Origin of the sequence: Caecibacteroides pullorum, assembly GCF_019239235.1 — a bacterium.
Lineage (GTDB): Bacteria > Bacteroidota > Bacteroidia > Bacteroidales > Bacteroidaceae > Bacteroides > Bacteroides pullorum.
In genome coordinates, this window is the sequence record NZ_JAAZTS010000003.1 from 1 (window position 1) to 230,686 (window position 230,686).

A 230,686-nucleotide genomic window follows, 5' to 3' on the forward strand; every position below is an offset into this window, starting at 1 on the left:
TATGCGTGCTAAGTGGTCAATGTTATTTGGACCAGAAGGGTCAATCATATTGTGGCCAAAAGGGTCAATTCTTTTTGGCCAAAGGGGTCAAATTTGTTTGGCTTTTCCAGCAGCATTGGAAACATTTACCAGAGTTTCGCAGGAAAGGATGTCTATCCATCGGTGGAAGAGAAAGCTGCCAATCTGCTTTATTTCATCACCAAGAACCACAGTTTTAACGATGGCAACAAGCGTATAACGTCAGCTTTGTTTCTATACTTCCTCAACCTCAACGGCATCCTGTATGACGGAAAAGGTCAGAAACGCATAGCCGACCATACGCTGGTTGCACTTACAATTATGGTTGCTGAGTCACGCATGGAGGAGAAAGAGATTATGGTCAGTATCGTCATGCACTGTATCGGATAATTTTTTCCTTTTTCTATAAATCCCATATAAGAAAATATGAATGTTCGTAATTTACCCAACCCGACCACATTGAAAATGAAGATATACTTCGTTTGCCGATGAAGTATATCTTCGTTGGCTGTTGTAGTATATATTAAACTGGCGATGAAGTATATCTTCGTTCTCAGAGGGTATATATTGGCCGAATCGAAATTCAAGGAAATACAACAAAGAAGAAGGTGCTAAAAATTGATCTGCACTTTCTTCTTTGCTATCTTCAAACAGCTTTATTCAATAGCAACATAACTTTTATTTGTTCACATTCATTATTCTCTACGACAGTACCGAACAGGATATTTTCATATCCCAACCGGTTATGCACCGCTTGACGGAATGTCTCCAGTTCTGTATTATCCGGCGGATAACAGGAAGAATAGCGGATAAATACAATCGCATGGTCATATCGGCTTAAATCAAGCTGTTGGTATTTTGTCATGGACTCAAGGATATAGTCCAACCGTCCGTTTGTTCCAAGAACAACGGAACAATAATCATACCGGATGCCATACGCAATATCGAACAAAAATTCCACATCGCTACGCTTAAAGCTGCTGCCCGGAATGGTAAGCATCTGTATGAGCGTTTCCCGTTTTGCCATGACCTCAAGATATTCTTCGCGCTTGTCTTGACGGTATTTCCGTTTTTTCTTGCTGCGGTTCATCGGCTTGTTACAAAACTTGAATGGGAAATGTGCAATGGTCAGCCGTGCACCGTCTTCATCCCTTGCACGGAACTTGCGAGGGGTCTGATGCTTCCACATGCTTTCTTCCAACTTGTCCAATGCCACTTCGTAACGATTCAGCGGCTTCCGCCTGCCGAACATCTTGGAGAATGTGTCTTCACGATCTACGGGTGAGAAACCATAGAAAGTGATTTCCCACAGGCAGCGCATGGCAAGTTCTTCCATATTGAGCTGCATGCCGTTGGGAAAAACAAATTCTTTAGCCAATTCTTTCTCCCATACATTATCGTCCAAGAAGTTTACCTGTGTGATTTTTGTTCCGTCTTCTCTTGTTGTCGTTATTATGGTAACTTCCCCTCTATAATCCTTGTCCGGTTCCATGTTCCTAAGAATATCGTATGCTTCACGGAAGGCATAGATGTTATCCAAATTCTTCTTTTCCCATTTCTCCAGATACGGGAGAAGGCTGTCGAAGTCAACCTTCATGATAAGTTCTTTCAGTGTCATTTTTGATGTCGTTTATTGTTAGTTGATAAGATTGATTCAGCGTAATGTTTTGTTCCGGTCGGAGAGGAATGGCAAGATTATAGTCTAGTAAGAATTTGTTGCCGGAGTTTAGTTCATCCCATGTGTCATACTCCACCGCATAAATGTCGTTCTCCCAACCAAAGAAATCACCGTCATATTCCTGTGCGAAGCGCACGGCATACATGGTTCCGCTGATAATGGGGCATTGCGCCACAATGACCGATTGGGTCAAAGCCACTTGCATACGGCATCGGGCAACCAGCCTCGTAGGGTTTGCCTTCATGCCGAACGGATGTTCGGACACGATAGTTCCACCTTTTGCCACGATTTCCTCCTGTAAGGTTTTGTTTACTTTTGGATGTGTGATGTCCAATCCGGAAGCGACAATGGCGATAGTCTGCCCCTCCGCATCAAGACAACCCCGATGCGCCGCCGTGTCGCATCCCAATGCAAGACCGCTGATTACCACATGGTCTTGCCCGCCTATCTGCTTGCCAAACCGATAAGCTGCGTCCAAACCTTCAGCATCGGCTGCACGGGCACCGATAATGGTCACTGTATCGTTCCGGTTGAGCAATTCCAAATTGCCTGATACATGAATGAGAGGTGGGGTGTCATTGCATAGATTCCTGAAATGGTAAGGATAATCGACTGCATAATACGGAATAGTGATAACTCCTGCTTTAGCCTGCCTGTCCAATATCCGTTTCGCTTTGTCAAGCTCACGAGTGGCTTTTGCTGCCGTCCTTTTTAGCTGTTCGTTAACTTCGGGATTAACTCTTTCTATTATTTGCCGGGAAGAATATCCCAGCAGTTGCAAGCAAAGCAATTCTTCCACTGAAAGACATGAGGCTTTCCATTCGGTTTCTTCTTCTTTCCTTTTCTCAATTCTTCCTTTCAGAATGTCTGGCAAATCAAAATCTTCCATAATAAGTTTTTGCTTGCAAAAGAAATCATTAAATGTGCTGAATTGAAGCATAGGCAAATTATTTTTCTGTTCTGCCACGATTTGGCATTTAGCGCGAATACCTTTGCAAAAAACAGAAGGTATGAACAAGACACCGGCATGGAAAGAAAAAGCGTGGAAAGCCAAATGCCACGAGGGATATGCGGAAGTATCGTATGAAGACGTATGGTCTTTGGACACACGTTTGGCAAGGATTATCGCCAACCATCTTCGGGCTTTCTTGAAGGCAGAAAAAGGGCCATACGGCGGTACACCGGGCAACATCATTGAAAAGCATGGAGAAGACAAAGGCTATGCGGAATGGCTGAACATCATCCGCAAGATGATTTATGCTTTCGAGGAGTACCAGCGTACAGACCAATGGAGCGAGGAAGATGCGGAGAAGCGGAAACGCATCCGTGAAGGCATGAAACTCTTCATCGACCATTACGGAGATTTGTGGATATAATAATTTTAATTTTTTGCAATATGACATTCAAAGATTTATTGGAACAATTCAGTTTTGACGAGATAGCCCCGGCGTTCAAAACTTTGTGGCAACGGAATGCGCCGGAACAGGCCGCACGACTTGACATGGAGGGCTGGCGAAAAATCTATCATTCGATACAGGAGATAAAACCGGTGCATTCCCCTTACTATATCCGTTTGGGGTATCGTTGGGAGGGTTGCATACCAATGGTGGACATGAACTGTTCTGTCTATGCAAAAGAAGACAATGCACTATGCTATCCCCTCTCGAATCACTCACATTGGGCAGAAAGTGTCGGTATGGAAATCGTAATAGGGGAAGACGTAAAAATCGCTCCGAAAGAGTTGGTTGCCGGATTGCTTTGGGAAATCACATACTATGGCGGTACGGAGGCGATGTCGAATGAAAATCAGGAACGTTTTTTTAATCGGAGTAGGAATGCCAATAAATAAACGAAGGGTATTTACCGCCATACTAATCGGATTGGCTATGGCCGTTGTGCTTTATTACATCGTCCACTCGTGTGGCGGCATGTCAGAAGAACGGTGGATAAGAATCTTTTAATTATCATTAAAATGGAAACAACCAACGAAATCTTTTTCAGCGAGCATGGATTGACCTCTACTTCGGCATCCCATCTGGCGGATATCGCACAAGAAGTCATAGCCGGTTGTGAGGCAAAACTGAAAAATTTGACCTTTGTCACTACAAAAGTCGATATTGTAGGCTCTGCTTCCGAATCGGGCAAGACCGTCAACATCGGCTATGATGAAAAAATGTTGGAGCAAGTGCGCCCGCTTTTGGAGGAAATTTCTTCTATGAACGCTTTCTGCGCTTGGATGAGGGAAGCGGTCAAAGCCAAAGACAAGGAACTGAAACGGGTTGCCAATCAGACTTTTGAGGAATGGTGTACAGACAAAGGGATTGAACTCCCTTCCAAACCGAAGTATCCGGAAGAGACCAAGGAAGCGGATATAATTTCGCTGCTGAACATCAAAGAACGTAACCGTTATTTCCAACTGGAAGCCGTGGCCGCTACCATTGGCAAATATATTCATCCGGGCGGCGCGTTCTCTGCTGCCCGTGAAGAATTGCAAAATAAAATGGTGAAACCTTATAGCACGGACGGCAATGGGAAAGACACGCTGATTTATGCGCATACTCCATCCGTAAACCCGCAAAAGGTGGAAGACGTGTTCTTTGAACTTCAGAAATGGCATCGCCAAAATGAACGTGAGCTGAACAGGATGAAGTTTGCCATCAAGAAACAAGCGGAAAAGAAGACCTTGGAGGACATCCAGCAATTCAAGCAGGCATTGGAACAGGAGAAACAGCGTCACATGCAGCTTTTTACCCAATACAAAGAGTGGCAATTGGAAGAACGGGAACGTATTTCCCGCTTGAAGATTGTGGTGCCGGAAGCCTTGCAAGATACTTATGAGAGATTGAATAAATTGGAAGAATAAAACAAGGTGTTGTGAACCTGCTTCTCAATGGAAGCTAATCATGGCTTTGATGGAACGGGAGCTGTCAGTCCTATTGTGTGTGAAAAGTACGAAGGTACAAGGTATGTCAAATAAAAAAAACGGCGGATGTAGCTAATGCCTGTATGATGCACATCCGGTCTGAGCCTTTGCCGTAGTCTTTGTCTGTGTCTTGATGTTCCGGAATGGACATCGTTCGGACAGCTCCGTTCCTAACTTGAAATATCTGGTCTGTATATGGAATCATTAAGAAATGCGATACAACATCCCAAAGAACCATTCACTCTTGTTGAGAAAATTAAGATATGCCTGTTGTCTGTCTTTTTGTGTATAGGTCTGATGGCTCATATTTGTATGAGAATGTTAGGAATAAGAAAAACATCAGCTTGTCATCCAATGTCTCTTGTCAGATTGTTTGGGAATAAACGGAGGAATTAGTGTCATCCGTTATTCAGGTTGCCCGACTTCGGAGGTGCAACCAGCGGCAAGGCTTTCGGGGAGTAACCCGAAAGGTTTCGAGTAACTCGAAACATACCTTGCTGCTGCCACTTTTCGGCAGTAACCGAAAAGCCTTCGGGTAACCCGAAGGACACCTTGCTGTGCTTTTGAGAGCACAAGAAATCCGTCAATAAACGGATTTGAACAAGTGTTGTTATTTCGGCTTTCAAAGCATCGTTTCCCGATGCCCAAGCTGCCCAAAAGAAGAAAGGGAATAGGGCGGTGTGTAAGCCTGCACCTTATTGAGATTACAGGGAACAAAGCCGGATTTTCATCCTTCTGAAAAACAGACAATAGTGTCAATTCGATGTCGATATGTGCCAATCACAGCCCAAACTGACATTAGACTAATAAGGAAATGCTATTTTGAGCAAATACATCCTCGCTTGTTTACAAACTCGGCGAACCAATGGTTTGCTAAAACAATGAAGAACATAACCCGACAACCAAGAAAGTAATTCAATGCAGATAGGAAGCAACATAGTTTCAATGATATGCTGGTTTGCTGTCGTGCTGTTGTGCTGGTTTACAACAGCGAAACTTCAAATAAAGGTATCAGCAATGGAGTGCGGATTTAGAGGAGTAGAGTTCAGAGGAAGTAAATCGGTGGTACAATGAGTTCGCCTTTCAATGTGGCGATATCAAAGGAATAATTGAAATGAAAACATCCTGAAATTCTTTCTAATCCAAGAAAATGTGTATATTTGCAGATATAATAATCTTGAATACGTGAAATATTAATTAGGCAATAAAGGTGAATAGGTGAATTATGAAAAGAAAGATATATGATAAACTGTTGGAATGGAAGAAAAACCATAAGGGTGATACTGCCCTTTTGATAGAAGGAGCCAGGCGTATAGGGAAAAGTTATATCGTGGAAGAATTTGCACGCAAAGAATACGAGTCTTACATTCTGGTGGACTTCAGCAAGGTAAATCCTCAGGTAATGGAGTTTTTCAACCTTTATCTGGATGACCTCGATATGCTTTTCATGAATCTGGAACTTTACTTCAGGCGGAAACTTACTCCCCGCCAGACGAAAGGCGAGGAAGCCCGTTCCTTGGTCATATTCGACGAAGTACAGTTCTGCCCCCGTGCCCGTGCAGCCATCAAGCACTTGGTTGCAGACAGGCGTTATGACTATATTGAGACTGGCTCGCTTATTTCCATTAAAAAGAATGTCAAGGACATCATGTTGCCATCCGAAGAACATGCCATTGAAATGTTTCCGATGGACTTTGAGGAATTCCTGTGGGCAATGGGTGATGAAATGCTGATGTCTTACATCCGGATGCGGTTTGACAAACGTCTTCCGATGGAGGCTTTCCACCGCCGGGCAATGGACTATTTCCGGCAATATCTGATTGTCGGAGGAATGCCACAGGCAGTACAGAAATATGTGGAAACGCGGGATTTTGAAAAGGTGGATGAGGTGAAGCGCGATATATTGGCTCTTTACCGCAATGACATTCACAAATATGCGGACAATCAGGAAACGAAAGTTGCCGCTATCTTTGAGGAGATTCCGGGGCAATTGCAGAAACACGAAAAGAAGTTTGTCTTATCCGCATTGCAGAGTGAAGCCCGTATGCGTGATTATTCACAGGCTTTCTTTTGGCTGAGTGACGCTAAAATAATTAACTGTTGTTATAATTCGACCGAACCGAGTATCGGCTTGAAACTAAATGAAGAACGTACAACGCTGAAATGTTATATGGGTGATACCGGGCTGCTCATCAGCCACGCCTTTGACGAACGTGGAATCGTAAGTGCGGACCTTTACCGTAAACTGATGTTTGACAAGCTGGAAGTAAACGAAGGTATGTTGGTGGAGAACATTGTGGCGCAAATGCTTCGGGCGACAGGACACAAACTCTACTTTTTCAGCAACAGTTCCCGGACATCAGCCGAAGACCGTATGGAAATTGATTTCCTGATAGCCAAACCTATAACGACCAGCAGGCATAACATTTCACCTATTGAGGTAAAATCCGGACAGCGCTACACACTGAACTCGTTGAGGAAGTGTATCGCCAAATACGGCTCCCAGTTATCCACGCCCTACGTGCTTCACGATAAGGATATGAAAATAGAAGATGGGATTGTGTATATGCCTTTATATATGACACCATTGCTTTGAATGATATGGGAAAGCAGATTACATACCAAGAACTGTTGGCTGCATACAACAAGCTTCTTATGGAGAATGAGTTTCTTCATAAGGAGGTAGATAGGCTACAGGCATTACTAAATAGCAAGGATATTCATATGACACAGCCCATCATGAAGCAACATTTGTCTTTGGAAGAAAAAGTAAGTGTATTCCGTAATCTGTTCAAGGGACGCGAGGATGTGTTTGCACGGAGATGGTACAGTAGGACAAGCGGAAAATCAGGTTACCAGCCAGTGTGCCGGAATGAATGGGACAGGCAATTGTGTGACAAGAAAAAGTATAAGTGCGCAGAATGTCCCAACAGGTTGTTCAAACCGTTAGTGTATGAGGATATATACCGGCATCTTGAAGGGAAAGACCCAGACGGACAGGATGTAATCGGAGCCTATGCCATTCTTGCCGACAACAACTGCAATTTTCTGTGTGCGGATTTCGATGACAAGTCTTGCGAACATGGATACGAGAAAGATGTGTTGGCGTATGTCGGGGTCTGTAAAGATTGGGATATTCCTTGTTCCATCGAGCGCTCCCGCTCCGGAAACGGTGCACATGTATGGATATTCTTTGAACAGTCATTGCCTGCTTCCAAAGCGCGAAGACTTGGAAATACAATATTGACAGAAGCGATGGAAAGATACGGGCGGATGACTTTCAAATCATACGACCGTTTCTTTCCCAATCAAGACAGATTGCCAGAGGGTGGTTTCGGGAATCTGGTGGCGTTGCCATTACAAGGGAAAGCACGCAAAGAAGGAAACAGCGTATTTGTAAACGAGAATTTTACAGTTTACGAGGACCAGTGGGACTATCTACTTCAGATAAAACGGATTTCCGAAACAATGATTGATGCAATATTGGCTAAACATAGAACAGATTCTGATTTGGGTGAATTGTCCACTACCAGTGAATCCAAACCGTGGGAGACTCCGGTACCTCAGAAAATCACTCCTAACGATTTTCCTGCTAATCCTATTCTCATACGTTCCAATATGCTATACATCCCTTTGTCTGGGTTTTCCGCAAGAGCAATCAACCATCTGAAACGGATTGCCTCATTCAAGAATCCGGAGTTTTATGCCAGACGAGGCATGCGCTTGTCTACTTACAACATTCCCTGTATCATTTCCTGTGCCGATATGGAAGAGGATTACATCACCCTGCCCCGTGGATGTGAAGATGCGGTTGTTGCTCTTTTGGAAAGCAACCAAATCACCTACCGGATAGAGGATAAGACCAATCATGGAGAGAACGTAACCGTAAGGTTTAAAGGCGAATTCCGTGAAGAGCAGAAAGCAGCCATAGCCAGTTTGACAGCACATGACAACGGGGTGTTGAATGCCACTACCGCATTTGGAAAAACGGTTACGGCTATTGGCCTACTTGCTGAACGGAAAGTAAATACGCTGATACTTGTACACACTAAAGCTTTATTGGACCAATGGAAATCCCGTTTGGAAGAATTTTTGGAAATAGACTTTACGGAAGAAGATACTCCAAAGAAACGTGGCCGTAAAAAAGCCTTTTCACCGTTCGGTACATTGGATTCTAAGGGAAATTCACTGCATGGGAAAATAGACATTGCCTTGATGCAATCCTGTTTGGAAGACAACGGGGTGAAATCTTTTGTTCGGAATTACGGAATGCTGATTGTGGACGAATGCCATCATGTATCAGCTGTGAATTTTGAACGGATATTGAAGTATGCCAATGCCAGTTATGTCTATGGACTGACAGCTACCGCAATCCGCAAGGACGGGCACCAGCCTATTATTTTCATGCAATGCGGCCCTATCCGCTATTCGGCAGATGCAAAGGTCCAAATGACCTCCCAAACATTCACACGCCTGCTTGTTCCCCGCTTTACTTCTTATAGAGAGTTGACGGATGAAAAGTCCACTTATGCCCGGATGGTTCAGAAAATGGCTGATGATGAAAATAGGAACGGACTTATAATAGAGGATGTATGCGTGGCTCTGAAAGAAGGGCGTTCACCAGTTGTACTGACCAACCTCACCGCCCATGTCGAAACATTAGCAGGCGCGTTAATACCACACTGTAAACATGTCATTACTCTTGTCGGTTCCGAATCGGCAAAGGAGAAACGTCAGAAAATGGAATACTTGCAAAACATGCCACTATCGGAACCGCTTGTTATAGTAGCAACCGGGAAATATGTGGGTGAGGGTTTCGACTATCCTCGGTTGGACACCTTGTTCTTGGCATTGCCTGTCTCATGGAAAGGTATCATCGCGCAATATTCCGGACGGCTGCATCGGGAATATCCGGGTAAGAAAGAAGTTCAGATTTACGATTACATCGACATTCGCGTGCCGATGTGTGATGTGATGTACAAGCGTAGATTGAGAGGATATGCATCTGTCGGTTATCAGATTAAGTCAAACGCGCCAATAGACTTGTTCAACGAAAGTCAAAGCGTTATTTTTAATGGACATACATACCAAAGTGAATTTTTCAAGGATTTACACCAGGCAAAGCGTTCGGTTGTCATTTCCGCTACAAAACTTTGGTTTGCCAAGCACTCTTCCGTACTTGAGATGCTAAAAGAACTATCGGCGCGGGGTGTGGAAGTTGTCGCTTTTATCAAAAGTAATTTGGAAAAAGAGGAAAAGCTAAAAGGCATAGGAGCAAGTATTAGGATTAATGACACATTGGCTATTGACGTTGCAATCATTGACAAATCCCTGATATGGTATGGCAATATTAACTATCTTGGTTACAACACAGATGAAAACAATGCCATACGTATTTATGATTCAGCTTTGGCAGAGAATGTTTTGGAAGTGCTTTATACGTAACGCTAAATTTTCTCTATTTTTCAGAGGAATAACTTTGGTAATAAGGGATAAAAACACTACTTTTGCAAATGAGAGAAGCGTTCTTTTGATTAGTGCAGAACATTGTAGAATATAGAAGCCCGCTGGTTTCCATATCGTTACCTGTTAAGCTGATAATCTTTGTAAGTTTCTTGTTTTCAATGAGTAAGAAGAATTGATGTGTCTTGACGCGTGAAAGCTGATTTTCTTGGTGATGCCGCATTCCTTTATCATCTTTCCCATACGCTTGCATATTGACCAATAGTTGAGATTGGGAAATACAAGATTGTTTTCCTGAAAAGCCTTGTAACGCTCGATTATCTGCAAGGGAATATCCAGCAGCTTTACCTGAAACGGTACACCCGTCTTGTGTCGTTTGGAAACAATCCATTTCTCACCGTTCACTTCCACAATCTGGTCATTGTTTAATTCCTTTATATCCACGAATGACAGGGCGGTAAAACTGGCGAAAACAAAAATATCACGGAGATAGGAGTTCTTAGGGTCTTTGAACTGAAATTCCATCAATGTTTTTAACTCATTCTCCGTCAGATATTCACGCTCTTTCGTGTTCGGGCTTATATGGAACTGGGCAAACGGGTTTCTCGGTATCAGCCCGTTGAAGTGCGCACGCATCACCACGCCTTTCAGCCACATGCACTTCTCCCATATCGTGCCGTTGCGTAATCCCGCTTCCGTGGCGAGATAGACCGCAAACTCCTTGATGAAGTCGGGCGTAAGCTCCAGCATCGACATGTCGCTGCGCTTGTAGAATGACTTGATGAATGCCGCCACATAGTTCCTTGCCACTACCCTTGACTGATAGGTCGCCAGTTTCCTGTCCTTGCCGACACGCTTCTTGAACACCTCGTTCTCACGGTCGAAGGCTTTGAGCAGCGTTTCATACTCGCCGCCTATGCCTTGATAGGCGTTGCGCACCATTTCTGCCGTCACAAACGCCTCACGGTCGGATATGCGTTGGTAGTGCTTGATGATTTGCGCCTTGATGTTGTCGAGCGCAAGGTTCGTTTCCCTCGCCTCCACGCTCTTGCCTTTGGCACGGTTGCCCTTTGCATCCCAAAGTTCTTTTGAGATGCTCCGTTTGCAACTGAACTGCGCCACCGTTCCGTTGATTGTAACCCGTCCCATGATGGGGACAATTCCATTCTTCTCCTTGCTGCCGTTCGCATAGAACAGCACGCGAAATGTGCTCCTTGTCATACTCGTTCTTTTTTGGTTGCAAAACTATAAATCAACGAGTTAAACCTTGACAAGCAAACCTACGCAGAGCGGCGCAAACGGAACGGTGACTGTTAAATCTGCATTTCTGACGGGTAACGATTAGGAAACCGTTCTCTTTCTCCAATCCGCTTTGAAACGCTATTCAGCCCTCTATCCAACTTCCGCGATTTTCTCATAACTACTTAATTCACAGATTACATTGCGTTAATCTGCCGAATTTTGGAGGTTTTTCCATAGATTTTCCGTAAGTTTGTCGAAACCAAGATTGGATTGAACGATGAAGACAACCGATATACTTGAAAATCTGAAGATAGAACAATTGAACCCGATGCAGGAAGCTGTGGGCAGGGCATATGGGGAATGCAGGAGTCTGATTGTCCTTTCGCCTACGGGTTCGGGAAAGACGCTGGCATTCCTCCTGCCGCTGGTACAACGCTTGTCGGCTTCGACGGAAGAGGTACAGGCTGTGGTGCTGGTGCCATCGCGCGAACTGGCGTTGCAGATCGAGGGTGTGTTCAAGGCCATGAACACGGGCTTCAAGGTGATGAGCTGCTATGGTGGGCGTCCGGCTATGGACGAACACCGCACGATGAAGAGTCTGAAGCCGGCGGTCATCATAGGAACGCCCGGCCGTATGAACGACCACCTGCATAAGGAAAATTTCGGAGTAGCACAAATCAAGACGCTCGTGATCGATGAGTTCGACAAATGTCTGGAGTTCGGTTTTCAGGAAGAGATGGCCGAAGTGGTGGGCCAGCTGCCCCGGTTGGAGAAGCGAGTGTTGCTCTCGGCTACCGATGCCGAAGAAATTCCTCAGTTCACGGGAGTGGAAGAAGGGGATAGGGGAGTGGTGAAACTCGATTTTCTGGAAGGTGAAGCCGTTTCTTCCCGTCTGAACCTGCAACAGGTGCTTTCTCCTCAAAAAGACAAGCTTGAGACCCTTTATCGGTTGCTTTGCACCGTAGCCCATAAGCCGACACTCGTGTTTGTTAATTATCGTGAGAGTGTGGATCGTGTGGCTTCCTTCCTGAAGTCGAAGAAGTTTCCTTGCGAAGCCTTTCATGGCGGCATGGAGCAACCCGACCGCGAACGGGCGCTCTACAAATTCCGTAACGGCAGTTCGCCTGTGCTGGTATCGACCGACCTGGCTGCCCGCGGACTCGACATTCCCGACATCGAGAATGTGGTCCACTACCACCTGCCCGTTAATGAAGAAGCTTTCACGCATCGCAACGGACGTACGGCCCGATGGGATGCCACCGGCTCGTCGTTCCTGCTTCTTCATGCCGAAGAGCGTCTGCCTGAATATATCCATCAAGATGTTCCCGTTTTCGATTTACCTGAAGAAACACCCAAACCCGTCAAGGCTCGTTGGACAACTTTATATATAGGTAAAGGAAAAAAGGACAAGCTGAATAAGGTGGACATCGTAGGTTTTCTATATAAGAAAGGTGGGCTGTCGCGCGAGGATGTCGGTCAGGTCGACGTGAAGGATCACTATGCCTTTGTGGCCATCCGTCGCAGTAAGGCCAAACAGGTGCTTTCTTTGGTTCAAGGCGAAAAAATCAAGGGAATAAAGACGCTTATTGAAGAAGCGAAGTGATTTTGGAAGCTGTTTTAACTTACATTTTGTAAAGTGAATATTGGAATATTTCTTGAAAAATAAGTGTTAATTTTACATTTTGATACTTCTTTACCCTGATTATTGCTATCTCTACATAACAAAATAGCGTATTTATTGTGTGTAAAGCAATAAAATGGAAAGCATTTTGCCCTGAAAAGCGAGAAATTGGATAGAAAAATTTGGATTATAGAAATAAATCCGTAATTTCGCCTTGTCGAAAGACATAAATAACGCATCGTATAACCAAAACTTTGTTACAATGAAAAAGCATAATTTCAGTGCAGGACCCTCCATCCTTCCGCGTGAGGTCATCGAAGAAACAGCTAAAGGTGTATTGGATTTTAATGGCTCCGGACTTTCCGTTATGGAAATCAGCCATCGTTCCAAAGATTTTCAGGCCGTGATGGACGAAGCCGTTGCTTTGTTCAAGGAATTGCTGAATATCCCTGACGGTTATTCCGTCCTGTTCCTCGGTGGTGGTGCCAGTACCCAGTTCTGCATGGTTCCCTATAATTTCCTTGAAAAGAAAGCTGCTTATCTGAATACGGGCGTATGGGCCAAGAAAGCTCTGAAGGAAGCCAAAGGTTTTGGCGAGGCTGTGGAAGTGGCCAGCTCGGCAGAAGCTACATATACCTATATTCCGAAGGATTATACCATCCCGACAGATGCCGACTATTTCCACATCACGACGAACAATACCATCTATGGTACGGAAATCCTGAAAGACATTGACTCTCCCGTGCCTTTGATTGCCGACATGTCGTCCGATATCTTCTCTCGTCCGATCGACGTATCCAAATATACTTGTATCTATGGCGGTGCACAGAAGAACCTGGCTCCTGCCGGTGTGACCTTCGTTATCGTGAAGAACGAGGCTGTAGGCAAGGTTTCCCGCTACATCCCGACCATGCTGAACTATCAGACACACATTGATGGGGGTTCCATGTTCAATACGCCTCCCGTACTGCCCATCTATTCGGCTATGCTGACTCTCCGTTGGATCAAGGCTCAGGGTGGTGTGAAGGAAATGGAGCGTCGTGCCATTGAGAAAGCCAACATGCTGTATGCCGAAATCGACCGTAACAAGCTGTTTGTGGGTACGGCTGCCAAGGAAGACCGTTCGCGCATGAATATCTGTTTCGTGATGGCTCCCGAATACAAGGAACTGGAGGCCGACTTCCTGAAGTTCGCTACCGAAAGAGGTATGGTAGGCATCAAGGGTCACCGCTCGGTAGGTGGTTTCCGTGCGTCTTGCTACAACGCCATGCCGAAGGAAAGCGTACAGGCCTTGATCGACTGCATGCAGGAATTTGAGAAACTCCATTAATTCAAATAAACCAATTGTTTTTCACCACAGATTGCACAGATTACCACAGATACTCTTATGTAATGATGACTGTGATGATGGTGTGTTCTGTGGTGAATTCTTTTTTCAACCATTTAAAACACTATAGTTATGAAAGTATTGGTAGCAACCGATAAGCCGTTCGCCAAAGTGGCTGTTGACGGCATCCGTAAAGAAATAGAAGCAGCCGGTTACGAACTGGCCTTGTTGGAGAAATATGGTGAGAAGGCCAAATTGCTGGAGGCAGTGGTCGATGCAGATGCCATTATTATCCGTAGCGACATTATCGATGCTGAAGTGCTCGATGCCGCCAAGCAACTGAAGATTGTGGTACGTGCCGGTGCTGGTTACGACAACGTGGATTTGGAAGCCGCTACGGCTCACAACGTATGCGTGATGAACACGCCGGGCCAGAACTCCAACGCTGTGGCTGAGCTGGCATTCGGTCTGATGGTGATGGCTGTACGCAATATGTACAATGGTACTTCCGGTTCTGAGCTGAAGGGTAAGAAGCTAGGTATTCATGCCTATGGCAACGTAGGTCGTAACGTGGCACGCATCGCCAAGGGCTTCGGTATGGATATCTATGCTTACGATGCTTTCTGTCCGAAAGAAGTGATCGAGGCCGACGGTGTGAAGGCGGTTGCCAGCGCTGAAGAGCTTTATTCGACTTGCGACGTCGTTTCTCTGCACATTCCTGCTACGGCTGAGACGAAGAACTCCATCAACCATGCCCTCGTAGGCCGTATGCCGAAGGGTGGTTTGCTGGTGAACACAGCCCGTAAGGAAGTCATCAACGAAGCCGAGCTCATCCAACTGATGGAAGAGCGTGCTGACCTGAAGTACATGACCGACATCATGCCTGCTGCTCATGAAACGTTTATGGCCAAATTCGCAGGTCGTTATTTCTCTACACCGAAGAAGATGGGTGCCCAGACCGCCGAGGCCAACATCAATGCCGGTATCGCTGCCGCCAAGCAGATTGTCGGCTTCCTGAAAGACGGTTGCGAGAAATTCCGTGTGAACAAGAAATAATAGTAATTCAGATTTCAGAAACTGTAACATGGCAACAATCAAACCATTCAAAGGCATCCGTCCACCACAGAATCTGGTGGAGAAAGTTGCATCACGCCCCTATGACGTGTTGAACTCCGACGAAGCCCGTGCCGAGGCAGAAGGTAATGAGATGTCTCTCTATCATATCATCAAGCCCGAGATAGACTTTCCTGTAGGTACCGACGAGCACGATCCGCGTGTCTATCAGAAAGCTGCCGAAAACTTCCAGATGTTTCAGGACAAAGGATGGCTGGTGCAGGACGAGAAGGAAAACTATTACATCTATGCCCAGACGATGAATGGCAAGACGCAGTTCGGTCTGGTGGTAGGTGCATACGTGCCCGACTACATGAACGGTGTCATCAAGAAGCACGAGCTGACCCGTCGCGACAAGGAGGAAGACCGCATGAAGCACGTCCGCGTGAACAATGCCAACATCGAACCCGTGTTCTTCGCCTATCCCGACAACAAGACGCTCGATGCTATCATTGCCCGCTATACGGCACAGAAACCTGTTTATGACTTTATCGCTCCGGGTGATGGTTTCGGACATACGTTCTGGATCATCGACCAGCAGGAGGATATCGACGCCATTACACGCGAATTTGCCAAGATGCCTGCCCTCTACATTGCCGACGGACATCATCGTAGCGCTGCCGCTGCCTTGGTGGGCGCCGAGAAGGCCAAGCAAAATCCCAACCATCGGGGCGACGAAGAGTATAACTACTTCATGGCCGTCTGCTTCCCCGCCAACCAGCTGACCATCATCGACTACAACCGCGTGGTGAAAGACCTGAACGGACTGACGCCGGCGCAGTTCCTCGAAGCGGTGGGCAAGAACTTCATCGTTGAAGAAAAAGGTACGGACATCTACAAGCCCACGTGCCTGCACAACTTCTCCCTCTACCTGGACGGCAAGTGGTACAGCCTGACGGCCAAGCCGGGCACCTATGACGACAACGACCCCATCGGCGTGCTCGATGTCACCATCTCCTCCAACCTCATTCTGGACGAGATACTCGGCATCAAGGACCTCCGTTCGGACAAGCGCATCGACTTCGTGGGCGGTATCCGCGGGCTGGGCGAGCTGAAGAAGCGTGTGGACAGTGGTGAAATGAAAGTGGCTCTGGCTCTCTATCCGGTCAGCATGAAACAGCTGATGGACATTGCCGATACGGGTAACATCATGCCACCCAAGACGACGTGGTTCGAACCCAAGTTACGTTCGGGGCTCATCATTCACAAGTTGGAATAAAAGGTGCGGGGAGATGTTCCCGTCAAGATAGATACGCCCTTTTCTGTGAAAAGAAAACGGTGCTTTTCGGATACGAAAGCATTGTTTTCCTTAGTGGAAAAGGGCGTATTGTTTATTGTTGGTCCAATGTCTTTCGGGCGGCTTCGGCTCCACTTTGGATGATACGGCGGGCGTGGTGAAACTCCATCATGTCGTAGTCGTGGGCAGACATCCGGATAAGGATGTCGGGTTTGAAGCGTTCGATGTCGTAGCGGGTAATCTGTTGCATCATCAGGCGCGACGATTCGGCCAGGAGTTTGTAAGGGTTCATGCGGCGGCGTTTGCCGTTGTCGATGGGAGCATTGACATCGACGGCCACAAGCAGATCGCCTGATGTACGAATGGCGTGGCGCAGAGGCAGGGGATTGAGCAAGCCTCCGTCCACTAGTATGCGTCCTTCCGTGCGGACGGGACGGAACACCATGGGAATGGAGATAGAAGCACGAATGGCGTTGAATAGACTGCCAGAGGTGAATTTCACCTCCTGCTCGCTCACGATGTCCGTGGCCAGGGCGGCATAGGGAAGGGGGAGATTTTCGATGGGCACGTCGGGGACAATCTGTTTCAGTTCGCGGATAAAGCGGTCGCCCTTCACCAGGCCGTCGCGGCTCAGAGTGAGGTCGGCCAGCTGGAACATTTTGCGTTTGTCCCAGCTGCACAGCCATTCTTTGCATTCGGTCATCCGTCCTGTGGCATACATGGCACCCACCATGGCTCCCATGGAGCTGCCGGTGATGGAGGCGATTTCGTAGCCGTATTCCAACAGGGTTTCTATCACACCGATGTGTGCAATGCCACGGGCGCCGCCCATGGAGAGTACGAGGGATATTTTCTGTTTCTCCATAAATTTAAAATAAACAATGTATAATAGAGAGGAACGTTCAGAAACGTTCGTCATTGCGCCGTTCCTCATTGGCTTTTTCGGGTTCGGTTTTTTTCAGTCGTGCGCCGCAATACTTGCAGTAGAGGGCTTCGAAGTCGTGACCGTCACGGTGGCAACGGGGACAGCGTCGCTTCTCCAGCTTCTTATGTTCGCTCACCATCGTAGCCGAGACAATGCCCGTAGGGACGGCTATGATGGTGTAGCCGATGAGCATAATGACGGCCGAGAGGAAGCGGCCCACGGGGGTAACGGGCGTGATGTCGCCATAGCCGACGGTCGTCATGGTGACGATGGCCCAGTAGATGCTGTTGGGGATGTTGTTGAATTGAGAGTTGGGGGCATCGCCTTCGATGGCATACATCACCGTGCCCATGGATGTGACGAGGATGAGCACGAAAAAGAAGAAGATGAAAATCTTCGGTGCACTGATCCATAGCGACCGCAAAAGCAGGTTGCCTTCGTTGATGAAGGTAAAGAGCTTGAAGATGCGGAAGATGCGGATGAGGCGGAAGGCACGGATGACGAGCAGATAGTGCGTGCCGTGCAGGAAGAAGCTCAGATAGACGGGCAGCGTGGCCAGCAGGTCGACGATGCCGAAGAAGCTGAAGATGTACTTCCGCGGCTGCTTCAGGCAGTACACACGTGCCAGGTATTCGATGGTGAAGAACAGCGTGAGCACGTACTCCACGACCCTCAGCACCAGGTATGCCGAATGGGGGAAGATGTGCATACTTTCCAGGATGACGAGCAGCACGCTGAGCACGATGCTGCCAATGAGTATGATGTCGAACAGTTTGCCTTTGGGCGTATCCGATTCGAATACGATGGAGTAGATTTTCTGTTTCAGTTCTTCGTTGTGCAGGAAGTGATACCAACGTTGGTGTAGGATGGAGAAGTATTTCATCATGCTTTTTTGCTTGGTTATTGTATGGCAAAGTTAGCAATAAATATGAAATAAGCCCGCACGGTTCATCACGAATGGTGCGGGCTTCAGGTTGACTTCATAATAAATTGGTTTATGAAGAGAGAGTAGATTTAGTTAACACGGTATTAGAGATGCTTTTATTGGTCAGCTCCTCCACCCAAAGCGTGGTAGAGGTTGATGACTCCCTGTATTTCGCTGTAGCGGTCGGATGCCAATGTCAGTTGGGCCGAGAGAAGTGATTGGCGGGCGGTGAGCACTTGTAGATAGTTCACCGTACCATATTGCATCAGCAGGCGGGTATCCGAAACGGTGGTTTCCAGCTGCTTCACTTGCTCCATGTCCAACAGAATCTGTTCGCGGGCTGTCTGCCATTGGATGAGGGCATTGTTCACCTCCTGTCCGGCATCGAGCAACGACTGTTTGAAGGCCAGTACCGCTTCCTCTTGTTGAGCTTTGGCTATTTTCAGATTGGCAATGTTTTGTCCACGATTGAAGAGTGGCTGTACGAGAGATCCCACTGCCTGCAGGAGCCAGGCACCTGGATTGGTGATGGCTGCTCCGCCACTATTGGTCCATCCTGCACTTCCACTTAGCGTGATACTGGGGTAGAAGGTCGAGCGGGCGGAGTTGGTCGCATAGAAGGCTTGCATCAGCGAGGCTTCAGCCTGGCGTACATCCGGACGGCGTGACAGCAGTTCGATAGGCAGGCCTACGGACATACGGTCGGGGAATTGCTGGTCGTTCAGCGTGCCTCGCTCGAGGCGGTGAGGAACTTCGCCGATAAAGACGCATAAGGCGTTTTCCTGCTCGGCTACCTGTCGCTGGAGTGAGAGGAGCGACGACTCGGCACTGAGCCGTGAAGCTTCGGCCTAGCTCAATGTAGCACGATCGGCTTCGCCTGCATTCATCAGGGCGTGGAGAGACTTGACATATTCACGCCAGCTTTCGGCTGTTTGCGTGGTGACTCTTACCTGTTCGTCGAGCATCAGCAGGGCATAGTAGCTGTCGGCTACGGTGGCTATGACTTGTGTCTGCATAGCCTGCCGGTAGGCCTCGCTTTCGAGCAGGGCGGCACGGGCGCCGCGTTTGGCGTTGGTTAGCTTTCCGAAGAGGTCGATTTCCCACGAGGCAGAACCTCCCAGCGAGTAGGTCTTCTGCGTCTTGCTTCCGTCGAAGCTGGAGAGATTTCCTTGCGGTTCGAGCTGCAGGGATGGCAGGTAGGCTAGCTTGGACGACATCAGGGTGGCCTGTGCTTCCTTGACACGCAAGGCAGCTGTCTGCAGGTCGGTGTTGGCCTCTAGGCCACGGTGTATAAGCGACTGGAGACACGGGTCGGTGAACAGTTCCTCCCATCCCAACGAGGCGATGGACGAGGCTGTGTCGGGAGCGGCGTCGGCACGGTAGAGGCTGTCGGCCTGTACTGTACCCAAGTCGGGCCGTTCGTATTTGTTATATATGCCGCAACCGGTTGTCAGTACGGACAGGGCGGCTATCAATATCTTTTTCATTCTCTTTTTCTGTTATGGTTTGTATAATTGTCAGTCCTCTTCGTGTTTGCGGGCAGGCATCAGCCTTTCCTGCAAGGTCTGGAAGACAATGAACAGTGTGGGCACCACGAAAAGCAGCGCCAATGTTCCGACGATCATTCCGCCTACGGTTCCTACACCTAGGGAGATGTTACCGTTGGCTCCGGCACCCGAGGCAACAACCAGTGGAAACAGACCGATGATCATCGTAAGGGCTGTCATCAGGATGGGGCGCAGACGGACGCCGGCTGCCGATACGGCTGCCTGTGCGATGGTCATGCCCTGACGGCGGCGGGCTGAGGCATACTCGGTCAGCAGGATGGCTGTTTTGGCCAGCAGACCGATCAGCATGATGAGACCTGTCTGCATGTAGATGTTGTTTTCCAGTCCCCACATCTTGGCGAAGAGGAAACTTCCCATCAGTCCAAACGGTACACTCAACATGACGGCCAGCGGCACGAAGATACTCTCATATAGGGCGCAGAGGATGAGGAAGACGAAGATGATGCAGATGGCGAAAATGATGACCGTGTTGCTTCCGCTTCCGGCCTCTTCACGTGTGATACCACCGAACTCGTAGCCGTAGCCGACGGGCAATGTCTCCTTGGCTACTTCGGCAATGGCGGCAATGGCTTCACCCGTACTGTAACCGTCGGCCGGAAGGCCGTTCACCTGGATGGAACTATAGAGGTTGAAACGGCTGAGCGTCTCAGTTCCGTATACTTTGGTCAAGGTGACAAACTGTCCGATGGGGGCCATCTCACCCGACGAGGTACGTATGAACATATTGTTCAAGGCGTTCTTGTCCAGACGATAAGTCTTGTCGGCCTGTACCATGACGCGGTAGAGTTTGGAGAAACGATTGAAATTGGACGAATAGTTTCCGCCGATGAAGCCTGACAGAACGCTGAGCACATCGGTAGTCGTAACGCCTGCGCGTTGGCATCGGGCGGCATCCACTTCGACGGTATATTGCGGGAATTTTGTGTCAAATGAAGTATAGGCCATCTGGATTTCGGGACGCTGGTTCAGAGCAGCGATGAAATCCGTGGTATATTTCTGTAATGTGTTGATGTCGCCACCTGCACGGTCTTGTACATAGAGTTCGAAGCCGTTTCCCATACCGTAGCCCATGATGGTCGGTTGGGCAAAAACGAAGAGCTTAGCCGATTTGATATTGGCTGTGCGACGGTAAATCTCGCTGATGACAGCGTTGATGTTGTCTTGGCTTTTTGTCCGTTCGTCCCAGGGTTTCAGTTTGATGATGAGCATACCACCTGACGGTGCCTGTCCGCCCATCATACTATAGCCGCTGACATTGGAGTAACGGGATATCTGGGGAATGTCTTTGATACATTTCTCGACTTCGGACATGGCTTTGATGGTCTGCGAGAGACTGCTGCCCGGAGGAGTGGTGACGTTCATAAAGATACAGCCCATGTCTTCCTCGGGGACCAGACCAGTCTTGGTCGTTTTCATCAAGACCACCAGCAAGGCGATACTGGCTACCAGTGCAGTTCCTACTATCCATTTGCGACGGAAGAACCACTTTACTCCACCTTTGTATCGAAGAATCAGACGGTTGAACGAAGCTTCGAAAGCCTGGTGAAAACGGGAAGAAAAACTTAGTTTCTGGCCGGTAGAGGTATCGATGTGCGGTGTCATGATCAGGGCACACAAGGCAGGACTCAGGGTAAGGGCGTTGATGGCCGAAATGCCCACGGCAACAGCCATAGTCAAACCAAACTGCATGTAGAAGGTTCCGCTGGTGCCTCCCATGAACGAAGAAGGAATGAACACGGCCATAAATACCAGTGATGTGGTAACAATGGCAGCTGCAATGCCGTCCATGGCGCCCGTCGTGGCTTTATAAGGTGAACGGACACCTTCGTCGAACTTGGCCTGTACCGCCTCGACCACTACAATGGCATCGTCAACTACCGTACCGATGACCAACACAAGCGCGAAGAGTGTCAACAGGTTGAGGCTGAAGCCGGCTATATAAAGGAAAGCAAACGTACCTACCAGCGACACGATGATGGACACAGCAGGAATGATGGTGGAACGTACACTTTGCAGGAAGACATACACAACGAGGATAACGAGGATGATGGCTTCAATCAAGGTCTTCACCACTTCGTTGATGGAGGCGTCGAGGAAGTCCTTCGTACTCATCAGGTCGGTCAATACCAATCCTTTTGGCAACTCTTTGGCTATTTCTGCAGTCAGTTTGTCGATTTCTTCAATGATTTCGTTGGCATTGGAACCGGCTGTTTGCGAAATCATACAAGTGGCACCCGGATGACCGTTGATCTCACTGTTGTAGGCATAACTTTGGGCACCAAGTTCAACTTTAGCAATATCCTTCAGACGGAGTACTTCACCGTTTGAGAGAGATTTGATAACGATGTTGCCGAATTCTTCAGATGTCTCGTATCGTCCGCGGTATTTGAGGGTGTACTGATAGGTGTTTTCCGAATCCTCACCCAGCGTACCGATAGCAGCTTCTACATTTTGGTCACCTAGAGCACTGATAACGTCGTCGGGTACCAGCGAATACTGAGCCATGACTTGGGGATTGAGCCAGATACGCATCGCGTAGTCGCCACCCATCACGTTCACATTACCTACACCAGTGATACGTGAAAGACGAGGTTCGACGTTAATCTTGAAATAGTTGTTGATGAATGTCTGGTCATAGCTGTTGTCGGGACTGTAGAGGGCCAGAATTTTCAGCATACTGTTTTGCCTTTTTTCTACGGTTACACCGATTTTGGTCACTTCAGCCGGCAAAAGACCCTCGGCTTCGGACACACGGTTCTTGGTGTTGATGGTAGCCATGTCGGGGTCTGTACCCTGCTTGAAGTAAACAGTGATGCTTCCCGAACCGTTGTTGGTGGCGGTAGAGGTCATGTAGGTCATGTTTTCTACACCGTTGATGGCTTCTTCCAATGGGACAATGACACTCTTTTGTACGGTTTCGGCATTGGCACCTGTATAGCTGGTCGATACCGATACGGTAGGTGGTGCGATGTCGGGATATTGTTCCATAGGCAGATTGAACAGGCTGATGAGGCCCAGCATCAATATCAACACCGATATGACGCATGCCAGGATGGGGCGGTCAATGAATGTTCTAAGTTTCATAACGTAGTCCTCCTTTCAGATTTAATTGGCAGGTGCGTTATCGGCTGTTGGGGTACCTACTACGGTTCCTTCCTGAACCAGACCGGCCCCTTCGGCAATGATGGTTTCACCTTCTTCCAATCCGCTTTCTATAATGTATTCTTTTCCATCATTTATGGGGAATACACTTACTTGGGAAGATGTAGCCTTTCCGTCTACTACTTTATATACGAATATTTTGTCCTGGATTTCGTAGGTAGCTTCCTGAGGAACGATGAGTACGTTTTCCTTTATATAAGGAAGGACGACAGTTCCGCTTCCTCCGTTGCGCAGGATGTGTTCGGGATTTGGGAAAGTTGCCCTTAGGCTTACAGCTCCCGTACTGGTGTCAATTGTTCCGCTGATGGCGTCGATGCGTCCCTTATGGGCATATGTCAGTCCATCGCTGAGTTTCAGTTCTACTTCGGGCATTTGCTTCATGGCTTCATCCAGTGTTTTGTACTGACGTATCAGTGAAAGTACCTGGCTTTCGGTCATGGAGAAATAAACATACATCTCTGTATCGTCGGACACGGTAGTGAGGGGTGTAGTGATCGATGCGTCTACCAAGGCTCCTACACGATAGGGGAGCATACCCGACACACCGTCTACAGGACTTCTCACTTCGGTATACGATAGGTCATTACGTGCGTTCACTTCTTCAGCTTTGGCTTGTGCCAGTGTAGCTTCGGCTTGTAGCAAACTGTTGCGTGCAGTTTGTAGATCGAAGGCTGATACTACGTTCTCTTTGAAAAGTTGTTCTTTACTGTCTGCTGTCAGTCGGGCCGTGGCTACCGAGGCTTCGGCGCTTTTGACGTTGGCAATGGCTGTTTCGAGGGCTGCTTTATAAGGCACTTGATCTATGATGACCAGTGTCTGTCCTTTTTTTACTTGAGCTCCCTCGGCAATACATACCTGGGTGATGGTTCCGCTAACTTGCGGGCGTATTTCTACACTTTGTCGTCCGTTGATGACGGCTGTATAACTTTGACTCAGTGTACGTGATCCGCGTGACACTTCCATTGTTTTGTAGTTTCCTCCGTTCATATTTAGAGGAGCATTCTTACATGCGGTGGCAAGCAGGAGGCAGAGGCTCCATGTGCTTGCGCGTAAAAACATTCTTTTCATTCTTAACTTAATTCATTTAAATGATTATGGCCGCAAAGTTATCGGCAATGTAGGGGCTTCTTTTGGTTTGGTTTCACTTCAGATTGGTTTGAAATCACGTATTACCACTTTTTTGCTTTATATTTTTTAATAAGTGAAAAAAGGCTTCGGACTTTCAAGTCTTTCTTCTATATTTACCCTCGAAAAAGAGCAAGAGATGCTCTTGAACAAGGTTCGCTGGAAGAGAGAGAAAGCAGATGGTTTCATAATAAATTGATGAATGGAATATGGTAAATCTGAAAGAGTATGTTCTCGACTGGTTAGGACCGGATAGGGTGCAGGCCGGTATTGTGGAAATGGCGGCATGCGGTAGTGAAGTGATAATGGTGAAGTTGGTAGGGGCTTGTCTGACATTGGGTCGAAAGCTTCCTGATAGAGAACATCACGTTAGTATGCTGATGACCAGAGGTGAGCTTCGTCTGACATTGAACGGTGATCGCGTGGGGTTGTTTGCTCCGGCTTATATTGACTTTATTGCTTCTAACCAATGGAAAAATGTGACAGTAGAAGGAAATCTGGAAGGTTATCTGTTGGTGGTTGAACGGAATTTTTTTCTTGAAACGACTTCTAAATTGCGTTCTAGAATCTCAGAGAAGATGATGGCTTATGCTAAACGACCTTTTGTCTCACTGAACAGTGAAGAGGTAGTGGGACTTCAGGGACTCTCTTCTTCTTTATTTGCTTTGATGTCGGCAGAAAAGAATGGCATCTTTCATCGTGAATTAGTACAGAGCATGTTGCGTGCCTGTCAGTGTGAGCTATGGAATATTGTTTTTCGTCAGGGTGAGTCTGTAGAGAAAGCGGAAGAACCTTATCGTTTGGGAGAAATGGTTGCACATTTTCTTTATCTGGCTCACACCTATTGTTGCGAACGTCACGAAGTGAACTGGTATTGCGAACAGTTGGGTGTGTCGCCCAATGCCTTGACTGCAACATTAAAAAGATTTTATGGGAAAACGGCCCGTAGCATTATAGACGACTTGCTTATAACTGAGGCAAAGGTCACTTTGAGGAACCCTGAATTGAGCGTGCAGGATATATCTGACAAATTTTGCTTCAGTGACCAATCGGCTTTTGGCAAGTTCTTCAAACGTTATTGTGGAATGTCTCCTGCTCTCTTCCGTCGTGAGCAGGAGAAGGGAAAACAGGTTGATTGTTAGTGATTGTTAAGTATATTGCGATTGGAATTTTGTGGCAGAGAAATTGTAAACGAAGTTTTATGATAGGGGTGGGAGATTACAGATAATTCTCCACCATGCATACGTATAATTTGCCGGGATAAACTGAGGCCTATGCCTGTTCCATTCGTTTTTGTGGTAAAAAAAGGTATAAATATATCTTCAATTAGGTTAGATGGAATGCCAGAACCGTTATCTGTTATCTTTATGAATAGTATCGTTTCTTTGCGGTATATTTCTATATGTATTTTTTTATTAGGTTGTTGTGTAAATGCTTGTATTGCATTTTTCAACAAATTGATTAAAACTTGCGATAACATTTTCTCATCTGCATAAATTTTTATTTCTGGTTGAAAAAGGTCAACCGAAAAATCGATATGCTGTTGTACTAAATCTTCTTTGTATAGTGTCTGAATGCTTTCAATTAAATCTGTTAATGAAAAATACTTCATTTCAGGATGCTTTAATCCTGAAAATTGTCTATATGATTCTGTGAAATAAATTAGATTTTGTCCCTGGCTTTTGATGGTTTCGAGTCCACGTATTGTTTTTTCAATGGTGTGATCCGTAATGTGTTTTGTGTGTTCTGAAGTATTTTTTATTTGAAAATAAGAAAGAAGGGTTTCAGATAGTGAAACAATGGGTGTGATAGAATTCATTATTTCATGTGTCAAGACTCGCATTAGCTTTTCCCAAGACTCATATTCTTTTTGATGTAATTTACGCTCGAACTCAATCTTTTTATGTTCTGACATTAAAGTACATACTCTATTAAAAGATGCATATAAATATCGTTGTTCTTTGGATCCAATATTTTCTGGGAAGTAAAGCATGGATTCATCATCTTCTATAGAATTAAAAAAAAGTTTCATTTTCCGATTATAAGAATTCAGGTAATAAACAAGTCTTCCAATAAGGCCAAAAGCTATTAGAATCGTAATTGTTCCTAGTATTATAGCTTTTCTTGAAATAATACCTGCAAGCCCGAGTCCAAGTGTAAAGACTATGAGTAATACAAATAAAAGGATGTGTATGTATAAACGAGTGCTAAACATTTAATTAAAAATTGAAACGTGTTAATTTGTTGTATAATGTTTGTCTACTGATACCTAATTGTTCGGCTGCTGCTGTTAAATTTCCTGAATTTTGAGATATAGCTGCTAATATAGCTTTTCTTTCTACTTCTTTTAAATTAGGAACTCTATCAAAAGAAAATGTATTATCTAAATGTATAGAGATATCAGATGGTTTTATTATATCTTTTTCTGCTAAGATCACAGCTTTTTCAATGGTATATTGTAATTCCCTAATATTTCCAGGCCAATTATGACTTTCCAGCTTTTGTATGGTTTTGGGATGTAAGGATAATCCTGTCCGTTTATACAAATTAGCGTATTTTTTTAAGAAAAATTCTGCAAATGTCGCTATGTCTTCTTTACGGTGTCGTAAAGGAGGAATTTCTATTTGTATAGTGTTTATACGATAAAATAAATCCTCACGGAAATGAGCTTGCTTTACCATTTCAAGTAAATTCCGATTAGTGGCGGCAATTAATCGTATGTCAATTGGAATCTTTTTATTACTTCCAAGTCGGGTTATTTCTCTATTTTGTAAAGCAACTAATAACTTTGCTTGCAATCCTAAAGATAAGTTTCCAATTTCATCAAGAAAAAGTGTACTTCCATTTGCCGCTTCAAATTTACCAATTCTACTCTCGTATGCATCTGTAAAAGCTCCTTTTTCATGTCCAAACAATTCACTTTCAAATAATGTTTCACTGATAGATCCCATATCGATATTAAACATTTCATACTGGCTGCGAAGAGATAAACGATGAATCTCGCGAGCTAATACTTCTTTGCCTGTACCATTTTCACCAAAAATTAAGATGTTTGCATCTGTTTTGGCTACTTTAGTTACAAGTTTTATTATTTTCATCATCGCTGGAGAATGGCCAATAATCATTCCTGGTTCACTAGCTCCTTTAATAGAATTAGCAGGTAATTTATGTTTTGCTTCTTGTAATGTAGTTCTTATTTTTTTTATCAAGTTGTCATTATTCCAAGGTTTTAATACAAAATCTGCTGCTCCACTTTTTAATGATTTTACAGCAAGATCAATATCTCCATAAGCCGTTAGCATAATAACTGGTAGTTCAGGTCTAATTTCATGTATGCGCTGGAGCCAAAACAAGCCTTCATTACCTGTATTAAAACCAACAGAAAAATTCATATCTAAAATGACTAAATCAATTATGAATTCATCTAAAATAGAAAATATCTTATTGGGATCAGATACAGTCTCTATTTTCTCAAATTCTCTTTCCAAGAGAAGCTCTAGAGAAGTTAATACGCTTTTGTTGTCATCGACAATTAGAATAGTACCAGTTTGCATATGTTCTTTTTTTTAAAGGTAAAAATACCTGTTTTACAGATGTCGAACAAAAAAACGCCTAAATATTTGACACTTCAGAAATTTTATTTATGCCCCATTCTTAATTTTTATAATTATAATGATGTTTTGGTGGAAGGATAACTAAAATAACACAAGTGGAATTATTCTTTGTGTACAAGAATTGTTTCTTGAGAAAAGACCAAATCAAAAATCCTATAATAAATATAAGTTTTTAACTGAAATTCAATCAAAATGTAAGTTTTCTGGGATTTGTGGAGTTTAAGATAAGAGCGATATGTACATACATCATTTTAGTGTCAAAAAGATAGACGTTTATACGTCAACAAATTGGACGTTTAGTTTTGTTTTAATTTTATAAATACCTAATTATCAATGTGTTAAATTAATGGCACGCAATTTGTATCATATAATGCAAATAGAATAATACAAAGTAACCGATATGAGTTTTGAAACATCTATTAGGCAATGTTTATTGATTTTTTTATCGATTTGTTATTTCGCTTTGCCTGAAATTAGTAATGCGCAATCCGAATGGACCGAATCTGAATGTATACGATATGCAATTGAGCATAATTTGCAGATACAAAATAAGAAATTGGATACTAAAATTGCCAATACAGATATTATAGCTGCTTATGGTAATTTTTTACCTTCAATTAGTACTATCAGTGTATTGGGAAAGCAGTTTGGACATTCCATAGATCCATTGACAAACCAATATACTTCTGAGTCTTTTTTAGAAAATACGATCGGACTAAATATTTCTCTCCCTGTATTTGAAGGCTTTTCGCGTGTTGATAAATTGTTGTTTTATAAAATGAACAAAAAAATTAATGTGTTGTCAAGTAAAGTGGAAGAAAATAATTTGGCTTTTGAAGTTTTAGAAGCATTTTATCGTTATTCTTTCGATAAAGAAATGCACAAACTTGCAGTTGAACAACGGAAACTAAGTGAATATTATTGCAGGCAGATGATGGAATATGTTGATTTAGGAATACGTTCCCTTTCCGACTTACAAGAAGTAAAAGCACGGTTACAATCCGATGTTTATCAAGAAACGGTGAAATCTAATAATTGCAATCTTTCTCTATTAACTCTGAAAGAACTTATGAACATTAAAGAAACTGATACATTGTCTATTGTCATCACAGATAGTAGGATGGATATAACTGACAGTCTTTTAAGCTTAAATGAACTATATTCCATTTCTGAATTAACTCTTCCAGAATATCATATTATGAATATGAAAGAAAAAGCTTCTCGTAAACTATGGTCTATGGCAAAAAGAGTTTTTTACCCTTCAATTTGTCTGGAATTTAATTTGAATACTGGATATTATAATACGGCAAAGAATAAATCTGGTGATATTATCCCCTATCGAGAACAATTAAATAATAATATGAATAGGTATATTGGAATATGCGTATCTTTACCAATATTCAACGGGTTATCTCGTTTGGAGAATATAAGAAAAGAAGAACTTCGTTTGCAGCAAGTACAGAATGAAAATGAACAACAACGTTTATCATTATATAAACAAATACATAATACATATCTTTCTTTTCAATCTGCACTTAAGGAATGTCAATTAGCTAAAGAACAACTTCGTGCGGATTCTATTACATGGAAAGAAAGTGAAGAAAAATGGAGGGAGGGTATGATATCTATGTTCGAATTGTTGGAAAAACGTAATCAATACATGCGGAGTAAAGCAGAAATAATACGTACCAAACTGCAATATAATCTTAAAAAAAGAGTGATACGATTCTATCAGGAGGGAACATTTTTATAATAAAAATTAATTGTATAATAAAAATGAAGCAGATTGATTATAACGGCATGGATACAAAAAATGAGAAAAAATCTAGATTTTCAAAGAAAATGATTTGTATTATAATTGCTTCAATTACTGTTCTTTTTTGGGGGGTATGGATGACATTTCGCGTCAATTCATCCTCTATGAATGTAAATAAAGATGGTATAACAATTTCTACTGTACAAAAGGGAGAATTTAATGATTATATTAGAGTCGTAGGACAGGTTATTCCGGATCATATCATATATTTGGATGCGATTGAAGGGGGACGAGTTGAGGAACGTTTGATAGAGGAAGGAGCGCAAGTAAAAGCTGGAGATATAATTCTTCGTCTTAGTAATCCGCTGTTAAATATTGGTATTTTACAAAGTGAGGCAAACTTGGCTTATCAGGAAAATGAACTTCGTAATACTCGCTTGAATATGGAACAAGAGCATCTTAGTTTGAAGCAAGAACGTATTACACTGAATAAAGAATTAATACAGAAGCAACGTCGTTTTCAACAATACTCACATCTGTTTCAAAAGAATTTAATATCCAGGGAAGATTATTTACAGTCACAGGAAGATTATAATTCAATTTCAGAACAAGTCAAAATTTTAGATGAAAGGATCAAACAAGATGTACAGTTACGTGATAATCAATTACAAAGTCTAAATGAAAATATACGAAACATTAAAAAAAGTCTTTTACTTGTACGTGAACGTTTAGAGAACTTAAAGATAAAAGCGCCTGTTGATGGACAATTAGGAAATATAGAAGCTCAAATAGGACAATCTATATCTCAAGGTGAACGTATAGGACAAATTATTACTCCTGAGTTGAAGATAGAAGCAAAGATTGATGAGCATTATGTGGAACGTATTCATCCTGGCCTTTTGGCTAATTTTGAGCGTGAAGGAAAAAAGTATAGTTTGAAAATAACAAAAGTATATCCGGAAGTACAAAATGGACAATTTCGCACTGATTTGCATTTTATTTCTGATAGACCTGTGAATATCCGTTCTGGACAAACATATCACTTAGATTTACAACTGGGTGATCCTATAGAAGCAGTTCTTATCCCACGTGGAAGTTTTTACCAGTCAAGTGGAGGGGAATATGTATATGTAGTAGATGAGAAAGAAAAAGTGGCTCATCTGCGCCAAGTTCGATTAGGACGACAGAATCCTTTGTATTATGAAGTTCTGGATGGGTTGAATCCTGGAGAGAAAGTTATTATTTCCGGATATGATTTATTTGGTAAAAATGAACACTTAAAATTACGATAATGGAATATTTTTCTCAAATTATTAAAAGTCAGAGGGTAAAGAAGTCTCTTACAGCCCTTAATTTATTGGGCCTTTCTGTGTGTATAGGTTCGGCTCTGTTGATTCTTTTTTATGTACGGTTTGAATTAAGTTTTGACACATTTCATGATGGCGATCGAATTTATCGTGTAGAAAGTCGTCTTTATGAAGGGAACGTTTTGACGGACAATTGGGCTACAACGACATTTGGCCACGCTCCTGTCATGTTTCGTGAGATTCCTGGCATCGAACAATATGTAAGGGTGACAGCACAAGACCGTGAACAAGAAGTTACATACAAGGATCGTCAGTTTATAGAGGAAAAATATTGTTATACGGAACCTGCCTTTTTTGATTTATTTAATTTCCCCATAATTAAAGGGGAGAAGGAAGGACAATTAGTTCGTCCAAATACAGTTGTAATTACGGAAAGTACTGCACATCGCTATTTTGCAGATAGTGATCCTATTGGTAAAATCTTGACCTTTAAAACACCTTCATCTGAACAGCATTTTGAGGTTACAGGAATAATTGCAGATATGCCATATAACTCTCATTTACGTTACGATTTTTTATTGTCGTATTCTTCTATTCCAGAAGCAAGACGTGACATTTGGTATATTCATGGTGTGTATACTTACATACGTCTTAAACCCGGTAAAAGTCCAAGCGATATAGAAGAAAATTTTCATTCTATATCAGAAAAATATAAGACATCTGCATTAAAGTATAAAGATTGGAGAGTTGAACTTATTCCTTTAAAAGATATACATTTGACTCCTCGTAAATCATATGAAAAGGAAGAAAAAGGTAGCAAAACAGCTGTCCAGATTCTTTTTATTATGGCTGTAGCTTTATTGTTAATCGGATGGGTAAATGCTTTGAACTTAACTATTGCGCGTTATTTAGAAAGAGGAAAGGAATTTGGGCTTAGAAAAGTATTCGGAGCTTCTCGTCGACAAATTGTAATGCAAGGATTACTTGAATCAGGGTTATTCAACTTATTGGCATTGGTCTTAGCTTTGGGATGGATAGAAGTATTGTTGCCTATTGTTTCCCGTTGGGTTGGACAAAATTTTGCATTTGACGTTTTTAACTCATTAGAATGTTGGAGTATGGTATTAATGATATTTGTCTGTGGAACCCTTTTTATTGGTTTATATCCGTCATTTCTACTTACTCATATTAAGCCTTCAGACATCATGCGAGGTAAATTTTTACATAGTCGAAAGGGAAATAAAATTAGGAAAATATTAATTGTCATTCAATTTGTAGCTTCTTTTATTTTAGTTTCAGGAACAATTGTAGTAATTAGACAAATACATTTTATGCAACAAGAAACTTCTTCTGCTATGTTTGATCGAGTTTTGGTTTTGAAATATCCTGCTTTAACAGAAAATATGTCTGTACAAATGATGAACTTTAAGAAAAGACTGGAACAGGAGTCCTTTATAAGTCATGTGGCAGTTTCTGGTGCAGTTCCAGGTGCGGAAGTAGCAAATTATTTCACTAATCGTCCTTATGGAAGCGACATATCAGAAATAAAACTGATACAAATGTTTGCTGTAGATTATGATTATTTGACTCTGTATTCTCTTAAAATCATTTGTGGCCGTATTTTTTCTGAGAATTATGGAAATGAACTAAACAAGGTCGTCTTGAATGAGGAGGCTGCCAGATTACTTGGATACTCTTCTCCTGAAGATGCATTAGGCAAACAATTGGCCATGGAAGTCTTGGAAGAACCTCTTGAGATTATCGGTGTTGTGAAAAATTACCACCAACAATCACTTGCTGAACCATATAAGCCAATAATGTTTTTTATAAAAGAACGTGTTCCTTTTATTGCGACACCGTATATTTCTATTCAATTCAATACAGAAATTAATGCAAAACAAGTTGCAAAGATAGAGCAGATATATAAAACATATTTTCCTTCAGCCGTATTTTCATATTTTAGGTTGAGTGATTACAATGATGATTTGTATAAATCAGATCGTAATTTTAGTTGGATTTTTACATGTGCATCATTGCTTGCAATATTTGTAGCTTGTTTGGGGTTATGGATTATGACTCTTTTTTCTACAATGGCTCGTGTAAAAGAAATTGGAATAAGAAAGGTGTTAGGGGCTGATAAGATAAGTCTTTTTGGGGTTTTAACACGGGAGTTGATATTACTTACGATATTGGCTACAGTATTGGGAACTCCTCTTTCTATTATTTTGATGGATGAATGGCTTGGAACTTATGCCTTTCATATTGTTTTGCCTTGGTGGGGATATGTAATAGCATTTGTGTTAATGATATTTGTCGCTTTATTGACAGTAGCTCATCAAGTTTGGCGTGTAATTCGTTTAAAACCAATGCGTATCTTGAGAAATGAGTAATTTAAATTTTTAAAATATGATTAGAACAGAAAATCTTTCCATGGTCTTTACGACAGAAGATGTACAGACCAGAGCATTAAACAATGTAAATTTGGAGATTGAACAAGGGGAATTTGTTGCCATTATGGGACCGTCAGGATGTGGAAAGTCAACGTTGCTAAATATTTTAGGAACGCTAGACATACCTACGTCTGGGAAATATTTTATTAACGAGAAAGAGATGACCAAAATGAATGAAAATCAGTTGAGTTCTTTTCGTAAGAAAAATATTGGCTTTGTGTTCCAAAGTTTTAATCTGATAGATGAATTAACGGTATTTGAAAATGTTGAGTTACCATTAGTTTATCTGGGTATTCAAAAGAAAGAACGAATATCAAAAGTAATGAATGTATTAGAACAAATGAATATAGCCCATCGTGCCAAACACTTTCCACAGCAATTGTCAGGAGGGCAACAACAACGAGTGGCCATTGCTCGTGCTATAGTCACAGATTGTCCTTTGATATTAGCAGATGAGCCAACTGGTAATTTGGATTCAACAAATGGTGTCGAAGTCATGACGTTACTCCAACAACTTAATAAACAGGGAACAACAATTATAATGGTTACACATTCGGAAAGAGATGCTGGTTATGCCAATCGAGTGATTTATTTGTTGGATGGTAGAATAATAAGTAAGTAAAATGTAATAATATATCAGTCAATTCTTAAAATATTCTATTATAGGAATTTTATTTCAGGAGGTCTTCTATGGTCCGGCTGATGTTCGTTTGGGCCACGTCTTTCTGCATGGCTGTGCTGATGGGCATATCCGGAGGGGTGGTGTCATATACTTGGCTGAAACCGGCCGAACGAAGTATTTCTTTGTCGGCTACTTGGCCGGCTATCAGAACGACAGGAATACCTGTTTGGCGGGATTCGTTCAGTACACCTGCCGGAACTTTCCCCATTGTAGTCTGCCGGTCGGCGCGGCCTTCACCTGTAATGATCAGGTCTGCTCCCTTTATCTTGTCCCTAAATCCGTTGGCTTCCAGCAGCAAGCTGATGCCCGGACGGAGTGCGGCGTTCAGAAAGGCAGCCAGTGCGCCGCCCAGTCCTCCTGCGGCTCCAGCACCGGGTAGGGTGGCAATGTCGTGTCCTGTCGTTTGTCGGTAGAGTTCGGCCAGATGGCGCAGGCCTTTGTCAAGCTGTTGCACCTCGTCGGGGCTGGCACCTTTTTGTGGAGAGAAGATATAGGCTGCACCTTCGGGGCCGTAGAACGGATTGCGGACATCGCAGGCAGCGGTACATCGGACGGTCTTTAAGGCTGGGTGGGCAAACGAGGTATCTATTCTGTCTGTTTCTTCCATGTCGCAACCCCTTCCTTCCAGTTCCTGACCCTGACGGTCTAGAAAACGGATACCTAAAGCGCTGAGCATGCCCATCCCTCCGTCGTTGGTAGCACTGCCACCCAGTCCGATGACCATGTGGTTGCATCCCCTGTTGAGGGCATCGCGCATCAGTTCGCCTGTCCCACGGGTAGTGGTTAGCAGAGGATTGCGTTGGTTTTCAGGCACAAGGGGGAGTCCGCTGGCCGAAGCCATTTCGATGTAGGCCGTTTGTCCGTCGGAACTTATCAGATAACGTGCTTTCACTTTCTCGTCCAAAGGTCCCTGTACACGGAGGCGCACTTCCTGTGCACGTAAGGCAGAAAGGGCTTCCAGCATACCTTCGCCACCATCGGCTATCGGGATACAGACGATTTCAGCTTGAGGATACACCCGCCGGATGCCTTCGAGAGCAGCGGCTTCGGCCTCGGCAGAGGTGAGGCTTCCTTTAAAGGAGTCGATGGCAAGGACTATCTTTCTCATGACTTCAGTGGATTGGTGTGTTGCAAAATTAGGATTTTTGTCGGGAATAGGCGAGGAGTAAGTGGAAAAATGCATTATCTTTGTCGGTATGAACGAAGACGTATACAGAACCATAGCCGCTCCTGCCGAGGGTATTTATACGGAGAAGCGGAGCAAATTCATAGCCATTGCCTTGCCTGTACGTACGGTAGACGAAGTGAAGGCTTTGCTGGAGGAGTATCAGAAAAAATATTACGATGCCCGTCATGTGTGTTATGCCTACATGCTCGGCCCCCAGCGCAAAGACTTTCGGGCAAATGATAATGGCGAGCCGTCGGGTACGGCCGGAAAGCCTATCCTGGGACAGATAAACTCCAACGAACTGACGGACATCCTCATTATCGTGGTGCGCTACTTCGGAGGCATCAAGTTGGGGACGAGCGGGCTGATTGTGGCCTATAAGGCCGCCGCTGCCGAAGCACTTGCCGCCGCCGAGGTCGTGGAGAAGACGGTGGACGAATGTATCCGCTTCTGGTTCGAATATCCTTTTATGAATGACGTGATGAGGGTGGTCAAGGAAGAAGGCCCTGAGATTGTAGAGCAGGGTTACGACATGGATTGCCGCATGACACTCCGCATACGTAGCTCCCTGATGCCACGCTTGCGGGCACGGCTGGAGAAAGTGGAGACATTGAGAATAGAGGAGTAGGGATTTATATCGATAACTTTACACATTATATATAAGTATGTTCAAAGCAACAAAAAGAGAGTTGGGCGAGATTTATGCCTTTTTCCGTCTGCTGGCGGATGGAAGCTTGTATATGGGTACACCTCAGGTACAGAAGGACATGAACCGTTGCTGGCCTGTGGCGCTGGTTCAGCGTGAGGAACACGATGGTACGCGTCGGTATTATATAGAAAAGGACGAAATCCGCATGGTGTCGGGCGAGGTAGACCGTAGTGGGCAGTTTGTGCCGAAGGAGGAGGCAGAATCGGTCACTTTTCCGAGAGCCGACTTTGGCGAGGCGGCCGACTATGTACTCGATATCCTGAAGCATTCGTCAGGCGAAGAAGTCGAAGTACCCGACGGCTTGGAAGGTTTCCTCGACGCCATACGCATTTATGACCTGGAAGCCAAGACCGATGACCGTACCGACTTCAAGGTGGCTTTCTGGCAGAAAGACGCTCCCTTGACGGGCTTTTGTGTGCGTTGTCGCCTGAGTCCCATGAATCCGTTGCTCGACGGCGGGCGTACGGCCAACCTGAAGCTGGAGCAGACAGGCGTGAAGTTTGCCGTTCCTACGGTCAACAAGGTGAATGCCTTGCCCGAATCGCCTAATGAAGTGGCCGAGCGTATGCTGATGATTGAGCGGCTGGGTGGTGTGCTGAAGTATAGCGACGTGGCCGACCGCGTGTTCCGTTGCAACCTGCTGATGATTGACCTGCACTTCCCCCGCATGCTGGCCGAGATGGTTCGCCTGATGCACCTCGAAGGCATTACGCGTGTTTCCGAACTGACGGAACGTATCAAGGAACTCAACCCGTTGAAGATAAAGGATGAACTCATACAGAAACATGGTTTCTATGAATACAAGATGAAGCAGTTCCTGCTGACCCTGGCTTTGGGAATGCGTCCTGCCAAGATTTTCAGAGGAACCGATTCGGCTGTCGAAGGCATGTTGTTGGTTGATGGGCAAGGCGAGCTACTCTGCTATCATCAGTCGTGCCGACAGGACTTTGCCGAATTTCTGTATCAGAATACACGCTTCGAGAAAGGAGCGCTGGAGAAGGACAAATACGGCTTTCTGGAGCGTGAGAACGGCTCCTGGTATTTCAAGTTGAATGTCAAGATAGGACTGGTAAAACGTTGAACCTGATAAATAGAGGAATGATGAACGAAGTATTGCAAAACATCAAGGCACGCCGTAGTGTGCGTGCTTATACTGACCGACAAGTGTCGGCACAAGATCTGGATTTGATTCTTGAAGCTGCTGCTTATGCTCCCAATGGCATGCACTATGAAACCTGGCACTTCACGGCTATTCAGGATGCAGCCATATTAACCGAATTGAACAAGGTTATCAAAGGAGCCTTTGCCAAGAGTGACGAACCCCGCTTGCGCGAACGCGGACAGAGTGAAACCTATTGTTGCTACTATCACGCCCCTACGTTGGTGATAGTTTCCAACGAACCTACGCAGTGGTGGGCGTCGATGGATTGTGCCTGTGCGTTGGAAAATATTTTCCTGGCAGCCCGTTCGCTGGGCATTGGTTCCTGTTGGATCAATCAGCTGGGTCAGACTTGCGATGATCCGGAAGTCCGTGCGTTGCTCACCCGTTTGGGAGTCCCTCAAAATCATAAAGTCTATGGTTGTGCAGCTTTAGGGTATGAGTCGGCCAATACATCTCAGAAAGAGAAGTGGATCAAGGAGGGGACGATCACAATCGTCAGATGAATACTCGAGTGATATCATTTATAGAAAAAGGTGGGCAACTCAAGATTTATATTCACTTGGTTTGTCCACCTTTTTTGAGTCATTTACAGAACATAGATTAACTATTTCCTTTCAGCAAAATATTTCCATAACGGAGCTGCCATGAGAGCCTGACGTATTTGGTCTTTTCGTAACAAGTCGAACACCTCATCTGCAGTGAGCAGATGGATGCTAATATCCTCTGTTTCTTCCAAATGTTGGGTAGAGATAGGTTCTACATCTGTTGCGATAAAGCAATGACAAAGGTTTGTCATGGTGCTGGTATTAGCTGATATTGTCATATGGTGTGTCCACTGTCCACCACCGTAACCAGTTTCTTCATAGAGTTCGCGACGTGCGGCATCAATCGGCTCTTCGCCAGGCTCGCATACACCGGCACATATTTCATAGCCGGTGTAGCGTAGTCCATGACGATATTGTCGTTCCATGAGGAAGTGTCCGTCACGGGTTAGGGCGATGACATTTACCCAATCAGGGTATTCCAGTACGTAATATTCCGGATTTTCCACACCGTTAGGCAAGCGCACATGATCACGTCGTGCTGTTAGCCAAGGGCGACGGATCAGGTATTCACTGTGCAGGACTTCCCATTTCTTTTCGTCATCCATGATTCTGTTTTTTCCTTTTTATTCAAATTTTCCGTAGCGTGTAGGCAATAATTTGCGGTCACCTAATGTGTTGTCTACGCGGGCTACATTTATCCAGAACTTGTTTTCGCGGACAGCTTCTGTGGGGTAAGCGGCTTTCTGCCGTGTGTAACTGTGCTCCCATTGATCGGACACAACCTCATATTCAGGGTGAGGTGCATTGAGCAGGACATTATCAGTCTTGTCGGCGCGTCCTTCTTTTACTTCCTGAATTTCTTCCCAAATGTGGAGCATCACGTCCACAAAATTGTCCAATTCTGCCAGGCTTTCGCTTTCGGTAGGTTCTATCATCAGGGTACCGTGTACAGGGAAGGAAAGGGTTGGAGCATGATAACCATAATCCATCAGACGTTTGGCTATATCGTTCTCACTGATACCAGTCTCTTCGTGTACCTTGCGGCACTCCAAAATCATTTCATGTCCTACAAAACCTTGTGCACCGCGATAAACAATGCCGTAAGTGTTTTGCAGGCAGGCGGCCAGATAGTTGGCATTGAGGATGGCTGTACGGGTAGCTCGTGTCAGACCTTCTGTACCCATCATGCGGATATACCCATACGTGATGGGGAGGATACCTGCACTGCCGAAAGGAGCTGCAGATACTTCATTGGTAGCGTTCCCAAATAGTACATGTCCGGGCAAGAAGGGAACGAGGTGGGCTGCTACACAGATGGGACCTACACCGGGACCTCCTCCTCCATGAGGCGAAGCAAAGGTTTTATGTAGGTTTAGGTGGCAGACATCGGCACCGATAAATCCAGGATTGGTTAAACCTACCTGTGCATTCATGTTAGCGCCGTCCATGTAGACTTGTGCGCCGCAAGCATGGATAATCTTGCATATTTCTACAATTTCGGTTTCGAAAATACCGTGGGTAGAGGGGTAGGTAATCATCAGGGCTGCCAGCGAATCCTTATTTTCTTCGGCTTTGATACGCAAGTCGGTCATATCAACATTGCCATGGTCATCACAAGCACAGGTGACGGTAGTAAAACCGGCTTGTACGGCACTGGCCGGGTTGGTTCCGTGTGCTGATGCAGGGATAAGTATCTTGTTTCGGTGTCCCTGGCCGATGCTTTCCAGATAGGCGCGAATAACGCGTAGACCCGTGTACTCGCCTGCTGCTCCAGAGTTGGGCTGAAGGCTGACACCTGCAAATCCTGTAATGATTTTCAGTTCCTCGCAGAGATTATGAATCAGTTCATGATACCCTTGAGCTTGATCTTCTGGTACAAGAGGATGGAGGTTCATAAATTCAGGACGACTCAATGGAAGCATTTCTGCAGCCGCGTTGAGCTTCATGGTACAGGATCCTAGAGAAATCATGGAGTGAGCCAATGAGATGTCCTTGCGGTCGAGACGTTTGATGTAACGCATCATTTCAGTTTCTGTGTGATAACGACAGAATACTTCGTGTGTTAAATATGGGCTCTGGCGTCGGAATGTTTGAGGTAGGGTGCAAGCTTCGGTCACATCGGTTGTTTGTGGTGCTTCGACTCCAGCGGCAATGGCAAAGATAGCGAGCAGAGTGTTGATGGCAGCGATATCCGTTGTTTCGTCAATGCTCATGCCAACGTCGCCATTGTCAAAATATCGTAGGTTTACTTCTTTACTCAAAGCGATAGTACGTATCTGTTGGGCAGAAGTGCTTTCTGGTAGAGAAAAACGCAAGGTGTCGAAATAGACTGAATTCTTTTGCGTATAACCCAGTTTACTGAGTGATTTCTCCAAGAAAACGGCAATGCTGTGGATGCGGGTAGCGATAGCACGAATGCCTTCCTGCCCATGATAGACCGCATAAAATCCTGCCATGGTAGCTAGCAAGGCTTGTGCTGTACAAATATTTGAGGTGGCCTTTTCACGTTTGATGTGTTGTTCACGTGTTTGGAGTGCCATGCGGTAACATAATTTTCCATATTTGTCTTTAGACCATCCGATGATGCGTCCCGGCATGTTGCGTTTGTATTCGTCTCGGGTAGCGAAATAGGCTGCTGACGGACCACCATAGAACATGGGTGTACCTAGTCGTTGGGTTGAGCCGAATACGATATCTGCTCCCCATTCACCCGGGGGAGTGAGCAGGGCAAGGCTCAAAATGTCGGCAGCAACCGCTACTTTACATCCTGCTGTATGGGCTTGCTCTACGAATGTCCGGTAATCTTCTACATTTCCGTTGGCATTGGGATACTGGAGGACACAGGCGAATATGTCGGATGTCAACTCTGCCTCATTATATTTTCCTGTACGCAGAACCATGCCTTGAGGGATGGCACGGGTAGTCATGACTGCCAGGGTTTGAGGGAAAATAGATTCATCCACAAATACAACGTTGGCTCCGTCTTTCTGTTGCTGGCGCGAACGGAGGGCGTACATCATAGTGACGGCTTCAGCTGCAGCTGTGGCTTCATCTAGCAGTGAACAGTTGGCTAAGGGCATTCCTGTCAGGTCTGATATAGCGGTTTGGAAATTCATCAGGGCTTCAAGGCGGCCTTGCGATACTTCGGTCTGATAAGGTGTATAGGAAGTGTACCAAACCGGATTTTCAAAAACATTGCGTTGGATAACAGCCGGAGTGATGGTACCATACCACCCCATACCGATATAGGTTGTGTAGAGTTTGTTCTTGGAAGCGAGTTGGGCAATATGTTGTGCAAACTCGTATTCGGTCATGGGCTTGGGCAGATAGAGTGGTTCCTTCAGACGGATATTCGAGGGAATGGTCTTGTCGATCAGTTCATCTAAGCTGCTCACGCCTATTTTGCGAAGCATGGTCTCTTCATCTTTTGGGCCGATGCCATTATGGCGTCGGGATAAAAAGTCGTTTGTCATGGCGATATTATTTAAGATAGTAAATGTTTTATTGGTTATGAATTGTTTTTTTCTTTTATCTGAAAAACGGATTTTCTGCTTTCTCGATTCCAATGGTAGTCGGAGCCCCATGGCCGGGATAGACAATCGTTTCGTTGGGAAGGACAAACAGGCGGCTGCAAATATGCTCGATCAGTGTATCGAAATTACCTCCAGCCAAGTCGGCCCGTCCGATGCTTCCTTGGAAAAGTACATCTCCAGAGAACATGCAGTGTTCTGCTGCACAATAATATACCAGGCTTCCAGGTGAATGCCCCGGTACGTGGATACATTCTAGTTGTGTATGACCGAAAGTGATAATATCACCGTCATACAGGTATTTTCCCAACGGTGGAAGCTCTTCCTGGAACTGGAAGCCGAACATACGACTCTGTTTGGGAGCGTTCTCTATCCAATATTCATCAGCCTGGTTGGCTTCTGCTTTCAATCCGAATTCTTTCAGCATGAATGGATTTCCAAAAATATGGTCTAGATGGAGATGCGTGTTGAGCAGGTGTTTCACTTGCAGATTGTTTCCCTGGATGAAGTCTTTCAGGGCTTGTTTCTCTTCTTCGTAGAAACAGCCGGGATCGATGACTACCGCTTCGTTGGTTTCATCCCACAGCAAGTAGCAGTTCACAGGAAACATATTAAATTCAAATCTTTTTATTTTCATAATTTGTACAGGTCTTATTCTTGTTGCTTGTTTCGGGCAAATTGTTTTTTATCCTGCCACGTATACTACTTTTTTTGTTTCAAAAAAATCTTCGTCAAAATAGTCGCTCAAATTCCACATTGTGGTCTTGTTTCGGAAGGGCATCGTTTCGTGTTCCAGTTCTCCCCCTTTCAGGCAGATGAGTCCATTAGGTAAAGCATTCTGTTGGTGGGTAGAGAATTTTTTCCGTATGATTTTCATCAGGTCGGTCAGTGGCATTACTGCGCGACTCACCACAAAGTCATACATGTCTTTTATCTCTTCGGCACGCGCATGGCTGAAAGTGACATTTTTTAGCCCGATACTGTTTGCTACTTCAGAAGCCACACGTACTTTCTTGCCGATGCTGTCTACCAGATGGAATTTGACTTCCGGGAAAAAGATAGCCAAGGGGATGCCGGGAAATCCTCCGCCAGTTCCCAAATCCATGATTTTGGTTTCAGGACTGAAATGGATTACCTTGGCAATGCCCAGCGAATGGAGTACATGATGTTCGTACAGGTTGCCAATATCCTTGCGTGAAATGACGTTGATTTTGGCATTCCAGTCTGTATAGAGTTCTCCCAGAGCTGCAAACTGTTCCTTTTGTTTTTCGTCCAGTTCGGGGAAATATTTTAATAACAGTTCCATAAAATTCAGTTGATTTGGCTGATAATGGTATTCTCGTTCAACAGATGTCTTACGGCATCGTAAGGCAGTTTGATTTGGATGGCTCCCATTACATACGGTGCAATATCGTAAATGTTATAATGGAAAGTGATACCATCGGAATCTAGGAAAAAGTTTTCAGTAGGAGTCAGTTCTCCTGTGCTGGTGTATCCCATGTTTTCAAGTTCTTCGTGGGTTGTAACCTGATTGTCTGCCATCAGTTGGTTCCAAAGCAGATCGGTCAGGGCATCCTTATAGTTGGGGACAAACAAGTCATCCAAGCGAATAGGGGTCAGGGTGTCCAGTCTTAGATTGAGGTAGGAGGTCATATAGACGCCATGTGCTCCACCTGTGTATTCGTTGTAGTCGATTCGGTAAACAAGTAAGTTTCCGTTGTAGAGTTGTACGTGTCCTTCCAAACCTTTATAATAAGAATACCATGCACCGATATTGGCCGAATCTTCTACGGATTCTTGTTTGTACATCGGTTCCAGATCTTTGCGGTAATTCTCAATATAAGTTTCCGCATATTTATCTGGTACGTTTTCTGGTGCTATTGTCATGTATTTGTCGCCAAAGCACATGGACAAGAAGTATTTGTTTACACTGTCCTTCATCTGTTCGTCAGACGATTTTGTGATATAGGTGAAATTGATGTTGATGTTACAGGCGGGTTTGGCTGTGTCTCCGAAGAGGTGTGCCGTCTGATTTACTTGAAGACTGTCGAAGGTAAAGTCGCCTGTATGCTGGTTCACTGTGTCATTGCATGAGAAGAAAAAGCTGCTTGCTGCAAGCAAAATGACAAGTAGAATGACAGAATGTTTTTTCATTTCGGTTTTCATTTATAAAACAATAATCGGTTGTTGAAACAGTACCTACAAATATAGAATTAATTACTCAATCCGTGTATAGCAGGAGGATTTTTTTTCTCATTGTTTTAGCACGTCTGTCGGCAATGGTTTAGCTGTTTCGATATTCCTGCGGACTCATTCCGACATGGCGCTTAAAGTATTTGCCAAAGAATGAAGCGTTGGGGAAGTTTAACGAATAAGCTATTTCCTGTACGGTCATGTCGGTCGACTTTAGTTTGGATTTTACATCTATCAGAACAACATGGGCGATAATGTCAAGAATGTTCTTCCCTGTAGCTTGTTTTACGGTGGTACTCAGGTGTTGTAGTGAAATACCCATTTTGTCGGCATAGAACTGGGCTCGGCGTTCGTGGGTATAGTTTTCGATGACAAGTTGCACCAATTTACGGCAGATTTCTTCTTTTCGGCTTTGCGTCCGGACGTCTTGCATGGGGACATCGCTGTATAGCTTGTCCACGCCATAGAGCATACCTTCCAGAATGTGTCGGATCATTTCTGTGTCCAGTGTATGAGAGCCGGTGGTAATGCGGCCCAGCAATGCAAAGTAATCTTGAAAGTAGGATGCTACGGCTGGGTCGATGTGGAGTACAGGTGAGCGTAGGATGGAAGAGAGGGAGTGGAAGGTCGATTGGACGACATTCACCTTTGTAATGCACTGCTCTGAGAACCCTACAAATCCGATACGGACTTTCTCCTGTTGGGAATAGAACTGGATGATGGTGCCGGGCAGGAGCACGACAAAATCGCCCTGCTTGATTTCTGTTTCCATCAGATTGATGGATACGGTGATGGTACCTTCGATGCACACGGCGAAAATACATGCTTTCAGACGGCATGATTGCTTGTAGATGTTCAGAATATCTTCGGTCACATCGGTCCATGCGATGATGTCTACCGGTAGGTCAACGTGAGGAAAATCCATAACGCTATCATATTTTTTTATGCGGCAAAGATAAGGTTTTTCTCGAAATCTTTTACCTTTGCAGACATGAAAACATTGGTAGAAAATTGGGGAATTATCTCCTATGAGCAGGCTTGGAAAAAGCAGGCTGAATACTTTGAAACGTTGGTACAGGCCAAGCAGTGTGGTCATAAGTATCTGAATCGTATTGTCTTCTGCGAGCATCCGCACGTCTATACATTGGGACGTAGCGGTAAAGAACGGAATATGCTCTTGAGCGAAGGGCAACTTCAGCGGATAGGTGCTACCTATTATCATATTGACCGTGGAGGCGACATTACTTATCACGGTCCTGGTCAGCAGGTGTGTTATCCCATTTTAAATCTGGAAGATTTTGGTCTTGGCCTGAAGGAATATGTTCATCTGCTCGAAGAGGCTGTCATTGGTGTGTGCGCTTCCTATGGTATTGTGGCCGGAAGGGTGGACAAGGCTACAGGTGTCTGGTTGGAAGGAGACACGTCGCGTGCGCGTAAAATTTGTGCCATCGGGGTACGTAGCAGCCATTACGTTACGATGCATGGCTTAGCCTTTAATGTGAATACCGATTTGCGCTATTTCAGTTACATCAACCCTTGTGGTTTTGTGGACAAAGGTGTCACTTCCCTGCAAAAGGAACTGGGGCATGATGTGCCGATGGAAGAGGCTCGTCTGCGCTTGGAGTCCGAATTGCAGAAACTTCTTTCATAGGGACGTATCGCTACGTTCATGACCTTGCATGGGCTTTTTGCGTATTTTCTTGGGGGATAATTCCCTACGAAATAAAAAATCTTATTAACTTTGCAGGTCACTTTTGGAAACAATAAAAAACATTACGATATGAATATCTCTTATAATTGGCTGAAAGAGTATGTCGATTTCGACTTGACGCCGGACGAAGTGGCCGCTGCGCTCACCTCCATCGGACTGGAAACAGGCGGTGTGGAAGAGGTGCAGACTATCAAGGGCGGACTGGAAGGTCTGGTGATTGGCGAAGTGCTGACATGCGTTCCTCATCCTAATTCAGACCACATGCACGTCACTACCGTCAATCTCGGTTCGGGCGAGCCTGTACAGATTGTGTGCGGCGCACCTAATGTAGCTGCCGGACAGAAAGTGGTAGTTGCTACACTGGGCACCAAGCTCTATGACGGAGAACAGTGTTTTACCATCAAGAAATCAAAGCTTCGCGGAGTGGAATCCAATGGAATGATTTGCGCGGAAGACGAGATAGGTATCGGCACCGACCATGCCGGTATCATCGTGCTGCCCGCTGATGTAGTTCCCGGTACGCTGGCCAAGGATTATTATCAGGTGAAGAGCGATTATGTGCTCGAAGTGGACATTACTCCCAACCGTGCTGATGCCTGCTCGCACTACGGTGTAGCTCGCGACCTCTATGCCTGGTTGATTCAGAATGGACGTACAGCTACCTTGAAGCGTCCGTCGGTAGAGGCTTTTGCCGTCGAAAACCACGATCTGGACATCAACGTGACGGTCGAAAACGCTGAGGCCTGTCCTCATTATGCCGGCGTTACAGTCAAAGGTGTTACGGTCAAGGAAAGTCCCGCCTGGTTGCAGGACAAGCTCCGCACCATTGGCCTGCGTCCTATTAATAATGTAGTCGATATTACCAACTATATCGTCCATGCTTTTGGCCAGCCGTTGCACTGCTTCGATGCCGACACCATCAAAGGGGGAGAGGTTATCGTGAAGACTATGCCCGAAGGCACACCTTTCGTGACATTGGACGGCGTGGAGCGTAAGTTGAGCGAACGCGACCTGATGATTTGCAACCGAGAAGAAGCCATGTGTATCGCTGGTGTATTTGGCGGACTGAACTCTGGTTCTACTGAAGCTACCAAGGATGTATTCCTTGAGAGTGCCTATTTCCATCCCACTTGGGTGCGCAAGACGGCCCGTCGTCATGGCTTGAGCACCGATGCTTCATTCCGTTTTGAGCGTGGCATTGACCCCAACAGTGTCATCTACTGCCTGAAACTGGCTGCCCTGATGGTGAAGGAACTGGCCGGAGGTACCATTTCATCCGAGATTAAGGATGTATGTGCAGGTCCTGTGGCCGACTTCCGCGTAGAGCTTCCTTACGAAAAGGTACATTCACTCATCGGCAAGACCATTCCTGTAGAGACCATCAAGAGCATCGTGAAGAGCTTGGAGATGAAGATTGTAAGTGAAACCTCTGAAGGACTGACGCTCGACGTGCCTCCCTATCGGGTAGACGTGCAGCGCGATTGCGATGTCATCGAAGATATCCTCCGTATCTATGGATATAATAATGTAGAGATACCTACGACCTTGAAGTCCAGCCTGACCACAAAGGGTGAGTGTGACAAGTCGAACAAGATACAGAACCTCATTTCCGAACAGCTGGTAGGTGCCGGCTTCAACGAGATCCTGAACAATTCGTTGACGCGTGCCGCCTATTATGACGGGTTGGAATCTTATCCGTCTGCCAATCTGGTAATGCTGATGAATCCGTTGAGTGCTGATTTGAACGCCATGCGTCAGACTCTCCTCTTCGGTGGTTTGGAAAGCATCGTGCGCAATGCCAACCGTAAGAATGCCGACCTGAAGTTCTTCGAATTCGGTAACTGCTACCACTTCAATGCCGAAAAGAAGAACGACGAGAAACCTCTTGCCGCCTATTCAGAAGAGTATCATCTGGGCTTGTGGCTTACCGGTAAGAAGGTGTCCAACTCGTGGGCACATGCCGATGAAGACAGTTCGGTATACGAACTCAAGGCCTATGTAGAGAATATCTTGGCCCGTGTAGGTCTACACATGCACGACTTGGTTATCGGTAACCTGACCGACGATATCTATGCAGCTGCTTTGTCTGTAAACACACGTGGAGGAAAACGTCTGGCAACGTTCGGCGTTGTGACGCGTAAGATTCTGAAAGCTTTCGATATCGAAAATGAAGTCTTCTACGCCGACCTCAACTGGAACGAGCTGATGAAGGCTATCAAGAATATCAAGGTCAGCTATACGGAAATTTCCAAGTTCCCGGCTGTGAAACGCGACCTGGCTCTGCTGCTCGACAAGAAAATCCAGTTTGCCGAAATCGAGAAGATTGCTTATGAAACCGAGAAGAAGCTCTTGAAATCCGTTGAGTTGTTCGATGTGTACGAAGGCAAGAATCTCGAAGCCGGTAAGAAGAGTTATGCCGTCAGCTTCCTGTTGCAGGACGAAAATGCCACGCTCAACGAGAAGCAGATCGACAAGATTATGCAGAAGCTCATCGCCAACTTGCAGAACAAGCTGGATGCCAAACTGAGATAAAACTAATTGAACGAATCATTTAAAATCAAAATAAAAACATTACTCCCATGGGAAGAGCGTTTGAATATAGAAAAGCTACCAAGCTGAAAAGATGGGGCCACATGGCCAAAACATTTACACGTCTGGGCAAACAAATCGCCATCGCTGTAAAGGCTGGCGGTCCGGAACCTGAAAACAACCCTACATTGCGTTCAGTTATCGCCACTTGTAAGCGTGAGAACATGCCGAAGGACAATATCGAACGTGCCATCAAGAATGCAATGGGTAAGGACCAGAGCGACTACAAGGGCATGACATACGAAGGCTACGGCCCTCACGGCATTGCTGTATTTGTAGATACGCTGACCGACAATCCTACCCGTACTGTTGCCGATGTCCGTTCGGTATTCAACAAGTTTGGCGGCAACCTTGGTACAATGGGTTCGCTGGCTTTCCTCTTCGACCACAAATGCGTGTTCACGTTCAAGAAGAAAGATGGCATGGACATGGAAGAATTCATTCTCGACATGATCGATTTCGATGTAGACGAAGACTACGAAGAAGACGAGGAAGAAGGCACTATCACTATTTATGGTGATCCGAAGAGCTATGCAGCTATCCAGAAACACCTTGAAGAGTGCGGTTTCGAAGATGTCGGTGGTGACTTCACCTATATCCCCAACGATCTGAAGGACATCGAGCCCGAGCACCGCGAGACAATCAATAAGATGATTGAGCGTCTGGAAGAGTTCGACGATGTACAGACGGTTTATACCAATATGAAGCCCGAAGAGGAATAATCTATTGAAATGACTTACCATTACAAAACAAAAGGTACGTGCAGTACTGATATCAATCTTGAAGTGGAAGACGGTATCATCAAGGATATCGAGTTCTGGAGCGGTTGTAACGGTAATCTGCAGGGTATCTGCCGGTTGGTGAAAGGCATGCCTGTAAAGGATGTCATCAGCCGTCTTGAGGGTATCCGTTGTGGTATGCGTCCTACATCGTGTCCCGACCAGCTTTGTCAGGCACTTCATGAAATGGGATATTGAACAATATGCCTTTAATTCTTGTTTATAATTTAAAAGCCGGATGGAAATTATCCTTCCGGCTTTTTTTATCACATTATTTTGTATTTTTGTCGAGTATAATAAAGGGATATGAAGAACATTCTGAAGGATCTTAAACGGAAAGATCATAAACGTTATTTGGGTGGACTCGATGTGCTTAAGTATATCGGGCCGGGTATGCTGGTGACGGTTGGTTTTATCGATCCTGGTAATTGGGCATCCAATTTTGCCGCAGGTTCAGAGTTTGGCTATGCTCTTTTGTGGGTAGTGACCTTGTCTACCATTATGCTCATTATCCTGCAACACAACGTAGCCCACTTGGGTATCGTTACTGGTCTCTGTCTATCCGAAGCTGCTACGAAATACACCCCTGCCTGGGTCTCAAAGCCCATATTGGCAACAGCTGTCTTGGCTTCCATCTCCACATCTTTGGCTGAAATCTTGGGTGGAGCTATTGCTTTGCAGATGCTGTTTGGCATTCCCATTCCGTGGGGAGCAGTGCTCACTACCGTATTTGTGCTGCTGATGCTCTTCACCAATTCCTATAAAAAAATTGAGCGGGCTATTATAGCTTTTGTTTCCATCATCGGACTTTCGTTCATTTACGAACTATTCTTGGTAAAAATTGACTGGACGTTGGCGGCTGCTTCATGGGTTACGCCTTCGTTGCCTCAGGGTAGCATGCTCATTGTCATGAGTGTGCTGGGGGCCGTCGTCATGCCTCACAATCTGTTCCTGCACTCTGAAGTTATCCAGAGTCACGAATACAATAAGCAGGACGATGCTTCCATTCGTCGTGTCTTGAAGTACGAACTGTTTGATACCCTATTCTCCATGCTGGTAGGTTGGGCTATCAACAGTGCTATGATTCTACTGGCTGCTTCCACTTTCTTTCAGGCAGGCGTTCCCGTGGACGAACTTCAGCAGGCCAAGTCACTACTTGAACCATTATTGGGCAGCAATGCCGCCGTCATCTTTGCCTTGGCTTTGCTTATGGCAGGCATTTCGTCTACTATCACCAGTGGTATGGCGGCAGGTTCCATTTTTGCTGGTATGTTTGGTGAGTCCTATCATATCAAGGACAGCCATTCCCAGGTTGGCGTTGTGCTTTCGTTAGGTGTGGCTTTGTTATTGATATTCTTTATTGGCGATCCTTTCAAGGGATTACTGATTTCGCAGATGGTATTGAGTCTCCAGTTGCCGTTTACGGTTTTCCTTCAGGTTGGTCTGACCTCTTCACGTCGAGTGATGGGACCGTATGCCAATAGCCGGTGGAGTAGTGGAGTGCTCTATTTTATAGCTTCTGTTGTTACGGTACTCAATATTTGGTTGATTGTATCAGAATTGTTGTAAACATAAATCTTGTGATAGAAAATATATGGAAGAAAACGAGAAAAGAATAGAAAAGGCTGTTGCTCTCTTCAAGAGTGGTTTTAATTGCGCCCAGTCGGTAGTGACGGCTTTTGCCGACCAATACGGCTTTACCGAGGAACAGGCTTTGCACATGGCCGCTTCGTTTGGTGGCGGTATCGGGCGTATGCGTATGACGTGTGGTGCAGCCTGCGGCTTGTTCATGTTGGCTGGACTGGAGAAATGTGCAATTGAAGGAAAAGACCGTGAAAGCAAAGGAGCTAACTATGCCCTTGTACAGCAGTTGGCCGAAGAGTTCAAGAGACGCAATGGTTCGTTGATATGTGCTGAACTTTTGGGGTTAAAGAAGCCTGAAATTACAAGTATTCCCGATGAACGTACCAAGCAATATTATGCCAAACGTCCCTGTACTCACATGGTCGAAGAGGCAGCCCGTATTTGGGTAGAGTATTTGGAAAGAAAGAATGGCATTTGATAATGCCTTAGTATTGGATACTTTCTATTAATCGTAATACTCTATTTCCAGTTCGTCGCTTACGTTGAAGTCTTCGTGATAACCGTCGTCATACAGATAGACAATGCGTAGGTTACGATAGACCGACGGCACTTTTAGTGTGTCCAGTAGGTGCCATTTCGGTTTGCCGAAGTCATACGAACTTCTGTCAAGGATAATCCGGTTCGATACATAGTCAAAGCGGTAATAACCTCCACCGATACATTGGTCGCCTGCCTGTAGCAGGTCTTTATGTTGGTAAACCATTCCCAGGCGGAAATACCCGTCCAGCGTGATGATAAATTTGGGTTGTGTCATGCCGATGTCCAGGTTAATAAATGATGGTATTTTTATTCACAAAGTAGCTTGGAGCAAAGTTATAAAAACTTTCAGATTCTGATTGGAAAATATTTGTAAATCGCATCTGCTTTTTTAGTTGTTGTCAAAATATCTACTTAAAAAACTCTATTAAGGGTGATGATAAATTTGTATGGTGTTATGTTCGCGTCAAGATTGCACACTGATTGTTGCTTTCACCGTGAAAGATCTTGCTTTCACTATATCAGTCAGTAAATCATTGTGTTGTGATGGCGTGAAAGCGTGAATGATGAATATAGAACGTGAAAAAAGATAGTAGGAAAAAGAGAGATGGAGTCAGTTTGTTGGAATGGAAGAATTTTGATGTGTGGTTAGTAACATCCATATTGGCATTCATAAAGTGGCACTTTAGATTTCTAAAGAGGGACTTTACGCCGCTAAAGTGGCACTTGACGAACGTTGATTTACCTCTTTTTCTTACATAAGCTTGAAAAAAAACAGTAATAATGTGCTAAATAACATAAAAATAACTATCTTTGCACGCAAAATAAAATCTGAAACCATCAGAGAGGTTCGATTTTATGGCATGTCTAACTTAAATTTGAAGAAAATGTTGAAAGAAAAAGCTGGTGAAACAGCAGGAAAAATTTGGAACGCACTGAATGAAACTGAAGGCTTGACTGCTAAACAGATCAAGAAAGCAACAAAGTTGGTCGACAAAGATTTGTATCTGGGTCTGGGATGGTTGCTGAGAGAAGACAAAATCTCTACTTCTGAAGTAGAAGGTGAATTGTTTGTAAAGCTGAACTAATTTTATCTGAAAGACTATAAAAAAGATGCGTTGGCGGGGAATACCCGTCAGCGCATCTTTTTTATATGCCTGTGTGTCGCAAAGGTTTAATGCGTGTTTAGATAGCTCTCTATATTGCTCAAGGCCTTTTGGGATAGGCGTTCTATGCTTTGAATGGACTTACCGGAGATATAGGGCGTGTAAAGAACGTTGGGAAAGGGAGTGAATTCTTCTGCCAATGTTCCCATACCCGTAGCGTCACATAGATAATAATTGGAAGAACACTCTTGAAGCCATTTCTTTAAAGCTTCTGTTTGAAAAGTGGCTCCAACGGAGGTGTTGACCAGTATTTTCCCGTTCCCCATCAGGTGGAACTCATTTTCGCCTAGCAGGTAGTTGTTGCGAGGCAAGCAGGTACAAACAATTTCTGCTTCGCTTAATAGCTTGTCCAGTGGTCGGTATGTGACGCCTTTGGCTTCTGCATCGGGTTTACGGGTACGACTGTAGTAACACAGATTGGCTCCAAAAATTTGAAGGGCGTCTGCTATCATGCCGCCGGTTTTCCCCAAGCCAATGATGCCTACTTTTCTTCCTGTCAGTTCGGTACTTTCTTTTTCCCAGCGGATGCCTCCGAAACCATGGAGTAGCCGCACCAATTCGCTGATTACATATTCGACAACTCCTTCGTCGCCATAGTCTTTTATTCCTAATACGGTGATCCCCCTACGTCGTGCTTCGATGACATCGACATTGCTACTTTCCGGGTTGTAGAGCGTACAACACATGCCGATGTAGCGCAGATTGGGACAAGCATCAAGCACGTTGCGGCGGATAGGGGTACGAAAAGATACCAGCAGGCAGTCGGCAGCACTGATACGGCGGATTATTTCACTTTCTTCGGTAGGGAAATCGTGGTAGATTTCTACTTCTTCACCTAATGAATGGAGACGGGCAAGAGCATTGGCATTGAGTAGGGTTTCGTCTACTGCTACTATCCTTTTGAATGTCATATCTTCTTCTGGTTAGTTTTTTGCAAAGTTAGCTTTTATCTCCTAAGAAAACTAATTTAAAAACTCGCTTTTTTTCCGTATATTTGTGCCCGCTTTTATTTATTATGACTTTCAAATGAAGAATATACGCAACTTTTGTATCATAGCCCATATTGACCACGGGAAATCGACACTGGCAGACCGACTGCTGGAATTTACCAATACTATTCAAGTGACCGAAGGCCAGATGCTGGACGACATGGATCTGGAGAAGGAACGAGGGATTACTATTAAGAGCCATGCTATTCAGATGGAATATGTGTACAAGGGTGAGAAATATATCCTGAACCTGATTGACACGCCGGGACATGTGGACTTCTCGTACGAAGTGTCACGCTCTATTGCTGCCTGTGAAGGAGCGTTGCTTATTGTGGATGCATCACAGGGGGTGCAGGCGCAGACTATCTCAAACCTTTATATGGCCATTGAACATGATCTGGAAATTATCCCTGTCATCAACAAATGTGACATGGCCAGTGCCATGCCCGAAGAAGTGGAAGATGAGATCGTGGAACTTCTTGGCTGCAAGCGCGAGGAGATCATTCGTGCATCGGGCAAGACGGGCATGGGTGTGGAAGAGATATTGGCTGCCGTTATCGAACGCATTCCCCATCCCGAAGGCGATGAAAATGCTCCGTTGCAGGCGCTGATTTTCGACTCGGTGTTCAATTCCTTCCGTGGTATCATTGCCTATTTTAAAATAGAGAACGGTATCATTCGTAAGGGAGATAAGGTTAAGTTCTTCAATACCGGCAAGGAGTATGATGCCGACGAGGTAGGCGTGTTGAAGATGGACATGGTGCCTCGAGACGAACTGCGAACGGGTGACGTGGGTTATATTATCTCAGGTATCAAGACTTCACGTGAGGTGAAAGTGGGTGATACCATTACGCACATTGCCCGTCCGTGCGACAAGGCTATTGCAGGCTTTGAGGAAGTGAAGCCGATGGTGTTTGCTGGTGTCTATCCTATCGAGGCTGAAGATTTCGAGGACCTGCGTTCTTCGTTGGAGAAACTCCAACTGAATGACGCGTCGCTGACTTTCCAACCCGAATCTTCGTTGGCCTTGGGCTTCGGTTTCCGTTGTGGCTTCCTGGGTCTGCTTCACATGGAGATTGTTCAGGAACGTCTGGACCGTGAATTCGATATGAACGTCATCACCACCGTGCCCAACGTTTCTTATAATGTTTACGACAAGCAGGGACATGTCATGGAGGTACACAACCCCGGCAGCATGCCCGATATTACGATGATAGACCATATCGAGGAGCCTTATATCCGTGCTTCGGTCATCACGACCACCGACTACATCGGACCGATTATGACTCTTTGTCTTGGCAAGCGCGGTGAACTGGTGAAGCAGGAGTATATTTCGGGCAACCGTGTGGAAATATACTATGATATGCCATTGGGTGAAATCGTTATCGATTTCTATGATAAGCTGAAGAGTATCTCCAAAGGATATGCCTCGTTCGACTATCATCCCAACGGTTTCCGTCCGTCCAAACTGGTGAAGCTGGACATCCTGCTCAATGGTGAGCCGGTAGATGCCTTGTCTACGCTGACGCACTTCGACAATGCTTATGAACTGGGCCGTCGCATGTGTGAGAAATTGAAGGAACTCATCCCGCGTCAGCAGTTCGAAATAGCTATTCAAGCAGCTATCGGTGCCAAGATCATTGCTCGCGAAACCATTAAGGCTGTGCGTAAGGATGTGACGGCCAAGTGTTATGGCGGTGACGTGAGTCGTAAGCGCAAGTTGCTGGAAAAGCAGAAACGAGGTAAGAAACGCATGAAGCAGATTGGCAACGTGGAAGTGCCGCAGAAGGCGTTCCTGGCTGTGCTGAAGTTGGATTAACTATTACTTTGATTTTACATATATAACCCCCTAATCGAGGCTATTTATGATTATTTTGCGTTCCATGAAAAACATCTCGTCGCTCAATCTTGTGGCGAGTGTTTTGTTGTTTGTGACAGCTATTCTGGCTGCCGTAGTGGCTAATTCTTCGTTGGCACCTGCCTATAACAGCTTTTTGTCCCATGAGCTGCATTTACGAATAGGCGATTTCAATCTGTTTTCGCATGGAGGCCATCCGCTGACCATGTTGCAATTCATCAATGACTGCCTGATGACTATTTTCTTTTTGGCTGTTGGACTTGAAATCAAGCGTGAGCTGTTGGTAGGTGAATTGTCTTCGTTTCGCAAGGCAATCCTGCCTTTCATTGCCGCATGTGGCGGTATGATTTTGCCGGTTGTCATTTATTTCCTTTTGGTCGAACCCAGTTCTCCAGAAATGCAAGGAATGGCTATTCCGATGGCTACTGATATTGCTTTCTCACTAGGTGTATTGAGCTTGCTGGGTAAGCGTGTTCCCTTGTGTCTGAAGATTTTTCTCACGGCCTTTGCTGTGGTCGATGACATTGGTGGTATTTTGGTAATAGCTATTTTCTATAGCGGGCATGTGTCTTATTGGTATCTGGTAGCGGCTTTTATTCTTTATCTTTTCCTTTATTATATGGGACGCATGGGGGTGACAGAAAAGTTGTTTTATCTGTTTTTTGGTGTCATTATCTGGTATCTGTTCCTGCAGTCTGGTATTCACAGTACCATTTCGGGTGTGATTCTTGCTTTTGTGATACCGGCTCGTCCTCGTCTGGATGCAGGCAAATATATAGAGAAGATACGTGGTATCATTGATGAGTTTCCGGTGGTGAACTCGGATCATATTGTATTGACTAAAGAACAAATCGCTAAATTGAAACGGGTGGAAAGGGCTTCGGACCATGTCATCAGTCCCCTCCAGTCGCTGGAAGACAATCTGCATGGCCTTGTCAACTTTGTCATTCTTCCTTTGTTTGCTTTTGCCAATGCCGGAGTGGTTTTGGGTAGTGGCGATAGTTTGGTAGGAAATGTGAGTACGGCTGTTGCTGTTGGACTTCTGGTTGGTAAGTTCTTGGGTATTCTGGTCTTTACCTGGGCTGCTATCAAGTTTGGGGTGGCTCGTATGCCCGAAGGTATGAATTGGAAAAACCTGACGGGTGTTTCGTTGTTAGGAGGAATTGGTTTTACGGTTTCTCTTTTCATTGCCAATCTCTCGTTTGCTGAATGCCATCCAGAATTACTTAATCAGGCGAAATTTGGTGTTTTACTCGGAACGGTACTTTCAGGTTTTCTAGGTTATCTGGTTTTGAATAAAGTGTTACCTCAAAAGATAGAAAAATAATTCTTGAGGCTATTGTTTATAAGGTTTCTCAATAGGAATATTCGTTAGACTACTGCTAACTTTAGTTAATCTACTGCAATTTATAGTTGATAAACTAATATGTTTAGTTGTTTGTTTGAAAATAATTGTTATCTTTGCATTGTTCAATGATGTAAAGCAAGACGATTATGAAACGACTGACCGTAAAAGAAGAAGAAATCATGCGGATGTTCTGGGAACATGGTCCTATGTTTGTCCGCGAACTCCTGGTTTTCTATGAAGAACCGAAGCCTCACTACAATACCGTGTCTACGCTGGTGCGCGGGTTGGAAGAGAAAGGATTCGTGGGTTATAAGGCCTACGGTAATACCTACCAGTATTATCCGCTGGTGTCGGCGAAGGACTACAAGCGTTCGGCACTGAACGAGGTTGTGGCCCATTACTACGACAATTCCTTTGCCAACGTTGTCTCCGCCTTTGTCGAAGAGGAGGGCATGCCGCTCGACGAGCTGAAGGAGCTGATAGCGCGGATTGAAAACAAACGCCAAGCCTGACAGGGATATGGGTGCCTTTCTGTTCTATCTGTTCAAGTCTACGCTCTGCCTGGCGATGCTTTATCTGCTCTTCCGGCTGTGCTTCAGGGGTGATACGCTGTTTCGCACCAACCGCTTTCTGCTGTTGGGCGGTACGGCTGGCTGCCTGTTGCTGCCTTTGGTGCAGGTAGACGTATCGCAGGAAAGCCTGTGGCAACGCCCTTTGGTAGCGGTGGAAGCCGTATTGACGAAACCTTTGGCGGAGGAAGCCTCGGCAGAAGGTACGTTGTCCGAAGCAGATGCGGACTTGATGCGCCTTGCAGAGACCGCTGGGTTGACAAAGACATCGCGGTCGGAAACGTCGTTTGACTGGTTGTACATGCTGGTGACTCTTTATGCAGGTGGAGCGGTGATGACGTTGGGTTTCTTTCTGCTTTCGCATGGACGTATGCGGCAGTTGGTGCGCCGTTGTTCCGTTAGGGAGTGTGGCGGCTACCGGCTGGTCATCGGTCCGTGCGGACAACAATCCTTCAGTTGGGGGCGGACCGTCGTCCTCTCGCAGGAAGACTATGAGCAGAACCGCGAAACGGTGCTGCTGCATGAGCGGATGCACCTGCACTACTGCCACACGGCTGACCTGCTGTGGATGGAACTGCTGATTGTGTTCCATTGGTTCAACCCTGCCGCCTGGCTGCTGATGCGCGAACTGCGCGAAGTGCACGAGTTTGAAGCAGACAGCGGCGTACTTTCTCATGGCATCGATGCCACTCAATATCAACTTTTGCTCGTGAAGAAATCCGTCGGCACAAGGCTCTACTCTATGGCCAGCGGATTTGGACACAGCAAGCTAAAACAACGTATCAATATGATGTTAAAGAAAAGAACCAACGGACTGGCTCGACTGAAGCTGTTGCTTTTCGTGCCGGTGGTGTCGGGGACGCTCTATGCGTTTGCCCGGCCCGAAGTGAAGAACGCGGTGGAACAGGTGGTGAAGCCGCAAGTCTGCGAACCCTTGCAGGACACCGTCCGTCAGGACGAGCGCGAACTGTTGGAGCAATATTTCGCGCGGAAGTTCAGAGAAGGCGGAGGTAGCGTAGCTCCTGCCCTGGGAGAGGCGGCACACACGCTCTTTGTCAACATGAGAAATCAGATTATGATAGACCGGCAAGGGGCAAAGACTGATTGTGCCGACTTTATCCGCAAGCATCTGGCCGACGCCTTGCGGAAAGATTATCAACAGGCAAAACAGTCGGGACAGCCGTTCCGTTCCAATTTGCAGATACACTACGATCGTGGGACGACTACCGAAGCCATGCGCCTCTATTTGCGTACGGTGAAGGAAGTCTATCAGCAGCTTCGCCGGGAGGTCGCTGCCGAGCTGGGTACAACAGATGAAGCCGCTCTGGACAAGGCATTCCCCATCCTCGCCACGTTTGCAAAGCCGAAGGAATATAAGAAAATGGTGGTGGACGCTACGGAGAAACTACCGCTGGAAGTGACGCTGCTTGTTTCCGGCCAAAGCAAGACACTGAAGAACTTTTCCTTGGACGAACTTCGGAAAGAAATGAAGGCCTTCCGTTCCGGCAAGTCCGATATGACCATTTCGCTGAAGGTGGACAAGGACATCCCGATGGGGGTGGTACAGGATGTGAAGGAAGAGTTGAGGAAAGGATTTAGGAAGTAGGTATGAGGTATGGATGAGCCCTGTCAGGCTGCCCTTACGGATGAATCAAGATCTTGTAATCTTCGTCCGAGGGGGCAGTATGAAAGGGTTTTTACAACACGGTCTGTTATTGGTTTGAAGTGTTCTTCTTCAGCCATTCTGTTCGGCGCTGGTCGGGTAGATGTTTGATGGAAAAATCTTCAAACAGTGCGCTGAATCCATTGCCGTCGGGACTGGCTCCCATGATACCTACCATGACGGGACGGTTGTCTTGTAGCCAGGCATTTCGCATCATGGTATATTCTTTATCGTCGAAGGAATAGAAAATTTCTACGGCATCCAGCCTTCTGATCGCCTTAATCCAGATAAAGGGTATAGGTTTTTCCAGCGGAATGATGCTCCAGTCACTCGTATGATGGGTTACAACCGTACTCAGATTGTATTTCCCGTCCACAAACTCGATACCGGCCTTGATATAATTCTCATGATCGATACGCAGCATCAGTCCTGCCTGGTCGAAACGGGCCTGATAATCACCCGATATTTTCACCTTGACTTCAAACTCCCCTCCGCGCAACGCATACAGGAAAGGGGCATCATCTACGGTAAATCCATAATGGGATATCCGCCAATAGTCAGTTTGTGGTGTGACATCCATCAGGAGCGTGTTGTTCTTGATTTCCCACTGTTCCGGTTCGTTGAACCATTGCATCTTTTCCAATGATTGTGCCATGCAGACACATGAAGCGGCAACCATACATCCGCTTAACAACATTGACTTCTTCATATTCATATAATTTTTTATGTAATCTTTTCCGTTTACCGTGAATAACTATTCTTTTTTTTACCTTTGCAAAGGTAAATCGTTGTAAACGAACCTGCAATGATTAATAATAACCATTCTTTTTCGGACAGATGGATACTGTGGATATATTGAACAAAGAATTTTCCATGCAAGACTTTACAGGAGACCAGCCCTATGATGAAATGCTGGTCAGATACAAGGATATTGCCTGTAACTATGCTCGGATGGAGAATGTGATTGCTGTATTGAGTGACTTGCGTACCCGATCCAGCTATATCTATTATGGTGGCTTCTCGCAAATGCTTGAAAGAGGAGGAAGGAAACGGGAGGATAAAGTTTCTTCCATTTGGGAAAAAGAACTTTTCGGGCTTATGCATCAGGATGATTTGGAGAACAAGCACTGGCAGGAACTTTGTTTCTACCATTTCATGAAACGGCAGCCCAAAAGAAAACGTTCCGATTATTATCTGGCCAGCAAGATACGAATGATGAGCTGCACGGGAAGTTATCTGTCTGTGTTGCATCGGATGTTTTATGTTCTGCTTCCTTCCAGTGACAGCCTTTGGCTGGCATTGTGCCTGTACGGTCCTCTGACCATTGAACTTCCTTCACAGTGCATGATAGTCAATTCTGTTACGGGACATGTCACAGAACTGGAAAAACAAAATAGCAAGAAGATATTGTCTGCCAGGGAAAGGCAGATATTGACTATGATAGACAAAGGTTTGACGAGTAAGGAAATAGCCAGACTGCTTTCTATCAGTATAAATACGGTCAGTCGTCACAGACAAGAAATTTTAGCTAACCTGCAAGTGAAGAATTCTATCGAGGCTTGCAGGATAGCTAAAGATTTGAAGTTGATTTAAGTAAGGTTTGTTCGTCTATTCCTTGATTCGTATCAGCGCATTCGCTACGATGGCAGTCAGGCCGCCCGTCGTGATGCCCGATGCGAAAATGTTGCGCAGTGTTTCGGGCAGCTGGCACAGAATTTCGGGCACCAGTTCAACGCTCAGCCCCAGCGAGAAACTGACGGCAATGACCAGCGTGGCCTTGCGGTTCATCTCCTGCGCGGCGATGATGCGGATACCTGCTGCTGCCACCGTACCGAACATTAGCAGCGTAGCACCTCCCAATACCGGTTCGGGCATCAGCGAGAATACCAGTCCTACAGCGGGGAACAGTCCCAGCACGACAAGCATGCCTGCTATGTAGTAGCCCACGTAGCGGCTGGCCACGCCAGTCAGCTGTATCATGCCGTTGTTTTGTGCGAACACCGAATTGGGGAAAGCGCAGAGCATGCCCGAAATCATGGAGTTGAAGCCGTCGGCAAAGATGCCGCCCGACGCCCGTCGGATGAAGACTTCGCCCTCGACCGGTTCGCCCGAAATCATGGAATTGGCCGTGATGTCGCCGTACGCCTCGATAGCCGTGATGACAAAAATCAGTGCCAGTGCCAGTACGGCAGACAGGCTGATATCCAACCCGAAACGGAAGGGGTGGGGGACGGTGACACCGCCGAAACTCTGTACCAAACCGAAGTCAGTCATGCCCATCAGCCACGCCACGACGTAGCCCGTAGCCAGGCCGATGACGATGGAGCTCATGCGCAGGTACCGGTTACTGCTTCGGTTGAAGATCAGAATAAGTACCAGTACCAAGGCTGCCAGGCCTACGTAGCGCAGGCTTCCAAATGTTCCGTCGGCCTGGGCTGCTGCACCACCTCCGCAGGCCGTGATACCCACCTTGATGAGGCTCATGCCGATGAGGGTCACTACGATGCCCGACACGAGCGGGGTGATAATCTTTCGTGTGTACTTCAGCAGGCGGCTGATAATCATTTCTACCGAAGCGGCTGCCATGCACGATCCGAAGACCAGTGCCAGTCCGCCCGTGGTGCCCGCAGCAATGATGGGGCCGATGAACGAGAAGCTGGTACCCTGGATGCACAGCAGCCCCGTACCAATAAAGCCGAAGCGGCGGCATTGCACGAAGGTGGCGATGCCCGAGGCGATGAGGGCCATGGATACGAGATAGCCCGTTGTTTCAGTATCAAGTTTCAGTGCGCCCGAGATGATGAGCGGCGGTGTGATGATGGCCACGAAGATGGCCAGTAGATGTTGCAGTGCGGCGAAGAAAGCTTCGCGGAAAGGTGGGCGGTCGTTCAGACCATAGATGAGGCCGTTCTTCGGCGTTGTTTGTGGTTGTTTTTCCATATATCTAAAATGTGATAGGCGCGGATGGTACGGTTGCTTTCAGGCAAGCAGTCCGTGCGCTCCGCGCCTTTGATGATGAAAAAAAGTTTATCTGATCTTGATTTCGCAGTTGTCCAGACTTTCTATGATAGCCAGGCTCTCTACGTGGATGCCTGCCGCACGCAGTTCGTCGCCTCCGTGCTGGAAGGCCTTTTCAATGATGAAGCCCATGCCGACCAGCTCGGCGCCGGCCTGTTTCACCAGTTCGATGATACCTTTGGCTGCGTTTCCGTTGGCCAGGAAGTCGTCGATGAACAGCACCTTGTCGCCCGGACAGAGGAAATCGCGGCTGACACAGACATCATACGTGCGCTGCTTGGTGAAGGAGAAGACCGAGGTGGCCAGCATATTCTCCATCGTACTGGGCTTTTTCTTCTTGGCAAAAACGACGGGGAGTTCGAGCAGGTAGCCTACCATGATGGCCGGAGCAATTCCGCTGGCCTCTACCGTGATGACTTTGTTGATTTGGGTTGATGCGAAACGGCGTACGAATTCTACGCCTATACTTTTCATCAGGATGGGGTCCATTTGATGGTTGATGAAGTTGTCTACTTTCAGGATTCCTCCGGGGAAGCAGCGTCCGTCGCGAAGGATGCGGTCTTTCAATGTCTTCATTGCCTTATTCTTTTGTTGTTGTTTGGTTCAGTTCGGATGTTTCTTCTGTCTTTTCTTCCTCTTCTCCGGCCGGCAGAAGTCGGGGCGATATGCGCTTCTTGGGTGTCAGGCTCATGCCACGCAGCTGTTCAGCCTGTCGGACGACGCTACCCGCTCCGTCCGACAGCTGGTTCAAAGCTTTGTCGTAGTCCTTCTGAAGGCTGCCCAGACGGTCGCCCAAGGTGAGGAACGTGTCGGTGAAGCCGGCAATCTTTTCGTAGAGCGACGTGCCCCGCTTGATGATGGCCTGCACGTTCTTTACCTGATTCTCGCGTTTCCACAGGTCAAGCGAGAGGCGCAGGGCACTGATGAGGTTGGTGGGGCTCATCAGGACGACCTTCTTGTTATAGGCATATTCCCACAGGTTGGCGTCGCTCTGTACGGCCAGCAGATAAGCTCCTTCGGTAGGGATGAACATCATGACAAAGTCGGGTGCCTTGACGTCGTAGTGCGAGTAGTCCTTGCGGCTCAGTTCGTCGATGTGGGCACGGACGGACTGCAGATGTGCCTTCAGGCAGCGGGCTTGCTCTTCCTTATTCTCGGCGGCGGTATAGGTGGCGTAGGCCGATAGGGAAACTTTGGAATCGATAATCATTTCACGGTCATCGGGATAGCGGACGATGATGTCGGGCTGCATGCGCTGACCGCTTTCTTCGTTGGTCAGTGCTTCACCCCGCTCGTCGCGCAGGAACTCCTGGCGGACGTAATGTTCGCCTTCGATGAGGCCCGATGCCTGGAGCAGGCGTTCCAGAATGACTTCGCCCCAGTTACCCTGCATTTTCGAGTCGCCCTTCAGGGCGCGGGTCAGGTTGTTGGCCTCTTCGCTCAGGCGGTTGTTCAGTTCCACAAGGTCCTTGATGCGTTCGCCCAGTGAGAAGCGTTCCTTGGCTTCGGTGTTGTATACCTGTTCTACCTTTTCGCGGAAGTCTTTGAGATTTTCACCCAAGGGGCGGAGCAGATTGCCGATGTGTTCGGCATTGAGTCGCTTGAAGTCGTCGGCCTTGTTTTGGAAGATGCGGTTGGACAATGCTTCGAACTCAGTGTTCATGCGGCGGTGCAGTGCTTCGGCCTCTTCACGCTGTTCGGCCAGGCGCTTTTCCAGTTGCTGCCGTTGTTCGGCCAGTCGTTCGGCGAATTGTTGTTCACGGCTGCTGTTCTGTTCATTGAACAACCTCTCCTGTTCAGCCAGGCGGTTGGCAAAAAGACGTTCCTGCTCGGCCAGTCGTTCACCAAACTGTTTTTCTTGTGCGGCCAGTCGTTCGGTGCTTTGCTGCCCGATGGCTTTCAACCGCTCCTCGGCAACCGCTTTCTCTCGTTCGATGCGTTCGTTGGTCGTACGGTTCAGCAAGTCTTCACGTTGCTGTGCGGCTTCAAGCTGCGCTTTCAGTGCGGTGGATTTACGTCCCGCAACCAACATTCCGATACCTGTCCCGACGCCCAGTCCTATAATCAGTAATACGATTTCCATGATGTACAATATTATGTCCGTTTGTTAAAACCAATCCCCGCCGGTTATCTTTGTGGCTGCAAAGCCTGCCGCATCTTTTCAATCAGTTCGGGAGTGCCGCTAACAGGCTTGCGGGTCAGCAGGAAGGCAAAGTTCTCGGCCAGTATTTCTTCGGGATTGATGATGTAGTTGGTATTCCTTCCTACCTGTTCAAAGAAATTCTCTGCATCCTTTATTCCGTATATCACCGTTTTTCCGTCTTTCTGTTCTGCCTTACCGTCTTTCAGCGGCATCAGACCGATTGTCAGATAATTGAAGAAGCTGCCTCCTTCGTATGGCTTATTGGCATATATCAGCATCGCACAGGGACGTTCTTCACTCTTGATGCGAAAACGGGCGTAACTGTCGAAGCGGTTGACATCGGGATTAGTAATCACCACATCGCGCAAATCGGCCGGTACTTCAAATTCTTCAGGTACGATGTTGAAGCCGATGAGCTTGTACATTTTCTCACGGAAATCCGGATTGTTGCGTGTCAGCACATGGAACAGTTCGTGTGCCAGCAGATAACTTGCTTGCTGGGGCTTCATGCGGGCTATTTGTTCTTCCACTACGATGTAGTCCATACGAGTATATCCGCCTGCACCGCCTTCTTCGGCCATGGTTGTTTTCAGAATTCTGATTTCCTGCGGAAGAGTCAATGACAGGTTTAGGGCTTTGATGTGGCTGTTCAGTGAATCGGCCGCTTCTTGCATGCGTTGTTTGTCCTCCTTGCTCCAGTCGCGTGCCTGATCGGCGATGAAACACATCAACTCCTGCCGAGTGCCTCCTTTTTTGCCCAACCGGGCTTCGTAATCGAAACGGCTCCACTGACGGGTAGTGGCATCTTCTTTCGAAAGCAGAGTACGGGCTTCGTTGGCATCTATGTAATGCAGATTGATTTGTGCATACATATCTGTTGCACAAAGGCTAAGAGATAAAAGAGCTGTAGTCAGAAATTTTTTCATGCGAAGATGTCTCCTTATTCTGTCAGCACTTCGTTTCCGTTCTCGGTAATCAGCACCATACTTTCCCACTGAGCTGAGGGCAGGCCGTCGTCGGTGCAGACGGTCCATCCGTCGGCTTCGTCGATGAATACTTCATAACTGCCCATGTTGATCATTGGTTCGATGGTGAACGTCATGCCCGGCACGATCATCATGCCTGTACCTCGTTTGCCGAAATGCTCTACGTCGGGCTCTTCGTGGAATTTGACACCGCATCCGTGGCCGCACAGGTCGCGTACCACACTGTAGCCGTTTTTCTCGGCATGTTCCTGGATGGCCGCGCCGATGTCTCCCAGGCGTGTCCAAGGCTGTGCCATACGGACACCGATGTCGCGGCATTCGCGGGTCACTTCGACGAGACGTTTCATCTCGGGACTCACTTCGCCGATCATGAACATGCGTGAGGCGTCGGAGAAGTAGCCTTTGTAGATGGTCGATACATCGACGTTGACGATGTCGCCGCTCTTTAGGATTTCCTTGGTACTGGGGATGCCGTGACACACAACGTCGTTGATGCTGGTGCATACGCTCTTCGGGTAACCTTCGTACATGAACGGTGCAGGAATGGCATCGTGATCGGTTGTGAAGCAGTAGACCATGTGGTCTATCTCAGCGGTGGACATGCCTTCGCGGATATTCTCAGAAATATAGTCGAGCAGGGCGGTATTGATTTTGGCACTTTCACGGATACCAGCCAGTTGCTCTTCGGTACGGAGCAGGTGGCGTTGTGGCAGGCGGACGCCTTCATGTTTATACTGTTGTATTTTAGCTTCTACTTCATCGGAATAGTTTCTGGGAGTGAAGCGGGCTCCCTTTATCAGTTTCTTCATAGTGAAAACTCTTTTTTATTTAGTTGTGCAAAAGTACGTAATTCCTTTGGGAAACGGGCGGACTTGTGCAGGAAAATGATAGGTTTGTGTTTTTGGTTGCATTTAGCAGATTTGTAACGTCTTCTCAATACCGTTGCAATAAGGTTTGTGCACTTTTGCAATGCCAAATAAAAATAGGAGGAATGATTATGCAACTGAATCAGAATGATTACACTGTAGAAGCTGCCGCCGGCGGCGGATTCTTTGCTTACTACATGAACAACCTGTTGTGCAGCGCGTACGGCGAAACGCCGGATGAAGCTTGCGAGAACTTGGAACGTGTCGTAGACGATTTTGTCAGCGATATGTTCATGGTCGAAGAATATATCTGACCTCGATACGGAGAGAGGCATTTCTTACGTAAATTCATATATTCTCTTTTGGATTCCGCATCTGCGTGATGCAGGTGCGGATTGGTTTGAAATCTTTATTTGTGGAATACACATCTATTATATACATTGAAGTCCTATGAAAGTATTGTTCATCATTCAGGGCGAAGGGCGGGGACATCTCACCCAAGCCATTACATTGGAAGGCATACTGCGCCGTAATGGTTACGACGTGGTCGAGGTGCTGGTGGGCCAGAGTAGTTCGCGTCGTCTGCCCGGCTTCTTCAACCGGAACATCAAGGCGCCCGTCAAACGTTTCCTGAGTCCAAATTTCCTGCCTACACCGGCCAACCGCCGGGTAAGCCTGACACGCAGTGTGGTTTACAACCTGTTGCGTTTGCCTGCCTACTTCCGCAGTATGCGTTACATAGATCGTCGTATTCGAGAAACGGAAGCCGAACTTGTTGTCAACTTCTATGAGCTGCTTACGGGACTGACTTATTTCTTTTTCCGTCCATCGGTGCCGCAGGTCAGCATCGGACATCAGTATCTTTTCCTGCATCCTGAATTTCACTTTCCGCAAAAAAGTGGATGGAGTCTTTCTCTGTTGCGCTTCTTCACCCGTCTGACCAGTATCGGAGCCTGCCGCAGATTGGCGTTGTCTTTCCGTCCGATGGATGACAGTCCGGCTTCACGCATTCGTGTAGTTCCTCCACTGCTACGGTCGGAAGTGTTGGCTTGTGAGAGCGAAAGGGGCGACTACCTGCACGGCTACTTGCTTAACGCGGGGTTTGCCGACGACGTCTTGGGGTGGCACAGCCGCCATCCGCGTGTACCTCTCCATTTCTTTTGGGACAAGCCTGGTGAGGAGGAGACGTGCTGCATGGACGACACGCTGACTTTCCACCAGATAGACGACATGAAGTTTCTGCGCTACATGTCCGGCTGTCGTGCTTACGCTACAACGGCGGGGTTCGAGTCTGTGTGCGAAGCCATGTATCTGGGAAAACCGCTGCTGATGGTGCCTGCCCACATCGAGCAGGACTGCAACGCCTACGACGCCGCACGGACGGGAGCGGGCATCGTGGCCGATTCGTTCGACCTGCAACGTCTGCTGGACTTCGAACGCAACTATCGTCCGAACGTGGAGTTCCGCTATTGGGTGCGGAGTGCCGAGCGCATCATCCTGGAGGCGCTGGAGGAAGCTGTACATTCCGGTCGGTTACCTTTGGGAGTACCGTATGAATATTGTAACGGATTTGAAATCTGAATGTAATACCCGTCCTCTACTTTTGCGGAAAAATAATGAAACTTATGGCAAAAAGGACGGTCAACAAGAAAAACTTGTCGGAGGCATATGTGGAGCGTGATCTGAGTTGGATGTATTTCAACCGACGCATTTTACAGGAGGCCACCAAGCAACAGATCCCGCTGCTGGAACGGTTGGGATTTCTGGGTATTTACTCAAACAATCTGGACGAATTCTTCCGCGTGCGTATGGCGACGCTGAGCCGCATCGCCGAGTGTGAGGACCGGAGTGTGAAGGCCGAACGCGAACATGCCCGGCAGCTCATCAAGCAGATCACCAAGCTGAACAACAAGTACGCCAAGGAGTACGAGCTGGCCATTCGTGATGTCACCCAGCAGCTGCGTGCCGAGCATATCTGCCTTTTGAAGGAGGATGAACTTGACGAAGAGCAGCAACAGTATGTGCGTACGTTCTTCCGCCAGCAGCTGAGCGGATTTGTCAGTCCCGTGTGGATTTCGGCGGTGAAGCAGCTGGCCGACGAAACGGACGAGAACATCTACCTGGCCGTCAAGATGCAGGCCGAACATAAGAAGCAAGCCGAGTATGCTTTGATCGAACTGCCTGTTTCGGTCTGCGGACGTTTTGTGCGACTGCCCGACAAGAACGGCAACAACTACCTGATGTACCTGGACGATGTCATCCGATTCTGCCTTCCGATCATCTTCAGCGGACTGAACTACGACCACTTCGAAGCGTATGCCTTCAAGTTTACGAAGGATGCCGAGATGGAGATGGACAACGACCTGCGCAACGGCATGTTGCAGAAGATATCCAAGGGAGTGAAGAGTCGGAGGAAAGGCGATGCCTTGCGCGTCATCTACGACGCCGCCATGCCGAAAGACCTGCACAAGCGTGTGATGAACATGCTGAATCTCGACAAGCTGGACACTGTGCTGGCCGGAGGTCGTTATCATAACCACAAAGACCTGATGTCCTTCCCCGATTGCGGCCGGAAGGACTTGAAATACCCACGTTGGGAACCCTTGGTACGTCCTGAACTGGATAGCGGCGAGAGCCTGCTGCGGCTAGTGCAGAAGGGCGACCGCTTCATCCACGTGCCTTACCATAGCTTCGACTACTACATCCGCCTCTTGCAAGAGGCCGCCATCCATAAGGAGGTGAAGAGTATCAAGACCACGCTCTACCGCCTGGCCAAGGACTCGAAAGTGGTGCGCGCCCTTATCTGTGCCGCCCGTAACGGCAAGAAGGTGACGGTCGTCATCGAATTGCTGGCCCGCTTCGACGAGGCGTCCAACATCAGCTGGTCGAAGAAAATGCAGGATGCCGGCATTCATGTCATCTTCGGCGTGGAGAACCTGAAAGTGCACTCCAAAATCACCCACATCGGCATGAAGAACGGGCTCGACATCGCCTGCATCAGTACGGGAAACTTCCACGAAGGCAATGCGCGCGTCTATACCGACTACCTGCTGATGACGGCTGCCCGCAACGTGGTGCGCGATGTCAACTCCGTCTTTACCTTCATCGAGAAGCCCTATGTACCCGTTTCCTTCAAGGAACTGCTCGTCTCGCCCAACGAGATGAAGAAACGCTTCCTTCGTCTGATAGACAACGAAATCAAGAACCGCCAGCAGGGAAAGCCCGCCTATATCCGTGTCAAGATCAACCACATCACGGACACGGACATGGTGCGGAAGCTCTACGAGGCGTCGGCCAGTGGCGTGCCTGTCGACCTGCTGGTGCGAGGCAACTGTTCGCTGGTCACCGGCATCCCCGGCGTGAGCGACACGATACGCATCTGCGGCATCATCGACCGCTATCTGGAACATTCGCGCATCTTCATCTTTGCCGCCGGAGGCGAGGAAAAATGCTTCATCGGTTCGGCCGACTGGATGCCCCGCAACCTGGACAACCGCGTAGAGGTCGTGGCACCCGTCTACGACCCCGCCATCAAGGCCGACCTGGCCCGTGTCATCGACTACGGCTTGCGCGATACGATGCAGGGACGCATCGTCGACGGCAGGGGAAGGAACGAGCCTTGGACGACAGGCGAGGAGAGTCCTTTCCGTTCGCAAGAGGAGTTGTACCGGTATTATAAGGAGGCGAACCGGCTCCTGCCACTCGATCCGGCCGAATAGTCTGCTGCGAAAGCTTCCCGCAGCGTGCAGGACGGAATCGCGAACTGCGAAAGCTTCCCGCAGCGTGCAGGACGGAATCGCGGAGCGCGAAAGCTTCCCGCAGCGTGCAGGACGGAATCGCGGAGCGCGAAAGCTTCCCGCAGCGTGCAGGACGGAATCGCGGAGCGCGAAAGCTTCCTGCAGCGTGCAGGGCGGAATCCCGGAGCTGGAAAGCTTCCTGCAACGTGCAGGACGGAATCCCGAAACAGGCAAATGATGTTCAATCTGAAAGAAATAAAAAAAAGATATGTGTAAGAAATGTTATGCCGCCATCGATATCGGCTCGAACGCCGTGCGGCTCCTGATTAAGAAAGAAGAAGAAAACGAAAACCTGGTCAGCCGTCGGCTGTCGAAGGTGATGATGCTCCGTGTGCCCCTCCGTCTGGGTTTCGACGTCTTCTCGCTGGGCGAGCTTTCGGAGGGCAAAGCCGTGAAACTGCGTCGCCTGATGAAAGCCTTCCGCCAGCTGATGAAGATATACGAAGTGACCGACTACCGCGCCTGCGCCACCTCGGCCATGCGCGACGCCCGTAACGGCAAGGCCGTCATCAAGAAAGTACTGAAAGATACGGGTATCCGTATCGAAATCATCGACGGACAGGAAGAGGCCCGCATGATTTACAACAACCACGTGGAGTGCCTCGAAGACCGTACCGGCAACTACATCTACGTCGACGTGGGCGGTGGAAGCACCGAAATCAATCTCCTGACGAACGGCGTGCTGGTACAGTCGCTTTCCTACAACGTAGGTACCGTGCGCATGTTGAGCAACGCAGTGCGCGAAGAGGTCTGGGAACAGATGAAAGACGACCTGACTCGCCTGACTGCTGACTTCTCCGACATCAACATCATCGGTTCGGGCGGCAATATCAACAAGCTTTATCGTCTGGCCGACAAGAAAGACAAAAAGCTCCAGCGGATGCCCATTGCCTCCTTGCAGGAACTCTACGACCAGCTCAGCCCCCTGACGCCCGAGCAGCGCATGAAGGAATTCAGCCTCAAGGCAGACCGTGCCGACGTCATCGTCCCCGCCGCGCGGATATTCCTGACCATTGCCGAAACGGTAAAGGCGCAGTACGTCCACGTGCCCGTCATCGGTCTGGCCGACGGCATCATCGACAGCCTCTACTCCAGCAATAACCTGCCGGAGTAAAGGCTGCTCCGTTAGAGGAAACCTACAATCTTGAAGTGCAGGTTTCCTCCGGACTTGAAGGGACGGTAGAGGACATCGTGGCAGACATACAGTATCTCTCCTTTTTTCTTAATCCGGTACACGCCGGTTTCTGGCAAGAGAGGCACAATCATGCCTATTTCGGGGCGTACCACGACGTAACTTGCATTGGCATAGCGGTAGAAAATACCTTCTGCAAAAAAGTAGGGTGCATGATTGAAGCTGATACTTATGCAGTGCTGGGGACGTTCCCTGTAATGTGTCCCTACGGGCGGCATCGGTCTTCTGGGTGGACGGTGACCGTGAACTTTGTGAGGCGGCTCGGGTTTCCGGTGATGGACTTTATGAGGCGGTTCGGGCTTCTTGTGGTGAGGTTTCTTTGTTTTGTGGTCTTTAGGATCTTTATCAGTTACGGCAGTTGGATTAGAGGCCTCGACACTCATCGTACAGGTAGGCAGGTAGCCGAAAGAAAGCGCAGCTGCCAATAAAAGGATAGTTGTAGATTTCTTCATAATCGTCATTTTTTAAGTTAAGTTTCTTATTTTGTTAGACAGTGTCATCATCGGAAAGTTTAAACGCCTTTGGTAAAAAGCTTGTCTCATCCTGTTTTTTTCATTATGTTTGCCGCCGTTATCAATAAAAACAGATTTATGAAAACTTGTAATTTTGTGAAAATGCTGACAGCCTGCATGCTGTCATTCCTCTTTCTGTCGTGTGGTGACGATATCGTCTATGAAACCATTAAGAATACAGATGAAGGCTTGTGCGACAAGACTTGGATCATGCAGACCGAACAGGATGGTGCCATAGTGCGCCAATATAAGCTGACTTTCTATTCGAAAAACCAGAAGGGACAAGAATTGACCGTGACATACGATGAAGATGGAAAGACTTCCGTAGATCGGGAATTTTCATGGAGATGGGTAGATAATAGCAAAGAAGCTTTGCTCCTGACATTTACTACCGGCGAGAAAGTGTTTGAAAACGTATGGGTACGCGAACATTACCTTTCCGGCAGATTGGACGGAGAAATCATCGTGCTGACAGAAGAAGGTTATTGACGGCACTCTATTATTCGGCTTGAAATACGAACGCCATGGATTTACACTTTTCAATCCTGTAAATCCATGGCGTTTTTTATATCTGGGAAACCGTTGGGATGGTCGTGTCAGTTCATTTCTTTACCAGCAGGTTCTTGAAGCTGGGTGGATAGGGTGTTTCAAATTCCATCTTTTCTCCGGTGACGGGATGATAGAAGCAGAGCTTGAATGCATGGAGCGCCAAACGGCCGATGGGGTTGAGGTCTTCGATGCCATAACGTCCGTCACCAATGATGGGGTGTCCCAAGTCCTGCATGTGGACGCGTATCTGGTTCTTTCGCCCTGTTTCAAGATGCAGTTCGACGAGTGAATATCCGTTGGCCCGCTTGATGGTGCGGTAGTGCGTGATGGCCTCCTTTCCGCCGTCATCCGATGGACTGGAGTAAACATACAGTGTTCGGTCCGTTAGCCAGGAGCGGACGATGCCGCTGTCTTTTTCCATTTCACCTGCCACGACGGCCACGTAACGGCGGTCAAATACAATCTGATGCCAATTGTCGCGCAGTGTATGCTGCGTCTTTTCATCTTTGGCAAACATCATCAGTCCGGAAGTGTCACGGTCGAGGCGATGTACTACGTAGACACGATTGTTGCGTCCTGAACGCTTCAGATATTCGTTCAGAATAGTACAGGCGGTACGCTCCTTCTGCCGTTCGGTACTGACCGAGAGCAGCCCTTGCATTTTCTCTACAACGATGAGATAGGCGTCTTCGTAGACAATTTTCAGCAGCTTGTGGTGGAACTCGCGGTTGCCCTTGTCGCGGCTGATTTGTACCTTCATTCCGGGCTGCAGGGGAAAATTATATTGGGTGGTGATGACGTTGTCTACAAACACAATACGTTTGCTCAGGAGCGATTTCAGCTTGGTACGGCTTGCCTGAGGCATCTTGGCTGCCAGAAATTCCATCAGTTCCATCGACTCTTTGACAAAGTAATCCGTATATTGGGCACGAGCCCTTGCAGTTATTTTTTCTTTTGACACGTGAAGAGATTTTTATTGGTTTTCAGTTGCAGATTGTTCTTTCAGTTCAAGCAGTACAACATTTTCCACATGGTGTGTATGGGGAAACATATCAACGGGTTGTATGGCTTTGACGCGGTACTTCACATCCAGCAGTTGCAGGTCACGGGCTTGTGTAGCGGGGTTACAGCTGACATAGACAATGCGTTGGGGTTGTGCTTCCAGAATAACGTTGATGACGTCGGGATGCATGCCTGCGCGGGGTGGGTCAGTGATGATGACATCGGGCCGTCCGTACTGGCTGATAAAGTCCTGTGTCAGGATATCTTTCATGTCGCCGGCAAAGAAGAGTGTATTGTCGATGCCGTTGATTTCTGAATTTACTTTTGCATCTTCGATAGCTTCGGGCACGTACTCGATACCGATGACTTGGCGTGCCTGTCGGGATACAAAGTTTGCAATGGTTCCTGTGCCTGTATAAAGATCGTACACCAGTTCGTTACCGGTTAGTCCAGCAAAGTCGCGTGCTACCTTGTACAGTTTATAGGCTTGTTCTGAATTTGTTTGGTAGAACGATTTGGGCCCTACTTTGAAGCGCAACCCTTCCATCTCTTCGAAGATATGATCCTTGCCCTTGAATGTTTGCACATCGAGGTCGGTAATTGTGTCGTTCACCTTATTGTTTACTATATATAATAAGGAAGTGATCTCGGGGAACGAGTCGGCCACGTATTGAAGCATCGCTTTGAACTGTACCATTTCTTCGTCTCGTTCGATGCGGCACACTAATATAACCATCAGTTCACCTGTCGAAGAAGTACGTATGATAAGGTTGCGCAGCATACCTTCGTGGGTACGGATATTGTTGAAGGTATAGTTATGTTCGTATGCGTAGTCGCGGATTGCATTACGGATACGGTTGGATATATCGTCCTGAAGCCAGCATTTTTCAATGGCCAGTACCTTATCAAATGAGTTGGGAATATGGAAGCCCACGGCGTTCATCTGTTCATACACTACGTCTTGTTCCACCTCTTCAGTTGTAAGCCAACGTTTGTTGGAGAATGTATATTCCAGTTTGTTTCGATAAAATTCTGTCTTGTCTGAACCTAAAATGGGAGAAACTTCCGGTAATTCCACTTTCCCGATACGCGTCAGGTTGTCGGTTACCTGTTTTTGCTTATACTTGATTTGTTCAGCATAAGGAAGTACTTGCCATTTGCATCCGCCACATACGCCATAGTGCTGGCAGAATGGAACGGATCTTTTGGGGGAGTATTCGTGGATTTTTACCGCTTCTGCTTCGGCGTAGTGATGTTTCTTTCTTTTGATTTGTAAGTCGACTATATCTCCAGGTACAACATAAGGTACGAAGATAACCAGATCATTTACTTTTGCGATGGCTTTTCCTTCGGCAGCCACGTCTGTTATTGTTACCTTTTCCAGTAGAGGAAGTTCTTTTCTCTTTCTTGCCACTTTTACACCAGTCTAATAAATTCTGCTGCAAAAATAGCTATTTTTCGGTAAATATTAATGTTTTGGAGAAATAATAAAGATTGCAATGTCGAAATTGCATTTTTATCTAAAATTCTTGTGCAAAAAGTTTTATAGTATGTGAAATATATTTAGCTTTGCGCACATGAATTGAGAAAAGCACATTCAAAACCTTTTTAATATTATGGATAAAAAAAGAGTTTATACCTTTGGAAATGGCCATGCAGAAGGCAAGGCCGACATGAGAAATCTGTTGGGTGGTAAAGGTGCGAACCTGGCCGAAATGAATCTGATTGGAGTGCCGGTACCTCCGGGATTTACCATTACAACAGAAGTTTGTACTGAGTACAACGAAATGGGACGCGACAAAGTGGTTGAATTGTTGAAAGAAGATGTTGAAAAAGCCATATCACATGTGGAAAGCCTGATGTCTTCCAAGTTCGGTGATGTGGAAAATCCTCTGTTGGTATCTGTACGTTCGGGTGCCCGTGCTTCCATGCCGGGTATGATGGATACTATTCTGAACCTGGGTTTGAACGATGAGGTTGTGGAAGGCTTGACCCGTAAGACGGGTAATGCGCGTTTCGCATGGGATTCTTATCGTCGTTTTGTACAGATGTATGGCGATGTTGTGTTGGGTATGAAACCGACCAACAAGGATGACATCGATCCGTTTGAAGCTATTATTGAGGACGTGAAGCACGCAAAAGGGGTGAAGCTGGATAATGAATTGGAGGTGGAAGACCTGAAAGAACTGGTAAAGCGCTTTAAGGCTGCTGTAAAAGAACGTACCGGACAGGACTTCCCGACATGTGCTTACGAACAGCTGTGGGGCGCTATCTGTGCAGTATTTGATTCTTGGATGAACGAACGTGCCATCCTCTATCGTAAGATGGAAGGTATACCCGATGAATGGGGTACTGCTGTTAATGTCCAGGCGATGGTATTTGGTAATATGGGTGATACTTCAGCTACAGGTGTTTGCTTCAGCCGTGATGCCGCTACGGGTGAAGACCTGTTCAATGGCGAATATCTGATCAACGCGCAGGGCGAGGACGTGGTAGCTGGTATACGTACGCCGCAGCAAATCACCAAGATCGGTTCACAACGTTGGGCTGAACTGGCAGGTATCAGCGAAGAAGAACGTGCTTCCAAGTATCCTTCCATGGAAGAGGCTATGCCTGAAATCTATAAAGAGCTGGATGCTCTGCAGACGAAGCTTGAAAACCACTATCGCGATATGCAGGACATGGAGTTCACTGTACAGGAAGGCAAACTCTGGTTCCTCCAGACACGTAACGGTAAGCGTACGGGTGCTGCTATGGTGAAGATTGCTATGGATTTGCTTCGTCAGGGTATGATCGACGAAAAGACAGCTTTGATGCGTTGCGAACCCAATAAGCTTGATGAGTTGCTTCACCCTGTATTTGATAAGTCTGCTTTGAAACAGGCTAAGGTGCTGACTCGTGGTTTGCCTGCTTCTCCGGGTGCTGCTTGTGGTCAGATTGTGTTCTTTGCCGATGATGCAGCTGAATGGCGTGCTGCCGGTAAGCGCGTGGTGATGGTTCGTATCGAAACATCTCCCGAAGACCTTGCTGGTATGGCTGTGGCCGAAGGTATCCTGACAGCTCGTGGCGGTATGACTTCGCATGCTGCTGTAGTAGCTCGTGGTATGGGCAAGTGTTGTGTATCAGGTGCAGGCGCATTGAACGTAGATTATAAAGCTCGTACAGTGGAAGTAGACGGTGTCGTTTTGAAAGAAGGCGACTTTATTTCGTTGAATGGAAGTACGGGTGAAGTATACAAAGGAAAGGTGGAAACGAAGGCTGCCGAGCTGTCCGGCGATTTTGCCGAGCTGATGAAACTGGCCGATAAATATGCTAAGTTGCAGGTACGTACAAATGCCGATACGCCTCACGATGCTACCGTGGCTCGTAACTTTGGTGCTGTTGGTATCGGTTTGTGCCGTACGGAGCACATGTTCTTCGAAGGCGAGAAGATTAAAGCTATGCGTGAAATGATTTTGGCTGAAGATGCTGAAGGCCGTCGCAAGGCGTTGCAGAAGATTCTTCCTTATCAGCAAGCTGACTTTAAGGGTATCTTTAAGGCAATGGCGGGTTATCCTGTCACTGTTCGTCTGCTCGATCCGCCTTTGCATGAGTTTGTGCCCCACGATCTGAAGGGACAGCAGGAAATGGCTGAAGCCATGGGCGTTAGCTTGCAATACATCCAACAGCGTGTTGAGGCTTTGTGCGAACACAACCCGATGTTGGGTCATCGTGGCTGCCGTCTGGGTAATACTTATCCTGAAATCACTCAGATGCAGACACGCGCTATCTTGGGCGCTGCTCTTGAACTGAAGAAGGAAGGTGTGGAGACACATCCCGAAATCATGGTGCCGTTGACCGGTATCCTCTACGAGTTCAAGGAACAGGAGAAAGTAATCCGTGCTGAGGCTGCCAAACTGTTTGAAGAAGTAGGTGACAGCATCGAATTCAAGGTAGGTACGATGATCGAAGTACCGCGTGCAGCCCTGACTGCTAATCGCATCGCTTCGTCGGCTGAATTCTTCTCATTCGGTACGAATGACTTGACACAGATGACGTTTGGATACTCACGTGATGATATCGCTTCTTTCTTGCCGGTTTATCTGGAAAAGAAGATCTTGAAGGTAGACCCGTTCCAGGTACTCGACCAAAATGGTGTAGGTCAGTTGGTTCAGATGGCTACTGAGAAGGGTCGTGCCATCCGTCCGGATTTGAAGTGTGGTATCTGTGGCGAACATGGTGGTGAACCGTCGTCCGTGAAGTTCTGCCACAAGGTTGGCTTGAACTACGTAAGCTGCTCACCGTTCCGTGTACCTATCGCGCGTCTGGCTGCGGCTCAAGCTGCCATTGAAGGCTGACATTAGATAGATAATCATCAATATATTAAGGGAATTCGCTTTAAGAGTGAATTCCCTTTTTGTTTTACATATCGAAATAGAGAGTGGTTGTGTCATACAGTGCTTCGTGAGGGTCTGATGAAGTGCTCTGTGAGGGTGCCATACAGTGCTTTGTGAACTACTGAGGAAGCACTGTGTTAGGGATTCAGAAAGCACTGTGTTAGGTGGTGAAAAACTATGCTTTCGGCTTGTAAAGTCAGCCTTTTGTCTGATAAAAGGCATTTTGGAGGTTGTGTCAGGATGTGTCTGTTCTTGGCATACAAATGTTTTTCTTCTCTAAAACAACGCTTTTCTCCACTTTTTTTATAATTTTGCAGCCTTAAAACAGGAGGTTGGGTTCGAAGTATCTGAAGGATGCGTGACCGGCAGCCTCCAATAAGCAACGTTCAAAATAAAAACAAAAATAAAACCATGGGTAAATTTGCCGAACATTCAAAGTTTAATCTATCGGAAATCAACAAGGAAGTGTTGAAGAAATGGGACGAAAACCAGGTTTTCGCCAAGAGTATGACAGAACGTGAAGGATGTCCTTCCTTCGTATTCTTCGAAGGACCTCCCTCGGCCAACGGTATGCCGGGCATTCACCACGTCATGGCTCGTACCATCAAGGACATCTTCTGCCGCTACAAGACGATGAAGGGCTTCCAGGTGAAGCGCAAGGCCGGATGGGATACGCACGGACTCCCCGTGGAGCTGGGCGTGGAGAAGGCGCTGGGCATCACGAAGGAAGACATCGGCAAGACCATCTCCGTGGCCGACTACAACGCCGCCTGCCGCAAGGACGTGATGAAGTTCACGAAGGAGTGGGAGGACCTGACGCACAAGATGGGCTACTGGGTGGACATGAAAGACCCTTACATCACTTATGACAACCGCTACATTGAGACCCTCTGGTGGCTGTTGAAGCAGCTCTACAAGAAGGGCCTGCTCTATAAAGGCTATACCATCCAGCCCTATTCGCCCGCCGCAGGTACGGGACTGAGCTCTCACGAGCTGAACCAGCCCGGCTGCTACCGCGACGTGAAGGACTTGACGGTGGTAGGCCAGTTCAAGATGAAGAACCCGAAGCCCGAAATGGCAGAGTGGGGTACACCTTACTTCATCGCCTGGACCACTACGCCCTGGACCTTGCCCAGCAACACAGCCCTCTGCGTAGGCCCGAAGATTGACTACGTGGCCGTGCAGACCTACAACGGCTATACGGGCGAGAAGATGACCGTCGTACTGGCCAAGGCTTTGCTCTACACGCACTTCAACAAAAAGGCCGAAGACGTTGCATTAGAGGACTATAAGCCAGGCGACAAGCTGATCCCCTTCAAGGTAGTAGGCGAGTACAAGGGTACGGACCTCGTAGGCATGGAGTACGAACAGCTCATCCCTTGGGTGAAGCCCACCGAGCTGGACAACGAAGGCAACTGGCAGGAAGCATCGGCCAAGGCTTTCCGCGTCATCCCCGGCGACTATGTGACGACAGAGGACGGTACGGGTATCGTACACATCGCCCCGACCTTCGGTGCCGACGACGCCAACGTGGCACGTGCGGCCGGCATCCCCTCGCTGTTCATGATCAACAAGCGTGGCGAAACCCGCCCCATGGTGGACCTCACGGGTAAGTTCTACCTGCTGGACGAGCTGGACGAGAAGTTTGTGGCCCAGTGCGTCGATACTGAGGCCTACAAGGAATATCAGGGTCGTTGGGTGAAGAATGCCTATGACCCGCAGTTCACCGTCGACGGCAAGTACGACGAGAAGGCCGCCCAGGCAGCCGAGTCGCTCGACTTCTACATCTGCATGATGATGAAAGCCACCAACCAGGCCTTCAAGATAGAGAAGCATGTGCACAACTATCCGCACTGCTGGCGCACGGACAAGCCGGTGCTCTACTATCCGCTGGATAGCTGGTTCATCCGCAGCACCGCCTGCAAGGAGCGCATGATGGAGCTGAACAAGACCATCAACTGGAAGCCCGAGTCAACGGGTACGGGACGCTTCGGCAAGTGGCTCGAGAACCTGAACGACTGGAACCTGAGCCGTTCGCGCTACTGGGGTACACCGTTGCCCATCTGGCGCACCGAGGACGGCACGGAAGAGAAGTGCATCGAATCCGTAGAAGAACTTTACAACGAAATAGAGAAGTCCGTGGCCGCCGGCCTCATGACGGGCAATCCCTACAAGGACAAAGGCTTCGTGCCGGGCGAATATACGAAGGAGAACTATGACAAGATAGACCTGCACCGCCCCTACGTGGACGACATCATCCTCGTTTCGAAGGACGGCAAGCCCATGAAGCGCGAGACCGACCTGATTGACGTTTGGTTCGACTCTGGCTCCATGCCCTATGCGCAGATACACTATCCGTTCGAGAACAAGGAGCTGCTGGACAGCCATCAGGTATATCCCGCCGACTTCATCGCCGAAGGCGTTGACCAGACGCGCGGCTGGTTCTTCACGCTCCATGCCATCGCCACGATGGTGTTCGACAGCGTTTCCTACAAGGCTGTCATCTCCAACGGTCTGGTGCTCGATAAGAACGGCAACAAGATGTCCAAGCGACTGGGCAATGCCGTCGATCCCTTCTCGACCATCGAGAAATACGGTTCCGACCCCTTGCGCTGGTACATGATTACCAACTCTTCGCCGTGGGACAATCTGAAGTTCGACGTCGAAGGTGTGGAGGAAGTGCGCCGCAAGTTCTTCGGTACCTTATATAATACGTATTCCTTCTTCGCCCTCTATGCCAACGTCGACGGCTTCGAATACAAGGAAGCCGACGTGTCCATGGAGAAACGTCCCGAGATAGACCGCTGGATTCTGTCCCTGCTCAATACGCTGGTGAAGAATGTGGATGCCTGCTACAACGACTACGAGCCTACCAAGGCTGGCCGACTGATATCCGACTTCGTCAACGACAACCTGTCTAACTGGTATGTGCGCCTCAACCGCAAACGCTTCTGGGGTGGTGGTATGACTGAAGATAAGCTCTCGGCTTATCAGACCCTCTATACTTGCCTCGAGACGGTGGCCAAGCTGATGGCGCCCATCGCACCGTTCTATGCCGACATGCTCTACAGCGACCTGATTGCCGTGACTGGCCGCGACCAGGTGGTTTCTGTCCACCTCGCCCAGTTCCCCGTATGCGATGAGACACTGGTTAATACCGAACTTGAAGCCCGTATGCAGGTGGCTCAGGACATCACGTCCATGGTACTCGCCCTGCGTCGCAAGGTGAACATCAAGGTACGCCAGCCGCTGCAGTGCATCATGATTCCTGTGGTGGACGAAGAACAGCGTGCCCACATCGAAGCCGTGAAGACGCTCATCATGAACGAGGTGAACGTGAAGGAAATCAAATTTGTCGATGGAGCCGCCGGCGTACTGGTGAAGAAAGTGAAGTGCGACTTCAAGAAGCTGGGTCCGAAGTTCGGCAAGCAGATGAAGGCCGTGGCTGCCTCTGTAGCAGAAATGTCACAGGAAGCTATCGCCGAGCTGGAAAAGAACGGCCGCTACACCTTCAAATTGGACGGTGCGGAGGCTGTAGTCGAGGCTGCCGACGTGGAAATTTTCAGTGAAGACATCCCCGGCTGGCTGGTGGCTAACGAAGGCCGACTGACTGTGGCACTGGAAGTTACCGTTACCGAAGATCTGCGTCGTGAAGGTGTGGCCCGCGAGCTGGTGAACCGCATCCAGAACATCCGCAAGTCCAGTGGCTTTGAAATTACCGACAAAATAAATATTACATTGTCTAAAAATACGCAGACAGATGATGCGGTAAACGAATATAAAGACTATATTTGCAACCAAGTTCTGGCAACCTCACTTATGTTAGTTGATGAAGTACAAGAAGGTACCGAATTGAACTTCGATGACTTCTCGCTCTTTGTGAAGGTTGAAAAGAACTGATAGAGATTGGAAAAGATAATTTAATACCGAAACAAACTAAACACATTACAATTATGGCAGAAAAGACAAGATACTCAGATGCAGAATTGGAAGAGTTTCGCGCCATTATTTTGGAAAAGTTGGAGTTGGCGCAACGTGACTACGATTTGCTGAAAGCCAGTCTGACCGGAGCCGACGGCAATGATACAGATGATACGTCTCCTACATATAAGGTATTGGAAGAAGGGGCCAATACGTTGTCCAAGGAAGAGACTACTCGCTTGGCTCAACGCCAGCTGAAGTTTATCCAAGGACTTCAGGCTGCTTTGGTGCGTATTGAAAACAAAACTTATGGTATTTGCCGTGAGACTGGTAAACTGATACCGAAGGAACGCCTGCGTGCCGTTCCTCATGCTACTTTGAGCATCGAAGCTAAGAATAGCGGTAAAAAGTAATTTGAAACATTAACAGGCTATGGGCTGCGCAAGGATCTGTGTCTTTGTGCTCCTATAGCTTGTGCTTTTTTGGAATGCATAAGGGAATGAAGAGCTTTTGGACAAAAGGGCGGATAGCTTTGTTTGTGATATTCTCGGTATTGTTGGTAGACCAGTTGATAAAAGTGGCTGTAAAGACGGGAATGTATTGGCATGATAGTATTAATGCTATCGGCTGGCTATACGACAAATTGGGCATTCAAGCCGAACCTCCTACATGGTTTTATATATTCTTTACAGAAAACAACGGAATGGCTTTTGGAATGGAGATTGTCGGAAAGTTATTCTTGACTTCATTTCGCATTGTTGCAGTAGCTGTTATCGGGTGGTTCCTTTATAAATTTGTACAGCATAAGATGAAGACTGGCTTCATTGTATGTGTGTCATTGGTTTTGACGGGAGCCTTAGGCAATATTGTTGACAGTGTATTTTACGGCGTACTGTTTAGCGAAAGTACCAGTTACCAACTGGCTTCATTTCTGCCAGAGGGAGGAGGATATGCTCCTTTGTTTTACGGCAAGGTAGTAGATATGTTTTATTTCCCTATTATCGAAGCTAATTGGCCTTTATGGATGCCTTTTGTCGGGGGAGATCATTTTATTTTTTTCAGTCCGATATTTAATTTCGCGGATGCTGCAATCAGTTGTGGCATTGTCGCCTTGTTGCTGTTCTATAGCAAATATTTGAATGAAGCTTATCATGAAGTGACAAAGAAAGGATGAAACGTAGCAATCAAATTCAACGGTATGGTCTGTTCGTTTTCTTAGTCTGGACATTATTTGCGTGTCAGGTAAAACGTCCTGAAACGGTATTGTCGGATAAACAAATGGAGGACGTACTTTATGACTATCATATAGCCAAAGCATTGGGTGAAGCATTATCTTATAATGAGAATTATAAGCGTGTACTTTACGTCGAGTCTGTTTACAAGAAATACGGAATAACAGAAGCACAATTTGATTCATCAATGGTTTGGTATGCTAGAAATCCAGAAGTCTTAAGTAAGATTTATGAAAATATCAATGCACGGCTGAAAGCAGAAAAAGCAACTGTTGAGGATTTGTTGGCTTTGCGTGAAGGTAAGCCTCAAACTTCAGCTCCCGGTGATAGTGTGGATGTCTGGTTTGGACAGGAGCTTTATCGGTTGTCAGGGATGCCGTTGAATAATAAAGTGACCTTTTCGCTGCCTGCAGACAGTAACTTTTTCGGTCGTGATACGTTACGTTGGAATATCCGTTTTCTGTATCCTGACAAGGAGTTTGATAGTATTTCTGCTCCTATCATGGCCATGTCCCTACATTATAAAAATGATAGTGTAATTAGTGCTTTTCGTAAGATTTTCACTACGGGTGATTATTCTATATCTTTACAAAGCGACACGATGGGAGAACTTAAAGAAGTGAACGGTTTTGTCTACTATTCTAGTTCGGAGAAAAAGTCTTTGTTGCTTGATAAGATTTCTCTCATGCGTTATCATAGTGCCGATTCTGTAGCTGTTGCAGTAACAGATACTTTGAAAGCTGCTGAAAAGGATACTTTGAATGTGAAAAAGGAACCGGAGAATATAGATAAGGACAGCTTGGAGTCGGATAAGAAAGAACTGAATACTATACCTCGCATGCGACCTAAACCATCGTCTACGTTGGTTCAACCACAAAAACAGGAAGCTCGTCCTCGTTTGCAAAAAAGAAGGGTAAATTAGGCTGAAAGGATTTGAATGATGAAACGGTATGCTTCTCATTACCTGTATTTACCAGGATATGGCTTTTTGTGGCATTATGTTGTGCAGATGCACGAAAATTGTGTGGAAGCTCTTTTCCCCATGTCTGACGAAATAGAAAGTACAGAATGGCAACCGGGGGTTATTGCTTTAGTTCCTTTGGAGGCAGATGTATCTGCGCTTTCGTTCAATTCTAAGGATATTCTTTCTGAAGTTCCTGTAGAAGTTGTGGAGCGTATGTCGTGTTTGGTGCCTGTCCTTTTGTTTCCTTTTGATTTTACAAGGATGGAGCCTGTCTCCGAAACTCGGCACAAACTACTGCAGTAGCGATGGCTACGTTGAGCGATTCCGAAGTTTCCCGTCCGGTCGGATAATTAGGGATATAGAGCCGACGGTTGATCAGGCTGCCTACTTCCGGACTGATACCGTTCCCCTCGTTGCCCATCACGATCAGACCGTTTTTCGAAAGCTTTTCTCCGTACATGTTCTCTCCATCCAGAAAGGTTCCGTATACTGGTATGTCCGTTTCTAAGTTTCGTATCAGGTCAGGCAGGGGAGTGTAGTGTATTCTTACATGTGCAATGCCCCCCATAGTGGCCTGCATAGCTTTAGGATTGTAGATGTCTGCCGTTTGGGGTGAGCAGAATACGTCCTCAATACCAAACCAGTCGGCCAGGCGTATGATGGTCCCCAGATTTCCAGGATCCTGTATGTCATCCAGAGCCAGGCATAGAGAATGGCCGATAACCGACGGATCTGTCGGATATTCCGGTTGGTCGAATACAGCTAGTACTTGTTGCGGTGTTTTTAGCAGGCTGGCACGTGACAGCTCTTCTTCGTTTACTATCAATGTTTCACCAACATCGTTTAGTTGTAGTTCTTTATTGTTTATGAACCATTTGTCTGTTGCAGCCAGTAATCTGCAATGAAAATGTCCCAATAAATCTCCTACGAGTTTGTGACCCTCAGCTAAAAATGCCTTTTCTGTTTTTCGGTTCTTTTTGAGTTCCAGGGAATGGATATATTTAATTTTGTTTTTGCTCAGTGCCATATTCCGCTTCTTTATCTTTTTCGCAAATGTACGTCATTATTTTCAGATAATCAAAACAATGTGCATCGTGAAGATATAAGTCGTATGTGCTGTTTTCAGGCCTTGTTTTGTAAACATGGACTTTAGCTCCGTAAAGTGGCACTTTAGCGCGCTAAAGAGGGACTTTACGAAGCTGAAGTAGTACTTTATTTTCTGGAACAAAAGATGGTATTCGGATGATGCTCTTTGGGGCCCATTTGTTTTTGCAAACCGAAAAAATAAGGTATATTTGTCGCAGTTTATATGTGTGTGCTGATATGAAGAAAGGCTTGTATTGTGTAATATCCGTTCTCGCTTTGTTGCTGTCGGTCTCTTGTTCATCTACTAAGTATGTGCCCGATGGCTCTTATTTGCTGGACGAAGTGAGTATACATACGGATAATAAAGAGGTAAAGCCTTCCAGTCTTTCCATGTATGTACGACAGAATCCTAATGCCAAATGGTTTAGTTTGTTCAAGACTCAGCTGTATGTCTATAATTGGTCGGGTGCCGACAGTACTCGGTGGATAAACCGAGTGTTGCGTAAGGTTGGGGATGCTCCTGTGATTTATCGGAAAGAAGATGCGGATCGTACTCGTGAAGAGATGACCAAAGCAGTTCAGAATATGGGCTATATGGGAGCTTCTGTTGAGACGGAATGTCATGTGAAAAAGAAAAAGATACGGCTTGTCTATAACGTGGCTACAGGAAAACCGTACATTGTGAGAACTATCCGTTATGATATTCCCGATGACAATATTCGCAATTTGATGCAGCTCGATTCGGCGGGTACCTATTTATCTGAAGGTATGCGTTTTGATGTGAATCAGCTGGATGCCGAGCGGCAACGTATTACAAATAATTTGTTAGGGAATGGTTATTATAAATTCAATAAGGATTTTCTTTCTTATACTGCTGATACTGCACGCAATACTTATCTTGTGGATTTGACTCTTCACCTTTTGCCTTACAGGCAGCGGGGAGGAACGGGAAGCCAGCAGCATCGTCAATATACGATCGGAAAAGTAGGTTTTGTGACTGATTACAATGTGTTGCAGTCTTCCGCTAATAGTATTGAAGTGAATGATTCTCTTCATTACAACGGTCTATCGTTTTATTATAAGGATAAGTTATATCTGAGGCCTCAACTTTTGGAGAATAATCTTCATATTTTGCCGGGTGATTTATATGATGAACGGAAGGTTCAGCGCACCTATTCTAATTTTGGTCGTTTGCAGGCATTGAAATATACCAATATCCGTTTTGTCGAAGAACGTGAGGACAGTACTCGTTTGGATGCCTATATTATGTTGACCAAAAGCAAACACAAGTCTGTTTCATTCGAACTTGAAGGTACAAATTCAGCGGGTGATCTGGGTGCAGCGGCAGCAGTGTCTTTCCAGCATCGTAACTTGTTCAGAGGTTCCGAAGCTTTGATGCTTCGTTTTCGTGGAGCCTATGAGGCTATTTCACCCTTGAAAAGTGGATATAATCAAGAAAATTATATGGAACTGGGGGCTGAAGCGACAATCAATTTCCCTCGTTTCATGTTCCCTTTTTTAAGCAGAGATTTTAGACGTACAATTAGGGCAACTACTGAATTTGGATTGCAATACAATTATCAGATGCGTCCAGAATTCACTCGTATTGTGGCATCAGGTAGTTGGAGCTATCGCTGGGGAATGCAACGTCAGCGTTCGCAACATCGTATAGATTTGCTTGACATCAATTACTTATATATGCCATGGATCGATCCTGCTTTTCGTGAAATCTATCTTGACAAGGAGCAGAATTATATATTGGCTTATAATTATGAAGACCGTTTTATTGTTCGTTCGGGTTATAGCTATACTTATAACAGTGCTGGCCAGGCATTGATGAATAATGCATTGTTGGGCAATTCTTATTCTGTGCGTATCAATATAGAATCTGCAGGTTCTTTACTGTATGGCTTGGCCAAGCTGACAGGGATGAAAAAAAATGAGTCAGGTGAATATACATTGTTAAATATTCCTTTTGCTCAATACATAAAAGGAGATATCGATTATGCGAAGAATTTTGTAATAGACAATCGTAATTCGTTAGCATTTCATGTAGGTGGAGGTATTGCCGTCCCTTATGGAAATGCGAGTGTTGTTCCATTTGAAAAACGATATTTTTCTGGAGGAGCTAATAGCGTACGTGGATGGTCTGTTCGAGAACTGGGGCCTGGTTCCTATGTTGGCGATAGAAACAATTTCTTAAATCAGTCGGGAGATATCAAACTGGATGCCAGTGTGGAATATCGTACGCATCTTTTTTGGAAACTGCATGGGGCATTGTTTGTTGATGCTGGCAATATTTGGACTTTGCATGAATATGAAAGCCAGCCGGGGGGACAATTTAAATTTAATACTTTTTACAAGCAGATAGCTGTCGCTTATGGTATGGGAATCCGTTTGGATCTGGATTTTTTCGTTTTACGTTTTGATGCTGGTATGAAGGCTATCAATCCTGTTTACGAAAGTGGGCGGAATCGTTATCCTATTGTTCATCCAGATTTCAGTCGTGATTTTGCTTTTCACTTTGCGGTAGGTTATCCATTTTAAACAAATAAATATGAGACGATAAATGATGAAATATATTTTATTATTATGTGGACTGTTTGTCTACTTTGGGAATATCTCTGCCAAACCATTTGCAGTATCGGAAGATACTGTTCGTTTTATAAATCCTTTTGCTCATTCTATTACTTTTAGTGGCAATTTTGGCGAACTTCGTGCTAACCATTTTCATGGGGGGCTTGACTTTAAGACGGGAGGGGTAACAGGAAAGCCTGTACGTGCATTGGCTGACGGGTACATTTCACGTATCCGTGTAACACATGGATCAGGCTACGTGCTCGATGTCGTCTATAACAATGGTTATTCTACTATTAACCGTCACTTGGAAGCTTTCGTAGGCGATATTGCTCGACGTGTGGAGGATTTGCAATATGAGCAGGAGAGCTGGGAAGTAGAGATTGTGCCTGAGGCAGGGGAATATCCCGTCAAGACAGGACAAATCATTGCTTATAGCGGCAATACAGGTTATTCGTTTGGACCTCATTTACATTTGGACGTTATCGAGACGGCCACGGAAGACTATGTAGACCCGTTGCCTTTCTTTGCCGGACAGGTGAAGGATCACACGGCGCCGCGGGCGCAGGGCATCATGCTCTTTCCGCAACGCGGACGGGGTGTGGTGAATGGCAAGACGACGAGACAAACTTTTGGTCTGAACCAGACGACGGGCATCACGGCTTGGGGTGAGATAGGAGCAGGTATCCGTGCCTATGATTACATGGACGGGGTGCATAACCGTTACGGCGTACATACGGTGATTCTCGAAGTGGATGGGCAGGAAGTTTTTCGTAGTGTAGTGGATCGTTTTGCCTACGATGAGAATCGCTACATTAACTCTTGGACTTATGGGCAATATATGAAGTCGTTCATCGACCCCGGTAATCGTCTCCGTCTGCTACATGCCTCGAATGGCAACCGTGGGTTGGTGACCATCGACGAGGAGCGGCCCTATCGCTTTGTCTATACGCTGCGCGACGCGCTGGGCAACGAGTCGAAGGTGCGCTTCACTGTGCAGGGCCATCGGAGTGAGATTCCTGTGGTGGAACATCGCGAGAAGTATCATTTCCGTTGGGACAAGGTGAATTATCTGCAGGAACCTGGCCTCGAGCTGGTATTGCCCCGCGGCGTACTCTACGAAGATGCTTATCTGAATTATGCGGTTCGTGGCGATAGTGGTGACATAGCCTTTACCTATCAACTGAACGACCGCAACATTCCCTTGCACAAGGCATGCAATCTACGTATCGGATTGCGTCACCGTCCGTTGGCCGACAGCACGAAGTACTACGTGGCGAGTGTTAGTGCTAAAGGCAGTAAATACAACATGGGTGGTCACTACGTGAACGGCTACATGGAGGTGAAGGTGCGCGATCTGGCTACCTACACCGTAGCTATTGATACCGTTCCACCCATACTGACGCCTGTAGGGCAGGCCGGTTGGGGACGTACGGGACGTATCGTTTTTAAGGCAAAGGACGCACAGACAGGCATCGCCTCCTATCGTGGTACCATCGACGGAAAATATGCTCTCTTCGGCAAACCGAACTCTGTGAAGGGAGAGTTGGTGTGCCAACTTGACCCTCGTCGGGTGAAGAAAGGCGGCAGTCACGTGCTGGTGATGAGTGTCACTGACGGTTGCGGCAACGTCACTATACGTCAGTATCGCTTTGTGTGGTAAATACTTAATATTCAAATAATAAAAATTATCGATTATGAAGATTAGAAGATTGACCCTTGCTGTCGTTTGTATGGCAGCAGCCGTAGCTGATACACTGGCTTGTACCAATCTTATTGTGGGCAAGAACGTGTCGGCCGACGGTTCGACCATCATTTCCTATTCGGCCGATTCCTATTCGCTGTTCGGCGAGTTGTATCACTACCCTGCTGGCATGCACAAGAAGGGAACGATGATCAATGTTTATGAGTGGGATACGGGTAAGTACCTGGGACAGATAGAACAGGCTCGTCAAACCTATAATGTAGTGGGCAACATGAACGAATTTCAGCTGACGATTGGAGAGACCACTTTCGGCGGGCGTCCTGAGTTGGTGGACACGACAGGTGTTATCGACTATGGTAGCTTGATTTACCTGGGCTTGCAACGTTCGCGTACGGCACGTGAGGCTATCAAGGTGATGACCGAGCTGGTGCAGGAGTATGGCTATTATAGCAGTGGCGAATCTTTTACCATTGCCGACCCCAATGAAGTGTGGATTATGGAGATGATAGGCAAGGGGCCCGGCGTACGTGGTGCCGTGTGGGTGGCTGTTCGTGTGCCGGACGACTGTATCTCGGCTCATGCCAACCAGAGCCGTATCCATCAGTTCGACATGAACGACAAGGAAAACTGCATGTATTCGCCTGATGTCATTTCCTTTGCCCGCGAGAAGGGCTACTTCAATGGGGTGAATAAGGACTTCAGCTTCTCCAAGGCCTATGCACCTCTTGATTTTGGTGCACGCCGCTATTGCGAGGCTCGCGTGTGGAGCTACTTCAATATGTTTACCGACCGTGGCGAAGAGTTTCTGCCCTATATCCAGGGTACGACCGATGAGCCGATGCCTCTTTATATAAAACCTAACCGCAAAATTTCCGTGCAAGATGTGAAGAACGCCATGCGCGACCACTACGAAGGCACGGCACTCGACATCACAAAGGATTTTGGTGCTGGTCCTTATCATACTCCCTACCGGCTCTCACCACTGGAGTTTGAAGTGAACGGACAGAAATACTTTAACGAGCGTCCCATCTCCACCCAGCAGAGCGGCTTCGTGTTCGTGGCACAGATGCGCGAGAACCTGCCCGATGCCGTAGGTGGCGTGCTGTGGTTCGGCCTGGACGATGCCAACATGACGGTGTTCACGCCTGTCTATTGCTGCGCTACTCGTGTACCTGAGTGCTACACACGTGTAGACGGTGCCGACTACATCACCTTCTCCTGGAAGTCTTCTTTCTGGATATACAACTGGGTGGCCAACATGGTATATCCGCGCTATGATCTGATGATGGATGATGTGCGGGCTGTGCAGAACGAAATTGAGACTACCTTCAACCAGGCACAGGAAGGTATCGAAGCTGTTGCTGTGAAACTGCTGGAAACCGATCCTGCCAAAGCCAAGGAATTCTTGACGAACTACACCGTGATGACGGCTCAGAGCACACACGACGCTTGGAAACGCCTTGGTGAATTCTTGATTGTTAAATATAATGACGGTGTGGTGAAGCGCGTAAAGGACGGTAAGTTTGAACGTAATTCCATCGGTCAACCGGCCGGTGTCATCCGTCCAGGCTATCCGAAAGAGTTTCTTGAAGAATATGTGAAACAAACAGGAGACCGATATAAAATTCCTGAATAATTTGTTTCTTCATTTTATCTGATTATCTTTGTCGGACAGTAAAACAGATAATGTATTAACCTATAAAATAATAGATTTATGGAAAATCAAGATTTGATTAAATTGGTTACTGAGAAAGCTCAAGAGTGGCTGGGACCGGCTTTTGATGCTGAGACTCAGGCCGAAGTGAAGAAAATGCTGGAAAACGACGATAAGACGGAGCTGATAGAAAGCTTCTATAAAGATCTGGAGTTTGGTACGGGTGGCTTGCGTGGTATTATGGGTGCCGGTAGCAATCGTATGAACATATATACTGTGGGTGCCGCTACGCAAGGTTTGGCCAACTACCTGAACAAGTGTTTTGCTGGTCAACCTATTTCTGTCGTTGTAGGTCATGACTGTCGTAACAACAGCCGTAAGTTTGCTGAAATCTCAGCCGACATTTTCTCGGCTAACGGTATTAAGGTCTATCTGTTCGACGATCTGCGTCCTACGCCTGAAGTGTCCTTCGCTATTCGTCATTTGGGTTGCCAGAGCGGCATCAATATCACGGCTAGCCATAATCCACGTGAATATAACGGCTATAAAGCTTATTGGGACGACGGTGCACAAGTGCTGGCTCCGCACGATACCGCTATTATCGATGAGGTGAACAAGGTGAAGGTGGCCGACATCAAATTCAACGGCAATAAGGAACTTATCCAGATTATCGGCGAGGATGTGGACAAAGCATACTTGGAGAAGGTACATTCCATTTCTATCGACCCCGAAGTCATCAAGCGTCAGAAGGATCTGAGCATCGTCTATACGCCGCTCCATGGTGCTGGACGTGCGCTCATTCCCGCTTCATTGAAGCTGTGGGGTTTTGAAAATGTACATTGCGTGGAGTCACAGATGGTGAAAGACGGTAACTTCCCGACGGTTGTTTCGCCCAATCCCGAGAATGCTGAAGCACTGACACTGGCCATTAAGCTGGCCAAGGAAATCGATGCCGACATCGTGATGGCCAGTGATCCTGATGCTGACCGTGTAGGCATGGCTTGCAAGGACGATAAGGGCGAGTGGGTGCTCATCAACGGTAATCAGACTTGTCTGCTCTTCCTTTACTATATCATCAAGAATCGTCTGGCTACGGGCAAAATGCAGCCGGGCGACTTTATTGTGAAGACCATCGTTACGACCGAACTTATTAAGGCCGTGGCTGACAAGAACAAGGTCGAGATGCTCGACTGTTACACGGGCTTCAAATGGATTGCTCGCGAAATTCGCCTGCGCGAAGGCAAGCAGCAGTACATCGGTGGCGGTGAAGAAAGCTATGGTTTCCTGGCTGAAGACTTCGTGCGCGACAAGGATGCTGTTTCGGCCTGCTCGCTGCTGGCTGAAATCTGTGCCTGGGCTAAGGATCAGGGAAAGACGCTCTACGATGTGCTGATGGGTATCTATGTAGAATATGGTTTCTCGAAAGAAACTACCGTCAACGTGGTGAAACCGGGCAAGAGCGGCGCCGAAGAAATCAAGGCTATGATGGACAACTTCCGTGCTAATCCGCCGAAGGAAATCGGAGGATCGAAGGTGTGTGTAGTGAAGGACTACAAAACGCTTGAGATGACTGATGCTGCTGGCAAAATAAGCAAGCTCGACATGCCTGAATCATCGAACGTGCTCCAGTATTTCACGGAAGACGGTACGAAGATTTCTGTCCGTCCCTCAGGTACGGAACCGAAGATCAAGTTCTACATTGAGGTGAAGGGCGAAATGGGTTGCCCGAAGTGCTATGCCGGAGCTAATGCCGATGCTGAAGAAAAGGTGAAGGCAGTGCGTGCATCGCTGGGCATTTGAATGATATAAGTTTTTGACATCATAAATTCCTTCCGCTCCTGTTCTAGTTTGAATGTTGCAGCGGGAGGAATTTTTCTTTTTGTGGTATAATAGCATTTATGATAATGACAGAGAATAATTATAGACCTGTTGATACCCGTTATGAGGCAGGGATGAAATATCGTCGTGCAGGCCACAGCGGAATTCAGTTACCGGAAATCTCGCTTGGGTTATGGCATAATTTTGGCGATGTAGATACATTGTCTGAAAGCCGTCGTAAGCTACATCATGCTTTTGATTGTGGAATCACCCATTTTGATTTGGCTAATAATTATGGACCTTCTCCTGGCAGTGCAGAGGAAACGTTCGGATATGTGATGAAACATTCTTTTGCTTCGTATCGTGACGAATTATTCATTTCTACCAAGGCAGGACACGACATGTGGCCTGGACCGTATGGTACATGGGGTTCGCGCAAATCTCTTATGGCGAGTCTTGATCAAAGTCTCCGCCGTATGAATCTTGATTATGTGGATATTTTCTATTCGCATCGTTACGATCCGTATACGCCGCTTGAAGAAACAATGCAGACATTGGTGGATATTGTTCGTCAGGGAAAGGCTCTTTATGTAGGCATTTCCAAATATCCTTTGGAAGAGGCGCAGAAAGCTTATGATTATTTGAAAAGCCATGATGTCCATTGCCTGCTTTATCAGGGAAGATATAACCTTCTGGACAGAAAAGTGGAAGAAACAGGAATCTTGAAGCAAGTAGCGGAAAATGCTACTGGTTTTATTGCCTTTTCGCCATTGGCACAAGGATTGCTTTCGGGACGTTATCTTGATGGCATTCCTGCCACTTCGCGTATAGCTCGGGGCGGTTTTCTGAAACAGGAGGCATTGACAGAAGATGTAATGCACAAAGTGAGAGCTTTGAATGAGGTCGCCCGGCGTCGTGGACAGACCTTGGCTGAAATGGCTTTAGCTTGGCTGTTAAAAGATGATTTGGTTACATCTGTAATTGTTGGCGTTAGCTCTGTAGAACAATTGGATGATAATTTTAAGGCCTTGCGTAATACAGCTTTTAGCGTTGAGGAACAGGATGAAATTGAAAAAATACTCACTTCTGTTGCAAAGTGAGTATTTATGATAGCTTGCGCAATTGTTGCATAGATTGAACTTCTGTTTTTCAATTTATGTAGCAATTGCGCAAACTTGTTAAGGTATATAAGAGGTAGTTTTTTTGTTACTCGGTTCGTTTGCATGCATTTACTTGCAGAAACTCGTCAAACAGAGTTTTGTAGTTACCATGCACTAAAATATGATGATTACCTAATGGATTCTTTAGAAAATAACTTGCTGGAGAATCCAGTTTGATTCGTACCTGTGTACGACACATGTTGATATAATTGGTATTTTCGGTCAGTCTGCCGGTCGTTAGGTAATATTCATCCAGGCATTCTCCTCCACATTTCACGATTGTCACATCTCCCAAAGGAAGCAATCCTTGAATACCGATGCTCATGTCTGTTTCAAAGTGGCTGCGTAGAATGAATTGTTCAGTCTGCTTTAATCCTATGGTACAATGAGCCAGTATGATTTCATTGGTGCGCGCATTGATCATAGATGGATTGGCCATGAAAGCTGCTTGACCGGTGAGTGTTTTGGTAATCAACATTGTAAATATGGATTGCAAGTCTCCTTCACATCCAGCTATAATGCCTTCGTCATTTAGCAAAGATAACGCCAGGCATCCACTTGTTCCTGTCGACTCAATCAGCTTGAAGCAGCTCAATGTCAAAGCAGCTAATTTTTCTTCCTCTACAATTCGTTTTAGTGCTTTATAAATCTTCATGGCTTTCAGCATATCTTCAGGTGAGGCCTCTCGACAGGCTAATGCTTTTTCTGCCAACTCAGCACAGGCATTGCCCACTTCGTCATCTGAGATACTGTTGAAATATTCTGTGACACGTTCTAAAGGAATATCGGTATATTCTATTCCCCAACGGCGTTTTGCCAACAGATAATCGACGTTACTGGAAATAAGCCAGCTGGATGGGGTGCCAATAACTCCGATACGGGATCCGTTAAGCTTGCGTTGTGCTTTAAAATTATTGTACATTACAAGCAAACGTTTAATGATTTCTGTCAGCTCTCCGTGCAAAATCTCGCTTCGCATGCCACGGGTTCGGAGCCAGGATGAAATTTCGAGGGCTGCGGCGAGTGAATTTTGCATACCATCTGCTAATAATATGGTAGGGCGGGGAAGTTGTTCGAAATGCTGCATGACTAGTCGCTCCACTCCTCCAGTAGCGATAAACAGAATGCTGAAATCATCAGGAGTGAGGCTATTCATTTGTTGGTAGTCTACGAAGCGTACGGTGAAATATTTTTCCAGTTCGGCAAGAACAATTTCATGGGAACTGCGGACGGATGCCTGCTTATGAAGCAGCGAGGCAAAAGTTATGAGGTTGATGACCATGGTATGATAATTGACGTTTTTGTATATCCAAAGGTAAGAGTTTCTTTTCACATAGCATAACGTTTTTAATATAGATAAGGTTTTTAAAGTTTTTATGCCATGCACTCCTATGGTATCAAATAAATCGCTACATTTGCAATTTCTAAATAACTTGGAATAAAAGTATCAGCAAATGCAAACTTCTAAACTGTAAAAAAGAACAAGACTCATGCCGAAAATATCCATCCGGGGGACGGAGATGCCTGCATCTCCCATCCGCAAGCTGGCTCCACTGGCCGATGCCGCCAAACAAAGGGGCATACATGTGTTTCACCTGAACATCGGACAGCCCGACCTGCCTACACCGCAGGTGGCCATCGACGCCATTCGCAATATCGACCGCAAGGTGTTGGAGTACAGCCCTAGCGCGGGCTACCGTAGCTATCGTGAGAAGCTGGTGGGCTACTACGAGAAATATAACATCCACTTGACAGCGGATGATATCATCGTGACCTCGGGTGGATCGGAGGCGGTGCTTTTTTCCTTTATGGCCTGTCTGAATCCGGGCGACGAAATCATTGTGCCCGAACCGGCTTATGCTAACTACATGGCTTTTGCCATTTCGGCCGGCGCCAAGATACGTACCATAGCTACCACCATTGAGGAAGGCTTTTCGCTACCCAAGGTGGAGAAATTTGAGGAGCTGATTAATGAGCGTACGCGTGCCATCCTCATCTGCAATCCTAACAACCCTACGGGGTATCTCTATACCCGCCGCGAGATGAACCAGATACGTGACCTGGTGAAGAAGTATGACCTCTTCCTCTTCTCGGATGAGGTGTACCGTGAGTTCATCTATACCGGTTCGCCCTATATCTCTGCTTGCCATTTGGAGGGTATCGAACAGAACGTAGTGCTTATTGATTCTGTATCGAAGCGTTATTCGGAGTGCGGTATTCGCATTGGTGCGCTGATTACAAAGAACAAGGAAATTCGCGATGCTGTAATGAAGTTCTGCCAGGCCCGTCTCAGTCCTCCTTTGATTGGACAGATTGCTGCCGAGGCTTCGCTTGATGCAGGAGAGGACTACCTGCGTGACACGTACGACGAGTATGTGGAGCGTCGTAAGTGCCTCATCGACGGACTGAATCGTATCCCCGGTGTCTATTCGCCCATTCCGATGGGAGCTTTCTATACCGTGGCCAAGTTGCCGGTGGACGATTCGGACAAGTTCTGTGCCTGGTGTTTGTCCGACTTCGAATACGAAGGTCAGACGGTATTCATGGCACCCGCGTCGGGCTTCTACACCACACCTGGTGCTGGACGCAACGAAGTACGCATTGCCTATGTGTTGAAAAAGGAAGATCTGACGCGTGCCCTCTTTGTACTTCAAAAAGCGTTGGAGGCATACCCAGGAAGAACGGAGTAACTTATTATGAACCTGCCTCTATTTATCGCTCATCGTATCTATCGTGACAATGACTCCGGCAAACAGGTTTCGCGGCCGGCGGTACTCATTGCTATGATTGGTATTGCCATCGGATTGGCGGTGATGATTGTAACTGTGTCTGTCATTGTCGGATTTAAGAAAGAGGTGCGCGACAAGATTGCAGGTTTCGGTTCGCATATACAAATAACCAACCTTAATGCCGGTTCTCTTTACGAGTCGCTTCCTATCTCGATGACGACGGCAGAGTTGGATTCACTGCGTGCCAATACAGACATCCACTACGTGCAGCGCTATTCGCTCAAGGCGGGAATGATCAAGACGGACGAGGCTTTTCAGGGCATGTTGCTCAAGGGTATCGGGCCGGAGTATGATACGGAGTTCTTCCGTCGTCATTTGCTCGAAGGCGAGATGCCTCAGTTCAGCGATACGGCTTCGTCCAATCGGGTAGTTATTTCGCGTTCATTGGCCGACAAACTGAAACTGAAATTAGGCGACAAGATAGATACTTATTTCATACAGGATAATATCCGGGCGCGCCGCTTGATCATCGCAGGCATTTATCAGACCAATCTGACCGAGTTTGATAACCTCTATCTTGTTACCGACCTCTATACGGTGAACCGTCTGAACCGTTGGGAAACCGACCGCTTTAGCGGACTGGAGCTGACAGTGAACGACTACAGCCGCTTGGAAGATATTACGTGGGAACTGGCTTCCGGTCTGGAGGGAAAAACCGACCGTTATGGACAAGAGTTCTGTGCCCGCAACATTGAACAGCTCAATCCTGGCATCTTTGCCTGGCTTGGTATTCTGGACGTCAACATCTGGGTGATCCTGGTGCTGATGATTGGTGTGGCGGGCTTTACGATGATATCGGGGCTACTCATCATCATCATCGAGCGTACATCAATGATTGGTGTGCTGAAGTCACTGGGAGCTGATAACCGCACCATCCGTCACTTGTTCTTGTGGTTTTCGGTATTCCTCATTGGTAAGGGAATGTTGTGGGGCAATGCTATCGGGCTGGCTTTTTATTTTGTACAGCGTTTCTTCGGGCTCTTCAAGCTCGATCCTACTACGTATTACATGGATACTGTTCCTGTTTCTTTCAATCTGTGGATATTCCTGTTACTCAATGTTGGTACACTTCTTGCCTCGGTGCTGATGCTGGTGGGGCCGTCTTATCTTATTGCTCGCATCCGTCCGGCCGACTCCATGCGCTACGAATGATTCTTCCTTTTTCTTTTTTATTTCCGCAGGAACTCCCGCTTGTCGCGGAAGAGGCAGTAGAGTTTCCAGCGTAGGGACTGGAGCGGCTGCAGGATGTCGAAGATGGGGAGGAGTAAATAATGTCGGTATTTCTCGTCCAGATCTTTGGCTGTGATGTTGATGACAAGTGCCTGCATCACGAAACGGAATACGAACTGCAGGAAGCCGAGAGCTGCCACCAACCAGTGGGTATGCAGGGCAGCCAAGACGACCGTCGCTATCCATGCGGCATGGAACAGCAGGCGGCTGAAGGTTTCGAATCCCAAGATCCAACGCTGTGCGCCGTGGTAGAGGCGGGCGGTGGATGCATAGCCTATCTTTTCTTCGCGCCAGTCCTTGGTGCGGAGCAGGGGTTGCATACGGACAACGGCTGCCGGATCGGTTTCCACGCGGGTGTTGTCCCGGCGGGCCACTTGGTTGACGAAGAGGTCGTCGTCGCCGCGGCGCAGGTTCAGGTGGGCCGAGAAGCCTTTCTGGTCGAAGAAGAGCTGCTTGCGGTAGGCCAGGTTGCGGCCGATGCCCATGTAGGGACTGCCAGCCAGAGCGAAGCCCAAGTAGCGCATGGCGGTGAAGAGGTTGTCGAAGGCGGCGCGGCGGTGCAGCCAGTTGCGGCCGCGTTCGTATCCGCTGTAGCCCAACACCACTTCGGTGCGCGAGGTGAAGTTGCGGGCCATCAAGCGCAGCCACTGGTTGCTTTGCGGACAGCAGTTGGCTTCGGTCAGCACCAGCCAGTCGTAGCGGGCGGCACGGATGCCCAGCGTGACGGCCAGCTTCTTGCGGCTGATATAGCGTGAAGAGTCGGGCACGAAGCTGTGATACAGGTTGGAGTAGCGGTTTTCGAGCTGGGTCAGGTAGTCTTCGCTTTCGCTCTTTTCACCGTCGTTGATGACGATGACTTCGAACTGCGGATAGTCCTGTTCGAGGATGGCGGGCAGGTTGCGGCGCAGATTTTCCACTTCTTCGTGGGCGCAGATGATGACGGACAAGGGCGGCAGCTCCTGTGTGAAGTGCAGGTCGTCGCGCCCGGCCTTGCGGCTGCGCAGGTGGATGCGATTGTAGAGGGCGAGGTAGTAGAGGGCCTGGACGGCCAGCAGGATGCCGGTTGCTGCCAGCAGGTATTGTTCTGTTGTGTCGAATGCGAATGCTTCCATTTTGTTTCGTTATAGTGTTGCGCAAAAGTACAAATTTTCGTCCACACCTTGTACTGCCTGCCCGTCCTTTTTTCTTACCCTTCCAGCACGGGCACCGTCAGGAAGCGGCATTGCGGGAAGTGGCGCCCGAGGTAGCGGCGCAGGTACTGCTGCGTGTCCTGCTGGATGGTGGTGTCGGCCAGAGTGGGATAGAGGTTGTAGAGCACGGTGTCGAGGCGGATGCCGCGGCGGGCCACGGCTTCCAGGCTGAGGAGGGTATGGTTCACGCTGCCCAGCTTGCCCGAGGTGACGAAGACGAGCGGATAGCCCCGTTCGGCGATGTAGTCGATGGTGAGGTACTCGTCCTTCAGGGGGACCATCAGGCCGCCGGCACCTTCGACCAGCACCGTGTCGTAGCGGCGGGCCAGTTCCTGCGTAGCCTGCCCGATGCGGTCGAAGTCTATTTCGCGGTGGTCGATGCGTGCGGCCAGGTCGGGCGAGGCGGGGTAGGAGAAGATTTCGGGCATGGTGAGTCCTTCGCGGTCTTCGGGCAGGTAGCCGGTGCCCATGAGGCGGCGGTGCAGGTCGATATCCTCGCTGTGGCCCACGTTGCCTGTCTGGATGAATTTCTGGGTGATGACCCGTTTCCCTTTTTGGATGAGTTGCGCCGCATACCAGGCGGTGCAGTAGGATTTTCCGGCATCGGTGTCGATGCCGCTGATGAAGTAGATGTTGTTCATATTGTTGGTGTTTTTTTGGAAGAAATCACATATATCGGTTGATACGTCAGGCTCACGCCTTCGGACGAGCCGAAGCGGCGGAGGTATTCGTCGCAGAACGCTTGCAGGCGTCCGCGGCTCCAGGTCTGCTTCTCCGTGCCGGTGACGCCCGTCATGCGCAGGTGGCGCAGGACGTCGACGGGGGTGGGGAAGCGGAGTACGGCCTCTTCCTGCTCCAGGTGGAGGATGCAGAAGCCGGCGTCTTCCAGCTCGCGGCGGAGTTGCTGGGGAGGCGTGTAGTCCAGCCCGTTGCCTGTCAGCGTGCGTATCTCGAGCAGGTTGCGCAGGCCGAAGGTGGTGAAGGCCAGCACGCCGCCGGGGCGGAGCAGCGAGGCGGCGCGGCGGAAGAACTCGCGGGGCGAGGCGAACCACTGGAGGGTGGAGCACGACGTCAGCAGGTCCAGCCCGCCGGGCAGGGGGCAGGTCTCGGCATCGCCCGCCTTGAACGCCACGCCGGGCCGGGCGGTCAGTTCCTCCAGGCAGAAACGCATCTCGGGGCAGAGGTCGTTGAGGTGGAGCAGCGAGGGGTGCCACGTGTCGTGGATGAACTGCGAATACAGTCCCGTGCCGCAGCCGAACTCGGCGATGCGGTCGAAGCGGGCGTCGGGCAGGGTGCGGCGCAGCAGGGCGGTCATCTTCTCGGCCACCTGCTGCTGCACGCGCGCCTCGCGACTATAGGTGGCGCGGGCGCGGGCAAATCGTTCGGCTATCAGGCGTTTGTCCATCGGTCTTGCAGGTAATGGTTGAAGAGGGTTTCCTGGTAGTGCGCGTCGTCGGTCTCGCGGACGGGCGTACCCAGCTCGTGCCAGGCCGTCAGCTGGTTGGCGGGCGGGATGATGCGGTCTGCGCGGCCCACGACGGCTTCGGTCCATGTCAGCGTGGCGTCGGGCAGCGTGGCGTCGAGGCGGGCGATGCAGGCCAGCTCGTCGCGTATCTCGTCCAGCGGGCGGCGGGGCGTGCGTTCGAGGAACTGGCGGAAGGCGATGCTGTCGGCACACATGCGGCGCAGGAACTTGTGGAGCGAGGCGCCCGTCAGTCCGTCGAGCGTACCTTGGTAGATGGCGGGCGGAATGCCGCGCCGTTCGTCGATGGGGTGAGGCGTGCCGTTCAGGGCGGTGCAGCTGGCCACGTTCAGGCCTGCCGAAGGCAGCACGTGCGAGGCGGCCCATACGCCCATCGACCAACCTACGACGTGCACCTCGGCATAGGCGCGCAGGGGCGCGGCGTCGAAGTCCAGTGTGCGGTAGTCGTAACAGATCTGGTAGTCCATTCCCTGCGGACGGTAGTGGCGGAACGGCGTTTCGTCTGCCGCCCATCCGGCAAAGAACAGGAGCAGGCGGGGATGGTGTTCGTGGATGAGGTAGAGTTGTTTCATTCGTTTTCTGGGGTTAATCAGTTGTTTTTGTAGGTTGCGGACAGCTTTCCGCGGCCTTCCGTAGTGCTTCGGAACCTTGCGGACAGGTTTCCGCGGCTTTCCGAAGTGCTTCAGAACCTTGCAGACAGCTTTCCGCGGCCTTTCGTAGTGCTTCGGAACCTTGCGGACAGCTTTCCGCGGCCTTTCGTAATGCTTCGGAACCTTGCGGACAGCTTTCCGCGGCCTTCCGTAGTGCTTCGGAACCTTGCGGACAGGTTTCCGCGGCCTTCCGTAGGGCTTCGGAGCCTTGCGGACAGCTTTCCGCAGATTTCCGTAGGGCTTCGGCGGTCGTCAGAGGGGGATGGCGTCCACTTCGTCTTCCGTCAGGGCTGCGGTCAGCGAGAAGCGGATGCGCGACGTGCCTTCGGGCACCGTGGGCGGACGGACGGGTAGGGCGTAGAAGCCGTGGCGTTGCAGGGCTTCGGTGCGCAGCACGGTGTCGGCGCTCGGCCCGACAATCATCGGGACAATCTGGCTGACGCTGGGCGAGGCGTATCCCCGCTGGGCGAGGCGGGCGCGCAGCCGTTCGCCCAGGCGCAGGACGTGGCGACGGCGGTCGTCCATCGCAACCAGTCGGCGCACGACGAACAGCGTCCACGCCACGCTGACGGGCGGCAGGGCGGTGGTGAAGATGAACGGGCGCATGCGGTTGACGAGGTAGTCGCGCACCGTCCGGCTGCACGCCACGTAGGCTCCGGCCGAGGCGCAGGCTTTGCCGAAGGTGCCCACGAGGAAGTCGATGTCCCTCGTGCAGCCCTCTTCTTCGGCGCAGCCCAGCCCCGTGGGACCGAAGACGCCGAAGGCATGGGCCTCGTCGACGTAGAGCAGCACGTTGTCGTAGCGGCGCTTCAGAGCTACGAGGCGGCGCAGGTCGGTGCGGTCGCCGTCCATGCTGAACACGCTTTCGGTGACGATGATGAGGCGGTGGCAGTGGCCGCTGTGTTCACCGACGAGCCGCTCCAGCTGCGCCAGGTCGTTGTGTCGGTAGCGGATGCAGCGCGCGGGCGCGGCCAGCCGGATGCCGTCGATGAGGCTGGCGTGCACCAGTTTGTCGGCCAGGATGAGCGTCTGTGCGTCGGCCACGGCAGGCAGGATGCCCGTGTTGGCGTGGTAGCCGCAGTTGAACACCAGTGCGGCTTCGGTGTCGAAGCGTCGGGCCAGTTCGTCCTCCAGTTCGTCGTAGACGCGGAAGTTGCCCGTCAGCAGGCGCGACGACGACGAGGTGGGCAGGAACGTCTCGGGCGTCAGCGTCTCCAGGAACTCGCGGCGCAGGTCGGTGTCGGCCGCCAGTCCCAGGTAGTCGTTGGACGAGAGGTTCAGCATCCGCCGTCCGTCGTCGGGGGTAGTGACGTAGCGTCCGTCGTGCTCCAGTCGGGGCAGGCGGCGCAGGTTGCCCTGGGCGCGCAGGGCGTCGAGGGCTTGTTGTAGTTCTTGGGTAAAGTTCATGGTCTTCTGTTATTTCATCTCTCCTACTATCTTCAGCAATCCTCCCGTCAGTCGGCTCAGCTGTTCCGGCTCGATGACGAAAGGCGGCATCAGGTAAACCAGTCGTCCGAAGGGGCGTACCCAGATGCCTTCTTCCACGAAGCGGCGCTGCATCCAGGCCATGTCTACCGGCTCGCGGGTCTCGATGACGCCGATGGCGCCCAGCACGCGCACGTCCGCCACCTGCGGCAGCTGTCGGGCAGGCTCCAGCTCGCGGCGCAGCTGCGCTTCGATGCGGCGCACCCGTCCCTGCCAGTCGTATTCGGCCGACGTGAGCAGGCGGATGGAGGCGCAGGCACAGGCGCAGGCCAGCGGATTGCCCATGAACGTGGGGCCGTGCATGAAGCAGCCGGGGGCGTGGTTCGAGATGGTGTCCGCCACCTCGTTCGTGGCCAGCACGGCGGACAGCGTCATGTATCCGCCCGTCAGCGCCTTGCCGATGCACATGATGTCCGGCTCCACACCCGCATGCTCCCAGGCAAAGAGGCGTCCCGTCCGTCCGAAGCCCGTGGCTATCTCGTCGAAGATGAGCAGCAGGCCGTGTTCGCGGCACAGGCGGGCGGCTTCGCGCAGGTATTGCGGATGATAGAACCACATACCGCCCGCGCCCTGTACGATGGGCTCGAGGATGAGGGCGGCCAGTTCGTCGGCATGACGTTCGATGGTCTCTTTCAGCGGCAGGATGTCGTCGGGGTTCCATTCGCCGTCGAAGCGCGAGCGGGGCTGCGGCACGAAGCAGCGCACAGGCAGGGCGCTTCCGAAGAGCGAGTGCATGCCCGTGACGGGGTCGCAGACCGACATGGCATTCCACGTGTCGCCGTGGTAGCCCGAGCGGATGGTGACGAAATTGTTTTTCTTCTCCTTTCCCCGTCCGACCCAATATTGTACGGCCATCTTCAGCGCTACCTCCACGGCTACGGAGCCTGAGTCGGCGTAGAAGATTTTCTGCATCGACGGCGGCACCAGCGGCAGCAGCAGACGGCCCAGTTCGATGGCAGGGTCGTGCGTCAGGCCGCCGAACATGACGTGCGACATCCGTTTCAGTTGTTCTTCCACGGCCTGGTTCAGCACGGGATGGTTGTATCCGTGTACCTGGCACCACCACGACGACATGCCTTCGACCAGCGTCTCACCGCTTTCCAGCGTGATGGTCGCCCCCTGCGCACTCTTCACTTTATAGACGGGCAGCGGGTTGGTGGTCGAGGTGTAGGGATGCCACAGGTGTTCGCGGTCGAATTGCGAGTCGCACAGGCGGTAGCCCGCTTCACGCACCAGCTGCTTGTCTTCGGCTACCTTCGAGCCGAGGGTGGTGAGCAGGTCACCCACGATGGCCGAGTTGATACCTATATATAAGGCTTTCTTCACGGCGTCGCGGCTCAGCTGCGAACGTCCGCCTGCAAAGCGCAGGTAGGCCGTGGGGTTGATGAAGCGGAAGAGGGCGATGGTAGTCAGTATCTCGTCTTCGCCCAGCGGTGACTGATGCTCCAGCGGTGTGCCCTTGATGGGGCTGAGCAGGTTCATGGGGATGGACTGTACACCCAGCTGACGGAGCGTGAAGGCCAGTTCGATGCGCTGCTCCATCGTCTCGCCCATGCCGATGATGCCGCCGCTACACACGTCCATGCCCACGCGGCGGGCTGCCTCCAGTGTGCGTATCTTCTCCTCCTGCGTATGCGTGGAGCAGAGGGTGGGGAAATAGCTGGGAGCCGTCTCGAGGTTGCAGTGGTAGCGCGTCACGCCGGCTTCGTGCAGTTGCCGCAGTTCGTCTTCATCGGCCAGGCCCAGCGAGGCACAGAGCTGGATGGACGAATGGCGGCGCAGGTAGCGCACTGTGTCGCAAAGTTGTTCAATCTGTTTCTTGGAAGGTTTTCGTCCGCTGGTCACCAGTGAGAACCGGTTGACGTCCTGCTCTTCGTTGGCACGGGCGTGCCGCAGGCATTCTTCAGCGGGAAGCAGGTCGTAGATGTCGGCCTGTGTGTGGTAGTGGGAGGATTGTGCGCACCATTTGCAGTTTTCAGGGCATCGGCCCGACTTGGCATTGACGATGGAGCACATATCGAATTCGCGCGGGGCACATGCCTCGGTAATCTCATGGGCGGCGCGGTAGAGCGCCTCGCGGTCGGCCGTACCTGCCAGCCAGGCCGCTTCTTCGGGCGACAGGGCTGTGCCTGCCAGTACCCGCAGTTTCAGTTGTTCGATGGTCATAATGGATGATAAGGATGGAAGGAGTGTGTCCGTCGTGTCCGTCTGTTTGCGCAGCGAGCTGTCGGCCACGCCTTTGGACAGGCGTCCGATGGTGACATTCCGCCCGATGCTGGCAAAGGCAGCATAGCTCTTGTGACTCCAGCGGCGGAAGCGCAACGACGTTTTTGAGATGAATTTCTTTTTCACGAGGGTCAGTCTCCTGTTTGATTTTACGGATGGCAAAGATAAGTAAACTGAGTGACGTACAAAAGCGAAAGCGCAGTTTTCAGCTGAACATTGCCCGGATACCTTCGTCCAGCGAGTGCGGGCGGTAGCCCAGCAGGCGACGGGCCTTGTCGATGCTCAGGCCGCTGAAGCGGGGGCGGGGCGTAGCTTCCTGCATCTCGGCGGTGCTGACGGGTTGTATCAGCGAGGCGTCCAGTTGCAGTACGTCGGCCACGCGACAGGCAATGTCGGCAATAGTCAGGCACTCCGGGCCACAGATGTGGAAGAGGCCGTTGGACGGGTGGCTGATGAGCTGTTCCACGCCTTGCGCCACGTCGTTCACAAAGGTCGGCGTGCGCCATTGGTCGTTCACCACACGGATGGGCTGTCCGCTGCGCAGGCGGTCGGCCACGAGGCGTACGATGTTGCCGTGCTGGCCGGGCAGGGGTTGTCCGTAGACCACCACGATGCGTGCCACGGCATAGTTGCTGCACAGGCGTGCCACCTGTTGTTCGCTCTCCCACTTGCTCCGGCCGTAATAGTTCACGGGGGCGGGCATGTCTTCCTCGGTGTAGAGGCGGTCGGTGTCTCCGCCGAACACGAAGTCCGTGGACAGGTGGATGAGGCGGCTGTCGAGGCGTTCGCAGTTTTCAGCCAGGCGGGCGGCGGCATGAATGTTGGTCTCGTCTGTCTCTTCGCGGTGGTTTTCGCAATAGTCGGGCGAGGAGAGGGCGGAGGTATTGATGACGATGTCGGGTTGTATTTCCTCAAACAGGCGGCGGACGGCTGCATCATCGCGGATGTCGGCTTGCACAAAGCGGTAGCTGTTTGCGTCCGGGCAGATATCAGGGTGCAGCGAACAGCCGGTCACCTGGAAGTCTGCTTTGCCCGACAGGGTGTCGAGGATGCGCCGGCCCGTAAAGCCGTTGGCTCCTACGATCAGTATCTTCTGTTGCATGATGTTCGGTATTTTAATAGAAGAACGGATTTTCGCGTCCCTTCTGCACTTCGATGCGGATGCCGAACGAACCGTCCTGCGACTTCAGTTCGAAAGCGCCCTTGAAGTTGTTCTTCTGCCAGGGCAGGGCCGAAGGGTTGGGCACCCGCCAGCCGTCCTTGTCGTATTCGCCGTAGGTGTTCAGCCGCCAGCCGTTCTTCAGGCGGAAACTGCCCATCTGCAGGTTGTCCGTTGTGTTGCCGAAGCCGAATCCCATGATGCCGAACGGATTGCTGCTGAAATAGGGTGAACCCGACAGGGAGAACATATTGCTCAGTCCCGACGAATAGGTGACATCGGGGTTCAGGCGGAATATCCAGTTATAATCCTTGCTGGCGTCGGGAATAACGATTTTGTAAGTCTTGTTCATGTCCGGTGTAGGCAGCTTCACCAGATTGTTCATGTCTATCAGGAAACCGTCGTAGCTTTTTACACCGTCGGGCAGTAATTGGTCGCCTGTCGGAGGAATGTCGCCCGTTGCCTGGCGCAGGGTATCGGCGGCCGCTTCGGTCTGTGCAAGGGCAATGCCGCAGTATATGGCAAGTAGTGAAAAGAGAACTAAGAATCGTTTCATATCTTTATATATTGTTGTCAGCATCAAAGATACGGCTTTTCCTGACACTCTTCACTCTGTCTTAAGACTATTTATCGGTTTTTTATTCTGTAATCAGTTTGTATCCGACCCCTCGCACGTTGATGATGCGGATGTGGTCGTCCTTGGCCAGCTTGTGGCGAAGCTTGGTGATGAAGACGTGCAGGCTGCGCTGGTTGAAGAAGGAGTCGTCACCCCAAAGGTCGAGCAGGATGTCTCGCATGCTCACTACGCAGTTGCGGTTTTGGCAAAGGCGGCGCAGGATTTCGGCTTCGCGATGTGAAAGTTCCTGCTTCAGACCTTCGTGCAGAAGGAGCTGGCGGCGCGTGTCGAGCTGGTAGTGGCCTATTTCGTAGAAAGTCTGTTCGTTTTCGGCAGGCTGGGTGTAGGTGCAGGCGCGGCCCATGAGTGCCTTGATGCGTACGATGAGTTCCTGCATGCCGAAGGGTTTCTTCAGATAGTCGTTGGCGCCCAGTTCGAAGCCTTCGACCACGTCGTTCACCGCCGAACGGGCTGTGAGGAAGAGGACGGGCGTGCGTCGGTCGGTCTGGCGGATGCGGCGCACCATTTCGAAGCCGTCCATGCGGGGCATCATGACGTCGGCCACCAGCACGTCGGGATGCAGGTCGAAGAACAGGCGCAGCCCTTCTTCACCGTCGGCGGCAGTTTGGATGAGGAAACCCTGGCCTTCGAGGGTGTCCTTGATAATCATGGCGAGGGTCTGTTCATCCTCGACTAATAGTACTTTTATCTTTTCCATTCGATTAAATTCTTACAATAAACTCACTTCCTTTTCCAGGTTCGCTTTTCACTTCCACCGTTCCGCCGTGCTTCTCCACCATCGTCTTGACATAGAAGAGGCCAAGGCCGTAGCCTTTCACTTCATGCAGGTTGCCGGTGGGCACGCGATAGAACTTGTCGAATACGTGAGGCTGGCGGTCGCGGGCAATGCCGATGCCGTGGTCGGCGACGTTGATTTCTGCCCACGTCCGGCCATCGGTTTCGGTGCGGCGGCAGCGGACGGTGATGTCGGCTCTGTCGCGCGAATACTTCACGGCGTTGTCCAGCAGGTTGCTTACGATGTTGGCCAGGTGTGTGCGGTCGGCAGTGACGGTCAGGTTTTCGGGGATGATGTCGAGAGTGATATGGACGGGCTTGTCGGCTTTCAGCTTGTGCAGCTCGACGAGCGAGGGCAGAAGGTCGGCCAGCCGTATTTCTTCAAGGCGGAGGCGGAAAGTCTTGCGCCGTTCCATCGACATAGAGAGTATCTGCTCTACCAGTCCGCCCAGGCGGCCGAGCTGCTCTTGGCAGATACGCAGGTAGCGTTCGCGCTTGCCGGGGTCGTCGGCCTGATGGAAGTTGAGCAGGGCATCGGTGGCAGCATAAGCCACGGCGATGGGCGTCTTCAGCTCGTGGGTGATGTTGTTGGTGAAGTCGCTCTTCATCTCCTCCAGCGTCTTCTGCCGCAGGATGGTGCGGATGAGGTACCAGAAGGAGAAACCGAGGATGAGGAGGATGACCAGCGAGGTCGTGAGGATACCCGCCATCTGTCGCAGTACGAGGTTGCCCAACGGCTCAGTAGTGAGCCGATAAACATCATGCTCCGAGGAAGAGAAGGCATACTGGTAGCTGACGGCATCGGGGCCGGGGATGTAACCGGACGTACCGCCCGTGGCAAGGGTGTCGGTATAGAGCCAGCGGTCATAGGCGTCATATCCCGAGTAGAGGTATTGCAGACGGTAGCGGATGTCGATGTCCATCTCACGCAGGCGGGCGTTGAGCAGGCTGTCGTAGGTGGCGAACGAGGGTTCGATGAAGATGTCCAGCCCGGAATGCATGCCCCGTTGTATGTAGGCGGCCATATTGGTGATGCTGTTATGGTCGCGGAGCAGTATGTCGAGTCCGTCCTTGCTGTGGATCATCGCATCGGACGTGGTGGTATCCGCAGGGGCGGATTGGTAGAGGGTGTCCACCCGCGTGTGGGTGGTCGTGTCGCCGGAAGACGTGTGGAAAGTTGTGTTGCTCTGCACGATTTTCTCTCCCTTGTTGCCATAGCCTGCCGATACGGAAATTTCGCCGTGCTCCTTGTTGCGGCGTTGCATCAGTTCGATACGTACCAACATCTCGTTGTAGTCGCTGATGCGCATGGCTTCGGTGATATTGCGTTCCAGGTCGGTGCGCATGGTGCGGTAGAGGCCCGTCAGCCAGTAGGCCTGATAGGCGAAGATGCCCGCCAACGAGAGGACGACGAGCAGGGCGATGTATTTCGAGGGAAGTTTCATGGGGATAAAGATACGGAGTTCATCCTTATCCCCACGAATATGGTAAGACTAAATAACACTTTTGCGGCCGGAAATTACAGGTTTTCCACCCATTCGCTTACCGTTTTTTCGGTGGCGCGGTTCAGCAGTTTGCCTGCCTTCCAGTTGAGGTCGGGATAATCCTTCTTCAACGTGGCGGCGCTGTTAGTGATCGAACTGCTGCCCGAGGTGGCGAAGGGTACGACCGTCTTGCCTTTCAGGTTGTGGCTTTCGATGAAGGTGTTGATGATCCTCGGCGCGAGGTCCCACCAGATGGGGTAACCGATGAAGATGACGTCGTAGGCTTCCACGTCGGCTTTGGGTGTCTGGATGGCGGGGCGGGCTTTGGGGTCCTTCATTTCGACCGAGCTGCGCGAGTGGGCATCGTGCCAGTCAAGGTCTTTTTCCGTATAGGTTTGTGCAGGGCGGATTTCGTAGAGGTCGGCGCCGGTGGCAGCAGCTATCAGCCGGGCGGCTCGGGCGGTGTTGCCCGTGGCCGAGAAGTAGGTTACGAGTGCCTTTGGGGTATCTGATGTTTTCATGTGTTGTCTGGATTGTGCCGGCAGGGCGAGACAGATGCCCACCACTGCCAGCCAGGTGAATAATCGTTTGTACATAAAGGGATGTTTTTAGGGTTGAAGTTGGTTGTATTCCTCGTCCGTCACGGGTTCCAGCCATTCGTTGGAGGTGTTCTCGCCTGCGATTTCGAAGGCCAGGTGGGCAAACCAGCTGTCGGCCGCCGCGCCGTGCCAGTGCTTCACGTTGGCGGGGATGTGGATGACCGTGCCGGGCAGGATTTCCTGTGCAGGCTTGCCTTCTTCCTGGTACCAGCCGCGTCCGGCTACGCCGACCAGCATCTGTCCGCCGCCCTTTGTGGCCTTGTGGATGTGCCAGTTGTTGCGGCAGCGTGGCTCGAAGGTTACGTTGGCAAAAGGCACCTGTGTGTCTGAGATACGGGCCAGGTAGCTGTTGCCCGTGAAGTAGCGGCTGTAGGCCGTGTTCGGTTCGCCGATGGGGAAAATCATCGTTCGCTGGAAGGCGGCTTTGGCGTCCGTGGCGGGCGTGTCGTCGGCCCATACGTCCTTGGCCAGGCGGAAGGCTGCCCATGCCTTGGGCCATCCGGCGTAGAAGGCGATGTGGGTGATGATTTCGGAGATCTCCGTCCGGCTGATGCCGTTCTGGCGGGCCGTCTGTAGGTGGTAGGTGAGCGAAGAGTCGGTCATGCCCTGGCTGATGAGGGCGGTCAGGGTGACGAGGCTGCGGTCGCGCAGGCTCAGGAGGTCGTTGCGGCTCCATACCTCTCCGAAGAGGATGTCGTCGTTCAGGCGGGCAAACTCGGGGGCGAACTCGCCCAGTTGGTCACGTCCGGCTGTCTGTACAATTTTCTGTTGTGCCATACTGTTCAGTGTTAGAATGCAAAAGATAGATGATACAATAAGTTTGTTCATACGCATAGGTGTGTTTAGTCGGTGATGTACTTGATGATGCGTGCGGGCACTCCTCCCACCACGGCGCCGGGAGGTACGTCCTTCGTCACCACGGCACCGGCCGCCACGACGGCATTGTCGCCGATGGTCACACCGGAGAGGATGGTGGCGTTCGACCCCACCCAGACGCGGCGCCCCAGGACGATGGGGGCGGGCAGGGTGACGTGCCGCCGCTCGGGGGCGAGTTCGTGGTTGAGGGTGGCGAACACGACGTTGTGCCCTATCTGGCAACCGTCGCCCAGCGTCACTCCGCCGTGGTCCTGGAAGTGGCAGCAGGCGTTGATGAACACGTCGCGTCCCACGGTGATGTTCTTGCCGAAGTCCGTATAGAAGGGCGGGAACACGCGGAGCGAGCCGGGCACCTCGTAGCCGAAGAGCTGGGAGAGCAGCCGGCGTACTTCATCGGGTGTGTGGTAGGCCGTGTTCAGTTGGAAGGTGATGCGCCGTGCTTCGTCGCTCATGTCGTTCATGAACCGTCCGAGGTCTTCGGTGTCCAGCGGACGGCGCGTCTTTACAAATTCTTTGAAATTTTCGATAGTCATGATTCAGTCCGTTTTGATATCCGATGCAAAGATAGCGCGGCGGGCGGATGGGAAGATAACCCCGTTGCGGGATTTTTGTACCCGTTTTACGGATTTCGCCAAGGACGGCGTTGGCGGGGAGCGCCGAAAAGCCTATCTTTGCGCTCGTATTAAAAATGAATGAAGCATGAAACATATCATTGATGTAGACACCTGGGTCCGCCGCGACAACTACCGTTTCTTCCAGACCTTCGTCAGCTCGTGGTACGCCGTCACCACCGAGATAGACTGTACCGAAGCCCGCGAGGCCGCTCGCCGCCGGGGCCGTTCCTTTTTCCTCCATTACCTCTACGCCGTGGTGCGCGCCGCCAACGAGGTGGACGAACTGCGCTACCGCATCGACAAGCAGGGACAAGTGGTGTTCCACGACCGCGTGGACATCATCACGCCCATCGCCGTGCCGGGTCGCACGTTCTTCACCCTGCGCATCCCTTATCATGAAGACTTTGATACCTTCTACGCCGAAGCCCATCGGCTCATGACGAACATCCCTCCTGACGGTGACCCCTACGGCGCCGAGAAGACCCTGATGGCGCAGGGCGACTACGACGTGGTGCACCTGAGCGCCGTGCCCGGCATGTACTTCACCTCCGTCACCTACACCCTGGCCGAGGCGGGCAACGCCTGCAACTATCCGCTGATGACCGCCGGCAAGGCCGTCACCCGCGAAGGCCGCCTGCTGATGCCGCTGTCCATCTACGTGAACCACGCCTTTGTCGACGGTTCCCACCTGTCGCTGTTCTTCCAGAAGATAGAGCAACATCTGAAGGAGATTGCGGAGGACGGAAAGACAGAATAACCCCGCTCGATAACACTCGATAAGACTTCGTAAGCCTGCGGTAACGCGGGCTTTTTGTTTTTTTTCGGACTTTTGCATCTGCCGACCTATGTCGGGAGCAAATCCGCGGTCTCGGACGGTCGGCTGAGGTACCTCAGCAGTTTTGGGATGAGGATTTTATAAAAATACCATATATGAAACGACTCTACTTCCTCCCGGCAGCCTGCCTGCTTCTGGCCCTGCCGCTCTCCGCCCAGGAGAATCTGAAAAATGAGAACCTGCGGACGCTGTCCGCCGACAGCATCCTGACGGGCGATGCCCGCATGGACAGCCTCTACCGCCACCTGCCCGAGGTAATGGTGGTGGGCGAACGACCCGTCGTCAAGGCATCGGCGGGCAAGCTGGAGTATGACCTGCCGCGGATGATAGAAGGCCGCCCCGTGGACAACGTCTACGAAGCCCTGAAGGAATTGCCCGGCGTGGTGGAGCAGGACGGCGCACTGACGCTGGGCATGCAGGCGGTCACCGTCGTGCTGGACGGCAAGGTGACGAACATGAGCGGCGCGCAGCTCTACGCCCTGCTGAAGTCGCTGCCTGCCGACCGCATCGAGCGCGTGGAGGTGATGTACAACGCGCCTGCCCGCTATCAGGTGCGCGGGGCGATGATCAACGTCCGCCTGCGCCACCGCATCGGCGACCCCGGCGTGGTGCAGGGCGAGGTCTACGGGAAATATAACCAGGAGCACGAGGCCTCGTTCGAGGAGCGCGCTTCCTTATTATATAATGGCCGGAAATTTTCGGCCGACTTTCTTTACTCTCACAGCCACGGCGAGAGCTTCAACACCACCGACAAGGAAGCCCGCCACTGGCAGCAGGCCGACGGTTCGACGCATCTCATCGACAACTACGAGGAGATGCGCGCCCGCAGCCACACCCACAGCTTCCGCCTGGGTACGGACTACACGCTGGCCGAGAACCATTCGCTGAGCTTCGTCTACAACGGCGCCTATGCAACGAGTCACACCCGCCAGAACTCTACGGGCACACAGACGGCCGAAAGCGTGAGCAGTCAGACCTCGTGGCTGCACAACGGCCGCCTGGACTACCGGACGCCCATCGGACTGAAGGCGGGCGCGGAGTTCACGTGGTACAACGCTCCGGGCGACCAGCTGCTGCACAGCCGCATGGGCAATGATTCCCTCGACTTCTATACCGAAGACGGCCAGCGCATCAATGCCTGGAAGTTCTTCCTCGCGCAGGAGCATCAGCTGAAGAACGGCTGGGGACTGAACTACGGGGCGGTCTACACCACGAGCGTGGACCATTCGTATCAGACGTATGAGAATGAAGAATTAAAGAAGAATGAAGAATCCGGGTTGCCGGACGACGTCCGGTCGCGCCGCCGCGAACAGACGCTCAACCTGTATGCAGGCTTCAGCAAGTCGTTCGGCCGGAAGCTGATGACGGACTTCTCGCTGGCCGTGGAGCGCTACAAGACACCCGTGTGGGACGAGTGGGACGTCTATCCCGTCCTCAACCTGACTTATCTGCCTGCCGACGGGCACATCCTCCAGCTCAACTTCAGCAGCGACAAGAGCTATCCCGACTATTGGGCCGTACAGGACGTCATTTCCTACCTGGGCGGCGGCTACAGCGAGATACACGGCAACCCGTTGCTGAAGCCCGCCATCGACTATTCCACCTCGCTGACCTATATCCTGAAGTCAAAGTACGTCTTCCGCGCCTGGTTCAACCACACCAAGGACCGCGCCGTACAGACGCTCTACCAGTCGCCCGACGAACTGCTGGAGCTGTACAAGTACCTGAACTTCGACTTCGAGCAGCAGGCGGGCCTCCAGGCCTCCGTCCCCTTCAAGGCCGGACAGTGGCTCAACTCGCGCCTTACACTCATCGGCCTGTGGATGCGGCAGAAAGACAGCGACTTCTACGACCTTCCCTTCGACCGCCACCGCTTGCTGGGCATTGCCGTGCTGAACAACACCTTCACCCTGAGCCGCAAGCCCGACATCCGCCTGACTGTCGACGGGCGTCTCCAAGGCCGCGCCATCCAGGGTATCTACGATATTCCCACATGCGGCGACCTTTCGGCCACGCTGCGCTACACCTTCCTCGGCGGCAATGCCGTGCTTACCGCTTGGTGTCGCGACATCCTCCAGACCTCGATGCCCTGTCCGCAGATACGCTACGCCCGCCAGTGGGTGACGAACGAGTACTCCAGCTTCCGCAGCGTTGGCCTTTCCTTCGCCTGGAAGTTTGGTGGATACAAGGAGAAGAAGCGCGAGGCGGTGGATACGTCGCGGTTCAAATAGGAAAGACGAGGAGGAGATAAAAGGGAGAAGATTGTATACTCATGGAAGAATTTCAAATGAAAGAATAATATGAAGAAAACAACATTGTTAAGTTTATGCTTTGCCTGCCTGTTGGGTTTGCCGCTCCGGGCAGAAGTAATTCCGGTCGACACGATACCTTTCGAACTGGGTGCCGACAAACGTTTGTATGTGACAGTTTATATCAACGGACAGGATGACCGTCCCCTGCGCTTTCTGCTGGACACGGGAGCGACGGATGTGGTGCTCAATTCCAATTCGCCGCGCACCGAAGGGCTGGCTGCCTTTACGGAAAGTGTGGAGAACAATAGTGCCAATTCGGTGGAGACTATTCCTTCCACAGAGTCCTCTCAGGTGGTGAGGATGGGCAGCCGGGCCATTTCCGGCTTGAAGCTGATAGCTATTCCTTATCCGCCCGATGCCTGGGACGGCGTGCTGGGGCTGTCTTACCTGAGGAACTTTGATGTCTGTATTGATTATCGGCGGAAAGCCATCTTCCTGTATGAGTTGGGCGACGGGCAGAAGGCGGTATCGGACAAGGCTGTCAGGCTGAAGATGGATTATTGTCTGGGAGTGCCGGTCGTACCGGTCGACGTAAAGGTCAATGGGGTAGATTATCAGGTGTCGGTAGCGGTGGATACGGGTTCCGACCGTGTGTTCGACCTCAATACGCCCTTTGTCCGTCGCAACGGCCTGCTGGACACGCAGAAACCATTTGCCATCTCGCGCATAGCCGGTACGGTGAAGGACGGTGGTGAACTTCAGAACGTATATTTCGACTCGGTATCGTTGGAGTGGTTGGTGTTGCCCCGCATCCCCGGAGCTTTTTCTACCGTTACGACTGGAGTACAGGCGAGCGAAGCAATGGACGGTGTGCTGGGAAACAACTTCCTACAGCGTTTCAACCAGCTCTATGACTTCAAGAACAATGATCTCTATCTGGAAGTGAACGACCGGCTCTACACTCCCTTCTATGATTTTTTGGTTCGTTGAATAAAGGGATCGTTCTTCTTTTTCGGATTATTTGGTAATGTCGAACAGATAAGCCATTTTGATTCCTATCACCCCGTGGGCAGCACGGGCGAAATAATCTTTCTTGGTGCTGTGGTAGAAATCGGAGAGGCCATAGTAATAGCGTCCTTCTACCTGGAAATGGCCGACTTTGGTGCGCAGTTCTACACCGAGGCCGGCCGTTATACCATAATCGAACTTGTTTTCCACATCCATGTCATGCTGTTCGGTGGTAAGGTTGGGATAGTTTTCCCACGGACCGCTTTGTGTGTAGCTTTCGTTCAGGAAGAAACCGATTTGCGGTCCGGCGTTGAGGAAGAATTGCAGACCGCGGCCTTCCTTGCCGAATGCCAGATGGGCCAGGAACGGCAGTTCGACGTAATTCATCTTGCGCGTGTATTGCAGGTCGGGATAGTCTTCGTAGAACTCGTCCCATCCGTGTTGTGAATAGTTGACTTCCAGTTGGACACCACAAATCATTCTGAAGAAACGTTCGGAGACATAGCGCAACGTGATGCCTCCTACGGGAGCCATCAGGTTCTTCTGTTGCACGCTGGGCGAAAAGCTGACACTGTTGAGGTTGACACCGCCGTTGATGCCGACGGTGAAGTTGTAGCGCTGTTCTCCCACCTGAGCTTGCACGGGAACAGTCAGGGCGGAGAGGAACAGGATGGCGGGAAGTATGGTTTTCAGTTTCATTATTCAACGTTCAATTCTCAATTTTCATCTCTCAATTCTCAACTCTCAATCAGTCAAAGTCCAGTTTGAGCAACTCGTAGTTTTTGGTAAAACGCACGAAGAATACTTTCCGGTTGATGAAGCCTCCCCAGTTGTTGACGCGCTGGAATTTGAAGCCTGTTTGAATAGGATTGACTTGCAGGCGATCCAGATTGTCTTCAAGCTTGGAACCGTATTGCGACAAACCTTTCAGGAAGAAATATCCCGTGTCGAATCCTAAGATGCCATACTTCGGGTAGCGCTCTTCCAGGTCTTTGCCATACCAGTGACGGTAGTTGCGGGTGAAGTTGGAGGCTGCTGGCAACAGGTTGTTGGTATAAAAAGAAGAATAGAAATAGGTGTCGAGTTCGAAGAACGATTCCAGATGATCCTTTGTATAGGTCTGCCATTCAGGATAGCCGAACAGATGGCACTGCATTTCGGGATGTTGGCGTACGGCCAGAGTCAGGTGTGGCAGGAGTTTGATGAGCGTAAGGTTGCTGCCCGACGTAGGGATGAAGATATTCTCATAACCGGCTCGCATGGCAGCACTGAGCGATGCTTCTTCGGAATTGTCTGCCAGGGAAACCATCGGAATGGAACGGCTGCGCAATTCTTCTTTCAGGCCTTTGATGAAGTCTGCCTTTTCCTTGGCTCCTTCTTTGGCTTCGATGAAGATGACATTGGGGCGGCTGAAAGTACGCAGGAAGTGGTCGTAGACCTCAGAATAAAGATAGGACTGCGGCGTATTGATCTGGTAGACGCAGGGATTGCGGAAAACCGAATTGTCTTTCGACGTGAAAGGGATGACCAGTCGGATGTCTTTCTTTTGGGCAAATTCGGCCAGTGGCTGGATATGCTGCTGGTAAAGCGGGCCGAAAATGATATTTACGTCCTGCATCTCGCGGCGGGAAAGGATGCTTTGCAACGAAGCGTTTTCAGGACCGGAGTTGTAGGTATAAAGGTCGAACGATACACCCTGGCGCTTCAGGCTGTCGACGGCCATCAGCAGTCCCTCGTAGTATTCGAGCATACGGGTAGACTCGCTTTTCTGAATGCCTTCGGGCAGTAAAGGCAGGATGATGGCAGCCTTTACGGTAGCGTATTTCTTGGCTTTCTTGTCGTTTTCTTCGAACAGCTCGCGGTCGGTGAGCGGTTTCTGTTCCGTTGTCTTGTCTGGACGGGCTTCGCGTGCATAAGGAATGCAGAGGAAGGAGCCGCGCTTGATTTTGTTTTCGCCTTTCAGTTCAGGATTGGCGGCAATGAGTTCTTCTTCCGTGATGCCATATTCACGGCTGATGCTGTAGATGGTTTCGCGGCGCTTTACTTTATGCATGTCGCGGCAGTTTGGTTTGAGCATTTCGGGCTCTTTCGGTTGTTCTTTGGGAACTTCGACTGTCGTTTCAGGTGTCTTGGCGGGGATGCGGATAACTTGTCCTGTGCGGAAATTATTGGCATCCAGGCCGGGATTGGCATCACAAATGGCTTGTACCGATACGCCGTACAGGTTGCTGAGGCGGTAGAGTGTTTCGCCTGCAGCGATGGTGTGGAAAGTTTCCTGCGTCTGGCTTTCTTTCTTGCGGGGAATGCGCAGGGTGCGTCCTACGTATATCTTTTCGTCACTACCCGGATTCAGTCGGACAATGTCGGACTGGCTGATGCCATACATGCTGGCGATGGAGTAGAGGCTTTGACCTTTTTCGATGGTATGCAAAAAGTATGTCTGGTTTTCTTGTGCACGGATGCCGAAGCTACAGGCTGTAGCCAGCAACAGGGTGCAAAGGGTGCGTTTGGCTGTTTTCATTCCAATCATTCGTTCGGTTTTAATAAAAATAATACCCAAAGTTGCCGCAAAGTTAACAAATCTGTCGCATTTCAGCCAAAGGATTGAGTTAAGAAATAATATTGTGTTGCTCCAAAGCCGAAAAAAGCGCAGTACCAGCTGATATTCGCCAAGAAACGTTTATTTTTGCAAGTTGAATAAAATGCAGTCGGATATGCAAGAAGAAAACGAATATATCAATGTCTACGGAGCCAGGGTACACAACCTGAAGAACATCGACGCACAGATTCCGCGAAACAGCCTGACAGTCATCACGGGGCTGAGCGGTAGCGGTAAGTCTTCGCTGGCTTTCGACACCATCTTTGCCGAGGGACAACGGCGTTACATCGAGACGTTCTCGGCCTATGCCCGCAACTTCCTGGGTAATCTGGAGCGTCCCGACGTGGACAAGATAACGGGCCTGAGCCCCGTCATCTCCATTGAACAGAAGACGACGAACAAGAACCCGCGTTCTACCGTGGGCACCACAACCGAAATATACGACTTCCTGCGTCTGCTCTATGCCAGGGCAGGCGAGGCCTATTCGTACCTCAGCGGCGAGAAGATGGTGAAATATACGGAGGAACAGATTCTGGATCTCATTCTGAAGGAGTACAAAGGCAAGCGCATCTATCTGCTTGCTCCGCTGGTGCGCAACCGTAAGGGACACTACAAGGAACTGTTCGAGCAAGTGAGGAAGAAAGGTTACCTCTACGTCCGCGTGGACGGCGAACTGAAGGAAGCACTTCCAGGCATGAAGCTGGATCGCTACAAGAACCACGATGTGGAAGTCGTAATCGACAAGCTGGTGGTGGCCGACAAGGACGATACGCGGCTGAAAGGCAGTGTGGCTACGGCCATGCGTCAGGGCGACGGGCTGATGATGATACTGGACGCACAGACGGAAAGCGTGCGCCATTACAGCAAGCGATTGATGTGCCCCGTGACGGGCCTGTCCTACAAGGAGCCTGCTCCCCATAACTTCTCGTTCAACTCACCCCAAGGAGCCTGTCCTCGATGCAAGGGGTTGGGCGTAGTGAACCAGATAGACATCGACAAGGTGATCCCCGATCGTGAACTGTCCGTGTACAACGGAGCCGTCGTGCCGTTGGGAAAATATAAGAACAGCATGATATTCTGGCAGATCGAAGCGTTGTTGGAGAAGTATGATGCCAATCTGAAGACGCCGGTCAAGGATCTGCCCGACGAGGCTATCGACGAGATACTCAACGGTTCGGACGAACGGCTGAAGATCAAGAGCCAGCTGGTGGGTACGTCGTCGGACTACTTCACAACCTACGAAGGCGTGGTGAAGTACATCCAGCTGTTGCAGGAGCGTGACCCTTCGCCTACGGCACAGAAGTGGGCGGAGCAGTTTGCCCGCACGGCTACCTGTCCTGAGTGCCATGGAGCCAAGTTGAATCGTGAGGCTCTTTCTTTCCGCATCCACGACAAGAACATTCAGGAGCTGGCCACGATGGACATCAGTGAACTCTACGAATGGCTGATGCACGTGGAAGAACACCTCAGCAACAAACAACGGCAGATAGCCGTGGAGATACTCAAGGAGATACGCACCCGTCTGAAGTTCCTGCTCGACGTGGGGTTGGACTACCTTTCGCTCGACCGCAGTTCGATGAGCCTGTCCGGTGGTGAGAGCCAGCGCATCCGACTGGCCACGCAGATCGGTTCGCAACTGGTGAACGTGCTCTACATCTTGGACGAGCCGAGTATCGGCCTGCACCAGCGCGACAACCTGCGCCTGATCAATTCGCTTAAGGAGTTGCGCGACATCGGAAACTCTGTCATCGTGGTGGAGCACGACAAGGACATGATGCTGGCCGCCGATTACGTGATAGACATGGGCCCCAAGGCAGGACGCCTGGGTGGCGAGGTGGTGTTCGAAGGTACGCCCCGCCAGATGCTCCAGACGCATACGCTGACCTCGCAATACCTGAATGGTGAACGTGCCATCGAGGTGCCTAAGGAACGCCGCAAAGGTAACGGACACAGCCTGTGGCTGCGCGGAGCTCGTGGCAACAACTTGAAGAATGTGGACGTGGAGTTCCCCTTGGGCAAGCTCATCTGCGTGACGGGAGTGTCGGGCAGCGGAAAGTCCACCCTCATCAACGAAACCCTGCAACCTATCCTTTCGCAGAAGTTCTACCGTTCTCTGCAAGACCCCTTGCCCTACGACAGCATCGAAGGGTTGGAATACATCGACAAGGTGGTGAACGTCGACCAGTCGCCCCTGGGGCGTACGCCGCGCTCCAATCCTGCCACTTATACAGGCGTGTTCAGCGACATCCGCAACCTGTTCGTCGGCCTGCCTGAGGCGAAGATACGCGGCTACAAGCCCGGACGCTTCTCGTTCAACGTGAGTGGCGGCCGTTGCGAAGCCTGTCAGGGTAACGGTTACAAGACAATCGAGATGAATTTCCTGCCCGACGTCTATGTGCCCTGCGAGGTGTGCCACGGCAAGCGCTACAACCGCGAGACGCTGGAGGTGCGCTTCAAGGGCAAGTCCATTGCCGACGTGCTCGACATGACCATCAACCGTGCCGTGGAGTTCTTCGAGAACGTGCCGCAGATACTGAACAAAATCAAGGTCATTCAGGACGTGGGCCTTGGCTACATCAAGCTCGGACAGTCCAGTACTACACTCTCGGGCGGCGAGAGCCAGCGCGTCAAGCTGGCCACGGAGCTGTCCAAGCGCGACACGGGCAAGACACTCTACATCCTCGACGAGCCCACCACGGGTCTGCACTTCGAGGACATCCGCGTGCTGATGAATGTGTTGGAGCGGCTGGTGGACAAGGGCAATACGGTGATTGTCATCGAACACAACCTGGACGTCATCAAGATGGCCGACTACATCATCGACATGGGTCCCGAAGGCGGCAAGGGCGGGGGAGAAGTCCTGTCGCGCGGCACGCCCGAGGAGGTGGCGATGAGTGGCAAGGGATATACGCCGAAGTTCCTGAAAGAGGAATTAGGGATATAACAGGAAAGTGTTGTTTGTCAGAGAAATACGAGTTTATTTTAGTTTAAGGAAAATAAACTGTCAGTTTATACGGATTAAACTGCCAGTTTAAAGGCAGTAAACTGATAGTTTAAAGCTATTAAACTGGTAGTACAAAGGCGTTGAACTGAGAGTACAAACGGATTGAAGCAATGCATTGCTTCGAAAATATAGGAAAGAACAATGAAGAAGATCAATAAGACCAATGCAGCCCGTCTGCTGGACAAGGCCAAGATAGCCTACGAACTGATCCCCTACGAGGTGGACGAAAGCGACCTGAGCGCGGTACATGTTGCCGCCAGCCTGGGCGAGAATATAGATTGTGTGTTCAAGACCCTCATCCTGCACGGTGACAAGACGGGCCACTTCGTCTGCGTCATCCCCGGCGAACACGAAGTGGACCTGAAGCTGGCCGCCAAGGTGTCGGGCAACAAGAAGTGCGACCTCATCCCCGTAAAGGAACTGTTGCCCCTGACGGGCTACATCCGTGGCGGCTGTTCGCCCATCGGGATGAAGAAGCCTTTCCCCACGTACATCCACGAGACGTGTCTCCAGTTTCCCTACATCTATATCAGTGCGGGGCAGCGTGGTCTTCAGCTGAAGCTCGATCCGCACGACCTGGTGCGCGAGGTGAATGCCGAGGTGTGTGCCCTGTTCGTCGAGTAAGAGGAAAGTTTTCGGGATAGTTTCTGACAAAACTTTCGGATTTATCGGCAAAAAGTATATATTTGCACTTGTTTTGAAGGCAAAGGATTGTCCGACTCCTCCTTTGCCAGAGGAAAAACACGGATTTGTGAAACTTACATTCAATTATTAATACTAACTAAAAAACTGCTTTTATGTTCAACAAACATCCAAAGGGGCTGATACCTGCCGCACTCTCGAACATGGGCGAGCGTTTTGGCTACTATATTATGAATGCCGTGCTCGTATTGTTCCTCTGCTCGAAATTTGGTATCAGCGAAGAGAAAAGTACTTTGATTTATTCCTTTTTTTATGCCGGAATTTATCTATTGAGTCTGGTTGGCGGATATATCGCCGACAAGAAGCAAAACTATAAGGGAACCATCATGGCGGGCCTCGTGATTATGGCCGTGGGCTATGTGGTGTTGGCTGTGCCCATTACCGCCAATGCCGGCAATACCGCCTGGCTGCTTTCTCTCACCTGCTTCGCCCTGTTCTTCATCGCTTTCGGAAACGGCTTGTTCAAGGGGAACCTGCAGGCCATTGTGGGGCAGATGTACGACGACCTGGAGGCAGAAGCTGCCCGGAAGGGTGAAAAAGAACTGGCATTGGCCAAAAGCAAAAGAGACTCCGGCTTCCAGATATTCTATGTGTTTATCAACATCGGCGGACTGATTGCCCCGTTTGTGGCTCCGCTTCTGCGAAGCTGGTGGCTGAATGCGCACAACATGGTGTACAACGCCGGTCTGCCTGCCCTGTGTCATGAATACATCAGCAAGGCCGGACAGATGTCGGCCGAGGCATTGGGCAACCTGAACCAGCTCATGGGACAGTGTGTGGGCGAGACTGCGGATATGGCAGGTGCGTGCGCACAGTATCTGCAGGTGTTCAACGAAGGCATCCACTATTCGTTCCTGGCATCGGTGGCGGCTATGTTCATCTCTTTGGCTATCTTCGTCGTTACGAAAAAGAAATTCCCCAACCCCGGTAAGAAGGAGGCTGCCGCCGCCGTTCAGTATTCGGAGGAAGAAAAGCTGTCCATGGCCCGGGAAATCAAGCAGCGTCTGTATGCCCTGTTCGCCGTGCTTGGCGTGGTGATTTTCTTCTGGTTCTCGTTCCATCAGAACGGGACGTCGCTCTCCTTGTTCGCGCGCGACTTTGTGGATACCACGACCATTGCTCCGGAGGTGTGGCAGGCGGTCAATCCGTTCTTTGTGATTACACTGACGCCTATCATCATGATGATTTTCGGGTCGCTGGCTCGTAGGGGGAAGGAAATCTCCACGCCGCGCAAGATTGCCATCGGTATGCTGATTGCCGGTTTGGCCTATCTCTTCCTGGCTGTCTACTCGTTCACGCAGGGATATCCGTCGGCCACGGACTATCGGGAACTGCCTATCGACCAGCAGGTGAAGGCCGGAGCCTGGGTACTGATTGTGCTTTATTTCTTGTTGACGGTGGCCGAACTCTTTATCTCGCCGTTAGGCCTCTCGTTCGTATCGAAGGTGGCTCCCAAGCATCTCTTGGGATTGTGTCAGGGATTGTGGCTGGGCGCCACGGCTGTGGGCAACCTGCTGTTATGGATAGGACCGCTGATGTATAACGCAATGCCTATCGGTTACTGCTGGGCTATTTTCTTGATTGTCTGTCTGATTTCGATGGGCGTCATGCTTGCCATGGTGAAGTGGCTGGAGCGCGTAGCCAAGTAAAATAGGATGAATAGTAAAGCAAGAAGGTGTGCTTTTTGACACACCTTCTTCTTTATATCTCCATTCCCATGATATAGTCGTTCATGTAGTAACCGTTTCCGATGGGAAAGTCACCTTCACGTACCTTCGTCATGCCCATGTGTTGGTAGAAGCCGAGGGCAGGATTGTGGCGGTTCACGTTGAGCTCCATACGGCAGGGAGCGGGATGTACTTCCTTGATGTACTTGATGGCCTCGCGGAAAAGGAAGCTGCCGCAGTGTGCTTTCTGGAAGTAGGGAAGCACATAAATCTTCTGGAGGTGGAAGAGGTCTTCGCCTTCGGGCTGGACGGATACATAGCCCGCTGCTTCGCACTCTTCGTAGGCCAGCAGGTAGACGTGACCTTCTTCTTCCATCTGCTTGCGGATGTTTTCGGGGGAATACATCCAGTCCATCATGTAGTCAATCTGTGCTGGGGTCAGGATGTCTTTGTAGGTTTCAGGGAAAACTTGCCAGGCCAGCTTGTTGATGAGCTGGCAGTCGGCAGTATCTGCTTTTCGAATGATAAACATTGCGTGTTTGTATTTTAATGGTTCGACAAAATGTGTTCTCGGTTGTCAGATTATAGTTGTTCCAGCGTTTCCAGATCCACTTCGATAGCGGCAGGATAGAGGCGCTGCGGGTCGAAGAAGGTGGCGCAACTGTTCACCAGATGCTTCACGTCGGGTTGTACGCGTCCTTTGAAGACGGTATGCCCGTTGACCGTCAAGGTGATTGGTTTGTCTAGGTCTACTAGTTCGGAGCAGAGATAGATCGTTACTTTTCCTCGCTGGGCAGGTTGGTACGTTTTAGTGAATTTCAGTTCAATGCCCCATTGCGGATCGATTTCTGTAGTACGGTAGGTCACTTCGTCAATGGCCAATGAAATCTGGTTGCTTTCAATGTCCAGTGTGTAGCGGGTGCGTGTATTGCTGTCGGCATTCGAACGTTGCTCCACGCGTAGGTTGTAGAATCCCTGACGGTAGCGTCCGTCCATTTCGAAGTTCTCCCAACAGAAGTGTTTGGGGTAGGGATTGCGGACATGTTGTTTCAGCCAGGGAGTAGTGGGTGAGTAGTCGATGTGATGTCCGCGACCAGGGATCAGTTCTATCCAGTGCTTATAGCGGTCGGGATAGAGCCGTTGTAAGCTGTCCAGCGCTTCGGCGGTGTAACGGGTGAGACGGTCGCGGTAGAAGCCTTTGTCTTCAGCACCTGTGCGGAGGGAGAAAGCTGTGTTGCTCAGATTTTCGGCTGGAGCGTTCTTCAAGGGTTCGCCGCCTGCCATAGGACCTGCCGCCGCCCAATAGTCGGCATAGAACGAGGCCAGCCGCTGGCTGCCGTAACCGCCTTCAGAGATGCCGAATACGTAGATACGATCGGGATTGATCTTTTCAGACAGCAGCGCCTGTCGAAGGAGTTTTTCCCAGGCGTATTGTTTGGCGTGTTGATACCAGCGGTAGTAGGCGCCTTCGTTGGGTATCTGTGGGATGAAGTAGATGGAAGGTGCATCGTCAAAGCGGCTGCATATCTTCAGTCCGGTAGCCCATTCCTGTGCTTTGGGGCCGGAGCCGTGAAGGTAGAGGAACAGAGGTAGTCGTTGTTCAGTGCTTGTTGATTCAGCCGTTTTCTTCCATCCCCAGTAGAAATTCAACGTGGCATGTGGTTCCAATTCCTGGGGCAGCTTCCAACTGCTTGCCGATTGATCTGAGAGTGGGGAGAGAGCAGGTAGTTTTTCTTCTTTGAAAGCTTCATTGGATTTCTTCCATAGTTGCCATACAGCCTGCTTCATGTCGTCTGTTTCTTTCCATTTCATACGGATGGCTGTACTGAAAGTGATTGTATCATCTTTCAGTCGTTGGTCGAAAAAGGAGGTTATTTCTTTCCGATACTTTTCTTTCAAAGTCTGGTCTTCCTTTTGTGCCATAGCTGGGGAAAGTGTGCAGCAGGCTATTCCCAGGCATAGAATGTGTGTATAAATCTTTCTTAATGGTAGGGTCATTGTTTCTATAGATTAAATTTTCCTGCAAGGTATCAACATTTTCCGGGATGTGCAAACTGATACGATAAAAAGATGTTTTCTTTCTACTCTTCAATCCGTATGTATACAGATATTTTTTGCGTTAATATATACTAATATATAGTATTATGTAATGCAAGGTACTTATATTATACATATATTTGTGTCATACAAAATAAGTAAGTAAACTAAATGATTAAGAAGATTAGAGTATGAATGTAGACAATGTAAAGTCGCAGATGCGTAAAGGAATGCTGGAATATTGCATTATGCTGTTGCTGCACAAGGAGCCGGCCTACGCTTCCGACATCATTCAGAAACTGAAAGAAGCCCGGCTGATTGTAGTGGAAGGGACACTCTATCCATTGCTGACGCGTCTGAAGAACGATGATCTGTTAGGATATGAGTGGATAGAATCGACACAGGGACCACCCCGAAAATATTATCGGCTGACAGCGAAGGGAGAGAACTTCTTACAGGAGTTGGAGACTGCCTGGCAAGAATTGAACGAAACGGTGGAACATATTCGCCGGAACTAAAAATGAAAATGAATATCGGAAACTTTTAAAACAAACATATCACAATGAAAAAGACTTTGACTGTAAATCTGGGCGGAACGGTGTTCAACATCGATGAAGATGCCTACCGTCTGTTGGATAATTATCTGATGAATCTGAAGTCGCATTTCCGCAAGGAAGCTGGTGCGGACGAGATTGTAGACGATATCGAACGCCGTATTTCTGAATTGCTGGCCGAGAAACTGGCTGGAAATCGCCAAGTGATTACCTTGGGCGATGTAGAAGAAGTAATAGCACGCATGGGTAAGCCTGAAGAGATGGATGACGCTGACGGAGAGGAGAAACATACAGCGAGCAGTGGTGGAGGATATGGAGCCGGTTCATGGACACGGAACGAGGAGACAGTAAAGGTACGTCGCAGGCTGTTTCGAAATCCTGATGACAAGATGTTGGGAGGCGTGTGCAGTGGTCTGGCGGCTTATCTGGGCTGGGACACGACGCTGGTGCGTCTGCTGCTGTTCGTCATTCTGATTTTCGGTTACGGCACGTTGATACCTATTTATATTGTTTGTTGGCTGATTATCCCTGAGGCGCGCACAGCTGCCGAGAAGCTGAGTATGCACGGCGAGGCGGTAACGGTGGAGAACATTGGCAAGACGGTGACCGGAGGCTTTGAGCGGATGGCTGACGGCGTGAACAGCTACATGCGTTCCGACAAGCCTCGTACGATGCTGCAACGAATGGGTGATGCGCTGGTGACGCTGGCCGGGTGGATTCTGAAAGTGGGACTGATCGTCCTGATTATTATCTGTAGCCCGGTGCTGTTTGCTTTAGGCATTGCGTTTGTCGCTTTGCTGTTTGCGGCTATCATGGTGGCTGTAGGCGGTGGAGCAGCTCTGTTCTCACTTTTCCCTACAATGGACTTTGTGTTACCGGCTTCACCATTCGAGGCCATTGCAATGTACATTGCCGGTATTCTGCTGGTAGCCATTCCGTTGTTCAGCCTGCTGCATGCCCTGTTCCGCAACCTGTTGAAATGGCAGCCTATGGCCGGTGGGTTGAAGTGGACGCTGCTGATACTCTGGATAGTCAGTGCGATAGTGTTTGCTTTGTGTTTCACGTTGGGAGGCTTGTCCTTCCCTGACTTCTATATGGGGCAGGAATATATGTCGGTGTGACGACAGCTGTTTATATCATATAAAAAAGAGGCATCTTCCGGTGCCTCTTTTTGTACGTTTCCGTTTCTTATTTCTTCAGCCACTTGTCCAGCCACTCGAAGAATATGCGCTGCCACAGCACGCCATTTTGGGGTTTCAATACCCAATGGTTTTCGTCGGGATAAATCAGTAGTTCGGCCGGCACGCCACGCATCTTGGCGGCATCGAAGGCTGCCATGGCCTGGTTGGCCAGAATGCGGTAGTCTTTCTCGCCGTGGATGCAGAGGATGGGGGCATCCCACTTGTCCACGAACTTGTGAGGCGAGTTGGCGAAGGTGCGTTGGGCTGTGGCGTTGTCCTTCTCCCAGTAGGCACCGCCCATGTCCCAGTTGGCAAACCATTTCTCTTCCGTCTCCAGGTATTGCATCTCCATGTTGAAGATGCCGTCGTGAGCGATGAAGGCCTTGAAACGCTTGTCGTGGTGTCCGGCCAGCCAATAGACGGAGAAGCCTCCGAAGCTGGCACCTACGCAGCCCAGGCGGTCCTTGTCGACAAACGGTTCCTTGGCCATTTCGTCGATGGCGGTGAAGTAGTCCTTCATGCACTGGCCTCCGTAGTCGCCGCTGATGGCCTCGTTCCATTCCACTCCGAAGCCCGGCAGGCCGCGGCGGTTGGGAGCCACGATGATGTAGTCGTTGGCCGCCATGATCTGGAAGTTCCAGCGGTAGCTCCAGAACTGGCTGACGGGGCTTTGCGGACCACCTTCGCAGAAGAGCAGGGTAGGATACTTTTTGTTGGGATCGAACTGGGGCGGATAGATGACCCATGTCAGCATCTGCTTGCCGTCCGTGGTCTTCATCCAGCGGCCTTCTACGCGGCCCATGTCGAGCTGGTCGTAGATGTGCTTGTTCTCGGTTGTGAGCTGCTTGGCCTGTGCGAAGGCATCGCCTTTGCGCGTCTTGTCTACGGCATAGATTTCGTCGGCCATGCTCATGGAGTGGCGGGTAGTCATCAGCTTGTCACCACAGAGGGCGATGGAACCGTAGTCGTGCATGCCTTCGGTGAGCTGTACCACCTGTTCGGGCTGATTGAGGGCAATGTAATAGATTTGTTCTTCGCCGTGCCATACGCCCAGGAAGTAGATGCCTTTTGAATCGTCGTTCCACACGAAGGAGTCAACGTTCGAGGGATAGGCCTGGCTGAGGAACTTCTTTTCGCCCGTCTGGCGGTTCATGATGAAAAGGCGGTTCCAGTCGGCTTCGTAACCGTCGCGCTCCATGCTCTGCCAGGCAATGTAGCGGCCGTCGGGCGAGTATTGCGGATTGGTGTCGTAGCCCTTGTTTTCCTCGGTGATGTTGCGGGTTTGTTTGCTGGCTACGTCATAAATATAGATGTCCGAGTTGGTGGAGATGGCATATTCCAGTCCTGTCTTCTTGCGGCAGGTGTAGGCCACTTCTTTGCCGTCGGGACTCCAGGCCAGTTGCTCGATACCGCCGAAAGGCTTCATGGGGCTTTCGTAGGGTTCGCCTTCGAGGATGTCCTGCACGTTGCTGATGGCCGATCCGTCGAAGTCGGCTACAAACGGATGGGGGGCAGTTGTTACCCACTCGTCCCAATGCTTGTACATCAGGTCGGTGACGATGATGCCTGTCGTTTTGTCCAGGTCGGGATATTTGTCCTGTGTGCTGGGCACGGTTTTCACTTGGGCGATGAAGAGCAGACGCTTCTCGTCGTGGCTGAAGGCAAATCCTTCGATGTCGCCTTCGTAGTCGGTGAGCTGGCGGCGTTCCGTTCCGTCAGGGTTCATTTCCCACACCTGGCTGCTGCCGCTTTCACTGCTCAGGTAAGCCAACTTGGTGCCTCCCTTGATCCAGGTGGGCTGGCCTTCGTGCCACGTCGTACGGGTCAGCTGCGTATTGGCGCTGCCGTCGGCGTTCATGACAAACAGTTCGCTGTTACTCTTGTTCTGGGGCACACTGTAGTAGCTCACGGTGTAAGCCACCTGTTTGGCGTCGGGCGAAGGGGTTACACTTCCGATGCGTCCCATGGCCCAGAGGGCTTCGGGCGTCATGCGGCGGTTCTCGATGCGGATATCCGAACGTCCGATGAGGTCTGCATCGCCTTCTTTGGTGGCTTCGGACGAGCTGCCGCACGAAGCCAGTGTCATCACTGCTGACATAAGTAAAAGGTTGGTTGGTTTCATATAAATGTTTTTTCGTTATGATTGTCTGTCTGCAAAGGTATGCATTCGTCCTGAAAAAACATTGTTTTCCTCCGATTATTAGAACCATTCCCTGAAAGCAGGGACACGTGCCTTGCTGATGAGGACCTTTTCGTCGGTAGGGGGAGTGAGCTGGAGCACCATACGTCCACCAAACCACAGGCTGACGCCGGTGACCGCCTTGTGGGCTACGATATACTGGCGGTTGGCGCGGAAGGAATGGCGGGGATTTCGGCCGTCCGGCGCGAGGGGGGACCGCATCTCATGTACGGGATGGCGGATGTACATAAAAAAAGGGGCATTGCGCCCCCCTTTTCCATTCTCAATTTTCCATTTTCCATTCTCCATTACAGCGGGCTTCCGCCTTCGCCCTCGTCGCCGCCCGGCTCTTCGGGTTCGGGTTGCGGTGTGTCGGTGCCGCCTTCATCCGGCGTGTCGGTGTCGGTGGTGTCGTCTGTCGTCTTGCCCACGCCGCGGCGCGAGAGTACCAGCGTGTACTGCGAGATGAGCGCGTTCACCGTCGTGGCGATGGCGGTCACTTCGGCCAGCGTCTCTTCGTCCGGCGCGAGGACGGTCGACTGGATGTAGAGGGCGTTCACGATGTCGGCCACGTCGGCATAGGCCGCTTCCATCGCCGCGCGGGCCACTTTCATGTCGGGCGCCGAGACGTTGCGCGCGTAGCGTTCGTCGGCGCGGGCGGTATAGAGGGCGTCGAAGTCGTTGTTCGCCGCCTTCAGGTCGGCCACGAGCTGCGCGGCGCCCACTTGCTCTACCGACGGGGCGTAGTGGTCGGACTCCAACTTGTCGACGATGTCGCGCACGGCAGTGGTGTTTTCGGTGTAGGGCAGGGTCGTCGGGTTCTGCGAGCCGACGGCTTCGAGGCAGCGTGCGGCTGCGGCGGACGTGTCGGCGTCGGGGTCGAGCTCGGCGGACTGGAGGTGGAGCTTCAGGCGGCGGAAGAGGTTGTCGCGCGCGTTGTCTTTCTGCACCAGCGTATCGGTGTCGACGTACTTCGTCGTGCGCGTGTAGCTGGCGTTTTCGTCGGCCAGGGCGGCTGTCATGCGCTGGTGGTAGGCGAGGAAGTTGTGTTTCGTGGCGAATTCCTTCGAAATGGCTTCGACGAGTTTGTTGAACAGGTAGTCGTGTTCCGCGTTGCGGGATTTTCCTACGTAGGGAACTTGTGATGAAATGATTTGCATAATAGTACTTGTCTTTAAAGTTAATAAATTAGTTTTTTTATAAGCCTCTCATTCTTTTTTCCGTCGAACGGTTCGAAAGTCTCTCCGAGCGTTCGGACAGCCTGTCGAACATTTCGAAAGCTTCTCCAAGTATTCGGACAGCCCGTCGAACATTTCGAAAGCTTCTCGGAGCGTTCGGAGAGCCCGTCGAACATTTCGAAAATTTCTCGGAGCGTTCGGATAGCCCGTCGAACATTTCGAAAGCTTCTCGGAGCGTTCGGGCAGCCCGTCGAACATTTCGAAAGCTTCTCCGAGCGTTCAGGCAGCCCGTCGAACATTTCGAAAGCTTCTCCGAGCGTTCGGGCAGCCCGTCGAACATTTCGAAAGCTTCTCCGAGCGTTCGGGCAACCCGTCGAACATTTCGAAAGTCTCTCCGAATGCCTGTACGCCCCGTCGGAATGTCCGTCATTCTGCGCCCAATGTACAAAAAAACATCAGAACAGACAATTTTTTTGTGAAAAAAATGGATAAGCATTTTCTCTGTCAATCCGCATAATCCGTGGGCAGAAGTATGATAAATCGGCATAATCCGGCGGTATTCCAAATATTTTTCGTAATTTAGGCCGCTGAAGTTAAGAAACAACATTACTTAATCTATAGACCATGAAAAAAATTCAGTTGACTTTGTTCTTGTCGTGTCTCCTGCTGATGGGATGCGGCACTTCCGAAAAAAAATCTGTAGCCATCGTTCCGCAACCCCAGTCCTGCGACGTGCAGGCGGGCAGCTACACCTTTGCGGCGGGCGGCGCTTTCAGTTCCAACCTGTCGGGCAGCGAGCTCGACGACCTCTCTGCCGTCCTTGCCTCCTCGCCTTTCCGCCTGACGGCTTCCGAGGATGCCGGCGCGGCTTTCCGCTTCGAGCGCGTAGACTCCCTGCCGGGCATATCCTCCGCCGAGGGCTACCGTCTGACGGTCGGCGCCGACGGTGTCCGTGCCGAAGCCACCACGCCCTCCGGCCTGTTCTACGCCTTCCAGTCGCTGCTTCAGCTGGCCGACGACGAAGGCGGCCGCTTCTCGTTGCCGTTCGTCCGCGTAAGCGACTATCCTCGCTTCGGCTACCGCGGCCTGCATCTGGACGTGTCGCGCCACTTCCGCTCAAAAGACTTCGTGATGAAGCAGCTCGACGCCATGGCGCGCTACAAGCTGAACCGCTTCCACTGGCACCTGACCGACGGCGCGGGCTGGCGTCTGGAAATCAAGCGCTATCCCCAGTTGACGGAGCAGACCGCCTATCGCCCTTATCCCAACTGGAAAGCCTGGTGGAAGGGCGACCGCAGATATTGCCTTAAGGACGCCGAGGGCGCCGAGGGCGGATACTACACGCAGGACGACGTGCGCCAGGTGCTCGAACATGCGCGCCGGCTGCACATCACCGTCATCCCCGAAATCGAGATGCCCGGCCATTCGGACGAAGTGCTGGCCGTCTTTCCGCAACTCTCCTGCTCGGGCAAGCCCTACAAGAACGGCGAACTGTGCATCGGCAACGATGAGACCTTCACCTTCCTCGAGAACGTGCTGCTCGAAGTGATGGACCTCTTCCCCTCGGAATACATCCACATCGGCGGCGACGAAGCGGCCAAGAACAGCTGGGAAAAATGCCCGAAGTGTCAGGCCCGCATCCGCAAAGAAGGGCTGAAGGACGAGAAGGAGTTGCAGAGCTACCTGATACACCGCATCGAGAAATTCCTGAACGACCACGGCCGTAAGCTCATCGGCTGGGACGAAATCCTCGAAGGCGGCCTGGCACCCAGTGCCACGGTAATGTCCTGGCGCGGCGAGCAGGGCGGCATCACGGCGGCGAAGGCCGAACACGACGTCATCATGACGCCCGGCGAATTCTGCTACCTCGACGCCTATCAGGACGCCCCCGTCACGCAGCCCGAAGCCATCGGCGGCTACCTGACGCTTGCGAAAGTCTATTCCTACGACCCCGTTCCCGCCGAACTGACCGACGCGCAGAAGACGTTCATCAATGGCGTGCAGGCCAACGTCTGGACCGAATACATCCCTACCGAAGAACATGCCGAATACATGATCTACCCCCGTCTGCTGGCCCTGGCCGAAGTGGCGTGGACCGCACCCGAGCATAAGGACTGGCCGCGCTTCCGCCAGGCCGCGCTGAAGGAAGTACAATGGTTGCAGTCGCAGGGCTACCATCCCTTCGACCTGAGCAAGGAGGTGGGCGAGCGTCCCGAGTCCCTCCAGCCTGTGGAGCACCTCGGCCTGCATTGCCCCGTCACGTATGCCCAGCCCTGGTCTTCGGCCTATCCGGCTTCGGGCGACTCCACGCTGACCGACGGCGTGCGCGGCGGTTGGACGTATGGCGACAAACGCTGGCAGGGCTTCCTGTGCAAGGACGTCGACGTAACCATCGACCTGGGTAAGGTGACGGACGTCAAGCTAGTCGAAGCCGACTTCCTGCAACTGCGCGGTCCCGAAGTCTGGCTTCCGAAAGAAGTCGTCATCTCCCTCTCCGAAGACGGACAGACCTTCACCGAAATGAAACGCATCGCCACCGACGTCCCCGTGACCGAAGAACGGCTCACCTTCCGCAACTATCGCTGGGAAGGCAACGCCAAGGCCCGCTACGTCCACTTCCAGGGACTGCTGAACCGCGAAGTGATGGGCTGGATGTTTACCGACGAAATCGTAATCAAATAATATAATAAGATATCTATGACAAACAAGAAACTTTGGGCAGCCGCCCTGCTCCTGTCGGGAGCGGCTTCGGGCACGGTTGCCGCCGAAACCACAATCCATGCTTTTGCACCGCTTTCAGAAGTGGCCTTCACGGCGCCGAAAGATAACGTGGGACGCTACGTCAGCCAGCGCCCGTCGCCGGCCGACCGGCTGTTCCAGTCTGACATCATCGAGAAGAAGATTGCCGAAATCAAGGCACTGTTGAAAAATCCCTACCTGGCGTGGATGTTCGAGAACTGTTTTCCCAACACGCTGGACACGACGGTACATTTCCGCCTGCTGGACGGCAAGCCCGACACCTTTGTCTATACGGGCGACATCCACGCCATGTGGCTGCGCGACTCGGGCGCACAAGTCTGGCCCTACGTGCAGTTCGCCAACGAAGATCCCAAGCTGAAATCCATGCTCGAGGGAGTGATCCGCCGCCAGTTCCTATGCATCAACCTCGACCCGTATGCCAACGCCTTCAACGACGGACCGAAAGGCAGCGAATGGGAGACCGACCGCACGGCGATGAAGCCCGAGCTGCACGAACGCAAGTGGGAAATCGATTCCCTGTGCTATCCCTTGCGTCTGGCTTACCACTATTGGAAAGTGACGGGCGACGCCAGCATCTTCGACGAAAACTGGCTGAAGGCCGTCGAAAACATCCTGCGCACCTTCAAGGAGCAGCAGCGCAAGGAGGGCAAAGGCCCGTATCGCTTCCAGCGCAAGACCGAGCGCGCCACGGACACTACCATCAACGACGGCTGGGGCGCACCTGCCAATCCCGTGGGGCTGATTGTTTCCATCTTCCGTCCGTCGGACGACGCCACGACACTGCCTTTCCTCATCCCGTCCAACTTCTTTGCCGTGACCTCCTTGCGGAAGGCTGCCGAGATTCTGACCGAAGTGAACAAGAATGCCGACCTGGCCCGCCAGTGCACCGACCTGGCCGACGAAGTGGAGCAGGCGCTGAAGAAGTATGCCACGTGCGAGCATCCGAAGTACGGCACCATCTATGCTTTCGAAGTGGACGGCTACGGCAGCCACATGCTGATGGACGACGCCAACGTGCCCAGCCTCCTGGCCCTGCCTTATCTGGGCGATGTCGATGTGAATGATCCTGTTTATCAGAACACCCGCCGCTTCGTGTGGAGCGAGGACAATCCCTACTTCTTCAAAGGCAAGGCAGGCGAAGGCATCGGCGGACCGCATATCGGCTACGACATGGTGTGGCCCATGAGCATCATGATGAAAGCCTTCACCAGCCAGGACGACGAAGAGATCAAGGACTGTCTCCGCATGCTGATGGCGACCGATGCCGGTACGGGCTTCATGCACGAATCCTTCCACAAGGACAATCCCGAAAAGTTTACGCGCAAATGGTTTGCCTGGCAGAATACGCTGTTCGGCGAACTGATCATCAAACTGATCGATGACGGCAAGTTGGATTTGCTGAACAGCCTTTAATGAATATAACTCTCAAAGAAAAACAATCGTAACGATATGAAAATCCTTTCACTTACTACAAGTGTAGTGCTATGCGGACTGCTGGCTATGCTGCCGTCCGCCTGCGTTTCGCAGAAAGAAAACAAGGTAGCGGGGCAGGACTACCTCAGCTACGTAGACCCCTACATCGGTTCGGGCGAGCACGGACATGTCTTTGTCGGCGCCAGTGTTCCCCTGGGCATGGTGCAGATTGGGCCGCAGAACATCCATAAAGGCTGGGACTGGTGTTCGGGCTATCATTATTCCGACAGCGTACTGATCGGCTTCAGCCATACGCATCTCAGCGGCACGGGCTGTGCCGACTTGGGTGACGTGCTTTTGATGCCCTACGTGGGCGAGGTCCGTACGGCCCGTGGCGAACAGGATAACATCGAAGGCTCCTGCTCGACTTACTATTCACACAAGAACGAGGAAGTGGCTCCCGGCTACTATTCGCTGCTGATGGACAACGGTGTGCGTGCCGAACTTTCGGCTACCGACCGTGTGGCCATTCATCGTTATACCTATCCTGAAGGAACGCCGCGCTTGCTGGTGAATTTGAAGGAAGGCAACGGCGACCGTGCCTACGAGACCGGACTGAAGCGTGTGGACGAATATACGGTGGAGGGCTACCGCTTCTCTAAGGGATGGAGCCCGCAGCACAAAGTGTTCTTCGTGTTGAAGTCCGAACAACCCATTGAGAGTGTCGCCGTATTCGACGACGATACGCCGGCTGGTCAAGACACGCTGACGGGTAAGGCCGTGAAGGGTGTATTGACTTTCAAGAATAATCCGAAGAACGTGCAGCTGAAGGTGGCTTTGTCGTCCGTGAGCTGTGCCAACGCGCTGGCCAATCTGGAGGCCGAGCAGCCCGGATGGGACTTCGAGAAGGTGCGCACAGATGCCGAAAAGCGCTGGAACCAGATGTTGTCATGCATTGACGTGGAGAGTACCGACGAGCGAGGCAAGAAGATTTTCTACACCAGCCTTTATCACATGTTCATTGCCCCGACACTCTATGCCGACGTGAACGGAGAATTCCGCGGTCACGACGACAAAGTTTATAAGGCAGACGGCTGGACCAACTATTCCACTTTCTCACTGTGGGATACGTACCGCACACTCCATCCGTTACTTACCATCATCCAGCCGCAGTTGGTGCCCGACATGGTAAACTCCATGCTGAGCATCTACGACCAGCAGGGCAAGCTGCCTATCTGGCCGCTGGTGGGAGGCGAAACCAATCAGATGCCGGGCTACAGCGCCATTCCCGTCATTGCCGACGCTTATCTGAAAGGCTTCCAGGGCTTCGACTCCGAACGTGCTTTGAACGCTATGGTTGCTTCGGCCACGTACGAGAAGCAGCGCGGCGTGCCTTACGTGTTGGAAAAGGGTTGGATCCCTTGCGACAAGATGCCAGAAGCTACTTCCATCGCCATGGAGTATGCTGTAGGCGACTGGGGATTGGCCATGATGGCGAAGAAGATGGGCAAACAGGACATTTACGACACCTTCCTGAAGCGTGGACACTATTATGAGCAATACTTCGACAAGAGTATCAACTTCATCCGTCCGAAGATGGACGACGGCAGTTGGCGCACGCCCTACGATCCCTTCCAGTCCATTCACGGTTGGGGCGACTTCTGCGAGGGCAACGGCTGGCACTATACCTTCTTCGTGCCCCAGCATCCCGAAGGCCTCATCAGCCTGATGGGCGGCGACGAACGCTTTGTGGGCAAGCTGGATTCGCTCTTTGTAGCCGAAGGCGACATGGGCGAACATGCTTCGGCCGACATCAGCGGTCTGATTGGCATGTATGCCCACGGAAACGAACCCAGTCACCACGTGGCCTACCTCTATGCTTATGCTGGGCAGCAGTGGAAGACAGCAGAGAAAGTCAGCTACATCCAGCACAACTTCTATACCGACCAGCCCGAAGGCATTATCGGTAACGAGGACTGCGGCCAGATGTCGGCTTGGCATGTGCTTTCTGCTTTGGGCCTCTATCAAGTGAATCCGTCCAATGGTATATTCGTTTTCGGTAGTCCACGCTTTGAGAAAGTCACGATCAACCTACCGGAAGGGAAGACCTTTACCGTTGAGGCTCCGGCCGCTAGCAAGGACAACAAGTACATCCAGTCCGTACGCCTGAACGGCGAGCCCTACACGAAGAGCTACATCAGCTACGAGGACATCATGAAGGGTGGTACGCTGAGCTTCGAGATGGGTAGAGAACCAAACAAGGCATTTGGTGCCGACGTAGCGGATAGACCCCATTCATTGAAAAAATAAGCACCTTATCTACCGGCAGATAGGTATTTTATCTGCTGGTAGATAATCACTTTATCCGTCGGTAGATAAATTCCTTATCCGCTAGCAGATAATCACTTTATCCGTCGGTAGATAAACTCCTTATCCGCTAGCAGATAATTACCTTATCTAATCTTAGATAGCCGCCTTGTCCGGAAGCCGATAGCCTTTTCGTCCGGAAAGGGCGGTTTTGTTATTCTTAATAATCTAATTGTCTATTAAGTTCTTATGAAAAAGAAAAAAAACATCGTTTTCATGGTTGGTGGAGCAGGAGCTTTGTTGCTACTGTCCGGCTGTTCCGATGTGCGTACAGCTTCGGAAGGGTTCCTACGTTCCGACTACTATACCCGAGGCATCGGCGTCTATCCGGGTAGTCCCCAGGAAGACTTTTCGCCTGAGCTCCTGCCTGATGAAGACCAATACCGCAATCTGGCCCTCCTGCGTGCCACGTACCAATCCTCGGCCTATGACTATAACCTGACATCGCAACTGCTGACTGACGGCATCGTGACCGACCGCGCTCCCCAGTATTTCGACCTCCAGACCGCCGAAGGCAGTGTGCCTAAGCGAGAACGGGAATGGATGATAGACGGAGGTCCCTATTCGCGCAACACCGTGCGCGGCGAGGAGGCCTTTTTCCTGTTCAGCATGCACAATTATAACAAGACTATCAGTCGTGCGATCGTGACCGGTACTCTGATTTACGATGACAAGGCGGCTCAGGGTGGTTACGAAATGACGTGGGAAGCCTCGAACGATGGTACTACTTGGACGGTTCTGGCCGTGAACAAGGGAGCCGGACTGCCCGGCAAGGCTCGTTCCGGTCGAGTAGAGGTGAACGATCCCAACAAGCAGACTGGTACCGTTTCCATGCCGATGCGTCGGTTGGAAGAAACGTTTGAGTTTACTAACACAACGGCCTATACTTCCTATCGCATCCGTCTGCGGATGAAGGGTGCTTACGAGTGGACCTTCCACGAAGTGGAGTTCTCCAATGCCGACGGAGTGGTGGACCTGAAGCCCTCGCAATTTTTTACCAGCGCGTGGATGAGCGCTACGGCGGGCGAGGAGTGGGTCAGTGTAGATTTGGGCTCACATTCAGAATTTGACAAGGTGATCCTTCACTGGGTGAACAAGGCCGTCGAGGGACGGATACAGACTTCGGACGATGCACAGACATGGGCCGATGTGGCTTCGCTGCCCGGCGGTGAGGGGCTGACGGACGAGATAGCTGTTCGGGGCAAGGCGCGCTACGTGCGTGTCTGCATGGATCGGTCGGCCGACGGCGGACGCTACATCCTGAGCGAACTGGAGGTGATGGGACGTGGCGGATTGCTGCCCCGTGCGGCAGCCATGCCCGAGGCGGCTGGCGGACGGCTGACGCTTTCGGGTGGCGGCTGGCAGTTGCAGCGCGCTTCCGAGGTGCAAGCCGGCGGTGTGGAAATTGCTTCGCCTGCCTACAAGGCCGAAGGATGGGTGACGGCTACGGTACCGGGCACGGTGCTCACTTCGTACAAGAACGTGGGAGCCTTGGCCGACCCCAACTACGCCGACAACCAGCTGATGATATCCGAATCGTTCTTCAACTCCAACTTCTGGTACCGCAACGAGTTTCAGCTGCCGCAGTCGTTCAAACGCGACCGCGTATTCCTGAACTTCGATGGCATCAACTGGAAGGCGAATGTCTACCTGAACGGAAAGCAGGTCGGTCGCCTGGAAGGAGCCTTCATTCGCGGCAAGTTCGACGTGACGGACTGCGTGAAGGAAGGTACGAACGTGCTGGTTGTAGAAATCATCAAGAACGCGCACATCGGTGCCATCAAGGAAAAGAACAAACAGAGCACGGACTTCAACGGTGGTATCCTCGGTGCGGACAACCCCACGTTCCATGCCACCATCGGCTGGGACTGGATACCCACCATGCGCGGACGTAACATCGGTATCTGGAACGACGTCTTCCTGACGACAACTGGTAAGGTGACCGTGCAGGACCCCTACGTGCAGACCCAGTTCGCTCTGCCCGATACCACACAGGCACGTCTGACGGCTGAGGTGGTAGTGAAGAACCATGACGGCAAAGACGTTAGCGGTGTCCTGCAAGGCAGGGTAGGCGACGTTACCTTCGAGCAGCCCGTGGAGTTGAGGGCAGGCGAGGAGCGGACCGTTGTGTTCGATGCCGACCGCTTCCCCCAGCTTCAGGTGAAGAATCCGCGTCTGTGGTGGCCCAACGGTTACGGTACACCTTATTTATATGATGCCAACTTTACGTTCAAGGTGGGCGAGGAAGTATCCGATGCCCGCGACTTCAAGGTAGGTATCCGCCAGATGACGTTCAACGAAGACGGCGGTGTACTGAACCTCTACGTCAACGGACGCCGTTTTATCGGCCGTGGCGGTAACTGGGGCTTCAGCGAATCGAACCTTAACTACCGCGGACGCGAATACGAGACAGCTGTGGCCTACCATGCCGACATGAACTTTACCATGTTGCGTAACTGGGTGGGCATGATCGGTGACGAAGAATTGTATGACGCCTGCGACAAGTACGGCATCATGATCTGGCAGGACTTCTGGCTGGCCAATCCTGCCGACGGTCCCGATCCCTACTATCCCGACATGTTCATCGCCAATGCCGAAGATTATGTGAAGCGCATCCGCAGCCATGCCTCCATCGGCCTGTACTGCGGTCGTAACGAAGGCTTCCCTCCTAAGACCATCGACAAGGCTTTGCGCCGTATCGTGAAGGAAGAACATCCGGGAATGCACTACATTTCTAGTTCGGCCGACGATGTGGTGAGCGGCCACGGTCCCTACCGCATGTTGCCTGCCAAGACCTACTTCACGCTGGAAACCGGCAACGACAAGTTCCACAGCGAGCGCGGTATGCCCAATGTGTTGACCTACGAAAGCTTCCTGCGCACCTATTCGCCCGAAGGTATCTGGCCGCAGTCCGACCAGTGGGGCATGCACGACTATACGTTGGAGGGGGCGCAGGGCGCCACATCGTTCAATGAGATTATCGCCACCGGCTACGGACAGCCCGAAAGTGCGAAGGAGTTTGCCGATCTGGCTCAGTGGGTGAACTACGACGGCCACCGCAGCCTCTTCGAGTCGCGCAGCAAGAACCGCATGGGGCTGCTGATGTGGATGAGCCATTCGTGCTGGCCTTCGATGGTATGGCAGACGTACGACTACTATTTCGAACCGACAGCCGCCTATTTCGCCATCAAGAAGGCGTCAGAGCCGCTGCACATCCAGTGGAACCCGGCCACCGACGAGGTGGAGGTGGTGAACTACCACGCCGGCCTGCGTCCCGGCCTGAAGGCCCGTGTACAGGTGCTCAACATGGATGCCACCGTAGCCTGGGAGAAGGAAGTCACGGTAGACAGCCGTGAAGACACGACCGAGAAGTGCATCAAGCTGGAATTCCCCGACGGGCTGAGCCAGGTTCATTTCATCAAGCTGGTGCTGGAAGAGAACGGGAAGGCCGTTTCCGAGAACTTCTACCACCGCAGCAAGGTGGAGAACAACTATCAGGCGCTGAAGCAGCTTCCGAAAGTCTCTTTGCGTGCACAGACCCAATATGACAAGGGGGACGACGGCGAATGGAAGGCCGAAGTAACGGTGGAGAACCGTTCGGACGCCCCGGCTCTGATGGTTCGTCTGAATATTGTGGGCGACAAGGACAGCAAGCAGTTCCTTCCCATCTTCTATTCTGAGAACTACTTTGCTTTGTTGCCGGGCGAGACGAAGGTGGTGCGTGTGCATTGGAAAGATGTGGATACGCGTGGCAACGCGCCCCTGCTGAAGGTGTCCGGTTATAATGTAGAATAGTATGTGGTTGCAACTGATCGTCGTTTTGGCAGCCATCATTATCGGTGCCCGGCTGGGCGGCATCGGACTGGGTGTGATGGGCGGTCTGGGACTGGCTTTGCTCTGTTTCGTTTTCGGGCTTCAGCCCACCGCCCCGCCCATCGACGTGATGCTGATGATTGTGGCCGTCATTTCGGCAGCCTCGTGTATGCAGGCTGCCGGAGGACTTGATTATATGGTGAAGTTGGCCGAGCGGATGCTGCGCAAGCATCCGTCCCGCGTCACACTGCTTAGTCCGCTTGTCACCTATCTGTTCACCTTTGTGGCGGGGACGGGGCACATCGCTTATTCTGTCCTGCCCGTGATAGCCGAAGTGGCGCGCGAGACGAAGATCCGCCCCGAGCGTCCGCTGGGCATTGCGGTCATCGCTTCGCAGCAGGCTATTACGGCCAGTCCCATCTCGGCGGCTACGGTGGCCTTGCTGGGGATGCTGGCCGGTTTCGACATCTCCCTGTTCGACATCTTGAAGATTTCCGTTCCCGCTACCTTGATAGGGGTGCTGGTGGGGGCTTTCTGCTCGATGAAGGTGGGCAAGGAACTGGAGGACGATCCCGAATACCAGCGCCGTCTGAAGGAGGGCGTGATAGAAAATCGGTTGGTGGAAACCGCTTCGTCGTTCGACGTCCGTAAGGCCCGCATATCGGTGGGGATATTCCTGTTGGCTACGTTCCTGATTGTGCTGTTCGGTTCGGTCGATGCCTTGCGGCCAGTGTTCCAGTCGGACGGGAAAAATGTGCCACTCGACATGCCGTCCATCATCGAAATCGTCATGCTCAGCACATCGGCCCTCATTCTGCTTGTCTGCCGGATCGACGGCATCAAGGCGGTGCAGGGAAGTATCTTCTCGGCGGGCATGCAGGCGGTGATTGCCATCTTCGGCATTGCGTGGATGGGTGATACGTTCATTGCGGGCAACCTGTCTTCGCTGACTGCTTCCATCGAACATGTGGTCCAGTCCATGCCCTGGCTGTTTGGCGTGGCGTTGTTCGTCATGTCCATCCTGCTTTACAGCCAGGCGGCTACGATTCGGGCGGTGGTTCCGCTGGGCATTGCCTTGAGTATCTCTCCCTGGATGCTGATCGCCCTCTTTCCGGCGGTGAACGGCTATTTCTTCATCCCCAACTATCCGACGGTGGTGGCGGCCATCAATTTCGACCGGACGGGGACGACCCGCATCGGGAAATACGTCCTCAACCACTCGTTCATGATGCCGGGCCTGGTGTGTACCATCGTAAGTATCGCGGTGGGACTGTTGTTGATATGGTTGTAAATCCTTACCTTTGTGTGTATCGTTTCAATTAAGATTTGGATTATGAAAAGAAAATGTATGTGGGTGGCAGCCCTTGTGGCGGCTGCCTCTATGCAAGCACAAACGCTTGAGAAAACTACAGGTGGAATCAAATTTTCCACAGCTCAGCCCGTGCTGAACGGTGAGGTGACTTTTTATTCGCCTTCCATCGTCCGGGTCGTGAAATATCCTTCGGCAGAAATGCCTTCCAAGAAGAGTTATCCTGTTATCTTGACGCCGGGCAGGGTGGATATAACTTACCGGGAGACGGGTGATGAGGTGGTGATGCAATCGGCGTGCATGTCGGTGACGCTCAATGTGCGTACGGGACAGGTGACGTATCGCGATCTGAAGGGGAATCAGTTGCTGGCCGAGAAACCTTATGGAACCAACTTCCTGCCGCGTAAGGATGTGGAGAAGGATTCTTACACCGTGAGCCAGACCTTTATGCTTCACCCCGATGAAGTGATTTATGGCCTGGGACAGCGGCAGACGGGTGTCATGAACCATCGGAACCAGCAGATTGAGTTGCGCAATGTCAATACGAATATCTGCATTCCGTATTTCACTTCGGAAAAAGGCTATGGCGTATACTGGGATAACCCCGGACTGTCGCAGTTTAACGACACGCCTTACGAGACTTCGTTCTCTTCCCAGGTGGGATTATGCTCGGATTACTATTTCCTCTACCGCGACGGCAGCATGGACGGGGTCATTTCCGCGCTTCGCGACCTGACCGGCAAGGCTACCATGTTCCCGCTCTGGACTATGGGCTATTGGCAGTGTCGCGAACGCTACAAGAGTCCTGACGAATTGTGCAACGTGCTCGACAAGTATCGCGAACTGGGCGTGCCTCTCGATGGCATTGTGCAGGACTGGCAATATTGGGGATGCGACTCCAACTGGAATGCCATGAAGTTTATGAATCCCAGTTATATCAATAAGGTGGGCGATAAGGATTGGATGAAATACATTCCCAAAGGCCATAATGCCGATGACGAGGCTGCGCTGAGCCGGAAGCCGCGCATCAAGAGCCCGCAGGAAATGGTGGATTATGTCCACAAGAACAATGCCCATCTGATGATTTCCATTTGGGCCAGCTTCGGTCCGTGGACCGACCAATACAAGGAACTGAAGGAGATGAACGCCTTGTTGCCTTTCGAGACGTGGCCCCTGAATTCCGGCACGACCCCTTATGACCCGTTCAATGAAAAGGCGCGCGACCTGTACTGGCGTTACTTGCGCCCGATGTATGATATGGGGATGGACGCCTGGTGGACCGATTCTACCGAACCGGACCATTTCAATGTCAAGGACAGCGACTTCGACCTGATGACGGCCGACGGTTCATTCCGTTCCGTGCACAATGCCTTCCCGTTGATGACGAACAAGGGCATCTATGAGCACCAGCGTGAAGTTTCGGACGACAAACGCCTCTTTTTGATGACACGTTCTTCGTACTTGGGGCAGCAGCACTACGGCTCGTTCAGCTGGAGCGGCGACGTGGTGTCCAACTGGCAGACCATGCGCCAGCAGATCCCCGCAGGCTTGAACTATATGCTGTGCGGCATCCCGTTCTGGACGACGGATCTGGCCGGCTTCTTCGGTTGGGAGTACAACAACGACTGGACCAATGTCGCTTACCAGGAACTGCACGTCCGCTGGTTCCAGTGGGGATGTTTCCAGCCGATGATGCGCAACCACTGCTCTTCGCCCATGCTGAACGAAATCTATCTGTTCGGAAAGGAGGGCGACTGGGCTTACGACGCGCAGAAGCGGATCATCGAGCTCCGATACCGTCTGTTGCCCTACATCTACAGCACGGCCGGCGAGGTGGTCCATCGGGATGGTGTCATGATGCGTCCGCTGGTGATGGATTTTGCGTCGGACCGCAAGGCCATCCGGCTTGACGACGAATATCTCTTCGGCCGGAGTCTGCTGGTTTGCCCCGTGACCGAACCGCTTTATACGAAAAAGGTGGAAAAGAACCGGGGAGTGGCCCTCGTGCCCGACGTGGCCAAGGCCAGCCTGCCTTTCGAGGTCTATCTGCCCGAGGGTTCCCGTTGGATTGATTTCTGGACGAACGAAATGCTGGAGGGCGGACAGGACGTGCAGCGCGAATGCCCCATCTCGCTGATACCGGTCTATGTCAAGGCCGGAAGTATTCTGCCGCTGGGGCCCGACGTGCAGTATGCCACCGAGAAGAAGTGGGACAATCTTGATATCTGTGTCTATCCCGGCGCGGACGGCGAGTTTGTCCTTTACGAAGACGAGTTCGACAACTACAATTATGAGAAAGGGATGTTCTCTACCATCCGTTTCACTTGGGACGACGCGCGGAGGGTGCTGACCATTTCCGACCGCAACGGCGAGTTTCCGCAGATGCTGAAGCGCCGCAAGTTCCGCATCACACTGATGGAGCCGGGCAAGCCCTCGGCTGAAAAGGTGCTCGGGAAGGCCGACCGCGAAGTGCGCTACGCGGGCCGCGAGATTGCGGTGCGGTTCTGAACAGAGGAAACATTTTTAATAATTTATTGATAAATGGATATGAACAAGAAACTATTCAGCATGATGCTGTCCCTCCTGCTGGGAGGCAGCATCTTTACAGGCTGTTCCGACGAGAATTCCGGCGAAGAGCCGGGCGGAGGTTCGGAAACGCAGGTGGTGACCGAAGAAATCTATTATGCCAACATGTTCGGCAAGGATGTGATGAGCACGTTCTACTACTGGTGTGACGAGATCGGCACGGACCTTGACGCGTGGAACATCAAGACCAACACGGACCCCATCGGGACGGTGGACCGCATCCGCTACCACGAGGGCGAGAAGTACATCGACAAGTGGACCATGCTGACCGACGACATGGACTCCTTCACCAGCAGCGTGGAGGGCGTGTCGACCACCTTCGGCTGGAATCTGTCGGTGTATCTGCTTTCCCAGAACAGTAACCAGTGCGTGGCGGCCGTCAACTTTGTCCACGCCGGTACGCCGGCGGCCGAGGCGGGGCTGGACCGAGGCGACATCATCGTCGGCCTGAACGGGGGAAACCTGACGACGGAGAACTACACCGACCTCTACTATGCCTCTGCGCTGAAGGTGGACCTGGGCCGCTACGAGGCCGCCACCAACACCATCTACCCCTTGGGCAAAAGTGTGGAGCTGACCGCCCGGACGATGTACGAAGACCCCGTCCTCTGCGACTCCATCTACGAGTTCGGCGGCAAGAAGGTGGGCTACCTGGCCTATTCCAGTTTCGATCTCCATTCCATCGAGAAGCTCGTTGAGACGGCCCGCGAGTTCAAGGCGGCGGGCGTCGAGGAGCTGGTGCTCGACTTGCGCTACAACGGCGGCGGATACGTCATCACGGAGAATGTGCTGGCGTCGCTCTTCGCCCCGCAGGAGGCCGTGGACCAAAAGCTGGTGTTCGAGCAGGAGGACTACAACGACTACCTGACGGAGGAGTACCGGAAACTGGGCTACAGCCTGGAAACGCGCTTCGCCACGGAGTTTGAGTATCCGGACGGGAATGTGACGAAAAAGGTCAGCACCAAGGGCGCCAACATCGGCCTGAAGAAGGTGTACGGCCTGATAGGCAGCGGTTCGGCGTCGGCGTCGGAGGCGCTGCTGGGCGGGCTGATGCCTTACATGGACGTGCAGCTCATCGGCAGCCAGACGCACGGCAAGTATTGCACGGGCTGGATGATGGCCGCGAAGGAGGCTTACAAGCTGTGCCCGAAGGCCATCGAGGACTGGGGCATCTACGTGATGGTGAGCATCTACCAGAACGCCGATGGCGAGACGCCCTGCATGCCGGACGGCATGGTGCCCGACGTGGAGGTGGCGGACGTGCCGCTGTTGCCCTACCGGCTGGGCGACGTCGACGAGCCGCTGCTTCGTGCGGCGCTGACTGCGGCGGGACGCACGTACGACGACGCGCCGGCTGTGCAGACCCGCGGCCTTGGCTTGCAGTTCGGCCGGATGCCGGACGTACGGAAGCCTGTCTTCGGCCGCCGCATCCTGCTTCCGCCGGCAGCGCTGCTGGAGGGCATGCGTTGAGCCTTGCCCGAACGGGAAGAATGGAAAAGGGTGCCCCCATCGCGGATGGAGGCACCCTTTTTCTGTGTGCGCGGCCCGGGGCGCGGGGCTTACAGCGGACTGCCGCCTTCGCCGTCGTCGCCACCACTGCCTGCATCGGGATCGGTGGGCGTGTCGGTGCCGCCGCCTTCACCGGTGCCGGGCGTGTCGGGCAGGGGCTTGCTGGCGGTGGAGGTGCCCATCTCCTGCTCGGCCTTGTAGATGATGCCGTTCACCTTCTGGATGAAGGCGGTCACCTCGTCCGTGGGCTGGAGGACGGCGACGGCGTTCACCGTCAGGACAATCTGTTGGTAGAGGGCGTCGACCTGCGCGCGCAGCTCCTTGGTGTCGACGCTCTGCAGGGCGGCCAGCGTGGCGGCCTCTTCCTGGTTGCGGGCGTAGGCCTCCTCGAAGGCGGCGTTGGCCTGCATCAGGGCGTCCACTTCGTCGTCCATGCCCAGGGTGGCGGCGTAGGTGGCGCCGTCGCCGGTGGTCAGGACGGCGACCATGCCGTTTATCTCCGCCGTCTCCTTCTGGTAGGCGTGGTTGCCGATGCCCTTGTAGGGGGCGAGCAGCTGGCGCAGCTTTTTGGCGGCGTCGGCCTTCTCGGCGATGATGGAGGTGGTGTGGGCGTTGGTCAGGTTCATGATGACGCCCACGGCGGAGTCGCGCTGGCGGTCGGCGGCGCTGACATCGACGGTGCTCGCCATGGCGGTCTGCCGGTTGACGATGCGGCTTTCTTCTTCAATCTTCTGCGCATAGAGGGTGGCGTAGTTTTCCACGCGGAGCGCGGCGGCGGTGGCCTGGATGATGGCGTTGTTCACGTCGATGTTGAACTTGTTGTGGGCGCCGAGGGTCATGTGCGTCGTGGCTAACTCTGTGATTTGTTGAACTGCCATAATGTTACATTAAATTTTAAGGTTATTAATTCAGTTAACTATGTTTTTTCTCTGTTTTGTCGTGGGCGGAGCCCGAAACTCCCGAGTTTTGCCCCGTTTACCACGGTTGTCGGGTAGAAACTCCCGAGTTTTGTCCCATTTACCACGGTTTTCGGGCGAAACTCCCGAGTTTTGCCCTGTCCACCACGGTTGTCGGGCTGAAACTCCCGAGTTTTGCCCTGTCCACCACGGTTGTCGGGCTGAAACTCCCGAGTTTTGCCCCGTCCACCACGGTTGTCGGGCTGAAACTCCCGAGTTTTGCCCCGTCCACCGCGGTTGTCGGGCTGAAACTCCCGATTGTCAGCCGTAAATGTAAGAATTTCTCCGATAAATCCCGCCATTTCCGGCGGAAAAATCGAGGGGCGGGCGAAAAGAGGGGCAGACGCGGGGCTCAGATGCGCTTCTCCGCCCAGTTGCCCCGGCAGATGTAGCGGCGGCAGAAGAGCAGGATGAAGCCCGCGTAGACCAGCTCCGACGTCCAGCACAGCGCCACGTCGAGACGCAGGTAGAGGATGGTGAAGGTGATGTAGGCCACGTAGATGACCAGCACCGCCAGCTCCAGACAGAGCGCCGTGCGCGTGTTGCCCGTGCCCGAGACGGCCTGGAAGTAGACGTTGGCGGGCACCAGCAGCAGGTAGGTGGAGCACATGACCCACAGCGAGGGCACCGCCGCCTGCCGCAGCTCGGGCAGGTCGGTGTAGACGCTCAGGATGACCTCCGGGAAGAGGGCGAACATCAGGGCCAGCGGCAGCACGAAGGCATAGGCCAGGCGGATGTGCTGGCGGATGGTGGAGCGCACGCTGTCGCGGTGGCCCGCCCCGATGAGGTTGCTCACCAGCGAGCCGCACGTCGAGGCGAAGGCCATCATCACCATGAACAGGATGCCGCTGACGCTGCGGATGATGTTCGTCACCGCCAGCGACCGCTCGCCCAGGTGCTCGATGTAGAGGAAGAACAGGAACCACGTGGACAGCGACAGGAAGTTCTGCAACATCGTCCAGAACGACACGTCGAGCATCCGCCGCAGCACCGCCCATTGCAGCCGCGGGATGCGGTCGAGCCCGTACTTGCGGCAGTCGATGCGGCAGCGGGTGTAGACCACGAAGAACACGAGCGACACCCCCTCGGCCAGCGACGAGCCGATGGCGGCTCCGGCGATGCCCAGCGCGGGCAGGCCCAGCTTGCCGTAGATGAGGATGTAATTGAACACCACGTTGCTCACGACCATGACGACCGAGTTCAGCGTCAGCGTGCGCGTCTGCGTGGTGCCCAGGAAGAAGGCGCGGAAGATGACGGCGCTGAACGAGAAGAAGGCGCCGAACACACGCCAGTGCAGGTAGTCCGTGGCCGCCTCGTAAATCTGCGGCGAGGCGATGATGCGCTTCAGCAGCAGGGGCGAGAAGCAGTAGGACAACAGGAACAGCACGGCGGCCAGCCCCGTCTGGAAGTAGATGCCCTGGTAGAACAGGGACCCTATCTCGCGGTATTGTCCCTCGCCGTTGCGGCGGGCGATGAGTATCTGCGTGCCGATGCTGAAGCCGAAGGCCACCATGAAGATGACCATGTAGAACACGCCGGCGATGGCCGAGGCGCCCAGCTCCACCTCGCCCACGCGGCCCAGGAAGGCGGTGTCGGTCATCCCGATCATCTGCTCCATGATCAGGCTGACGAGGATGGGGTAGGCGATGAGCCAGATTTGCTTGTTGGTATAGTGGGTGGTCGGGGTCGTTTGCATAGGGATTCTTGTTTTCGGTTGGGTCTTGAAACGGATGACGCGGACGACACGAATCAATGGGAAAGAATCAGTGTCATCCGCGTCGTCTGCGTCGGATTTGTCATCGTGCCTCCGCGGAGGCACCGTTATGTACGTCTTTTACTTGCGGTTCTGCCGCTGCTTCATCAGCTCTTCCTGCTGCTTCTGCATGGCCTCCAGGCGGGCGGCGAAACCGGATGTCTTCATCTTCTTGGGGTCCTTCTTGTTGGCCTCCAGCTGGGCAAGGAGCTTCGCCTCGTTCGTCGTCTTGCGCAGTACGAGGGTGGTTGCCACACTGATCAGCGTCGACAGGAAGTAGTAGTAGTTCAGTCCCGAAGGATAGTCGTTCAGGATGAACAGGAACATGACGGGCATCAGGTAGGACATCCACTTCATGGCGGCCATCTGCGGGTTGGCGCCCGTGTCCTGCTGCTGCATCATGTATTTCGTGTTCAGGATGTTCGTCACCGTCATCAGCACGCAGAACAGGCTCAGGTGGTCGCCCAGGAACGGGATGCGGAACGGGAAGGTGACGAAGGCGTCATACGTCGACAGGTCGTCGGCCCAGAGGAATCCCTGCTGGCGCAGCTCGATGGCGCTCGGGATGAACATGAACAGGGCGATGAGCACCGGCATCTGGATGAGCATCGGCAGACATCCGCCCATGGGGCTGACGCCGTACTGGCTGTAGAGGGTCATGATCTCCTGCTGCTTCTTCATGGCGTCCTCCTGCTTGGGATACTTTTGGTTGATGACGTCGATTTTCGGCTTCAGCACGCGCATCTTGGCGGACGACAGGTAAGTCTTCCACGTGGCGGGGAACACGACGGCCTTCACGATGAGCGTCAGCAGGAGCAGCACCATGCCCATGCTCAGTCCCCAGCCCGACAGCCAGTCGAAGATGTTGATGATGAACCATTTGTTCACCCAGCGGAACAGCGGCCAGCCCAGGTAGACCAGCTTGTTCAGCTCCCACTCGCTGTCGCGGCCCTTGTCCAGTGCGGTCAGCGTCTTGTAGTGGTTGGGGCCGAAGTAGAAGTACATCTGCGTGGCCTCTTTTCCCGTCGGGTCGAACAGGGTGTTCATTTCGGCCGAGTAGTCCTTGATGTAGCCGCTTCCCTGTGTCTCCATCTTGGAGGCCAGCTTCGCTTTCTCAAAGTTCGCGTCCGTAATGAAGACCGATGAGAAGAACTGGTTCTTGAAGGCGATCCAGTTCAGGGGCTCGGCCACTTCTTTCTCGTCGTTTTTGGCGGCCGAGAGGTAGTCCGTCCCTTCGCCACTGACTTTGTAGGTCAGTTCGGCCAGGCGGTTCTCGTACGTATAGCCTTTCTCGATCTGGCGTGCGCGCTGCGACCACTCGATGTCGACGTGGTTGTTTCCGGCAGCCAGCAGGTTCTCCATGCCTACGGCGTGGATATTGAAATCTACCAGATATGAGCCTTGGCGCAGGGCGTAGTTGAAGTCGATGTAGCTGTCGGCGCTGGCAGCCAGGCGCATGGTGAGGGTGCTGTCCGTGCGATTGACAGCCTTGAAGTAATAATTCTGCGTCTGGATGGTCTCCCGTTTGTTATAGAACAGGAAGTTGAGGTCGATATCGTTGCCGTTGAAGAGGGTGAGCGGTGTCTTTTTGTCCTGCTCCATGTATTCCTTGAGGGTCACGGAGAACGGCGTGCCGCCTTTGGTGCAGACAGCCAGTTCCATCACGTCGTTCTGGATGGTAACCAGTGAATCTGCTCCCTGCAAGGCACCGAAGAACACGGAAGTGGAGTCGTTGACAGCTTCCGCTTTCTCGTTGGCAAGGGCAGCTTCCGCTTTGGCTTTCAGGTCGGCTTCGCGTTGTTGTACCAGTGCGATGGAGTCGTAGTAGCGTTGCTGGGCTTCCAACTGCTCCTTGCTGGGGCGGCTCAAGAAACTGAATCCGACCAGAAGGATCGCTATCAGCACCAGTCCGGTAATGGTATTTTTATCCATTGGGATCTTTTCTGTTAAATATGAGTATGATTAAGATGAATTAGTTGTTTGTCTGTTTCTTCTTTTCGTCTTCGTGATATTCGATGGCAGCTTTTACGAAAGATACAAACAGCGGATGCGGATGGAGCACGGTGCTGCTGTATTCGGGATGGAACTGCGTACCTACATACCAGCGGAGAGCGGGAATTTCTACGATTTCAACCAGGTCGGACTCCGGATTGATGCCCGTACACTTCATGCCGGCAGCTTCGTATTCGGCCTTGTACTGATTGTTGAACTCGTAGCGGTGGCGGTGGCGTTCCTGAATGTGCTCGGTGCCGTATGCTTCGTAGGCTTTGCTTCCTTTCTGCAACACACATTCGTAGGCACCCAGACGCATGGTTCCGCCCATGTTGGTGATGGACTTCTGTTCTTCCATGATGTCGATCACATTGTGCGGTGTCTTCTCGTCCATCTCGCGCGAGTTGGCATCGGCATAACCCAGTACGTCGCGGGCAAATTCGATGGCGATACATTGCATACCCAGGCAAATACCGAATGTCGGGATGTTGTGCGTACGTGCATACTTGATGGCTACAAACTTGCCGTTGATACCACGTTCGCCGAATCCTGGGCCGATGAGCACGCCCGACATATCCTTCAGAGCCTCGGCGATGTTCTCGTCGGTCAGTTTCTCACTGTTCACGAAGTCTACGGACACCTTGCGGTCGTTGTAGGTTCCAGCCTGCGAGAGGGCTTCACGAATAGACTTGTAGGCATCCTGCAAGTCGTATTTTCCTACCAGTGCGATGTGGATAGGCTCGGTCTTCTCTGCCTTGTGGCGGCGCTCCAGGAAGCTGCGCCAGGGGCCAAGTCCCGGAGTCTCGCCCACGGGAAGTCCCATTTTCTTCAGGATGGTCTCGTCCAGCTTCTGCTCCTGCATCAGGATGGGCACTTCGTAAATGGTCGGTGCGTCAATGCTTTGTACTACGGCATCTTCGTCTACGTTGCAGAACAGGGCGACTTTCTTGCGAAGGTTCAGGCTCAGTTCATGTTCGGTACGCAACACCAGAATGTCCGGTTGGATACCGGCACTTTGCAGTTCCTTGACGGAGTGCTGGGTAGGCTTGGTCTTCAGCTCGCCGGCGGCTGCCAGATAGGGTACATAAGTCAGGTGTACACACAAGGCGTCTTTGCCTAGTTCCCACTTCAGCTGTCGGATACTTTCCAGATACGGCAGCGACTCGATATCGCCCACGGTTCCGCCGATTTCTGTAATGACGAAGTCGAATTTATATTTGTTGCCCAGCAATTTCACGTTACGTTTGATTTCGTCCGTGATGTGAGGGATGATTTGGATCGTTTTGCCTAAATAATCTCCGCGGCGTTCCTTGTCGATGACACTTTTGTAGATGCGTCCCGTTGTGATATTATTGGCTTTGGTTGTCTGTATACCCAGGAAGCGTTCGTAGTGTCCCAGGTCGAGGTCGGCCTCGTGTCCATCCACGGTTACGTAGCATTCACCGTGTTCGTACGGGTTCAGCGTACCCGGATCGATGTTGATATACGGATCAAACTTTTGGATGGTTACTTTATAACCTCTTGCTTGCAGCAATTTTCCGATGGAAGACGAAATGATTCCTTTGCCTAAAGAAGAGGCAACACCACCGGTGACGAAAATATACTTTGTTTCTCCCACAATTATATAGGTTTTAATATGTTAGATCGATTATCTTCAAAAGGTCTGCGACCTTATTCACATTTTAAGCTGCAAAATTACAAAAAAAAGAAGAGGAAGTAAATATTTTAAGCTAAATTTGTGCCCGATTCATGGATTTTAGGGCTTTATAAATTTTATGAGTTTTATGAAGAATAGAAATGTCTGCGTCGTGGCGATGCTGTCGATGATGTCCCTGTCGCTTTCGGCGCAAGTCTCTGTGACACAAAACGAATGGTCCGCCTCTTCGCGGGTAGTGGATACGCTTGTTCAGGGCAGAGCCCAGGAACAGGATACCTTGATTTCGCTTGTACCTGTTGTCCGGCTGAATTCTTTGGAGTCGGATTCTTTGCAGAACGAAGCAGAACAGGCTGTTATCTCCATGCAGGCCGATTCCTTGAAGGTCGATTCTTTGTCATCGGTAGTTGTGAAGGCTGATACGGTGCGGCAGGACACGGTGCGTCAAGAGATTGTTCCTCAGGAAGTAACAACGGAGAAAAAGAAGAAAGAAGAGAAGAGCAAGAAAAAACAACCCCAATTATCGGAACTTCTTTCCCGCTATTGTGTCCTCAAGTTAAAACCTGTAGAGGGTACTGCGGAGATGGCATTGGATACAGTGTCTATCTTGTATGAAAAGAATCTGGGCGTCTTGTATTACCTGAACGATCCGGCTACCCCTGAACGTTATATTGCGCCCGATCCCAAATACTTCCGCATGTTCTTGCCCTTTACGTTCTATTACGCACCGATGGCACAGATTTCTCAGCTGACGTGGAAGCCTTCGTTGTGGAATGATTCGGTGACCGTCTCTACCCCCGAGCCGCTCTCATTCGATCCGCAACCTTTCAGGGCCATAGAGCAAACAAACGAGATAGTGAACCGTACTCTGCTTGCCGCCTATCCCTACTGTTCAAAACAGGTGGTACTGACAGAAGATGAAGTGATGTTGGGGCCCAGTTACAGTGACGATATTCAGAAAGAAGCTTCTTCTAAACCTTCAGTAACGAAGCTGATTAAAAAGAAACATATCGATATAAACGAAGAGGCAGGAGTCATCATCCGAAAGCCTAATTGGTGGATAACTTCAGGAAGTGGTTCGTTACAGTTCTCTCAAAATAGCATTTCGAAGAACTGGTACAAGGGAGGTGAAAGTTCGAACGCTGTATTGATCAATCTCCTGCTAAAGGCCAATTACAATGATCATGTGCGCGTAGAGTGGGAAAATCTGTTGGAGATTAAGACCAATGTAAACTCGGCACCTTCGGATACATGTCACAACTTCCTGGTAACCAGCGACCAACTTCGCTTGTATAGCAAGATGGGTATTAAGGCTTTTTCCAAGTGGTATTATACTATTTCTACCGAACTGAAAACGCAGATACTTAATTCATATGGGAAAAACAGCATGGACCTGAAAGCAGCCTTCCTGGCTCCGTTCGATTGGTCGACCAGCCTTGGTATGGACTATAAGTTGGAAAAGTCGAAGTATAAATTGTCTGTCTTCCTGGCACCTTTGACCCATACGATGCGTTACATTGGCAATAAGAAAGTAAGCGAGACCAGTTATGGCTTGGACGAAGGTTCTAGAGTGAAACATAATTTTGGTTCGCAGGTTCAGACGAATTTTGAGTGGACTATCATTCCTTCCATTAAATGGAAGACCCGTCTTGATTACTTGACGAGTTATGAATGGATTCGTGCAGAATGGGAAAACGATATCAATTTTATTCTGACTCGGTTCTTATCAGCAAAACTGTATGTACTGGCCCGTTTCGATGACGGTACAAAACCTACGGTCGGTGATAATTATTTGCAAGCTACCGAGACGCTTGGTTTTGGTTTTAGTTACTCATGGTAAACAAGAAGCATTTACATTAATCGGTTTTATCAGAACAATTGATGGGGTATCGTGAAAGCTTGAAGGCATTTCCTCATTTTTGATACCTCGGTTACATTCAATAGAAAGCAATGCTTTGCGATGAAGAAAACGATGTTTTTCTTCCTGCAAAGCATTGCTTTTTTATTTGTGGCTCTTTTTACTTTCTTTGAAAGAGTGGTTTCCTCTATTTCTGCCAAGTCCTTCTTTAGCCTTGTAAAGTCTCTCTTTAGCATTCTAAAGTGGCACTTTACGCGGCTAAAGTTGATGTTTGCAAACACCATGTTCGCAATTTCATTTTTTTCAATAGGTTTTCATCGGAAGTGAATTAGGGTATTATAGACTTCTATTTGTGGAAAATTGAACACATGTGAATGGTAGTTTATCTCTATTTTTGCGGCGAAGTTTTAAACAGGATAGTTTACGATTAAAGATAAAAGAGGCCTTATATGGCTTTTTGAAAGGATTTTGCAGACTAAATCTAGATTTGTATAGGCTTTGTAAGGTAGATGAAAGCTATTATTTCTGTAAACTATTTATGGATTTGAATAGTAAAAAATGTTGCATTGTTTAATCCTGAGGAAATAAATTGGAGAATGAAACATGTTATTGTAAAAAAAGCAGATACGAAGCATCGGATGAACGATTTTGTTCGGCTGACAGATATGTTGTACGCCGATTCTCCTTATTATGTTCCAGATTTGGAGATGGATACTCGAGATGCTTTCAATCCGGCAAAAAATATGGGATTGGAGTATTCTATCATTCAACCGTTTGTAGCTTACGATGAGTCAGATAAACCTGTGGGGCGCATTGCCGGAATTATTAACTCACATGCTAACCAAAAGTGGAGTACGAAGAATGTCCGATTTGGATTCATTGAGTTTATTGACGACATGGATGTGTCCAAAGCTTTACTGGAAACGGTCGAACAGTGGGGACGTGAGCAGGGTATGACACACATACAAGGGCCGATGAGCATTTTGGATTTTGAGAAAGAAGGGATGCTTGTCGAAGACTTTGATCAGATGGGCTCTATGATAACGATTTATAATCCGCCCTATTATCCCAAACATTTGGAAGCGTTAGGTTACCAGAAGGAGGTAGATTGGGTACAGATACGCATTGATGTACCTCCTACAGTTCCCGACAAATATGAACGTGTTGCCAGTTTGTCAAAAGAAATGTTTGGCTTGAAAGTCAGGAAGCTTACAGATGAGGATATTTTCAAGCGTGGCTATGGAAAGAAAGTATTCGACCTGCTGAATCTTGCCTATTCACCTTTGTTTGGATATACGGAATTGACAGACAAACAGATAGATTCTTTCTTGAAACACTACGTGCCTTTGATGGATAAATGCATGTTGCCTGTGATAGAAAACGAGGAAGGACAAGTGGTAGGTGTAGCTATTACAATGGGAAGCTTGTCTTATGCTTTACGGAAGTCACATGGCCGATTGTTTCCTACAGGATGGTATCATTTGGTGCGTGCTCTCAAATGGAAACACGAAGATAAAGCAGAGCTTCTGCTTGTGGCTGTACATCCTGATTATCAAGGATTTGGAGTGAATGCCTTGTTCTTTGCCGATCTGATTCCTGTATATAACAAACTTGGATATCGTTGGGCAGAAACAGGTCCTCAGTTGGAAAGCAATGTACGTGAGCTTTCGCAATGGAAGCCTCTGAACCCATCCATAGTCAAGCGTAGAAGATGTTACAAGAAAGATTTATGAACTTAGAATAAAGAATTATAATATGGAAAAGAGAGTAGTTATTACAGGTATGGGCATTTGGTCTTGTATCGGTACAACATTGGATGAAGTGCGTGATTCTCTTTATAAGGGTAAGAGTGGCATTGTTTTCAATGCCGAACGCAAGTCTTTGGGGTTCCGCTCAGCCTTGTGTGCCGATGTGCCCAAACCCGATTTGAAACCATTCATTCCTCGCAATCAACGCCAGTTTATGCCCGAAGAGGCACAATATGCTTATATGGCTACGAGGCAAGCGTTGGAGGATGCAAAGCTGGATGCCGACTACATGGAGCATCACGAAATCGGTTTGATATATGGCAATGATTCTGTCGCTGAAGCCACGATGCATGCACTCGACAAGTTTCGTGAGTTTCATGATACGGCAGCCTGTGGCAGTGGTGCCATCTTTCAATCGATGAATTCTACGGTGACGATGAATTTAGCTTGTTTGTTCCGTCTGAAAGGTATCAATCTGACGGCTTCTGCAGCATGTGCATCAGGATCTCAGTCAATAGGACTGGCAGCGTTGCTCATTCGGAATGGTTTGCAGGAATGTGTCGTATGCGGTGGTGCGCAGGAAGCCAATCTGTACAGTGTGGCGGCATTCGATGGAATACAGTCGTTTTCTGTTCGTGAGGACCATCCTACTTGTGCCAGTCGTCCTTTCGATCGCGATCGTGATGGGCTGGTACCTGGTGGCGGTGCGGCGACCGTAGTTCTGGAGAGTTACGAACATGCCGTGCGACGAGGTGCTCCGATATGGGGCGAAATCGTTGGCTGGGGCTTTTCTGGTAATGGCGATCACATTTCGACACCCAACATTGAAGGACCCGTTCGCTCTTTGGAAGCTTGTCTACGAAACAGTGGTGTGACGCCGAAGGAAATAGGTTATATCAATGCACATGCAACATCGACTCGTATTGGCGATGCTCGCGAGGCGCAGGCTATTGCTCGTGTATTTGGCGATTGGCAGGTACCTGTGACATCAACCAAAGGTCAGACCGGACATGAAATGTGGATGGCTGGTGCAAGCGAGCTGATTTATTCGATGCTGATGATGAAAAATGATTTTATTGCCGGAAATCTCAATTTTGAAAATCCGGATGAAGAAACAGCTTGTATCCATGTGTTGCCCGAGCGGAAAGAAGTCCATTTTGATATGTTCCTTTCCAATTCTTTTGGCTTTGGAGGAACCAATTCGACACTTATTGTGAAAAGCTTATAATGTAAATATTTAAATATTGAATGACATGACACGTGAAGAAATTGTAAAGCAAGTAAACATTTTATTGGCAGAAGAATTTGAAGTAAAGGCTGAAGCGCTTTTGCCCGATGCGAATGTGAAAGAAACCTTGAACTTGGATAGTTTGAGTTTAGTGGATCTTGTAGCACTGATGCAGCAGGTGTATAAAGTGAAAATTCCTGTAACAGAATTGCGTAATATTCAGACTTTCAATAATCTGTATGACTATATCGAGTCACATCTTCCGAAAGAATGAGCAAGTATTGTATAGAGAAACTTATCCCGCAACGCAGCCCTATTCTGATGGTCGATGAGTTGCTGGAAGCGGATGGTGAGGAAGCAACGACTTGTTTCACCATCCGCTCCGACAATCTGTTTATCGGTGTAGACGAATTGTTGGAAGAAACAGGCTTAATAGAACATATGGCACAGTCGGCATCTGCACTGGCCGGCTATAAGGCTGTCTTGGCTGGAGCAGAAAAACCTCCTGTTGGTTACATTGGAGAGATTAAGCATTTTCATTGTTATCGCCGTCCACATTTAGGTGACAAATTATGCACAATAGTCAGGTTGGGTATGGAAGTGAATGGGGTAACATTGGTGACGGGAGAAAGCCATATTGATGGTGAAGTGGTGGCAAATACACAGATGAAAATATTTGTCAATCCGAGTAATGAATAATATTTATGAGTTGTGAATAAAGGATATGAAGCTTGAGGGGTATTATTACAATTTGATTGATAGAAATACAGACGAAAATGGCAGTACTTTCAGAATAGCCTTGTTGAAGGAATGTGACATATATACTGGCCATTTCCCAGGTCATCCTGTCTGCCCTGGTGTATGCAACATGCAGATTGTGAAAGAATGCGCCGAACGGTTAGTAGGAAAAACTCTGCATATCAGTTATATCCGTCAGTGTAGACTGATTGCATTAGCTACTCCAGTTATTTGCTCTGAATTGGTTGTCTGGATCAAACTGGAGCCTATGGAAGCGGGCTATAGTATTGTTGCCACTATAGCCGACGCAGAACATATTTATATGGAATATAAAGGTAATATGACTGTATGACAAAACTTTGCATCCATATCTATCAGTATTTTCGTTCTCATCGTGTTACTTTTTGGAGCATGATGGTGGGAGTGTTTCTTTTTTGCGGTTATTTTGCCTCACAAATTCATTTGGAGGAAGATTTAAATAAACTGTTTCCTGTATCGAGAAACGAAGATGGAAGTACCAAATTGGCATTTGCCAACTTGCGTATTAAAGATAAGACATTTTTACTTTTTGAAGGTGCTGAGGGAATCTCTGCAGAGCGTATTGCTGAGGTATGCGACACTTTTGTTGATTCGTTGCAAGCAAGGAATACCATATATGGTGAAGATGGGCAATTGATTGACGACGTATTCTATTCTCTTTCTGAGGATTTGCTACCCGATGTTGTCGATTACTTTACTGGCCACTTTCCTGCTTATATCGATACAGCTTTTTATGCGCGTATAGATTCGATGCTGACAATTGAGCACATGAAGTGCCAGATGCTTCAGAATCGCCGGGATCTGACAGGTAATTTGGGGCAGATGTTTCCTGAATTGATACAAATGGATCCGATAGGCCTGCGTAGCTTGCTAGCAGGCCAGATGGAGTATTTATCTAAGGATGGGGCAGGTAGTTATCGCATTGTTGACGGACACTTTTTTGTTCCTGATTCCACTGTATGTGTGGCTTTTTTGACTCCACACTATTCGGCGACCAATACAGGGCAAGGTTCTGCTTTGTTCGATGTGCTGAACGAATTGGTTGAGGACTTTGCCATTACCTTCCCTGACGTACGTGTCAGTTATCATGGAACTCCGGCAAGCGGTTACTATAATGCTGCCCAAATCAAGCGCGACCTGATAGTTACGGTCGGAGGCTCGATGCTGTTGGTGTTGGTGTTTTTGTCTGTTTGTTTTCGCAATCGTGATACTATTCCTTTGCTACTGCTTCCCGTTCTGTTTGGCGCTTTGTTTGGATTGACTGCAATGTATTTTTTGAAAGGGCAGTTTTCACTTTTGGCTTTAGGTATCGGTGCGGTAGTACTTGGAGTAGCAATGAGTTATGTGCTGCATGTCTTGACTCACTATAAGTATGTTGGTAATCCGGAACAGATGCTTCTTGATCAGGTAAAGCCTGTATGTTTGGGATGCCTTACCACAATTGGTTCGTTCATGGGACTTATTTTTATTGACACGGCGTTATTACAAGACTTTGGTCTGTTTGCAGCCTTTGCCATTGTTGGAACTACTATTTTTAGTCTTGTTTTCTTGCCGCAATTATTTCGTCCGGGTACTGAACAGGTGAATCATAGGATATTTGCTGTTATTGATAGAATTAATATTTATCCGTTTCATAAAAAGAAATTATTGCTGGCAGGGATTGGTATAGTGACTGTCGTTTGTTTGGTCAGTTATGTGGTTTGTGGTACTCAGTTTGATGCTGATATGCACAATTTAGGTTACAAGGCAGTCTTGACTACCCACTCTGAGAACCTGCTTCGCAGCAAAACGTATGTTGCAGACAAGCAAAAATATTTTGCTGCCACGGGGAAAAACATGGAGGAAGCGATAGCTAACTTGGGCATACTTTCACATAAGCTCGATTCTTTGCAAAAAATAGGGCTGGTGAAGAGTTATACCCATTCGGAAAAGATTTTTATCCCCTTGCAGATACAACAGGAGCGTATTGACGCATGGAAACGTTATTGGACAGACCAACGTCTGTCGTCTGTTCGCCGCTTGATAAGCGAAACAGCGCCGCAGGCAGGGTTGCGTTCGGAAGCTTTCCAACCATTCTTCGATTGCGTAAGAGCGGATTATGAGCCGGATGCCTTGTATGAGGCCGGAATAATTCCGCAGGGTTATCTCTCCACGTTGATGGAGCAGTCCTACGATGGTGAATATCTCTGCTTCACATCGGTACGCTGTGCGAATGATGTAGTGCGTGGTAAGACAAGCGATTACTACCGTATTTGCGACGCTATAGCTTCCGTACCCAATCTTTTGGTACTTGATACATACTATTATACTACGGATACGCTGATCAGCATGAACGAGAATTTTAATGTGCTGCAATGGGTGTCTATGCTGTTTGTTTTTGTGGTGCTGTTATTCAGTTTTCATTTCAATTTGAAGAATACACTGATAGGCTTTTTCCCAATTTTGTTGAGTTGGTTGATTGTTCTTGGAGCGATGGTTTTGTTTGGTATGAAGTTCAACCTCATCAACATTATCATTTCGACATTCATTTTTGGTATAGGTGTGGACTACAGCATATTTGTAATGAATGGCCTCATTGGTAGAGAAAAAGATACACGCTTGTTGAGTTATCACAAGACGGCTATTCTTTTTAGTGCAATTATTCTGATTGTTACGGTCGGCTCCATGCTTTTTGCTAGTCATCCGGCCATTCGTTCTGTCGGTTTCTCTACATTGGTAGGTTTGGTGTCAGCGGTGGTGCTGTCATATGTTGTTCAGCCTGCAATCTATCGTTGGTTGAATAGGAAAGGAGGGCATGTATGAAATACGATGTAATTATTATTGGTAGCGGATTGGGTGGATTGGAGTGTGGATATATTCTTGCGCGTAATGGATGTCGTGTTCTTTTGTTGGAGCAGGGTGTGCAACCGGGTGGCTGTCTACAAGGCTATCGGCGTCGCGGTCATATTTTTGATACAGGTTTTCATTATGTCGGTGGACTGGATGAAGGACAATCTCTTCATGCAGCTTTTGAATATTTGAGCCTGCTTGATTTGCCGTGGCATCGTTTGGATGCTAACGGATTTGATCGTGTGGTTATTGGTGACAGAGTGTTTGCTTTTGCCCAAGGATATGATGACTTTTATCAGCGTCTTGCTGATGATTTTCCTGCCGAGCGTGCGGCCTTACACCGGTATGTAGAACTATTGAAACAATCTGCCGCCCAGCAGTTTGCAGCTCTCAATCCCGATGGCATAGGTACCGATTTGCTGCCGGAACACATGGCAGTCAGTGCTTGGGAATACTTGAATGAGAATTTTCAGGATCCTTTGTTGATCGATGTTCTTAGCGGAACCTCGTTGAAGATGGAACTCAGGAAAGAGTCGCTTCCTTTGTTTACCTTTCTGCATGGAAACAGTAGCTTTATCGAGAGCAGTTGGCGCCTGAAAGGCAGTGGGTCGTTGATTGTCGATACATTGGCTGATGGTATCCGTGCATTGGGAGGTGAAATCATTTGCAATGCCCAGGTGCAGGAACTGATGGAGAAAGATGGTCGCTTGGCATACGCCGTCTGTTCCAATGGCGAACGCTATGAAGGATCTCTTTTTATCAGCGATATTCATCCTGCGCAAACTTGCCGTCTGATAAAGCAAAGCAGTCGGATAAGGCCTCTTTTCCGTAACCGTATAGCCAGACTTGAGAATACATTCGGCATGTTTACAGTGTCGCTTTGCGTCCGTCCACGTAGTTTGCGTTATTTTAACTATAATCTCTATGTTTATAGGGAACAAAACGTTTGGACTTTCCATCAGGACAATCGTCCTGTGAGTGGAGTACTCGTCAGTTGCAGGCCACCCGAAGATGGTAGTGAATATACGCAGCAAGTGGATTTGCTTACTCCGATGACATGGAAGCAATGCCAAGCTTGGGAGTGTACAAAGGTAGGACATCGTGGCGAATCATACTTATGTTTGAAAGAAAACATGACAGAAGAATGTATCACCTTGGTGGAACGGTTCCTTCCAGAACTGAAAAGTCAAATATTGAGATATGCTAGTACACCGTTGACGTGGCGTGATTATACACTTGCTTTAGAAGGCAGTGCTTATGGAGTACGTAAGGATTTTCGTAATCCGTTAGAGACTTTTCTTTCGCCTCGGACTCCTGTCCCTAATCTACTTTTTACTGGACAAAACCTGTTGTTGCATGGGGTGCATGGGGTAACCTTGACAGCTTTTCATACTTGTGCTGAAGTGCTAGGTCATGAAAGGATTTGGAAAATATTGGAGAAAAAATAGCTTAGAATAATAGTGATCTGGAATCAGGATATATGATATGGAGAAATGATTTCGATTAATGTAGAACTTTATATGTAAAATTAATGAATACGAATATGAAAAGAGTTTATATGATATGGGTGGTAGTTGTACTTGCATGTCAAATGCTTTCGGCGCAACAAGCAGAGCTTCATAAAGCTGCAGAACGCTTCAGAGGCATTCGTTCATTGAAGATGAATGTAGTTCAAACCAGGCACAATGTTACTTTAATAAAGGATATTACAACATCGGGGCATTTTTTCTATCAGGAACCTAATCGTTGTAGTATGGTATTTCCAGATGCAAAAGAGATGCTTCTCGCTGTTGATGATACATTTGTCATGGTAAGAGATGGAAAACAGCATGTAGCTAAGGCAAAAGGACAGGGAAACAATCCGTTTGAAGTCCTTTCAGACGTGTTCCACAAATTGCTTTCTGCTGATGAAAATGTTGATTTGTCAGAATATGCGGATGTGAAACTTTCTCGGCAGGGTAATTCTTGTACGATTACAATTTTTCCCAAAGAAAAAAATATTAAAAGTAAACGGCGTATGATGTATACTTCATGTATAGTCATTGTAGACTTGAAAGCTGCTGAGCTGCGTAGTGTGCGCATTTATGAAAGAGGGGAAAATTATACTCAATATGATTTTTCCAATTATATAATTAATGCCGAGATTGATACTAATGCTTTCGATGTTCAAGCCATGATGTGAAAATATGAATTTATTGGAAGATATTTGTCGTGTGCCAGTCCGTTTCTGTGAAATTGATTGTATGAAACGAGTGTGGCATGGCTCGTTCGTGGCATACTTTGAAGATGGAAGGGAATCGTTTGGGTGGAATTTTCCAGGTATAGGTTATGCTGATATGCAACAGATTGGGATTTATGCTCCACTTTACGATTTACATATACGCTATTTACATCCGCTTATTATTAATGATGTGGCAATAATACATACATGTTATGTCTATCATCCAGGAGCTCGATTGGATTATGCATATAAAATCTATCGGGAAAGTGATAATATCCTCTGTGCTGAGGGTAACACTACACAGTTGTTCATTGATGAACGGGGTATGTTTTTAACAGATATACCTGACTTTTATCGGAAATGGCAAAATACATTTCTGATAAATCGAGAATTGGAAAAATAGAAGATAATTTTGGGATGAGGAATTTTTTATTTTGGTTGATTATATTGATGTCCGTATCTGTGGTAAACGCACAGCATACAGAAGTGAAGGGTATGGTGACCGATTCGATAACAGGCGAAGGTTTACCATATGCAGCCGTAATTTTGAAGGGGACTAGTATTGGTGGCGCCACCGATGGAGATGGCAATTTTGTCTTTTCTATTCCTGATGCACCTGCCGTGCTGCAAATTTCCTATTTGGGTTATGACAGCAAGGAATTACAAATTGCACCCAAGGGAAAAACGATTGAACTGTATGTGCGTTTGGCTCCATCTGGTATTACTTTGAATGAAGTTACAGTTAAACCTAAACGAGAGAAATACCGTAAGAAAGATAATCCTGCCGTTGAATTTGTACGTCGCCTTATTGACATGCGCAAGGAAAATAACCCTCGTGATCATGATTACTATAGTTACGACCATTACGAAAAAATGTTTTTTGCAAAAAACGATTATACACCCAAACCTAAAAAAACAGGCAAAACTGGTAAATTTGATTTTATAGGTGAGTTTGTCGATACATTGGACAATGGCATTACTGTATTACCGGTCTCGGAGAAGGAAAAGGTACAAACTGTGTATTATCGCAAATCGCCACGGTCTGAGAAACGAGTTGTCAGAGGGTACAAATCATCTGGTATTGATGAAATCTTTTCGAGCGATGGTGTTCAGCAATTTCTTGGTGAAGTTTTTCGTGATATAGATATTTTTAAAAACGATATACCACTTTTCTTACAAAGATTTGTTAGTCCATTGTCTACTATTGGGCCTAACTACTACAAATATTATCTGATGGATACGCTTCAGGTAGACGGACAACGTTGTGTGGATTTAGGCTTTGTCCCTTTTAATTCCGAGACTTTTGGTTTTACAGGACATCTTTATGTCAGGCTTGATTCTACTTACTTTGTACAACGTGCTATGCTTAATGTGCCTAAGGACATTAATTTAAACTTTGTTTCTAGACTAACTATCCAACAGGATTTTAAGCGTATGCCTGATGGCACGCGCATTATTACCAAGGATGATATCAGTGTTAATTTTAAGTTGACGGAACGTACCAAAGGAATGTACGCTCGTCGTTTGAGTATTTATACAAATCATTCGTTTGATTCGCCTCTTGGAGAACAGCTTCGTGTCTTTGATGAGCAGGCGCCTGTTATTACACTTCAAGGTTCACATCGTCGCACGGATGATTTTTGGAGGGAAATTCGTCCGTCAGAGGCTCAAAACCGTAATCCGAATTCTACAGAAAAATTAATGGCGAGGCTCAAAGCTGTTCCTGCTTATAGAATAACGATGAAAACTCTTTCCATTCTTGTTTCAGGTTATGTATCTACACATCGTGAGCCCGAGAAGAGTAAGTTTGAGTTTGGTCCTATGAATTCTACTGTCAATTATAATAAACTTGAAGGCTTACGCTTGCGTGTGGGTGGAACCACAACCACAGCTTTCAGCAAACGGTTATTTCTTGATGGATATGTAGCCTATGGAGTAAAGGATGAAAAAATGAAATATGATGCTTTAGTGGAATATTCTTTCAACGATCGTAAAGAGTTCCGTAAGGAATATCCTATGCATTCTTTACGTTTTGAGTATATGTATGATATTAATAAATTGGGACAGGATTACATGTATACCAGTAAAGATAATATGATGCTGATGATCCGTCGCAAGCAAGATAACGATATCTCTTATTTGCGCCAATCAGAATTAACCTATACTCGTGAACATTATAACGGTTGGTCATATAATGCGATTTTGCGTAATCGTCGTGAATATGCTACACCGTATGTTTCTTTCCAGCGTATAGGTGCAGGTGGAACATTAAATCCTGTGGATCATTATGATATGACAGCATTAGAACTCCGTTTACGTTATGGACGTAATGAAAAATTCTATCAGACACGTAATCAACGTGTACCTATTACTTTCGATGCGCTTATATTCAACGTGAGTCATGTAATGGCCAAGAAAGATTTTTTAGGTTCTGATTATGATTATCATCGTACTGATATTGGTATGCAAAAACGTTTTTGGCTTTCTGCTTTTGGTTATATTGATTTAATTGCCAAGATGGGGAAAGTTTGGACGAAAGTGCCTTATCCGCTACTGATTTTGCCTAATGCAAATTTGACTTACACCATTCAACCTGAATCATATACAAATATGAATGCTTTAGAATTTATTAATGACGAATATGCTTCTTGGGATATAACTTATTATATGAATGGTAATTTGCTGAATCGTTTACCACTTGTGAAAAAGTTGAAGTGGCGAGAAGTGTTTTGCTTCAGAGGTTTGTGGGGGCATTTGACTGATAAAAATAATCCTGCTAAAAGTGGAAGTGAAGGACTTTTCTGTTTTCCTGCCTGTACTTATGAGATGGGACGTGCTCCTTATATGGAGGCAAGCGCAGGAATCGAAAATATTTTTAATTTCCTGCGCATAGATTATGTCTGGCGATTAAATTATCGTAACCATCCAGATATTCAGAAGAGTGGAATACGAATGACAATGGCATTGTCTTTCTGAAGCCTTACCGGGTGTTCGTTCAGCCCGTCGAACAGTTCGAAGGCTTCTCCGATCGTTGGGACAGCCCGTCGAACAGTTCGAAGGCTTCTCCGAGCGTTGGGACAGCCCGTCGAACAGTTCGAAAGCTTCTCCGAGCGTTGGGACAGCCCGTCGAACAGTTCGAAAGCTTCTCCGAGCATTGGGACAGCCCGTCGAACAGTTCGAAAGCTTCTCCGAGCGTTGGGACAGCCCGTCGAACAGTTCGAAAGCTTCTCCGCACGTTGGGACAGCCCGTCGAACAGTTCGAAAGCTTCTCCGCACGTTGGGGCGGTCCGTCGAACTGTTCGAAAGCTTCTCCGCACGTTGGGGCGGTCCGTCGAACTGTTCGACGGACGTGCGTGCATGTATGTTTCGGTGTGGAAATTCTCCCGACGGTTCGTGAGCGGACGTCATGATTATCCCTTTGCCTCTTGATAGAGGAAACGCTTGATGCTCTTCTTTGCCGTCTTTTCGAATTCTTCGAAGTGGATTTTGACTTTGGTTATCTGGCAGTAGGCGGGGAGCTGCTGGTTCAATTCAATGCGGTTTTGCTCCATGGCTTCTTCCACGTCCGATTGCTGCAAGCCACGTGCGAAAGCTTCGTCAAAGTCTGGATAGATAAGTGCGACTAACTTGTCTTTTTGTAAGACAATGAGTGACTCGGATACATAGGGCATGTTGTTCAGTCGGCTTTCGATTTCTTCTGGATAAATGTTTTGTCCGCTGGCGGTCAAGAGCATGTTTTTGCTGCGTCCGCGGACGGTAACATTACCTTCTGCATCCATTGTAGCCAAGTCGCCAGTATGAAGCCAGCCGTTTACATCGATGATTTGTGCGGTCGCTTCCGGATTTTTGTAATAACCTAACATCAGGTTTTCGCCACGGCAGATGATTTCGCCTGCACGGTTGGCTGGATCGGGTGAGTCGATGCGTACTTCCATACGTGAAGCAGCTTTGCCACAAGAAGCTAATTTCAAGTCTTGCCAGCGACTCGAACAAATAATAGGGCCACATTCCGTCATACCGTATGCAATGGTATAGGGGAAGCCGATTTGCTTGAGGAAACGTTCTACGTCGGCATTGAAAGGGGCACCTCCAATGATGATATCATTGAACTCACCTCCAAAGATTTCCATAGCAGCTTTGCATGCAGATGCTTTTATCTTGTCGTTTACCAGAGGAACGTGCAACAGCAGTTTGCCGATTGTATTGTCCAAACGGGGCAGGATGTTTTTCTTAATGATTTTCTCAACAATAAGAGGTACACACGAGATGAGTCGCGGACGTATTTCGGCAAATGATTGAGCTATGATTTTAGGCGATGGCATGCGCGTCAGGAAATAGAGATGTGCCCCTTGACAAATGCCATAAAGAAAGTCGTAGACCATGCCGAATACATGTCCCAAAGGAAGCATGGATACGATACGGTCACCAGGCTGAATGGGACGCATCTCATAACAGTAATCTACATTGGAGCGGATACTGCGGTAGGGGAGCATGACACCTTTGGAATAGCCTGTAGTTCCGGAGGTATAATTGATGATGGCCAGCTCTTCCGGAGATTCTTCTTTGCGGTAACGGACATGTTCTGGACGGAAATTCTTCGGATAGCGTTGCCCATAGATGGCATTACGGTTATCAAAAGCTTCTGTTAGTCGTTCATCACGTGAAACTACTGGTGTGAAATCGGTCAGAAGTACAACACCGATAAGGTTAGGCATGCGGTCCTCATTCAGATTTTCCCAGGCTTGATCGCCTACAAAAAGCAGTTTAGCTTCAGAGTGGTTTACGATGTTGTGGATATTGTCTGCCTTGAATTCGTGCAAAATAGGAACGATAACGGCTCCGTAAGTAATGGTTGCCAAAAAAGTAACAGCCCAATGAGCACTGTTGCGCCCACAAAGAGCAATTTTGTCACCAGGCTTGATACCAGCCCTTTCCAATACGATGTGGAATTTGGCTATTTTTCTTGCAACATCCTTATATTGTAGGGTCGCTCCGTTATAATCGGTCAGGGCATTACGATCCCAATTTCGGGCGATGCTCTGTTCGATATACCCGATGAAGCTTTTTTTTGATTCCATTGGTCCTATTTTGCGCGTTTATTAAAAAACTGTGCAAAGATAGGGCTTCTGGTTATCTCCTGCAAGCAGTTTTTGTTATTTTATTGGTCGGCGTAATTTTGATGGTGGTCTTAATTACTTATTTTCTGGTCTTTTCGGAAATGAGAAGTAATTTGTCTCCTTCCTGAAGTTTCAATGATCCGTTTGGTATTAGGTATTCATCATTCCGCTTTACGATCATTACCAGAGTCCCTTGAGGCAAGTTCATATCTTTCAGGGTAGAAGCTTTAGCGAGGATTTCAGTTGTGATAGTCATATCGTGAAGGTCGGAGCCTATTTCTTCGGGTAATTCTACACCAAATTCATTGCCAGTTTTGGGTTGCGGCATGGAAAGGCCCAGCATACGTGATAGAGAGGTGATCGTTGTTCCTTGGACAATCAGTGACAGAATGGTAATGAAGAATACGATATTAAAGATGCTATTTGCTCCAGGTATTTCAGCTACAACGGGATAAGTGGCAAAGATAATAGGTACAGCTCCACGCAGGCCTACCCAAGATACAAAAAGACGTGACTTTTGAGTTATTTTTTTTCCAAAAGGCAATAAACTGATATACACGCTGAGAGGACGTCCTACGAGAACCATGAATACGCCGATGAGCAGGGCTACGGCTGCTACTTCGAGCATTTCGTGAGGATTTACCAATAAACCTAGGCAAAGGAACATAATAATCTGGAAAAGCCAGGTCAGGCCGTCCATAAAGGTATTGATTTCCTTGCGATTGGCAATTTTATGGTTACCAACCATCATGCCTGCCAAATAAACGGCTAAATACCCGTTTCCGTTCAGGAGGCTGGTCGTGGAAAAAGTGAAGAAGATGAAAGCTAACAATAGAATAGGGTAGAGGGCAGGATTGTCGATATTGAGCTTATTCAGCATGATGATGGCTAGTTTTCCAAACAGGTAACCTGCGGCCACTCCGACAGCAAACTGTACGATGAAAGACCCTGCTATCTGTAACCATCCCATTCCTCCCATCTGGGCCAGTTGGACGAGAACAATAGTCAGCATGTAGGCCATCGGATCATTACTTCCGCTTTCTAGTTCGAGCATAGGTCGTAAATTGTACTTCAAATTGATCTTTTGTGATCTCAGAATGGAAAAGACGGAAGCGGAATCGGTAGACGACATGGTGGCCGCCAGCAATAATGATGGGATGAGCGAAAAATGGATATTGGTCCAGCTCATACCTGAAAGCCACCAGATAAAAAGGCCTGTAAATAAAGTGGTAAAAAGTACGCCTACCGTTGAAAGCATGATACCAGGAGCAAGTACCGGCCTGATGTCGCTGAATTTGGTATCCATACCACCCGTAAACAGGATGATGCTGAGGGCGACCATGCCGATGAATTGGGCTGCCTTCATATTGTAGAATTGAATACCCAATCCGTCGCTTCCGAAAAGCATACCTACTACTAAAAATAGTAGTAAAGTAGGGACACCAAAACGATAGCCGGTCTTTCCAGCCAATATACTGACAAAAAGCAGGATAGAACCTGCGAGTAGGATATTTTCAGGAGTAAAAAGCATAATGTTGAATCTTTTGGATTTGTTTATGATTTAATTGAATTTAAGTACAAATGTAGTTTCTTTTCCGTCACTTTTTAAAGTGAGGCTACCTCCCGACAAACGCATGATTTGACGTGAGATACTTAATCCTACACCACTACCTTCTTCGCGTGTGGTAAAGAAAGGTACAAAAATGTGGCTTTCTACGTCGGGTGGGATAGGTGGTCCGTTGTTTGTTATTTCGATGACGACGGCTTCTTCTTCGTTGCAGTAGGCATGGATGCGGATGTATTTCTCTTTTTTATCTTTATTTTCGCTTTCGATAGCCTGTACTGCGTTTTTCAAAAGATTGGTCATTACTTGAGAAATCAGATTCTCATCTGCATACAGGATAAGGTCATCAGGAGTGATTTCTGTTAAAAAGGCAATACTGGAGTTTGGATACTGATGGCGGGCCAGGTTAATCATACGTTTGGTGAAATCCTTTACATAGAACAATCCTGGTATTGGTGACGGAATGTGTGTGAACTGCCGGTAGGATTCAACAAAAGTCAACAGGCTCTGACCTGTGGCACGAATGGTCTGAAGTCCGCCTTGTAGTTCGTCGCGATTGATTTCTTTTTCATTCTTGGTAAGTTGCAATAGAGTTTCGCTCAGGGAAGTAATGGGGGTGACAGAGTTCATGATTTCGTGTGTCAGTACTCTGGTGAGTTTGTTCCACGAGTCCATTTCTTTTTCATCCAGTTCATTATGGATATCGTTTAAGGCCAGTATGCGGAGATGATCTCCATGAAGTACAATTTCGCTAACGTGTACAGCTAAATTTTTTGTTCCTCTTTCGTTGCAGATGGGGACTTGTAGTTTATTACCTGCATGGCAATCTTTCAACAGGCTGGCCAGCTTTTTGTCAATGCGTTCCAGTTGGATAATGTGAGTCAGTACGTCCGTACCTAACAGTCGTAAGGCGCCATTGTTTTTTTGGCAGATGACACCTTTATCATTGAGCACAATGATGCCTGTATCTACGCAATTTAATATTAGTTCATAATATTTTTCTTGTTGAGCAGTTTCTGTCTTAACTTGATATAAGATTTGGGCAACCCGATTGATAGCATGGTTTACGAGCCGACTGTCGGGGGTACCGTTATCTTCTGCGAAGTGAATAGATGTATCATTGTTTTCAATGGCATCAAGAAGGAAGAGCACTTTTCGGGCATGTTGTTTATATAACAGCAATTGCCAGTATAGCACTACAGGCAACAGAGCGGTTAGGAAGAGGGCTAAAAGGAATTTGCTTTCCGATAGCTGTAGTCCGGAAGTGGCAATGAGGCAGATAGCCCATGCAAATCCTGCCGCAAGTGCTGTTACAAGGCTGACGGTTGTGCGAAAAGAATAATATTGGGAAAGGTTGCGGAAACTCATGATTTCTGTTTGGAATTAAAGTCCGTATCTTTTCATCTTGTTATATAAGGTTTGTCGGCTAATGCCCAAACTGGCTGCTACAGCTGATAGATTACCTTCACAATTTTGTAATGCCTTCGCTATCATTTGTCGCTCCATTGCCTCCAGCGTAGAGACTTGGGGAAGTTCCATGGTTGTCCGAGCTGGCGAATGTGCTAACTGAAAGCAATCAGTCGTCAGGGTAGTGCCGTCGCAAATGATGACTGCCTTTTCGATGGTGTGTTCCAATTCACGGATGTTGCCATACCATGGATGCTTTAAAAGCTTTTCGCATGAATCGTCAGGCAGTTTAAGCGATTTTTTGTGATATTGTTGACAAAAACGGCAGATAAATTGTTCAGCAAGAGGCAGAATATCTTCTGTTCGTTGACGTAGAGGTGGTATTTCCAGATGGATCGTGTTTATGCGGTAAAGCAAGTCTTCACGAAATTCACCTCGTTTTACCATATCGGGTAGGTTGCGGTTAGTTGCGCAAATTAGGCGTATATTGACGGGAATGGGCAGATTGCTTCCTACTTTGACAACGGCTTTCTGTTGGATGGCTGTAAGCAATTTGGCTTGCAGATGGAAAGGCAGATTACCTATTTCGTCAAGAAATAAGGAACTGTCGTTAGCAGCTTCAAATTTGCCTGTACGCTCATTCCGTGCGTCAGTAAAAGCTCCTTTTACATGACCGAAAAGCTCGCTTTCAAACAATGTTTCCGTCAAAGCACCCATATCTACAGTGATCATCTCGTGATGACGGCGCGATGAAAGATGGTGTATTTCTCGTGCAAGCATTTCTTTTCCTGTACCATTCTCACCGGTTATCAGTACATTGGCATCGGTGTCTGCTATTTTTTCTACAAGATGTCTTAGACGGTTCATGGCAGCACTTTCCCCCCAATACATCGGCATCCTTTCTTGTTTTACCTGTGGTCTCTCGGAAGGTATGGCAGCTGCAAGCAAGGTCTCAATCAGTTTATCGTTATCCCATGGCTTTACCACAAAGTCCGTAGCTCCTTCCTTGATTCCGCGTACGGCTAGGCTGATGTCTGCGTAGGCTGTAAACAGTACTACAGGAATATACGGTTTCATTTTCTTTATTTCATGCAGCCAGTAGAGGCCTTCATTGCCGTTGTTGATTCCTGCCTTAAAGTTCATGTCGAGTAGTATGACTTGCCAATCTGTAGTGTTTAGGCATGTCGGTAGAGTGGCAGGTGAGGAGAGGGCTTCTATGCGGTCGAAGTGAGGCTTTAGCAGCAATTGCAAAGCGTCGCGTACGCCGCGGTTGTCGTCTATAATGAGTATGTTTCCGGCTTTTTTCATCTTGATTTTCGCAATGCTTGTCAGTTTTAGCAGGCAAATATACGTTTTTTTTGTGGATAATCTTTTTGCAATTAGATTTCTGATTAGGGTAAACAAAATGATTTTGTCTTAGATTGTTTTTTTCGTCTGTTTCTTACCGGCTGTTACAGTTTTTTTGTATTTTTGGGCAATAAAAGACTGAAACTTTTAAAAAACATACATATTATGATGACACCACAAGACAAAGAGATGCTTGAAAAAAAGGGCATCAGTGAAAAACAAATTGAAGAACAGTTGGCTTGCTTCGAAAAGGGATTTCCTTATCTGAAACTGGCTGCTGCGGCTTCTGTAGAGAACGGAATCTTTGCTCCTGCTATCGATGAACAGAAAAAGTATTTAGACGCATGGGATGCTTACATGCAGACAGACAAGACGGTTGTGAAGTTTGTTCCTGCTTCTGGAGCTGCCAGTCGTATGTTTAAGAACTTATTCGAATTTTTGGGAGCTGAATATGATATGCCGCAGACGTCTTTTGAAAAGACTTTTTTTGAGAAAATCGAAAAGTTTGCATTCTATGCTGATTTGGAAGAAGCCTGTCTGAAGACGACTGGTAAGAAAATAGCTGAACTGACAGGTGAAGGAAATTACAAGGCTGTAGTTGCTGCTTTGTTGGAATCTGCCGGATTGAATTATGGCGCTCTTCCCAAAGGTTTGCTGAAATTCCATAAATACGAAGACGGTAATCGTACTCCAGTTGAAGAACATCTGGTAGAAGGGGCTCTTTATGCGGCTAATAAGAATGGAAAAGTGAACGTACATTTTACGGTATCACCCGAACATCGTGCACTGTTCAAGGAACTTGTTGATAAAAAGGCTGCTGCTTATGCCAAAAAATATGGTGTGGATTATAATATTAGTTTTTCCGAACAAAAGCCCAGCACAGATACTATTGCTGCAGATATGGAGAACAAACCTTTCCGTGATAATGGGAAACTCCTTTTCCGTCCGGGAGGTCACGGGGCATTGATCGAGAACTTGAATGACTTGGATGCAGATATCGTCTTCATCAAAAACATCGACAACGTAGTACCCGACAAGTTGAAGGGTGATACCGTATTATATAAGAAGCTGATAGCCGGTGTATTGGTTGCTTTACAGCAAAAGGCATTTGCCTATCTGCAGTTGCTCGACAGTGGAAAATATTCTCACGAACAAGTTCTTGAGATGCTTCAATTCCTCCAGAAAAAACTTCATTGCAAGAATCCGGAGGTGAAGAATTTTGAGGATTCTGAGCTGGCTATCTATCTGAAAAAGAAACTCAACCGACCGATGCGTGTATGCGGTATGGTAAAGAATGTGGGTGAACCGGGTGGTGGACCGTTCTTGGCTTACAATAGTGACGGAACCATTTCATTGCAGATTTTGGAAAGTTCTCAGATAGACATGAAAGATCCTGAAAAGAAAGAAATGTTCGAAAAAGGGACGCACTTCAATCCTGTTGATCTGGTTTGTGCAATACGCGATTATAAAGGAAACAAGTTCGACCTGACGAAATATGTGGATAAGGCGACTGGGTTTATTTCATATAAGTCGAAGAATGGAAAAGAACTGAAGGCTCTCGAACTTCCAGGTTTGTGGAACGGTGCTATGAGCGATTGGAATACCATATTTGTAGAAGTTCCTTTAAGTACATTTAATCCTGTGAAGACTGTAAACGATTTGCTGAGAGAACAGCATCAATAAATGAGTGTTGAATTTGAAAATTTCAGAGGCTGTTTCAGAACAAAAGAAAGAGACAAATTATCTGTCTCAATATCTCTTTTGTTTTGAAACATCCTCTTTGTCATTACAAAAGATATATTTAAAAGACAGATTGCAATGAAGAAGATTTTGTTATTAGGTTCTGGTGAACTGGGTAAAGAATTTGTTATCTCAGCTCAACGAAAAGGACAGTATATCATAGCTTGCGATTCGTATGCTGGTGCACCTGCTATGCAGGTAGCAGATGAATGTGAAGTGTTCAGCATGCTTGATGGCGATGCTTTGGAACGTGTTGTGCGTAAACATCATCCCGATATCATCGTACCGGAGATTGAGGCTATTCGTACCGAGCGTCTTTATGATTTCGAGAAAGAAGGAATTCAGGTCGTTCCGAGTGCGCGCGCAGTGAACTTTACAATGAACCGTAAAGCCATTCGCGATTTAGCAGCTAAGGAATTAGGGCTGAAAACAGCAAAATATTTTTATGCAAAATCGCTCGACGAATTGAAGGAAGCTGCTGCTCAGATTGGTTTCCCTTGTGTAGTTAAGCCGTTGATGTCTTCATCGGGAAAGGGGCAGTCACTTATAAAGAGTGCAGACGAATTGGAACATGCCTGGGAATATGGTTGCAACGGAAGCCGTGGTGATATCAAGGAACTGATTATTGAAGAATTTATTAAGTTTGACAGTGAGATAACGTTGCTTACTGTAACTCAAAAAAATGGTCCTACGTTGTTCTGCCCGCCTATCGGTCATGTACAGAAAGGTGGAGATTACCGTGAAAGTTTCCAGCCTGCACATATCGATCCGGCTCACTTGAAAGAGGCGCAGGACATGGCAGAAAAAGTGACACGTGCGTTGACGGGCGCAGGCCTGTGGGGAGTAGAATTCTTCTTGAGTCACGAAAATGGTGTCTATTTCTCAGAGCTCTCGCCGCGTCCGCATGATACAGGTATGGTGACATTGGCCGGAACACAGAACCTGAATGAGTTCGAACTGCACCTGCGTGCTGTTTTGGGACTTCCTATTCCTGGCATTAAGCAAGAACGAATGGGAGCCAGTGCGGTTATCCTTTCGCCGATTGCCAGCCAGGAACGCCCAAAATACCGAGGAATGGAAGCTGTGACTGAGGCAGAGGATACTTATCTTCGTATTTTTGGTAAGCCTACTACTCGTGTCAATCGCCGTATGGGTGTGGTATTGTGTTATGCGCCTTTAGGCAGTGACCTCGATGCCCTGCGTGATAAGGCCAAAGCGTTGGCTGCCAAGGTAGAAGTCTATTGATAAGAGCACCCGTTTGCATAAAAATGGCACACTGATCTGAGCAATGATTTCTCGGAATCAGGGTGCCATTTTTATTTTTTGTTGTACGTTCATTTCAATGTAAGCCTGAACACCTGGCTTCCTGTACCGAAGTCTGCATCGGGTAGAGAACTGCCGGGAGCGAACAGTCCGTAAACCGACGATCCGGAACCACTCATCGATGCATAAACAGCCCCCAGCCGATAGAGTTTCGCCTTGATATCACCGATAGTGGGGAATTGTGGGAATACACTTTCTTCGAAATCATTAATCATATAGTCTTTCCATTTTTCTATGGGTAGCTTTATGATGTCTTTCAGGTTATGTGCTGGATGTCGTGGACAGATGCGGGCAAAAGCGTCGCGTGTAGAAACAAAGACATTCGGTTTCACCAGCAGCAATTGCCAGCCTGCCAACGATAGCTTGACAGGTGAAAAGATATTTCCGATACCTTCCGCATACGTCGGTTGGTTACGGATAAAGAAAGCGCAGTCTGCACCCAGGCGGGCGGCATATTCTTCCAGACAGTCCTCTGTCAGATGTAAGTTATAAATCCCGTTTAGCAGTTTCAGCATGAAGGCCGCATCAGCCGAACCACCTCCCAGCCCGGCTCCCGAGGGAATGTGTTTATGCAGATAGATATCTACGGGAGGCAAGTCACAACCTTCATCTTGTAGTAATTTATAAGCTTTCACAACCAGATTTTTTTCTATATCTCCTTCGATTGACAGTCCGCTTTGTGTAAGCGAATATTTCCCTTCACCTTCATGGCGGGTGCATACTTCCAAAGCGTCTTCTAGCGGGATGGGATAGAAAATGGTTTCCAGATTGTGATATCCATCAGGTCTTTTTTCAGTAATGTTCAAACCCAAATTTATTTTAGCATTCGGAAAGGTGATCATACTTGTTTTAAGTTAGTGGTTGTTCGCACAAATGTAACAATAAACCGGCAAACCACCGCACAAAGGTTTTATAAAAAGACGGGGATGAGGAGATAGAGTATGGAGAATTTCATGTATCTTTGTTTTCCCTTTATGTTAAAAGCAACAAGGGAAAAAGAAATGCATTTAATTAAACCGCTATAATTCAAGACCGTGGCAGAACAGAAACGAAACATACGCACATCGAGAAGCAAGACGCCGCAGCCGGTGACCGACTACGGGCGTATTCAGCCCCAAGCTCCCGAACTGGAGGAAGCTGTACTGGGTGCACTGATGATAGAAAAAGATGCTTATTCACTGGTAGGCGAGATACTGAGGCCGGAATCTTTTTATGAACACCGCCATCAGCTGATTTATGCAGCCATTACCGACCTGGCTGTCAATCAGAAGCCTGTGGATATTCTCACTGTCAAGGATCAGCTTTCCAAGCGGGGAGAATTGGAAGAGGTGGGTGGCCCTTTCTACTTGGCACAACTCAGCAGCAAGGTGGCTTCGTCAGCTCATATTGAATACCATGCCCGCATCATTGCTCAAAAGGCCTTGGCTCGTGAATTAATTACTTTCACCAGCAATATCCAGACGAAGGCTTTTGATGAAACGATCGATGTGGACGACTTGATGCAGGAGGCTGAAGGAAGGCTCTTCGAAATCTCCCAGCAGAACATGAAGAAAGATTATACGCAAATCAATCCCGTCATTTCCGAGGCCTATCAGTTGATACAGAAGGCGGCTGCGCGTACAGACGGTTTGAGCGGATTGGAAAGCGGATTTACCAAACTGGATAAGATGACTTCCGGATGGCAGAACTCCGACCTCATCATCATTGCTGCCCGTCCGGCTATGGGTAAGACAGCTTTCGTGCTGTCTATGGCTAAGAATATTGCCGTGAACTTTCACAATCCCGTCGCACTGTTTTCGCTCGAAATGAGTAATGTGCAGCTCGTTAATCGTCTGATATCGAACGTCTGCGAAATACCAAGCGAGAAAATTAAGAGCGGACAGTTGGCTGATTACGAGTGGCAACAATTGGATTATAAACTGCGTGATTTGCTGGACGCTCCGCTATACGTGGATGATACGCCTTCACTCTCTGTTTTCGAACTGCGTACCAAGGCACGCCGACTGGTGCGCGAGCACGGGGTGAAGCTCATTATCATCGACTACCTGCAATTGATGAATGCCAGCGGTATGTCCTTCGGTAGCCGTCAGGAAGAGGTCAGCACCATTTCTCGTTCGTTGAAGGGATTGGCCAAGGAACTGAACATCCCCATCATAGCCTTGTCGCAGTTGAATCGTGGTGTAGAAAATCGTGAAGGAGAGGAAGGCAAGCGTCCGCAGCTGAGCGACTTGCGTGAGTCTGGTGCCATCGAGCAGGATGCCGATATGGTATGTTTTATCCATCGTCCCGAATATTATAAGATTTATACTTCGGCCGACGGTACAGACTTGCGTGGTATGGCCGAAATCATTATAGCCAAGCACCGTAATGGTGCTGTCGGCGATGTTCGCCTGCGTTTTATCGGTCAGTATACCCGCTTCCAGAATCCGGAGGACGATTTGGTAATACCGCCTCCGGGCGAGGGTGGAGGAACAACTTTCGGCTCTCGCATGAATGCACCTATTGGTAGTACGGCTACCCCTCCTCCTCCCACTGAAGCTGATTTCAATCCTTTCGGTGGGGTAGGTATGGATGGTCCCGTCCCGTTCTGACGACTGATGACATGCCAGAAGAAACGTACCAGGCTATTACCCGCTCCGTATCATCTCCGTATTTTCTCCCTGTAAAGGTACCTGTAAACGGAGTTGATACGGAGCAGGTACGGAGCGGGTTATTTGTTTGCATGGTTTTGCATGGTAAAAATATGGATTGAACTTTTTAAAGCTGGTAGTCAGGCAAAGGTGAACGATCGCTATAGAGATTTTACTGTATCATTCGCAGTACTCGTACGCCTGTCCAATTTTTGTTGTGACGGAACATTTGTGCAAAGGAGCCTTCGGACAGAACGACCTGTTTGCTGCTGGAAGATGCATGGAGCAATTTCAGTTGTCCGTCGCGGTAGCAGGCAAAGCCGAGATGAACAACATCCAGTCCGGCAATCTGGGTTGTAATGCAGAGGATGTCACCGTCCTTGATCCAAGGAAGACCTTCGTCGGAGATCTTTTCTTTTGGGAGATAATGAAAGAATCTGACGGATAGTTTCTTCTCGATATCTTTTATCTTTTTCACATTTTCAGGAGAGTCCTTCAGATGTCGGTAGGCGTTTGGATGGGTGGACATGAATGAAAGCTTCAGTGGAACAGTATCCGTGCTATTCATTGCTGTAATGTCCTCGATAAAGCCGTTCTGTACGCCGCTTTCTACCCATTCGGCTATGTAGTGCAGGCGTGAAGTATAGCCGTCAATGCGTCCGTCGCGATAGCGGATGCGCTTCAGGTAATCTTCCATTGCTCCACCGCGGACTGTGGCCAGCGACTGGGCTAATACATATTCTACGAATGTAGTGCAATCTACTTCTTCAAGATTCACAACTAACTGTTCTTCGTCGTTTATTTCCAATGTGTGAGCTACATAGGGCTTGCCCAGATAGGTAAGGGCATTGTTTAATACAAGCTGACAGCCGGGCTCTTGAGCACCGGCTGTCAGGGATAAAGAGGCTGCCGTTAGCAGCAGTATAAGGATCGATAGTTTCATTATCATTCAAATTTAAGTCCTTCGCGCAACCATTTTTCCAGTTCGCCTGTCCATTGGCGTTTGTAAGTGAACGCGTCGCGGAACCCCCAGCCGTGGCCACCGGTAGGATAGACATGCAGTGTAGCCGGAACCTGATGTTGGAGCAAGGCTTCAAAGTAATGAATGCCATTGGCTGGAGGTACGGCTCCATCGTCAGCCGAGAGCATGATGAAGGCTTGGGGGGTGCGTTCGTTTACTTGTTTCTCCAGTGTGTATTTATCCTCCAATTCTTGCGAAGGATTGTTGCCTAGCAGGTTTTGGCGGGAGCCTCCGTGGGTCACGCCGGGTACCATCGAAATGACCGGATAGAACAATATCTGAAAGTCGGGGCGCGTCTCGTTACTGCTGTATAGAGTAGCTAACGAGGCTGCCAAATGGCCGCCGGCCGAGGCACCCATGATTCCGATGCGGTCCGGTCGGATGTTCCATTCCTTGGCATGTTGGCGAACAAGGCGGATGGCTTGCTCGGCGTCGCTCAGCGGTACTTCATAATGGCCGTTCGGCATGCGGTATTTCAGTACAATATAAGTGATACCTTGGGCATTGAGCCAGGGCGCCATGTCGTGGCCTTCGTGGTTCATGGCCAGACGGGCATATCCACCGCCGGGGCACATGATGATGGCCACGCCGTTGGGCTTGTCGGCTTTATAGACAGTAATGGAGGGGGTTATCACATTGGCTACCCGTCCTCCCTCGAGGTCCTCTTCTGTTCCGGTCAGGCCGTTGCTGTTGGGCGCTCCGGCGGGCCAGAGTGAAAGCTCAAACGTATTTTGTGCAGATAACATCGTTGCAACAGATAATAAGATTGAAAAAAAGATTGTTTTCATGAGCTTGTCCAATATTTATGATTTGATTTTCATGGATGCCTTGATGAAGTAGAATATCAGGATAGCGTAGGCTGCGAGTGCTACAATCTGTGACCACGTGTTAGCAATCCAGGCGTCGTTGACCAGATTGACACCGCCGAAACGCATACCTGCACTGACTACACCCATCAGTGCACCGCCGGCAATGAAACCGGAGGCCAGCAATGTACCTTTTTCACCACGTTCGGCATTTACTTTGGCATCCTTGCTGCGGGTTGTCACATACCAGTTGATGGCACCGCCCACAAGCAGCGGGATGTTCAGTTCGAGTGGAATGAACATACCCAGGGCGAAAGCCAGTGCGGGCACTTTGAGCAGCGTGAGTACGATAGCCAATACGGCACCGATGCCGTAGAGTAACCAGGGGGCGGCTACACCGTTCATCAGCGGTTCGATGACGGCAGCCATGGCGTTGGCCTGCGGGGCGGCAAGCTGTCCGCTGGTGAAGCCGTAGGTCTTGTTCAGGATAATCATTACTCCGCCTACGGTAGCTGCTGAGACGATGGTACCCAAGAATTTCCAGGCTTCCTGCTTGATGGGAGTTGTTCCCAACCAATAACCGATCTTGAGGTCAGTAATGAACCCACCTGCCATAGACAAAGCTGTGCAGACTACGCCACCCATAACCAGTGCAGCTACCATGCCGCCGGGTCCTTTCAGGCCGACGGCTACCATGACTACCGAAGCCAGTATAAGCGTCATCAGCGTCATGCCCGATACAGGGTTGGTACCTACGATGGCAATGGCATTGGCTGCTACGGTGGTGAAGAGGAAGGCGATACCTGCCACAAGCAGGATGGCAACGACGGTGTGCAGCAGGTTGCCCTGCATCACGTCGAAGTAGAAGAAGAGAAACACTAGCACCAGCGTGATGAGGGAGCCGATGGCGATGAACTTCATTGAGAGGTCGCGCTGGGTACGGATGACATTGACGTCGGCTTTCGACTTGCCACCCATTTCCTTGGCTGCTAGTCCCACGGCGCTCTTGATGATCCCCCATGACTTGATGATGCCGATGATACCGGCCATGGCAATACCGCCGATACCGATGCTCTTGGCATAGTAGGTGAATATCTGTTCGGGTGACATCTGGCCGACGGTCGCGGTAATTTCAGGGTTCCATTGGTTCAATACAGCATCACCCCAAATGAGTGACATGCCAGGAATGATGATCCACCACACGGCCAGTGAGCCGAAGCAAATAATAGCAGCATATTTTAAGCCGACGATATAACCCAGACCCAATACGGCTGCGCCGACGTTCACTTTGAACACTAGCTTGGTCTTCTCGGCCAGCATCTCGCCCCATGAACAGAAACGGGTAGTAAAGTTCTCGTTCCACCAGCCGAAAGTGGCCACGATGAAGTCGTACAGACCTCCTATCAGACCGGCGGCCAGTAGCGGCTTGGCCTGGCTGCCACCTTTCTCGCCCGACACAAGCACTTGTGTGGTAGCTGTGGCTTCGGGGAAAGGATACTTGCCGTGCATGTCGCTGACAAAGTATTTGCGGAAGGGAATGAGGAACAGGATGCCCAATACACCTCCCAGCAGTGAGCTGATGAATACTTGGGCAAAAGTGACGGCCACTTCCTGCGGATAGCTTTCCTGCAAGATATAAAGGGCGGGTAGGGTAAAGATGGCACCAGCCACGATAACACCCGAACTGGCACCGATAGATTGGATGATGACATTTTCGCCTAAAGCATGTTTGCGCTTGGCGGCACTCGACACGCCGACGGCAATGATAGCGATGGGGATGGCGGCTTCAAAAACCTGGCCTACCTTCAGGCCCAGATAGGCAGCGGCAGCTGAAAAGAGGATGGCCATGCAGATACCCCACGATACCGACCACACGTTTACTTCGGGATACTTCTTGTCCGGACTCATCAGCGGGTTGTACGTTTCGCCCGGTTTCAGTTCTCGGAATGCGTTTTCCGGCAAACCGGTCACTTGTTCTTCTTCCTGTTTCATAGTAGAATGTTTGATATTGTTTTTTTAGAATTAATAATAGGCTAGCTATGTACTCCTTATTTGGAGGTCAAAGAAAATAAAAAAACGGGAGGTGTCAAAATTATCTGTGTCCTAAATGTGGTGAGTGAGGTCTGCAGCCAGTAAGGAGATAAATCTTTTGCCGAAAAACCGGACAGAACGTATGTGTCTGAAGATGGTGAATGGACACAGTACTTTATGGACTTCTGACACAGTGCTTCCTCAGGGTGTAACACAGTGCTTCATGAGGGTCTGAAGAAGTGCTTTATGAGGTGGTGAGAAAGTGCTTCGTGAGTGTGTCAGGAAGTGCTGTGTCAAAGGAGCTTCCTACAGCTGATGTTATTCTGATAAAATTAGGGAGGAAGGAGAACTGCAGGAAAAGAAAAAGGATGCCGTCGCAGTGTCGGGCATCCTTTTCGGTTATAGTTTGGTAGGTTTGTTTCTTATTTTTCGCCTTTCGGAGTCATATCTCCTTCGATGAACAGGCGCATCATTTCCGTCTTGGCATTTGTACGCAATGTAATGGACTTCTTGAAGTGACCAGGATACTTGCCTGTTCCGTTGTAAGTTACCTTGATTGTTCCTTTCTTTCCAGGTAATACAGGCTCTTGTGTGTATTCGGGAACTGTACATCCACAAGAGGCTACCGCCTGATGAATGACCAGGGGAGCGTCGCCAATGTTGGTGAAAGTAAATACACAGCTTACTACGGGTTTTTCTTCGGGGAATGTGCCGAGGTTGGCAGTGGTTTTATCAAACTTGATTTCAGCCTGTGCCATGGCATAACCCATACCCAACAGGGCAAACATCATATACAAAAATGCTCTCTTCATTTTTATTACACGTTTTCAGTTACTACGGCGGCAAAGATAAGCTATTTTCCTGTAAGTAACTTGTCTTTCGGCGTTTATTAGTATTTTTTTACCTCAAGCTGCCGCCGATGATGTCGAGCAGTTCGTTGGTAATGGTCTGTTGTCGGGTTTTGTTGTATTGCAGCGTCAGGTCCTGAATGAGCTCGTTGGCATTGTCGGTTGCAGCCTGCATGGCCAGCATGCGCGCAGCGTGTTCGGAAGCGTTGGAGTCCTGAAGCACCGTGAATATCTTTTGGCAGAGTACCTTGGGAAGCAGTTCGGCTATCAGCTCGCTCACCGACGGTTCCACAATGTAGTCGTTGTTATAAGTTGCCATTTCTTTCTTGTCGGGATACATTGCTACTTGCATGGCCATTTGTTCCAGATCAAGAGGGAGATAGTCTTCTTGCTGCAGCACTTGCGAACCCATGGACTTGAAATGGTGATAGATCAGTATGACGCAGTCTATCGCTTTTTCAGCATATAGTGCCAGCAACTGTTCGGCCAGTTGGTAGGCTTCGGTATAGCAAGGTTTATCGGCCATGGACTGATAAGTTCCTTGAGGAGTATACCCTAGCTTCTTGACAGCTTCTTCTACCTTTTTGCCTACGGGGAAAAGGAGAATATTATCTTTACCAAGCGTGCTGTATTCTTCCAGCGTGTGTTCGAGCATTTTCACCACGTTGGAGTTGAAGGCACCGCACAATGAACTGTTGGACGAGAAGGCGACGATAGCAACTTTCGTTACGGGACGTACCTCGATGTAGGGAGATTCGACCGTGATGTCAGTTCCTAAAAAGTTCGTCAGAATCTCATTCAGCTTCTGCTGATAGGGATACATGCTTTCGATCCGTCCCTGTGCTTTGTGGAGTTTGGCAGAAGCCACCATCTTCATGGCTGAAGTAATCTGGCGAGTACTCTTTACGGAATTAATTCTATTTTTTACTTCTTTGAGTGATGCCATTTCTGTTTGATTATGAATGATATATTCAGGATTCAAGGCTATCGGTACAAGGTTTTACCGACCTTGTACCGATGTAGCCAGAAGTCCGTCTGTTTATGAGAATTGTCTGGCGACCATTTCGGCCGTTTCTTCCAGCTTTTTGCATACATCGTCATCGATAACACCTTTTTTCAGTACATCGAGTACATCTTCCCGATGGTTCATCTCAAGTGTATCGAGGAAGCTGCGTTCAAAGTCGCTGACCTTGGCCAGCGGAACGTTTTTCAGCAGTCCGTGTGTACCGCAATAGAGGATAGCGACTTGTTTTTCTACCGGCATCGGGCAATACTGTGGCTGTACGAGCAGTCGCGTATTCTTCTGTCCTTTGTCGATTGTGAGCGCCGTAACGGGGTCCATGTCGCCGCTGAACTTGGAGAAGGCTTCCAGTTCGCGATACTGTGCCTGGTCTATCTTCAATGTTCCGGCTACTTTCTTCATGGCCTTGATCTGAGCATTACCACCTACACGGCTGACGGAAATACCTACGTCGATAGCTGGACGATTGCCTTGGTTGAAGAGGTTGCTGTCGAGGAATATCTGACCGTCGGTAATGGAGATTACGTTGGTCGGAATATAGGCCGATACGTCACCTGCCTGCGTTTCAATGATGGGGAGTGCCGTCAACGAACCTCCTCCTTTGACTTTGCCTTTCAGACTGTCGGGCAGGTCGTTCATCTGGGCAGCCACTTCGGGCTGATTGATGATCTTTGCAGCACGTTCCAGCAGACGGGAGTGCAGGTAGAAAATGTCACCCGGATAGGCTTCACGGCCAGAAGGACGGCGCAGAATCAGGGAAACTTCGCGATAGGCGACGGCCTGTTTGGACAAGTCGTCGTAAACAACCAGCGCATGACGGCCGGTGTCGCGGAAATATTCACCGATAGCGGCACCTGCGAAAGGAGCATAGTATTGCAGAGCGGCCGGGTCACCGGCTGTTGCAGCTACGACAATGGTATAATCCATGGCTCCATATTGGCGCAGGGTATTGACAATCGTGGCAACAGTAGAACCCTTTTGACCGATAGCCACATAGATACAGTAAACTGGATCACCTGCTTCGTAGTTGGCCCGCTGATTGATAATGGTATCGATGGCAATAGCTGTCTTACCAGTTTGGCGGTCACCGATAATCAGCTCACGTTGTCCTCGGCCGATAGGAATCATGGCGTCCACCGCTTTCAATCCTGTCTGTAATGGCTGGTTGACCGGTTGGCGGAAAATGACACCAGGAGCTTTACGTTCCAATGGCATCTCATAAAGTTCACCACCTATCAGTCCTTTGCCATCAAGGGGAGCACCCAGTGGATCGATGACACGTCCCAGCATGCTTTCGCCCACCATGATGGAGGCAATACGTTTGGTGCGCTTTACGGTGAATCCTTCTTTGATTCGGTCGGTTGGTCCCAGCAATACGGCACCTACATTGTCTTCCTCCAGGTTCATCACAATGGCTTTAATGCCATTTTCAAATTCAAGCAGTTCGTTTGCCTCTGCGTTACGCAGTCCGTATATACGGGCAACACCGTCACTTACCTGGAGTACGGTACCTATTTCGTCCAGTTGGACGCGGGTATCGATGCCTTCCAGTTGTTTGCGTAAGACGTCAGAAACTTCACTTACTTTTATGTTTTCTGAGATCATTTTACTTTCCTAATAATTTACTTTTTACTTTCCTAATGAATAGAGTGAGTCCAACAATCTTGTCTTCATAGCGGAAAATTATACAATTCTGCGGTTCTTGTCGATGAATTGTTGTTTCACTTTCTTGATCTGGGTTGCGATGCTGGCATCCAGGCGAAAATCGTTGATGTCGAAGATAAACCCTCCTTCTATGGCAGGATTTACCTCCGTCTGCAATTCCATGCGGGCATGCAACAGGGAAGAGGCTGTTTGGCGGATACGTTCCTCCACTTCCTGACTGACAGGAATAGCTGTCGTCAGTTTGGCGGTACCAATATGTTTTCTTTGGCGATATAGCCTCTGAAATGACAGGCTGATATATTGAAGCATCCCTTCACGCCTGTTTTTCTGTATCAGTGCTATAGAGCGTTTGAACTCTTCGCTTGCCGGTTGTTCACCACAGGCTGCTGTACAGATAAGCGTGAACTTGTCTTCGGTAGAGAGAATAGGGTTCAGTAATGCTTCACGTAGTTCGGAATATGTTTCCAGACTATGTGCCAGTGTACTGAATTCTCTGTACATTATATCTTCCTTACCACTGTTGTAAGCATAATCAATCAATGCTTTGGCATATCGCATTGAAACAATTCCTATATCCATCTTTTCCTTTTATCTATCTCGTTAGTTCTTTTTGGGCGTAGTCAGCATCTCGTCGAGCATGCGTTCTATCATGTCCATTTGTTCGTGCTTTTCGTCCAATTTCTTACGAAGCACTTTTTCGGCAATGTCCACTGAAAGAACTGCCACTTGGCGATGGATATCGCGAATGGCTTCTTCCTTTTCTTGTTGAATCTGCATGCGCACTTCGTCCAATTCTTTTTGGGCTGCAATTTCTGCTTGTTTGCGTGCGTCGGCGATAATTTTATCACGTTCCTGCATCGCCTCCCGCAAGATGCGTCCCTGTTCCTTGCTAGCAGAAGCTATCAATGCTTCACTCTCTTCTTTCAAATGGGCAAGTTGGGCATTTGCTTCCTGGGCTACCTTCATGGACTGGTCGATGTAAGCTTTTCGTTCTTCTACCATTCGGGTAATCACAGGGAAACCGTATTTGGCCAAGATGACGAAGACAATGCCAAAAGACAAGACCATCCAAAACAGCAGACCACTGTCGGGTAATAACAATGACATAAATATTCGTTTATTTGTCAATCTGTAATGCCCGATCGTTAAAAACGATCAGACATATACAAATTGGAAGTTTTACAAATCAGATGAGGAATACCAACAAACATACAACTACAGCCAGAAGGGCAACACCCTCGATCAAAGCTGCAGCAATAATCATGTTCATACGGATATCGCCTGAAGCTTCCGGTTGACGAGCGATAGCTTCCATAGCCGAGCCTCCGATTCTACCAATACCTAAACCGGCACCAATTACAGCGAGGCCGGCACCCAGTGCAGCTCCCAGTTTTGTAACTCCAACACCTGCCGCAGCAGCTTGTAATAATACAGATAGTAACATAACTTTCTAATTTTTAAAGGGTTATTTTATTAATTGTTTTTCTCCTATTTTAACTTCTTCTTTGTGAGTATGTTCTTCTTGTGCCAGTCCTATAAATACAGCAGACAACATGGTGAAAACATAAGCTTGTATAAAGGCTACCAGTAATTCAAGGGCATTCATGAACAGGTTGAATAAAACGGAAGCAACTGTTAGTGTTCCATTCAGTGCTGGTCCCATGCTGGCAGAAATAAATATCAATCCGGTCAGTACCAGCATTGCCACGTGTCCAGCTAACATATTGGCAAAAAGACGGATCATCAGTGCAAATGGCTTAGTGAAAATACCAAAGAATTCGATAAATGGCATCATCGGTACCGGTACTTTCAGCCACCATGGAACGTCTGGCCAGAAAATATCCTTCCAATAGGTTTTGGTTCCGAATAGATTGACTGCCAAAAAAGTGCAGAGTGCCAATACCATGGTAATGGCAATGTTTCCTGTCACGTTAGCACCACCAGGGAAGAAAGGTATCAACCCCATCAGATTATTGATGAAAATAAAAAAGAAAGCAGTCAAAAGGTAGGGAGCAAATTTTTTGTATTTGGGCCCTACGCAACTTTTGATGATGTCATCATTGACCATCATAATGAGCATTTCCATCAGTCCAACAAATCCTCCAGGAGCTGCACTGTCTTTCGGGTGTCTCTTATACCAGCGTGCTACATAAAGGATGATAAATGTTAGTAGTACACTGTTGATTAGTAACGCTAGAACTACTTTGGTAATCGAAATATCGAAAGGGCGGATTTCGTTACCGGCAGCATCATGTTCTATTAGTTTCCCTTCGTATGGACTACCGGCAGGGGCAATGGACAGTCCTTCGTAGCTGCCTTCATTTTCCTCTAAGCGTGCTGAAGAGAATATGTGCCATCCACTCGTTTGGCTGTACACAATTACTGGTAGAGGAATGGTGAGATGAGTATCTCCCCATGATGTAATGTGCCATTCGTATGAGTCACCGATATGTCCGAATACAATTTCTTTAATATCGACTTTTTCTTCAGCCGGTTGTTCTGAGGAGGAGTCAGCTGACCAAGCGGAAGCAGGACATAGGAGCAATAATGCTGCCATGATGTACAATCCGGTCCATATTTTATACAATCGTTTCATCGTTTATTCTCTTTTTGTGATTTTTTGTTCACTTCAAATGTGAAGAAGAACCAAGAATCATACGTTAGATATATCAAGTAGTTGGCGATGAACGTCAGCAGAAAAGCTTGTGCTTCTTCGCGGACTATCACGCAATAAAGTACCATCAGAATGAATGAGGCAAGCATTCGCATTACACGGAGCAACATATATATTTGCAACAACTTGCCCGTCATCTTTTTGCGACTCCATTCCACTATGTTGATCATTAACCAACCGAATAGAAAGAAATAGGAGGGAATTAATGGATAACCGTTAAAATAATGGTGTGGATTAGTATTAAAATAGATCCATCCTCCTACTATTCCCAATAAGAAGGTTAATACCGCGGTTTGGATCAGGTAATTACGTTTTGTTTTGCTCACGTCCTCATTCGTTTTTTCAATGTATTTATAATAATGTACTTTTATTAATTAATGCAGACGGAAACGTTGTTGTCATTCATTTCTACGAATCCTCCCATTACTTCTAAGTTTTGTGACGTACCGTCTGCTGTAACATACAGAATTTTTCCACGTGTGAGTGAAGAAACGATAGGGGCATGTTGTGGCAAAATGGTAAAAGAACCCATGACTCCTGGTAGAGTGACTTGATTCACTTCACCTTGAAAGAGTTTTTTTTCCGGTGATACGATAGTCAACTGTAATTTTTTCATTGCCTTTATTTGATATTTGGTTTATCGTCGGCAGTTAAATAAGCTACAGACAGATAATTACGTATTATGATTTGGCCTGCTCCAACAGCTTTTTACCTTTTTCTATGGCTTCCTCGATAGTACCAACATTCAAGAAAGCTGGTTCGGGTAAGTAGTCAACCTCTCCATCCAAGATCATACGGAATCCCTTGATGGTGTCTTCGATATTCACCATGGTACCGGGGACGCCCGTAAACTGTTCGGCTACGGCAAACGGTTGCGAAAGGAATCGTTGGACACGACGTGCGCGATTAACCAATGTGCGGTCTTCATCCGATAACTCTTCCATACCTAAGATGGAGATGATATCCTGTAATTCCTTGTTTCGTTGCAATATCTGTTTTACCCGTTGGGCAACTTGATAATGCTCTTCGCCTACGATGTGCGGATCCAGAATACGTGAAGTAGATTCCAAAGGATCTACGGCTGGATAGATACCCAGTTCGGTAATTTTACGACTAAGCACTGTCGTTGCGTCCAAGTGAGTAAAGGTTGTAGCTGGAGCAGGGTCGGTCAAGTCATCTGCAGGTACATATACAGCCTGAACTGAAGTAATTGAACCGTTGCGTGTTGATGTGATTCGTTCCTGCATGGCTCCCATTTCAGTTGCCAATGTCGGTTGGTAGCCTACAGCTGAAGGCATACGACCTAACAAAGCAGAAACCTCGGAACCCGCCTGCGTGAAACGGAAGATATTATCAATAAAGAACAGGATATCGCGTGGCCCATCTGTTTCTGAACCCATATCACGGAATGATTCAGCGACAGTCAGACCGGAAAGGGCTACGGATTGACGTGCTCCAGGAGGTTCGTTCATCTGTCCGAATATTAGTGATACTTGAGATTTGGCTACTTCGTTGTAGTCTACTTTTGATAAATCCCAATTTCCTTCTTCCATGCTTTTCTTAAACTCATCTCCATAACGTATTACGCCCGATTCAATCATTTCTCTTAGCAAATCATTACCTTCGCGCGTACGTTCACCTACACCGGCAAATACAGAAAAGCCGTGTTGTTTTTTAGCAATATTATTAATGAGTTCCTGAATAAGGACTGTCTTGCCTACACCTGCACCTCCAAACAAACCGATTTTTCCACCTTTGCTATAAGGCTCTAGTAAATCGATAACTTTAATACCTGTGTAAAGAACTTCTTGAGTTGTGGTTAAGTCTTCAAATTTGGGAGGTTCGCGATGAATAGGGTAAGCGCCTGTGCGGTCCAATTCTCGCATACCGTCAATAGAGTCGCCTACTACGTTCATCAATCGACCTTTGATTTGATCACCTACTGGCATTGTTATAGGACCACCCAAAGGTCGTACTTTCATGCCTCGTTGCAGACCGTCGGTGCTGTCCATCGCTACCGTACGAACGGTGTTTTCACCGATGTGCTGCTGTACCTCCACAATCAGGCGTTTGCCGTTGTGTCTCTTTATTTCGAGTGCATCATGAATGGCTGGAAGAACCGTTTCTGTTTCAGCTCCTTCGAAATATACATCAACCACAGGTCCGATGACCTGGGAAATATGTCCGACAATTTGTGACATAAGCTAATTCTTTATATATAATCTAAATCTCATATTTCTATCGAAGACTAGAAAAATATTGAAAATTTATTCATATCTCTCTTACTTCACGTGCAAAAGTAGAAACAATTCGGCATGAGATGTACTTTTGCATATGTTTTTTTTTAATGATTATATAATTTTGGACGTTTAAGGTTCCTTTTTGAACATTCGGTTTACGTAGATGCAAGTATTGTTAACGTTTGTTTAAGCATATGTTCTCTCTTTCTTTCATGTTGTGAAACATAATAATGTTTGATTACTGGATGAAAATAAAGTGTTATTTTTACACTTAAAAAGGAGTTTGAATCAAATACCAGTTATTATGAAAAAACATTTTTTGTTAGTTGGAGCTATAATTTGTTTATTATCAGCTTCTTGTGTTCAAAAATCTGATTTGACACTTTCTGGATTAAATCCTATGGCTTATCAGACAATAGTGAATGATGCCCAGACCAATTTGTATAAACTGAGAAATCAAAGGGGAATGGAGGTCTGTGTGACAAATTTTGGAGGCCGTATAGTTTCTGTTATGGTCCCAGATAAAAATGGGGAAATGAGGGATGTAGTTTTAGGCTTTGACAGAATTGTTGACTATATTCATATTCCGAGTGATTTTGGTGCGTCTATTGGGCGCTATGCCAATCGTATAAACCAAGGACGTTTGGTCTTGGATGGAGATACGATTCAATTACCGCAAAATAATTTTGGCCATTGTTTACATGGAGGTCCTAAGGGATGGCAGTATCAAGTGTATGACGCTAACCAAATTGATGATACTACACTGGAGTTGACAATTGTTTCGCCAGACGGTGATGAGAACTTTCCTGGAAATGTAACAGCCAAAGTTATCTATAAACTTACGGATGACAATGCCATTGATATCAAATACAGTGCAACGACTGATAAGAAAACGGTGATTAACATGACTAACCATTCATATTTCAATTTGTCAGGAGATCCATCCAAGGCTGCTACTGACCATATTCTATATATAAATGCAGATACTTATACTCCTGTTGACAGTACATTTATGACAACTGGAGAGATTCTGCCTGTAAAAGATACGCCAATGGATTTTACTGTTCCTAAAGTTATAGGAAAGGATATCAGCAATTATGATTTCGTTCAATTGAAGAATGGCAATGGATATGATCATAATTGGGTATTGAATACTAAAGGTGATTTGACGCAGGTCGCTGCTCGTTTGACGTCTCCTGAAACAGGAATAACTTTGGAGGTATATACTAATGAACCTGGAATTCAAGTTTATACAGGTAATTTTCTGGATGGGACAGTAAAAGGTAAAAAAGGTATAGTCTATAATCAACGGGCATCCGTTTGTTTGGAGACTCAGCATTATCCTGATAGCCCCAATAAATCAGAATGGCCATCTGTGATTCTAGAACCGGGGCAAACGTATAGCAGTGAATGTATCTTTAAATTCAGTGTCGAGAAATAACCTTAAAAGTAGTGCTAATTTGAAAAATAGAAAATATGAATTGGAATACAAATGAATTTATCTGGCTCGACTGGGTGATACTTGCTGTAGGAGTCGTAGCTATAGTCTGGGCGATTTATCGTGCCATAAAGAAAGATAAGGAAAAAATGAAAGGTGCCGATAGTCAGGATTATCTGTTCGGAAAAGGCGAACCTTGGTATATCATTGGTGCGGCTATCTTTGCTGCCAACATTGGCTCTGAACATTTGGTTGGTCTTGCAGGAACTGGAGCCAAAGATGGTGTAGGGATGGCTCATTGGGAAATGCAGGGATGGATGATTCTGATTTTGGGATGGCTGTTTGTTCCTTTCTATCAACTGCTGAACAACAAGATGGGTAAGATTATCACTATGCCTGATTTCTTGAAATTCCGTTATACTCAACGTACGGGCTCGTGGTTGTCTATCATCACTTTGATAGCCTATGTGTTGACTAAGGTTTCTGTTACAGCTTTTACAGGTGGTATTTTCTTTGAGTATTTGCTTGGCTTACCTTTTTGGTATGGTGCTATTGGCTTAATTGCTGTTACGGCTGTATTCACGGTTTTCGGTGGTATGAAGGGTGTAATGACACTGTCTGCCATTCAGACTCCGATTTTGATTATCGGTTCTTTCCTGGTATTGTTTTTGGGACTGAGCATGTTGGGTGACGGTAGTATCAGCGAAGGCTGGTCACAGATGATGGCTGTTTGTAACGCTGCTCACGACGGTTTTGGTACAACTCACATGTTCCATACCGATCCTGCAGATCCCATGTATTCGCAATTTCCCGGATATGTAGTATTCCTCGGTGCTTCCATTATTGGTTTCTGGTATTGGTGTACCGACCAACACATCGTACAACGTGTACTCGGACAGCAAAAGGGTGAATCGGACGATGTCGTGATGAAACGTGCTCGGCGTGGTTCTATTGCTGCTGGTTATTTCAAACTGTTACCAGTATTCATGTTCTTGATTCCTGGTATGGTTGCTTATGCGCTTGCTCAAAAGACAGGTAGTGGCATTGTGATGGATATTACCAACGCTCACGATACAGACGGTGCTTTTGCCATGATGGTGAAAAATATTTTGCCTGCCGGTATTAAGGGAATTGTGACTATCGGTTTCATCTGTGCTCTTGTCGCCTCGCTGGCAGCCTTCTTCAACAGCTGCGCCACGTTGTTCACAGAGGACTTTTACAAACCGATGAAGAAAGGCATGAGCGAAAGCCATTACGTACTGGTAGGGCGTATTGCTACAATAGTAGTCGTATTGCTGGGCCTGGCCTGGATGCCTATCATGATGAATATGGGAAATCTTTATTCATACCTGCAGGACATTCAGTCACTGATTGCACCCGCAATGGTTGCTGTCTTTACGCTGGGTATCTTCTCAAAGCGTATCACTCCGAAAGCAGGCGAATGGGGACTCATCGGCGGTTTCCTCATCGGTATGGTCCGTCTGCTTACCAATGTCATCACAGATTCGGGTAAGGCCGTGATGGATGGTGCTTTCTGGGAATGCACTACTTGGTTCTGGCAGACCAATTGGCTTATTTTCGAAGTCTGGTTGCTTGTATTTTTGATTGTTTTGATGGTTGTTGTATCCTGCTTTACGCCGAAACCTTCTGCTCAGCAGATTGAAGCCATTACTTTCACTGGCAGTTATAAACAACTCATCCGTGAGAGCTGGAATAAATGGGACGTTATTGCTTCACTGGGTGTCGTGTTGCTTTGTGCCCTGTTCTATGCTTATTTCTGGTAATTGTATTTAATGTTTCTTGAATGACAACATATTATAATATTAATCCGAAGTTCTATATTTCGGTAGACTGCATTATTTTCGGTTTCAGCAAAGGAGAACTGAGCCTTCTCCTGTTGAAACGAAACTTTGAGCCGGCCAAAGGCGAGTGGTCGCTGATGGGCGGTTTTGTGCAGGAAAATGAAAGCGTGGACGATGCTGCCAAACGAGTCTTGGCTGAGTTGACAGGTTTGGAACAAGTCTATATAGAACAGGTTGGAGCGTTCGGTGCCATAGACCGCGATCCGGGAGGAAGAGTCATTTCCATTGCATATTATGCCTTGATCAATATCGATGAATACGACCGTGAACTGGTTCAACAGCATAATGCTTTCTGGATTGGAATCAATGACTTGCCCCCTTTGATATTCGACCATTGGGAGATGGTTCAGAAGGCACGTGCTATGATGCAGAAGAAAGCATCTACGGAGCCTATCGGCTTCAATCTGCTTCCCAAGCTCTTTACCCTGTCGCAATTGCAAAGTCTGTATGAAGCTATTTATGGAGAGCCTATTGATAAACGCAATTTCCGTAAGCGGATTGCGGAGATGAACTACATTGAGAAGACGGACAAAAAAGACAAAACCGGCTCCAAACGTAGTGCGGCCCTGTATCAATTTAATGAGAACATTTATCGGAAAGCTCCTAAATTTAAATTATAAGTTAACGTTTAAGCGATATAATTATGCTAGAAGAACTGAAAGAAAAAGTATTTCGTGCCAACCTTGACTTGGTGAAGCACGGACTGGTCATCTTCACTTGGGGAAACGTGTCGGCCATCGACCGCGCAAGCGGGCTGGTGGTCATCAAGCCCAGTGGTGTAAGCTATGACGAGATGAAGGCCACGGACATGGTGGTGGTAGATCTAGACGGTAAGGTAGTGGAGGGGAATCTTCGTCCTTCTTCAGATACGCCGACCCATGTGGTGCTCTACAAGGCTTTTCCCGAAATCGGTGGAGTGGTGCATACACACTCTACCTATGCCACTGCCTGGGCACAGGCCGGATGCGATATACCTAACATCGGCACGACGCACGCCGACTACTTCCACGACGCCATTCCTTGCACGGCCGACATGACCGAGGCCGAAGTGAAGGGCGAGTATGAGCTGGAGACGGGCAATGTCATCGTGAAGCGCTTCGAAGGCCTGAACCCCGTGCACACACCAGGCGTGCTGGTCAAGAACCACGGTCCCTTTGCCTGGGGCAAGGATGCGCACGACGCTGTCCACAACGCCGTCGTCATGGAGCAGGTGGCCAAGATGGCATCCATTGCCTACGCCGTCAATCCTAACCTGACCATGAACCCGCTGCTCATCGAGAAGCACTTCAGCCGCAAGCACGGACCGAATGCCTACTACGGACAGAAGAAATGATATGAATAATCAACCAAAAAGAATCATAACCCAATAATTAATAAACATTGTACTATTATGAACGCATTTGATCAATATGAAGTATGGTTCGTCACAGGAGCACAGCTTCTGTACGGAGGAGACGCAGTAATCGCAGTTGATGCACACAGTAACGAGATGGTAAAAGGTCTGAACGAGTCGGGCAAGCTGCCTGTCAAGGTGGTATATAAAGGTACGGCCAACTCGTCCAAGGAAGTGGAAGCCGTGTTCAAGGCTGCCAACAACGAAGAACGCTGTATCGGTGTCATCACTTGGATGCACACCTTCTCGCCCGCCAAGATGTGGATTCACGGCTTGCAGCAGCTGAAGAAGCCGTTGCTCCACCTGCACACGCAGTACAACAAGGAAATTCCCTGGGATACGATGGACATGGACTTCATGAACCTCAACCAGAGTGCCCACGGCGACCGTGAGTTCGGCCACATCTGCACCCGCATGCGCATCCGCCGCAAAGTGGTGGTAGGCTACTGGAAGGAAGAGGAAACGCAGAAGAAGATTGCCGTGTGGATGCGCGTCTGTGCCGCTTGGGCCGATGCTCAGGACATGCTCATTATCCGCTTCGGCGACCAGATGAATAACGTGGCCGTGACCGACGGCGACAAGGTGGAGGCCGAGCAGCGCATGGGCTACCACGTGGACTACTGCCCCGTGAGCGAGCTGATGGAATATCACGCACAGGTGAAGGATGAAGACGTGAAGGCATTGGTAGACGAATACTTCCGCCTTTACGATCACGACGCCGCATTGGAAGACGGACGTACCGAAGCTTATGGAAAAGTTTGGAATGCTGCCAAGGCCGAACTCGCCCTGCGTGCCATCCTGAAGGCGAAGGGTGCCAAAGGCTTCACCACCAACTTCGACGACCTGGGCCAGACCGACGGCAGTTACTTCGACCAGATTCCGGGATTGGCATCTCAGCGCCTGATGGCTGAAGGCTACGGATTCGGTGCCGAAGGCGACTGGAAGTCCGCCGCCCTCTACCGTACCGTATGGGTGATGAACCAGGGCCTGCCCACCGGCTGCTCCTTCCTTGAGGACTACACGCTGAACTTCGACGGCGAGAACAGCTCCATCCTTCAGGCCCACATGTTGGAGGTATGTCCGCTCATCGCTGCCCAGAAGCCCCGTCTGGAAGTTCACTTCCTCGGCATCGGCATCCGCAAGAGCCAGACGGCCCGTCTCGTGTTCACGTCGAAGGTGGGTACCGGCTGCACCGCTACGGTCGTTGACTTGGGCAACCGCTTCCGCCTGATTGTAAACGATGTAGAGTGCATCGAGCCGAAACCGCTGCCCAAGCTGCCCGTGGCTTCCGCCCTGTGGAAACCGATGCCCAACTTCGAGGTAGGCGCAGGCGCCTGGATCCTGGCCGGTGGCACGCACCACTCCTGCTTCTCCTACGACCTGACGGCCGAATACTGGGAAGACTACGCCGAGATTGCAGGCATCGAGATGGTTCACATCAACAAGGACACCACCATCAGCGAGTTCAAGAAAGAGCTCCGCATGAACGAAGTGTACTACATGCTGAACAAGGCGCTTTGCTAAATCTGTAACCGAAGAAAGGAAGGCACACATTGAGTGTGTCTTCCTTCTTCTTTTTGTTTCACCTTATATACAATACCATTCGTATGAAATCAGATCCCAAATCCACCATAGAAGCCGGACGCGCCATCCTCGGCATCGAGTTCGGCTCCACCCGCATCAAGGCGGTACTCATCGACGAGGAAAACAAGCCCATCGCACAGGGCAGCCACACGTGGGAGAACCAGCTCGTCGACGGCCTCTGGACCTACAGCCTCGACGCTGTGTGGGGCGGCCTGCAAGACTGCTACGCCGACCTGCAAGCCGACGTGAAGAAGCAGTACGGCACGGAGATAGAGACCCTCGCCGCCATCGGCGTCAGCGCCATGATGCACGGCTACATGGCCTTCGACAAGCAGCAGAACATCCTCGTGCCCTTCCGCACGTGGCGCAACACGAACACCGGCCCCGCCGCCGCCCGGCTGTCCGAGCTCTTTGTTTACAACATCCCCCTGCGCTGGAGCATCTCGCACCTCTACCAGGCCATCCTGAACGGCGAGGCCCATGTGCCCTCTATCGACTTCCTGACGACGCTGGCCGGATACGTCCACTGGCAGCTGACGGGTGAACGCGTGCTGGGCATCGGCGATGCCTCCGGTATGCTGCCCATCGACCCCGAAACGAAAGACTATTCCGCCCCGATGGTGGAGAAGTTCGAGCAGCTGATTGCTCCGGGCTACGGCTGGAAGCTGCGTGACATTCTGCCCCGTGTGCTGATGGCCGGTGAGGATGCCGGACGCCTGACGGCCGAAGGTGCCCGCAAGCTCGATCCCACGGGACGGCTGAAGGCTGGCATTCCGCTCTGTCCGCCCGAAGGCGACGCAGGCACGGGCATGGTAGCCACTAACGCCGTGAAGCAGCGCACGGGCAACGTCTCCGCCGGAACGTCGTCGTTCTCCATGATTGTGCTGGAGAAGGAGCTTTCGCGCCCCTACGAGGCCATCGACATCGTGACCACGCCCGACGGAAGCCCCGTGGCGATGGTCCACTGCAACAACTGCACCTCCGACCTCAACGCGTGGGTCAACCTCTTCAAGGAATACCAGGAACTGATGGGACTGCCCGTCGACATGAACGACATCTACGGCAAACTCTACAACCACGCGCTGGAAGGCGATGCCGACTGCGGCGGCCTGATGGCCTACAACTATTTCTCCGGCGAACCCGTCACCGGACTGGCCGAAGGGCGTCCCTTGTTCGTGCGCTCGGCCACGGACAAGTTCAGCCTGGCCAACCTGATGCGCGCCAACCTCTACGCTTCCGTGGCTGTGCTGAAAATAGGCAACGACATCCTGTTCAACGACGAGAAGATTCGTGTGGACCGCATCACGGGCCACGGCGGCCTGTTCAAGACCAAGGGCGTGGGCCAGCGCATCCTGGCGGCAGCCATCAACTCGCCCATCTCCGTCATGGAGACGGCAGGCGAGGGGGGAGCCTGGGGCATCGCCCTGCTGGGTTCCTACCTGGTGAACAATGCTCAGGGCCTGTCGTTGCCCGACTTCCTGGACGCGCAGGTGTTTGCCGGCGACGCCGGTGTCGAGATGGCGCCCGTGCCCGAAGACCTGGCCGGCTTCAACGCCTACATCGAGACCTACAAGGCTTGCCTGCCTGTGGAAGCGTCAGCTGTCAGTTGCAAGAAATAGGCGAAGGCCTCGGACGGCCAGCCGACATAGGTCGGGAGCAAATCTGCGGCCTCGGATAGCCAGCCGACATAGGTCGGGAGCATTTCTGAGGCCTCGGACAGCCAGCCGACCTATATCGGGAGCATTTCCGAGGCCTCGGACGGCCAGCCGACATAGGTCGGGAGCATTTCTGAGGCCTCGGACGGCCAGCCGACCTATATCGGGAGCATTTCCGAGGCCTCGGACGGCCAGCCGACATAGGTCGGGAGCGTTTCTACGGCCTCGGACGGCCAGCCGACATAGGTCGGCTGGCTTTCCTTATCTATCAACAACTGTAGAACTCTATTTTTCATACTTAAAGATCATTATTCCATGACAAACAAACTCTTCCTCAGCAGCCTGCTGCTGACCGCCTCGCTGTCGCTCCCCGCACAGCGCAGCGCGAACCTTACCGTGGAGGCCGACCGCGGCAACCAAATCATTCCGAAAGAAATTTACGGCCAGTTTGCCGAACACCTGGGCACCTGCATCTACGGCGGCCTGTGGGTGGGCGAGGACTCGCCGATACCCAACATCCAGGGCTACCGCACCGACGTGTTCAACGCCCTGAAGGAGCTCCGCGTGCCCGTCCTGCGCTGGCCCGGCGGCTGCTTTGCCGACGAATACCACTGGATGGACGGCATCGGTCCCCGCGAGCAGCGCCCTAAGATGGTGAACAACAACTGGGGCGGCACCATCGAGGACAACAGCTTCGGCACGCACGAGTTCCTGAACCTCTGCGAGATGCTGGGCTGCGAGCCCTACGTCAGCGGCAACGTGGGCAGCGGCACAGTCGAGGAGCTGGCCAAGTGGGTGGAATATATGACCTCCGAGGGCGATTCGCCCATGGCACGCTTGCGCCGGCAGAACGGCCGTGACAAGGCCTGGAAGGTGAAATACCTCGGCGTGGGCAACGAGAGCTGGGGATGTGGCGGCAGCATGCGCCCCGAATACTACGCCGACCTCTACCGCCGCTACTCCACCTACTGCCGCAACTACGACGGCAACCGTCTGTTTAAGATAGCCAGCGGTGCCAGCGATTATGACTACAACTGGACCGACGTCCTCATGAACCGCGTGGGAGGATGGATGCAGGGTCTCTCGCTCCATTACTACACCGTGGCAGGCTGGAGCGGCAGCAAGGGCTCGGCCACACAATTTACCGACGAAGACTACTACTGGGCGCTGGGCAAGTGCCGCGAGGTGGAGGACGTCATCCGTCGCCACTGCGCCATCATGGACAAGTATGACCCCAAGAAGCAGATAGCCCTGATGCTCGACGAGTGGGGCACGTGGTGGGATGAAGAACCGGGCACTATCCGCGGACACCTCTACCAGCAGAACTCCCTGCGCGACGCCTTCGTGGCCTCCCTTTCGCTCGACATCTTCCACAAGTACACCGACCGCCTGAAGATGGCCAACATCGCCCAGGTGGTCAACGTCCTCCAGTCCATGATCCTGACGAAGGACGACCGCATGGTCTTGACGCCTACGTACTATGTCTTCAAGATGTACCGCGTGCACCAGGATGCCACTTATCTGCCGTTGGAACTGGACTGCGCCACTGTCGATGTGCGCGACGGCCGACGCTTACCGCTGCTCAGTGCTACCGCCTCGCGCGACAAGGAAGGGCGCGTGCACCTCTCGCTCTCCAACGTCGATCTGAATGAGGCGCAGGAAGTCACCGTCCGCCTCTCCGGCATCACGGCCCGCAAGGCTGTGGGCGAGGTGCTGACGGCCGAGCACGTCACCGACTGCAACACCTTCGACCAGCCCGACCGCGTGCGGCCCGTACCGTTCAAGGATACCAAAATTGAGAAAGGAGTTCTTCGATTGACGTTGCCGGCGAAGTCCATCGTGACGCTGGAGCTGCAATGACGGTTCTGCCGCGGATGACGCGGAATACGCAGATTTTTCTAAAAAGGGGGGCTTCGGCCCCCTTTTTTATACACCAGTTTGTTTATGGAAATATTGTGTGTCTTTCTTATGTTCTCTTCGTTACCCTTGTACAATCATCAGCGAGAAGTAGGGGAAGCGCCGCGCGGCTACCACCGCCGCGTCGCACGTGTAGAACTCCGTCGCCGTACCTACGTTCTCGAAGTAGTGGTACGTGTACTCTGGATGCAGGGCCATGCAGCGGTGCACTTCGTCGGCGCATTGCGACAGCTTCATGATGACCACCGTTCCGTCGTCGTCCACCAGCCGTTCCAGCTCCTGTGCGGTCGCCGTGCCGGGCAACACCGTGAGCCGCTGTTCCTGGCTGGCTATGTGCAGTCCTGCGAGGGCTCCCGCAGCAATGAAGGCAGGGATGCCCGCCACGTGCTCTGCTTCCCGTCCGTCGGCCCGCAACCGCTCGAAGACGTAGTGGACGGACGAGTAGAAGCCCGCGTCGCCCTCCGCTACGATGCAGACGTGCAGCCCCTCGTCCTGCAGGGCACGCGCTTCGGCATACACGCCGTCGTAGGCCTGGAGCGCTGCTTCGCGCCGTTTGCTCATGGGTAGCAGGAAGCGGCGGATGTGGTCGTCGCCCACGCCGAGCCGCCGCACGATGTCTGCTGCACGTGAGGTGCGTTGGCCGTCGCGTCCTGTCGTCTCGGGACAGAACACGATGTCGGCTGCCTGCAGGGCCTTCCAGCCCTTCAGGGTGATGAGTTCCGGGTCGCCGGGGCCCAGGGAGATGAACAGGATGGGGTAGTGGTTCATAGTTTTTTCTTCTGTTGTTTCGGGATTTTTTTTGCGGTGGCAAAATTACAAAAAGAAATGCGGAACGGGTGTGTGTCGCGGATGGTTTTTCAACCACAGATTATCCTGTCTGCGTATCCATTCCATTGCCCGCCGATAGGGAAGTTTCACACACGTAAGTTGCGATATTCCGCCGTTTCGGTTAACTTTGCACCTGATTTTAAAAAGACCTTACCGATGAACAGACTCCTCTTTGCCGGCCTGTTGTTTGCCGTCACCTGTTTTGCGGGCTCTTGCGGTTCCCGGTCGTCGAAGCCTTCGGCCGCCGATGGAATGCAGACCGACAGCGCCGCCATGGCCCCGGCCGACTCCTTGTCACGGGTAACTCCCACCTATGCCGAAGGCTACACCATAGACTATCGTGCCGACGGCGTTCGCCTGCTGGACGTACACGACCCGCAGAACCCCGAGGCGCCGGGCTATCATTTCGCCCTTGTGCCCCGCGGTACGCATCCGGCCGGTATTCCTCGCGACTATACCCCGATAGAGACACCCGTGCGCAGCGTCATCTGCATGACGTCGCTCCAGCTGTCCAACTTCATCGCCTTGGATGCCTGCCCGCTGGTGACGGGTATCACCAGCACGCGCCACCTTTTCGATCCCACCATGAACCGCCAGCTGGCTGAGGGCCGCACGGTGAAGATAGGCATCGAAGGTAACTTCGACTCTGAGGTGGTGATGAGCGTGGAACCCGATGTTATTTTCATCTCCCCCTTCAAGCGCGGCGGCTACGACGCCCTGCGCGACACGGACATTCCCCTGGTGCCCCATCTGGGCTACAAGGAGATGACGCCTCTGGGGCAGGCGGAGTGGGTGAAGTTGGTGGGCCTGTTTATCGGGCGCGAACGCGAAGCCAACGAGTGCTTTGCCGCCATTGAGGCGCGCTACAAGGAGCTTTGTCGCCTGGCCGCGGGCGTGGAGAAGCGTCCCGTGGTGTTCAGCGGCGAGCTGCGTGGAGGCAACTGGTATGCCGTAGGCGGCAGAAGTTTCCTGGCCCAGCTGTTCCGCGATGCTGGAGCCGACTATTTCCTGAAGGACGACCCCCGTTCGGGCGGCGTGACGCTGGACTTCGAGACCGTCTATAGCCGGGCTGACGAGGCCGACTTCTGGCGCATCGTCAACAGCTATGAGGGCACCTTCTCCTACGACGCCCTGAAGGCCACCGACGCGCGCTATGCCGACTTCCGTGCCTTCCGCGAGCGGGCGGTGGTCTATTGCAACATGCGCACCACGCCCTTCTACGAGAGTATGCCTATGCAGCCCGACGTGGTGCTGAAGGACCTGATACACGCCTTCCATTCCGACCTGCTGCCCCAGTATGAACCCACGTATTACGAACGACTGAAATAAGCGCCATGAACCATCGCCCCATACTCCCCCTGATGCTGCTGATGACCGTGCTCATCGCCGTTTTCTTCCTGCTGAACCTGCTGCTGGGCTCGGTGGACATCCCCCTGCGCTCGGTGTGCCGCATCCTGGCGGGCGGGACGGACGAGCCGGTGGTGTGGCAGAACATCGTGTGGAAGTCGCGCGTGCCCCAGGCCCTGACGGCGCTGGTGGCGGGAGCGGGCCTGTCGGTCAGCGGCCTGCAGATGCAGACGGTGTTCCGCAATCCGCTGGCCGACCCTTCGGTGCTGGGCGTTAGCTCGGGTGCCAGCCTGGGCGTAGCGATGGTAGTGCTGCTGTCCGGTGCTGTCGGGGGCGTTGGCCTGAGCCGTCTGGGCTATCTGGGCGAAGTGGCGTTGTCGCTGGCCGCTATCGTGGGTGCCATGTCGGTGATGGCGCTCATCGTCTATGTGTCGATGAAGGTGCGCGGCAACGTGACGCTGCTCATCATCGGCGTCATGATAGGCTACGTGGCCAATGCCGTCATCGGTGTGCTGAAGTTCTTCAGTGTCGAAGAGGATATCCGTGCCTATGTCATCTGGGGGCTGGGCAGCTTCGCCCGCGTTTCAGGCGACCAGATGCTGCTGTTCGTGGGCATCATGGCCGTGCTGCTGCCGCTGTCGTTCCTGCTCATCAAGACCATGAATCTGCTGTTGCTGGGCAACAGCTATGCGCGCAACCTGGGACTGAACATCCGGCGGGCCCGCCTGCTGGTCATTCTCTGCTCGGGCGTGCTGGTGGCCATCGTGACGGCCTACTGCGGCCCCATTATGTTCCTGGGCCTGGCCGTGCCCCATCTGTGCCGTGCCATCTTCCGCTCGTCGGACCACCGTGTGCTGATGCCTGCCACGCTGCTGACGGGTGCCGCTCTGGCTCTGGTGTGCAACCTCATTGCCCGTATGCCAGGCTTCGAGGGCGCCCTGCCGGTAAACTCGGTGACGGCACTCATTGGTGCGCCGGTCGTTGCTTCGGTGCTCTTCAGGCGCAGGAAAAGTGAGATAGACGAATAACTGAATATGAACCCATTAATATAGAAAGACCCTTTGAACGAACCAACCATCCATATCGAAAACCTCTCCATCGGCTATGCCTCGAAGCACAGCGTGAAGATGGTGGCGGCAGGCATTTCGGCCGACATCTGCGGCGGCGAGCTGACCTGCCTTTTGGGAGCCAACGGAGTGGGGAAGTCCACCCTGCTGCGCACGCTCTCGGCCTTCCAGCCCAAGCTGGACGGAAACATTTACGTGCAGGGCAAGGAGATTGATGCCTACACGGACAAGCAGCTGTCGCGCGTGCTGAGCGTGGTGCTGACGGAGAAATGCGACATTCGTAACATGACCGCCACGGAGCTGGTGGGTCTGGGACGCAGCCCTTACACCGGCTTTTGGGGAACCCTGTCGAAGGCAGACAAGGAGGTGGTGGCGCGCTCCATCGCCCTGGTGGGCATCGCACACCTGGCCGACCGCATGGTGGATACCCTGAGCGACGGCGAGCGCCAGAAGGTGATGATAGCCAAGGCGCTGGCACAGGAGACGCCCGTCATCTACCTGGACGAGCCGACGGCCTTCCTCGATTTTCCCAGCAAGGTGGAGATGATGCAGTTGCTCCACCGCCTGAGCCGTAGCACGGGCAAGACCATCTTTCTCTCTACCCATGACCTGGAGCTGGCTCTCCAGATAGCCGACAAGATCTGGCTGATGGACAAGGCGAGCGGGGTAACCATCGGTACACCCGAAGACTTGGCGTTGGACGGCAGCCTGAGTCGCTTTTTCGCCCGCAAGGGTATTGTATTCGATCTGGAAACGGGCCTCTTCCGTGTGGACAATGAATACACTTCGCAAATCCGCCTCGCCGGACACGGACAACGCTACGCCATGGTGCGCAAGGCCCTGCAGCGCAACGGCATTCTGGCTAACCGCAACGTGGAGTCTGCTGTCTTCATCGAGACGGGCGACCTGCGGGGTGATGCTCCCTTCGTGCTTCACCGGGCGGACGGCACTATGGTCACTGTCCGCAGCATCAGCGAATTGCTGGGCGTTATCCGGGAGGCGGACTTGTTACCTAACGGATAAAAAAGATTATATGAGATGTTGATACACCACCACACAGCCAAAGAAAACTACGAGCAGCTGACTACTGCCCCCATTGCGGGTGTCATCACCCGCCTGGCCATCCCCACCATCATCAGTATGCTGGTGACGGCTTTCTACAACATGGCCGACACGTACTTCGTCGGTAAGATTAATACGCAATCCACGGCGGCGGTAGGCATCGTGTTCTCGCTGATGTCCATCATCCAGGCTGTCGGTTTTTTCTTCGGCCACGGGTCGGGTAACTACATCTCGCGCCGTCTGGGCGCCCGCGACGTGGCCAATGCGGAGAAGATGGCAGCCACGGGCTTTTTCATGGCCTTCTTCACGGGCTGTGTGTTGGCAGTGCTGGGGTTGCTATTCCTCACACCGCTGTCGCTGATGCTGGGCTCTACACCCACCATCTTGCCTTATACGGAACGCTACTTAGGTATTATCTTGACAGGTACGCCTTTCATGGCTTCATCGCTGGTGCTGAACAATCAGATACGTTTTCAGGGGAATGCCGCCTACGCTATGGTGGGCATCGTGAGCGGGGCGATCCTCAACGTGGTGCTCGACCCGCTGTTTATCTTCGTCTGCGATATGGGCGTGGCGGGTGCTGCGCTGGCCACGGTCATTAGTCAGGTGTGCAGCTTTACGCTGCTGCTCTACATGGCTACGAAGGGGGGAAATATCCCCATCCGTTATCGCAACTTTACGCCGTCGTTCGCCTTCATCAAGGAAATTATTGGCGGTGGTACGCCCTCGCTTGCCCGCCAGGGACTCGCCAGCCTGTCCACCATCTTGCTGAACTTGGCCGCCGGAGCGTATGGCGACGCTGCCATCGCAGGCATGTCCATCGTGTCACGCATTGGTATGTTCATCAATTCTTTCCTGATCGGTTTCGGGCAGGGTTTCCAGCCCCTCTGTGGCTTCTGCTACGGCGCAGGTCTTTATAGCCGTGTGCGTCAGGGTTTCTGGCTCTGTGTACGTATCGGCTTTATTTTCCTGACCTGCTGTGCTGTGTTGGGTTTCGGCTTTGCCGAAGAGGTGGTGGAGCTGTTCCGTAAAGGCGACCCCGCTGTGGTGGCCACAGGTGCTTCGGCCCTGCGCTGGCAGCTTGTCACCTATCCGCTGGGCACGTTTGTCATCATCAGCAACATGATGTTGCAGACTATCCGCAAATCCGTGCGTGCCACCATCCTTTCTTCTGCCCGTCAGGGCTTGTTCTTTGTGCCGTTTATCTTTATCCTTCCCCATTTCTTCGGGCTTCAGGGCGTGGAGATGTGTCAGGCCGTTTCCGACATCTGCACTTTCTTACTGGCCCTTCCGCTGACGTTTGGCGTATTGCTGGAGATGAAGCGGCAAGAAAATGGATTGAAAAGCTGATAGGATTATACGTATATTCGCCCATCTTCCGAAATCAGTAAAATGGTCAGTTCGCCGTGAGGTAAGAGAGGGGCACAGTGGTGATGGCAGTGGTCAATGACGGTCTGCGTAAAGGTTGGCAAAAGCGAGGCTGGTATAAGATCCCATAATTCACGAGCCAAAGTGATGCCGTCGATGCGTGTGCAGACATCTTCACCGCAACCGGCTTTACGAGCCATTGAAATGATGAAGTCACGGTTCATCGTCACCTGGCGGCTGTGGGTATCCAGATGCCCTTCTGCCAGCTTGACAGCCTTACCTATCATAACACCCAGCGTAATGCGAGGCACCTTCAGGCTGTCGGCCAGTTTCAGCGTTTCGCCGATAAAGTTGCCGTAGTGTACGAAAGCCTGTGGCGGTAGTTCAGGATAATAGGCACGAACGAAACGTTCACTCTTGGCACCCGAATTGATAACGACACGTGGACTGCCTGTAGCGCGTGCCACTTCCATAGATTTGGCGATGGAGCGGATAAAAGCATCTGTCGAGAAGGGCTTCACAATGCCCGACGTGCCAATAATCGAAATTCCCCCTTCAATGCCTAGGCGAGGGTTGAAAGTGCGGCGGGCAATTTCTTCACCACCCGGTACGGAAATGAGAACGTCTATCGAGACAGGATTGGATCTCATAGGCAAGGATTGCAGCAAGTGACGGATGCTGTTTTCTATCATCCGACGTGGGGTAGCGTTAATGGCAGCTTGTCCCACCTCAATTCCCAAACCTGGTAACGTAACACGACCCACTCCGCAACCGCCATCGATGTGAATGGATAGAGGAGTGGTAGAAGTGGCAGCGGACGATAGGTGCAACGTGACGCGGGCTTCTATCGTCATGCCGTTGGTAATATCCGGATCATCTCCTGCATCTTTTACAGTAAAGGCTGAAGCGACGACGGTCTTACCGTCGGCAGATAAAATCCTTTCTGTAGGACGGGCAGGTATCGTCAGGATTTCGCCGTCTGGCAGAAGGACTGGAAAAGTGTCGGGAGTATTATCGTCAAGGGCTTTCCAAACAGCAGCTACGGTGGCGGCTGTGGCACAGGTTCCGGTGGTAAGTCCCGTGTGTTGTGGGTAGAATTCGGGAAGCAGTTGTTCAACTTGCCGACGGAGTCCATGCCGCCCTGTTACGGTTATAAACGAAGGAGGAAGTAGCGGGCGTTGGATGGCAAACACTTGGATACCAAGGCTTGTTGCCACTTCAACCTTTTCTTTAAATCCTCCTGATAAACCGCTTTCTTTCAGTATGATAGCTTCCGGATGAAGTTGCTCCATCACGATTCGTTCGTCTTCGCCTTCGTGGTAATAGCAGAGGCGTTCGCGAGGAAATCCTTGGCGGTCGGCCAACAGGCGTGAGCTGTCGCGGTCGAGGATGCGGCAGTGGCAGCGTATGTTTTCATCTTTCCATAGCGCAGCCAGGCGGGCAATGCTCTGTACGCCCGTAAGCAGGAGGAGAGAGGCCGGATGCGATTGCTGTATTTTTTTCACAGCTTCGTCATAGCCGGCACACCAGATAACAGGACAGGCCGTACGTGGCGGATAGATGCGTTCAAGTCTGATCACAGGGATTTGCAGACGTTGCCCCACTGTAGCTACGTTGCGATGCAGTTCCTCAGCAAAAGGATGAGCGGCATCGACCAGTAGCCGGATTCCCTTTTGCCGGCAGAATTGCTCCATCGCTCCCGCATCCATGCCTCCTTGCAGACGGATGCCGTGGTGTAGGGACACTTCCTGTTCATCTCCACGGGTGGAATAGTAGAACGGACTGCCCGATTCGTCCAGTGTGTTTACCGCCAGTCGGCCTTCGGTGGTTCCTCCTAAAATAAGAATCATAATTCAATCCTTCCGATACAGATGTTTGAACTCGTGCGCATAGAGGCGGGACAAGCCTTGGCGGTTGTCAATGGCTTCGCCCACTACTAGCAGGGTAGTCAGTGTCAGGTTGTTTTCTTTCACAATCTTGGCCAAATCTTTCAGCACACCGCGGTAGATTCGTTCGTCTTTCCACGTCAGATGGTAACAAGCGGCTACAGGCGTATCTTCGGGATATTCCTGCAACAGTTCGCTCTGCACCTGGTCTACAATACCCGCGCTGAGGAATATGCACATCGTACTTTGCGACCGCGCCATGAGGTGGAGCTTTTCCCGTTCGGGCATGGGTGTCCGTCCTTCGCCGCGGGTCAGGATGATACTCTGCACTTTTTCGGGAATGGTAAACTGTGATTTCAGGGCAGCGGCAGCGGCTTGGAAAGAAGAAATACCTGGCGTGATGTGATAACTCATCTGGTATTGGTCGAAATAGTTCATCTGTTCCTGTATGGCTCCATAGATACAAGGATCACCCGTGTGCAGCCGGACAATGAAGCAACCGCGGTCATAGAATTCTTTCATCAGCGCGAACTGTTCCTCCAGATTCATGGAGGCAGAACTACGGACTACGGCACCTGGTTTGGCACAATAGGTCAGTTCACGGGGCACCAGACTGCCGGCATAGAGTATCAGATCGGCTTTTTCCAGCATCTGTCGTCCGCGTACGGATATCAGGTCGGGATCGCCCGGACCGGCTCCCACGATTTCGATATGGCCGCTGTCGGTCATTATTCCCTTTCCAATGGCTACGGCCAGGGTATAGTTACTGCCTTTCTGTTTGTTCAGTACCAGACACCCGCTTTCCGAGGCCAACAGGGCTGCAGCTTCGCTGACGCTGGGCGTACCCATGTGTTTTTGTACTACTTCGCTCGGGGTAGGGACGTCTACCGCCTTCAACTCGTCGGCTGTATAGAAGTGCACGGGGAACCGGGATTGCAGCTGTCCGACTACCGGCTCTTCACGTTTCTCGCAGATAGTGGCAAAATCGGAAATTGCGGCGGGATGGATGTGTTGGCTGTACAGCGTTTCGTCCAGTTGCCGGATAACTTCCTCGACAGGTCCGGCGTTGTGTGCCAGTCCGATGCCTGCATGGAGTACCTGCGGAATGTAATAAAGAGCAGGGATTCCGGCAGTGTCGTAGCGGAAAGGCGTAATCAGCAAGACTAGTTCGTAAGGCTTCAAGTCGATGTCTTCGAAGCGTCCGTAACGGATGCTGACATGCGGCGGACAAGTCTGCTCCAACCGCTCTACCCCCGGCACCCGTACACCGATGTACAGCAATGTGGGTACTTGTTTGACAAACAGGCTGATGAGCCGGTTTATTATGCGATGTCCTTCATCTGAATTTGCGGAAATCATGTTTCCACCTTCGGCAGCCAGGACTGTCCAGTTGTATTCAGTGCCCAGTGTATCGAGTGCCCATAGGCCGGTACGGTCACTTTGTGTAGTAATCACGGCTTCCGCTCCGATACATCCGGCCACACATCGGGCCAGCTCGTTCGCCCCGCCTACATGTCCCGACAGGACAGGAATGGCATATCGTCCCGTACTGTCTATACATACCACTGCAGGATCCGTATGCTTGTCTGCGATGAAAGGCGCTATGCTCCGTACACAAATCCCCATGGCTCCGATAAAGATAAAGGCGTCATAGCGATGGAAATTTTCATTGAAGAAGTTCGCATAGCTTTCTACATTCAGGCAGGTATTGTCCTTGACCGTCGTACTGAGGATGACGGCTTGGGGAAATTCCGGCAACAGACGGTGTGCCAGCGGCAATCCTTCTTCGGAAATCAATATAATGGCTGTCTTTTTATCCATGTTTTCTGTTTCTATTATAAGGTAGCTTTCATTATTTCGATGGGATTGTAGTCATCCAACGCAATGCGTACCGATGGTTGCAGTTGCATACCCAGTTTTGCGGCTGCCTCGCGGAAGGCTTTCCCGCTTTCGGCAGATACGGAGTTGAAGACGATACATCCACCGGGCTGGAGAAGTTTCTTTATTCCTTCCATCATTACGCCCAGTTTGCCTCCATGACCACCGATAAATACGGCATCGGGAAGAGGTAAGGAGGAAAGGTCGGTTTGCAGAAAGTCTCCTGTCAGATGTTGTATGCCCGGAACGCTGAAGCGGCGACTGTTCACTTCCATTAGTTGTCTGCCTTCGGGACGTATTTCAAAAGAAACGACTGTCAGATGCGGAAACTGAAGGCGTGCTTCGATGGATACCGAACCCGTGCAGGAACCGATATCCCAAAACACATGTCGGCTGTTCAGTTCGAGTACACGGAGCGTAAGCAGCCGGATAGGGGCCTTGGTTATCATGCGGGCACGTCCGTCCAAATGATCGAAAGCCTCGTCAGGAATACCGAAGGGACGTGGTGGGAGAGGAGTGTTAGCTTTCAAGATCAAGCAATTGGGGCGTTCAAAGCAGCTTCGGGCAGTCTCTTCAACCGTCATCCGGCGGATGCGTTCTTTGTCTGGGTTTCCCAGGTGTTCGCCTACATAGACCGTATATTGGCTGTAGCCATAGTCCAGCATGCGGTGGGCAATGGCGTCGGGAGTGTGTTCCCGGTCGGTCAGGATGCCGATTTGGGTGCTTCGTTCTATCAAGGCTCTGTCCAGTTCCTGCCAGGGGCGTCCGGTCAGCGATACGTTTCGCATGTCGCTGTAGGGGATTACCATCCTGTGTGCCAATGTCTGCAAGGAGTTGAAGGCAGGATAGAGTTGCAGGTGAGCTTCAGGCATCCGTTTACGGAGCGTGTTGGCAAAACCGAAAAACAGCGGATCGCCCGAAGCGAATACCACGATAGGATGTCCGTCGGTCTCGAAATGGGCCTTGTATTGTGTGAATACGTTGTCCAGCGGTATGTTGATGGTCATCCACGTGGCATCATCCGGCAGCAGGGAAGCTACAATCTCCCTGTGCCGTACACCGCCCGAGAAGTACCTTCCGTTTCGGATCAATTCCTGTACTTCGGGAGGAAAGAAGGGTGAGGGACTGTCATCCAGTCCTATCAGGATGAAATTCTGTTCCATATTTATCTGTTTATACGTCTCGGCCGGGACGCAGTTGTTCGGCATCGTTGTAGCAAAGGATGGCGTTGACCAGCGTAGCGGCCAGGTTGCTTCCTCCTTTGCGTCCTTCCACAATGATTTTGGGGATTTCTGTAAAAGGTTTCACCATGTGCTTGGATTCCTTTACGTGAACGAAACCTACAGGCGCTGCCACGATGCCTGCCGGACGGGCTTTCCCTTTGCGAATCAGGTCGCATAGCTCCATCAGGGCCGTCGGCGCGTTGCCGAAGACAAACAGGGCGTCAGGATGTTCTTCTACCGCGAGTCGGATGCCGGCCTGTGTACGGGTAATCTTTTTTTCAGCAGCCATTTCAGCCGAGCGCGGATCACTGAGATAACATTTCACTTCCACTCCCAGCCGTTGCAACGCTCCCTTGCGGATGCCGCTGGCGGCCATGGTCACATCGGTGACAATGGTTTTCACTTGTCCGTCAGCAATCTGTCTGTACAGCGTAGATACGGCATGGTTGTCGGTCCGCAGCAAGTCTTCCATTTCGAAATCGGCCGTGGTATGGATGGCGTGCAGCAGGGCCCATTTGTGGTCCAAGGGGATATCCTTGTTCTTCAGTTCGCTTTCGATGGTACGGAAACTGCGTATCATGATGTCCTGTCCGATGGAAGCTCCCGATTCCTCGTTTTCCCGATAGTATCCCCGGGGAGTAACAAAGCTGCCTTCCCATTCATAAGACTGTGAGTTGCCGATAATGACGACTGTGAACATGTCTGTCTGTTCGGGATCAAATTCTTGTAAGGAGGTCACGTGTACTTCCTGTTCCGGTCTTCCGGCCTGGCGGACGTAGCCCACAGGTGTCTGTGGGGAACGGCCTTCCTGCAGGAATATTTCTTTCAGCCGATAGAGTTGCCAGTAGCGGCCTTCGCTTTTGGGATTATAGACAGCAGTGACAAAATCGCCCTGGGCAGCGGCTACGATTCGTTTCTCGATGCGTTCCCACGGAGTCATCAGGTCGCTGAGGGAAATGACGCAAAAATCGTGGCCCACCGGTGCGCCCAGCAGGGAGGCTGCCTTCTGAAAGGCACTGATGCCGGGCAGGGATACGATTTCGACAGTGCTGCCCCGTTCGCGCTTCATTTCGTAAATGAGCGGTGTCATGCCATAGATGCCTGCATCGCCCGAACTGATGACGCATACCGTCTTTCCCTGCTCTGCCAGTTCGAAAGCCTGTTCGGCCCGCACGCGTTCGCGTTTCATCCCTGTGTCGATGCAGGGTGTTTCCAGATGCAGGTAAGGAGTGATAAACTGAAAATAGTATTTGTAGCCTATCACGGCATCTGCTTCGTGCAGTGCAGCCTTGACGGCCGGGGTGATGTCTTGTTCGTTGCCCGGTCCGATGCCGGCAACGATTATTTTCGGTTGTTTCATTTCTTTGGATTTCATAATCTTTGGCAAAGATACGTTTTTTCAGTAAACTTTCCGGTCGTTACTGCTGTCTTTATCGCGGGTGGTTCAGTCTTGTCTCAATCTTTTCCGGCAGCATAGGCAGCTTTCTTTTCCATGATGCCTACACTGCGATGGTGCAGGCTGAAGCGGAGGTGTTCGATAAAGATGTCTTGGATTTCGGGTATTTGTCCCAGGCCTTCCTGGCGTATATTAACGGTATATCCTTCTGCTTCCAGTTTTTCTTTCCATTCTGTGGCTATGTCGTTGCGGGCATGGTCGCCTGCCACCAGCATGAAGGGTTGTAAGGTCACTTTTCGGGCTTTCGCAGCTTTCAGTTGTGCCAGCAGGGTGTCGAAGGTCGGATAGCCTTCTATCGTGGCTACGTGGCAGTTTGAGTGTCCGGTGGTTTTCAGTACATGGTCCATTTGGCTGTAGACAGCTGCGCTTGGAGTATAAGTGCCGTGCCCTACGAGCACGAAATGTTCCGTTTCCTTTTTCCCATCCGACATTGCTGCGCCCATGCGTCCGGTCAGGATATCGGCTACTTTCTGGCAATCGTCCACCGAATAGAGCAGGGGAGTACCCACCCGAATTTCTTTAAAGAAAGCCTGTACGCTTTCCACGTCGCGCCGAAGCGATTCCATTTCCACTCCGTCAATGATGTTGCTGCTCTGTACGACGACGTGTGTATAGCCTTCGGCCCTCAGGCGCAGAAGTGCTTCGAGCGGCGTGTCTTTCCGGATGCCGCGTTGCTTGAGGCGGCGGATGACAATGCGCGATGTATAGGCTTCGGTAAAGGTAAGTTCAGGAAACGCTTCCTGCGCTTTCCGGTTCAGGGCATCGATGGTGAGGGCACGTGTGTCGTCGTATGTCGTACCGAAATGTACCATCAGCAGGGCTGCTTTCTCGCCACTCTTCAGATTGGCAAGCAAGTCGCAAGGAACAAAACCGCCCTCTCCGTATGCGCGACAGAGGAGGGCGGTTTGACATAACAAAAGTAAAGTAAGGACTTTTCTCATGCAGGGGCTGATTACTGGTTGCTCATTACGCGCAGGATGTCGAAGTAGAAGCTGGCATCCACCTCTGCTCCTTTTTCAACTTTCCCTGTTGCGATGTCGTAGACATAGATGCAGGATTCCTCACGGGTATTCACGCCTACATACGCTTTCCCGTCGACAACGGCCGTGCGTTGGGAGAAGCGGCCGGCATTGTAGGCTATTTCCTCACCGTTGTATTTCAGCCGTTCTCTTGTGCCGTCTGCCAGGTTCAGGATGGTGTAGTAGTGGCAGTAGGAGTCGATGTTGAGCGTACCGTCCTGCGGGTCACCGTCATCGTTGCGTGCGTAGGCTAGTGCCTTTCCGTTGCCCAGGTATTGGATGGTCAGCAACTTGCCGTCAGCGTTCGGATAACCGTCGTAAGTCGTATCAAACTGTGTTTCGCCCTTTTTGATGCGAAGCAGGTGGCCTATTTCCTTTTCGTTTTCGTCCGGAGTGAAAGTGGCCAGGTAAAGATTGTCATCCTCATCATACATCACGCTGTTCTGCATCAGTTCGCCGTAGGCGCTGCCAGCTGTCTGTTGGGCTATATTGTTCGGTTCGTTGCTTTCCACCTTCATAGTAGCCGGGTCGATGATAGCCGTGTAGAAATAGGGCGTAGCCTTTCCGTTCCGTTTCGAAGTCTTGGCAAAGTAGAAATAATAAAGTTTCTTGTCGCTTTGGCGGTAGGTCAGGATGCCCGACGTCGTGAGTACCGGATAGCCTTCGGGAGCAGTAATTTCACTCAGGGTACCGCTGTCGATGATGCTCATGTCGTCGGCGTTCAGCTTGGTCCAGATGATTTTGTCTGCATCGCCGTTGGCGGCCATGATGAGCAGTGTGTTGTCGTCCAGCCAGGCGTGTGTGTACGAGCGTGCCTTGAATGTATAGCCGTCGGCAAACGGACGTTGGCCAACAACGTTCAGGGCGTTTTTGCCGGTCGTGGGGTCATAGTTCACTTCCAGTTTCACAAAGCGGTCGGCCGGCTGGTAAGGCACTTCATAATAATATTTGCCTTTCACGATCGCCTCCATGGTGTAGGTGTTTCCATTGGATTCGAATTCGGAGCCGATTCCTTCGATCGTAATCTTGTCTGCATCGGCGCTCAGGTCGGATACACTTCTGACGATGGTTCCGTCGCCCTGGCTCATGCCGCCATGCTTGCCCACACTAAGGAAAAGGTCGAAGTGATAGTCCTTCGTCGTTTCTTCCGGATTATTGTTGCCTCCGTTTCCTTCGGCGGGATCGTCCGAACAGGCTGTGAAAGAAGTGGCCAGCAGGGCAGCCATACATGCACTCAGTAAAAATTTGAATTTTTTCATAATGAAACAATTGGTTATTGGTTAGATTAGTTGATGAATAGTCTGAATTTGGCAAAGAAGGCCCGGCCAGGCTTTTGCAGCTTGTAATTGTCGTAAGCCGTTTCGTCCAGCAGGTTGGAGCATTCCAGCGACAGGCTGTAAGTGTCGTTCTTCCACGAGTAGGAGAGGCCCGCATTGCAGATGTGCTGCGTCGGTATGCGCGACTTGTTCTCGTACGAACCATAGGCTTCCCACGTCAGGAAATACCAGTGCACCCATTGGTAGTTGCAGTTCAGTCGCAGGCGGCTGTCCGGCAGGCCTACGTTGTGGAACGTATAGCTTGCTTCGGCTCCGCCGAACAGCCAGGGGCGGTTGGGCAGGCGGTTGTTGTAGGTGGCCGAAGGTTTTCCGTCGGTCTTGTATTGTTGCTGGTCGCGTGCGTCCTGAAAGCTCAGGTTGCCGGACAGTTGCAGTCTGTTCTGCCAGTCGTAGCGCACTTCCCCTTCCATGCCTTTGATGTGTACGGCCGGAACGTTCTGGTATTGCATCATGCCCTCCTTTTCGATCACCTGCACCTGGATGAAGTTGTCCACATTGCGCAGGAAACCGTTGGCTTCGTAGTATAACGTGTGCCCGGCAGCCGGACGCCAGGTTCCGAAGAAGCCCAGGTTGACGTTGTCGCTGCTTTCGGGCTCAAGTGCCACGTTGGCATAGACCGTCGTTCCGTTGCCCAGCAGTTCGCGGGCGATGGGCAGGCGTACACTGTGTTCGAAAGAGGCCTTCACGGCAAAGGGAGCGGCAAGGGTGAAGCGGGTACCTATGCCATATCCCCAGTAGTTCCGGGTGATGGAACCCCGCACGTTGTTCGAGCCCGTCGTCGCGCCCGAGTCGGTCTGGCGGATATTGGCATGGTTCACGTAGTCTTTCACGAAGAAGGTGTTGTTCCATCGGTCGTCGAAGAACGACTGATAGTAGGAGAGGCCTGTGATATGCTTGGTCAGTATGTCGTTCGACGGTTCGAAGTCCGTATCCAGGTCGTCATAGCGGTCATTGCCCGTGCGGTTCATCGAGTAGTCCAGGTTGAAACCATGGTGTGCGTTCAGCGCATAGTCGGCATTGGCGTGTACCAGGGTCATCGGACGTTTGTAGTGGCGCATCGAGCGTTTGTTTCCCGTAATTTCGTTGCGTGAGCTCACGATGTAGCCTCCGTTCCAGTCATATTTCCGGTAGGCGGTATCTACCGTCAGCGAGTGGTCCCACGTGTGCGACAGCGAGGCGTTCAGCTGTAGTCCCTCCACCAGGAAGTCGCGCTTCCGGTAGCGTGCCGCCACGTTCCATGCGTCCGTCTGCCGTTCGGCCATACCGTAGACCACCGTCTGCACCGAGCCGGTCTGCAGTTCCTTGTCCGTTTTCGAGTAGGACCCCGAGACGAAGAAGGCGTCGGCCCACCACTTGTCGGCGAAACCTATTTCCAGCTGGCCCAGCAGGGAAAAATAGTCGTCATGGAAACGCTTGCGGTCGGCGTAGAAGTAGGCGTCTGCCTCTTCGTCCCACACTTCTACGTCTTTCATCCGATAGTCGTTCTTCGAATAGTTGATGCCCACCGTAGGCCGCACGATGAGTCCCGTCCGCCGTTCCACCCACTGTGCGTTCAGGTCTGCCTTGTGCGTATGGAACGAGCCGATGCCGTAGGAAGCGTCCAGGTAGTTTTTCTTCTCCTGCTTCGTGACGATGTTGATGGCACCGCCCAGCGCGTCGGTACCCAGGTGGGCAGGCACTACGCCCTTATACACTTCTATACGGTCGATGATGCCGACAGGCAGGTTGGCCAGCGACATGCCGCTGCCTTTGCTGTCCAGTGGCATGCCGTCCAGAAAGTAGCGCACCGAGTTGCCCGAAAGCCCGTTGATAGACAGATCGAAGTCCGAACCCACGCCGCCCTCTTCGCGTACCTTGACGCCTGTCGTGCGGTCCATCAGGCTGTTCAGGTCGTTCAGTGAAGAGGCCAGTGCCTTCACGTCCAGCGCGTTGACCGCAAATACGCCTTCCTTCAGTTTCTGCGTCTGGCTTTTGCCGTACACCTCTACCGTCCCCAGTCCCACGTTGCTTTCCTTCAGGCGGAAATCCTGGGTCGTAGGTCCGTCGATGCGAAGCGGCATCTTCAGTGTCTCGTATCCCACGAACGACACCACCACCACATGCCTGCCCGGCGTCACCATCAGTTCGTAGCGTCCGTCCGTATGGCTGTAGCAGCCCGTGCTGCTGTTTTCGATGGCGATGGTGGCCTGTTCCACCGGATGGCCTTCGCGGTCGGTCACCTTGCCCGAAAGGCGCACCTTGACTTGGCCTACGGCCTCAAGGCTGCCTGCGGCCAGACACAGCAGTATCCCGACGAGCAGGAGGCAGGAGCGGATGTTTGTTTTACCCATTTTCATATTCCTATCAGTTCTACGGGAAAACAGGGACAGAAGAAGTACAAAGAGAAACGGCCTTGCCCTCGCCTGTCCGCGACAGGGGGATGTCCGGCAAAGAAAGGTCCGACTCGATGTTTCACCGCCTTATTTCCCGAAAGCGTTAAAACGTTGGCAGATTCTGGCAGGTCTTCTGACTTGTCCCAATCCCTGGATGCCTTCCCATCCCTCCGTTGGTAGGGGACAGTGGCTTGGGGTTTTCCAAGGATTCTTCATGGCGGGGACTCACAGCAGCGGGTCTGTCCAGGACTTTCACCTGGTTCCCTTTTCATCGCGGCCTCCGAAGCGGGTGGGGCTGCGATACCAAAACCGGCGGCAAAGATAGTCCTTTTTTCGAGTTCCGTCCCCATGTCGGCGGAAATATTTTGTGGCGTTGCAATGATTTTATCAACATGCGCGATTCCGAGAAGACGGATGCCGGCCGTTAAATCGTCTTAAAAGTCCGCTCGCGACAGGCGCCGCACTTTTCGGACGGGCGGGGAGAGATGGAAAAACTCACCTTCGCTTATACGGATAGATATAGATTTCTCTCCAGAAGCTTGGTTTTCAGCGTATAATCTGTGTCCATCCATGTGAGTGACGGTGACATTTGTCTGCATACCGTTCACTTCGTGTCTGCCCAAAAGTGCGGTATCCGCCGGAATTCTTTTGTTGTTTTCTTCCGTGATTTGCCTCTGTGCAAGGGCAATGGTGCCCTTGCCGGACTTTAAAATCACAAAAACGATGGAAACAACATCCAAAAACATCTTCTGCTTCTCGCGTTTCAGCAGCGTGAGGAGCAAATGTGCCACGGACACTACACTCGAGCAGTTCGTGGCCGACATCCGCGGCGAGGCCTTCCGCAAGCGGGTGGAGCAGTACCGTCGCCTGCGCTCGCAGCGCGGACAGGAGGCCGAGGCACAACGCGTCAAGTCGTCCATGCCCTGCGTCACGCCCTCGTGTCGCTGTTTCGGCGGGCATGCCGCGAGCAACTTGCAGTCGTACAGCGGCTTGGCGTGTGCGGACTACGACGGCACCGTCGGTCGAACGGACGAGATTATGGCCCTGGCTGCTGCACTGCCCTATGTGGCGGCCGCCTTCCGCAGCATATCGGGCGAAGGGGTGAAGATCTTCGTCCGTATCCGTACGGAGGACCTGGCCGGGGGCTATGCGCCCGTCTACGCTGCCGTGGGGCGTGCGGTGAGTGCCGCCGTGCGCCATGCCTACGACGAGAAGTGCGCCCCCGTGACCCAGCCCTGCTATTACTCCTGGGACCCCGCCGCGTACTACAATCCCGCCGCCACGCCCTTCCCCTACGACCCTGCGGAGGCTGTTCCCGCATCACGTCCTACCGCCCCGCAACCTGTGGGCACCGCTTCTGCCGCCACAGGCGGAGAGGATGCCGGCGTCGTGCCGGGCGAAGGCTTCCTGGCGGCTTTCGTCCACCGCTTCGAGCAGGAGTATCCCTTCCGTCCCGGACAGCGCAACGACATCGCCCTGCGCCTGGGCCGCTCGGCCCGCCGTAAAGGTTTTTCGACGCAGGAACTGGACGAGGTCATCGCGCTCTATGCCGCCCGCCACGCCATGTCCGACTTCAACGCCGGCGACATCCGCCAGCGGGTGCTGTCTGGTTATCAGTATGTTAGTTCGCAAATGCCGCCGGAAAAGGCAGGCGAAAAGGGCCAAGGCAAGTTTCAGGGTTCCCTTAAACCCGGTTTTTCGGCGAAAACGGCCGACGAGGCGGACGAAGTGTCGGAAAAAAATGAAGCCCTCATGGCTGCCCTGCCCCTCATCCCCCGGGAAGTGTATGACGCCCTGCCGCCGCTGCTGGAGCGGTGTGTCCGCCCCGCGGCCAATGCCTACGAGCGCGATTTCCTGCTGCTGGGTTCGCTCAACAGCTGCAGCGCGCTGCTGCCCCGCGTGCGCTTCCTCTACAAGCGGGTGGAGTATTCGCCCCACTTCTACCTGGCCGTCGTGGCCCCGGCCGGTACGGGCAAGGGAGTCGTGGCCTTCACCGCCTCGCTGCTCGACGCCACCGAAGACTGGTACGGCCGCCTGCGCAGCGAGCGGCGCCGGAAGAACGAGGAGGCGCAGACCCTGTGGGAACAGGAGCTGGCCGAAGCCCGCAAGCAGCGCCGCCAGCCTGACTTTGCCCTGAAGCCCGAGGAGGAGAAGATGCCCTACTTCAAGTTGCCCGCCACCATCAGCAAGAGCCGCCTGATCGAGTGCCTGGCCGCGGCGGGCGAAGCCGGCTGCGCCATGGCCACCACCGAGATGGCCACGCTGACCGAAGCCATCGGGACGGACTACGGCCGCTTCGAGGACATCCTGCTGAAGGCGGCCCATCACGAGGAGGTGGCCTCGTCCTACAAGGTGGACGGGCTGCCGCTGGTGGCACGCCGTCCGCGGCTGGCGCTGGCCATGTCGGGCACGCCCGAACAGTTTGCCCGCTTCTTCCGCTCGCTGGAGACGGGGCTCTACAGCCGCTTCGCCGTGTGCACCCGTCCGCCGTCGGTCTGCTGGGAGTCCTGCGCCCCGGACAGCGTGCAGCCCGACCTCGGCTCCTACTTCCACACCCTGGGCGAGGAGTTGCTGGGCATGCACCTGGCCCTGCTGGAAAGCCCCACGCGGGTGAACTTCACGCCTGCGCAGTGGGAGCGGCACACCGCCTTCTTCAGCCGCCTGCTGGCCGAGACCCACGCCGAGGGGCGCGACACGCTGCTGGGCATCATCTTCCGCCACGGGTTGCTGGCCATGCGTCTGGCAGCCCTGCTCACCGCCTTCCGCAAGTGGGACGGTTTCCGCCATTCGCCCGAATACACCTGTACGGACGCGGACTTCCGCTCGGCGCTGCTCATTACGCAGACGGTGCTGGAGCACAGCCTGCTGCTCTGCACCTCGCTGCCGGACAGCGACCGTCCCATGCCCGCCCTGCGCAAGACTCACCTGCTGGAGCAGGTGCTGGCCGTCCTTCCACGAAAATTTTCGTACACCGAGTTTGTGGAGACGGCCATGACGTCCGACATCTCGCTCAGCACGGCCAAGCGGATGCTCCAGCGGGCGCAGAAAGCGCAACTGATTGTGAAGCAGAAAGATGGGTATCGCAAGAAGCGCTTGTCGCGCCAGACGTCGGGTTTAAATGACCCCGAACCCCGAAAACGGACCCCAAAATCGCCGAAAACGGCGGGAAAGACAATAAAAAAAAGTGACAACCCCGTAAATCCCGAAGCTTATGAAAAAGACTGATACCCCTCTGATGCCTGCCGACGAAGCTCCCTTCGCCATCCGTCCCTACCTGAAGGTGGACCTGGCCCGCCTCTACAGCCCCGGCCTGGCTGACCGCACGGCCATGAACCGCCTGAACCGCTGGATCCGCCACAACCGCGAACTGCACGACCGCCTCTACTCCGGCCGCGAGGGGAAGAACGACATCTGTTTCTCCCTCCGGCAGGTGCGGCTGCTGGTGGAGTATCTGGGAGAGCCGTGATTGTTCCGCCCCTCAAGCGGGTATGTTTTCTGTGAGAAGCGGCATAGTTCTGCGGAGGAACTATGCCGCTTTTGCGGTTCACCAGGCGGCGTTTCGCTTGGCGCGGAGGAGTTCTTCTTCGATCAGTTTCTTTTGCCGTTCTTTTTCCTTTCGCTCCTTGTCTACCAGTTTGTCGTTCTCCTTCAGTTGCCCTTCGACCTCTTTGAGCATTTTCCTCAGTTCGATGCAGAGTCTTTCGCTGAGGATTTTTTTTGCGCTGAATATTTTCTCCAGATTCTCCATGGCTGTATCGAACAGTTTCATTTCTTTCTGTCCGGTATGCTGATATTTTTGTTCTTCTTGAGGCGGCAGTCTCCTTCTGTAGTAGAACACCGTTGGGGATTTGGCGCTTGTCAGCTTCTTCTGCCATTCGTCCTTGTCGTTGAAGTTTTCCCTGCATCTTGTCAGTTGCCGGTTCAGGGATTGGAGATATTCCAATAGCTTGTCGGGCGTCGTGTCGGGTGGGTATTCTTTTTGTTCGATGAGGTCCAGTGTTCTGCCGATGGCGGATAACACTCCCAGTTGCCTCTCTATCGTACGTCCCAATAATTCCAATTGCTGTATCATGGGGCTGTTTGCTGTTGTCTCTTTTTTTTTGAATGCTTTTTCTCTCTCTCTTCTGTGTCTTGCCGGACCCGGAAGTTTGCATGAAGTCCGCCTGAGTCCGCACAAGTGCGCACAGGTTCGCACGGGCAGACACGAGTCCGCATCCTGCCGCCGCAGTTTTTCCCACCTTTGTGGTGTCGACCGGAAGACAGGGCGAAGGCGTATATGCCCACCGTACAAACATACGCCAAATTTTTTAAAAAAGCAAGCGATTATGTCAGTAACCTACAAACGCGTATTCCGCAAGAACCCCGCGCTGAAGGACGGCACGGGGAAGTACCACCCCCAGCTCATCGTCTGGGGCAAGTCGGCCACGCTGGACACGCTGGCGCAGCAGATGAAGGAAAGCAGCTCGCTGACGCTGGGCGACATCCGCAGCGTGCTGACCAATTTCGTCGCCGCCATGCGGGCCGAGCTCTACAACGGGCATTCGGTGAACGTCGACGGCTTCGGCGTCTTCAGCCTCTCGGCCACCACCGAGGGCGTGGACCGGAAGGAGGACTGCGGGGCGGACCAGATCAAGTCCGTGCGCATCAACTTCCGCGCCTCGAGCGCCATCCGTCCCAACCTGGATCCCGCCACCACCCGTGTGGAGGACCGCATCGACTTCGTCGACCTGGAGTCGCAGCTGAAGAAGCTGAACGTGCAGGGCGGTACCGAACCCGACGGCGGTAGCGAGGATGACGAAGAGGGCGGCAGTCCGCTGTGAGAATGGATAACTCCATGAATGGATAATGGATAATGGAGAATGATCCGTTCGCATCTCAAATTTTAATTATCCATTATCCATTCTCAGTTCTCCATTAAAAGAAATTCTCAATTCTCAATTCTCAATTTTCAATTAAAGAACTATGGCAATCAAAAAATCTGTTTGGGACACGATCCTGAAAGTGATCATCGCCGTGGCTTCGGCCATTGCGGGCGCGCTGGGCGCCCAGGCGGCGAACCTGTTGTAAGGCATGTGCGGAGCCTTTCCGCACCATTCTGGACGGGGCTGCCCCGCAGTTTGTTCCCAGTCGTGGGGCAGCCTTTTTTTCAAACTATTAATCGTATGTATCTTATGAACAAACCCATTCTTTTTCTGTTGTTTCTGGCTGCCGTCTCCCTTCTGCCTTCCTACGGGCAGACTCCTTCGAGCTATGACATTGCAGCCCGTTCCCAGAACTTTTATCCGTCGTCTGTCCAGGCTTCCGGCCTGTTCCGCCGACAACCCGATGAGGGAGACTATGCGACGGGCCGCGTGACCGTCCGCATCCCGCTCTATACCATCCGTACCGCATCGTTCAGCCTGCCCGTCTCTCTGGTCTATACGACGGGCGGCGTCAAGGCCGACCAGAAGAACGGTCTGGTGGCTCTGGGATGGTCGTTGGAGGCGGAGCCGGTCATCAGTCGCGAGGTGCGCGGACTGCCGGACGAACGTTCTTTCCTGTATGACAAGTCGAACCTGACGAGCCAGTCGGACCTGTATCTTGCCAAAGTGGGCATGGGCACCTGCGACCTGCTCGAAGACTTCTTCCATATCCGCCTTCCGGGGGGGGTCAGGCGGACTTTGCGCTCGAGCAGGCTTCGAACTATGCCTTCACTCCCCGGATGTTCCATCGCGACCCGCTGGAGGTGGAGCTCGACGCTCCCCGGGTGAGCGCCAACTTCCGCAACGGGCTGACGGTGACCGACGGCAACGGCGTGCGTTACCTCTTCGGAGGGAGCAGCGCCTCGCGCGAGGAGACCAACCTGCTGAACACGTATCAGACCGTGACCGCCTGGAAGGCCACGCAGATGATCTCTCCCGACGGCGACACCCTGTCGTTCGACTACGTGACGAACCTCCCCCAGGAAGTTTATAACGGTCGTTACGACTACTACGCGGTAGAGGACAACTGGCCGGACTATCACACGCCCGGTGCGGGTGTTCCTCCCCATCCCGGTTACTGGAAAGGGGTCGGCAACCAGGAAACGTACTACTACATGAACGGCACGACGCGGCAGGCCGACGGGACGGAAGTGCCCAACTTCGAAGCGTGGAGCGGCGCGGGCGGACGTCCCTATTTCGGCGCGGTGGCCCAGGTGGACATCCGTCCTGTCGGCACGATCCGTTTCGCCGGGGGCAGCGTCACGTTCGGCTACGACGCCACCCACCACGCCCTGTCCACCGTCACGGTGCGCAACCCGGACGGAGTTCTGCGTACGGTCAGCCTGACCAAGCACCTCGACAGCTACGGGCGCCTGCTGCTGGACAAGGTTGAAGTGAAGGACGCCTCGGGCGATCCGGTCGAGACTTACAGTTTTGCCTACTACAGCGGCGGTTTCAGTCCGGACACCAAGGCCGTCGACTATTGGGGCTACTACAACGGGCAGACCGGCAATACCGGCTTCGTAGCCCGCCAGCAGGCCGAGATACGGAACGGCAGCCGGACGTATACGTTCGAAATCGGCGACGCCGACAAGCGCGGTAACCTTTCCGCTGCCACGACCTACAGCCTCCGGCAGATTACCTGGCCCGGCGGCGGCACCACCGAATATACCTACACCATGGGCCGCATTCCGGCTCCCGGCGAGGCGGACGGCTATATGTACGGCGGTGGACTTCTGGTGAAGGAAATCACGGACCGTCCGGTGGTGGGCCATGCAGTCCGTCGCCTTTTCCTCTACTACTCGGGCGATGAAGAAGAAGGCATCGGATGCACGCGTTTCCCGATGTGCCCGCTTGCCTACCGTCAGGAACTCCAGAAGCACTACGTGGAAGGCGGCACCACCAATCCGACGGTTCGCAGCGTCGACTACACGCTCTACAGCCACAGCAACGTGGTGACGGCAGACGACCGCGTTTACTTCGACCGTGTGATGGAATACGTGTCGCCCACGCTCACTTTTCCTTCTTCTTCCTCTTCTACCGTTTCAGGCTTTTACTTGGGCGAGGCCACGGTCCACTGCTACGACAACCGTTCGGAGTTTCCTTCTTCCTACTACACGACCCCCGGTATGCTCGAGAGCATCGACGAGCCGCTGAACAACGCTTCGCTTCTGTGCAGCGAGACACGCAGCGAGCTTCACGAGCACGCGTGGAAGTCCGGCGAACGCACCCACGCCCGTCCCTTCCGTCTGGTGACGGTGAACGAGCTGAAACGCACCGCTCTGGTGGAAGGCGTTGACGAGTCGATGGTCCAGAACAGCCTGCGTCTTCGCGAGCTGTACGGCAGTACCTTCACCCGCCTTTCGGGCAAGGACTATACGGTGGTGGACAACGACCCCACGGGCCGTGGCGAGACGCTGTACTACGGCGGTGGACTGTCCTACACACGCTCCGTGTCGCATACCCGGGAAGGCTCGTACAACCGGATCCGCCGGACGGCGGTTTCCACCAGCTCCGGCGTGGACGAGCTGACGGAGTACACCTATCCTTTCGACCGCCAGGGTCCGGTAGACCAACTGATGACCTCCGCGCACGACCTCTCCACTCCCGTTGAGGTGAAACAGTATGCCGGTGGGGAGCTGTACCGCACGGTGCGCTACGTGTATGCGGCCGACGCCTCGACCACCCGCGGCTACAGCCTCCGCTCCGTTGAGGAGAGCACGGACGGCTCGGGCGGCACGTTCCGCACGGTTGAGAGCTACTCTTCGTACCTTCCCTGCGGCAAACCCTGCCAGGTGACCTCGGCCGACGGTACGGTGACCTCTCTGCTGTGGTCGCACGGGGGTAAGCACCTGCTTGCCTCCGCGCGCAACCTCCCTTTCTCTGTGCTGACCTCCGCCGGGCTTTCGCCTTCGGAACTGAGCGATTCTCAGAGTGTTCCCGAAAGCGTCTACACCCTGCTCGACGGCCTGCGCTCGTCTCATCCCGAGGCCCAGTTGGAATACTGGCGTTACGATGCGCACGTGGGTCCTACGGGCCATACGGCTCCCGACGGTACTTCCACCTACTACGGCTACGACTCCGCCGGGCGCCTGAATGTGATCAAAGACAACGAACAACACATCCTTTCCACTTATGAGTATCATGAAAGCAATCCGAATTAACCCCTTCCTGCTGCGCACGGGCGTCCTTTTAGCCCTGCTGCTTGTCTGCGGCTCCTTTACCGCCGCCCAGTCCGTATTCCGCGCTGACACCACGCTTGCCGTGGCCGACCGTCATCCTCTCTCCTTCCAGATTCCCCAAGGTTGCCGTGAGGTGGATGTGACGGTTCGTTTCAGCATCGGCGATCCTTCCTTGTTCGGTCCCTCGTTTTTCAGTCCCGCAGACGGCGCCTCCCTCTATGAGAGCCGTCTGCTGACCGGGGGTCCCGAGGCTATGGAGTATGAACTGAAATACCGTCCTCTGACGGGGTATCCGAGCGCTTACAACGCTTATGTCCCCGCCGGCAGTTACATAGCCCGTATTTCCCGTCAGGGCGAAATGGATGCCCACGAGCTCCGCTTCGCCTTCGTCATCGACAACCTTGTGGGCGACTACACGCTTGACACGCCTGTTCCGTACAACGGTAGCGGCCATGTCCCTTCTCCCGATCCCGCCCCGTCCTATGCCACGCCCTCACCGGGGCGCAGCATGGACCGCAGCCACATCCTCCGCCGCGACATGCTCGACACCTCGGGCAACCTTTTCCTGGAGACGCTGTCTTATTTCGACGGCCTGGGACGCCCCGTGCAGACGTTGCGGGCGGGCGCTTCCCCTTCGGGCGCCGACCTTGCTGACTTCACGGACTACGACCGCCGCGGGCGTGTGTGGCGCGTTTGGCGTCAGGTGCCCGTATCGGGCCTCGACGGCGCTTTCGTCTCGGACCTTCCCGAACGTGCCGTGTCCTTCACGTCCGACTCCCGTCCCTACGAAGAGACGCTGCGCGAGGAGTCCCCTCTGGGGCGTCCGCTTCAGGTGACGGGCGTTGGTTCCGCCTGGTTGGGGCACCCCTCGGCCCTCCGCTACGGGACGAACGATGCGGACAGCCCGCTCCTCTCGTGCCGCCGTTTCACGGTGACGTCCTCGGGCGTCCTGTCCGACGGGGGCCTGTATCCTTCGGGTTCTCTCGAAGTGGTCCGCTCGACGGACGAGGACGGTCACGTCCGCCTGTCGTTCCTCGACAAGCAGGGTCGCACGCTCCTGGACCGCGGGGTGCTCTCCGGTGACAGCTACGCCGACACGTACTACGTGTACGACTCCCGCGGGCTGCTCCGCCACGTGCTGACTCCCGCGATGGGCACTGACTTCTCCTCCTCTTCGCTCGCGTCGTCCGGCTACAGCTACTCCTACGACGGTCTGGGTCGTCTGACCTGCGGCCGCCGGCCTGGGTGCGGGGAGACGTTTTACGAGTATGACGCGATGGACCGCCTTGTGTTCTCGCAGGACGGCGTTCAGCGCGCTTCGGGGCGCTGGAGCTACTACCTGTACGATGCCTTCGGCCGCCTGACGGAGGAAGGGGAGTGTACGGTGAAGAGCCCCCTGGGGGGCAAGACGGTGCATGTCCGTCACCTGTACGACAGCTACGGCTTCCTGGGCACGGAAGGCTTCACGGGGAGCGTCTATCCGGCGGCCACGGTGAGCGGCCAGGGCAAGCTGACGGGTCGCGTCTCGCTCGCAACGGACGGCTCGGGCACCGTGCAGAACCTTTATACGGCTTACTATTACGACACGCGCGGCCGCGTGACGCAGGCTGTGCAGAGCAACCTGCTGGGCGGTCACGACGTGACGTCGACGGTCTACACCTTCACGGGCAAGCCCGCCGTGGTGAGCCACACGCACACGGCCGGCGGGAAGCCCACACTCACGGAGGTCACCGAGTACACCTACGACCACGCGGAGCGCCTGACGAAGGTGGAGCACACGCTGGGCGGCGTGACGGTGACGCTGGTCGAGAACACGTACGACGAGCTGGGCCGTCTGCAAAGTAAGACCCCGCACGGATTGGAGGCAAACCGCCAGACTTATACCTACAACATCCGCGACTGGCTGACGGGGATTGGCGGGAAGTTTACGCAGACCTTGCAGTACAACGACGGCGCAACTCCCTGTTATAACGGAAACATCAGCGGCATGACGTGGCAGGCGGGTAATGAGACAACGACCCGCGGCTACAAGTTCACCTACGACGGGCTGAACCGCCTGCTTGATGCGGTCTACGGGGAAGGCACGAACATCGGTACCAACGCAGGCCGTTTCACCGAGAAGGTGACAAGTTACGACAAGAATGGGAACATCCTTGTCTTGATATAGCGGAAGTCCGCTGTAAGCTGTAAGGCTGCTTTATAGATGGGTTGGTAAGGTAAAGAAAAAGGCTGTACACATCATGTGCGCAGCCTTCTTTATATTTAGCAATATACTGTTATATGTTATTTTATGATATCCAGCTGTTTGAAGCATTTGGTTAACTTCTCAACTGCATAGTCAATCTGCTCCTTGGTGTGCGTGGCCATGAGGGCTACACGTACCAATGTATCCTGCGGAGCGCAGGCGGGCGGGATGACGGGATTGATGAAGATGCCTTCGTCGAAAGCCAGCTTGGTGACTGTGAAGGTCTTCTCCGTATCGCGAACGTAGAGGGGGATGATGGGTGACTCGGTGTCACCAATCTCGAATCCGGCATTACGGAAAGCTTCCAATGCGTAGTTCGTGATGTCCCACAGGCGCTGGATGCGTTCGGGCTCGTTCTGAATAATGTGGAGCGCTTCGCGGGCTGCGGCTGTTGCAGCAGGCGTGTTGCTGGCCTGGAAGATGTAGGAACGGGCATTGTGGCGAAGCCAGTTGATGACTTCCTTGTCGCCAGCTACAAAACCACCGATAGAGGCCAGTGACTTGCTGAAGGTACCCATAATGAGGTCTACATCGTCGGTTACGCCGAAATGGTCGCAGACACCTCTTCCCTGACGGCCGAATACGCCCAAGCCATGTGCTTCGTCGACGTAAATGCTTGCATTGTATTTCTTCTTCAGGCGGACAATCTCAGGCAGGTTGGCCAGGTCGCCTTCCATGGAGAACACGCCGTCTACGACAATCAGTTTGACCGCATCGGACTCGCATTTCTGGAGCTCTTTTTCGAGGTCTTCCATGTCGTTGTGTTTATACTTTAGCTGAGTGGCGAATGAAAGGCGGCGTCCGTCGACGATAGAAGCGTGGTCGCGGTCGTCACAGATGATGTAGTCGCCTCGGCCTACCAGCTGGGGAATGACACCTTCGTTTACGGTAAATCCGGTGGAGAAGCAGAGGGCTTCGTCTTTTCCTACGAACTCGGCCAACTCTTTCTCCAGCTGTACGTGAATGTCGAGTGTACCGTTCAGCAGGCGTGAGCCGGCACATCCCGTGCCATATTTATCAGTGGCGGCTTTGGCCGCATCAATGATTCGCTTGTCATACGTCAGTCCCATATAGGCATTGGAGCCGAACATCAGGACTTTTTTGCCATCCATCAGTACCTCTGTATCCTGGTGGCTGTCGATTTCACGGAAATAAGGATATACGCCTTTGGCCATGAATTGTTGGGGCAGGTCGTATTTCGCAAATTTTTCTTGTAGTAAACCCATTGAATGTCTTATAATTAGTATGTTTTTTTTGCTCAAGTTTCAAAAACGGGGGCAAAGATAGCAATTTTAGTTCTTTTTTTGCATCGATTGGACTAAAAAAACTACCTATGATTGTTTTAGGGAGAAGTTTTTTGCCATTCTTCTAAGGATTTGTATTACTTTTGCAGGACATGATAATCCCACTTATTTAGGAATGGACAATAAGGATAAGAAAAAAATAGTTTTTATTATAAATCCGGTATCGGGCACTCAGAGTAAAGAGCAAATCCTGGCTTGGGTGAACGAAAGGTTGGACCAGGAACGCTATGATAAAGAGGTGGTCTATACCGAATATGCCGGACATGCTGTGGAGATTGCCGCACGGAAAGCTGCTGAAGGGGCTTTTGCGGTAGTGGCAATCGGAGGTGACGGCACTATCAACGAGATTGCCCGTTCGCTGGTTCATACGGAAACGGCGCTAGGGATTATTCCCTGCGGATCGGGCAACGGACTGGCACGCCATCTGCAGATCCCTATGGAGCCGAAAAAAGCGGTGGATATCATCAACGACGGAGTGACGGACATTATTGATTACGGTAAAATAAATAATGTACCTTTCTTCTGTACGTGTGGGGTGGGATTCGATGCTTTTGTCAGCCTGAAATTTTCGCAAGCCGGCAGAAGGGGACCTCTGACGTATCTGGAGCAGACGCTGCGCGAAAGCTTGAAATACCGTCCGGAAGTTTATGAACTGGAGATGGACGGAAATCCGTCGGCACGCTACAAAGCTTTCCTGATAGCCTGCGGCAATGCGTCACAGTATGGAAACAATGCTTATATTGCTCCGAAAGCTACCTTGAACGACGGATTGCTCGACGTAACGATTCTGGAACCGTTTACGGTACTCGACGTACCGGCATTGTCTTTTCAGCTGTTCAACAAGACCATTAACCAAAACAGCCGCATCAAGACTTTCCAGTGTAAGTCTCTGCGCATTCATCGTACAAAGCCGGGCGTAGTGCATTTTGACGGCGACCCCATGATGGCAGGAGAGGATGTGGAAGTGACTATTGTGCAGAAGGAATTGAAAGTCATCGTGCCCCGTAATGCCGGAAAAGGTTCTGTCAATGTGCTGCAACGTGCACAGGACTATATCAATGGTTTGAAGCAGCTCAACGAGACAATTGTAGAGGATATTTCGCACAAAAACCGTATGATTTTGGATAAAGGTAAAGAGCAGATTAAAAAGCTGACAAAAAAATAGAGAGAGTATTCCAAATATTCCGTACTTTTGCACTCATAAAATCAAAACTCAATAAAAAATGTATAGAACACATACTTGCGGAGAGCTTCGCATCTCCGATGTCAATAAGCAGGTGACGCTGGCCGGATGGGTGCAGCGCAGCCGTAAGATGGGAGGCATGACCTTCATCGACCTGCGCGACCGTTACGGCATCACCCAGTTAGTATTCAATGAGGAAGTGAATGCTGCCTTGTGCGAACAGGCCAATCACTTGGGACGTGAGTACGTTATTCAGGTGACTGGTACAGTAAACGAGCGTTTCAGCAAGAACAGCAACATTCCTACGGGTGACATTGAGATTATCGTGTCGGAACTGAATGTTCTGAACGCAGCTCTGACTCCTCCCTTCACCATCGAGGACAATACGGACGGTGGCGATGATATTCGCATGAAATACCGTTATTTGGACTTGCGCCGTACGGCTGTCCGCAAGAATCTGGAACTGCGCCACAAAATGACTATCGAGGTGCGCAAATATCTGGATAGCAAAGGTTTTATCGAGGTGGAAACTCCGCTGCTCATCGGTTCTACTCCTGAAGGTGCGCGCGACTTTGTCGTTCCTTCACGTATGAATCCGGGACAGTTCTATGCGTTGCCTCAGAGCCCGCAGACGCTGAAACAGCTGCTGATGGTATCAGGTTTCGACCGCTATTTCCAGATTGCCAAATGTTTCCGTGACGAGGACTTGCGTGCTGACCGTCAGCCGGAATTTACACAGATTGACTGCGAAATGTCGTTTGTGCAACAGGACGATGTGATCGAACTCTTCGAGGGAATGGCCAAGTATCTGTTCAAGGAATTGCGTGGCGTTGAGTTGACAGAACCTTTCCAACGCATGCCATGGGCAGACGCCATGAAGTATTATGGTAGTGACAAGCCCGACTTGCGTTTCGGCATGAAGTTTGTCGAACTGATGGACATCCTGAAGGGATATGGCTTCTCGGTATTCGACAATGCAGCTTACATCGGTGGTATTTGTGCCGAGGGTGCAGCCCACTATACACGCAAGCAACTCGATGCGTTGACTGAGTTTGTGAAACGTCCGCAGATCGGAGCCAAAGGCATGATTTACGCTCGTGTAGAGGCTGATGGTAACGTAAAGTCGAGTGTAGACAAATTCTATACGCAAGAGGTACTGCAACAGATGAAAGAAGCTTTTGGTGCCAAACCGGGTGACTTGATTCTGATCCTGAGTGGTGACGATGCAATGAAAACCCGCAAGCAGCTTTGTGAACTTCGTCTGGAAATGGGTTACCAACTGGGATTGCGCGACAAGAACAAATTTGCTCTTTTGTGGGTAGTAGACTTCCCGATGTTCGAGTGGAGCGAGGAAGAAGGCCGTTTGATGGCCATGCATCATCCGTTCACTCATCCGAAGGACGAAGATATCCCCTTGCTGGATACCGATCCGGCTGCTGTGCGTGCTGATGCCTATGACATGGTTTGCAACGGTATCGAAGTGGGAGGTGGTTCAATCCGTATCCACGATGCGAAGTTGCAGGCTAAGATGTTCGAAATCCTGGGCTTTACGCCAGAGAAGGCAGAGGAGCAGTTTGGCTTCCTGATGAATGCTTTCAAGTATGGTGCACCCCCTCATGGAGGTTTGGCTTATGGTCTCGACCGTTGGGTGAGCATCTTTGCCGGACTGGATAGCATCCGCGACTGCATTGCCTTCCCGAAGAACAATAGCGGACGCGACGTGATG

Annotated in this window: 178 protein-coding genes, 3 pseudogenes and 1 riboswitch (1 of these 182 cut by a window edge); of the genes and pseudogenes, 97 read left to right on the top strand and 84 right to left on the bottom strand. The window is 50.2% G+C overall.

Going from position 1 to position 230,686, the window contains the following annotated elements; genetic code table 11:
- Positions 1 to 84 precede the first annotated feature (84 nt).
- Positions 85 to 408: pseudogene (locus HF894_RS03465) on the top strand (type II toxin-antitoxin system death-on-curing family toxin); the annotation flags it as partial.
- A gap of 256 nt (positions 409 to 664) precedes the next feature.
- Here HF894_RS03465 and HF894_RS03470 read toward each other — a convergent pair.
- Positions 665 to 1,636: a hypothetical protein gene (locus HF894_RS03470; RefSeq protein WP_013616401.1), complete on the bottom strand. Its 972-nt coding sequence runs from the start codon at positions 1,634 to 1,636 to the stop codon at positions 665 to 667.
- Positions 1,605 to 2,585, bottom strand: coding sequence for a DNA-processing protein DprA (locus HF894_RS03475; RefSeq protein ID WP_111936086.1), 981 nt, complete (start codon positions 2,583 to 2,585; stop codon positions 1,605 to 1,607). Before HF894_RS03475 ends, HF894_RS03470 begins: the two co-directional genes overlap by 32 nt.
- A gap of 121 nt (positions 2,586 to 2,706) precedes the next feature.
- On the opposite strand from HF894_RS03475, the gene HF894_RS03480 reads away from it, so the two are divergent.
- The 5 genes from HF894_RS03480 to HF894_RS03500 all read left to right on the top strand — a co-directional run bounded on the left by HF894_RS03480 (position 2,707) and on the right by HF894_RS03500 (position 10,064).
- Positions 2,707 to 3,072, top strand: a complete 366-nt coding sequence (locus tag HF894_RS03480; protein ID WP_013616403.1) for a hypothetical protein — start codon at positions 2,707 to 2,709, stop codon at positions 3,070 to 3,072.
- A 20-nt stretch (positions 3,073 to 3,092) separates the two neighbouring features.
- Positions 3,093 to 3,545: a DUF6557 family protein gene (locus HF894_RS03485; RefSeq protein WP_013616404.1), complete on the top strand. Its 453-nt coding sequence runs from the start codon at positions 3,093 to 3,095 to the stop codon at positions 3,543 to 3,545.
- Positions 3,546 to 3,668: 123 nt separating this feature from the next.
- Positions 3,669 to 4,559 carry a hypothetical protein gene (locus HF894_RS03490; protein WP_013616405.1) on the top strand — a complete coding sequence of 297 codons (891 nt, stop codon included), beginning with the start codon at positions 3,669 to 3,671 and terminating at the stop codon, positions 4,557 to 4,559.
- A gap of 1,285 nt (positions 4,560 to 5,844) precedes the next feature.
- Complete coding sequence (locus HF894_RS03495; protein WP_204971133.1) at positions 5,845 to 7,215, top strand: ATP-binding protein; 1,371 nt, start codon at positions 5,845 to 5,847, stop codon at positions 7,213 to 7,215.
- 5 nt (positions 7,216 to 7,220) lie between these two features.
- On the top strand, positions 7,221 to 10,064 hold the full coding sequence (locus HF894_RS03500; RefSeq protein WP_204971134.1) for a TOTE conflict system archaeo-eukaryotic primase domain-containing protein: 2,844 nt from the start codon (positions 7,221 to 7,223) through the stop codon (positions 10,062 to 10,064).
- Positions 10,065 to 10,262: 198 nt separating this feature from the next.
- Here HF894_RS03500 and HF894_RS03505 read toward each other — a convergent pair.
- Positions 10,263 to 11,303, bottom strand: a pseudogene (locus HF894_RS03505) (phage integrase SAM-like domain-containing protein); the annotation flags it as partial.
- A 298-nt stretch (positions 11,304 to 11,601) separates the two neighbouring features.
- Between HF894_RS03505 and HF894_RS03510 the strand changes: the two are divergent.
- The 4 genes from HF894_RS03510 to HF894_RS03525 all read left to right on the top strand — a co-directional run bounded on the left by HF894_RS03510 (position 11,602) and on the right by HF894_RS03525 (position 16,604).
- Positions 11,602 to 12,927: a DEAD/DEAH box helicase gene (locus tag HF894_RS03510; RefSeq protein WP_204971135.1), complete on the top strand. Its 1,326-nt coding sequence runs from the start codon at positions 11,602 to 11,604 to the stop codon at positions 12,925 to 12,927.
- A 280-nt stretch (positions 12,928 to 13,207) separates the two neighbouring features.
- Positions 13,208 to 14,275 (top strand): 3-phosphoserine/phosphohydroxythreonine transaminase, encoded by a 1,068-nt coding sequence (serC, locus tag HF894_RS03515; protein ID WP_075316773.1) that lies wholly within the window; start codon positions 13,208 to 13,210, stop codon positions 14,273 to 14,275.
- A 129-nt stretch (positions 14,276 to 14,404) separates the two neighbouring features.
- Positions 14,405 to 15,328: an NAD(P)-dependent oxidoreductase gene (locus HF894_RS03520; protein WP_204971136.1), complete on the top strand. Its 924-nt coding sequence runs from the start codon at positions 14,405 to 14,407 to the stop codon at positions 15,326 to 15,328.
- Positions 15,329 to 15,356: 28 nt separating this feature from the next.
- On the top strand, positions 15,357 to 16,604 hold the full coding sequence (locus HF894_RS03525; protein ID WP_204971137.1) for a DUF1015 domain-containing protein: 1,248 nt from the start codon (positions 15,357 to 15,359) through the stop codon (positions 16,602 to 16,604).
- 112 nt (positions 16,605 to 16,716) lie between these two features.
- On the opposite strand, the gene HF894_RS03530 is transcribed toward HF894_RS03525, so the two are convergent.
- The 5 genes and pseudogenes from HF894_RS03530 to HF894_RS03550 form a co-directional block, all read right to left on the bottom strand.
- Positions 16,717 to 17,487 carry a patatin-like phospholipase family protein gene (locus HF894_RS03530; RefSeq protein WP_021847703.1) on the bottom strand — a complete coding sequence of 257 codons (771 nt, stop codon included), beginning with the start codon at positions 17,485 to 17,487 and terminating at the stop codon, positions 16,717 to 16,719.
- 37 nt (positions 17,488 to 17,524) lie between these two features.
- Positions 17,525 to 18,430, bottom strand: a complete 906-nt coding sequence (locus tag HF894_RS03535) for an ion transporter (protein ID WP_204971255.1) — start codon at positions 18,428 to 18,430, stop codon at positions 17,525 to 17,527.
- 158 nt (positions 18,431 to 18,588) lie between these two features.
- Positions 18,589 to 19,959, bottom strand: a pseudogene (locus tag HF894_RS03540) (efflux transporter outer membrane subunit).
- A gap of 30 nt (positions 19,960 to 19,989) precedes the next feature.
- Entirely contained in the window at positions 19,990 to 23,124 is a 3,135-nt protein-coding gene (locus HF894_RS03545; protein WP_204971138.1) for an efflux RND transporter permease subunit, read from the bottom strand.
- Between the two features lie 21 nt (positions 23,125 to 23,145).
- The gene (locus HF894_RS03550; protein WP_204971139.1) at positions 23,146 to 24,270 is read right to left on the bottom strand and encodes an efflux RND transporter periplasmic adaptor subunit; all 1,125 of its coding nucleotides are present in this window, start codon (positions 24,268 to 24,270) and stop codon (positions 23,146 to 23,148) included.
- Positions 24,271 to 24,536: 266 nt separating this feature from the next.
- Between HF894_RS03550 and HF894_RS03555 the strand changes: the two genes are divergently transcribed.
- The gene (locus HF894_RS03555) at positions 24,537 to 25,469 is read left to right on the top strand and encodes a helix-turn-helix domain-containing protein (RefSeq protein ID WP_204971140.1); all 933 of its coding nucleotides are present in this window, start codon (positions 24,537 to 24,539) and stop codon (positions 25,467 to 25,469) included.
- Here the strand turns inward: HF894_RS03555 and HF894_RS03560 are convergent.
- Both HF894_RS03560 and HF894_RS03565 read right to left on the bottom strand, forming a co-directional pair.
- Complete coding sequence (locus tag HF894_RS03560; RefSeq protein ID WP_204971141.1) at positions 25,466 to 26,542, bottom strand: sensor histidine kinase; 1,077 nt, start codon at positions 26,540 to 26,542, stop codon at positions 25,466 to 25,468. The two genes, HF894_RS03555 and HF894_RS03560, sit on opposite strands and share 4 nt — an antisense overlap.
- Before the next feature lie 4 nt (positions 26,543 to 26,546).
- Positions 26,547 to 27,881 (bottom strand): sigma-54-dependent transcriptional regulator, encoded by a 1,335-nt coding sequence (locus tag HF894_RS03565; protein WP_204969408.1) that lies wholly within the window; start codon positions 27,879 to 27,881, stop codon positions 26,547 to 26,549.
- A gap of 460 nt (positions 27,882 to 28,341) precedes the next feature.
- Between HF894_RS03565 and HF894_RS03570 the strand changes: the two genes are divergently transcribed.
- Genes HF894_RS03570 through HF894_RS03585 form a run of 4 tightly spaced genes read left to right on the top strand, consistent with a single transcriptional unit; the run spans position 28,342 to position 34,076 of the window.
- Complete coding sequence (locus tag HF894_RS03570) at positions 28,342 to 29,694, top strand: TolC family protein (RefSeq protein WP_204971142.1); 1,353 nt, start codon at positions 28,342 to 28,344, stop codon at positions 29,692 to 29,694.
- Positions 29,695 to 29,741: 47 nt separating this feature from the next.
- Positions 29,742 to 30,989 carry an efflux RND transporter periplasmic adaptor subunit gene (locus tag HF894_RS03575; RefSeq protein WP_204971256.1) on the top strand — a complete coding sequence of 416 codons (1,248 nt, stop codon included), beginning with the start codon at positions 29,742 to 29,744 and terminating at the stop codon, positions 30,987 to 30,989.
- Positions 30,989 to 33,394, top strand: coding sequence for an ABC transporter permease (locus HF894_RS03580; protein ID WP_204971143.1), 2,406 nt, complete (start codon positions 30,989 to 30,991; stop codon positions 33,392 to 33,394). The genes HF894_RS03575 and HF894_RS03580 overlap by 1 nt, the downstream gene beginning before the upstream one ends.
- 16 nt (positions 33,395 to 33,410) lie before the next feature.
- A complete protein-coding gene (locus tag HF894_RS03585; RefSeq protein ID WP_204970409.1) occupies positions 33,411 to 34,076 on the top strand; it encodes an ABC transporter ATP-binding protein in 666 nt (221 codons plus the stop codon).
- A gap of 49 nt (positions 34,077 to 34,125) precedes the next feature.
- Here HF894_RS03585 and HF894_RS03590 read toward each other — a convergent pair whose 3' ends face one another.
- Entirely contained in the window at positions 34,126 to 35,244 is a 1,119-nt protein-coding gene (locus HF894_RS03590; RefSeq protein WP_204971144.1) for a glycerate kinase, read from the bottom strand.
- Positions 35,245 to 35,332: 88 nt separating this feature from the next.
- On the opposite strand from HF894_RS03590, the gene HF894_RS03595 reads away from it, so the two are divergent.
- Genes HF894_RS03595 through HF894_RS03605 form a run of 3 tightly spaced genes read left to right on the top strand, consistent with a single transcriptional unit; the run spans position 35,333 to position 37,678 of the window.
- Positions 35,333 to 35,932 (top strand): IMPACT family protein, encoded by a 600-nt coding sequence (locus tag HF894_RS03595; RefSeq protein WP_021847687.1) that lies wholly within the window; start codon positions 35,333 to 35,335, stop codon positions 35,930 to 35,932.
- Positions 35,933 to 35,969: 37 nt separating this feature from the next.
- A complete protein-coding gene (locus HF894_RS03600) occupies positions 35,970 to 37,094 on the top strand; it encodes an HpaII family restriction endonuclease (RefSeq protein ID WP_204971145.1) in 1,125 nt (374 codons plus the stop codon).
- Positions 37,095 to 37,114: 20 nt separating this feature from the next.
- Complete coding sequence (locus HF894_RS03605; protein ID WP_204971257.1) at positions 37,115 to 37,678, top strand: nitroreductase family protein; 564 nt, start codon at positions 37,115 to 37,117, stop codon at positions 37,676 to 37,678.
- 101 nt (positions 37,679 to 37,779) lie between these two features.
- Here the strand turns inward: HF894_RS03605 and HF894_RS03610 are convergent, their stop codons facing one another.
- The 6 genes from HF894_RS03610 to HF894_RS03635 form a co-directional block, all read right to left on the bottom strand.
- Positions 37,780 to 38,325: an NUDIX hydrolase gene (locus HF894_RS03610; RefSeq protein ID WP_021847684.1), complete on the bottom strand. Its 546-nt coding sequence runs from the start codon at positions 38,323 to 38,325 to the stop codon at positions 37,780 to 37,782.
- A gap of 18 nt (positions 38,326 to 38,343) precedes the next feature.
- Positions 38,344 to 41,193 carry an aminomethyl-transferring glycine dehydrogenase gene (gene gcvP, locus HF894_RS03615; RefSeq protein WP_204971146.1) on the bottom strand — a complete coding sequence of 950 codons (2,850 nt, stop codon included), beginning with the start codon at positions 41,191 to 41,193 and terminating at the stop codon, positions 38,344 to 38,346.
- Positions 41,194 to 41,248: 55 nt separating this feature from the next.
- Entirely contained in the window at positions 41,249 to 41,887 is a 639-nt protein-coding gene (locus tag HF894_RS03620) for an MBL fold metallo-hydrolase (RefSeq protein WP_204971147.1), read from the bottom strand.
- Positions 41,888 to 41,935: 48 nt separating this feature from the next.
- Positions 41,936 to 42,556: a 16S rRNA (guanine(527)-N(7))-methyltransferase RsmG gene (rsmG, locus tag HF894_RS03625; RefSeq protein ID WP_204971148.1), complete on the bottom strand. Its 621-nt coding sequence runs from the start codon at positions 42,554 to 42,556 to the stop codon at positions 41,936 to 41,938.
- 5 nt (positions 42,557 to 42,561) lie between these two features.
- Positions 42,562 to 43,404 (bottom strand): DUF3298 and DUF4163 domain-containing protein, encoded by an 843-nt coding sequence (locus HF894_RS03630; RefSeq protein WP_021847680.1) that lies wholly within the window; start codon positions 43,402 to 43,404, stop codon positions 42,562 to 42,564.
- A 130-nt stretch (positions 43,405 to 43,534) separates the two neighbouring features.
- A complete protein-coding gene (locus HF894_RS03635; protein WP_021847679.1) occupies positions 43,535 to 44,368 on the bottom strand; it encodes a helix-turn-helix domain-containing protein in 834 nt (277 codons plus the stop codon).
- 30 nt (positions 44,369 to 44,398) lie between these two features.
- Between HF894_RS03635 and lipB the strand changes: the two genes are divergently transcribed.
- The 6 genes from lipB (at position 44,399) to HF894_RS03665 (ending at position 50,584) form a co-directional block, all read left to right on the top strand.
- Entirely contained in the window at positions 44,399 to 45,094 is a 696-nt protein-coding gene (gene lipB / locus HF894_RS03640) for a lipoyl(octanoyl) transferase LipB (RefSeq protein WP_317196521.1), read from the top strand.
- Between the two features lie 129 nt (positions 45,095 to 45,223).
- On the top strand, positions 45,224 to 47,686 hold the full coding sequence (pheT, locus tag HF894_RS03645; protein WP_204971150.1) for a phenylalanine--tRNA ligase subunit beta: 2,463 nt from the start codon (positions 45,224 to 45,226) through the stop codon (positions 47,684 to 47,686).
- A gap of 47 nt (positions 47,687 to 47,733) precedes the next feature.
- Positions 47,734 to 48,465, top strand: coding sequence for a YebC/PmpR family DNA-binding transcriptional regulator (locus tag HF894_RS03650; RefSeq protein WP_021847676.1), 732 nt, complete (start codon positions 47,734 to 47,736; stop codon positions 48,463 to 48,465).
- A gap of 9 nt (positions 48,466 to 48,474) precedes the next feature.
- Positions 48,475 to 48,720 (top strand): TIGR03905 family TSCPD domain-containing protein, encoded by a 246-nt coding sequence (locus HF894_RS03655; protein ID WP_021847675.1) that lies wholly within the window; start codon positions 48,475 to 48,477, stop codon positions 48,718 to 48,720.
- Positions 48,721 to 48,828: 108 nt separating this feature from the next.
- On the top strand, positions 48,829 to 50,091 hold the full coding sequence (locus HF894_RS03660) for an Nramp family divalent metal transporter (RefSeq protein WP_021847674.1): 1,263 nt from the start codon (positions 48,829 to 48,831) through the stop codon (positions 50,089 to 50,091).
- Positions 50,092 to 50,116: 25 nt separating this feature from the next.
- Entirely contained in the window at positions 50,117 to 50,584 is a 468-nt protein-coding gene (locus HF894_RS03665; protein ID WP_204971151.1) for a C-GCAxxG-C-C family protein, read from the top strand.
- 27 nt (positions 50,585 to 50,611) lie between these two features.
- Here HF894_RS03665 and HF894_RS03670 read toward each other — a convergent pair whose 3' ends face one another.
- Positions 50,612 to 50,920: a hypothetical protein gene (locus tag HF894_RS03670; RefSeq protein WP_021847672.1), complete on the bottom strand. Its 309-nt coding sequence runs from the start codon at positions 50,918 to 50,920 to the stop codon at positions 50,612 to 50,614.
- 610 nt (positions 50,921 to 51,530) lie between these two features.
- Between HF894_RS03670 and HF894_RS03675 the strand changes: the two genes are divergently transcribed.
- Positions 51,531 to 51,731 (top strand): winged helix-turn-helix domain-containing protein, encoded by a 201-nt coding sequence (locus tag HF894_RS03675; RefSeq protein WP_075316793.1) that lies wholly within the window; start codon positions 51,531 to 51,533, stop codon positions 51,729 to 51,731.
- 86 nt (positions 51,732 to 51,817) lie between these two features.
- Here the strand turns inward: HF894_RS03675 and HF894_RS03680 are convergent, their stop codons facing one another.
- Positions 51,818 to 52,720: a D-isomer specific 2-hydroxyacid dehydrogenase family protein gene (locus HF894_RS03680; RefSeq protein ID WP_204971152.1), complete on the bottom strand. Its 903-nt coding sequence runs from the start codon at positions 52,718 to 52,720 to the stop codon at positions 51,818 to 51,820.
- Positions 52,721 to 52,835: 115 nt separating this feature from the next.
- Between HF894_RS03680 and lepA the strand changes: the two genes are divergently transcribed.
- The 4 genes from lepA to HF894_RS03700 all read left to right on the top strand — a co-directional run bounded on the left by lepA (position 52,836) and on the right by HF894_RS03700 (position 58,179).
- On the top strand, positions 52,836 to 54,617 hold the full coding sequence (lepA, locus tag HF894_RS03685; protein WP_021847669.1) for a translation elongation factor 4: 1,782 nt from the start codon (positions 52,836 to 52,838) through the stop codon (positions 54,615 to 54,617).
- A 46-nt stretch (positions 54,618 to 54,663) separates the two neighbouring features.
- A complete protein-coding gene (gene nhaA, locus HF894_RS03690; protein ID WP_075316795.1) occupies positions 54,664 to 55,983 on the top strand; it encodes a Na+/H+ antiporter NhaA in 1,320 nt (439 codons plus the stop codon).
- Between the two features lie 167 nt (positions 55,984 to 56,150).
- Positions 56,151 to 56,516: a BlaI/MecI/CopY family transcriptional regulator gene (locus tag HF894_RS03695; RefSeq protein WP_075316796.1), complete on the top strand. Its 366-nt coding sequence runs from the start codon at positions 56,151 to 56,153 to the stop codon at positions 56,514 to 56,516.
- Entirely contained in the window at positions 56,494 to 58,179 is a 1,686-nt protein-coding gene (locus tag HF894_RS03700) for a M56 family metallopeptidase (protein WP_246593116.1), read from the top strand. The genes HF894_RS03695 and HF894_RS03700 overlap by 23 nt, the downstream gene beginning before the upstream one ends.
- A 106-nt stretch (positions 58,180 to 58,285) precedes the next feature.
- Here HF894_RS03700 and HF894_RS03705 read toward each other — a convergent pair whose 3' ends face one another.
- Entirely contained in the window at positions 58,286 to 58,945 is a 660-nt protein-coding gene (locus tag HF894_RS03705) for a DUF1349 domain-containing protein (protein ID WP_075316798.1), read from the bottom strand.
- A 164-nt stretch (positions 58,946 to 59,109) separates the two neighbouring features.
- On the opposite strand from HF894_RS03705, the gene HF894_RS03710 reads away from it, so the two are divergent.
- Positions 59,110 to 59,829 carry a response regulator transcription factor gene (locus HF894_RS03710; protein ID WP_317044822.1) on the top strand — a complete coding sequence of 240 codons (720 nt, stop codon included), beginning with the start codon at positions 59,110 to 59,112 and terminating at the stop codon, positions 59,827 to 59,829.
- Between the two features lie 15 nt (positions 59,830 to 59,844).
- Here HF894_RS03710 and HF894_RS03715 read toward each other — a convergent pair whose 3' ends face one another.
- From HF894_RS03715 to map, 5 genes are all read right to left on the bottom strand, one after another.
- Entirely contained in the window at positions 59,845 to 61,176 is a 1,332-nt protein-coding gene (locus HF894_RS03715) for a nucleobase:cation symporter-2 family protein (RefSeq protein ID WP_204971153.1), read from the bottom strand.
- Positions 61,177 to 61,263: 87 nt separating this feature from the next.
- Entirely contained in the window at positions 61,264 to 61,830 is a 567-nt protein-coding gene (gene xpt, locus HF894_RS03720; RefSeq protein WP_021847664.1) for a xanthine phosphoribosyltransferase, read from the bottom strand.
- A 4-nt stretch (positions 61,831 to 61,834) separates the two neighbouring features.
- A complete protein-coding gene (gene rmuC / locus HF894_RS03725; protein WP_204971154.1) occupies positions 61,835 to 63,337 on the bottom strand; it encodes a DNA recombination protein RmuC in 1,503 nt (500 codons plus the stop codon).
- Positions 63,338 to 63,381: 44 nt separating this feature from the next.
- Entirely contained in the window at positions 63,382 to 64,323 is a 942-nt protein-coding gene (locus tag HF894_RS03730) for a hypothetical protein (RefSeq protein ID WP_204971155.1), read from the bottom strand.
- Between the two features lie 14 nt (positions 64,324 to 64,337).
- Positions 64,338 to 65,192: a type I methionyl aminopeptidase gene (gene map / locus HF894_RS03735; RefSeq protein ID WP_075316803.1), complete on the bottom strand. Its 855-nt coding sequence runs from the start codon at positions 65,190 to 65,192 to the stop codon at positions 64,338 to 64,340.
- Positions 65,193 to 65,374: 182 nt separating this feature from the next.
- Between map and HF894_RS03740 the strand changes: the two genes are divergently transcribed.
- From HF894_RS03740 to HF894_RS03755, 4 genes are all read left to right on the top strand, one after another.
- Positions 65,375 to 65,563, top strand: coding sequence for a hypothetical protein (locus tag HF894_RS03740; RefSeq protein WP_234983982.1), 189 nt, complete (start codon positions 65,375 to 65,377; stop codon positions 65,561 to 65,563).
- A 136-nt stretch (positions 65,564 to 65,699) separates the two neighbouring features.
- Positions 65,700 to 66,830: a glycosyltransferase family protein gene (locus HF894_RS03745; protein WP_075316804.1), complete on the top strand. Its 1,131-nt coding sequence runs from the start codon at positions 65,700 to 65,702 to the stop codon at positions 66,828 to 66,830.
- Between the two features lie 44 nt (positions 66,831 to 66,874).
- The gene (locus HF894_RS03750) at positions 66,875 to 68,968 is read left to right on the top strand and encodes an RNA degradosome polyphosphate kinase (protein ID WP_204971156.1); all 2,094 of its coding nucleotides are present in this window, start codon (positions 66,875 to 66,877) and stop codon (positions 68,966 to 68,968) included.
- Positions 68,969 to 69,254: 286 nt separating this feature from the next.
- Positions 69,255 to 70,160, top strand: a complete 906-nt coding sequence (locus HF894_RS03755) for a Ppx/GppA phosphatase family protein (protein ID WP_204971157.1) — start codon at positions 69,255 to 69,257, stop codon at positions 70,158 to 70,160.
- An 11-nt stretch (positions 70,161 to 70,171) separates the two neighbouring features.
- Here the strand turns inward: HF894_RS03755 and HF894_RS03760 are convergent, their stop codons facing one another.
- Positions 70,172 to 70,690 carry a DUF6515 family protein gene (locus tag HF894_RS03760; RefSeq protein ID WP_204971158.1) on the bottom strand — a complete coding sequence of 173 codons (519 nt, stop codon included), beginning with the start codon at positions 70,688 to 70,690 and terminating at the stop codon, positions 70,172 to 70,174.
- A gap of 138 nt (positions 70,691 to 70,828) precedes the next feature.
- Between HF894_RS03760 and HF894_RS03765 the strand changes: the two genes are divergently transcribed.
- Complete coding sequence (locus HF894_RS03765) at positions 70,829 to 71,239, top strand: hypothetical protein (RefSeq protein ID WP_021846241.1); 411 nt, start codon at positions 70,829 to 70,831, stop codon at positions 71,237 to 71,239.
- 112 nt (positions 71,240 to 71,351) lie between these two features.
- Here HF894_RS03765 and HF894_RS03770 read toward each other — a convergent pair whose 3' ends face one another.
- Positions 71,352 to 72,260 carry an RluA family pseudouridine synthase gene (locus tag HF894_RS03770; protein WP_204971159.1) on the bottom strand — a complete coding sequence of 303 codons (909 nt, stop codon included), beginning with the start codon at positions 72,258 to 72,260 and terminating at the stop codon, positions 71,352 to 71,354.
- Positions 72,261 to 72,272: 12 nt separating this feature from the next.
- Positions 72,273 to 73,715, bottom strand: coding sequence for a 23S rRNA (uracil(1939)-C(5))-methyltransferase RlmD (gene rlmD, locus HF894_RS03775; protein ID WP_204971160.1), 1,443 nt, complete (start codon positions 73,713 to 73,715; stop codon positions 72,273 to 72,275).
- A gap of 202 nt (positions 73,716 to 73,917) precedes the next feature.
- On the opposite strand from rlmD, the gene ppdK reads away from it, so the two are divergent.
- From ppdK to HF894_RS03800, 5 genes are all read left to right on the top strand, one after another.
- Entirely contained in the window at positions 73,918 to 76,638 is a 2,721-nt protein-coding gene (gene ppdK, locus HF894_RS03780; protein WP_204971161.1) for a pyruvate, phosphate dikinase, read from the top strand.
- Positions 76,639 to 77,088: 450 nt separating this feature from the next.
- Positions 77,089 to 80,577 carry an isoleucine--tRNA ligase gene (gene ileS / locus HF894_RS03785; RefSeq protein WP_204971162.1) on the top strand — a complete coding sequence of 1,163 codons (3,489 nt, stop codon included), beginning with the start codon at positions 77,089 to 77,091 and terminating at the stop codon, positions 80,575 to 80,577.
- 53 nt (positions 80,578 to 80,630) lie between these two features.
- The gene (locus HF894_RS03790) at positions 80,631 to 81,011 is read left to right on the top strand and encodes a TraR/DksA family transcriptional regulator (protein WP_021846236.1); all 381 of its coding nucleotides are present in this window, start codon (positions 80,631 to 80,633) and stop codon (positions 81,009 to 81,011) included.
- A gap of 86 nt (positions 81,012 to 81,097) precedes the next feature.
- Entirely contained in the window at positions 81,098 to 81,772 is a 675-nt protein-coding gene (locus HF894_RS03795) for a lipoprotein signal peptidase (RefSeq protein ID WP_075318834.1), read from the top strand.
- On the top strand, positions 81,769 to 82,752 hold the full coding sequence (locus HF894_RS03800; RefSeq protein WP_204971163.1) for a DUF4296 domain-containing protein: 984 nt from the start codon (positions 81,769 to 81,771) through the stop codon (positions 82,750 to 82,752). The genes HF894_RS03795 and HF894_RS03800 overlap by 4 nt, the downstream gene beginning before the upstream one ends.
- A gap of 295 nt (positions 82,753 to 83,047) precedes the next feature.
- Here the strand turns inward: HF894_RS03800 and HF894_RS03805 are convergent, their stop codons facing one another.
- Positions 83,048 to 83,821 carry an RNA methyltransferase gene (locus HF894_RS03805; protein WP_204971164.1) on the bottom strand — a complete coding sequence of 258 codons (774 nt, stop codon included), beginning with the start codon at positions 83,819 to 83,821 and terminating at the stop codon, positions 83,048 to 83,050.
- 296 nt (positions 83,822 to 84,117) lie between these two features.
- Here HF894_RS03805 and tamL point away from each other — a divergent pair, with 296 nt between their 5' ends.
- From tamL to HF894_RS03830, 5 genes are all read left to right on the top strand, one after another.
- Entirely contained in the window at positions 84,118 to 86,427 is a 2,310-nt protein-coding gene (gene tamL, locus HF894_RS03810; protein WP_204971165.1) for a translocation and assembly module lipoprotein TamL, read from the top strand.
- A 25-nt stretch (positions 86,428 to 86,452) separates the two neighbouring features.
- Complete coding sequence (locus HF894_RS03815; RefSeq protein ID WP_204971259.1) at positions 86,453 to 88,120, top strand: M23 family metallopeptidase; 1,668 nt, start codon at positions 86,453 to 86,455, stop codon at positions 88,118 to 88,120.
- A gap of 34 nt (positions 88,121 to 88,154) precedes the next feature.
- Positions 88,155 to 89,798 (top strand): C69 family dipeptidase, encoded by a 1,644-nt coding sequence (locus tag HF894_RS03820; RefSeq protein ID WP_204971166.1) that lies wholly within the window; start codon positions 88,155 to 88,157, stop codon positions 89,796 to 89,798.
- Positions 89,799 to 89,876: 78 nt separating this feature from the next.
- Entirely contained in the window at positions 89,877 to 91,616 is a 1,740-nt protein-coding gene (locus tag HF894_RS03825; RefSeq protein ID WP_075316831.1) for a phospho-sugar mutase, read from the top strand.
- Between the two features lie 104 nt (positions 91,617 to 91,720).
- Positions 91,721 to 92,734, top strand: coding sequence for an aldo/keto reductase (locus tag HF894_RS03830; RefSeq protein ID WP_204971167.1), 1,014 nt, complete (start codon positions 91,721 to 91,723; stop codon positions 92,732 to 92,734).
- A gap of 106 nt (positions 92,735 to 92,840) precedes the next feature.
- Here the strand turns inward: HF894_RS03830 and HF894_RS03835 are convergent, their stop codons facing one another.
- Entirely contained in the window at positions 92,841 to 94,076 is a 1,236-nt protein-coding gene (locus HF894_RS03835) for a fucose isomerase (protein ID WP_204971260.1), read from the bottom strand.
- Positions 94,077 to 94,284: 208 nt separating this feature from the next.
- Here HF894_RS03835 and HF894_RS03840 point away from each other — a divergent pair, with 208 nt between their 5' ends.
- Both HF894_RS03840 and HF894_RS03845 read left to right on the top strand, forming a co-directional pair.
- A complete protein-coding gene (locus HF894_RS03840; RefSeq protein ID WP_021846225.1) occupies positions 94,285 to 95,484 on the top strand; it encodes a pyridoxal phosphate-dependent aminotransferase in 1,200 nt (399 codons plus the stop codon).
- Positions 95,485 to 95,490: 6 nt separating this feature from the next.
- Positions 95,491 to 96,735, top strand: coding sequence for an ABC transporter permease (locus HF894_RS03845; RefSeq protein WP_204971168.1), 1,245 nt, complete (start codon positions 95,491 to 95,493; stop codon positions 96,733 to 96,735).
- Positions 96,736 to 96,752: 17 nt separating this feature from the next.
- Here the strand turns inward: HF894_RS03845 and HF894_RS03850 are convergent, their stop codons facing one another.
- The 13 genes from HF894_RS03850 to HF894_RS03910 all read right to left on the bottom strand — a co-directional run bounded on the left by HF894_RS03850 (position 96,753) and on the right by HF894_RS03910 (position 109,909).
- Positions 96,753 to 97,925, bottom strand: coding sequence for a glycosyltransferase (locus tag HF894_RS03850; RefSeq protein ID WP_204971169.1), 1,173 nt, complete (start codon positions 97,923 to 97,925; stop codon positions 96,753 to 96,755).
- A gap of 74 nt (positions 97,926 to 97,999) precedes the next feature.
- On the bottom strand, positions 98,000 to 98,644 hold the full coding sequence (gene bioD, locus HF894_RS03855) for a dethiobiotin synthase (RefSeq protein WP_204971170.1): 645 nt from the start codon (positions 98,642 to 98,644) through the stop codon (positions 98,000 to 98,002).
- Positions 98,641 to 99,408, bottom strand: coding sequence for a malonyl-ACP O-methyltransferase BioC (gene bioC / locus HF894_RS03860; RefSeq protein ID WP_204971171.1), 768 nt, complete (start codon positions 99,406 to 99,408; stop codon positions 98,641 to 98,643). The genes bioD and bioC overlap by 4 nt, the downstream gene beginning before the upstream one ends.
- The gene (locus HF894_RS03865) at positions 99,393 to 100,058 is read right to left on the bottom strand and encodes an alpha/beta fold hydrolase (protein WP_204971172.1); all 666 of its coding nucleotides are present in this window, start codon (positions 100,056 to 100,058) and stop codon (positions 99,393 to 99,395) included. The genes bioC and HF894_RS03865 overlap by 16 nt, the downstream gene beginning before the upstream one ends.
- 330 nt (positions 100,059 to 100,388) lie before the next feature.
- On the bottom strand, positions 100,389 to 101,543 hold the full coding sequence (locus HF894_RS03870; protein WP_204971173.1) for an 8-amino-7-oxononanoate synthase: 1,155 nt from the start codon (positions 101,541 to 101,543) through the stop codon (positions 100,389 to 100,391).
- Between the two features lie 9 nt (positions 101,544 to 101,552).
- A complete protein-coding gene (gene bioA / locus HF894_RS03875; RefSeq protein ID WP_246593123.1) occupies positions 101,553 to 103,787 on the bottom strand; it encodes an adenosylmethionine--8-amino-7-oxononanoate transaminase in 2,235 nt (744 codons plus the stop codon).
- Positions 103,788 to 104,052: 265 nt separating this feature from the next.
- Positions 104,053 to 104,949, bottom strand: coding sequence for an SDR family oxidoreductase (locus HF894_RS03880; RefSeq protein ID WP_204971175.1), 897 nt, complete (start codon positions 104,947 to 104,949; stop codon positions 104,053 to 104,055).
- 13 nt (positions 104,950 to 104,962) lie between these two features.
- Positions 104,963 to 105,562, bottom strand: a complete 600-nt coding sequence (locus tag HF894_RS03885) for an occludin (RefSeq protein ID WP_204971176.1) — start codon at positions 105,560 to 105,562, stop codon at positions 104,963 to 104,965.
- 82 nt (positions 105,563 to 105,644) lie between these two features.
- A complete protein-coding gene (locus HF894_RS03890) occupies positions 105,645 to 106,340 on the bottom strand; it encodes a response regulator transcription factor (RefSeq protein ID WP_204971177.1) in 696 nt (231 codons plus the stop codon).
- Positions 106,341 to 106,344: 4 nt separating this feature from the next.
- Positions 106,345 to 107,862 (bottom strand): sensor histidine kinase, encoded by a 1,518-nt coding sequence (locus tag HF894_RS03895; protein WP_204971178.1) that lies wholly within the window; start codon positions 107,860 to 107,862, stop codon positions 106,345 to 106,347.
- Between the two features lie 74 nt (positions 107,863 to 107,936).
- Entirely contained in the window at positions 107,937 to 108,497 is a 561-nt protein-coding gene (locus tag HF894_RS03900; RefSeq protein WP_204971179.1) for a flavodoxin, read from the bottom strand.
- A 12-nt stretch (positions 108,498 to 108,509) separates the two neighbouring features.
- Complete coding sequence (locus tag HF894_RS03905) at positions 108,510 to 109,328, bottom strand: carboxymuconolactone decarboxylase family protein (protein WP_021847447.1); 819 nt, start codon at positions 109,326 to 109,328, stop codon at positions 108,510 to 108,512.
- 14 nt (positions 109,329 to 109,342) lie between these two features.
- Entirely contained in the window at positions 109,343 to 109,909 is a 567-nt protein-coding gene (locus tag HF894_RS03910) for a DapH/DapD/GlmU-related protein (RefSeq protein ID WP_204971180.1), read from the bottom strand.
- A gap of 166 nt (positions 109,910 to 110,075) precedes the next feature.
- Here HF894_RS03910 and HF894_RS03915 point away from each other — a divergent pair, with 166 nt between their 5' ends.
- The 3 genes from HF894_RS03915 (at position 110,076) to HF894_RS03925 (ending at position 114,067) form a co-directional block, all read left to right on the top strand.
- Complete coding sequence (locus HF894_RS03915) at positions 110,076 to 110,747, top strand: CatA-like O-acetyltransferase (protein ID WP_021847445.1); 672 nt, start codon at positions 110,076 to 110,078, stop codon at positions 110,745 to 110,747.
- A 173-nt stretch (positions 110,748 to 110,920) separates the two neighbouring features.
- A complete protein-coding gene (locus tag HF894_RS03920) occupies positions 110,921 to 113,056 on the top strand; it encodes an outer membrane beta-barrel protein (protein ID WP_204971181.1) in 2,136 nt (711 codons plus the stop codon).
- 69 nt (positions 113,057 to 113,125) lie between these two features.
- Positions 113,126 to 114,067 (top strand): retroviral-like aspartic protease family protein, encoded by a 942-nt coding sequence (locus HF894_RS03925; protein WP_204971182.1) that lies wholly within the window; start codon positions 113,126 to 113,128, stop codon positions 114,065 to 114,067.
- 27 nt (positions 114,068 to 114,094) lie between these two features.
- Here HF894_RS03925 and HF894_RS03930 read toward each other — a convergent pair whose 3' ends face one another.
- Together HF894_RS03930 and HF894_RS03935 are read right to left on the bottom strand one after the other, a co-directional pair.
- Positions 114,095 to 114,784, bottom strand: a complete 690-nt coding sequence (locus HF894_RS03930; RefSeq protein ID WP_075317003.1) for a porin family protein — start codon at positions 114,782 to 114,784, stop codon at positions 114,095 to 114,097.
- Positions 114,785 to 114,833: 49 nt separating this feature from the next.
- Positions 114,834 to 116,606 carry a LysM peptidoglycan-binding domain-containing protein gene (locus tag HF894_RS03935; protein ID WP_075318881.1) on the bottom strand — a complete coding sequence of 591 codons (1,773 nt, stop codon included), beginning with the start codon at positions 116,604 to 116,606 and terminating at the stop codon, positions 114,834 to 114,836.
- 193 nt (positions 116,607 to 116,799) lie between these two features.
- Between HF894_RS03935 and uvrA the strand changes: the two genes are divergently transcribed.
- From uvrA to HF894_RS03950, 3 genes are all read left to right on the top strand, one after another.
- On the top strand, positions 116,800 to 119,628 hold the full coding sequence (gene uvrA, locus HF894_RS03940; protein ID WP_204971183.1) for an excinuclease ABC subunit UvrA: 2,829 nt from the start codon (positions 116,800 to 116,802) through the stop codon (positions 119,626 to 119,628).
- Between the two features lie 201 nt (positions 119,629 to 119,829).
- Entirely contained in the window at positions 119,830 to 120,312 is a 483-nt protein-coding gene (gene ybaK / locus HF894_RS03945) for a Cys-tRNA(Pro) deacylase (RefSeq protein WP_204971184.1), read from the top strand.
- 173 nt (positions 120,313 to 120,485) lie between these two features.
- Complete coding sequence (locus tag HF894_RS03950; RefSeq protein ID WP_204971185.1) at positions 120,486 to 122,039, top strand: peptide MFS transporter; 1,554 nt, start codon at positions 120,486 to 120,488, stop codon at positions 122,037 to 122,039.
- Positions 122,040 to 122,091: 52 nt separating this feature from the next.
- Here HF894_RS03950 and HF894_RS03955 read toward each other — a convergent pair whose 3' ends face one another.
- Entirely contained in the window at positions 122,092 to 122,589 is a 498-nt protein-coding gene (locus tag HF894_RS03955; RefSeq protein WP_204971186.1) for a GNAT family N-acetyltransferase, read from the bottom strand.
- Between the two features lie 50 nt (positions 122,590 to 122,639).
- A complete protein-coding gene (locus tag HF894_RS03960) occupies positions 122,640 to 123,980 on the bottom strand; it encodes a carboxylesterase family protein (protein ID WP_246593124.1) in 1,341 nt (446 codons plus the stop codon).
- A 305-nt stretch (positions 123,981 to 124,285) separates the two neighbouring features.
- Between HF894_RS03960 and HF894_RS03965 the strand changes: the two genes are divergently transcribed.
- The gene (locus tag HF894_RS03965) at positions 124,286 to 124,612 is read left to right on the top strand and encodes a PadR family transcriptional regulator (protein WP_075316999.1); all 327 of its coding nucleotides are present in this window, start codon (positions 124,286 to 124,288) and stop codon (positions 124,610 to 124,612) included.
- A gap of 44 nt (positions 124,613 to 124,656) precedes the next feature.
- Positions 124,657 to 125,769 (top strand): PspC domain-containing protein, encoded by a 1,113-nt coding sequence (locus tag HF894_RS03970; RefSeq protein ID WP_075316998.1) that lies wholly within the window; start codon positions 124,657 to 124,659, stop codon positions 125,767 to 125,769.
- A 67-nt stretch (positions 125,770 to 125,836) separates the two neighbouring features.
- On the opposite strand, the gene HF894_RS03975 is transcribed toward HF894_RS03970, so the two are convergent.
- The 3 genes from HF894_RS03975 to HF894_RS03985 form a co-directional block, all read right to left on the bottom strand.
- Positions 125,837 to 127,951, bottom strand: coding sequence for a S9 family peptidase (locus HF894_RS03975; RefSeq protein ID WP_204971188.1), 2,115 nt, complete (start codon positions 127,949 to 127,951; stop codon positions 125,837 to 125,839).
- Between the two features lie 78 nt (positions 127,952 to 128,029).
- Positions 128,030 to 128,317: a LytTR family DNA-binding domain-containing protein gene (locus tag HF894_RS03980; protein WP_204971189.1), complete on the bottom strand. Its 288-nt coding sequence runs from the start codon at positions 128,315 to 128,317 to the stop codon at positions 128,030 to 128,032.
- Positions 128,317 to 129,168, bottom strand: a complete 852-nt coding sequence (locus tag HF894_RS03985) for a DUF6261 family protein (protein ID WP_204971190.1) — start codon at positions 129,166 to 129,168, stop codon at positions 128,317 to 128,319. The genes HF894_RS03980 and HF894_RS03985 overlap by 1 nt, the downstream gene beginning before the upstream one ends.
- Positions 129,169 to 129,810: 642 nt before the next feature.
- On the opposite strand from HF894_RS03985, the gene HF894_RS03990 reads away from it, so the two are divergent.
- The 7 genes from HF894_RS03990 to HF894_RS04020 all read left to right on the top strand — a co-directional run bounded on the left by HF894_RS03990 (position 129,811) and on the right by HF894_RS04020 (position 144,904).
- The gene (locus HF894_RS03990) at positions 129,811 to 131,868 is read left to right on the top strand and encodes a glycoside hydrolase family 20 protein (protein WP_204971191.1); all 2,058 of its coding nucleotides are present in this window, start codon (positions 129,811 to 129,813) and stop codon (positions 131,866 to 131,868) included.
- Between the two features lie 15 nt (positions 131,869 to 131,883).
- Positions 131,884 to 133,359, top strand: a complete 1,476-nt coding sequence (locus HF894_RS03995) for a glycoside hydrolase family 125 protein (protein WP_204971192.1) — start codon at positions 131,884 to 131,886, stop codon at positions 133,357 to 133,359.
- 87 nt (positions 133,360 to 133,446) lie between these two features.
- Positions 133,447 to 135,669 (top strand): GH92 family glycosyl hydrolase, encoded by a 2,223-nt coding sequence (locus tag HF894_RS04000; protein WP_204971261.1) that lies wholly within the window; start codon positions 133,447 to 133,449, stop codon positions 135,667 to 135,669.
- Between the two features lie 246 nt (positions 135,670 to 135,915).
- Entirely contained in the window at positions 135,916 to 139,521 is a 3,606-nt protein-coding gene (locus tag HF894_RS04005; RefSeq protein ID WP_204971193.1) for a glycosyl hydrolase 2 galactose-binding domain-containing protein, read from the top strand.
- 1 nt (position 139,522) lies between these two features.
- A complete protein-coding gene (locus HF894_RS04010) occupies positions 139,523 to 140,830 on the top strand; it encodes an anaerobic C4-dicarboxylate transporter family protein (protein ID WP_204971194.1) in 1,308 nt (435 codons plus the stop codon).
- A gap of 42 nt (positions 140,831 to 140,872) precedes the next feature.
- Entirely contained in the window at positions 140,873 to 143,356 is a 2,484-nt protein-coding gene (locus HF894_RS04015) for a glycoside hydrolase family 31 protein (RefSeq protein ID WP_204971195.1), read from the top strand.
- Positions 143,357 to 143,395: 39 nt separating this feature from the next.
- Positions 143,396 to 144,904, top strand: coding sequence for a S41 family peptidase (locus HF894_RS04020; RefSeq protein WP_204971196.1), 1,509 nt, complete (start codon positions 143,396 to 143,398; stop codon positions 144,902 to 144,904).
- A gap of 89 nt (positions 144,905 to 144,993) precedes the next feature.
- Here HF894_RS04020 and HF894_RS04025 read toward each other — a convergent pair whose 3' ends face one another.
- From HF894_RS04025 to HF894_RS04040, 4 genes are all read right to left on the bottom strand, one after another.
- Positions 144,994 to 145,821 (bottom strand): DUF6261 family protein, encoded by an 828-nt coding sequence (locus HF894_RS04025; RefSeq protein ID WP_204971197.1) that lies wholly within the window; start codon positions 145,819 to 145,821, stop codon positions 144,994 to 144,996.
- 430 nt (positions 145,822 to 146,251) lie between these two features.
- On the bottom strand, positions 146,252 to 147,595 hold the full coding sequence (locus HF894_RS04030) for an MATE family efflux transporter (RefSeq protein ID WP_204971198.1): 1,344 nt from the start codon (positions 147,593 to 147,595) through the stop codon (positions 146,252 to 146,254).
- Positions 147,596 to 147,733: 138 nt separating this feature from the next.
- On the bottom strand, positions 147,734 to 149,584 hold the full coding sequence (yidC, locus tag HF894_RS04035) for a membrane protein insertase YidC (RefSeq protein ID WP_204971199.1): 1,851 nt from the start codon (positions 149,582 to 149,584) through the stop codon (positions 147,734 to 147,736).
- Between the two features lie 40 nt (positions 149,585 to 149,624).
- On the bottom strand, positions 149,625 to 151,262 hold the full coding sequence (locus HF894_RS04040) for a CTP synthase (protein ID WP_204971200.1): 1,638 nt from the start codon (positions 151,260 to 151,262) through the stop codon (positions 149,625 to 149,627).
- Between the two features lie 166 nt (positions 151,263 to 151,428).
- Here HF894_RS04040 and HF894_RS04045 point away from each other — a divergent pair, with 166 nt between their 5' ends.
- Positions 151,429 to 153,138, top strand: coding sequence for a DUF3078 domain-containing protein (locus tag HF894_RS04045; protein WP_246593117.1), 1,710 nt, complete (start codon positions 151,429 to 151,431; stop codon positions 153,136 to 153,138).
- A 29-nt stretch (positions 153,139 to 153,167) separates the two neighbouring features.
- Here the strand turns inward: HF894_RS04045 and HF894_RS04050 are convergent, their stop codons facing one another.
- Positions 153,168 to 153,392 carry a hypothetical protein gene (locus HF894_RS04050; RefSeq protein WP_204971201.1) on the bottom strand — a complete coding sequence of 75 codons (225 nt, stop codon included), beginning with the start codon at positions 153,390 to 153,392 and terminating at the stop codon, positions 153,168 to 153,170.
- A 360-nt stretch (positions 153,393 to 153,752) separates the two neighbouring features.
- Between HF894_RS04050 and HF894_RS04055 the strand changes: the two genes are divergently transcribed.
- The 11 genes from HF894_RS04055 to HF894_RS04105 all read left to right on the top strand — a co-directional run bounded on the left by HF894_RS04055 (position 153,753) and on the right by HF894_RS04105 (position 165,356).
- Entirely contained in the window at positions 153,753 to 154,889 is a 1,137-nt protein-coding gene (locus tag HF894_RS04055; RefSeq protein WP_204971202.1) for a GNAT family protein, read from the top strand.
- A gap of 22 nt (positions 154,890 to 154,911) precedes the next feature.
- Positions 154,912 to 156,132: a beta-ketoacyl-[acyl-carrier-protein] synthase family protein gene (locus HF894_RS04060; RefSeq protein WP_204971203.1), complete on the top strand. Its 1,221-nt coding sequence runs from the start codon at positions 154,912 to 154,914 to the stop codon at positions 156,130 to 156,132.
- A gap of 25 nt (positions 156,133 to 156,157) precedes the next feature.
- Positions 156,158 to 156,406, top strand: coding sequence for an acyl carrier protein (locus HF894_RS04065; RefSeq protein ID WP_204971204.1), 249 nt, complete (start codon positions 156,158 to 156,160; stop codon positions 156,404 to 156,406).
- On the top strand, positions 156,403 to 156,831 hold the full coding sequence (locus HF894_RS04070; RefSeq protein ID WP_204971205.1) for a beta-hydroxyacyl-ACP dehydratase: 429 nt from the start codon (positions 156,403 to 156,405) through the stop codon (positions 156,829 to 156,831). Before HF894_RS04065 ends, HF894_RS04070 begins: the two co-directional genes overlap by 4 nt.
- 25 nt (positions 156,832 to 156,856) lie before the next feature.
- A complete protein-coding gene (locus tag HF894_RS04075) occupies positions 156,857 to 157,222 on the top strand; it encodes a hotdog family protein (RefSeq protein WP_021846259.1) in 366 nt (121 codons plus the stop codon).
- Positions 157,219 to 159,711: an MMPL family transporter gene (locus tag HF894_RS04080; protein ID WP_204971206.1), complete on the top strand. Its 2,493-nt coding sequence runs from the start codon at positions 157,219 to 157,221 to the stop codon at positions 159,709 to 159,711. The genes HF894_RS04075 and HF894_RS04080 overlap by 4 nt, the downstream gene beginning before the upstream one ends.
- Positions 159,708 to 161,186: a phytoene desaturase family protein gene (locus tag HF894_RS04085; RefSeq protein WP_204971207.1), complete on the top strand. Its 1,479-nt coding sequence runs from the start codon at positions 159,708 to 159,710 to the stop codon at positions 161,184 to 161,186. The genes HF894_RS04080 and HF894_RS04085 overlap by 4 nt, the downstream gene beginning before the upstream one ends.
- 95 nt (positions 161,187 to 161,281) lie before the next feature.
- Complete coding sequence (locus tag HF894_RS04090; protein ID WP_021846256.1) at positions 161,282 to 161,920, top strand: outer membrane lipoprotein carrier protein LolA; 639 nt, start codon at positions 161,282 to 161,284, stop codon at positions 161,918 to 161,920.
- A 4-nt stretch (positions 161,921 to 161,924) separates the two neighbouring features.
- A complete protein-coding gene (locus tag HF894_RS04095; RefSeq protein ID WP_204971208.1) occupies positions 161,925 to 162,362 on the top strand; it encodes an acyl-CoA thioesterase in 438 nt (145 codons plus the stop codon).
- A gap of 14 nt (positions 162,363 to 162,376) precedes the next feature.
- Positions 162,377 to 164,935: a DUF5686 and carboxypeptidase-like regulatory domain-containing protein gene (locus tag HF894_RS04100; protein WP_204971263.1), complete on the top strand. Its 2,559-nt coding sequence runs from the start codon at positions 162,377 to 162,379 to the stop codon at positions 164,933 to 164,935.
- Positions 164,936 to 164,990: 55 nt separating this feature from the next.
- Positions 164,991 to 165,356, top strand: coding sequence for a hypothetical protein (locus HF894_RS04105; protein ID WP_204971209.1), 366 nt, complete (start codon positions 164,991 to 164,993; stop codon positions 165,354 to 165,356).
- Between the two features lie 13 nt (positions 165,357 to 165,369).
- Here the strand turns inward: HF894_RS04105 and HF894_RS04110 are convergent, their stop codons facing one another.
- The 4 genes from HF894_RS04110 to HF894_RS04125 all read right to left on the bottom strand — a co-directional run bounded on the left by HF894_RS04110 (position 165,370) and on the right by HF894_RS04125 (position 171,355).
- Entirely contained in the window at positions 165,370 to 167,037 is a 1,668-nt protein-coding gene (locus HF894_RS04110; protein ID WP_204971210.1) for a long-chain fatty acid--CoA ligase, read from the bottom strand.
- A 118-nt stretch (positions 167,038 to 167,155) separates the two neighbouring features.
- Positions 167,156 to 168,607 carry a potassium/proton antiporter gene (locus tag HF894_RS04115; protein ID WP_204969860.1) on the bottom strand — a complete coding sequence of 484 codons (1,452 nt, stop codon included), beginning with the start codon at positions 168,605 to 168,607 and terminating at the stop codon, positions 167,156 to 167,158.
- Positions 168,608 to 168,637: 30 nt separating this feature from the next.
- Positions 168,638 to 170,008: a sensor histidine kinase gene (locus HF894_RS04120; RefSeq protein WP_204971211.1), complete on the bottom strand. Its 1,371-nt coding sequence runs from the start codon at positions 170,006 to 170,008 to the stop codon at positions 168,638 to 168,640.
- A 15-nt stretch (positions 170,009 to 170,023) separates the two neighbouring features.
- Complete coding sequence (locus tag HF894_RS04125) at positions 170,024 to 171,355, bottom strand: sigma-54-dependent transcriptional regulator (RefSeq protein ID WP_075316980.1); 1,332 nt, start codon at positions 171,353 to 171,355, stop codon at positions 170,024 to 170,026.
- A 204-nt stretch (positions 171,356 to 171,559) separates the two neighbouring features.
- Between HF894_RS04125 and HF894_RS04130 the strand changes: the two genes are divergently transcribed.
- Both HF894_RS04130 and purT read left to right on the top strand, forming a co-directional pair.
- Positions 171,560 to 173,077 (top strand): DUF4301 family protein, encoded by a 1,518-nt coding sequence (locus tag HF894_RS04130; protein ID WP_021848534.1) that lies wholly within the window; start codon positions 171,560 to 171,562, stop codon positions 173,075 to 173,077.
- Between the two features lie 135 nt (positions 173,078 to 173,212).
- The gene (gene purT, locus HF894_RS04135; protein ID WP_204971212.1) at positions 173,213 to 174,379 is read left to right on the top strand and encodes a formate-dependent phosphoribosylglycinamide formyltransferase; all 1,167 of its coding nucleotides are present in this window, start codon (positions 173,213 to 173,215) and stop codon (positions 174,377 to 174,379) included.
- Positions 174,380 to 174,468: 89 nt separating this feature from the next.
- On the opposite strand, the gene ispE is transcribed toward purT, so the two are convergent.
- Positions 174,469 to 175,299, bottom strand: a complete 831-nt coding sequence (ispE, locus tag HF894_RS04140) for a 4-(cytidine 5'-diphospho)-2-C-methyl-D-erythritol kinase (RefSeq protein ID WP_204971213.1) — start codon at positions 175,297 to 175,299, stop codon at positions 174,469 to 174,471.
- 192 nt (positions 175,300 to 175,491) lie between these two features.
- On the opposite strand from ispE, the gene dnaB reads away from it, so the two are divergent.
- On the top strand, positions 175,492 to 177,048 hold the full coding sequence (dnaB, locus tag HF894_RS04145; RefSeq protein WP_204971214.1) for a replicative DNA helicase: 1,557 nt from the start codon (positions 175,492 to 175,494) through the stop codon (positions 177,046 to 177,048).
- Between the two features lie 211 nt (positions 177,049 to 177,259).
- Here the strand turns inward: dnaB and HF894_RS04150 are convergent, their stop codons facing one another.
- The 13 genes from HF894_RS04150 to atpD all read right to left on the bottom strand — a co-directional run bounded on the left by HF894_RS04150 (position 177,260) and on the right by atpD (position 189,354).
- Entirely contained in the window at positions 177,260 to 178,030 is a 771-nt protein-coding gene (locus HF894_RS04150) for an N-acetylmuramoyl-L-alanine amidase-like domain-containing protein (protein ID WP_246593118.1), read from the bottom strand.
- Positions 178,031 to 178,032: 2 nt separating this feature from the next.
- Positions 178,033 to 178,896 (bottom strand): alpha/beta hydrolase, encoded by an 864-nt coding sequence (locus tag HF894_RS04155; protein WP_204971216.1) that lies wholly within the window; start codon positions 178,894 to 178,896, stop codon positions 178,033 to 178,035.
- A gap of 15 nt (positions 178,897 to 178,911) precedes the next feature.
- The gene (locus tag HF894_RS04160; protein WP_204971217.1) at positions 178,912 to 180,906 is read right to left on the bottom strand and encodes an OPT family oligopeptide transporter; all 1,995 of its coding nucleotides are present in this window, start codon (positions 180,904 to 180,906) and stop codon (positions 178,912 to 178,914) included.
- 461 nt (positions 180,907 to 181,367) lie between these two features.
- The gene (locus tag HF894_RS04165; protein WP_021848527.1) at positions 181,368 to 181,757 is read right to left on the bottom strand and encodes a DUF1573 domain-containing protein; all 390 of its coding nucleotides are present in this window, start codon (positions 181,755 to 181,757) and stop codon (positions 181,368 to 181,370) included.
- A gap of 88 nt (positions 181,758 to 181,845) precedes the next feature.
- Positions 181,846 to 182,739 (bottom strand): F0F1 ATP synthase subunit gamma, encoded by an 894-nt coding sequence (locus HF894_RS04170; RefSeq protein WP_204971218.1) that lies wholly within the window; start codon positions 182,737 to 182,739, stop codon positions 181,846 to 181,848.
- 93 nt (positions 182,740 to 182,832) lie between these two features.
- A complete protein-coding gene (atpA, locus tag HF894_RS04175) occupies positions 182,833 to 184,416 on the bottom strand; it encodes a F0F1 ATP synthase subunit alpha (protein WP_204971264.1) in 1,584 nt (527 codons plus the stop codon).
- An 81-nt stretch (positions 184,417 to 184,497) separates the two neighbouring features.
- Positions 184,498 to 185,058, bottom strand: coding sequence for a F0F1 ATP synthase subunit delta (locus tag HF894_RS04180; protein WP_204971219.1), 561 nt, complete (start codon positions 185,056 to 185,058; stop codon positions 184,498 to 184,500).
- A 21-nt stretch (positions 185,059 to 185,079) separates the two neighbouring features.
- Complete coding sequence (atpF, locus tag HF894_RS04185; RefSeq protein WP_021848523.1) at positions 185,080 to 185,586, bottom strand: F0F1 ATP synthase subunit B; 507 nt, start codon at positions 185,584 to 185,586, stop codon at positions 185,080 to 185,082.
- A gap of 79 nt (positions 185,587 to 185,665) precedes the next feature.
- The gene (gene atpE / locus HF894_RS04190; RefSeq protein WP_204969852.1) at positions 185,666 to 185,923 is read right to left on the bottom strand and encodes an ATP synthase F0 subunit C; all 258 of its coding nucleotides are present in this window, start codon (positions 185,921 to 185,923) and stop codon (positions 185,666 to 185,668) included.
- Between the two features lie 21 nt (positions 185,924 to 185,944).
- Entirely contained in the window at positions 185,945 to 187,075 is a 1,131-nt protein-coding gene (gene atpB, locus HF894_RS04195; protein ID WP_204969851.1) for a F0F1 ATP synthase subunit A, read from the bottom strand.
- The gene (locus tag HF894_RS04200) at positions 187,072 to 187,479 is read right to left on the bottom strand and encodes a hypothetical protein (protein ID WP_021848520.1); all 408 of its coding nucleotides are present in this window, start codon (positions 187,477 to 187,479) and stop codon (positions 187,072 to 187,074) included. The genes atpB and HF894_RS04200 overlap by 4 nt, the downstream gene beginning before the upstream one ends.
- Before the next feature lie 44 nt (positions 187,480 to 187,523).
- Positions 187,524 to 187,769, bottom strand: coding sequence for an ATP synthase F1 subunit epsilon (atpC, locus tag HF894_RS04205; RefSeq protein WP_021848519.1), 246 nt, complete (start codon positions 187,767 to 187,769; stop codon positions 187,524 to 187,526).
- Between the two features lie 64 nt (positions 187,770 to 187,833).
- Positions 187,834 to 189,354 (bottom strand): F0F1 ATP synthase subunit beta, encoded by a 1,521-nt coding sequence (atpD, locus tag HF894_RS04210; protein ID WP_204971220.1) that lies wholly within the window; start codon positions 189,352 to 189,354, stop codon positions 187,834 to 187,836.
- Between the two features lie 343 nt (positions 189,355 to 189,697).
- Here atpD and HF894_RS04215 point away from each other — a divergent pair, with 343 nt between their 5' ends.
- From HF894_RS04215 to HF894_RS04245, 7 genes are all read left to right on the top strand, one after another.
- Entirely contained in the window at positions 189,698 to 190,834 is a 1,137-nt protein-coding gene (locus tag HF894_RS04215; protein ID WP_204971221.1) for an aldose epimerase family protein, read from the top strand.
- 35 nt (positions 190,835 to 190,869) lie between these two features.
- Positions 190,870 to 192,615: a sodium:solute symporter gene (locus tag HF894_RS04220; protein ID WP_204971222.1), complete on the top strand. Its 1,746-nt coding sequence runs from the start codon at positions 190,870 to 190,872 to the stop codon at positions 192,613 to 192,615.
- A 20-nt stretch (positions 192,616 to 192,635) separates the two neighbouring features.
- Complete coding sequence (locus tag HF894_RS04225; RefSeq protein WP_204969847.1) at positions 192,636 to 193,313, top strand: NUDIX hydrolase; 678 nt, start codon at positions 192,636 to 192,638, stop codon at positions 193,311 to 193,313.
- Positions 193,314 to 193,336: 23 nt separating this feature from the next.
- A complete protein-coding gene (locus tag HF894_RS04230) occupies positions 193,337 to 194,026 on the top strand; it encodes an L-ribulose-5-phosphate 4-epimerase (RefSeq protein WP_075316967.1) in 690 nt (229 codons plus the stop codon).
- Between the two features lie 57 nt (positions 194,027 to 194,083).
- Complete coding sequence (araA, locus tag HF894_RS04235; protein ID WP_021848513.1) at positions 194,084 to 195,610, top strand: L-arabinose isomerase; 1,527 nt, start codon at positions 194,084 to 194,086, stop codon at positions 195,608 to 195,610.
- An 83-nt stretch (positions 195,611 to 195,693) separates the two neighbouring features.
- Entirely contained in the window at positions 195,694 to 197,289 is a 1,596-nt protein-coding gene (locus HF894_RS04240) for a xylulokinase (protein ID WP_204971223.1), read from the top strand.
- Between the two features lie 351 nt (positions 197,290 to 197,640).
- Positions 197,641 to 199,185, top strand: coding sequence for an alpha-N-arabinofuranosidase (locus HF894_RS04245; protein ID WP_204971224.1), 1,545 nt, complete (start codon positions 197,641 to 197,643; stop codon positions 199,183 to 199,185).
- Between the two features lie 120 nt (positions 199,186 to 199,305).
- On the opposite strand, the gene HF894_RS04250 is transcribed toward HF894_RS04245, so the two are convergent.
- The gene (locus HF894_RS04250; RefSeq protein ID WP_204971225.1) at positions 199,306 to 200,010 is read right to left on the bottom strand and encodes a precorrin-2 C(20)-methyltransferase; all 705 of its coding nucleotides are present in this window, start codon (positions 200,008 to 200,010) and stop codon (positions 199,306 to 199,308) included.
- 216 nt (positions 200,011 to 200,226) lie between these two features.
- On the opposite strand from HF894_RS04250, the gene HF894_RS04255 reads away from it, so the two are divergent.
- The 4 genes from HF894_RS04255 to HF894_RS04270 are packed head-to-tail and all read left to right on the top strand — an operon-like array spanning position 200,227 to position 204,896.
- Positions 200,227 to 201,399: an ABC transporter substrate-binding protein gene (locus HF894_RS04255; RefSeq protein ID WP_204971226.1), complete on the top strand. Its 1,173-nt coding sequence runs from the start codon at positions 200,227 to 200,229 to the stop codon at positions 201,397 to 201,399.
- A gap of 5 nt (positions 201,400 to 201,404) precedes the next feature.
- The gene (locus tag HF894_RS04260; RefSeq protein WP_204971227.1) at positions 201,405 to 202,445 is read left to right on the top strand and encodes an iron ABC transporter permease; all 1,041 of its coding nucleotides are present in this window, start codon (positions 201,405 to 201,407) and stop codon (positions 202,443 to 202,445) included.
- A gap of 33 nt (positions 202,446 to 202,478) precedes the next feature.
- Entirely contained in the window at positions 202,479 to 203,507 is a 1,029-nt protein-coding gene (locus HF894_RS04265) for an ABC transporter ATP-binding protein (RefSeq protein WP_204971228.1), read from the top strand.
- A 15-nt stretch (positions 203,508 to 203,522) separates the two neighbouring features.
- Complete coding sequence (locus HF894_RS04270) at positions 203,523 to 204,896, top strand: MATE family efflux transporter (protein ID WP_021848505.1); 1,374 nt, start codon at positions 203,523 to 203,525, stop codon at positions 204,894 to 204,896.
- 5 nt (positions 204,897 to 204,901) lie between these two features.
- On the opposite strand, the gene cbiD is transcribed toward HF894_RS04270, so the two are convergent.
- The 8 genes from cbiD to HF894_RS04310 all read right to left on the bottom strand — a co-directional run bounded on the left by cbiD (position 204,902) and on the right by HF894_RS04310 (position 216,831).
- A complete protein-coding gene (gene cbiD / locus HF894_RS04275) occupies positions 204,902 to 206,764 on the bottom strand; it encodes a cobalt-precorrin-5B (C(1))-methyltransferase CbiD (RefSeq protein WP_204971229.1) in 1,863 nt (620 codons plus the stop codon).
- Between the two features lie 3 nt (positions 206,765 to 206,767).
- A complete protein-coding gene (gene cobM, locus HF894_RS04280; protein WP_204971230.1) occupies positions 206,768 to 208,621 on the bottom strand; it encodes a precorrin-4 C(11)-methyltransferase in 1,854 nt (617 codons plus the stop codon).
- Between the two features lie 14 nt (positions 208,622 to 208,635).
- Entirely contained in the window at positions 208,636 to 209,841 is a 1,206-nt protein-coding gene (gene cbiE, locus HF894_RS04285; RefSeq protein WP_204971231.1) for a precorrin-6y C5,15-methyltransferase (decarboxylating) subunit CbiE, read from the bottom strand.
- Between the two features lie 10 nt (positions 209,842 to 209,851).
- Positions 209,852 to 211,261, bottom strand: a complete 1,410-nt coding sequence (gene cobJ / locus HF894_RS04290; protein ID WP_204971265.1) for a precorrin-3B C(17)-methyltransferase — start codon at positions 211,259 to 211,261, stop codon at positions 209,852 to 209,854.
- Positions 211,262 to 211,356: 95 nt separating this feature from the next.
- Positions 211,357 to 212,298, bottom strand: coding sequence for a sirohydrochlorin cobaltochelatase (locus tag HF894_RS04295; protein ID WP_204971232.1), 942 nt, complete (start codon positions 212,296 to 212,298; stop codon positions 211,357 to 211,359).
- Between the two features lie 11 nt (positions 212,299 to 212,309).
- Positions 212,310 to 213,635 carry a hypothetical protein gene (locus HF894_RS04300; protein ID WP_204969833.1) on the bottom strand — a complete coding sequence of 442 codons (1,326 nt, stop codon included), beginning with the start codon at positions 213,633 to 213,635 and terminating at the stop codon, positions 212,310 to 212,312.
- 26 nt (positions 213,636 to 213,661) lie between these two features.
- Positions 213,662 to 216,049 carry a TonB-dependent receptor gene (locus HF894_RS04305; protein WP_394369817.1) on the bottom strand — a complete coding sequence of 796 codons (2,388 nt, stop codon included), beginning with the start codon at positions 216,047 to 216,049 and terminating at the stop codon, positions 213,662 to 213,664.
- 142 nt (positions 216,050 to 216,191) lie between these two features.
- A riboswitch (cobalamin riboswitch) is annotated at positions 216,192 to 216,408 on the bottom strand.
- Between the two features lie 111 nt (positions 216,409 to 216,519).
- Positions 216,520 to 216,831: a hypothetical protein gene (locus HF894_RS04310; RefSeq protein WP_204969832.1), complete on the bottom strand. Its 312-nt coding sequence runs from the start codon at positions 216,829 to 216,831 to the stop codon at positions 216,520 to 216,522.
- On the opposite strand from HF894_RS04310, the gene HF894_RS04315 reads away from it, so the two are divergent.
- Both HF894_RS04315 and HF894_RS04320 read left to right on the top strand, forming a co-directional pair.
- Positions 216,809 to 219,310: a DUF3987 domain-containing protein gene (locus HF894_RS04315; protein WP_204971234.1), complete on the top strand. Its 2,502-nt coding sequence runs from the start codon at positions 216,809 to 216,811 to the stop codon at positions 219,308 to 219,310. The genes HF894_RS04310 and HF894_RS04315 overlap by 23 nt on opposite strands.
- Complete coding sequence (locus HF894_RS04320) at positions 219,297 to 219,551, top strand: DUF4248 domain-containing protein (protein WP_234984101.1); 255 nt, start codon at positions 219,297 to 219,299, stop codon at positions 219,549 to 219,551. Before HF894_RS04315 ends, HF894_RS04320 begins: the two co-directional genes overlap by 14 nt.
- A 78-nt stretch (positions 219,552 to 219,629) precedes the next feature.
- Here the strand turns inward: HF894_RS04320 and HF894_RS04325 are convergent, their stop codons facing one another.
- The gene (locus tag HF894_RS04325) at positions 219,630 to 220,157 is read right to left on the bottom strand and encodes a hypothetical protein (RefSeq protein WP_204971235.1); all 528 of its coding nucleotides are present in this window, start codon (positions 220,155 to 220,157) and stop codon (positions 219,630 to 219,632) included.
- Positions 220,158 to 220,410: 253 nt separating this feature from the next.
- Between HF894_RS04325 and HF894_RS04330 the strand changes: the two genes are divergently transcribed.
- From HF894_RS04330 to HF894_RS04350, 5 genes are all read left to right on the top strand, one after another.
- Positions 220,411 to 220,905 (top strand): HU family DNA-binding protein, encoded by a 495-nt coding sequence (locus HF894_RS04330; protein WP_204969829.1) that lies wholly within the window; start codon positions 220,411 to 220,413, stop codon positions 220,903 to 220,905.
- Between the two features lie 148 nt (positions 220,906 to 221,053).
- Positions 221,054 to 221,152: a smalltalk protein gene (locus HF894_RS04335; RefSeq protein WP_159436296.1), complete on the top strand. Its 99-nt coding sequence runs from the start codon at positions 221,054 to 221,056 to the stop codon at positions 221,150 to 221,152.
- Between the two features lie 5 nt (positions 221,153 to 221,157).
- Entirely contained in the window at positions 221,158 to 221,835 is a 678-nt protein-coding gene (locus HF894_RS04340) for a hypothetical protein (RefSeq protein ID WP_204971236.1), read from the top strand.
- A gap of 974 nt (positions 221,836 to 222,809) precedes the next feature.
- Positions 222,810 to 224,210: a hypothetical protein gene (locus HF894_RS04345; RefSeq protein WP_204971237.1), complete on the top strand. Its 1,401-nt coding sequence runs from the start codon at positions 222,810 to 222,812 to the stop codon at positions 224,208 to 224,210.
- Positions 224,182 to 226,395, top strand: a complete 2,214-nt coding sequence (locus HF894_RS04350; RefSeq protein WP_218417844.1) for a DUF6443 domain-containing protein — start codon at positions 224,182 to 224,184, stop codon at positions 226,393 to 226,395. Before HF894_RS04345 ends, HF894_RS04350 begins: the two co-directional genes overlap by 29 nt.
- A gap of 116 nt (positions 226,396 to 226,511) precedes the next feature.
- Here HF894_RS04350 and spt read toward each other — a convergent pair whose 3' ends face one another.
- Positions 226,512 to 227,699, bottom strand: a complete 1,188-nt coding sequence (gene spt / locus HF894_RS04355) for a serine palmitoyltransferase (protein ID WP_204971239.1) — start codon at positions 227,697 to 227,699, stop codon at positions 226,512 to 226,514.
- A 193-nt stretch (positions 227,700 to 227,892) separates the two neighbouring features.
- On the opposite strand from spt, the gene HF894_RS04360 reads away from it, so the two are divergent.
- Positions 227,893 to 228,942, top strand: coding sequence for a diacylglycerol/lipid kinase family protein (locus HF894_RS04360; RefSeq protein ID WP_204971240.1), 1,050 nt, complete (start codon positions 227,893 to 227,895; stop codon positions 228,940 to 228,942).
- A 58-nt stretch (positions 228,943 to 229,000) separates the two neighbouring features.
- Positions 229,001 to 230,686, top strand: partial view of an aspartate--tRNA ligase gene (gene aspS / locus HF894_RS04365; RefSeq protein ID WP_204971241.1) — the 5' portion only. Its footprint extends 72 nt past the window's final position; only the first 1,686 of its 1,758 coding nucleotides appear in the window; the start codon lies at positions 229,001 to 229,003; its stop codon lies off the right edge, out of view.

Coding starts and splice junctions, on each gene's coding strand:
- atpE (WP_204969852.1), bottom strand. CDS start 185,923: ATGTTACTATCTGTATTATTACAAGCTGCTGCGGCAGGTGTTGGAGTT.
- HF894_RS04120 (WP_204971211.1), bottom strand. CDS start 170,008: ATGAGTTTCCGCAACCTTTCCCAATATTATTCTTTTCGCACAACCGTC.
- ybaK (WP_204971184.1), top strand. CDS start 119,830: ATGAAGAAGATCAATAAGACCAATGCAGCCCGTCTGCTGGACAAGGCC.
- atpC (WP_021848519.1), bottom strand. CDS start 187,769: ATGAAAAAATTACAGTTGACTATCGTATCACCGGAAAAAAAACTCTTT.
- HF894_RS03630 (WP_021847680.1), bottom strand. CDS start 43,404: ATGAAAAAACATTCTGTCATTCTACTTGTCATTTTGCTTGCAGCAAGC.
- ispE (WP_204971213.1), bottom strand. CDS start 175,299: ATGATCACCTTTCCGAATGCTAAAATAAATTTGGGTTTGAACATTACT.
- HF894_RS03985 (WP_204971190.1), bottom strand. CDS start 129,168: ATGCAAATCATTTCATCACAAGTTCCCTACGTAGGAAAATCCCGCAAC.
- HF894_RS03995 (WP_204971192.1), top strand. CDS start 131,884: ATGACAAACAAGAAACTTTGGGCAGCCGCCCTGCTCCTGTCGGGAGCG.
- HF894_RS03525 (WP_204971137.1), top strand. CDS start 15,357: ATGGCAACAATCAAACCATTCAAAGGCATCCGTCCACCACAGAATCTG.
- HF894_RS03680 (WP_204971152.1), bottom strand. CDS start 52,720: ATGACATTCAAAAGGATAGTAGCAGTAGACGAAACCCTACTCAATGCC.
- HF894_RS03605 (WP_204971257.1), top strand. CDS start 37,115: ATGAACGAAGTATTGCAAAACATCAAGGCACGCCGTAGTGTGCGTGCT.
- HF894_RS03845 (WP_204971168.1), top strand. CDS start 95,491: ATGAACCTGCCTCTATTTATCGCTCATCGTATCTATCGTGACAATGAC.
- nhaA (WP_075316795.1), top strand. CDS start 54,664: ATGATTATTTTGCGTTCCATGAAAAACATCTCGTCGCTCAATCTTGTG.
- HF894_RS03930 (WP_075317003.1), bottom strand. CDS start 114,784: ATGAAACTGAAAACCATACTTCCCGCCATCCTGTTCCTCTCCGCCCTG.
- HF894_RS03800 (WP_204971163.1), top strand. CDS start 81,769: ATGAAACGTAGCAATCAAATTCAACGGTATGGTCTGTTCGTTTTCTTA.
- HF894_RS03675 (WP_075316793.1), top strand. CDS start 51,531: ATGTTGAAAGAAAAAGCTGGTGAAACAGCAGGAAAAATTTGGAACGCA.
- HF894_RS03545 (WP_204971138.1), bottom strand. CDS start 23,124: ATGAAACTTAGAACATTCATTGACCGCCCCATCCTGGCATGCGTCATA.
- HF894_RS03495 (WP_204971133.1), top strand. CDS start 5,845: ATGAAAAGAAAGATATATGATAAACTGTTGGAATGGAAGAAAAACCAT.
- HF894_RS04225 (WP_204969847.1), top strand. CDS start 192,636: ATGACAACATATTATAATATTAATCCGAAGTTCTATATTTCGGTAGAC.
- serC (WP_075316773.1), top strand. CDS start 13,208: ATGAAAAAGCATAATTTCAGTGCAGGACCCTCCATCCTTCCGCGTGAG.
- HF894_RS03915 (WP_021847445.1), top strand. CDS start 110,076: ATGAAACATATCATTGATGTAGACACCTGGGTCCGCCGCGACAACTAC.
- HF894_RS03895 (WP_204971178.1), bottom strand. CDS start 107,862: ATGAAACTTCCCTCGAAATACATCGCCCTGCTCGTCGTCCTCTCGTTG.
- pheT (WP_204971150.1), top strand. CDS start 45,224: ATGAATATCTCTTATAATTGGCTGAAAGAGTATGTCGATTTCGACTTG.
- spt (WP_204971239.1), bottom strand. CDS start 227,699: ATGGGTTTACTACAAGAAAAATTTGCGAAATACGACCTGCCCCAACAA.
- HF894_RS04240 (WP_204971223.1), top strand. CDS start 195,694: ATGAAATCAGATCCCAAATCCACCATAGAAGCCGGACGCGCCATCCTC.
- HF894_RS04215 (WP_204971221.1), top strand. CDS start 189,698: ATGAAAAAACATTTTTTGTTAGTTGGAGCTATAATTTGTTTATTATCA.
- HF894_RS03905 (WP_021847447.1), bottom strand. CDS start 109,328: ATGAACAAACTTATTGTATCATCTATCTTTTGCATTCTAACACTGAAC.
- HF894_RS03835 (WP_204971260.1), bottom strand. CDS start 94,076: ATGGTCATCAACCTCATAACTTTTGCCTCGCTGCTTCATAAGCAGGCA.
- HF894_RS03820 (WP_204971166.1), top strand. CDS start 88,155: ATGAAGATTAGAAGATTGACCCTTGCTGTCGTTTGTATGGCAGCAGCC.
- HF894_RS04245 (WP_204971224.1), top strand. CDS start 197,641: ATGACAAACAAACTCTTCCTCAGCAGCCTGCTGCTGACCGCCTCGCTG.
- HF894_RS03635 (WP_021847679.1), bottom strand. CDS start 44,368: ATGGATTTTCCTCACGTTGACCTACCGGTAGACATCATCGCATGGACC.
- HF894_RS03590 (WP_204971144.1), bottom strand. CDS start 35,244: ATGAGAAAGATAGTCCTTGCCATCGACTCCTTTAAAGGAAGCCTCACC.
- HF894_RS03975 (WP_204971188.1), bottom strand. CDS start 127,951: ATGAAACCAACCAACCTTTTACTTATGTCAGCAGTGATGACACTGGCT.
- HF894_RS04010 (WP_204971194.1), top strand. CDS start 139,523: ATGTGGTTGCAACTGATCGTCGTTTTGGCAGCCATCATTATCGGTGCC.
- HF894_RS03850 (WP_204971169.1), bottom strand. CDS start 97,925: ATGGAAGCATTCGCATTCGACACAACAGAACAATACCTGCTGGCAGCA.
- HF894_RS03750 (WP_204971156.1), top strand. CDS start 66,875: ATGGCAAAAAGGACGGTCAACAAGAAAAACTTGTCGGAGGCATATGTG.
- tamL (WP_204971165.1), top strand. CDS start 84,118: ATGAAGAAAGGCTTGTATTGTGTAATATCCGTTCTCGCTTTGTTGCTG.
- HF894_RS04230 (WP_075316967.1), top strand. CDS start 193,337: ATGCTAGAAGAACTGAAAGAAAAAGTATTTCGTGCCAACCTTGACTTG.
- HF894_RS03830 (WP_204971167.1), top strand. CDS start 91,721: ATGACAGAGAATAATTATAGACCTGTTGATACCCGTTATGAGGCAGGG.
- HF894_RS04180 (WP_204971219.1), bottom strand. CDS start 185,058: ATGGATATAGGAATTGTTTCAATGCGATATGCCAAAGCATTGATTGAT.
- HF894_RS03760 (WP_204971158.1), bottom strand. CDS start 70,690: ATGAAGAAATCTACAACTATCCTTTTATTGGCAGCTGCGCTTTCTTTC.
- HF894_RS03560 (WP_204971141.1), bottom strand. CDS start 26,542: ATGTTTAGCACTCGTTTATACATACACATCCTTTTATTTGTATTACTC.
- yidC (WP_204971199.1), bottom strand. CDS start 149,584: ATGGATAAAAATACCATTACCGGACTGGTGCTGATAGCGATCCTTCTG.
- HF894_RS04015 (WP_204971195.1), top strand. CDS start 140,873: ATGAAAAGAAAATGTATGTGGGTGGCAGCCCTTGTGGCGGCTGCCTCT.
- HF894_RS03710 (WP_317044822.1), top strand. CDS start 59,110: ATGCAAGACTTTACAGGAGACCAGCCCTATGATGAAATGCTGGTCAGA.
- HF894_RS03620 (WP_204971147.1), bottom strand. CDS start 41,887: ATGAAAATAAAAAGATTTGAATTTAATATGTTTCCTGTGAACTGCTAC.
- HF894_RS03705 (WP_075316798.1), bottom strand. CDS start 58,945: ATGAAGAAGTCAATGTTGTTAAGCGGATGTATGGTTGCCGCTTCATGT.
- HF894_RS04130 (WP_021848534.1), top strand. CDS start 171,560: ATGATGACACCACAAGACAAAGAGATGCTTGAAAAAAAGGGCATCAGT.
- bioA (WP_246593123.1), bottom strand. CDS start 103,787: ATGACCATCGAACAACTGAAACTGCGGGTACTGGCAGGCACAGCCCTG.
- HF894_RS03990 (WP_204971191.1), top strand. CDS start 129,811: ATGAAAAAAATTCAGTTGACTTTGTTCTTGTCGTGTCTCCTGCTGATG.
- HF894_RS04060 (WP_204971203.1), top strand. CDS start 154,912: ATGGAAAAGAGAGTAGTTATTACAGGTATGGGCATTTGGTCTTGTATC.
- HF894_RS03610 (WP_021847684.1), bottom strand. CDS start 38,325: ATGGATGACGAAAAGAAATGGGAAGTCCTGCACAGTGAATACCTGATC.
- HF894_RS04085 (WP_204971207.1), top strand. CDS start 159,708: ATGAAATACGATGTAATTATTATTGGTAGCGGATTGGGTGGATTGGAG.
- HF894_RS04310 (WP_204969832.1), bottom strand. CDS start 216,831: ATGTTTTTGGATGTTGTTTCCATCGTTTTTGTGATTTTAAAGTCCGGC.
- HF894_RS03795 (WP_075318834.1), top strand. CDS start 81,098: ATGAAGAGCTTTTGGACAAAAGGGCGGATAGCTTTGTTTGTGATATTC.
- HF894_RS03555 (WP_204971140.1), top strand. CDS start 24,537: ATGGTAAATCTGAAAGAGTATGTTCTCGACTGGTTAGGACCGGATAGG.
- HF894_RS04020 (WP_204971196.1), top strand. CDS start 143,396: ATGAACAAGAAACTATTCAGCATGATGCTGTCCCTCCTGCTGGGAGGC.
- HF894_RS04295 (WP_204971232.1), bottom strand. CDS start 212,298: ATGAGAAAAGTCCTTACTTTACTTTTGTTATGTCAAACCGCCCTCCTC.
- HF894_RS04150 (WP_246593118.1), bottom strand. CDS start 178,030: ATGAAACTATCGATCCTTATACTGCTGCTAACGGCAGCCTCTTTATCC.
- rmuC (WP_204971154.1), bottom strand. CDS start 63,337: ATGGAAATCGTATTACTGATTATAGGACTGGGCGTCGGGACAGGTATC.
- HF894_RS03655 (WP_021847675.1), top strand. CDS start 48,475: ATGACTTACCATTACAAAACAAAAGGTACGTGCAGTACTGATATCAAT.
- gcvP (WP_204971146.1), bottom strand. CDS start 41,193: ATGACAAACGACTTTTTATCCCGACGCCATAATGGCATCGGCCCAAAA.
- HF894_RS03865 (WP_204971172.1), bottom strand. CDS start 100,058: ATGAAACAACTCTACCTCATCCACGAACACCATCCCCGCCTGCTCCTG.
- HF894_RS04325 (WP_204971235.1), bottom strand. CDS start 220,157: ATGATACAGCAATTGGAATTATTGGGACGTACGATAGAGAGGCAACTG.
- HF894_RS04155 (WP_204971216.1), bottom strand. CDS start 178,896: ATGAAAACAATCTTTTTTTCAATCTTATTATCTGTTGCAACGATGTTA.
- ileS (WP_204971162.1), top strand. CDS start 77,089: ATGGGTAAATTTGCCGAACATTCAAAGTTTAATCTATCGGAAATCAAC.
- HF894_RS03595 (WP_021847687.1), top strand. CDS start 35,333: ATGAACGAAGACGTATACAGAACCATAGCCGCTCCTGCCGAGGGTATT.
- HF894_RS03790 (WP_021846236.1), top strand. CDS start 80,631: ATGGCAGAAAAGACAAGATACTCAGATGCAGAATTGGAAGAGTTTCGC.
- HF894_RS03665 (WP_204971151.1), top strand. CDS start 50,117: ATGGAAGAAAACGAGAAAAGAATAGAAAAGGCTGTTGCTCTCTTCAAG.
- HF894_RS03970 (WP_075316998.1), top strand. CDS start 124,657: ATGAAAAAGACTTTGACTGTAAATCTGGGCGGAACGGTGTTCAACATC.
- HF894_RS03485 (WP_013616404.1), top strand. CDS start 3,093: ATGACATTCAAAGATTTATTGGAACAATTCAGTTTTGACGAGATAGCC.
- HF894_RS03825 (WP_075316831.1), top strand. CDS start 89,877: ATGGAAAATCAAGATTTGATTAAATTGGTTACTGAGAAAGCTCAAGAG.
- HF894_RS03950 (WP_204971185.1), top strand. CDS start 120,486: ATGTTCAACAAACATCCAAAGGGGCTGATACCTGCCGCACTCTCGAAC.
- HF894_RS04065 (WP_204971204.1), top strand. CDS start 156,158: ATGACACGTGAAGAAATTGTAAAGCAAGTAAACATTTTATTGGCAGAA.
- HF894_RS03805 (WP_204971164.1), bottom strand. CDS start 83,821: ATGGCACTGAGCAAAAACAAAATTAAATATATCCATTCCCTGGAACTC.
- HF894_RS04045 (WP_246593117.1), top strand. CDS start 151,429: ATGAAGAATAGAAATGTCTGCGTCGTGGCGATGCTGTCGATGATGTCC.
- cbiE (WP_204971231.1), bottom strand. CDS start 209,841: ATGGAACAGAATTTCATCCTGATAGGACTGGATGACAGTCCCTCACCC.
- atpD (WP_204971220.1), bottom strand. CDS start 189,354: ATGTCACAAATTGTCGGACATATTTCCCAGGTCATCGGACCTGTGGTT.
- HF894_RS03565 (WP_204969408.1), bottom strand. CDS start 27,881: ATGCAAACTGGTACTATTCTAATTGTCGATGACAACAAAAGCGTATTA.
- HF894_RS04005 (WP_204971193.1), top strand. CDS start 135,916: ATGAAAAAGAAAAAAAACATCGTTTTCATGGTTGGTGGAGCAGGAGCT.
- HF894_RS03920 (WP_204971181.1), top strand. CDS start 110,921: ATGAAACGACTCTACTTCCTCCCGGCAGCCTGCCTGCTTCTGGCCCTG.
- HF894_RS03965 (WP_075316999.1), top strand. CDS start 124,286: ATGAATGTAGACAATGTAAAGTCGCAGATGCGTAAAGGAATGCTGGAA.
- HF894_RS04000 (WP_204971261.1), top strand. CDS start 133,447: ATGCTGCCGTCCGCCTGCGTTTCGCAGAAAGAAAACAAGGTAGCGGGG.
- HF894_RS04110 (WP_204971210.1), bottom strand. CDS start 167,037: ATGGAATCAAAAAAAAGCTTCATCGGGTATATCGAACAGAGCATCGCC.
- uvrA (WP_204971183.1), top strand. CDS start 116,800: ATGCAAGAAGAAAACGAATATATCAATGTCTACGGAGCCAGGGTACAC.
- HF894_RS04115 (WP_204969860.1), bottom strand. CDS start 168,607: ATGCTTTTTACTCCTGAAAATATCCTACTCGCAGGTTCTATCCTGCTT.
- HF894_RS03900 (WP_204971179.1), bottom strand. CDS start 108,497: ATGTACAAACGATTATTCACCTGGCTGGCAGTGGTGGGCATCTGTCTC.
- HF894_RS03575 (WP_204971256.1), top strand. CDS start 29,742: ATGGATACAAAAAATGAGAAAAAATCTAGATTTTCAAAGAAAATGATT.
- HF894_RS03520 (WP_204971136.1), top strand. CDS start 14,405: ATGAAAGTATTGGTAGCAACCGATAAGCCGTTCGCCAAAGTGGCTGTT.
- HF894_RS03580 (WP_204971143.1), top strand. CDS start 30,989: ATGGAATATTTTTCTCAAATTATTAAAAGTCAGAGGGTAAAGAAGTCT.
- HF894_RS04075 (WP_021846259.1), top strand. CDS start 156,857: ATGAAGCTTGAGGGGTATTATTACAATTTGATTGATAGAAATACAGAC.
- HF894_RS03980 (WP_204971189.1), bottom strand. CDS start 128,317: ATGGAGAATGGAAAATGGAAAATTGAGAATGGAAAAGGGGGGCGCAAT.
- HF894_RS03480 (WP_013616403.1), top strand. CDS start 2,707: ATGAACAAGACACCGGCATGGAAAGAAAAAGCGTGGAAAGCCAAATGC.
- HF894_RS04270 (WP_021848505.1), top strand. CDS start 203,523: ATGTTGATACACCACCACACAGCCAAAGAAAACTACGAGCAGCTGACT.
- HF894_RS03730 (WP_204971155.1), bottom strand. CDS start 64,323: ATGAAAAAATTTCTGACTACAGCTCTTTTATCTCTTAGCCTTTGTGCA.
- ppdK (WP_204971161.1), top strand. CDS start 73,918: ATGGATAAAAAAAGAGTTTATACCTTTGGAAATGGCCATGCAGAAGGC.
- HF894_RS04160 (WP_204971217.1), bottom strand. CDS start 180,906: ATGAAACAGGAAGAAGAACAAGTGACCGGTTTGCCGGAAAACGCATTC.
- xpt (WP_021847664.1), bottom strand. CDS start 61,830: ATGAAGACATTGAAAGACCGCATCCTTCGCGACGGACGCTGCTTCCCC.
- HF894_RS03910 (WP_204971180.1), bottom strand. CDS start 109,909: ATGACTATCGAAAATTTCAAAGAATTTGTAAAGACGCGCCGTCCGCTG.
- HF894_RS03955 (WP_204971186.1), bottom strand. CDS start 122,589: ATGTTTATCATTCGAAAAGCAGATACTGCCGACTGCCAGCTCATCAAC.
- HF894_RS04320 (WP_234984101.1), top strand. CDS start 219,297: ATGAAAAAGACTGATACCCCTCTGATGCCTGCCGACGAAGCTCCCTTC.
- bioD (WP_204971170.1), bottom strand. CDS start 98,644: ATGAACAACATCTACTTCATCAGCGGCATCGACACCGATGCCGGAAAA.
- atpF (WP_021848523.1), bottom strand. CDS start 185,586: ATGTCATTGTTATTACCCGACAGTGGTCTGCTGTTTTGGATGGTCTTG.
- HF894_RS03650 (WP_021847676.1), top strand. CDS start 47,734: ATGGGAAGAGCGTTTGAATATAGAAAAGCTACCAAGCTGAAAAGATGG.
- bioC (WP_204971171.1), bottom strand. CDS start 99,408: ATGGACAAACGCCTGATAGCCGAACGATTTGCCCGCGCCCGCGCCACC.
- map (WP_075316803.1), bottom strand. CDS start 65,192: ATGAAGAAACTGATAAAGGGAGCCCGCTTCACTCCCAGAAACTATTCC.
- HF894_RS03870 (WP_204971173.1), bottom strand. CDS start 101,543: ATGAACTTTACCCAAGAACTACAACAAGCCCTCGACGCCCTGCGCGCC.
- HF894_RS03935 (WP_075318881.1), bottom strand. CDS start 116,606: ATGAAAACAGCCAAACGCACCCTTTGCACCCTGTTGCTGGCTACAGCC.
- cbiD (WP_204971229.1), bottom strand. CDS start 206,764: ATGATTCTTATTTTAGGAGGAACCACCGAAGGCCGACTGGCGGTAAAC.
- HF894_RS03740 (WP_234983982.1), top strand. CDS start 65,375: ATGATTATGCAACTGAATCAGAATGATTACACTGTAGAAGCTGCCGCC.
- HF894_RS04350 (WP_218417844.1), top strand. CDS start 224,182: ATGAGTATCATGAAAGCAATCCGAATTAACCCCTTCCTGCTGCGCACG.
- HF894_RS03475 (WP_111936086.1), bottom strand. CDS start 2,585: ATGGAAGATTTTGATTTGCCAGACATTCTGAAAGGAAGAATTGAGAAA.
- HF894_RS04165 (WP_021848527.1), bottom strand. CDS start 181,757: ATGAAGAGAGCATTTTTGTATATGATGTTTGCCCTGTTGGGTATGGGT.
- rsmG (WP_204971148.1), bottom strand. CDS start 42,556: ATGGAACTGTTATTAAAATATTTCCCCGAACTGGACGAAAAACAAAAG.
- HF894_RS04125 (WP_075316980.1), bottom strand. CDS start 171,355: ATGAAAAAAGCCGGAAACATACTCATTATAGACGACAACCGCGGCGTA.
- HF894_RS03885 (WP_204971176.1), bottom strand. CDS start 105,562: ATGAAACGATTCTTAGTTCTCTTTTCACTACTTGCCATATACTGCGGC.
- HF894_RS04255 (WP_204971226.1), top strand. CDS start 200,227: ATGAACAGACTCCTCTTTGCCGGCCTGTTGTTTGCCGTCACCTGTTTT.
- HF894_RS03890 (WP_204971177.1), bottom strand. CDS start 106,340: ATGGAAAAGATAAAAGTACTATTAGTCGAGGATGAACAGACCCTCGCC.
- HF894_RS03570 (WP_204971142.1), top strand. CDS start 28,342: ATGAGTTTTGAAACATCTATTAGGCAATGTTTATTGATTTTTTTATCG.
- HF894_RS03745 (WP_075316804.1), top strand. CDS start 65,700: ATGAAAGTATTGTTCATCATTCAGGGCGAAGGGCGGGGACATCTCACC.
- HF894_RS03550 (WP_204971139.1), bottom strand. CDS start 24,270: ATGAAAAGAATGTTTTTACGCGCAAGCACATGGAGCCTCTGCCTCCTG.
- HF894_RS03660 (WP_021847674.1), top strand. CDS start 48,829: ATGAAGAACATTCTGAAGGATCTTAAACGGAAAGATCATAAACGTTAT.
- HF894_RS04025 (WP_204971197.1), bottom strand. CDS start 145,821: ATGGCAGTTCAACAAATCACAGAGTTAGCCACGACGCACATGACCCTC.
- purT (WP_204971212.1), top strand. CDS start 173,213: ATGAAGAAGATTTTGTTATTAGGTTCTGGTGAACTGGGTAAAGAATTT.
- HF894_RS03470 (WP_013616401.1), bottom strand. CDS start 1,636: ATGACACTGAAAGAACTTATCATGAAGGTTGACTTCGACAGCCTTCTC.
- HF894_RS03500 (WP_204971134.1), top strand. CDS start 7,221: ATGGGAAAGCAGATTACATACCAAGAACTGTTGGCTGCATACAACAAG.
- HF894_RS04305 (WP_394369817.1), bottom strand. CDS start 216,049: ATGAAAATGGGTAAAACAAACATCCGCTCCTGCCTCCTGCTCGTCGGG.
- HF894_RS03960 (WP_246593124.1), bottom strand. CDS start 123,980: ATGGCACAAAAGGAAGACCAGACTTTGAAAGAAAAGTATCGGAAAGAA.
- cobM (WP_204971230.1), bottom strand. CDS start 208,621: ATGGATAAAAAGACAGCCATTATATTGATTTCCGAAGAAGGATTGCCG.
- HF894_RS04260 (WP_204971227.1), top strand. CDS start 201,405: ATGAACCATCGCCCCATACTCCCCCTGATGCTGCTGATGACCGTGCTC.
- atpB (WP_204969851.1), bottom strand. CDS start 187,075: ATGAAACGATTGTATAAAATATGGACCGGATTGTACATCATGGCAGCA.
- HF894_RS03600 (WP_204971145.1), top strand. CDS start 35,970: ATGTTCAAAGCAACAAAAAGAGAGTTGGGCGAGATTTATGCCTTTTTC.
- HF894_RS04095 (WP_204971208.1), top strand. CDS start 161,925: ATGAATTTATTGGAAGATATTTGTCGTGTGCCAGTCCGTTTCTGTGAA.
- HF894_RS03755 (WP_204971157.1), top strand. CDS start 69,255: ATGTGTAAGAAATGTTATGCCGCCATCGATATCGGCTCGAACGCCGTG.
- HF894_RS03490 (WP_013616405.1), top strand. CDS start 3,669: ATGGAAACAACCAACGAAATCTTTTTCAGCGAGCATGGATTGACCTCT.
- HF894_RS04250 (WP_204971225.1), bottom strand. CDS start 200,010: ATGAACCACTACCCCATCCTGTTCATCTCCCTGGGCCCCGGCGACCCG.
- HF894_RS03715 (WP_204971153.1), bottom strand. CDS start 61,176: ATGGAAAAACAACCACAAACAACGCCGAAGAACGGCCTCATCTATGGT.
- HF894_RS04090 (WP_021846256.1), top strand. CDS start 161,282: ATGAAAAGAGTTTATATGATATGGGTGGTAGTTGTACTTGCATGTCAA.
- araA (WP_021848513.1), top strand. CDS start 194,084: ATGAACGCATTTGATCAATATGAAGTATGGTTCGTCACAGGAGCACAG.
- HF894_RS03695 (WP_075316796.1), top strand. CDS start 56,151: ATGAAACGACTGACCGTAAAAGAAGAAGAAATCATGCGGATGTTCTGG.
- HF894_RS04170 (WP_204971218.1), bottom strand. CDS start 182,739: ATGGCATCACTCAAAGAAGTAAAAAATAGAATTAATTCCGTAAAGAGT.
- HF894_RS04055 (WP_204971202.1), top strand. CDS start 153,753: ATGAAACATGTTATTGTAAAAAAAGCAGATACGAAGCATCGGATGAAC.
- HF894_RS04070 (WP_204971205.1), top strand. CDS start 156,403: ATGAGCAAGTATTGTATAGAGAAACTTATCCCGCAACGCAGCCCTATT.
- HF894_RS04050 (WP_204971201.1), bottom strand. CDS start 153,392: ATGCTAAAGAGAGACTTTACAAGGCTAAAGAAGGACTTGGCAGAAATA.
- HF894_RS04030 (WP_204971198.1), bottom strand. CDS start 147,595: ATGCAAACGACCCCGACCACCCACTATACCAACAAGCAAATCTGGCTC.
- HF894_RS03765 (WP_021846241.1), top strand. CDS start 70,829: ATGAAAACTTGTAATTTTGTGAAAATGCTGACAGCCTGCATGCTGTCA.
- HF894_RS03510 (WP_204971135.1), top strand. CDS start 11,602: ATGAAGACAACCGATATACTTGAAAATCTGAAGATAGAACAATTGAAC.
- HF894_RS03925 (WP_204971182.1), top strand. CDS start 113,126: ATGAAGAAAACAACATTGTTAAGTTTATGCTTTGCCTGCCTGTTGGGT.
- HF894_RS04360 (WP_204971240.1), top strand. CDS start 227,893: ATGGACAATAAGGATAAGAAAAAAATAGTTTTTATTATAAATCCGGTA.
- HF894_RS04330 (WP_204969829.1), top strand. CDS start 220,411: ATGTCAGTAACCTACAAACGCGTATTCCGCAAGAACCCCGCGCTGAAG.
- cobJ (WP_204971265.1), bottom strand. CDS start 211,261: ATGAAACAACCGAAAATAATCGTTGCCGGCATCGGACCGGGCAACGAA.
- HF894_RS04300 (WP_204969833.1), bottom strand. CDS start 213,635: ATGAAAAAATTCAAATTTTTACTGAGTGCATGTATGGCTGCCCTGCTG.
- HF894_RS03530 (WP_021847703.1), bottom strand. CDS start 17,487: ATGGAGAAACAGAAAATATCCCTCGTACTCTCCATGGGCGGCGCCCGT.
- HF894_RS03815 (WP_204971259.1), top strand. CDS start 86,453: ATGAAATATATTTTATTATTATGTGGACTGTTTGTCTACTTTGGGAAT.
- HF894_RS03670 (WP_021847672.1), bottom strand. CDS start 50,920: ATGACACAACCCAAATTTATCATCACGCTGGACGGGTATTTCCGCCTG.
- HF894_RS03535 (WP_204971255.1), bottom strand. CDS start 18,430: ATGAAATACTTCTCCATCCTACACCAACGTTGGTATCACTTCCTGCAC.
- HF894_RS03880 (WP_204971175.1), bottom strand. CDS start 104,949: ATGCAACAGAAGATACTGATCGTAGGAGCCAACGGCTTTACGGGCCGG.
- HF894_RS04220 (WP_204971222.1), top strand. CDS start 190,870: ATGAATTGGAATACAAATGAATTTATCTGGCTCGACTGGGTGATACTT.
- lepA (WP_021847669.1), top strand. CDS start 52,836: ATGAAGAATATACGCAACTTTTGTATCATAGCCCATATTGACCACGGG.
- HF894_RS04100 (WP_204971263.1), top strand. CDS start 162,377: ATGAGGAATTTTTTATTTTGGTTGATTATATTGATGTCCGTATCTGTG.
- HF894_RS03585 (WP_204970409.1), top strand. CDS start 33,411: ATGATTAGAACAGAAAATCTTTCCATGGTCTTTACGACAGAAGATGTA.
- HF894_RS04315 (WP_204971234.1), top strand. CDS start 216,809: ATGGAAACAACATCCAAAAACATCTTCTGCTTCTCGCGTTTCAGCAGC.
- HF894_RS03840 (WP_021846225.1), top strand. CDS start 94,285: ATGCCGAAAATATCCATCCGGGGGACGGAGATGCCTGCATCTCCCATC.
- HF894_RS04080 (WP_204971206.1), top strand. CDS start 157,219: ATGACAAAACTTTGCATCCATATCTATCAGTATTTTCGTTCTCATCGT.